Origin of the sequence: Pseudomonas sp. CK-NBRI-02, from assembly GCF_008124495.1 — a bacterium.
Taxonomy (GTDB): Bacteria; Pseudomonadota; Gammaproteobacteria; order Pseudomonadales; family Pseudomonadaceae; genus Aquipseudomonas; species Aquipseudomonas guariconensis.
The window spans coordinates 113,021-331,540 of sequence record NZ_VSJH01000001.1 but is presented as its reverse complement, the minus strand read 5'-3'; the positions used below and the strand labels follow the sequence as shown (position 1 = coordinate 331,540).

At 63.0% G+C, this 218,520-nt stretch carries 192 protein-coding genes, 2 tRNA genes, 2 rRNA genes, 7 pseudogenes and 1 riboswitch (1 of these 204 running past the window's edge); of the genes and pseudogenes, 118 read left to right on the top strand and 85 right to left on the bottom strand.

Annotation, left to right across the window (positions count from 1 at the left end):
• The 8 genes from DQ397_RS01545 to DQ397_RS01510 all read left to right on the top strand — a co-directional run.
• A 23S ribosomal RNA gene (locus DQ397_RS01545) occupies nucleotides 1-351 on the top strand; the annotation flags it as partial.
• 127 nt (nucleotides 352-478) lie between these two features.
• Nucleotides 479-594: ribosomal RNA gene (gene rrf / locus DQ397_RS01540) — 5S ribosomal RNA — on the top strand.
• Between the two features lie 190 nt (nucleotides 595-784).
• A complete protein-coding gene (gene recC, locus DQ397_RS01535) occupies nucleotides 785-4,267 on the top strand; it encodes an exodeoxyribonuclease V subunit gamma (RefSeq protein WP_043215242.1) in 3,483 nt (1,160 codons plus the stop codon).
• A complete protein-coding gene (recB, locus tag DQ397_RS01530; RefSeq protein WP_043215245.1) occupies nucleotides 4,264-7,941 on the top strand; it encodes an exodeoxyribonuclease V subunit beta in 3,678 nt (1,225 codons plus the stop codon). The genes recC and recB overlap by 4 nt, the downstream gene beginning before the upstream one ends.
• Nucleotides 7,938-10,013 (top strand): exodeoxyribonuclease V subunit alpha, encoded by a 2,076-nt coding sequence (gene recD / locus DQ397_RS01525; protein WP_043215247.1) that lies wholly within the window; start codon nucleotides 7,938-7,940, stop codon nucleotides 10,011-10,013. The genes recB and recD overlap by 4 nt, the downstream gene beginning before the upstream one ends.
• Nucleotides 10,014-10,120: 107 nt before the next feature.
• The gene (locus DQ397_RS01520) at nucleotides 10,121-10,660 is read left to right on the top strand and encodes a YfiR family protein (protein ID WP_372240713.1); all 540 of its coding nucleotides are present in this window, start codon (nucleotides 10,121-10,123) and stop codon (nucleotides 10,658-10,660) included.
• Nucleotides 10,657-11,928 (top strand): diguanylate cyclase domain-containing protein, encoded by a 1,272-nt coding sequence (locus DQ397_RS01515; RefSeq protein WP_043215249.1) that lies wholly within the window; start codon nucleotides 10,657-10,659, stop codon nucleotides 11,926-11,928. Before DQ397_RS01520 ends, DQ397_RS01515 begins: the two co-directional genes overlap by 4 nt.
• A 3-nt stretch (nucleotides 11,929-11,931) precedes the next feature.
• Nucleotides 11,932-12,432, top strand: a complete 501-nt coding sequence (locus DQ397_RS01510) for an OmpA family protein (RefSeq protein ID WP_043215252.1) — start codon at nucleotides 11,932-11,934, stop codon at nucleotides 12,430-12,432.
• Between the two features lie 47 nt (nucleotides 12,433-12,479).
• Here the strand turns inward: DQ397_RS01510 and DQ397_RS01505 are convergent, their stop codons facing one another.
• Entirely contained in the window at nucleotides 12,480-13,424 is a 945-nt protein-coding gene (locus DQ397_RS01505; RefSeq protein ID WP_043215253.1) for a LysR family transcriptional regulator, read from the bottom strand.
• 129 nt (nucleotides 13,425-13,553) lie between these two features.
• On the opposite strand from DQ397_RS01505, the gene DQ397_RS01500 reads away from it, so the two are divergent.
• A complete protein-coding gene (locus DQ397_RS01500) occupies nucleotides 13,554-15,080 on the top strand; it encodes a CoA-acylating methylmalonate-semialdehyde dehydrogenase (protein ID WP_043215255.1) in 1,527 nt (508 codons plus the stop codon).
• 10 nt (nucleotides 15,081-15,090) lie between these two features.
• Complete coding sequence (gene mmsB, locus DQ397_RS01495) at nucleotides 15,091-15,978, top strand: 3-hydroxyisobutyrate dehydrogenase (RefSeq protein ID WP_043215258.1); 888 nt, start codon at nucleotides 15,091-15,093, stop codon at nucleotides 15,976-15,978.
• Nucleotides 15,979-16,182: 204 nt separating this feature from the next.
• On the opposite strand, the gene DQ397_RS01490 is transcribed toward mmsB, so the two are convergent.
• From DQ397_RS01490 to dmeF, 3 genes are all read right to left on the bottom strand, one after another.
• Nucleotides 16,183-16,527, bottom strand: a complete 345-nt coding sequence (locus tag DQ397_RS01490; protein ID WP_043215260.1) for a cupin domain-containing protein — start codon at nucleotides 16,525-16,527, stop codon at nucleotides 16,183-16,185.
• A gap of 96 nt (nucleotides 16,528-16,623) precedes the next feature.
• Complete coding sequence (locus tag DQ397_RS01485) at nucleotides 16,624-17,382, bottom strand: aminoglycoside adenylyltransferase family protein (protein WP_090345119.1); 759 nt, start codon at nucleotides 17,380-17,382, stop codon at nucleotides 16,624-16,626.
• A gap of 36 nt (nucleotides 17,383-17,418) precedes the next feature.
• On the bottom strand, nucleotides 17,419-18,360 hold the full coding sequence (dmeF, locus tag DQ397_RS01480) for a CDF family Co(II)/Ni(II) efflux transporter DmeF (protein WP_043208375.1): 942 nt from the start codon (nucleotides 18,358-18,360) through the stop codon (nucleotides 17,419-17,421).
• A gap of 70 nt (nucleotides 18,361-18,430) precedes the next feature.
• Between dmeF and DQ397_RS01475 the strand changes: the two genes are divergently transcribed.
• A complete protein-coding gene (locus tag DQ397_RS01475; RefSeq protein WP_043208377.1) occupies nucleotides 18,431-18,706 on the top strand; it encodes a metal/formaldehyde-sensitive transcriptional repressor in 276 nt (91 codons plus the stop codon).
• Between the two features lie 88 nt (nucleotides 18,707-18,794).
• On the opposite strand, the gene DQ397_RS01470 is transcribed toward DQ397_RS01475, so the two are convergent.
• The 8 genes from DQ397_RS01470 to DQ397_RS01435 form a co-directional block, all read right to left on the bottom strand.
• On the bottom strand, nucleotides 18,795-19,727 hold the full coding sequence (locus DQ397_RS01470; protein ID WP_043208379.1) for a phosphatidate cytidylyltransferase: 933 nt from the start codon (nucleotides 19,725-19,727) through the stop codon (nucleotides 18,795-18,797).
• A 1-nt stretch (nucleotide 19,728) separates the two neighbouring features.
• Nucleotides 19,729-20,352: a 1-acyl-sn-glycerol-3-phosphate acyltransferase gene (locus DQ397_RS01465; protein ID WP_043208380.1), complete on the bottom strand. Its 624-nt coding sequence runs from the start codon at nucleotides 20,350-20,352 to the stop codon at nucleotides 19,729-19,731.
• A gap of 10 nt (nucleotides 20,353-20,362) precedes the next feature.
• Nucleotides 20,363-20,791: a hypothetical protein gene (locus tag DQ397_RS01460; RefSeq protein ID WP_043208383.1), complete on the bottom strand. Its 429-nt coding sequence runs from the start codon at nucleotides 20,789-20,791 to the stop codon at nucleotides 20,363-20,365.
• Nucleotides 20,788-22,146 (bottom strand): phosphatase PAP2/dual specificity phosphatase family protein, encoded by a 1,359-nt coding sequence (locus tag DQ397_RS01455; protein ID WP_043208385.1) that lies wholly within the window; start codon nucleotides 22,144-22,146, stop codon nucleotides 20,788-20,790. Before DQ397_RS01455 ends, DQ397_RS01460 begins: the two co-directional genes overlap by 4 nt.
• The gene (locus DQ397_RS01450; protein ID WP_043208386.1) at nucleotides 22,146-23,894 is read right to left on the bottom strand and encodes a bifunctional alpha/beta hydrolase/class I SAM-dependent methyltransferase; all 1,749 of its coding nucleotides are present in this window, start codon (nucleotides 23,892-23,894) and stop codon (nucleotides 22,146-22,148) included. Before DQ397_RS01450 ends, DQ397_RS01455 begins: the two co-directional genes overlap by 1 nt.
• 30 nt (nucleotides 23,895-23,924) lie before the next feature.
• Entirely contained in the window at nucleotides 23,925-24,530 is a 606-nt protein-coding gene (locus tag DQ397_RS01445; RefSeq protein ID WP_043208388.1) for a CDP-alcohol phosphatidyltransferase family protein, read from the bottom strand.
• Between the two features lie 82 nt (nucleotides 24,531-24,612).
• Nucleotides 24,613-25,008 (bottom strand): hypothetical protein, encoded by a 396-nt coding sequence (locus DQ397_RS01440; RefSeq protein ID WP_043208390.1) that lies wholly within the window; start codon nucleotides 25,006-25,008, stop codon nucleotides 24,613-24,615.
• 146 nt (nucleotides 25,009-25,154) lie between these two features.
• Entirely contained in the window at nucleotides 25,155-26,039 is an 885-nt protein-coding gene (locus DQ397_RS01435; protein WP_043208392.1) for a LysR substrate-binding domain-containing protein, read from the bottom strand.
• A gap of 77 nt (nucleotides 26,040-26,116) precedes the next feature.
• Between DQ397_RS01435 and DQ397_RS01430 the strand changes: the two genes are divergently transcribed.
• Nucleotides 26,117-26,881 (top strand): sulfite exporter TauE/SafE family protein, encoded by a 765-nt coding sequence (locus DQ397_RS01430; RefSeq protein ID WP_043208394.1) that lies wholly within the window; start codon nucleotides 26,117-26,119, stop codon nucleotides 26,879-26,881.
• Here the strand turns inward: DQ397_RS01430 and DQ397_RS01425 are convergent.
• Nucleotides 26,871-27,185 carry a putative quinol monooxygenase gene (locus DQ397_RS01425; protein WP_043208396.1) on the bottom strand — a complete coding sequence of 105 codons (315 nt, stop codon included), beginning with the start codon at nucleotides 27,183-27,185 and terminating at the stop codon, nucleotides 26,871-26,873. The genes DQ397_RS01430 and DQ397_RS01425 overlap by 11 nt on opposite strands.
• 190 nt (nucleotides 27,186-27,375) lie before the next feature.
• Between DQ397_RS01425 and DQ397_RS01420 the strand changes: the two genes are divergently transcribed.
• From DQ397_RS01420 to ggt, 3 genes are all read left to right on the top strand, one after another.
• Nucleotides 27,376-27,966: an NAD(P)H-dependent oxidoreductase gene (locus DQ397_RS01420; RefSeq protein WP_043208399.1), complete on the top strand. Its 591-nt coding sequence runs from the start codon at nucleotides 27,376-27,378 to the stop codon at nucleotides 27,964-27,966.
• A 146-nt stretch (nucleotides 27,967-28,112) separates the two neighbouring features.
• Nucleotides 28,113-29,009 (top strand): LysR family transcriptional regulator, encoded by an 897-nt coding sequence (locus tag DQ397_RS01415; RefSeq protein WP_043208400.1) that lies wholly within the window; start codon nucleotides 28,113-28,115, stop codon nucleotides 29,007-29,009.
• Nucleotides 29,010-29,127: 118 nt separating this feature from the next.
• Nucleotides 29,128-30,795 (top strand): gamma-glutamyltransferase, encoded by a 1,668-nt coding sequence (gene ggt, locus DQ397_RS01410; protein ID WP_043208402.1) that lies wholly within the window; start codon nucleotides 29,128-29,130, stop codon nucleotides 30,793-30,795.
• Nucleotides 30,796-30,939: 144 nt separating this feature from the next.
• Here the strand turns inward: ggt and DQ397_RS24895 are convergent, their stop codons facing one another.
• The 3 genes and pseudogenes from DQ397_RS24895 to DQ397_RS01400 all read right to left on the bottom strand — a co-directional run bounded on the left by DQ397_RS24895 (nucleotide 30,940) and on the right by DQ397_RS01400 (nucleotide 34,040).
• Nucleotides 30,940-31,803, bottom strand: coding sequence for a methyl-accepting chemotaxis protein (locus DQ397_RS24895; RefSeq protein ID WP_371906718.1), 864 nt, complete (start codon nucleotides 31,801-31,803; stop codon nucleotides 30,940-30,942).
• Nucleotides 31,795-32,733, bottom strand: a pseudogene (locus DQ397_RS24890) (methyl-accepting chemotaxis protein); the annotation flags it as partial. The pseudogene DQ397_RS24890 and the gene DQ397_RS24895, both read right to left, overlap by 9 nt.
• Before the next feature lie 422 nt (nucleotides 32,734-33,155).
• Nucleotides 33,156-34,040, bottom strand: a complete 885-nt coding sequence (locus DQ397_RS01400) for a neutral zinc metallopeptidase (protein WP_043208404.1) — start codon at nucleotides 34,038-34,040, stop codon at nucleotides 33,156-33,158.
• 199 nt (nucleotides 34,041-34,239) lie between these two features.
• Here DQ397_RS01400 and pcaH point away from each other — a divergent pair, with 199 nt between their 5' ends.
• A complete protein-coding gene (gene pcaH, locus DQ397_RS01395; protein WP_043208406.1) occupies nucleotides 34,240-34,959 on the top strand; it encodes a protocatechuate 3,4-dioxygenase subunit beta in 720 nt (239 codons plus the stop codon).
• Nucleotides 34,960-34,969: 10 nt separating this feature from the next.
• Nucleotides 34,970-35,575 carry a protocatechuate 3,4-dioxygenase subunit alpha gene (pcaG, locus tag DQ397_RS01390; protein WP_043208409.1) on the top strand — a complete coding sequence of 202 codons (606 nt, stop codon included), beginning with the start codon at nucleotides 34,970-34,972 and terminating at the stop codon, nucleotides 35,573-35,575.
• Between the two features lie 40 nt (nucleotides 35,576-35,615).
• On the opposite strand, the gene trmA is transcribed toward pcaG, so the two are convergent.
• The 3 genes from trmA to DQ397_RS01375 form a co-directional block, all read right to left on the bottom strand.
• Nucleotides 35,616-36,701 carry a tRNA (uridine(54)-C5)-methyltransferase TrmA gene (gene trmA, locus DQ397_RS01385; protein ID WP_043208411.1) on the bottom strand — a complete coding sequence of 362 codons (1,086 nt, stop codon included), beginning with the start codon at nucleotides 36,699-36,701 and terminating at the stop codon, nucleotides 35,616-35,618.
• Nucleotides 36,698-37,993 carry an NCS2 family permease gene (locus DQ397_RS01380; RefSeq protein WP_043208412.1) on the bottom strand — a complete coding sequence of 432 codons (1,296 nt, stop codon included), beginning with the start codon at nucleotides 37,991-37,993 and terminating at the stop codon, nucleotides 36,698-36,700. Before DQ397_RS01380 ends, trmA begins: the two co-directional genes overlap by 4 nt.
• A 269-nt stretch (nucleotides 37,994-38,262) precedes the next feature.
• The gene (locus DQ397_RS01375) at nucleotides 38,263-39,483 is read right to left on the bottom strand and encodes an MFS transporter (RefSeq protein WP_043208413.1); all 1,221 of its coding nucleotides are present in this window, start codon (nucleotides 39,481-39,483) and stop codon (nucleotides 38,263-38,265) included.
• A gap of 341 nt (nucleotides 39,484-39,824) precedes the next feature.
• On the opposite strand from DQ397_RS01375, the gene DQ397_RS01370 reads away from it, so the two are divergent.
• From DQ397_RS01370 to DQ397_RS01360, 3 genes are read left to right on the top strand one after another with little or no spacing between them, the layout of a single operon-like run.
• Nucleotides 39,825-41,261, top strand: a complete 1,437-nt coding sequence (locus DQ397_RS01370; protein ID WP_043208415.1) for a cytochrome ubiquinol oxidase subunit I — start codon at nucleotides 39,825-39,827, stop codon at nucleotides 41,259-41,261.
• A 3-nt stretch (nucleotides 41,262-41,264) separates the two neighbouring features.
• Complete coding sequence (cydB, locus tag DQ397_RS01365; RefSeq protein WP_043208417.1) at nucleotides 41,265-42,272, top strand: cytochrome d ubiquinol oxidase subunit II; 1,008 nt, start codon at nucleotides 41,265-41,267, stop codon at nucleotides 42,270-42,272.
• Between the two features lie 11 nt (nucleotides 42,273-42,283).
• On the top strand, nucleotides 42,284-42,424 hold the full coding sequence (locus DQ397_RS01360; protein ID WP_043208419.1) for a DUF2474 domain-containing protein: 141 nt from the start codon (nucleotides 42,284-42,286) through the stop codon (nucleotides 42,422-42,424).
• Nucleotides 42,425-42,455: 31 nt separating this feature from the next.
• On the opposite strand, the gene DQ397_RS01355 is transcribed toward DQ397_RS01360, so the two are convergent.
• Nucleotides 42,456-43,580 carry a methyltransferase gene (locus DQ397_RS01355; protein ID WP_043208421.1) on the bottom strand — a complete coding sequence of 375 codons (1,125 nt, stop codon included), beginning with the start codon at nucleotides 43,578-43,580 and terminating at the stop codon, nucleotides 42,456-42,458.
• 169 nt (nucleotides 43,581-43,749) lie between these two features.
• On the opposite strand from DQ397_RS01355, the gene DQ397_RS01350 reads away from it, so the two are divergent.
• Complete coding sequence (locus DQ397_RS01350) at nucleotides 43,750-44,526, top strand: ferredoxin--NADP reductase (protein ID WP_090345155.1); 777 nt, start codon at nucleotides 43,750-43,752, stop codon at nucleotides 44,524-44,526.
• A gap of 102 nt (nucleotides 44,527-44,628) precedes the next feature.
• On the opposite strand, the gene mscL is transcribed toward DQ397_RS01350, so the two are convergent.
• The gene (gene mscL, locus DQ397_RS01345; protein WP_043208423.1) at nucleotides 44,629-45,039 is read right to left on the bottom strand and encodes a large-conductance mechanosensitive channel protein MscL; all 411 of its coding nucleotides are present in this window, start codon (nucleotides 45,037-45,039) and stop codon (nucleotides 44,629-44,631) included.
• A gap of 175 nt (nucleotides 45,040-45,214) precedes the next feature.
• On the opposite strand from mscL, the gene radA reads away from it, so the two are divergent.
• Complete coding sequence (gene radA / locus DQ397_RS01340; protein ID WP_043208425.1) at nucleotides 45,215-46,582, top strand: DNA repair protein RadA; 1,368 nt, start codon at nucleotides 45,215-45,217, stop codon at nucleotides 46,580-46,582.
• Between the two features lie 122 nt (nucleotides 46,583-46,704).
• Here the strand turns inward: radA and DQ397_RS01335 are convergent, their stop codons facing one another.
• Both DQ397_RS01335 and DQ397_RS01330 read right to left on the bottom strand, forming a co-directional pair.
• Nucleotides 46,705-48,222, bottom strand: a complete 1,518-nt coding sequence (locus DQ397_RS01335) for a nucleobase:cation symporter-2 family protein (RefSeq protein WP_043208427.1) — start codon at nucleotides 48,220-48,222, stop codon at nucleotides 46,705-46,707.
• Nucleotides 48,223-48,483: 261 nt separating this feature from the next.
• Nucleotides 48,484-48,849 carry a PilZ domain-containing protein gene (locus DQ397_RS01330; RefSeq protein WP_043208430.1) on the bottom strand — a complete coding sequence of 122 codons (366 nt, stop codon included), beginning with the start codon at nucleotides 48,847-48,849 and terminating at the stop codon, nucleotides 48,484-48,486.
• Between the two features lie 169 nt (nucleotides 48,850-49,018).
• Between DQ397_RS01330 and DQ397_RS01325 the strand changes: the two genes are divergently transcribed.
• From DQ397_RS01325 to yjiA, 3 genes are all read left to right on the top strand, one after another.
• Entirely contained in the window at nucleotides 49,019-51,085 is a 2,067-nt protein-coding gene (locus DQ397_RS01325) for a carbon starvation CstA family protein (protein ID WP_043208433.1), read from the top strand.
• An 18-nt stretch (nucleotides 51,086-51,103) separates the two neighbouring features.
• Nucleotides 51,104-51,301, top strand: coding sequence for a YbdD/YjiX family protein (locus DQ397_RS01320; protein ID WP_008094130.1), 198 nt, complete (start codon nucleotides 51,104-51,106; stop codon nucleotides 51,299-51,301).
• 192 nt (nucleotides 51,302-51,493) lie between these two features.
• Nucleotides 51,494-52,471 carry a GTPase gene (yjiA, locus tag DQ397_RS01315; protein WP_043208436.1) on the top strand — a complete coding sequence of 326 codons (978 nt, stop codon included), beginning with the start codon at nucleotides 51,494-51,496 and terminating at the stop codon, nucleotides 52,469-52,471.
• A 109-nt stretch (nucleotides 52,472-52,580) separates the two neighbouring features.
• Here yjiA and glyA read toward each other — a convergent pair whose 3' ends face one another.
• On the bottom strand, nucleotides 52,581-53,834 hold the full coding sequence (glyA, locus tag DQ397_RS01310; RefSeq protein ID WP_043208438.1) for a serine hydroxymethyltransferase: 1,254 nt from the start codon (nucleotides 53,832-53,834) through the stop codon (nucleotides 52,581-52,583).
• Between the two features lie 226 nt (nucleotides 53,835-54,060).
• Entirely contained in the window at nucleotides 54,061-57,885 is a 3,825-nt protein-coding gene (locus DQ397_RS01305) for a GGDEF and EAL domain-containing protein (protein WP_043208536.1), read from the bottom strand.
• Between the two features lie 241 nt (nucleotides 57,886-58,126).
• On the opposite strand from DQ397_RS01305, the gene DQ397_RS01300 reads away from it, so the two are divergent.
• The 3 genes from DQ397_RS01300 (at nucleotide 58,127) to gdhA (ending at nucleotide 62,083) form a co-directional block, all read left to right on the top strand.
• Nucleotides 58,127-58,531, top strand: a complete 405-nt coding sequence (locus DQ397_RS01300) for a hypothetical protein (RefSeq protein ID WP_043208440.1) — start codon at nucleotides 58,127-58,129, stop codon at nucleotides 58,529-58,531.
• 251 nt (nucleotides 58,532-58,782) lie between these two features.
• On the top strand, nucleotides 58,783-60,450 hold the full coding sequence (gene ettA, locus DQ397_RS01295; protein ID WP_043208442.1) for an energy-dependent translational throttle protein EttA: 1,668 nt from the start codon (nucleotides 58,783-58,785) through the stop codon (nucleotides 60,448-60,450).
• Nucleotides 60,451-60,742: 292 nt separating this feature from the next.
• Entirely contained in the window at nucleotides 60,743-62,083 is a 1,341-nt protein-coding gene (gdhA, locus tag DQ397_RS01290) for an NADP-specific glutamate dehydrogenase (protein WP_043208443.1), read from the top strand.
• 91 nt (nucleotides 62,084-62,174) lie between these two features.
• Here gdhA and DQ397_RS01285 read toward each other — a convergent pair whose 3' ends face one another.
• The 4 genes from DQ397_RS01285 to DQ397_RS01270 form a co-directional block, all read right to left on the bottom strand.
• Nucleotides 62,175-62,672 (bottom strand): GreA/GreB family elongation factor, encoded by a 498-nt coding sequence (locus DQ397_RS01285; protein WP_043208445.1) that lies wholly within the window; start codon nucleotides 62,670-62,672, stop codon nucleotides 62,175-62,177.
• Nucleotides 62,673-62,738: 66 nt separating this feature from the next.
• Nucleotides 62,739-63,095, bottom strand: a complete 357-nt coding sequence (locus tag DQ397_RS01280) for a hypothetical protein (protein WP_043208447.1) — start codon at nucleotides 63,093-63,095, stop codon at nucleotides 62,739-62,741.
• A 141-nt stretch (nucleotides 63,096-63,236) separates the two neighbouring features.
• Nucleotides 63,237-65,090 (bottom strand): DUF4105 domain-containing protein, encoded by a 1,854-nt coding sequence (locus tag DQ397_RS01275; RefSeq protein WP_043208449.1) that lies wholly within the window; start codon nucleotides 65,088-65,090, stop codon nucleotides 63,237-63,239.
• Between the two features lie 80 nt (nucleotides 65,091-65,170).
• Nucleotides 65,171-65,659, bottom strand: coding sequence for a DUF3015 domain-containing protein (locus tag DQ397_RS01270; RefSeq protein WP_043208451.1), 489 nt, complete (start codon nucleotides 65,657-65,659; stop codon nucleotides 65,171-65,173).
• 263 nt (nucleotides 65,660-65,922) lie between these two features.
• Here DQ397_RS01270 and DQ397_RS01265 point away from each other — a divergent pair, with 263 nt between their 5' ends.
• The 5 genes from DQ397_RS01265 (at nucleotide 65,923) to DQ397_RS01245 (ending at nucleotide 70,669) form a co-directional block, all read left to right on the top strand.
• The gene (locus DQ397_RS01265) at nucleotides 65,923-68,361 is read left to right on the top strand and encodes a Lon protease family protein (RefSeq protein ID WP_043208454.1); all 2,439 of its coding nucleotides are present in this window, start codon (nucleotides 65,923-65,925) and stop codon (nucleotides 68,359-68,361) included.
• Between the two features lie 162 nt (nucleotides 68,362-68,523).
• Nucleotides 68,524-68,862 (top strand): hypothetical protein, encoded by a 339-nt coding sequence (locus tag DQ397_RS01260; RefSeq protein WP_043208458.1) that lies wholly within the window; start codon nucleotides 68,524-68,526, stop codon nucleotides 68,860-68,862.
• A gap of 163 nt (nucleotides 68,863-69,025) precedes the next feature.
• On the top strand, nucleotides 69,026-69,514 hold the full coding sequence (locus DQ397_RS01255; RefSeq protein ID WP_043208460.1) for a TIGR00645 family protein: 489 nt from the start codon (nucleotides 69,026-69,028) through the stop codon (nucleotides 69,512-69,514).
• 138 nt (nucleotides 69,515-69,652) lie between these two features.
• Nucleotides 69,653-69,958, top strand: coding sequence for a DUF6482 family protein (locus tag DQ397_RS01250; protein ID WP_043208462.1), 306 nt, complete (start codon nucleotides 69,653-69,655; stop codon nucleotides 69,956-69,958).
• A 93-nt stretch (nucleotides 69,959-70,051) separates the two neighbouring features.
• Entirely contained in the window at nucleotides 70,052-70,669 is a 618-nt protein-coding gene (locus DQ397_RS01245) for an FKBP-type peptidyl-prolyl cis-trans isomerase (RefSeq protein ID WP_043208464.1), read from the top strand.
• 96 nt (nucleotides 70,670-70,765) lie between these two features.
• Here the strand turns inward: DQ397_RS01245 and DQ397_RS01240 are convergent, their stop codons facing one another.
• The 3 genes from DQ397_RS01240 to DQ397_RS01230 all read right to left on the bottom strand — a co-directional run bounded on the left by DQ397_RS01240 (nucleotide 70,766) and on the right by DQ397_RS01230 (nucleotide 72,625).
• Nucleotides 70,766-71,011, bottom strand: a complete 246-nt coding sequence (locus tag DQ397_RS01240) for a hypothetical protein (RefSeq protein ID WP_043208467.1) — start codon at nucleotides 71,009-71,011, stop codon at nucleotides 70,766-70,768.
• Nucleotides 71,012-71,153: 142 nt separating this feature from the next.
• Nucleotides 71,154-71,495 (bottom strand): zinc ribbon domain-containing protein YjdM, encoded by a 342-nt coding sequence (locus DQ397_RS01235; protein WP_043208469.1) that lies wholly within the window; start codon nucleotides 71,493-71,495, stop codon nucleotides 71,154-71,156.
• Nucleotides 71,496-71,656: 161 nt separating this feature from the next.
• Nucleotides 71,657-72,625, bottom strand: a complete 969-nt coding sequence (locus DQ397_RS01230) for a polyprenyl synthetase family protein (protein ID WP_043208470.1) — start codon at nucleotides 72,623-72,625, stop codon at nucleotides 71,657-71,659.
• A 246-nt stretch (nucleotides 72,626-72,871) separates the two neighbouring features.
• Between DQ397_RS01230 and rplU the strand changes: the two genes are divergently transcribed.
• The 5 genes from rplU (at nucleotide 72,872) to DQ397_RS01205 (ending at nucleotide 76,566) form a co-directional block, all read left to right on the top strand.
• Nucleotides 72,872-73,186, top strand: coding sequence for a 50S ribosomal protein L21 (rplU, locus tag DQ397_RS01225; RefSeq protein ID WP_003247466.1), 315 nt, complete (start codon nucleotides 72,872-72,874; stop codon nucleotides 73,184-73,186).
• A 37-nt stretch (nucleotides 73,187-73,223) separates the two neighbouring features.
• Complete coding sequence (gene rpmA / locus DQ397_RS01220) at nucleotides 73,224-73,481, top strand: 50S ribosomal protein L27 (RefSeq protein WP_043208473.1); 258 nt, start codon at nucleotides 73,224-73,226, stop codon at nucleotides 73,479-73,481.
• Nucleotides 73,482-73,669: 188 nt separating this feature from the next.
• A complete protein-coding gene (gene cgtA, locus DQ397_RS01215; RefSeq protein ID WP_043208475.1) occupies nucleotides 73,670-74,893 on the top strand; it encodes an Obg family GTPase CgtA in 1,224 nt (407 codons plus the stop codon).
• 87 nt (nucleotides 74,894-74,980) lie between these two features.
• Complete coding sequence (proB, locus tag DQ397_RS01210) at nucleotides 74,981-76,099, top strand: glutamate 5-kinase (protein WP_043208477.1); 1,119 nt, start codon at nucleotides 74,981-74,983, stop codon at nucleotides 76,097-76,099.
• An 11-nt stretch (nucleotides 76,100-76,110) separates the two neighbouring features.
• Nucleotides 76,111-76,566 carry a CreA family protein gene (locus DQ397_RS01205; protein ID WP_043208479.1) on the top strand — a complete coding sequence of 152 codons (456 nt, stop codon included), beginning with the start codon at nucleotides 76,111-76,113 and terminating at the stop codon, nucleotides 76,564-76,566.
• A 130-nt stretch (nucleotides 76,567-76,696) separates the two neighbouring features.
• On the opposite strand, the gene mksF is transcribed toward DQ397_RS01205, so the two are convergent.
• From mksF to mksB, 3 genes are read right to left on the bottom strand one after another with little or no spacing between them, the layout of a single operon-like run.
• Nucleotides 76,697-79,528 (bottom strand): Mks condensin complex protein MksF, encoded by a 2,832-nt coding sequence (gene mksF / locus DQ397_RS01200; RefSeq protein ID WP_043208481.1) that lies wholly within the window; start codon nucleotides 79,526-79,528, stop codon nucleotides 76,697-76,699.
• On the bottom strand, nucleotides 79,525-80,232 hold the full coding sequence (gene mksE / locus DQ397_RS01195) for an Mks condensin complex protein MksE (protein WP_043208483.1): 708 nt from the start codon (nucleotides 80,230-80,232) through the stop codon (nucleotides 79,525-79,527). The genes mksF and mksE overlap by 4 nt, the downstream gene beginning before the upstream one ends.
• On the bottom strand, nucleotides 80,222-81,499 hold the full coding sequence (gene mksB / locus DQ397_RS01190) for an Mks condensin complex protein MksB (protein WP_043208486.1): 1,278 nt from the start codon (nucleotides 81,497-81,499) through the stop codon (nucleotides 80,222-80,224). The genes mksE and mksB overlap by 11 nt, the downstream gene beginning before the upstream one ends.
• Before the next feature lie 301 nt (nucleotides 81,500-81,800).
• Between mksB and DQ397_RS01185 the strand changes: the two genes are divergently transcribed.
• From DQ397_RS01185 to DQ397_RS01170, 4 genes are all read left to right on the top strand, one after another.
• Nucleotides 81,801-82,589: a hypothetical protein gene (locus tag DQ397_RS01185; protein ID WP_043208538.1), complete on the top strand. Its 789-nt coding sequence runs from the start codon at nucleotides 81,801-81,803 to the stop codon at nucleotides 82,587-82,589.
• Complete coding sequence (gene rimI, locus DQ397_RS01180) at nucleotides 82,586-83,041, top strand: ribosomal protein S18-alanine N-acetyltransferase (RefSeq protein WP_043208488.1); 456 nt, start codon at nucleotides 82,586-82,588, stop codon at nucleotides 83,039-83,041. Before DQ397_RS01185 ends, rimI begins: the two co-directional genes overlap by 4 nt.
• 52 nt (nucleotides 83,042-83,093) lie before the next feature.
• A complete protein-coding gene (gene can, locus DQ397_RS01175; RefSeq protein ID WP_043208489.1) occupies nucleotides 83,094-83,732 on the top strand; it encodes a carbonate dehydratase in 639 nt (212 codons plus the stop codon).
• A 73-nt stretch (nucleotides 83,733-83,805) separates the two neighbouring features.
• Nucleotides 83,806-84,381: a D-Ala-D-Ala carboxypeptidase family metallohydrolase gene (locus tag DQ397_RS01170; protein WP_043208539.1), complete on the top strand. Its 576-nt coding sequence runs from the start codon at nucleotides 83,806-83,808 to the stop codon at nucleotides 84,379-84,381.
• Here DQ397_RS01170 and DQ397_RS01165 read toward each other — a convergent pair.
• A complete protein-coding gene (locus tag DQ397_RS01165; protein ID WP_148921448.1) occupies nucleotides 84,345-85,238 on the bottom strand; it encodes a LysR substrate-binding domain-containing protein in 894 nt (297 codons plus the stop codon). The two genes, DQ397_RS01170 and DQ397_RS01165, sit on opposite strands and share 37 nt — an antisense overlap.
• Nucleotides 85,239-85,435: 197 nt before the next feature.
• On the opposite strand from DQ397_RS01165, the gene DQ397_RS01160 reads away from it, so the two are divergent.
• Nucleotides 85,436-86,053, top strand: a complete 618-nt coding sequence (locus DQ397_RS01160) for a LysE family translocator (RefSeq protein WP_043208491.1) — start codon at nucleotides 85,436-85,438, stop codon at nucleotides 86,051-86,053.
• A gap of 70 nt (nucleotides 86,054-86,123) precedes the next feature.
• On the opposite strand, the gene DQ397_RS01155 is transcribed toward DQ397_RS01160, so the two are convergent.
• Nucleotides 86,124-86,200: transfer RNA gene (locus DQ397_RS01155), tRNA-Met, on the bottom strand.
• Between the two features lie 303 nt (nucleotides 86,201-86,503).
• Here DQ397_RS01155 and DQ397_RS01150 point away from each other — a divergent pair.
• The 5 genes from DQ397_RS01150 (at nucleotide 86,504) to DQ397_RS01130 (ending at nucleotide 93,632) form a co-directional block, all read left to right on the top strand.
• A complete protein-coding gene (locus DQ397_RS01150) occupies nucleotides 86,504-87,718 on the top strand; it encodes an MFS transporter (protein ID WP_043208494.1) in 1,215 nt (404 codons plus the stop codon).
• Between the two features lie 355 nt (nucleotides 87,719-88,073).
• Nucleotides 88,074-89,234: an MFS transporter gene (locus DQ397_RS01145; protein ID WP_043208496.1), complete on the top strand. Its 1,161-nt coding sequence runs from the start codon at nucleotides 88,074-88,076 to the stop codon at nucleotides 89,232-89,234.
• Between the two features lie 162 nt (nucleotides 89,235-89,396).
• Entirely contained in the window at nucleotides 89,397-90,023 is a 627-nt protein-coding gene (locus tag DQ397_RS01140) for a DNA-3-methyladenine glycosylase (protein ID WP_043208497.1), read from the top strand.
• Nucleotides 90,024-90,114: 91 nt separating this feature from the next.
• On the top strand, nucleotides 90,115-91,182 hold the full coding sequence (gene ada / locus DQ397_RS01135; RefSeq protein WP_043208501.1) for a bifunctional DNA-binding transcriptional regulator/O6-methylguanine-DNA methyltransferase Ada: 1,068 nt from the start codon (nucleotides 90,115-90,117) through the stop codon (nucleotides 91,180-91,182).
• A 56-nt stretch (nucleotides 91,183-91,238) separates the two neighbouring features.
• Nucleotides 91,239-93,632 (top strand): DUF3772 domain-containing protein, encoded by a 2,394-nt coding sequence (locus DQ397_RS01130; RefSeq protein ID WP_043208504.1) that lies wholly within the window; start codon nucleotides 91,239-91,241, stop codon nucleotides 93,630-93,632.
• A 130-nt stretch (nucleotides 93,633-93,762) separates the two neighbouring features.
• Here the strand turns inward: DQ397_RS01130 and DQ397_RS01125 are convergent, their stop codons facing one another.
• The 4 genes from DQ397_RS01125 to DQ397_RS01110 form a co-directional block, all read right to left on the bottom strand.
• The gene (locus DQ397_RS01125) at nucleotides 93,763-94,980 is read right to left on the bottom strand and encodes a DUF3422 domain-containing protein (protein WP_043208505.1); all 1,218 of its coding nucleotides are present in this window, start codon (nucleotides 94,978-94,980) and stop codon (nucleotides 93,763-93,765) included.
• A 377-nt stretch (nucleotides 94,981-95,357) separates the two neighbouring features.
• Nucleotides 95,358-96,788 carry an aldehyde dehydrogenase family protein gene (locus tag DQ397_RS01120; RefSeq protein ID WP_043208507.1) on the bottom strand — a complete coding sequence of 477 codons (1,431 nt, stop codon included), beginning with the start codon at nucleotides 96,786-96,788 and terminating at the stop codon, nucleotides 95,358-95,360.
• A 13-nt stretch (nucleotides 96,789-96,801) separates the two neighbouring features.
• Nucleotides 96,802-98,301: a cytosine permease gene (locus tag DQ397_RS01115; protein ID WP_043208509.1), complete on the bottom strand. Its 1,500-nt coding sequence runs from the start codon at nucleotides 98,299-98,301 to the stop codon at nucleotides 96,802-96,804.
• A gap of 89 nt (nucleotides 98,302-98,390) precedes the next feature.
• Entirely contained in the window at nucleotides 98,391-98,780 is a 390-nt protein-coding gene (locus DQ397_RS01110) for a nuclear transport factor 2 family protein (RefSeq protein WP_043208511.1), read from the bottom strand.
• 377 nt (nucleotides 98,781-99,157) lie between these two features.
• On the opposite strand from DQ397_RS01110, the gene eppA reads away from it, so the two are divergent.
• The 5 genes from eppA to DQ397_RS01090 all read left to right on the top strand — a co-directional run bounded on the left by eppA (nucleotide 99,158) and on the right by DQ397_RS01090 (nucleotide 103,782).
• On the top strand, nucleotides 99,158-99,334 hold the full coding sequence (gene eppA, locus DQ397_RS24435; RefSeq protein ID WP_167358099.1) for an EPS-associated small membrane protein EppA: 177 nt from the start codon (nucleotides 99,158-99,160) through the stop codon (nucleotides 99,332-99,334).
• 366 nt (nucleotides 99,335-99,700) lie between these two features.
• Nucleotides 99,701-100,258, top strand: coding sequence for a polysaccharide biosynthesis/export family protein (locus DQ397_RS01105; RefSeq protein WP_043208513.1), 558 nt, complete (start codon nucleotides 99,701-99,703; stop codon nucleotides 100,256-100,258).
• A gap of 18 nt (nucleotides 100,259-100,276) precedes the next feature.
• Nucleotides 100,277-101,392 carry a hypothetical protein gene (locus DQ397_RS01100; RefSeq protein ID WP_043208514.1) on the top strand — a complete coding sequence of 372 codons (1,116 nt, stop codon included), beginning with the start codon at nucleotides 100,277-100,279 and terminating at the stop codon, nucleotides 101,390-101,392.
• Nucleotides 101,393-101,413: 21 nt separating this feature from the next.
• Complete coding sequence (locus DQ397_RS01095; RefSeq protein ID WP_043208517.1) at nucleotides 101,414-102,979, top strand: Wzz/FepE/Etk N-terminal domain-containing protein; 1,566 nt, start codon at nucleotides 101,414-101,416, stop codon at nucleotides 102,977-102,979.
• 11 nt (nucleotides 102,980-102,990) lie between these two features.
• Nucleotides 102,991-103,782 carry a CpsD/CapB family tyrosine-protein kinase gene (locus tag DQ397_RS01090; protein ID WP_043208519.1) on the top strand — a complete coding sequence of 264 codons (792 nt, stop codon included), beginning with the start codon at nucleotides 102,991-102,993 and terminating at the stop codon, nucleotides 103,780-103,782.
• 29 nt (nucleotides 103,783-103,811) lie between these two features.
• Here the strand turns inward: DQ397_RS01090 and galE are convergent, their stop codons facing one another.
• The 3 genes from galE to DQ397_RS01075 form a co-directional block, all read right to left on the bottom strand.
• Complete coding sequence (gene galE, locus DQ397_RS01085) at nucleotides 103,812-104,783, bottom strand: UDP-glucose 4-epimerase GalE (RefSeq protein ID WP_043208522.1); 972 nt, start codon at nucleotides 104,781-104,783, stop codon at nucleotides 103,812-103,814.
• A 136-nt stretch (nucleotides 104,784-104,919) separates the two neighbouring features.
• Nucleotides 104,920-107,556 (bottom strand): cellulase family glycosylhydrolase, encoded by a 2,637-nt coding sequence (locus tag DQ397_RS01080; protein ID WP_043208523.1) that lies wholly within the window; start codon nucleotides 107,554-107,556, stop codon nucleotides 104,920-104,922.
• On the bottom strand, nucleotides 107,553-109,079 hold the full coding sequence (locus DQ397_RS01075) for an O-antigen ligase (protein WP_043208525.1): 1,527 nt from the start codon (nucleotides 109,077-109,079) through the stop codon (nucleotides 107,553-107,555). The genes DQ397_RS01080 and DQ397_RS01075 overlap by 4 nt, the downstream gene beginning before the upstream one ends.
• 97 nt (nucleotides 109,080-109,176) lie before the next feature.
• On the opposite strand from DQ397_RS01075, the gene DQ397_RS01070 reads away from it, so the two are divergent.
• The 12 genes from DQ397_RS01070 (at nucleotide 109,177) to DQ397_RS01015 (ending at nucleotide 121,394) form a co-directional block, all read left to right on the top strand.
• On the top strand, nucleotides 109,177-110,553 hold the full coding sequence (locus DQ397_RS01070) for an oligosaccharide flippase family protein (RefSeq protein ID WP_043208526.1): 1,377 nt from the start codon (nucleotides 109,177-109,179) through the stop codon (nucleotides 110,551-110,553).
• Nucleotides 110,554-110,632: 79 nt separating this feature from the next.
• Complete coding sequence (locus DQ397_RS01065; RefSeq protein ID WP_043208541.1) at nucleotides 110,633-110,821, top strand: twin-arginine translocation signal domain-containing protein; 189 nt, start codon at nucleotides 110,633-110,635, stop codon at nucleotides 110,819-110,821.
• A 2-nt stretch (nucleotides 110,822-110,823) separates the two neighbouring features.
• Nucleotides 110,824-112,290 (top strand): FAD-dependent oxidoreductase, encoded by a 1,467-nt coding sequence (locus DQ397_RS01060; RefSeq protein ID WP_043208528.1) that lies wholly within the window; start codon nucleotides 110,824-110,826, stop codon nucleotides 112,288-112,290.
• 123 nt (nucleotides 112,291-112,413) lie between these two features.
• A complete protein-coding gene (locus DQ397_RS01055; RefSeq protein WP_043208529.1) occupies nucleotides 112,414-113,034 on the top strand; it encodes an acyltransferase in 621 nt (206 codons plus the stop codon).
• On the top strand, nucleotides 113,031-113,987 hold the full coding sequence (locus DQ397_RS01050; protein WP_043208530.1) for a glycosyltransferase family 2 protein: 957 nt from the start codon (nucleotides 113,031-113,033) through the stop codon (nucleotides 113,985-113,987). The genes DQ397_RS01055 and DQ397_RS01050 overlap by 4 nt, the downstream gene beginning before the upstream one ends.
• An 8-nt stretch (nucleotides 113,988-113,995) precedes the next feature.
• Nucleotides 113,996-114,505, top strand: coding sequence for a serine O-acetyltransferase (locus DQ397_RS01045; protein ID WP_043208531.1), 510 nt, complete (start codon nucleotides 113,996-113,998; stop codon nucleotides 114,503-114,505).
• Between the two features lie 4 nt (nucleotides 114,506-114,509).
• A complete protein-coding gene (locus tag DQ397_RS01040; protein ID WP_043208532.1) occupies nucleotides 114,510-115,487 on the top strand; it encodes a glycosyltransferase family 2 protein in 978 nt (325 codons plus the stop codon).
• A 7-nt stretch (nucleotides 115,488-115,494) separates the two neighbouring features.
• On the top strand, nucleotides 115,495-116,463 hold the full coding sequence (locus DQ397_RS01035) for a DUF535 family protein (RefSeq protein WP_043208543.1): 969 nt from the start codon (nucleotides 115,495-115,497) through the stop codon (nucleotides 116,461-116,463).
• A 30-nt stretch (nucleotides 116,464-116,493) separates the two neighbouring features.
• Complete coding sequence (locus DQ397_RS01030) at nucleotides 116,494-117,696, top strand: glycosyltransferase family 4 protein (RefSeq protein WP_043208534.1); 1,203 nt, start codon at nucleotides 116,494-116,496, stop codon at nucleotides 117,694-117,696.
• Complete coding sequence (locus DQ397_RS01025) at nucleotides 117,693-118,880, top strand: glycosyltransferase family 2 protein (RefSeq protein WP_090345197.1); 1,188 nt, start codon at nucleotides 117,693-117,695, stop codon at nucleotides 118,878-118,880. The genes DQ397_RS01030 and DQ397_RS01025 overlap by 4 nt, the downstream gene beginning before the upstream one ends.
• A 5-nt stretch (nucleotides 118,881-118,885) precedes the next feature.
• Nucleotides 118,886-119,623 (top strand): WecB/TagA/CpsF family glycosyltransferase, encoded by a 738-nt coding sequence (locus tag DQ397_RS01020; RefSeq protein WP_043214923.1) that lies wholly within the window; start codon nucleotides 118,886-118,888, stop codon nucleotides 119,621-119,623.
• A gap of 349 nt (nucleotides 119,624-119,972) precedes the next feature.
• The gene (locus DQ397_RS01015; RefSeq protein WP_043214886.1) at nucleotides 119,973-121,394 is read left to right on the top strand and encodes an undecaprenyl-phosphate glucose phosphotransferase; all 1,422 of its coding nucleotides are present in this window, start codon (nucleotides 119,973-119,975) and stop codon (nucleotides 121,392-121,394) included.
• On the opposite strand, the gene DQ397_RS01010 is transcribed toward DQ397_RS01015, so the two are convergent.
• Nucleotides 121,391-122,515 carry a hypothetical protein gene (locus DQ397_RS01010; RefSeq protein WP_043214888.1) on the bottom strand — a complete coding sequence of 375 codons (1,125 nt, stop codon included), beginning with the start codon at nucleotides 122,513-122,515 and terminating at the stop codon, nucleotides 121,391-121,393. The genes DQ397_RS01015 and DQ397_RS01010 overlap by 4 nt on opposite strands.
• Before the next feature lie 323 nt (nucleotides 122,516-122,838).
• On the opposite strand from DQ397_RS01010, the gene ycaC reads away from it, so the two are divergent.
• The 5 genes from ycaC (at nucleotide 122,839) to DQ397_RS00985 (ending at nucleotide 127,774) form a co-directional block, all read left to right on the top strand.
• Nucleotides 122,839-123,459 (top strand): isochorismate family cysteine hydrolase YcaC, encoded by a 621-nt coding sequence (gene ycaC / locus DQ397_RS01005; protein ID WP_043214892.1) that lies wholly within the window; start codon nucleotides 122,839-122,841, stop codon nucleotides 123,457-123,459.
• A gap of 73 nt (nucleotides 123,460-123,532) precedes the next feature.
• Complete coding sequence (locus DQ397_RS01000) at nucleotides 123,533-125,686, top strand: FUSC family protein (protein WP_043214894.1); 2,154 nt, start codon at nucleotides 123,533-123,535, stop codon at nucleotides 125,684-125,686.
• Nucleotides 125,676-125,882 carry a DUF1656 domain-containing protein gene (locus DQ397_RS00995; RefSeq protein WP_043214896.1) on the top strand — a complete coding sequence of 69 codons (207 nt, stop codon included), beginning with the start codon at nucleotides 125,676-125,678 and terminating at the stop codon, nucleotides 125,880-125,882. Before DQ397_RS01000 ends, DQ397_RS00995 begins: the two co-directional genes overlap by 11 nt.
• 2 nt (nucleotides 125,883-125,884) lie before the next feature.
• Entirely contained in the window at nucleotides 125,885-126,832 is a 948-nt protein-coding gene (locus DQ397_RS00990; protein WP_372240712.1) for an HlyD family efflux transporter periplasmic adaptor subunit, read from the top strand.
• Nucleotides 126,833-126,850: 18 nt separating this feature from the next.
• Entirely contained in the window at nucleotides 126,851-127,774 is a 924-nt protein-coding gene (locus tag DQ397_RS00985) for a LysR substrate-binding domain-containing protein (protein ID WP_043214899.1), read from the top strand.
• A gap of 68 nt (nucleotides 127,775-127,842) precedes the next feature.
• On the opposite strand, the gene DQ397_RS00980 is transcribed toward DQ397_RS00985, so the two are convergent.
• Nucleotides 127,843-128,709, bottom strand: coding sequence for a LysR family transcriptional regulator (locus DQ397_RS00980; RefSeq protein ID WP_043214901.1), 867 nt, complete (start codon nucleotides 128,707-128,709; stop codon nucleotides 127,843-127,845).
• Nucleotides 128,710-128,809: 100 nt separating this feature from the next.
• On the opposite strand from DQ397_RS00980, the gene DQ397_RS00975 reads away from it, so the two are divergent.
• Nucleotides 128,810-129,223, top strand: coding sequence for a VOC family protein (locus DQ397_RS00975; protein WP_043214904.1), 414 nt, complete (start codon nucleotides 128,810-128,812; stop codon nucleotides 129,221-129,223).
• A gap of 145 nt (nucleotides 129,224-129,368) precedes the next feature.
• Entirely contained in the window at nucleotides 129,369-130,673 is a 1,305-nt protein-coding gene (locus DQ397_RS00970) for a cation:dicarboxylate symporter family transporter (protein ID WP_043214906.1), read from the top strand.
• 94 nt (nucleotides 130,674-130,767) lie between these two features.
• Here the strand turns inward: DQ397_RS00970 and ychF are convergent, their stop codons facing one another.
• The 8 genes from ychF to DQ397_RS00930 all read right to left on the bottom strand — a co-directional run bounded on the left by ychF (nucleotide 130,768) and on the right by DQ397_RS00930 (nucleotide 137,567).
• The gene (ychF, locus tag DQ397_RS00965) at nucleotides 130,768-131,868 is read right to left on the bottom strand and encodes a redox-regulated ATPase YchF (protein ID WP_043214908.1); all 1,101 of its coding nucleotides are present in this window, start codon (nucleotides 131,866-131,868) and stop codon (nucleotides 130,768-130,770) included.
• A 22-nt stretch (nucleotides 131,869-131,890) separates the two neighbouring features.
• Complete coding sequence (gene pth, locus DQ397_RS00960; protein WP_043214910.1) at nucleotides 131,891-132,475, bottom strand: aminoacyl-tRNA hydrolase; 585 nt, start codon at nucleotides 132,473-132,475, stop codon at nucleotides 131,891-131,893.
• Between the two features lie 79 nt (nucleotides 132,476-132,554).
• Complete coding sequence (locus DQ397_RS00955; protein WP_043214913.1) at nucleotides 132,555-133,151, bottom strand: 50S ribosomal protein L25/general stress protein Ctc; 597 nt, start codon at nucleotides 133,149-133,151, stop codon at nucleotides 132,555-132,557.
• 120 nt (nucleotides 133,152-133,271) lie between these two features.
• A complete protein-coding gene (locus tag DQ397_RS00950; RefSeq protein WP_043214915.1) occupies nucleotides 133,272-134,213 on the bottom strand; it encodes a ribose-phosphate pyrophosphokinase in 942 nt (313 codons plus the stop codon).
• Nucleotides 134,214-134,260: 47 nt separating this feature from the next.
• Nucleotides 134,261-134,335 (bottom strand) — tRNA-Gln (locus DQ397_RS00945).
• A gap of 34 nt (nucleotides 134,336-134,369) precedes the next feature.
• Complete coding sequence (gene ispE, locus DQ397_RS00940; protein WP_043214917.1) at nucleotides 134,370-135,215, bottom strand: 4-(cytidine 5'-diphospho)-2-C-methyl-D-erythritol kinase; 846 nt, start codon at nucleotides 135,213-135,215, stop codon at nucleotides 134,370-134,372.
• A 3-nt stretch (nucleotides 135,216-135,218) separates the two neighbouring features.
• Nucleotides 135,219-135,836: a lipoprotein insertase outer membrane protein LolB gene (gene lolB / locus DQ397_RS00935; protein WP_043214919.1), complete on the bottom strand. Its 618-nt coding sequence runs from the start codon at nucleotides 135,834-135,836 to the stop codon at nucleotides 135,219-135,221.
• Between the two features lie 3 nt (nucleotides 135,837-135,839).
• Complete coding sequence (locus DQ397_RS00930) at nucleotides 135,840-137,567, bottom strand: tetratricopeptide repeat protein (protein WP_043214921.1); 1,728 nt, start codon at nucleotides 137,565-137,567, stop codon at nucleotides 135,840-135,842.
• A 728-nt stretch (nucleotides 137,568-138,295) separates the two neighbouring features.
• Between DQ397_RS00930 and hemA the strand changes: the two genes are divergently transcribed.
• From hemA to murI, 5 genes are read left to right on the top strand one after another with little or no spacing between them, the layout of a single operon-like run.
• Entirely contained in the window at nucleotides 138,296-139,573 is a 1,278-nt protein-coding gene (hemA, locus tag DQ397_RS00920; RefSeq protein WP_043215333.1) for a glutamyl-tRNA reductase, read from the top strand.
• Complete coding sequence (gene prfA / locus DQ397_RS00915; protein WP_043215331.1) at nucleotides 139,570-140,652, top strand: peptide chain release factor 1; 1,083 nt, start codon at nucleotides 139,570-139,572, stop codon at nucleotides 140,650-140,652. Before hemA ends, prfA begins: the two co-directional genes overlap by 4 nt.
• Nucleotides 140,653-141,483 carry a peptide chain release factor N(5)-glutamine methyltransferase gene (gene prmC / locus DQ397_RS00910; RefSeq protein ID WP_043215330.1) on the top strand — a complete coding sequence of 277 codons (831 nt, stop codon included), beginning with the start codon at nucleotides 140,653-140,655 and terminating at the stop codon, nucleotides 141,481-141,483.
• Nucleotides 141,477-142,232 (top strand): molybdopterin-synthase adenylyltransferase MoeB, encoded by a 756-nt coding sequence (locus DQ397_RS00905; protein WP_043215329.1) that lies wholly within the window; start codon nucleotides 141,477-141,479, stop codon nucleotides 142,230-142,232. The genes prmC and DQ397_RS00905 overlap by 7 nt, the downstream gene beginning before the upstream one ends.
• Complete coding sequence (murI, locus tag DQ397_RS00900; RefSeq protein ID WP_043215326.1) at nucleotides 142,225-143,022, top strand: glutamate racemase; 798 nt, start codon at nucleotides 142,225-142,227, stop codon at nucleotides 143,020-143,022. Before DQ397_RS00905 ends, murI begins: the two co-directional genes overlap by 8 nt.
• A 75-nt stretch (nucleotides 143,023-143,097) precedes the next feature.
• On the opposite strand, the gene phrB is transcribed toward murI, so the two are convergent.
• The 4 genes from phrB to DQ397_RS00880 form a co-directional block, all read right to left on the bottom strand.
• A complete protein-coding gene (gene phrB, locus DQ397_RS00895; RefSeq protein WP_043215324.1) occupies nucleotides 143,098-144,513 on the bottom strand; it encodes a deoxyribodipyrimidine photo-lyase in 1,416 nt (471 codons plus the stop codon).
• Between the two features lie 10 nt (nucleotides 144,514-144,523).
• Nucleotides 144,524-145,387, bottom strand: coding sequence for a MerR family transcriptional regulator (locus tag DQ397_RS00890; protein WP_043215322.1), 864 nt, complete (start codon nucleotides 145,385-145,387; stop codon nucleotides 144,524-144,526).
• Nucleotides 145,377-146,345: a DUF523 and DUF1722 domain-containing protein gene (locus DQ397_RS00885; protein WP_043215320.1), complete on the bottom strand. Its 969-nt coding sequence runs from the start codon at nucleotides 146,343-146,345 to the stop codon at nucleotides 145,377-145,379. The genes DQ397_RS00890 and DQ397_RS00885 overlap by 11 nt, the downstream gene beginning before the upstream one ends.
• Nucleotides 146,346-146,454: 109 nt before the next feature.
• Nucleotides 146,455-147,441: an NAD(P)/FAD-dependent oxidoreductase gene (locus DQ397_RS00880; RefSeq protein WP_043215317.1), complete on the bottom strand. Its 987-nt coding sequence runs from the start codon at nucleotides 147,439-147,441 to the stop codon at nucleotides 146,455-146,457.
• A gap of 188 nt (nucleotides 147,442-147,629) precedes the next feature.
• Here DQ397_RS00880 and DQ397_RS00875 point away from each other — a divergent pair, with 188 nt between their 5' ends.
• Nucleotides 147,630-148,535: a TIGR01777 family oxidoreductase gene (locus tag DQ397_RS00875; protein ID WP_043215315.1), complete on the top strand. Its 906-nt coding sequence runs from the start codon at nucleotides 147,630-147,632 to the stop codon at nucleotides 148,533-148,535.
• Nucleotides 148,536-148,548: 13 nt separating this feature from the next.
• Complete coding sequence (hemH, locus tag DQ397_RS00870; protein WP_043215313.1) at nucleotides 148,549-149,562, top strand: ferrochelatase; 1,014 nt, start codon at nucleotides 148,549-148,551, stop codon at nucleotides 149,560-149,562.
• A 71-nt stretch (nucleotides 149,563-149,633) separates the two neighbouring features.
• Here hemH and DQ397_RS00865 read toward each other — a convergent pair whose 3' ends face one another.
• Together DQ397_RS00865 and upp are read right to left on the bottom strand one after the other, a co-directional pair.
• Complete coding sequence (locus tag DQ397_RS00865) at nucleotides 149,634-150,908, bottom strand: uracil-xanthine permease family protein (RefSeq protein WP_043215312.1); 1,275 nt, start codon at nucleotides 150,906-150,908, stop codon at nucleotides 149,634-149,636.
• 2 nt (nucleotides 150,909-150,910) lie between these two features.
• A complete protein-coding gene (gene upp / locus DQ397_RS00860; RefSeq protein ID WP_028691132.1) occupies nucleotides 150,911-151,549 on the bottom strand; it encodes a uracil phosphoribosyltransferase in 639 nt (212 codons plus the stop codon).
• A 165-nt stretch (nucleotides 151,550-151,714) separates the two neighbouring features.
• Between upp and DQ397_RS00855 the strand changes: the two genes are divergently transcribed.
• From DQ397_RS00855 to DQ397_RS00840, 4 genes are all read left to right on the top strand, one after another.
• Nucleotides 151,715-152,272 (top strand): hypoxanthine-guanine phosphoribosyltransferase, encoded by a 558-nt coding sequence (locus DQ397_RS00855; protein ID WP_043215311.1) that lies wholly within the window; start codon nucleotides 151,715-151,717, stop codon nucleotides 152,270-152,272.
• Nucleotides 152,273-152,274: 2 nt separating this feature from the next.
• Entirely contained in the window at nucleotides 152,275-152,748 is a 474-nt protein-coding gene (locus DQ397_RS00850) for a WbuC family cupin fold metalloprotein (protein ID WP_043215309.1), read from the top strand.
• 207 nt (nucleotides 152,749-152,955) lie between these two features.
• The gene (locus DQ397_RS00845; RefSeq protein WP_043215307.1) at nucleotides 152,956-153,426 is read left to right on the top strand and encodes a hypothetical protein; all 471 of its coding nucleotides are present in this window, start codon (nucleotides 152,956-152,958) and stop codon (nucleotides 153,424-153,426) included.
• A gap of 67 nt (nucleotides 153,427-153,493) precedes the next feature.
• On the top strand, nucleotides 153,494-153,784 hold the full coding sequence (locus tag DQ397_RS00840) for a PA4642 family protein (protein ID WP_043215305.1): 291 nt from the start codon (nucleotides 153,494-153,496) through the stop codon (nucleotides 153,782-153,784).
• A gap of 144 nt (nucleotides 153,785-153,928) precedes the next feature.
• Here DQ397_RS00840 and mqo read toward each other — a convergent pair whose 3' ends face one another.
• Together mqo and DQ397_RS00830 are read right to left on the bottom strand one after the other, a co-directional pair.
• Nucleotides 153,929-155,440, bottom strand: coding sequence for a malate dehydrogenase (quinone) (mqo, locus tag DQ397_RS00835; RefSeq protein WP_070576955.1), 1,512 nt, complete (start codon nucleotides 155,438-155,440; stop codon nucleotides 153,929-153,931).
• Between the two features lie 595 nt (nucleotides 155,441-156,035).
• Entirely contained in the window at nucleotides 156,036-156,269 is a 234-nt protein-coding gene (locus DQ397_RS00830) for a hypothetical protein (protein ID WP_043213802.1), read from the bottom strand.
• A gap of 178 nt (nucleotides 156,270-156,447) precedes the next feature.
• Between DQ397_RS00830 and DQ397_RS00825 the strand changes: the two genes are divergently transcribed.
• Nucleotides 156,448-157,032: a YajG family lipoprotein gene (locus DQ397_RS00825; protein ID WP_043213803.1), complete on the top strand. Its 585-nt coding sequence runs from the start codon at nucleotides 156,448-156,450 to the stop codon at nucleotides 157,030-157,032.
• A 92-nt stretch (nucleotides 157,033-157,124) separates the two neighbouring features.
• Here the strand turns inward: DQ397_RS00825 and DQ397_RS00820 are convergent, their stop codons facing one another.
• Nucleotides 157,125-157,331 carry a hypothetical protein gene (locus tag DQ397_RS00820; RefSeq protein ID WP_043213804.1) on the bottom strand — a complete coding sequence of 69 codons (207 nt, stop codon included), beginning with the start codon at nucleotides 157,329-157,331 and terminating at the stop codon, nucleotides 157,125-157,127.
• A gap of 159 nt (nucleotides 157,332-157,490) precedes the next feature.
• On the opposite strand from DQ397_RS00820, the gene DQ397_RS00815 reads away from it, so the two are divergent.
• Entirely contained in the window at nucleotides 157,491-157,751 is a 261-nt protein-coding gene (locus DQ397_RS00815; RefSeq protein ID WP_043213805.1) for a hypothetical protein, read from the top strand.
• A gap of 50 nt (nucleotides 157,752-157,801) precedes the next feature.
• Here DQ397_RS00815 and DQ397_RS00810 read toward each other — a convergent pair whose 3' ends face one another.
• Nucleotides 157,802-158,971: a 1-acyl-sn-glycerol-3-phosphate acyltransferase gene (locus DQ397_RS00810; RefSeq protein WP_080642133.1), complete on the bottom strand. Its 1,170-nt coding sequence runs from the start codon at nucleotides 158,969-158,971 to the stop codon at nucleotides 157,802-157,804.
• Between the two features lie 123 nt (nucleotides 158,972-159,094).
• On the opposite strand from DQ397_RS00810, the gene DQ397_RS00805 reads away from it, so the two are divergent.
• Genes DQ397_RS00805 through DQ397_RS00795 form a run of 3 tightly spaced genes read left to right on the top strand, consistent with a single transcriptional unit; the run spans nucleotide 159,095 to nucleotide 160,173 of the window.
• Nucleotides 159,095-159,280 (top strand): CPXCG motif-containing cysteine-rich protein, encoded by a 186-nt coding sequence (locus DQ397_RS00805; RefSeq protein WP_043213807.1) that lies wholly within the window; start codon nucleotides 159,095-159,097, stop codon nucleotides 159,278-159,280.
• Nucleotides 159,280-159,540: a putative signal transducing protein gene (locus DQ397_RS00800; protein ID WP_043213808.1), complete on the top strand. Its 261-nt coding sequence runs from the start codon at nucleotides 159,280-159,282 to the stop codon at nucleotides 159,538-159,540. The genes DQ397_RS00805 and DQ397_RS00800 overlap by 1 nt, the downstream gene beginning before the upstream one ends.
• A gap of 12 nt (nucleotides 159,541-159,552) precedes the next feature.
• The gene (locus DQ397_RS00795; protein ID WP_043213809.1) at nucleotides 159,553-160,173 is read left to right on the top strand and encodes an SOS response-associated peptidase; all 621 of its coding nucleotides are present in this window, start codon (nucleotides 159,553-159,555) and stop codon (nucleotides 160,171-160,173) included.
• Nucleotides 160,174-160,206: 33 nt separating this feature from the next.
• Here DQ397_RS00795 and DQ397_RS24885 read toward each other — a convergent pair whose 3' ends face one another.
• The 3 genes and pseudogenes from DQ397_RS24885 to DQ397_RS24875 all read right to left on the bottom strand — a co-directional run.
• The gene (locus DQ397_RS24885) at nucleotides 160,207-160,950 is read right to left on the bottom strand and encodes a methyl-accepting chemotaxis protein (RefSeq protein ID WP_372240716.1); all 744 of its coding nucleotides are present in this window, start codon (nucleotides 160,948-160,950) and stop codon (nucleotides 160,207-160,209) included.
• Nucleotides 160,951-161,061: 111 nt separating this feature from the next.
• Nucleotides 161,062-161,256 (bottom strand): annotated as a pseudogene (locus tag DQ397_RS24880) (HAMP domain-containing protein); the annotation flags it as partial.
• Between the two features lie 239 nt (nucleotides 161,257-161,495).
• Nucleotides 161,496-162,348 (bottom strand): annotated as a pseudogene (locus tag DQ397_RS24875) (cache domain-containing protein); the annotation flags it as partial.
• Between the two features lie 149 nt (nucleotides 162,349-162,497).
• On the opposite strand from DQ397_RS24875, the gene DQ397_RS00785 reads away from it, so the two are divergent.
• Entirely contained in the window at nucleotides 162,498-163,313 is an 816-nt protein-coding gene (locus DQ397_RS00785; RefSeq protein ID WP_043213812.1) for a M48 family metallopeptidase, read from the top strand.
• 58 nt (nucleotides 163,314-163,371) lie between these two features.
• Here DQ397_RS00785 and DQ397_RS00780 read toward each other — a convergent pair whose 3' ends face one another.
• The 3 genes from DQ397_RS00780 to DQ397_RS00770 form a co-directional block, all read right to left on the bottom strand.
• Nucleotides 163,372-163,956: a TMEM165/GDT1 family protein gene (locus DQ397_RS00780; protein WP_177343710.1), complete on the bottom strand. Its 585-nt coding sequence runs from the start codon at nucleotides 163,954-163,956 to the stop codon at nucleotides 163,372-163,374.
• Between the two features lie 91 nt (nucleotides 163,957-164,047).
• Nucleotides 164,048-164,167: riboswitch (yybP-ykoY riboswitch) on the bottom strand.
• 39 nt (nucleotides 164,168-164,206) lie between these two features.
• Nucleotides 164,207-165,205, bottom strand: a complete 999-nt coding sequence (locus tag DQ397_RS00775; protein ID WP_043213815.1) for a class I SAM-dependent methyltransferase — start codon at nucleotides 165,203-165,205, stop codon at nucleotides 164,207-164,209.
• Nucleotides 165,206-165,255: 50 nt separating this feature from the next.
• A complete protein-coding gene (locus DQ397_RS00770) occupies nucleotides 165,256-166,221 on the bottom strand; it encodes a 2-hydroxyacid dehydrogenase (RefSeq protein ID WP_043213816.1) in 966 nt (321 codons plus the stop codon).
• A gap of 226 nt (nucleotides 166,222-166,447) precedes the next feature.
• Here DQ397_RS00770 and DQ397_RS00765 point away from each other — a divergent pair, with 226 nt between their 5' ends.
• The 8 genes from DQ397_RS00765 (at nucleotide 166,448) to DQ397_RS00725 (ending at nucleotide 178,751) form a co-directional block, all read left to right on the top strand.
• Nucleotides 166,448-168,130 carry a fatty acid--CoA ligase gene (locus DQ397_RS00765; protein WP_043213818.1) on the top strand — a complete coding sequence of 561 codons (1,683 nt, stop codon included), beginning with the start codon at nucleotides 166,448-166,450 and terminating at the stop codon, nucleotides 168,128-168,130.
• Between the two features lie 311 nt (nucleotides 168,131-168,441).
• Entirely contained in the window at nucleotides 168,442-170,304 is a 1,863-nt protein-coding gene (locus tag DQ397_RS00755; RefSeq protein WP_043213820.1) for a DUF1302 domain-containing protein, read from the top strand.
• 24 nt (nucleotides 170,305-170,328) lie between these two features.
• The gene (locus tag DQ397_RS00750; RefSeq protein WP_043213821.1) at nucleotides 170,329-171,693 is read left to right on the top strand and encodes a DUF1329 domain-containing protein; all 1,365 of its coding nucleotides are present in this window, start codon (nucleotides 170,329-170,331) and stop codon (nucleotides 171,691-171,693) included.
• 232 nt (nucleotides 171,694-171,925) lie between these two features.
• On the top strand, nucleotides 171,926-174,640 hold the full coding sequence (locus DQ397_RS00745) for a LuxR C-terminal-related transcriptional regulator (protein ID WP_148921445.1): 2,715 nt from the start codon (nucleotides 171,926-171,928) through the stop codon (nucleotides 174,638-174,640).
• A gap of 149 nt (nucleotides 174,641-174,789) precedes the next feature.
• Complete coding sequence (locus DQ397_RS00740; RefSeq protein WP_043213825.1) at nucleotides 174,790-176,397, top strand: tetratricopeptide repeat-containing response regulator; 1,608 nt, start codon at nucleotides 174,790-174,792, stop codon at nucleotides 176,395-176,397.
• On the top strand, nucleotides 176,394-177,086 hold the full coding sequence (locus DQ397_RS00735) for a sensor histidine kinase KdpD (RefSeq protein ID WP_043213827.1): 693 nt from the start codon (nucleotides 176,394-176,396) through the stop codon (nucleotides 177,084-177,086). Before DQ397_RS00740 ends, DQ397_RS00735 begins: the two co-directional genes overlap by 4 nt.
• 205 nt (nucleotides 177,087-177,291) lie before the next feature.
• Nucleotides 177,292-177,936, top strand: coding sequence for an MBL fold metallo-hydrolase (locus DQ397_RS00730; protein ID WP_043213829.1), 645 nt, complete (start codon nucleotides 177,292-177,294; stop codon nucleotides 177,934-177,936).
• A gap of 95 nt (nucleotides 177,937-178,031) precedes the next feature.
• Nucleotides 178,032-178,751: an OmpA family protein gene (locus DQ397_RS00725; protein ID WP_043213831.1), complete on the top strand. Its 720-nt coding sequence runs from the start codon at nucleotides 178,032-178,034 to the stop codon at nucleotides 178,749-178,751.
• 46 nt (nucleotides 178,752-178,797) lie between these two features.
• On the opposite strand, the gene pta is transcribed toward DQ397_RS00725, so the two are convergent.
• Entirely contained in the window at nucleotides 178,798-180,888 is a 2,091-nt protein-coding gene (gene pta, locus DQ397_RS00720) for a phosphate acetyltransferase (RefSeq protein ID WP_043213833.1), read from the bottom strand.
• A 31-nt stretch (nucleotides 180,889-180,919) separates the two neighbouring features.
• Nucleotides 180,920-181,222 carry a DUF3565 domain-containing protein gene (locus DQ397_RS00715; RefSeq protein ID WP_043213835.1) on the bottom strand — a complete coding sequence of 101 codons (303 nt, stop codon included), beginning with the start codon at nucleotides 181,220-181,222 and terminating at the stop codon, nucleotides 180,920-180,922.
• Between DQ397_RS00715 and DQ397_RS00710 the strand changes: the two genes are divergently transcribed.
• Nucleotides 181,221-181,706: a peptidylprolyl isomerase gene (locus DQ397_RS00710; protein WP_043213838.1), complete on the top strand. Its 486-nt coding sequence runs from the start codon at nucleotides 181,221-181,223 to the stop codon at nucleotides 181,704-181,706. The genes DQ397_RS00715 and DQ397_RS00710 overlap by 2 nt on opposite strands.
• Before the next feature lie 147 nt (nucleotides 181,707-181,853).
• A complete protein-coding gene (locus DQ397_RS00705) occupies nucleotides 181,854-182,336 on the top strand; it encodes a glutathione peroxidase (RefSeq protein WP_043213841.1) in 483 nt (160 codons plus the stop codon).
• A 177-nt stretch (nucleotides 182,337-182,513) separates the two neighbouring features.
• Here the strand turns inward: DQ397_RS00705 and DQ397_RS00700 are convergent, their stop codons facing one another.
• Nucleotides 182,514-183,731, bottom strand: coding sequence for a glycosyltransferase family 1 protein (locus DQ397_RS00700; protein ID WP_148921444.1), 1,218 nt, complete (start codon nucleotides 183,729-183,731; stop codon nucleotides 182,514-182,516).
• A gap of 134 nt (nucleotides 183,732-183,865) precedes the next feature.
• On the opposite strand from DQ397_RS00700, the pseudogene DQ397_RS24870 reads away from it, so the two are divergent.
• Nucleotides 183,866-184,633: pseudogene (locus DQ397_RS24870) on the top strand (PAS domain-containing protein); the annotation flags it as partial.
• Between the two features lie 162 nt (nucleotides 184,634-184,795).
• Complete coding sequence (locus tag DQ397_RS24865; RefSeq protein ID WP_372240715.1) at nucleotides 184,796-185,227, top strand: methyl-accepting chemotaxis protein; 432 nt, start codon at nucleotides 184,796-184,798, stop codon at nucleotides 185,225-185,227.
• A gap of 60 nt (nucleotides 185,228-185,287) precedes the next feature.
• Here DQ397_RS24865 and cysZ read toward each other — a convergent pair whose 3' ends face one another.
• Nucleotides 185,288-186,016, bottom strand: a complete 729-nt coding sequence (cysZ, locus tag DQ397_RS00690) for a sulfate transporter CysZ (protein ID WP_043213846.1) — start codon at nucleotides 186,014-186,016, stop codon at nucleotides 185,288-185,290.
• A gap of 327 nt (nucleotides 186,017-186,343) precedes the next feature.
• Here cysZ and trxB point away from each other — a divergent pair, with 327 nt between their 5' ends.
• Nucleotides 186,344-187,306, top strand: coding sequence for a thioredoxin-disulfide reductase (gene trxB, locus DQ397_RS00685; protein WP_043213848.1), 963 nt, complete (start codon nucleotides 186,344-186,346; stop codon nucleotides 187,304-187,306).
• An 82-nt stretch (nucleotides 187,307-187,388) separates the two neighbouring features.
• Here trxB and nadC read toward each other — a convergent pair whose 3' ends face one another.
• Complete coding sequence (nadC, locus tag DQ397_RS00680) at nucleotides 187,389-188,237, bottom strand: carboxylating nicotinate-nucleotide diphosphorylase (protein ID WP_043207989.1); 849 nt, start codon at nucleotides 188,235-188,237, stop codon at nucleotides 187,389-187,391.
• A gap of 236 nt (nucleotides 188,238-188,473) precedes the next feature.
• On the opposite strand from nadC, the gene DQ397_RS00675 reads away from it, so the two are divergent.
• The 5 genes and pseudogenes from DQ397_RS00675 (at nucleotide 188,474) to DQ397_RS24855 (ending at nucleotide 194,290) form a co-directional block, all read left to right on the top strand.
• Nucleotides 188,474-190,642 (top strand): DUF1631 domain-containing protein, encoded by a 2,169-nt coding sequence (locus DQ397_RS00675; protein WP_043207990.1) that lies wholly within the window; start codon nucleotides 188,474-188,476, stop codon nucleotides 190,640-190,642.
• 76 nt (nucleotides 190,643-190,718) lie between these two features.
• Complete coding sequence (gene ampD / locus DQ397_RS00670) at nucleotides 190,719-191,285, top strand: 1,6-anhydro-N-acetylmuramyl-L-alanine amidase AmpD (protein WP_043207993.1); 567 nt, start codon at nucleotides 190,719-190,721, stop codon at nucleotides 191,283-191,285.
• Nucleotides 191,282-192,112 carry a regulatory signaling modulator protein AmpE gene (ampE, locus tag DQ397_RS00665; RefSeq protein WP_043207995.1) on the top strand — a complete coding sequence of 277 codons (831 nt, stop codon included), beginning with the start codon at nucleotides 191,282-191,284 and terminating at the stop codon, nucleotides 192,110-192,112. Before ampD ends, ampE begins: the two co-directional genes overlap by 4 nt.
• 159 nt (nucleotides 192,113-192,271) lie before the next feature.
• Nucleotides 192,272-193,387 (top strand): annotated as a pseudogene (locus tag DQ397_RS24860) (methyl-accepting chemotaxis protein); the annotation flags it as partial.
• The gene (locus DQ397_RS24855; protein WP_372240714.1) at nucleotides 193,361-194,290 is read left to right on the top strand and encodes a methyl-accepting chemotaxis protein; all 930 of its coding nucleotides are present in this window, start codon (nucleotides 193,361-193,363) and stop codon (nucleotides 194,288-194,290) included. The pseudogene DQ397_RS24860 and the gene DQ397_RS24855, both read left to right, overlap by 27 nt.
• Before the next feature lie 54 nt (nucleotides 194,291-194,344).
• On the opposite strand, the gene DQ397_RS00655 is transcribed toward DQ397_RS24855, so the two are convergent.
• On the bottom strand, nucleotides 194,345-195,121 hold the full coding sequence (locus tag DQ397_RS00655) for a TatD family hydrolase (protein WP_043207999.1): 777 nt from the start codon (nucleotides 195,119-195,121) through the stop codon (nucleotides 194,345-194,347).
• A gap of 2 nt (nucleotides 195,122-195,123) precedes the next feature.
• A complete protein-coding gene (cra, locus tag DQ397_RS00650) occupies nucleotides 195,124-196,119 on the bottom strand; it encodes a catabolite repressor/activator (RefSeq protein ID WP_043208001.1) in 996 nt (331 codons plus the stop codon).
• Between the two features lie 286 nt (nucleotides 196,120-196,405).
• Between cra and ptsP the strand changes: the two genes are divergently transcribed.
• From ptsP to DQ397_RS00635, 3 genes are read left to right on the top strand one after another with little or no spacing between them, the layout of a single operon-like run.
• The gene (gene ptsP / locus DQ397_RS00645; protein WP_043208003.1) at nucleotides 196,406-199,258 is read left to right on the top strand and encodes a phosphoenolpyruvate--protein phosphotransferase; all 2,853 of its coding nucleotides are present in this window, start codon (nucleotides 196,406-196,408) and stop codon (nucleotides 199,256-199,258) included.
• A 1-nt stretch (nucleotide 199,259) separates the two neighbouring features.
• Complete coding sequence (gene pfkB, locus DQ397_RS00640) at nucleotides 199,260-200,210, top strand: 1-phosphofructokinase (protein ID WP_043208005.1); 951 nt, start codon at nucleotides 199,260-199,262, stop codon at nucleotides 200,208-200,210.
• Nucleotides 200,207-201,943 carry a PTS fructose-like transporter subunit IIB gene (locus tag DQ397_RS00635; protein WP_043208006.1) on the top strand — a complete coding sequence of 579 codons (1,737 nt, stop codon included), beginning with the start codon at nucleotides 200,207-200,209 and terminating at the stop codon, nucleotides 201,941-201,943. Before pfkB ends, DQ397_RS00635 begins: the two co-directional genes overlap by 4 nt.
• Nucleotides 201,944-201,982: 39 nt before the next feature.
• Here DQ397_RS00635 and DQ397_RS00630 read toward each other — a convergent pair whose 3' ends face one another.
• Complete coding sequence (locus DQ397_RS00630; RefSeq protein WP_043208008.1) at nucleotides 201,983-202,204, bottom strand: DUF3820 family protein; 222 nt, start codon at nucleotides 202,202-202,204, stop codon at nucleotides 201,983-201,985.
• A 199-nt stretch (nucleotides 202,205-202,403) separates the two neighbouring features.
• On the opposite strand from DQ397_RS00630, the gene DQ397_RS00625 reads away from it, so the two are divergent.
• Entirely contained in the window at nucleotides 202,404-202,880 is a 477-nt protein-coding gene (locus tag DQ397_RS00625) for a PA2169 family four-helix-bundle protein (protein ID WP_043208011.1), read from the top strand.
• Here the strand turns inward: DQ397_RS00625 and DQ397_RS00620 are convergent.
• From DQ397_RS00620 to DQ397_RS00610, 3 genes are all read right to left on the bottom strand, one after another.
• A complete protein-coding gene (locus tag DQ397_RS00620) occupies nucleotides 202,877-204,373 on the bottom strand; it encodes a diguanylate cyclase (protein WP_043208013.1) in 1,497 nt (498 codons plus the stop codon). The genes DQ397_RS00625 and DQ397_RS00620 overlap by 4 nt on opposite strands.
• Before the next feature lie 208 nt (nucleotides 204,374-204,581).
• On the bottom strand, nucleotides 204,582-205,916 hold the full coding sequence (locus tag DQ397_RS00615; protein WP_043208015.1) for an OprD family porin: 1,335 nt from the start codon (nucleotides 205,914-205,916) through the stop codon (nucleotides 204,582-204,584).
• A 204-nt stretch (nucleotides 205,917-206,120) separates the two neighbouring features.
• Nucleotides 206,121-206,345 carry a hypothetical protein gene (locus DQ397_RS00610; RefSeq protein ID WP_043208017.1) on the bottom strand — a complete coding sequence of 75 codons (225 nt, stop codon included), beginning with the start codon at nucleotides 206,343-206,345 and terminating at the stop codon, nucleotides 206,121-206,123.
• A 375-nt stretch (nucleotides 206,346-206,720) separates the two neighbouring features.
• On the opposite strand from DQ397_RS00610, the pseudogene DQ397_RS24850 reads away from it, so the two are divergent.
• Nucleotides 206,721-207,002: pseudogene (locus DQ397_RS24850) on the top strand (PAS domain-containing protein); the annotation flags it as partial.
• A 309-nt stretch (nucleotides 207,003-207,311) separates the two neighbouring features.
• Nucleotides 207,312-208,304: pseudogene (locus DQ397_RS24845) on the top strand (methyl-accepting chemotaxis protein); the annotation flags it as partial.
• Between the two features lies 1 nt (nucleotide 208,305).
• Here the strand turns inward: DQ397_RS24845 and DQ397_RS00600 are convergent.
• The 4 genes from DQ397_RS00600 to norR all read right to left on the bottom strand — a co-directional run bounded on the left by DQ397_RS00600 (nucleotide 208,306) and on the right by norR (nucleotide 212,078).
• On the bottom strand, nucleotides 208,306-209,040 hold the full coding sequence (locus DQ397_RS00600; protein WP_043208019.1) for a YkgJ family cysteine cluster protein: 735 nt from the start codon (nucleotides 209,038-209,040) through the stop codon (nucleotides 208,306-208,308).
• Complete coding sequence (locus tag DQ397_RS00595) at nucleotides 209,037-209,348, bottom strand: hypothetical protein (RefSeq protein WP_043208021.1); 312 nt, start codon at nucleotides 209,346-209,348, stop codon at nucleotides 209,037-209,039. Before DQ397_RS00595 ends, DQ397_RS00600 begins: the two co-directional genes overlap by 4 nt.
• A gap of 89 nt (nucleotides 209,349-209,437) precedes the next feature.
• Nucleotides 209,438-210,337 (bottom strand): chemotaxis protein, encoded by a 900-nt coding sequence (locus DQ397_RS00590; protein WP_043208024.1) that lies wholly within the window; start codon nucleotides 210,335-210,337, stop codon nucleotides 209,438-209,440.
• A gap of 187 nt (nucleotides 210,338-210,524) precedes the next feature.
• A complete protein-coding gene (norR, locus tag DQ397_RS00585) occupies nucleotides 210,525-212,078 on the bottom strand; it encodes a nitric oxide reductase transcriptional regulator NorR (RefSeq protein ID WP_043208026.1) in 1,554 nt (517 codons plus the stop codon).
• 156 nt (nucleotides 212,079-212,234) lie between these two features.
• On the opposite strand from norR, the gene hmpA reads away from it, so the two are divergent.
• The 5 genes from hmpA to cyoC form a co-directional block, all read left to right on the top strand.
• Entirely contained in the window at nucleotides 212,235-213,413 is a 1,179-nt protein-coding gene (gene hmpA, locus DQ397_RS00580) for an NO-inducible flavohemoprotein (RefSeq protein ID WP_043208028.1), read from the top strand.
• 479 nt (nucleotides 213,414-213,892) lie between these two features.
• Nucleotides 213,893-214,399 carry a disulfide bond formation protein B gene (locus DQ397_RS00575; protein ID WP_043208029.1) on the top strand — a complete coding sequence of 169 codons (507 nt, stop codon included), beginning with the start codon at nucleotides 213,893-213,895 and terminating at the stop codon, nucleotides 214,397-214,399.
• A 557-nt stretch (nucleotides 214,400-214,956) separates the two neighbouring features.
• On the top strand, nucleotides 214,957-215,901 hold the full coding sequence (cyoA, locus tag DQ397_RS00565; RefSeq protein ID WP_043208031.1) for a ubiquinol oxidase subunit II: 945 nt from the start codon (nucleotides 214,957-214,959) through the stop codon (nucleotides 215,899-215,901).
• 3 nt (nucleotides 215,902-215,904) lie between these two features.
• On the top strand, nucleotides 215,905-217,923 hold the full coding sequence (gene cyoB / locus DQ397_RS00560) for a cytochrome o ubiquinol oxidase subunit I (RefSeq protein WP_043208033.1): 2,019 nt from the start codon (nucleotides 215,905-215,907) through the stop codon (nucleotides 217,921-217,923).
• Nucleotides 217,924-217,926: 3 nt separating this feature from the next.
• Nucleotides 217,927-218,520: the 5' portion of a cytochrome o ubiquinol oxidase subunit III gene (gene cyoC, locus DQ397_RS00555; protein ID WP_043208035.1), read on the top strand. Its footprint extends 30 nt past the window's final position; 594 of the gene's 624 nt are visible here — the first part of the coding sequence; the start codon lies at nucleotides 217,927-217,929; its stop codon lies off the right edge, out of view.

Sequence of the window (218,520 nt, the reverse complement as noted above, 5' to 3'; positions counted from 1 at the left end):
TTCGCCATTTAAAGTGGTACGCGAGCTGGGTTTAGAACGTCGTGAGACAGTTCGGTCCCTATCTGCCGTGGACGTTTGAGATTTGAGAGGGGCTGCTCCTAGTACGAGAGGACCGGAGTGGACGAACCTCTGGTGTTCCGGTTGTCACGCCAGTGGCATTGCCGGGTAGCTATGTTCGGAAGAGATAACCGCTGAAAGCATCTAAGCGGGAAACTTGCCTCAAGATGAGATCTCACTGGGATCTTGAATCCCCTAAAGGGCCGTCGAAGACTACGACGTTGATAGGTCGGGTGTGTAAGCGCTGTGAGGCGTTGAGCTAACCGATACTAATTGCCCGTGAGGCTTGACCATATAACACCCAAGCAATTTGCTTCTGCAGATTGCCGTGGTGAAGACGAAAGAACCGAAAGTTCGCAACCACAACGATCACATATCCGAATTGGCTGGAGTGTCATAAGACAGTCTGGCAACAGAATTTCTTGACGACCATAGAGCATTGGAACCACCTGATCCCATCCCGAACTCAGTAGTGAAACGATGCATCGCCGATGGTAGTGTGGGGCTTCCCCATGTGAGAGTAGGTCATCGTCAAGATTCATTTCGCAAAACCCCTATCTGCGTGAGCAGGTAGGGGTTTTGTCTTTTCTGCAGCCTATATTGGCAGCCCAATCAGTACTTTCCAGAAAGGCGCTTCCTACAGCGATATGGGGCCTGCAACACCTCGGGCGATGCGCAGCCCCTGTGATATGGTTCCCTACCAGAACCTCCCCGGCTGAGACGCTCAATGACCGACACATCCTCCCTGCATCCAGGTTTCATGATCGTTCAAGGCAACCGTCTGGATGACTTGCGCCATCTGGTAGTGGGTGTGATGCGTCGTTATCCCTTGGCACCGCTGGAGAACGAGATCGCGCTGGTTCAAAGCAATGGCATCGCCCAATGGCTCAAGTTGGCCCTGGCCGAAGACCCGCAGGAGGGCGATCAAGGCGGATGTGGGATTGCGGCTGCTATCGATGTCCAGTTGCCGGGCAGTTTCATGTGGCAGTTGTATCGCCGTGTTCTGGGGCGCGATGAAATTCCTGAGGTTTCGTTGCTGGACAAAGCTCCCCTCACTTGGCGCTTGATGCGCCTGCTTCCTGAGTTGATCGAGCGCCCCCTTTTTGAACCGCTGCGCCGTTTCCTCACGGACGATGGTGATCTGCGCAAGCGTTACCAATTGGCCGAGCGCTTGGCGGACCTGTTCGACCAATACCAAGTCTATCGCGCCGACTGGCTCAAGGATTGGGCAGTAGGCGAGCATGTACTCAATAGCGCTCGTGGCGAACGCAAGCCCTTACCCGCCGGTAATCGCTGGCAGGCGCAGCTATGGCGAGCTTTGCTCGAGGATGTCGGCGAGGCGGGCATTGCACAGAGTCGCGCCGGGGTGCACCAGCGTTTCATCGAACGTATCAACAGCCTGGACCAAGCGCCCTCCGGCTTGCCGAAACGGGTGATCGTTTTCGGCATTTCGTCCTTACCTGCCCAAGCACTCGAGGCGCTGGCGGGGCTTGCTCGCTTCAGTCAGGTGCTGCTGTGCGTGCATAACCCATGCCGCCATCATTGGGCAGATATCGTTGCAGACAAGGACCTGCTACGTCATCAGTACAAGCGTCAGCAGCGCAAGCACGGCACCCCCTTGCAATTGGATGACGAAAGCCTACATCAGCATGCTCATCCATTACTGGCTGCCTGGGGCAAGCAGGGCCGTGACTACATCAACCTTCTCGACAGTTATGATGACCCCGGCAGCTACCGCGGTGTATTCAGCGAGGGTCGCATCGACCTTTTCCAAGAGTCTGAGCCAAACTGCCTGCTTCGCCAGTTGCAGGATGACATTCTCGAGTTGCGCCCACTGGCCGAAACCCGCGAGCAGTGGGCTCCTGTCGATCCCGCCAAGGATCGCTCGGTGCGCTTCCATGTGGCCCACAGTCCGCAGCGAGAAGTGGAGATCCTTCATGACCAGTTGCTGGCCCGCTTCAGTGCAGATCCCACGCTGCGCCCGCGTGATGTCATCGTCATGCTGCCGGCCATCGACGACTATGCACCGCATATCCGCGCGGTCTTCGGCCAACTTGAGCGCAACGACCCTCGCTACATTCCTTTCACTCTCACCGACCAAGGCCAGCGTGGTCGAGAACCGCTGCTGATCGCTCTGGAGCATCTGCTCAAGTTGCCCGAGAGTCGCTTTGCCGTCAGCGAAGTGCTCGACCTGCTGGACGTCCCTGCGCTTCGTGCGCGCTTTGCCATCGCACAGAGCGATTTGCCGACCTTGCATCGCTGGATCGAGGGCGCCGGCATCCGCTGGGGACTGAGCGCCAAACAACGTGCGACCCTGGGACTGCCTGAAGGCCTGGAGCAGAACAGCTGGCGGTTTGGCCTGCGACGCATGTTGCTGGGGTATGCCGTCGGTGTCGGGGAGGGCTTCGACGAGATCGAGCCCTATGATGAAATCGGTGGCCTCGATGCTGCCTTGATCGGCCCGCTCGTGGCCCTGCTCGACGCGCTCGATGTGGCATGCGAAGCCTTGTCGCAGCCGGCTACGGCGCGCGAATGGGGCGAGCGTCTGCAAGCGCTGCTACAAGTGTTCTTCCTCGCCGAGGATGAGCAGGACGAGTTCCTGTTGATGCAGCTGCAGGATTTGCGCGACACCTGGTTGGCCACGTGCGAAGCGGTTGGCTTGCAAGACGTGTTGCCGCTAACGGTGGTTCGTGAGGCTTGGTTGTCGGGGCTGGACCAAGGCAAGTTGTCCCAACGTTTTCTGGCAGGTTCGGTGAACTTCTGCACGCTCATGCCCATGCGCGCGATCCCCTTCCGGGTGGTGTGCCTGCTGGGCATGAATGACGGCGACTACCCACGTGCCCAGCCGCCGCTGGACTTCGATCTGATGGCCAGCGACTACCGCCCTGGTGATCGCTCCCGCCGTGAAGATGACCGTTACCTGTTGCTTGAAGCCCTGCTCTCGGCGCGTGACCAGCTCTATATCAGTTGGGTCGGGCGCAGCATTCGTGACAACAGCGAGCGTCCCGCATCGGTGTTGATCGGCCAGTTGCGCGACCACCTCGCCGCAGGTTGGCGTCTGGCGGGCGCCAAGGAGGGGCTGCGGGAAAATCCTGGTGAGCAGTTGCTGCATGCCCTGACCCAGGAGCATCCCCTCCAACCCTTCAGCCAACGTTATTTCCAGAAAGGCAGCGCGCTGTTCAGCTACGCCCATGAGTGGCAGGTATTGCACCAGCTCGACACGGATCCTGTGGCCTGTCGTGACACGCTGCCGCCCTATGTAGCCGAGGAGGCGTTGAGCCTCACCCAGTTGCAGGATTTTCTGCGTCACCCTGTGCGGCACTTCTTCAGTCAGCGTCTGAAAGTGTTCTTCGAGGCCTTGGAAACGCCAACGCCGGATGAAGAACCCTTCGTGCTCGATGCTTTGCAGCGCTACGGGCTGAGCGAAAGCCTGCTCGGCGCCGCGCTGGCCGATCCCGACAACGCCGATCACGCGCTGCTGAGCCAGGCTCGTCGCCTTCAGGCCTGCGGCCTGCTGCCGCTGGCGGGGTTCGGCGAAATCCTCCAGGCCGAGCTGATCCAGCCCCTACCTGACCTGCTGCAGCGTCATCGCCAGTTGCTGCAACGTTGGCCAACCGTGGTCGATGGGGCGCTGCCGATTCATTTCGACCACGCAACGCAGCGTCTGGAAGGCTGGTTGGGGAGGGTGTACCAAGCCCAGGACCTGAGCCTTCTGAGCATCACCACCGTACCCAACACCCTGAGTGCCGGACGCAATAGCCGTAAATGGCATCGCCTGATCCCTGCCTGGGTCGTACATCTGGCGGCCTGTGCCGCAGGCTATCCATTGCATACCGCCATGGTCGCCAGCGACCTGACATTATTGCTCGACCCGCTGCCGCAGCCCCAGGCGGCGGAGCTTTTGGGCGACCTGATCGTGGCTCGCCAGGCGGCCATGAATGCGCCGCTGCCCGTGGCCGCCAAGACCGCGTTCGCCTGGTTGGCCCAGAGCGATCCGGACAAAGCCCTGGCCTCAGCAGTCCGCGCCTACGAGGGCGATGGGCAGAACACCACCGGCGAGCGCGGCGAGAGCCTTGCCTTGGCACGTCAGTTCCCTGACTTCGCCGCGCTGTGCGCCGATGAAACCTTCGAAGGTTGGTGCGAGACCCTGTACCGCCCCTTGTTCGCAGCGCCCTGGCAGACCCTGGGCAATCCGGAGAATGCCGCATGACCCAGGCCCGCCCCTTGGCCCTGAGCTTTCCATTGCACGGCAGCCAACTGATCGAGGCCAGTGCTGGCACCGGCAAGACGTTCACCATATCGGCGTTGTACCTGCGCCTGATCCTAGGCCATGGCGGCGAGCAGGGCTTTGGCCGTGAGCTGCTGCCGCCACAGATCCTGGTGGTGACCTTCACCGACGCTGCCACCAAAGAGTTGCGTGAGCGGATCCGTGCTCGCCTGGCCGAAGCGGCACGGTTCTTCCGCGGTGAGCTGGCCGAAGCTGATCCGCTGCTGCAGATGTTGCGCGATGATTATCCCGCCGAGCAGTGGGCGCGTTGCGCCAGTCGCCTCGACGTTGCGGTCCAGTGGATGGACGAAGCCGCGGTATCGACCATCCACGGTTGGTGCCAGCGTATGTTGCGCGAGCACGCCTTCGACAGCGGAAGCTTGTTCACCCAGAGCCTGGAGACCGATCACAGCGAGTTGCTGGGTCAGGTCATGCGCGATTACTGGCGGCGTTTCTGTTACAGCATGCAAGGCGAAGCCCTGGCCTGGGTACGCAACCAGTGGGGCAGCCCCGACGCGTTGCTGCCACGTATCCGCCCATTGTTTGAGCGGGTACGCGGTGAGGTGGATGATGCTCAGCCGCAAGCGTTGATCGAGCAGGCCTTGCGCGAGCGGGCCGCGCAGCTGTGCCAGCTCAAGGCGCCCTGGGGGCGATGGGCCGATGAACTGCACCAGATTTGCCAGGCGGCTGTGGCCGGAAAACTGGCGGACGGCCGCAAGCTGCAGGCACGCTTCTTCGAGCCTTGGTTCGACAAGCTGCGGGCCTGGGCCGGTGACGATCAAGTACTTGAGCTGGATTTGGGCACCGGTTTCACCCGACTGACGCCTGCAGGCATGGCAGAAGCCTGGAAGTCCGGCGAGCCGCCTGATCATCCCGCCCTGCATGCCATGCAGAGCCTGCGTGAGCAATTGCAGGGGCTGGCCAGCCCCGATGCGCGGCTGCTGGAGCACGCCGCGACCTGGGTGTCGGCCCGTTTCGAGGTGGAGAAGCGCAAGCGCGCCGAGATGGGTTTTGACGACATGCTCTTGCGTTTGGAGCAAGCGTTGACCAGCGAGTCTGGCGAGCGTCTGGCCGGTTTGATTCGCGAGCAGTTCCCGGTAGCGCTGATCGACGAGTTCCAAGACACTGACCCGGTGCAATACGGCATCTTCGAGCGCATCTACCGGATCAGCGAGAACCATAGAGAGACTGGTCTGTTCATGATCGGCGATCCCAAGCAGGCGATCTACGCCTTCCGTGGGGCCGACATTTTCACCTACCTGGCCGCCCGCCGCGCCACGGCAGGGCGCTTGCACAGTCTGGATACCAACTACCGTTCCAGCCAGGCGATGGTAACGGCGGTCAATCGCGTGTTTCTCCAGGCCGAAGAGCGCCCCCAGGGGCGCGGCGCCTTCCTGTTCCGCGAGGGCCAGGACAACCCCTTGCCCTTCGTCGAGGTCCGTGCCAAGGGGCGCGATGAGCGATTGATGATCGACGGCCAGCCCGCTGCGGCGTTGCAATGCTGGCAACTGCAAAGCGAGGAGCCGGTCTCCAGCACGCTCTACCGCCAGCAACTGGCGGCCAGTTGCGCCAGTCATATCGTCGGCCTGCTCAATGGCGGCCAGCAAGGCGTGAGCGGACTGCTCGACAGCCAGGGCACGCTGCGCCCCTGCTTGCCGTCGGACATCGCCATCCTCGTACGCGATGGCCGAGAGGCCCAGTTGATACGCGCCGAGCTTGCGGCCCGCGATGTACGCAGCGTGTATCTGTCGGACAAGGACTCGGTCTTCGCCGCCCAAGAAGCCCATGACTTGTTGGTCTGGCTCAAGGCCTGTGCCGAGCCGGATTCCGAGCGTCTGCTCAAGGGCGCCCTGGCCAGCCTGACCTTCGACCTGCCACTCGCCGACCTGGACCGCCTGAACCAGGACGAGCGCGTGTGGGAAGGTTGGGTCATGCGTTTTCGTCAGTACCGCGAGACCTGGCAGCGTCAGGGCGTGTTGCCGATGCTGCGCCGCCTGCTGCATGACTTCCAGCTGCCGCGCATGCTCATGGCCCGCAGCGACGGCGAGCGGGTGCTGACCAACTTGCTGCACCTGGCGGAGTTGCTGCAGCAGGCGGCGAGTGAGTTGGACGGTGAGCAGGCCTTGATCCGCCACCTGGCCGAACACCTGGCCAATGCTGGTCACGCCGGCGAAGAGCAAATCCTGCGCCTTGAAAGCGACGAGCAACTGGTCAAGGTAGTGACCATCCACAAATCCAAGGGGCTGGAATACCCCTTGGTCTATTTGCCGTTCATCTGCACGAGCAAACCGGTGGATGGTCAGCGCCTGCCTCTGACCTGGCACGATAGCCAAGGCCGGATCCACCTCACCCTGACACCCGACGAAACACAGATCGCTCGCGCCGATGATGAACGCCTGGCCGAAGATCTGCGCCTGCTCTACGTGGCCCTGACCCGTGCACAGTATGCCTGCTGGCTGGGTGTCGCCGACCTCAAGCGCGGCAGTCAGAAGACCTCGCAATTGCACCGCTGTGCTCTGGGCTATCTGCTCGGCGCAGGCTTGCCTCTGGCAGCTTCCAGCGAACTGGGCGAATGGCTTGCGCAGTTGCAGGGCTCGAGTGCGGACATCACATGCAGCGTACTGCCCGAAGCCGACGCCCAGCGCTACCACCCCCCTCGTGACGAGCGCGAGCTGTTGCCGGCGCGCAAGCCACGGCGGGCCGCCGCCGAGCATTGGTGGATCGCCTCCTACAGTGCCCTGCGAGTCGGTGATCAGACCTTGAGCGCCGACAGTTCCCAAGCCCAGCAATTGCTGGACGACGAAATAGTCGATACCCAGGCATTGCGTGAGGTGCCCGCCGAGGGCGGCGATATTCACCGCTTCCCTCGCGGGCCGAATCCCGGCACCTTCCTCCACGGCCTGCTGGAGTGGGCCGGCCGGGAAGGGTTCGCCGAGGTCAGCGGCAAGCCGGATTTGATCAAGCGCACCGTGGGGGAACGTTGTAACCGCCGGGGCTGGACCGGCTGGATTCCCGCCTTGGAGCAGTGGCTGGGGCAGTTGCTGAACCAGCCGCTTCCCTTGCACGCCGACGGCCCGAGCCTGATCCTCGCCGAGCTGCGTCACTATCAGATCGAGATGGAGTTCTGGTTCGCCAGCCATCAAGTGGATGCCGTGCGCCTTGACCATCTGGTCGCCCGCCATACCCATGGCGCAGCGGCGCGTCCTGCGGCGTTGCCCACGGTGCTCAACGGCATGTTCAAAGGCTTCATCGACCTGGCATTCGAGTTGGACGGCCGTTACTACGTGGCCGACTACAAATCCAACTGGCTCGGTCCGGACACCCAGGCCTACAACGGCCTGGCCATGGAGCAGGCGATTCTGGAGCATCGCTACGATCTGCAGTACGTGCTCTATCTGCTGGCCCTGCATCGCCAATTGCGGGCTCGGTTGCCGGACTACGATTACGACCGTCATGTGGGCGGTGCTGTGTTCATCTTCCTGCGTGGTGCCGACAGCGCCGGCCATGGCTTGTATTTCGCCAAGCCGCCGCGGGCGCTGATCGAAGCGCTCGATGCGTTGTTCCGCGGTGCCCATGAGCCGGAACAGCAGGACCTGTTTGCCGGAGTCGCGCCATGAGCCGATGCCTCGATGACCTCTTGCCTACCCCTGTAGATGCCGAACAACTGACGGCTCTGGCGCCCCTGCGCGAGAGCCGTGACCTGCTGGTGCTGCTCGATCGCTGGGTCGAGCGAGGCTGGCTGCGGGCACTGGACCGTGCCTTCGTGAATTTTCTCGAAGAGCGCGCCCCTGGCAGCGACACCTTGTTGTTGCTGGCAGCGGCCCTGGCCAGTCATCAGTTGGGCCATGGTCATGTCTGCCTCGATCTGGAGCAGACCCTCGCCGAGCCTGATTTCGCCTTGTCGCTGCCGCCGGAGGGCGACGCACTGGCCGGGCCTTTGCTGCTGCCCTCGCAACTGCTCGCCAGCCTGACCCTGGACACCTGGCTGCAGCGCATTGCCGCCAGCCCTCTGGTGGCCGCGGGCAATAGCCCGGGGCAACGTGCCCGGCCGCTGGTGCTCAGCGGCCAGCGTCTCTATCTGCGCCGCTACTGGAGCTATGAGCGGCGCATCGACGACGCCTTGCGCCAGCGCCTGACCCAGAGCGAAGCCATGCCGGCGGATCTGCCCGCACGGCTTGATCACTTGTTCGAAGGCGGCGCCCCGGCAGGGCAGGTGGACTGGCAGAAACTTGCGTGTGCGCTGGCCACGCGGGCGGCGTTCAGCATCATCACCGGCGGCCCTGGCACCGGCAAGACCACCACCGTGGTGCGTTTGCTGGCGTTGTTGCAGGCGCCTGCCGTGGAGAGGGGGCGCCCTTTGCGCATTCGCCTCGCGGCGCCCACCGGCAAGGCCGCCGCCCGCTTGACCGAGTCGATCGGCCAGCAGGTCGAGCGGCTGAAGGTCAGCGGTGAGGTGCGCGCACAGATCCCGACCGAGGTCAGCACCGTTCACCGTCTGCTGGGCAGCCGACCGGGGTCCCGGCACTTCCGCCACCATACGGGCAACCCGTTACCGCTGGACGTGTTGGTGGTCGACGAAGCCTCGATGATCGACCTGGAGATGATGGCCAACCTGCTCGACGCCTTGCCGCCCAAGGCACGTCTGGTGCTGTTGGGCGACAAGGACCAGTTGGCCTCGGTCGAGGCCGGCGCGGTGTTGGGTGATTTGTGTCGCGATGCCGAGGAGGGCTGTTATTCCCCGGCTACCCGGGCCTGGCTGGAGCAAGTCGGCGGCCAATCGCTGGAGGGCTGTGGTCTCACGCCCGGGGATGCGCAGCGCAATCCGCTGGCCCAGCAGGTGGTGATGTTGCGTTACTCGCGCCGTTTCGGCGAAGGCAGCGGCATCGGCCAGCTGGCCCGCCTGGTCAACCGCCAGCAGGCACAGCAGGCACGTGATTTGCTGACCCTGCCGCCGAGCGATGTGTTCGGTCTGACCCTGCGCGGTGAACAGGACCGGGCTTTTGATCGCTTGCTATTGGACGGCCTGGGCCGTGGCGACGATGGGCCCCAGGGTTACCGCAGCTATCTGCGTGCCATTGGTCGTCATCGTCCGCCCCCTGGCACACCCGTCGATGACCCGCGCTGGGAGCAGTGGGCCAGCAAGGTGCTGCAGAGTTTCGAGCACTTCCAGTTGCTCTGCGCAGTGCGCAAGGGCCCTTGGGGGGTTGCGGGTCTGAATGAACGTGTGGCGCGTGTGCTTGGCAACGCCGGGCTGATCGACAACCAGCAACCCTGGTATGAAGGCCGGCCAGTGCTGGTCACGCGCAACGATTATGGCTTGGGCCTGATGAACGGCGACATCGGCATTGCCTTGCGTCTGCCGGATGATCTGGGCGAGCCGGTACTGCGCGTGGCCTTTGCGCGCAACGATGGCAAAGGCGGGGTGCGTTTTGTGTTGCCGAGCCGGCTCAACGAGGTGGAAACGGTGTTTGCCATGACCGTGCACAAGTCCCAGGGCTCGGAGTTCAGCCATACGGCCTTGGTGTTGCCGGATGCATTGAACCCGGTGCTCACCAAGGAGTTGGTCTATACCGGTATCACCCGCGCCAAGCACTGTTTCAGCCTGATCGAGCCGCGCACCGGCGTTTTCGAAGAGGCGGTGGCGCGCAGGGTGCGACGGATCTCCGGTTTGATGCTCGAGCAAGTGTGACGTAGCGCACATTTCTGAGCGGCAGGCCTTGTGCTATCGTTGCGCCAAATCTGAAGGGACTTTGTGGGATTTCCTAAATGGTGGCTGTCTCGCCTCGGGGACGCGTGATGGGCCGTGCGCTTGCGCTGTTGATGGCCGCCTTGCTGCTCGCAGGCCCTGCTCGGGCAGACCCCCCTGCGAGCGCTGCTCAGGTCCAACAGCGGGCCAAGGCCGTGACCCAAGTCGTGCTGGGCATTCTCAGCTATGCGCGCTGGCCGGCAGAGCCAGTGCCGCTGCGTTTGTGCCTGGTAGGGCCGACCGAATACGCCGATGACCTGATCAAGGGCAATGTGCAGAACTCCGGCCAGCCCTTGCAGGTGCGGCGCTTGTTGGTGAACGACCAGCGTGTCGCCAGCGCCTGCGACGCACTTTATATCGGCAAGCTCGACCAAGGTGAGCGGGAGCGGCTGTTCCAGTCGGTCAGCGGCCATCCGGTGCTCAGCATCAGCGAGGCGGACGATCCCTGCACCGTGGGCAGCCTGTTTTGCCTGCGGGTCAGTGACGAGCAGGTGGCCTTTGACGTAAACCTGGATTCAGTCGCTCGCAGCGGTGTGCGAATCCATCCCAGTGTGTTGCAGTTGTCTCGTCGACGGGCGGTGCAGCCATGAGAAGGTGCATCAAGCCTGGCGTTCGCCCAACCCTGCGTTCGGTACTTGGCCGCGGCCATCTGGGATTGGCCTTGCTGGCGGTAGGGTTGGCAGGCGTCTCCCTGACCCTGCTCGGTGTGCTCGCCTTGCGCGTCTATGCCAATCACAACCTGCACCTGATTGCCCGCTCGATCAACTACACCGTCGAAGCGGCTGTGGTGTTCGACGATGCTCCTGCTGCGAAGGAAGCCCTGGCGTTGATCGCAGCCACCGAAGAGGTGGCCGATGCCAAGGTGTTCAATGACGAAGGCGTGCAACTGGCCCATTGGCACCGTGACGATGATGGCATGTTTGCCCAGCTGGAGGCGGAAGTGGCCAGCGCGCTACTGGAGGAACCGATCACGCTGCCGGTGATGCATCAGCAACAGAAGGTCGGGCACATCGAAGTGTCCGGGCAGGGCGGCAACTTGCTGCGCTTCCTGTTCAGTGGCCTGGCGGGGATCGTGTTCTGCACGTTGCTCAGTGCAGTGGTGGCTCTCTATCTGTCGCGTCGGCTGTTCGGCGACATCATTCGCCCGTTGCGCAGCCTTGCCAGCGTGGCTCACGCCGCCCGCCGCGATCGTACCTTCGACCGGCGCGTACCCGAAACGCAGATCGCCGAGCTCAACGAGCTGGGCAACGACTTCAATGCACTGCTCGACGAACTGGAGGCCTGGGACAGTCACCTGCGCAGTGAGAACGAGAACCTGGCTCACCAGGCGACCCATGACAGCCTTACCGGCCTGCCCAATCGAGCATTCTTCGAGGGGCGCCTGAGCCGTAGCCTACGCAATGCCGTCCGCCAGCAGGAGCGGCTGGCGCTGATGTTCCTCGACAGCGACCATTTCAAACAGATCAACGACAGCCTGGGCCACTCGGCGGGGGATGAGGTGCTGATCAGCGTGGCCAGTCGGATCCGCGCGCAATTGCGCGAACACGACCTGGTGGCGCGCCTCGGCGGGGACGAGTTCGCGGTGCTGCTGACGCCCTTGCAGTCGCGAGGCGACGCCGAGCGCATCGCTGAAAAGATCATCGCCAGCATGCAGCTGCCGATTCATCTGGAAACCGGCAACAGCATCACCACCTCGTTGAGCGTAGGCATCGCTTACTTCCCCGACGACGGCCTGGACCCGGCAGGGCTGCTCAATGCCGCCGATGGGGCGATGTATCAGGCCAAGCGCATGCGCCGTGGCCATTGGCAAGTGGCGCAGACGGAGCATTCGGCCACTGACGTTGATAACAGGAGCTGAACCGTGATTCACCGTGTCGTTGCACTGCGTTTTCCCACGCTGGTATTGGCATTGCTGACGTTGCTGGCGCTCGGCGGTTGCCAGAGCGTTCCCAAGGGTTTGAGTGAAGAGCAGATCGCCGTGCTCAAGCGTGAAGGCTTCGCGCCGACTGACGAAGGTTGGGCGTTCGATCTTTCTGGCAAGGTGTTGTTTGGCAGCGATCTGGACAGCCTGAACAGCCAGAGCCGCGCGATCGTCGAGCGCATCGGCAAAGCCTTGCTGTCGGTGGATATCCAGCGGGTGAGGGTTGACGGCCATGCCGATGCCTCGGGCAAGGAGGCGTATAACCAGCAGTTGTCCGAACGCCGTGCGCAGAGCGTCGCCCAGGCGCTGATCGGCATCGGCATGCAGCCTCAGAACATCCGCACCGTTGGCCTGGGCAGCAGCCAGCCGGTGGCGGACAACCGCACCGCCAGCGGGCGAACCGAGAACCGCCGCGTATCGATCGTGGTAGCGTCCTACTGAGGCACGCGCTGGCGCCTGCAATTGGGCGCAGATGCGCCCATCCGGCATCACGCGAACTTCATCTCCCGGCTGTTGCCCATCAGCAACGGCGCGTTGGCCTCGGTCACATCGCGAATGTAGTCCCACAGCAAGGTGATGCGCTTCAACTTGCGCAGGTCCTCCCGGCAGTACATCCAGAACTGCCGAGTGATCTCCACCTCTTCAGGCAACAGATTGAGCAATCGTGCATCCTGCGCAGCCAGGAAACACGGCAGGATTGCCAGGCCGCGGCCTTGCAAGGCCGCGGTGTATTGGGCGATCACGCTGGTGCTGCGCAGGTGGGCGTTGGCATTGGGGATCAGGTTGGCCAGGTACAAAAGCTCGGAGCTGAACGCCAAGTCGTCCACATAACTGATGAACCGGTGCTGGGTCAGGTCGGCGGCCTGGCGGATTGGCGGGTGGTTGTCCAGGTATTCCTGGGTCGCGTACAGCCGCAGGCGATAGTCGCACAGCTTGCAGCACACATAGGGCCCATGCTCGGGCCGCTCCAAGGCGATGACGATGTCGGCCTCGCGCTTGGACAGGCTGATGAAGTGCGGCAGGGGCAGGATGTCCACCGAGATTGCCGGGTAGGCATCGACGAAGTGACTCAGTTGCGGAGTGACGAAGAAGCTGCCGAAGCCCTCGGTGCAGCCCATGCGAACATGGCCCGAAAGTGCCACGCCTGAGCCTGAGACCTGCTCGCAGGCCATGTGCAGCGTGCTTTCGATCGATTCGGCGTAGCCCAGCAGGCGTTGACCCTCAGAGGTCAGGACAAAGCCGTTGGTCCGGGATTTTTCGAACAGAAGCGTGCCCAGCGCGCCTTCCAGCGAGCTGATGCGTCGCGACACCGTGGTGTAGTCAACGGCCAGGCGCTTGGCCGCGCTGCTGGCCTTGCGGGTGCGCGCCACTTCAAGAAAGAACTTCAAATCGTCCCAGTTCAGTGAACTCAGGGAGGTGAGGTCTTTTTGCATGATGATCCGGTTTTTTTGTGCGTTCTTGTTGGATGTTTGCACATCTATACTCGAAAAAAGCCCCACGGCGCCACCCCGCCTCGGCGCGCTGGCGATCTCGTTCCGACAATAATTCCAAGGAGAGCGCAGTTGAACGCACCCCATACCCCCGATCAGGCCAAGGTCGAGCAGGTCAAGCTGCTGATCGACGGCCAGTGGGTCGAGTCCAAGACCACCGAGTGGCGCGACATCGTCAACCCGGCCACCCAGCAGGTGCTGGCGCGGGTGCCGTTCGCCACCATAGAGGAAGTCGACGCCGCCGTGGCTGCGGCCCAGCGAGCCTTCGCCAGCTGGCGCGACACCCCCATCGGCGCGCGCATGCGCATCATGCTCAAGCTGCAGGCGCTGATCCGCGAACACACCAAGCGTATCGCCCAGACCCTCAGTGCCGAGCAGGGCAAGACCCTCGCCGATGCCGAAGGCGATATCTTCCGCGGCCTGGAGGTGGTCGAGCACGCGGCCTCGATCGGCACCCTGCAGATGGGCGAGTTCGCCGAAAACGTCGCAGGTGGCGTGGACACCTATACCCTGCGCCAACCGATCGGCGTATGCGCTGGCATCACCCCGTTCAACTTCCCGGCGATGATTCCGCTGTGGATGTTCCCGATGGCCATCGTTTGCGGCAACACCTTCGTGCTCAAGCCGTCCGAACAGGACCCGCTGTCGACCATGATGCTGGTGGAACTGGCCCTGGAAGCCGGCATACCGGCCGGTGTACTGAACGTGGTGCATGGCGGCAAGCAGGTGGTGGATGCGATCTGCACCCACAAGGACATCAAGGCGATTTCCTTTGTCGGTTCCACCGAGGTCGGCACCCACGTGTACAACCTGGGTAGCCAGCACGGCAAGCGCGTGCAGTCGATGATGGGCGCCAAGAACCACGCCGTGGTGCTGCCGGACGCCAACCGTACCCAGACGATCAATGCCCTGGTCGGTGCTGCTTTCGGCGCGGCCGGTCAGCGCTGCATGGCCACCTCGGTGGCGGTGTTGGTAGGCAAGGCCCGTGAATGGCTGCCGGACATCAAGGAAGCCGCCAGCAAGCTCAAGGTCAATGCTGGTTGCGAGCCGGGCACCGACGTCGGCCCGGTGGTTTCCAAGCGTGCCAAGGAGCGCGTGCTGGGGCTGATCGAAAGCGGAATCAAAGAAGGCGCCAAGCTCGAACTGGACGGGCGTGACGTCAAGGTGCCGGGCTATGAGCAGGGCAACTTTGTCGGCCCGACCCTGTTCTCTGGGGTACGCACCGACATGCAGATCTACACACAGGAAATCTTCGGCCCGGTGCTGGTGACCCTGGAAGTCGACACCCTCGACGAGGCCATCGCCCTGGTCAATGCCAACCCGTTCGGCAACGGCACGGGCCTGTTCACCCAGAGCGGTGCGGCAGCGCGCAAGTTCCAGAGCGAGATCGACATCGGCCAGGTCGGCATCAACATTCCGATTCCCGTGCCGGTGCCGTTCTTCAGTTTCACAGGTTCGCGCGGCTCCAAGCTGGGCGACCTGGGCCCGTACGGCAAGCAGGTGGTGCAGTTCTACACTCAGACCAAGACCGTCACCGCCCGCTGGTTCGACGATGACAGCGTCAATGACGGTGTGAACACCACCATCAGCCTGCGCTAAGGAGTTCGTCATGCGTATCGCATTCATCGGCCTGGGCAACATGGGCGCGCCCATGGCCCGCAACCTGATCAAGGCCGGGCATCAACTGAACCTGTTCGACCTGAACAAGACCGTGCTGGCCGAGCTCGCCGAACTGGGCGGGCAGGTCAGCGCCTCGCCGAAGGAAGCGGCGGCCAGCAGTGACCTGGTGATCACCATGCTGCCGGCGGCGGCCCACGTGCGCAGTGTCTATCTGGGTGACGATGGCGTGCTGGCGGGTGTACGGCCGGGCACACCGACCGTGGACTGCAGCACCATCGATCCGCAGACCGCCCGCGAAGTGTCCAAAGCCGCAGCGGCCAAGGGCGTGGACATGGGCGATGCGCCGGTGTCCGGTGGTACCGGTGGCGCGGCAGCGGGTACCTTGACCTTCATGGTCGGTGCCAGCGCCGAGCTGTTCGCCACGCTCAAGCCGGTGCTGGAACAGATGGGGCGCAACATCGTGCACTGCGGCGAGGTGGGTACCGGACAGATCGCCAAGATCTGCAACAACCTCCTGCTGGGTATCTCGATGATCGGTGTGTCCGAAGCCATGGCCCTGGGCAATGCGCTGGGCATCGACACCAAGGTGCTGGCCGGCATCATCAACAGCTCCACCGGGCGTTGCTGGAGTTCGGATACCTACAACCCCTGGCCAGGCATCATCGAGACCGCCCCGGCTTCGCGCGGCTACACCGGCGGCTTTGGCGCCGAGCTGATGCTCAAGGACCTGGGGCTGGCCACCGAGGCTGCGCGTCTGGCGCACCAGCCGGTGATCCTCGGCGCCGTGGCGCAGCAGCTTTATCAGGCCATGAGCCTGCGTGGCGAGGGCGGCAAGGACTTTTCGGCGATCGTCGAGAGTTATCGCAAGAAGGATTGACGAGCGAGGTGAATTTTATCGCGGGCCAGGTGGCCTTCCCTCTGTAACTGCGCACCAGAGGGAAGGGCACCTGCCTCGCGATTTTTTTCGTGCTCGATTTTTCAGGTGTGGTGCAGTCTGTGGGCGCGGGTAAACCCGTTCCCACAGGGACGCGCCGTGTTGACCTGGCTGCGCCATTCAAAGCCCTGCGAAAGGGCTTTGGCATCAGGCGAAGACGAAGTACTTGCGCACGGTCTCGACCACTTCCCAGGTGCCTTTGAGACCTGGCTCGATGATGAACACGTCGCCTGCCTTCAGGTGCTTGGGCTCTTCACCTTCCGGCGTGATGATCACGTAGCCTTCGAGGAAGTGGCAGAACTCCCACTTCTCGTAGTTGATCTCGAACTTGCCGGGAGTGCAGATCCAGGTGCCCATGATCTTGCTGCCATCGGCAGAGAGATAGGCGTTCAGGTTGACGGTCTGCGGGTTGCCGCCGATGCGCTTCCACGGGGTGGCGTTCAGGGCCGGGGTCGGGCAGGTTTCGCGCAGGACGGTAATGAAGTCGGACATGGCAGGTTCCCAGGTAAGTGGCTGAATGACACGTCACCATAGGGCCTGCGCTGGCGCTGGAGTTGCCTGGGCTCGACGTCCAGGTGTCTGGATGCGCTATGTGGGCATATGCGACTTGCAATGAAGAACGAAGGCGTTGACCTGTTCCGGCCATTGGGCGAGCAGGTCCGGCGCGGTACCCAGGTAGGCGGCGCGCGCGTTGGCCAGCACCGGTTGGTGCGCGTCTGGCAAACGCTCCAGCAACCACTGGGCGGCTACATCCTTGGCTGCGATCGACCCCGTCGCCAGGCTGTACCAGATGCGCGCCAGGGCGAGCACCACGGTGTGCTCGTCGCCGGTCCAGTCCTCGGGCGTGTTCCATTGGGCCAGGGTGTCGGCAAAGGCTTGTTTCAGGTCGGCGGGCGGCACCGGGTCGAACCAGCTCGCAGCCGCTTCGCCCACCAGGCAAAGGCTGTGCTGGCGGGCCTTGGTCAGCAGAATGGCCAGGTCCGGGTCGAGCTGGGCAGGTTCGACCTCGCCTGCCAGCAGCGATGCTCGCAGCCACTCACCGAATTGCAGCTCGCGGCGGGCCGGATAGCGCCAGGGATGGATGTCGTCGCGTACCAACAGCGTCACCTCCAGGGCGCGCAGGTTGGGGTCTGCTCCCGGTGGTGCCGAAACATCCAGCAGCGCGCGCATCAACCCCTGGCGTGTGGCGTCGGACAGCGGTCGGGACACAGTCACCAGCAGGTCGAGATCGCTGTGCGGCCTCAATCCACCGGCCACGGCCGAGCCGTACAGGTGGATGGCCTGCAAGGCGTCGCCAAGGTGCTGGGCAAGCAGTTGCTGGGCAGCGAGCAGTTGTGGGTCGGTCATGGTGCGCCTCCTGAGGGCACACCATAGCAATCACCCTCAGGCGTTGGCCATTGCGTTGACTTCGACCGTGATGTGCGCCAGTTCTTCATGGACCGCCAGTGCCTGGCGTACGGTGTCGGCGCTAAGACAGCCCGTCGCCGCCAGGCTGAGAATGCAGGCGTACTGGTCCTTGCCGACACGCCACACGTGCAAGTCGGTGAGGGTGGCCGGTACCGACAGTTGCGCCACGGCGTCGCGGATCTCCTGGACCACGGGCGCGTCCATCTCGGCGTCCAGCAATACCCGGCCGGTGTCACGCAGCAGGCCTTTGGCCCACACCGCCACCAGCACCGCTCCCACCAGGCCCATCACCGGGTCGAGCCAGCCGGCGCCCCAGAACTTGCCGGACAGCAGGGCAATGATCGCCAGCACCGAGGTCGCGGCGTCGGCCATCACGTGCAGGTAGGCCGATCGCAGGTTCAGGTCATGGTGGTGCTGGTGGTGGTCATGATCATGATGATGGCCATGGTGGTGATCGTGATGGTGATCGTCGCGCAGCAGCCAGGCACAGGCGAGGTTCACGGCAAGCCCGAGTGCCGCAAGGGTGATGGCTTGGTCATAGTGAATCGGCCCAGGTGTCAGCAGCCGCTCGACCGACTGGAAGGCCATGAGCCCGGCTACGCCCAGCAGAAGCAAAGCGCTGGAGTAGCCGCCGAGGATCTCGATCTTCCACGTGCCGAAGGCGAAGCGACGGTCGCGGGCGTAGCGCCGTGCGGCAGCGTACGCCAGCAGTGAGAGCCCCAGGGCCAGGGCATGGGAGCTCATGTGCCAGCCGTCGGCCAGCAGCGCCATGGAGTTGAAGTACCAGCCGCCGGCGATCTCCGCCACCATCATCACCGCCGTGAGCCACACGGCCAGGCGTGTCTTGCGCTCGGCGCCGAGGTTGCCGGTATGGAACTGATGGCTGTGCAGCCACTTGTCTGAGGTTTGCGCAACCATGGTTTATCATGCTCCGGTAGATAGGCGAAATATACTATACCCCAGTATACCTAGAGTGATGCAGAACCCTATGGCACATACCATCAAGAGCAAGAAGCAACTGCTGACCCGTGTGCGCAAGATCAAGGGCCAAGCCGCAGCCCTGGAAAGCGCGTTGGAGCAGGACAAGGACTGCTTGGCGATCCTGCAGCAGATCGCCGCCGTACGAGGTGCGGTGAATGGGTTGATGGCCGAGGTGATGGAAGGGCACATTCGTGAGCATCTGGTGGCCGATGACCTGAGTGCCGAGCAGCGCCAGGAGGAGGCCGACAAGGTGGCCTCGCTGCTGCGCTCTTACCTCAAGTAACCAGTGTGGGCTGCGTTGCGGCCCATCGCAGGCTTGGCGATTCGGCAAGCCCAGGCCGCAGTTCTGAATACCCCCTGGGGGTATTTTTCTAGGCCCACCAGTACCGTACGAAGTGGAAGAACACCGGCGCCGCGAAGCACACCGAGTCCATGCGGTCCAGCATGCCGCCGTGGCCTTCGATCATGTGTCCCCAGTCCTTCACCCCGCGGTCGCGCTTGATCGCCGACATCACCAGCCCGCCAAAGAAACCCATGGCATTGACGGTCAGCGCCATCAGCGCTGCCTGCCAGAAGTTGAACGGGGTGATCCAGCACAGCAAGGCGCCCACCAGGGTGGCCAAAGCTACGCCGCCGGCCAGCCCTTCGACGGTCTTGGAGGGCGACAGGTTAGGCGCCACCTTGCGGTTGCCGAACAGCTTGCCGCAGACGTACTGCAACACATCGCTGATCTGCACCACAAGGATCAGCCAAGCGATCAGCAACAGGTTGCGGCCTTCATAACCGGGAATGTCCAAGGTCATCAATGCCGGCACCGAGGACAGGCAGTACACCGCGATCATCAGCCCCCACTGCACCTTGGAAGCGCGCTCGAGAAAGCGCGTGGTGTCGCCACCGAAGCTCGCCAGGATCGGCAGGAACAGAAACAGGTACACCGGGATGAAGATGCTGAACAAACCGTACCAGTCCATGGCGATCAACAGGTACTGCACCGGCAGCGCCACGTAGAACGCCGCCACCAACGCCGGGTAATCGCTGCGCCGGGTGGGCGTGAGGGTCATGAACTCGCGCAGGGCATAGAACGAGACGAAGTAGAACAGTGCGATCACGCCGTACTTGCCGAACACGAAAGCGATGCCGATCACCAGCACCATCACCCACCAGGCGTTGATGCGGGCGTTGAGGTTGTCGATCACTGCGTGCGGCGCGGGGCCGGCGCGCCATTTGAGTAGACGGCCGATCACGCTGGCGAGCAGGAGCAGGGCGCCGATGCCGGCGAACAGGGAAAGGGTGTTGTCGTCCATCTCAGGCATCCTTCGGGGCCAGGTTCAGCAGGGCCTGGCGGGCCCGCTCGAGAAAGGCCTGCTTGCTCTCGTCAGGCAGCAGGTGCAGGGGTTCGCCGAAGCTCAAGGTGCACAGCAGCGGCAAGGGCAGGGCGCGGCCCTTGGGCATGACGCGGTTGAGGTTGGCGATCCACACTGGCACCAGCTCGATATCAGGGTTGGCCGAGGCCAGGTGGAACAGGCCGCTCTTGAACGGCAGCAGTGGCTCATCGCTGAGATTGCGGGTGCCTTCAGGGAAGAAGATCAGCGAATCGCCTTGGCCCAAGGCATCGAGCACCGGTTGCAGTGGGTTGTCGTTGGACTCGCCGCGCTGGCGGTCGATCAGTACGGCGTCGAACACGTTACGGATCAGAAACTCCCGGATGCCCGGCTTGGCCCAATAGTCGGCCCCGGCGACCGGGCGTGTACGGCGGCGCAGTGGTTCGGGCAGCGAGGCCCAGAGCAGCACGAAGTCGCCATGGCTGCTGTGGTTGGCAAAATACAGGCGTTGCCTGGGGTGCGGCGTGCAGCCGAGCCAGAGAGCCCGGGCACCGGTGATCAGGCGTGCGGCAGAGGTGATGGCAAAGGCGGTCAAGGCGGCGAACATGGCGCGGTGGTTATCCGGTGAAAGAGAGTATCAGCAGGGTAGTCAGGGCTAGCACGACTTGCGCGGCGAAGCACAGCGCCTGGCGTCGCAGCAGGCCCAGCGCGCCCTGGCTGCGCGAGGGCCAGTCGCGTGCGTCGTGGGCGTGGGGCTTGAGGTTCAAGTCAAACAGGGCGCGATCCAAGGCTTGGGTGTCGGCGGTGAGGTCTGCGCTGCTGGCGAGCCGGGCGAACAGCGCGGCGTCCAAGGCTACGCGGATTGCCCAGTACTTGTGCAGCAGCCCCAGCCCCAGCAACACCGCGCACACCGCACTGGCCAGCGGGGGCAGGTGTGTCACCAGGGGGGCCAGGCCGTAGGCCAGGGCCAACAGGGTGATGCCATCGGACAAGCATTCGAGCTGTCGACCACGGCCCAGCAGGCTGGCCACCAGATGCAGGTTCATGGCTGGGCCTCCAGCTGTTCGAGTGCCATGCGATGGCCTGGATGTAACACGACAGAAGGTCGGGCTTTGCGGATCAGCGCTTCGGCCTGGGTAACGTTGGCGCAACGGCCACTGTGCACCAGCCAGGCGGCCACCGCGCTGGCGCTGCGGGAGTAGCCCAGGGCGCAGCAGACCAGGACCGGGCCCTGCTGACGCAGGCATTCGATGGCCTCGGCGGCCTGTCTGAGCAAGCTGGCATCCGGGACGATCAGGTCCAGGGTGGGCAGGCAGGTGTAATGTGCGGGCATCTGCATTGTCTGGCCTGGCCCATTTGCGGGTTTACCCGCGAAAGCGCCGGCACAGGCATAGCATGGCAGTTCAGCCGTCAGGTCCAGCGCGGCATTGAATGAGGAGGCCTCGCCGGCTCCGGGAATGCGCCCCAGAAATACCCCATCGCACACCTCATCGGCCTGTGGCCGTTTGCGGGTCCAGAGCCGCGAGTTGATCCAGGCCCCTAACAAATAGGGCGCCAGCAACCCAGTGGCGGCATTGGATAGCCGTCCATCCGCGCCTTTCTGGAATCCACCGGCACCGAACACGGCATAGTTCAGCGCCACCATCAGCAGCGAAACCGCCGGCCACAGCAGCCATAGCCAGGCGCCCGCCAACTGCAGCGCCAGCACCGCGCACAACAGCGCGCCGCCCCCGTAATACAGGGCAAGCCGCCAGCGTCGAGGATCACGGGCCAGGCGTGCTGCCCGCAGCGGCAACTCGCCCTCCCTCGGCCACAGCCAGACGCATACCAGCCCCGCCAGTGCCCCGGTGGGCAGATCGATGAAATGATGCTGCCAGGTGGTCAGCACCGATACCCCGATCAAAGCCATCCAGCCATGCATCAGCCCGCGCCAAGGCTGGCGATGAACATGACGGGCAAACATTGTCCAGATGATCACCAACAGCGCGATGTGCAGTGACGGGGCCTGGTTGAAGGGCTTGTCGAACCCCATCAGCACATCGAACAGCCAACCGAACAGGCCGTCCAGCGCTGGGCGTTCGAAGGTAAAGCGCAGTGGCCACAGCAAGAAGCAGCCGACGCTGATCACTTGCGCGGTCAGCAGGGCCAGGGCGTGGCGGTCCATCTCCCGGCGGGTGGTCGGCAACAGGAAGGACAACCCGTACAGCAGGTCGATCGACCAGTAGGGCACGATCGTCCACGGCCATAGTGGCGTTTGCCCTTCCCAGCCGAACACCAGGCTGCCGACGTCGTCGCGGGTAGCGGTGTGGTTGTTGACCAGCCCATAGCTGAGAAAGAAGAACGGCCCCAGCAGCAACAGCCAGAGCACGCCTCGGCGGATCAAGCCGGGTTCGCGCGTCATCAATCCACCCGTTGCGCCAGGCTGACACTGAAAATGCCCCACTCATCGATGCGCTGAGCGACCTTGCGAAAGCCTGCCGCCTCCACCAACTGGTCCATCTCCGCCTGGCTGCGCCGACGCATTACCCAGGCCTGGCCATCGCGGTGGCTGGTGAGGGCACGGGCGATCATCTCCAGTTGCGGGTGCCAGGGCTGGCCGGTGTACACAAGATAGCCGCCCGGCTGAACAGCATCGGCCAGGCCCGCCAAGGAACTGCCCACCAGGTCATTGCTGGCGAACAGCTCATACAGGCCAGACACCACTGCCAGGGTCGGGTGCGGATCGAGACTGGCCAGGCTCTGGCGGTCGAAGGCATCGCCTTGGACGAAGCGGGCCACCTCGGTCAGGCCCTTCTCGGCGATCAAGGCGCTGCCTTGCTGGACGTTCAGCTCGCTGTAGTCGCGCAGCAGGATCGAGTCGGGCATCTGCTCCTGCAGCGCTTCGAGGATGTAACGACCGTGGCCTGCCGCGATGTCGACGATGTGTACCGGGCGCTGCTGCTCGCGCAGGCGGCGGATGGCTTCGCGCAGCAGTTCCTCCACATGCAGCTTGCGCTGGCGGATGCCGCGCCAGCCGATGGCGTTGAGATAGTTCCGGTCGATCAGTTCGCCCAGCTTGCCTTTGCCGCTGGGCTGGTTGCGATACACGTAGTCCAGGGTACTGCCCGAATCGAAGCCGGTGTCGAAGCCCAGCTTCACCCCTTCCGAGAAGCCCTTGCCCAAGCGCAGTCCGGCACGGGTGGCCCGCCAGTAAAGGTCGCGGGGCGAGTTGCGAGGTAGCGGCGCGGCCAGGCTTTCGGCTTCAGCGCAGCTGGCGCCGCTCTTGTCGGCATCGAGCAACGAGGGCACCGGTAAAGGCCTGTCGAAGCAGTGCGCAACGAAGCGCTGGATCCGCACCAGGGCGTGGGCCCGGTCGCGCTCGCCGAGGGTGTCGTGGAAAAAGCCTGGGAGAACATGCATCTCTTTGCGCGCACTGCCCAGACGCTCGAAGAAGCGCTCCTGGGGGTTGCGTTCGACCACAAGGTCGGCGCCGGACACCAGCATCTGGGTCGGCACCTGGATCGCCTGGGCATCGGCGACCACTCGGTCGGCCGCTTCATACAGACCTAGCAGCATGGTCACCGAGATCGGCCGGCTGATCAGCGGGTCGGCCAAGTAGGACATGACCCGCTCCGGGTCGTGGGTCAGCAGGCGTGGCTTGACGTAGCTGTTGACGAAGAAATTGCCGCGCAATGCCTTGAGCAGCTTCAGGCCTGGGCGAGCGAACGGCACGTAAAGCTTGACCTTGAAGGCCGGCGAGGCCAGCACAAGGCAGCGCACTTTCGGCGCGTAGTCATGGGCCCAGGTCGCCACCAGCACCGCGCCCACGCTCTGGGCCAGTACCACCATGTCCGCCTCGGCGATGCCATGGCTGTCGCGGACATGCTCGATGAAGGTCTGCACGTCCCGCACGCTGGTGGCAAAGCCTGGGCTGTCGCCACGTGCTCCGGGTGACTGGCCATGGCCCCGGGCGTCCCAGGCGAAAAAGTCGTAGCCGGGCATGTCCAGCTCATCGGCCAAATGGGCCATGCGCCCGCCGTGTTCGTGGCCGCGGTGGAACATCACCACCGCCCGGCGTGGCTGGTATTCGTTACGGGTGGCGGGCCAATAGCGGTAATGCAGCTCGACGCCATCATGGGTGCAGAAGTGCAGCGATTGCGCTTGGCGCATGGCGAAGGTCCTTGTCCGGCGGCGAAGAGGTCAGCGAGTTTCGGCCAGGCCTTGGCGAACCCGGTTGTAGAGGGTATAGAGCGAGAGTGCGAGGATGACCAGCAGCAGGCCGTCGATCCATGCTGCGCTCAGCACCCCGAAAGCGATCCCGGTGCCCAGCACACCAAAGGCGAAGGCCCGGTCGCTCTTGCCCATGGGCCCGTCGTATCGCCGCGAAGCCCCCGCCAGCGGCCCCATCACGCCGGCGTACTCGCTGATGACCGCGCTCACGACCACCAGCACCACCAGCGCCGGTGATACCCCCGGCAACAGGGCGAATGGTAGGTACAGCGCCGCATCGGCGACCACGTCGCACAGCTCGTTGAGGTAAGCCCCAAGCTTCGATTGCTGGCCGAACTCCCGCGCCAGCATGCCGTCGACGGCATTGAGGGCCATGCGCAGCAGCATCCACACCGGCACCAGGATGAACAGCCCGGTCACATCGTGCTGCCAGGCCAGCAACAGGCCCAGCAGTACCGACACCAATGCGGCTGCCACGGTGACTTGATTGGCGGTGACGCCGCGCGCATGCAGGCGCTTTACGCCAGGGCGCAACAGGGCCTGGAAACGGGGTTTGAGTTGATAGATCGACGGCACGTTGAACTCCCTTTCATGGCGCGACATGACCCGATTGTGAGGAATGAGCCAGGTGGGCGGCAAGGGGGGACGTTGATGACCTTCAACGGTGCGGCATGCCGTGGTATTCGTTGCCCGGTCGTTGCCTTGTCGGTTCGCTGCGTGCCCAGAACCAGGCACCTCCCTGCGCAATGACCAGGCCGCCGAAGCAAATCAGAAGGTCCGCCTCGCAGTGCTCCCAGGTACCGACCTTGAAGCCCGTATTCTCCAATGTCAGGAATTCACCTGTGGCAGGCAAGCATTGCGGGGAGCCTCTGAGGCCGCCATGGAACAGCTGCTCAGGGCTATGGCAAACCCGGGCGTGCAACTGTTCGGGTTTTTTCTTCGCTTCATGCATGAAGCGCGAGATGAATGTCTTGCGGATATATCGCTGTGCGAACGTCTGCAGCAGGCGCGCCAGATCGTCACTGGAACACAGGCGATTGTCGTGTCGATTCATGAAGGCATCCCGTGGAAACGAAAGATCGCGTTCGCTCAGGGTTTTAACGTAGATGCCGGGCCAGGCGCGCCAGGACCGTGCCGGGTTGGTTGTAGGTTGAGTCTCGATTTCGCGGTGGGGGGATGGGGTTGCAGCCTGCGCGGGTTTCAGCTGTCCTCCAGTTGTTTCACCAAAGCGGCGGCATACCCTGGCAATGCTCCGAAATCCCGGGCGCACAGTAACAGTCGACGGTTGGCCCAAGGCTCGGGCAATGCGATCCAGCGCAGTGGCAATACCCCTTCCCAGCGTCGCACCGATGCCAACGGCACCACCGCTACCCCGGCGCCGCCGGCAACCATGCGAATCACCCCGTCAAATCCTTCTGCCCGCACCCGTACCTGCATGCGCCGCCCTTCCCGCAGGGCTTGTTCCTCCAGATGCAGGGCCAGTGCGCTGTTGGCACCCAGCCCGACATGGCCGTGGGCAAGGCTGTCGATGAAAGTCGGCGCGGCCTGCTCGGCCAGGGGATGAGTGATGGGCATCGCCAGTACCAGCGGGTCGTCGCGAAAGGGACGAGTCTGCAGGTGCTCGTTGGGTGCGGCGGTAGAGATGATGCCCAGGTCGGCCATGCCCTGGGTGATCGATTGCACGATGCGCAGACTCGGCATTTCCTGAACATCGACGCTGACACCGGGATGGCTACACAGATAGGCGGCCAGCAGCTCGGGTAGGTATTCGGTCAGCGCGGCGGTGTTGCACAACAGGCGCACCTGGCCATATTGGCCTTGGGCGTACTGGGCCAGATCGTATTGCAGGCGTTCGACCTGCTGGCTGATCAGCCGGGCATGCTGCAACAGGGCCTGGCCGGCGGGTGTGGGCAGTACGCCACGGCGATTGCGCTCCAGCAGTGCGATGCCGAGCGAGGCTTCCATGGCGCGGATGCGGGCGCTGGCGGCGGGCAGCGACAGGTGGCTGCGACGCGCGCCGGCGGTGATGTTGCCGCACTCGGCGGTGTGGCGAAACAGCTGGAGGTCGGTCAGGTCGAAATGCATCAGCCTCTGTCCTGGCAAGAGTCTGGCTGAGTATATGGCAGATTTTCAGCCAGGCGCCGAGACGTCATTCTGGCGCCATGAAGACTTTCTTGGCGTTTTATCAGGATATGGGCCCGGCACTGTGGTTGCTGGTGGCGATGACCTTTTTGCTGGCCGGTGCGGTCAAGGGAGTGATTGGCCTGGGCCTTCCGACCATCGCCATGGGCCTGCTCGGTCTGGCTATGGCACCGTCGCAGGCTGCCGCACTGCTGATCCTTCCTTCCACCGTCACCAACCTCTGGCAGTTGGCCTCTGGGGGGCATTTGCGTGGATTGCTGCGTCGCCTGGGCCCGTTGTTGCTGATGATTCTGGCCGGCACCCTGATCGGCAGTGCCTGGCTGGGTATCGACAGTGGACCTTGGGCCGCTCATGCGCTGGGTGGGGCGTTGCTGCTGTATGCCGTATATGGGCTGTCGGGGCCAACGATGAAGGTGCGGCCCGCATGGGAAGTGTGGCTGGGACCGTTGTGCGGCCTGGTGACCGGCCTGGTGACGGCGGCGACGGGCGTGTTCGTGATGCCGGCGGTGCCTTACCTGCAAAGCCTGGGCTTGTCGCGTGACGAGATGGTCCAGGCCCTGGGCCTGTCGTTCACGGTGTCCACGCTGGCGCTGGCCTTGGGCCTGGCCGGTCAGGATGCCCTCGGCGGACAGACGCTTGGCGCATCACTGTTGATGTTGGTGCCCGCCCTGTTGGGGATGCTTGGCGGCCAGTGGTTGCGTCAGCGCATCAGCGCGCAGGTGTTCAAGCGCTGTTTCTTCATCGGCCTGGCGCTGCTGGGCGGGCACCTGCTGCTCAACGGCTAGCCGAGCAAGGGCTGAGCATCTCGATCAGCTGGATGTCGAAATCGCGCTCCAGGTAATCCATGCGCTGTTCGAAGAATTCGCGCATGTGCGGCAGGGCCGAATGCACATCCAGATCGGCCTTGCTGGCCCAGACCTCATAGAACACGAACAGGCTGGGATCCTGCTTGTCGCGCAGCATGTGGTACTCGATGCAGCCCGGCTCCTGGCGGCTCGGTTCGACATAGGCGCGGAACAACCGCTCGAAAGCCTCGGCTTTTTCTGGGCGGGTCTTAGCTTTGAGAATGAACGCGTATTGCTCGGTCATGGACTGGCCTCGTGGGTTAAAAGATGGGAAGAATTTTAAAGCAATAATGTGTGTTAAATTCGTGATTCGAGCGCAAATGTATTTTGCCGATCGAGCGCTTTTTCTCAGCTTCCCGGATGCCTAATCTGCCGCCATCGAACTTGACGTGACCGGTGGCCGACAGCCTCGGGTCCCCTTATCGGAGGCTCCCATGAAAAAGATTCTTCTGCTCAACGGCGGCAAACGCTTCGCCCATTCCGACGGTCGTCTCAACACGACCCTGCACGAGGTTGCCTTGGCCCATCTGGACCGCGCAGGTTTCGACGTGAAGCAGACCTTCATCGATGGTGGCTACGACGTTCAGGAAGAAGTCGACAAGTTTCTCTGGGCTGATGTCGTGATCTGGCAGATGCCCGGCTGGTGGATGGGCGCGCCGTGGACCGTCAAGCAGTACATCGATGAAGTCTTCACCGCAGGCCACGGCAGCCTGTACGCCAATGATGGCCGCACCCGCTCCGACGCCTCGCAGAAGTACGGCAGCGGCGGTCTGATCCAGGGCAAACAGTACATGCTTTCGCTCACCTGGAATGCCCCGCAGCAAGCCTTCGACGACCCGAGCGACTTCTTCGAGGGCAAAGGTGTGGATGCGGTGTATTTCCCGTTCCACAAGGCCAACCAGTTCCTGGGCATGACCGGCCTGCCGACTTTCCTGGCAGTGGACGTGATGAAGCGTCCGGATGTGCCGGCGGCGGTGGCAGCCTATGAAGCCCATCTGGACAAGGTGTTCGGCAAGGCCCAGTGAAGGGCTAAGGCTGTGGTGCAGCCCCTCGCAGGCTCGGTCAGCGCTCTCCACGTGCGTCGGAAGCAGCCCTGGACTGCGATGGGCGCCTTGCATGAATCTCTGTCACCCGCTATCAATCACGGCATTCTCCGATACAGGCCTGATACGTGAAAACCCGATCCGAAGAGCTCCAGGTATTCGTCGCTGTGATCGACTGCGGCTCGATTTCCGCCGCTGCCGAGCAGATCGGCCAGACGCCGTCGGCAGTCAGCCGCACGTTGTCACGGCTCGAGGGTAAGCTCGGCACCACGTTGGTCAACCGCACCACCCGGCGCATGGACCTGACCGAGGAAGGGCGCTTTTTTCTGGAGCGTTCGCGGCAGATCCTCGAGCAAATGGACGACATGGAAGAGCACCTGTCGATGCATAACCAGACGCCTTCCGGGCGTCTGCGCATCAATGCCGCGGCGCCGTTCATGCTGCATGCCATCCTGCCGTGGATTGGTGAGTTTCGTCGCCAGTACCCTGGCATCGAGCTGGAACTCAACACGGACGATCTGATCATCGACCTGCTCGAGCAAAGCACCGACGTTGCCATCCGCATCGGCGACCTTGCTGACTCCAGCCTGCATGCTCGCGCCCTGGGGTGCAGCCCGATCCAAGTGCTGGCGAGCCCCGAGTACCTGGCGCGCCATGGCACGCCAGAAAAGGTCGAGGACCTGAACGCGCATTCCCTGCTCGGTTTCAGCCAGCCGGAGTCGCTCAATCGCTGGCCGCTGCGCCATGCCCAAGGTGATTACTGGCAGATCCGACCCAGTCTGATTGCCTCCAGCGGCGAAACCTTGCGTCAGCTGGCCTTGGCGGGAGAGGGCATTGTCAGCCTCTCGCACTTCATGACCCATGAGGACATCCGCACCGGCCGCTTGCAGGTGGTGCTGGGCGAGTTCAATAACGGTTATCGCCAGCCAATCCATGCGGTGTACTACCGCAATACCCAGTTGGCCCTGCGTATCCAATGCTTCCTGGATTTCATTCAGAAGAAGCTGGCGATGTACGCCTGCTGAGTTGCCTGAACACGACAGGACCTGTGCAGGGGCGGCGCAATCTTCCCCGGGTGTTTGCTTAGTCGAACGGCTTCGGCCTTAATGACTGATCAACAAAAACAACACCAAGGAAGTGCGCATGCGTATCGTCATGTTCCAGTCCATGGCCCTCGGGGCCGCGATCCTGAGCTGTTCGTCCGCCTTTGCGGTCACCCTGGAGGGTGGCGCGGTGGCCGCGCCCGATCAATATGGCGCACAGGTGGCCGCCGACATTCTGAAGAAGGGCGGTAATGCAGTGGATGCCGCCGTGGCCACGGCCTTCACCCTGGCGGTGACCTACCCTGAAGCCGGCAACATCGGTGGCGGCGGCTTCATGACCCTGTTCGTCGATGGCAAGCCGTATTTCCTCGATTACCGCGAAGTGGCGCCCAAGGCGGCCAGTCGCAACATGTACCTCGACGAAAAAGGCGAGGTCATCGAGAACCTCAGCCTGGTCGGAGCCCGAGCCGCTGGTGTGCCAGGTACGGTGATGGGGCTTTGGGAGGCCCACAAGAAGTTCGGCAAGCTGCCCTGGAGCGAACTGCTGACCCCCGCCATCGGCTATGCCAAGAACGGTTTCAAGGTCGCCCAGAAGCAGTACCAGTACCGCAACGATGCCCAAGGCATGTTCAAGACCGCCACCAACTTCAACGACTACTTCGGCAACATGAAGGTAGGTGAGCTGTTCAAGCAGCCTGAGCTCGCCCAGACCTTGGAGCGAATCGCCGACAAGGGCGTCAGCGAGTTCTACCAGGGCAAGACCGCCGACTTGCTGGTGGCGCAGATGCAGGCCGATAAAGGCCTGATCACCAAGGCCGACCTCAAGGACTACAAAGCCGTGTGGCGTCAGCCAATGGCGATCAGCTGGCGTGGCAATGTTGTCTACACCGCACCGCCACCTAGCTCTGGAGGCGTGGCCCTGGCCCAGTTGCTGGGCATCAAAGAAGACCGCGCGGCGGACTTCAAGGGTGTGGCGCACAACTCGGCCAAGTACATCCACCTGCTTTCGGAGATCGAGAAGCGTGTGTTCGCCGACCGTGCCGACTATCTGGGTGACCCGGCTTTCACCAAGGTGCCGGTCGACCAGTTGATCGCCAAGGACTACCTCGCCAAGCGCGCCGCCCAGGTCAACCCAAACGCCATCTCCGACACCGACAAGGTCAAGCCGGGCCTGGAGCCGCACCAGACCACGCACTTCTCCATCGTGGACAAGCAGGGCAATGCGGTGAGCAACACCTACACCCTGAACCTCGATTACGGCAGCGGCGTGGTGGTCAAGGGCGCGGGCTTCTTGCTCAACGACGAAATGGACGACTTCAGCGCCAAGCCGGGCGCAGCCAACGCCTTCGGCGTGGTAGGCGGCGATGCCAATGCCATCGAGCCGGGCAAACGCATGCTGTCGTCGATGAGTCCCAGCCTGGTGACCCGTGACGACAAGGTGGCGCTTGTGCTCGGCACTCCCGGTGGTTCGCGGATCTTCACCTCGATCTTCCAGGTGATGAACAACCTGTACGACTACGACATGCCGCTTGAAAAAGCCGTGGCGGCGCAGCGCGTGCATCACCAACTGCTGCCCAAGGACACCATCTATTTCGACAGCTATGCGCCACTGACTGGCCAGGTGGCCGATGAGCTGAAGAAAATGGGTTATGTGCTGGAGGACCAAGGCTGGGAGATGGGCGACATCCAGGCGATCCGGGTGACCGGCGAGAAGCTCGAGACTGCCTCTGACCCGCGTGGGCGAGGGGTAGGGATGATCGTCAAGTAAGCCGATGGTGCGTCAGGTCATGCAAGATTGCCTGGCCTGACGCATTCGCGGGTAAACCCGCTCCCACAGGGTGCGCTGTTCTAACGACACCGCTGCCTCTGTGGAAGTGGGCTCACCCGCGAAGAGGGCTCTATGAATCTCAGGTCAGACGCGGAACTGGCTGACCAGTGTCTGCAGATGTCCGCCCAGGCGCGCCAGCTCGACACTCGAGGCGGCGGTCTCGTCACTCGCGGTAGCGGTCTGCTCCGACACATCACGCACATTCAGGATGCTGCGGCTGATTTCTTCGGCCACGGCACTCTGCTGCTCGGCGGCGGCGGCGATCTGTTGGTTCATCGACTGAATGTTCGACACCGTACGGGTGATGTTCTCAAGCGAAGCGCCAGCCTTGCGCGCCAGCTCAACGCTGCTGTCGGTCAGGCTGCGGCTGTCGTTCATCACATCAGCCACCTGCTGGGTGCCATTTTGCAGGCTTGCCACCAGCCCTTCGATTTCCTCGGTGGACTGCTGGGTACGCTGGGCCAGGCCGCGGACTTCATCGGCGACCACCGCAAAACCGCGGCCGGCTTCCCCGGCGCGTGCGGCTTCGATGGCGGCGTTCAGCGCCAGCAGGTTGGTCTGCTCGGCCACCGATTTGATCACGTCCATGACGCTGCCGATCTTCTGGCTTTCCTGCTGCAGCAGGCTCATGGCTTCGGTGGAACGGTGCACTTCCGAGGCCAGGCGTTCGATCTGGTTGATCGCCTCGCCTACCACGCGATCACCTGCGCGGGCTTCTTGATCGGCGCCAGTCGCGGCATGGGAGGCTTGCTCGGCGTTGCGTGCCACTTCCTGTACGGTGGCCGCCATTTCGTGCATGGCGGTGGCCACCTGGTCGGTCTCGACTTTCTGGCTGTTGGCGCCGGCGCTGGTCTGCTCGGTCACCGCCGACAGTTCCTCGGCAGCGCTGGCGATTTGGGTGACGCCATCGCGGATACCGGTGATCAACTCGCGCAGGGTCGTGCCCATGCGCGCGATGCCTTGCTGCAGCGCGCCAAGTTCATCGCGGCGAGTGACACGCAGGTTCTGGGTCAGATCGCCATTGGCGATTTTTTCCACCACGTCCAAGGTCTCGCGCAGGGGGCGGGTGATCTGGCGGGTGATGAGGAATGCTGCCAGCACGCCGACCAGCAGGGCCAGCAAGGTAGCGATGGTCTGCAGGCTGCGGGCCTGGGCGCTTTCGCTGTCGCGACGGTCCAGTTGGATCTGGTACAGCTGGTCGCTGCGTTTGACGATATCGGCGCCTTCTACGGTCATTTCCGCACGGGCCACGCCGACTTCGGCGTTGGCATCGCGGAACTGACGCAGTGCATCGCGGTAGCCGCTCATGGCCGACTCGAACGCCTGGATTCGGGCGGTCTCCCCAGGCAGGTGGCGCTTGAGGTTGTCGATCTCCACCAAGGTTTTTTCAACCTGACGGGTGACGGTCTGTTCGGCATCGCTGGTGAGGTCCGCGATATAGCTGCGCACGTCCAGGCGCAGCTGGACGAGCTGTTCCTTGGCCTGGCTGATGGCCAGGAACTGCTGCAGGGTGGCTGTGTCGCCCGAAGTGCGCGCCAACGCGTCGCGGCTGACGGCCTCGATGGCGGCGAGCGCCTCGCTGGCCTGGCGGGCGTTCTGGTTCAGGGCTTCTCGCGCGGCGAGGCCGGTTTTGTAGGCCTTGCGCATCTTCTCCAGCGAGACCCGGTACTTGGCGATGGTCTCGCCCTGCTCGCGCAGCAGCTTGAGGTTTTCTGGGCTTTTGAAGGTATTGACCAGATGCTGTTGCTGGGCACCGAAAGCATCGAGCTTGTCCAGCACGTTGGCGGCCGAGGTGTCGTCGCCGTTGGTCAGCATGTACTGCAGGCGCGCCACGCGCAGGTTGGTCAGGTCACTGTTGAGCTTGGTGATGTCGCTCATCCAGTTGCTGCGGTCGATCAGGCTGCCCAGGCTGGTCCAGCCGGTCAGGGCCAGAAGGCCGGTCAGAAGCAGGACCAGGCCGAAGCCCAATCCGAGTTTGAGGTTGACGCTGATATTGGCAAACCAGCCGTTCATGGCACGCTCTCCAGAAAATTGATTTCGCTCGCTTGATCTCCAATCGCTGGGCATTGTTGTTATCGGCGCCCGCTGATTCATGCCAGGGGTTATCGGCAAGATCGAGCGAAGCTGAAACGCTTTTTCAGCAGATTTGTAACCTACTGAAAACGTTTGCGTTTTGGAGATGGCAGGCGGCGACGTCGCAGCCTATCGAAGGCTTTGGCAGCTTCTACAGCGGTGAAGATGGCTGGAAGTTCGTGGGAAAGGGCGAAGCCTGAGAGGGGGCCGCAGGGCGGCCCTGTCTGTCAGAGGCTGCGTGAGCCGAAGGTATCGCAGCGGTTCACGTCCCCGCTGGAGAAGCCGGTCTTGAACCAGCGCACCCGCTGCTGCGAGGTGCCATGGGTGAAGGAGTCTGGCACCACACGGCCCTGGCCCTGCTGCTGGAGGCGGTCGTCGCCGATGGCGTTGGCGGCATTCAGGGCTTCTTCCACATCGCCAGGTTCGAGCCAGTTCAGGCGCTTTTGCGCCTGGTAGGCCCAGACGCCTGCCAGGCAGTCGGCCTGCAATTCCTGGCGCACCAGCAGGCCGTTGTCGCCTTCCATGCGTTGGCCGTTGCGCCGCGCCGCGTCGACCTTGGCCGAGACGCCCAGCAAGGTCTGCACGTGATGGCCGATCTCGTGGGCGATCACATAAGCCTGGGCGAAGTCACCGGCGGCGGCAAAACGGGTTTCCATCTCGCGGAAGAAGGTCATGTCCAGATACACCCGCTGGTCTGCCGGACAGTAGAACGGCCCGACCGCCGAGGAGGCGAAACCACAGGCGGAATTCACCTGGCCACTGAACAGCACCAGTTTGGGATCGCGGTACTGCTTGCCGGCCTGGGCGAACAAGGCCTTCCAGGTATCCTCGGTGTCGCCCAGGATCGAGGCGACGAACTCGGCCTGCTCGTCGTTGGCCGGTGGCGCCTTGCCACCCGCGCCCGACGGCGCCTGTTGCTGCTGCTCCATCTGGCCGGCGAGTTGGCCGAGGATCTGCAGCGGGTCTTGCCCTGTGATCCAGCCGATGCCGACGATCAGCAGGATGGCGCCCAGCCCCAGCCCTTTGCCGCCGCCAAAACGCATGCCGCCGCCACCGCCTTCACCTCGGGCATCGACCACATTGTCGCTGCGTCGGCCTTTTCGCCAGTCCATGTAATGTTCTCCGGAGCCTGAAACATGAGCACAAAGATTAGTTCAGGGCTGTTTCGGGTGTCAGCCAATCTGTAGATGCATAACCATTTGGTTATGTAAGGTCACGTTGTTTTCAATGTTCATGCCCCGTGACCTATCTGAAACTGCATGTACACCTGCCACGCACAGGTGCCCGACAATTCCAAGAGAGGAACACGGCATGCCCGCCCAGGACACCAGCCGCTTCGTGATCCGTGATCGCAACTGGCACCCCAAGGCCCTCACGCCTGACTACAAAACCTCCGTGGCCCGCTCGCCACGCCAGGCGCTGGTCAGCATCCCGCAGTCGATCAGCGAAAGCACCGGGCCGGACTTTTCCCACCTGGGCTTCGGCCCTCACGACAACGATCTGTTGCTCAACTTCAACCACGGCGGTCTGCCGATCGGTGAGCGCATCATCGTCGCAGGCCGGGTGATCGACCAGTACGGCCAGCCGGTGCCCAACACCTTGGTTGAGATGTGGCAAGCCAACGCCGGTGGCCGTTACCGGCACAAGAATGACCGCTACCTGGCGCCGCTGGACCCGAACTTCGGTGGTGTCGGCCGCAGCCTGACCGACCGTGACGGCTACTACAGTTTTCGCACCATCAAGCCAGGGCCTTATCCGTGGCGCAATGGCCCCAACGACTGGCGCCCGGCGCACATCCACGTGTCGGTCAGTGGCCCGTCGATCGCCACCCGCTTGATCACCCAGCTGTACTTCGAAGGCGACCCGCTGATCCCGCTGTGCCCGATCGTCAAGTCGATCGCCAACCCCGACGCGGTGCAGCGCCTGATCGCCAAGCTCGACATGAGCAACGCCAACCCCATGGACTGCCTGGCGTATCGCTTCGACATCGTGCTGCGCGGCCAGCGCAAGACCCACTTCGAAAACTGCTGAGGACCCCGTCATGCCTATCGAACTGCTGCCGGAAACCCCTTCTCAGACCGCCGGCCCCTATGTGCACATTGGCCTGGCCCTGGAAGCGGCCGGCAACCCTACCCGCGACCAGGAAATCTGGAATCGCCTGGCCAAGCCTGACGCGCCAGGTGAGCACATCCTGTTGATCGGTCATGTGTACGACGGCAATGGGCACCTGGTGCGCGACTCGTTCCTGGAGTTCTGGCAGGCCGATGCCAACGGTGAATACCAGGACCAGTACCACCACGAGAACGCCTTCAACAGCTTTGGCCGTACCGCCACCACCTTCGATGCCGGTGAGTGGACCCTGCACACGGTCAAGCCAGGCGTGGTGAACAATGCCGCCGGGGTGCCCATGGCGCCGCACATCAACCTCAGCCTGTTCGCGCGGGGGATCAACATCCACCTGCACACCCGGTTGTATTTCGACGATGAGGCCCAGGCCAATGCCCAGTGCCCGGTGCTCAACCTGATCGAGCAGCCGCAACGGCGCGAGACGCTGATCGCTCGGCGTTGCGAGGTGGACGGGAAGACGGCGTATCGTTTCGATATCCGTATTCAGGGGGAAGGGGAGACGGTGTTCTTCGACTTCTGAGTGAACACTGGGGCTGCAGTGCAGCCCCAGGCCCCGAAACTCAACGCCGAACCAGCAGTACGCCGCTTTCCATGTGGTGGGTGTAAGGGAACTGGTCGAACAGCGCGCAGCGCTCGATGCGGTGAGTGTCCTGCAACTGGGCGATGTTGGCTGCCAGCGTCTCGGGGTTGCACGAGATGTACAGGATCCGCTCGAAGCGGCGAGTCAGCTCGCAGGTGTCCGGGTCCATGCCGGCGCGCGGCGGGTCGACGAACACGGTGCCGAAGTCGTAGCTTTTCAGGTCGATGCCTTCAAGACGACGGAACGGGCGCACCTCGTTCAGTGCCTGGGTCAGCTCTTCGGCCGACAAGCGCACCAGGCGCACATTTTCCACGGCGTTCTCATCCAGGTTGCTCAGCGCGGCATTGACCGAGGTCTTGCTGATTTCGGTGGCCAGCACCTGGCGCACGCGGGTGGCCAGCGGCAGGGTGAAGTTGCCGTTGCCGCAATACAGCTCCAGCAGGTCATCGTCACGCTCGCCGATAGCCTCGTAAGCCCAGCTCAGCATCTTCTGGTTCACCGCGCCGTTGGGTTGGGTGAAAGCGCCTTCTGGCTGGCGATAGCTGAACACGCGGCCGGCCACGTTGAGTTTTTCCACGGCATAGTCGCGACCGATGACCAAGCGCTTGCCCTTGGAGCGGCCGATGATGCTGACGCCCAGATCCTCGGACAATTGCCGAGCAGCGACTTCCCAGGCGTCATCGAGCGGGCGGTGATAGCACATCGTGATCATGGCGTCGCCGGCCAACGTGGTGAGGAACTCCACTTGGAACAGGCGGTTGCCCAGTTCCTCGCTGGCCTGCCAGGCGGCCTTCAGGCGTGGCATCAATGCGTTGATCCGTTCGCTCGCGATGGGGAAGTCATCGATCAGGATCGCCTTGTGTTTTTCGCCTGGGGCGAACATCGCATAGTGGCGCTGGCCCTCTTCGCGCCACAGGCGAAACTCGGCGCGCAGGCGGTAGTGCTCGCGCGGCGAATCGAAGACGGCGGGCTCCGGCGCGCCGAACGGCGCCAATAGCTCACGCAGCCGGGCGACTTTGCCCTCGAGCTGCGTGGAATAGGCGGAAGGGTCGAAGACAGCACTCATGCGTTGAACCAGCCCAGCTTGATGACGAACAGGATGGAAAGGATCACCAATGCCGAGTTCAGGTCGCGGTAGCGACCGGAGATCAGCTTGATGGCGGTCCAGGCGATGAAGCCGAAGGCGATGCCGTTGGCGATGGAGTAGGTCAGCGGCATGGCCAGGGCGGTGACCACCACGGGCGCTGCTTCGGTGACGTCGTCCCAGTTTATTTCCGCCAGGCCCGAGGCCATCAGCACCGCGACGAACAGCAGCGCGGGGGCGGTGGCGAAGGCCGGTACGCTACCGGCCAGCGGCGCGAAGAACAACGCCAGCAGGAACAGGATGGCGACCACGATTGCGGTCAGGCCCGTGCGGCCACCGGCGCTCACGCCGGCTGCGGATTCGATGTAGCTGGTGGTGGTCGAGGTGCCCAGCAGCGAGCCGGCCATGGCGGCGGTGCTGTCGGCGATCAGGGCGCGACCCATTTTCGGCATGTGGCCGTCCTTGCCCATCAGGCCGGCGCGTTTGGCCACGCCGATCAATGTGCCGGAGTTGTCGAACAGGTCGACGAACAGGAAGGCGAAGATCACGCTGATCAGGCCGACGTCCAAGGCGCCCTTGATGTCCAGTTGCAGGAAGGTCGGGGCCAGCGATGGCGGCATGGACACCACGCCGCCGAAGGGCGTCACGCCCATCAGGATCGAGGCCAGGGTCACCGCCAGGATGCCGATTAGCACCGCGCCACGGACCTTCATGGCCTCAAGGGCAACGATCAGGAAGAAGCCCAGGGTCGCCAGGATCGGTGCAGGTTGCTTGAGGTCCCCCAGGCCCACCAGGGTGGCCGGGTTGTCCACGACGATGCCGGCGTTGTGCAGGGCGATCAGCGCCAGGAACAGGCCGATACCGGCAGCGATGGCCGAGCGCAGCGGCAGCGGGATGCTGTTCACGATCCATTCGCGGATGCGGAAGATCGACAACAGGAAGAACAGCACTGCCGAGAGGAAGACCGCGCCCAGCGCCACTTGCCAGGTGTGCCCCATGTGCAGGACCACGGTGTAGGTGAAGAACGCGTTCAGGCCCATGCCCGGTGCCAGGGCGATAGGGTAGTTGGCGATCAGGCCCATGGTCACCGAGCCGATGGCTGCGGCAAGGCAGGTGGCGACGAAGATCGCGCCCTTGTCCATGCCTGTCTCGCCGAGGATGCTCGGGTTGACGAACAGGATGTAGGCCATGGCCAGGAAGGTGGTGACGCCCGCGAGAATCTCGGTGCGCACGTTGGTGTTGTGTGCTTTTAGTTGAAACAGCCTGTCCAGCATGCCCGCTCCCCAAGGCGCCCCCGGCGCCGCGATTGAATCGTCCCCAATCAGCAAAGCACAGACCGTCGACGATGCCTGCATTTGTGTGGGGCACAAAAAAGCCGCGCATGATACCAGTATGGGGGGCGAGGGCCTATGGCCGGTGGGAAGGCCGCTGGCCGCGTTGGCCCGTTCGCGGGGGAGTCCGCTCCTACAGAGGGCCTGCAGGGCCTCGAGACAGAAGCCGACGCAACCCGTGAGGGAGCGGGTTTACCCACGAATGGACCGTATCACTCACCGTGCAGCCTGTCGCGCTTGGCCAAGGTCGGGAACAGCTTCATCCAGGTGCCGGTCACCACCAGCGTGCCCACGCCACCGAGCACCACCGCCGGCACGGTACCGAACCAGTGGGCCGTCACGCCGGACTCGAACTCGCCGAGCTGGTTCGAGGCGCCAATGAACAGGCCGTTCACCGCGCTGACCCGGCCGCGCATCTCGTCCGGCGTCTCCAACTGCACGAAGGCGCCACGGATGACCATGCTGATCATGTCCGCCGCACCCAGTATCACCAGCACCGCGAGGGAGAACCAGAACGAGGTCGACAGGCCGAAGGCGATGGTGGCCACGCCGAACACGCCCACGGCGGTGAACATCGTCAGACCCACCTTGCGCTCCACCGGGAAGCGCGCCAGCCACAGTGACATCAGCAGCGCCCCCACCGCCGGCGCCGAGCGCAGCAGGCCCAGGCCCCAGGCGCCGGTGAGCAGGATGTCCTTGGCGAACACCGGCAGCAGGGCCGTGGCACCACCGAGCAGCACGGCGAACAGGTCCAGGGAGATCGCTCCGAAGATGTCCGGGCGGCTACGGATGAAGCGGATCCCGGCCAACAGGGACTCCAGGCTGGCGCGCCCACGTTGGGCCACTTGCTGGCGGGCATCGAGGCTCAAGGTCAGCAGGCAGGCGATGACGTAGAGCGCCACGGTCGGTCCGTACACCCAGATGCTGCCGAAGGCATAGAGAAAACCACCCACGGCCGGAGCGACGATGGTCGCCGCCTGGGTTGCCGATGCCGATGCTGCCACGGCCCGCGGGAACAGCCCTGGCGGTACGACATTGGGCAGCAGGGCCTGGGTGGCCGGCATTTCGAAGGAGCGGGTGGCACCGAGCAGGAAGGCCAGCACGAAGATCAGCTCACGGCTGACGTTGTCGGTGGCGCTGCCCACGGCCAGGGCCAAGGCGATCAGCGCCTGCAGGCTTTGGCACAGGGCGGCGACACGGCGCCGGTCATAGCGGTCGGCGACGTGGCCGGTATGCAGCATGAACAGCACCCGCGGGGCAAATTCCACCAGGCCGACCAAGCCCAAGTCCAGCACATTGCCGGTCAACTGGTAGAGGTGCCAGCCAATGGCCACGGTGAGCATCTGAAAGCCGCTGGCGGTGAACACACGGGCCAGCCAGAACGCCAAAAAGGGGCGATGCTGGCGGAGCAGAAGCGGGGTGGGGTCGGACATCGGTGAGCCTTGGCCTCGGTACGTGGAGGCGCTGCAGGGTATCACCTGTTTGTAACAAATGGTTGCTGTTTGCCGGGGCAGACAGCTTTTTCACACCCCTTCAAGACGGTGGGACAACCGGTCACGCGGCAATCAACCGCACGGCTCGCCTGTGTATTCGGGTCTATGCTTCCCAACAATCGTTGATTTGGGTCAATCGTTCCAAATGCAACGATCCGGCCATCGGCCGCAATCCCTGCGATCGAACAGAACAATTCCAAGACAGCGCACTCGATAACCGTGGGGGCAGTGGGCGTCAGGGCCACGAGCCCGGACGCCGGATTACCTGAAGAGGAAGCACTATGTTCGGTTTAGAGGCCTTGGAGCTCGCCCGAATCCAGTTTGCGTTTACCGTGTCCTTTCACATCCTGTTCCCGGCCATCACCATTGGCCTGGCGAGCTACCTGGCGGTTCTGGAGGGCCTTTGGCTCAGGACCGGCAACAACACCTACCGCGACCTTTACCACTTCTGGTCCAAGATCTTTGCCGTCAACTTCGGCATGGGCGTGGTCTCAGGCCTGGTCATGGCGTATCAGTTCGGCACCAACTGGAGCCGCTTCTCCGACTTCGCCGGCTCCATCACCGGCCCTCTGCTGACCTACGAAGTGCTCACTGCCTTCTTCCTCGAGGCGGGCTTCTTGGGTGTCATGCTGTTTGGCTGGAACCGTGTCGGCCGTGGCCTGCACTTTTTCTCCACGGTCATGGTGGCGCTCGGGACCCTGGTATCGACCTTCTGGATCCTGGCGTCCAACAGCTGGATGCAGACGCCACAGGGCCACGAGATCATCGATGGCCGGGTGGTCCCGATGGACTGGCTGGCGGTGATCTTCAACCCGTCCTTCCCCTTCCGCCTGATGCACATGGCCACTGCCGCGTTCGTCTCCACGGCCTTCTTCGTCGGTGCCTCGGCTGCCTGGCACCTGCTGCGCGGGCGTGACAATCCGGCTGTACGCAAGATGCTGTCGATGGCCATGTGGATGGCGCTGATCGTTGCGCCGATCCAGGCGGTGATCGGTGACTTCCATGGCTTGAACACCCTCAAGCATCAGCCGGTGAAGATCGCCGCCATCGAGGGTCACTGGGAGAACAAGCCTGGCGAGCCGACACCGTTGATCCTGTTCGGCATCCCGGACATGAAGGCCGAGACCACCCACTTCAAGATCGAGATCCCGGCACTGGGCAGCCTGATCCTCACCCATAGTCTGGACAAGCAAGTCCCGGCGATGAAGGAGTTCCCGCCCGAAGACCGCCCCAATTCGACCATCGTGTTCTGGTCGTTCCGGATCATGGTCGGCCTGGGCCTTCTGATGATCGCCGTCGGTTTCTGGAGCCTGTGGCTGCGCAAGCGCGGCACGCTGTACAGCTCGCGTCCCTTCCTGCACATGGTGTTGTGGATGGGGCCTTCGGGTCTGATCGCCTTGCTGGCGGGCTGGTTCACCACTGAAATCGGCCGCCAACCCTGGGTGGTCTACGGCCTGATGCGCACCGCCGATGGGGTTTCCAACCACAGCTACGGCCAGTTGGGCCTGACGCTGGTGATCTTCGTGGTTGTCTACTTCGCGTTGTTCGGCACCGGCCTGGGCTACATGATGCGTCTGGTGCGCAAAGGGCCGAAGACTGGCGAGGGTGACGAGCACAATCCTGGCGGGCCTGGCCAGAAACGTACGCCGGCGCGGCCGCTGTCCGCCGCCGATGAAGGCCATCCGGCCGATTCCGCCAGTCTGAGCAAGGGGAACTGAGCCATGGGTATCGACCTTCCGTTGATCTGGGCCGTGATCATCATCTTCGGCGTGATGATGTATGTAGTGATGGACGGCTTCGACCTGGGGATCGGCATGCTCTTCCCCTTCGTCAAGGCAGAGCGTGACCGGGACGTGATGATGAACACCGTTGCCCCCGTGTGGGACGGCAACGAGACCTGGCTGGTGCTGGGTGGGGCGGGGCTGTTCGGTGCCTTCCCGATGGCCTACTCGGTGGTGCTCGAAGCACTGTACCTGCCGTTGATCCTGATGCTGGTTGGGTTGATCTTCCGGGGCGTGGCGTTCGAGTTCCGCTTCAAGGCCACGGCGCACAAGCGTCATCTTTGGGACAAGGCGTTCATCTGGGGCTCGCTGGTGGCGACCTTCTTCCAGGGCGTGGCCCTGGGCGCTTTCATCGAAGGCTTCAAGGTGGTCGATCGTCACTATGCGGGCGGGGCCTTCGACTGGTTGACCCCATTCAGTCTGTTCTCCGGGCTGGGGCTGATCGTCGCCTATAGCTTGCTCGGCTGCACCTGGCTGATCATGAAGACCGAAGGACCATTGCAAGAGCAGATGCACACGCTGGGCAAGCCCCTGGCGCTGGTGTTGCTCGCGGTGATCGGCATCGTCAGCCTGTGGACACCGCTGGCTTACCCGCAGATCGCCGACCGCTGGTTCAGCATGCCCAACCTGATTTGGTTCATGCCGGTGCCGATCCTGGTGTTGGTGACCTTCTACGGCCTGTTGCGGGCGGTGGCGCGCAATGCGCATTACACCCCGTTCCTGCTGACCTTGGTGCTGATCTTCCTGGGTTACAGCGGCCTTGGCATCAGCTTGTGGCCGAACATCATCCCGCCGTCGATTTCCATCTGGGATGCCGCGGCACCACCGCAAAGCCAGGGCTTCATGCTGGTGGGGACGCTGTTCATCCTGCCATTCATCCTGGGCTACACCTTCTGGAGCTACTACGTGTTCCGCGGCAAGGTGACCCATGATCAGGGCTATCACTAGGAGGTCGGGCAATGATGGCTGAACAGAAGAAGCCCTTGTGGCAACGCCTGGGCTGGCTGGTGCTGATCTGGGCGGGCAGCGTGGCCGCCCTCGGTGTGGTGGCCTGGCTGATGCGGATGTTCATGAGTGCGGCTGGATTGAGTACCCACTGAACCCTGGGGCCGCAAGGCGGCCCCAATCAGGTTACTTGCGTGCTTTGAGGATCACGAACTTGGGGGTCGCCGCCACTTGCTCCACCCCTCTGAACAACCGCCCCAGCTTGCTGTGATAGCCCAGGTGGCGGTTGCCGACGATGTACAGCGCCCCTCCTACCACCAACGCTTCACGGGCCTGCTGGAACATGCGCCAGGCTAGAAAGTCCCCGACCACCTGTTGCTGATGGAACGGCGGGTTGCACAGCACCACGTCCAGCGACTGTTTTTCCTGCCCCGCCAGACCGTCGGCGGCGCGGATTTCCGCGTCCCGCCCACCCAGCGCCGCCTGCCAATTCTCACGGGCAGACTGCACAGCCATGTACGACTCGTCCACCAGCGTGTAATGGGCCTCGGGATTGGCCAGGGCACTGGCGATCGCCAGCACGCCATTGCCGCAGCCAAGGTCCGCGACCCGCGCCTGCCCCAGGTTGTGCGGCAGGTGTGGAAGGAAGGCGCGCGTGCCGATGTCCAGCCCTTCGCGGCAGAACACATTGGCGTGGTTGATCAGCTCCAGGGCCGGCGCATCCAGGCGATAACGGGTGGGATAGGGCGAGCGGGCGAGCGGGCGCTCGGCAACGGTGGCGGTCAGCAGCCGGGCTTTTTTCTGGGCCAGCGATGCCTGGACCGGGCCGATGTACTTTTCCATCAGGTCACCTGCCGCTCGCGGCAGGTGCTTGATCATGGCGCCCGCGATCACCTCCGCGCCGGGGGCCAGGTGGCCTTGCAGGCGGATCAGTTGCTCCTCGAGCAGGGCCAGGGTCTTGGGTACCCGCACCAGGACCCGGTCGAACATGCCTTGCCAGGCCTCGCTGGCGGGAATGAAGGGCACACTGTCGAAGGGCTTGCCGTTGCGCACCAGGTTCTTCTCCAGCGCCAGGCGGCCCAGGTGGGAATCGCCGCTGCTGACTACCGGCAAACGGCCTGCCAGGCTGGCGGCCAGCGCGCCGAAGCTGTCGTTGAGCACCAGTACCCGGCAATCGGCGGCAGGCGCCTGGCTGGCCAGGTGCTCCAGCAGGTACTGGTCGGCGGCGTCGAAGGCCTGCAAGGGGTCGTTGGCCTGCTCGGGCTGGCGGATGAGGTCGAGTTCGGCGAAAGGGCTGGTCAGCAGGGGCATGGCGTAGGGCTCGGGTACCAATCTGCTCGACGCAGGCCACGTCGAGCTTCAAAGGCGCGATTCTACAGGGCTTTGTCGTCCGCTTGTACGATGGAGGCCCTACAAACCATCGGTGTTCATCCCTGGCGCTTTGCGCGACACTGGGCGCACCTGCTCGATGGAGTCCGTCATGACCGCCAGCGCCGACAAGTTCACCCGCCAGACACTGCTTGACGTTCAGCCGCTTACCCCCAGCCTGTTCACGCTGAGGGTCACTCGCGATCCTGGATTTCGCTTCCGCTCCGGGCAGTTCGCCCGACTGGGCGTGACCAAGGCCGACGGCAGCGTGGTGTGGCGGGCGTACTCGATGGTCAGCGCACCTCATGACGAGCATCTGGACTTTTTCTCCATCGTCGTGCCAGGAGGAGAGTTCACCAGCGAGTTGAGCCGTCTGGGGGAGGGCGACACCTTGTTGATCGACCGCCAGGCCTTCGGTTACCTGACCCTCGACCGCTTCGTTGGCGGTCGCGACCTGTGGTTGCTGGCGACCGGCACTGGTATCGCGCCGTTCATGTCGATCCTGCAAGACTTCGAGGCCTGGGAGCGTTTCGAGCACATCAAGCTGGTGTACTCGGTGCGTGAAGCGAAGGAGCTGGCCTACCTGGATCTGATCGCAGGCCTCGAGCAACGGGAGTATCTTGCCGAGTTCGCGGGCAAGTTGCAGTTCATCCCTGTGGTCACTCGTGAGGCGTACCCCGGGGCGCTGAATGCGCGGATCACCACGCTGATCGAAAACGGTGAGCTGGAAAGGGCGGCGGGCTTGGCGCTGTCGCCGGAGCATTCGCGGATCATGCTGTGCGGCAACCCGCAGATGATCGATGACACGCGCAAGGCTCTGAAAGCACGGGACCTGCAGTTGAGCCTGAGCAAGCGGCCGGGGCAGGTGGCTGTGGAGAATTACTGGTAGTTGGAAGCGTCAAGCTGCAAGGTTCAAGCTGCAAGTGGGTGTGGAATCCACCCTGTTCGCTTGCAGCTTGCAGCTTGCAGCTTGCAGCTTGCAGCTTGCAGCTTACTGCCGGTTCTGCGCCTTGAGCAGGTCGCGGATCTCGGTCAGCAGGGTTTCCTCGGCGCTCGGCACGGGCGGTGCGCTCGGCGCCGCGGCTTCTTCGCGCTTGAGGCGGTTGATCGCCTTGACGCCCATGAAGATGGCGAAGGCAACGATCAGGAAGTCGATCACCGTCTGGATGAACTTGCCATACGCCAGCACTACCGCCGGCACGTCACCTTCGGCCGCCTTGAGGGTGACGGCCAGGTCGCTGAAGTCCACGCCGCCAATCAACAGACCCAGCGGTGGCATGACCACGTCGCCGACGAAGGACGATACGATCTTGCCAAAGGCCGCTCCGATGATGATACCGACTGCCATGTCGACGACATTTCCCTTGACCGCGAAGGCCTTGAATTCACTGAGCATGCCCATGGTTTATTCCTTGTAACAAATGGAGAGGTAATCGCAGTGTAAGCCAGCAATGCGCTTCATGCGTTGCATCGCGATTACAGACTTCGCTTAGAGCGAATAGTTTTGTCGCCTCCCGGCGCATTCGAGACACGTCCGGCTCGGCTATCATGGCGATTTTTTCCAGGAGACTGAGCCCATGGCCAAGGCCAAGCGCTTGTATGGCTGCACTGAGTGCGGCGCAACCTTTCCCAAATGGGCTGGCCAATGCGGCGAATGCGGGGCCTGGAACACACTGGTCGAGACCATGATCGAAAGCGGTGGCGCCGCGGCCCCGGCCGGGCGTACCGGCTGGGCCGGGCAGCAGGCGCAGATCAAGACCCTGGCCGAAGTCAGCGTCGAGGAGATCCCACGCTTCACCACCAGCAGCACCGAGCTTGACCGAGTGCTGGGCGGGGGCCTGGTGGATGGCTCGGTAGTGCTCATCGGCGGCGATCCGGGCATCGGCAAGTCGACCATCCTTCTGCAGACCCTGTGCAACATCGCCACCCGCATGCCGGCCCTGTACGTCACCGGGGAGGAATCCCAGCAGCAGGTAGCCATGCGTTCGCGTCGCCTGGGGTTGCCCCAGGAGCAGCTCAAGGTGATGACCGAGACTTGTATCGAGACGATCATCGCCACCGCACGGGTGGAAAAACCCCGGGTCATGGTCATCGACTCGATCCAGACCATCTTCACCGAACAGTTGCAGTCAGCCCCCGGCGGCGTGGCCCAGGTGCGCGAAAGCACGGCCTTGCTGGTGCGCTATGCCAAGCAAAGCGGTACGGCAATCTTCCTGGTGGGCCATGTCACCAAGGAAGGCTCGCTCGCCGGCCCGAGGGTGCTGGAGCACATGGTCGATACCGTGCTGTATTTCGAGGGCGAGTCCGATGGCCGACTGCGTCTGCTGCGGGCGGTGAAGAACCGCTTCGGCGCGGTCAACGAACTGGGCGTGTTCGGCATGACCGACCGTGGGCTCAAGGAGGTCTCCAACCCGTCGGCGATCTTCCTCAACCGCACCCAGGAGGAAGTTCCGGGCAGCGTGGTGATGGCGACCTGGGAGGGCACCCGGCCGATGCTGGTGGAAGTCCAGGCGCTGGTGGACGACAGCCACCTGGCCAACCCACGGCGGGTCACCCTGGGCCTGGACCAGAACCGCCTGGCCATGTTGCTGGCGGTCCTGCATCGACACGGCGGGATTCCCACCCATGACCAGGACGTGTTCCTCAACGTAGTGGGTGGGGTGAAGGTGCTGGAGACGGCTTCTGACCTGGCGTTGCTCGCGGCAGTGATGTCCAGCCTGCGCAACCGCCCGCTGGCCCATGGGCTGCTGGTGTTCGGCGAGATCGGCCTGTCTGGCGAAGTGCGTCCGGTACCCAGCGGCCAAGAGCGCCTCAAGGAGGCGGCCAAGCATGGCTTCAAGCGCGCCATCGTGCCCAAGGGCAATGCGCCGAAGGAGGCGCCGGCGGGCTTGCAGGTCATTGCCGTGACGCGCCTGGAGCAGGCGCTGGATGCATTGTTCGAGTGACATCGCGGCGGCCCTATCGCGGGTTTACCCGCGAAGAGCACACCGCGACATCGGGCCTGTTCGCAAAGAAAAAGGGGAGCCGACGATGCGCATCGGCTCCCCTCGACCACCTCGGCGGGCGATCAGTGCTCGGCTAACGCTTTGCGCCGGGGCGCCTCGTTGCCATGTTCATCGAGCTCCATCACAGGCACTTCGTTGCCGTCGGCGTCGAACAGCTTACCGTCTTTAAAGTAGTCGCCATCACGCAGGCAGGAGATGTCAGAGTACTGGATGGTGCGTTCGTAAGCGGCGGCGAATACCGACTGCTGGTCCGAGTTGCCGGTCTTGAGGTGGTTGAACAGCAGGTTCAGCAAGATCGCCATGATCGCCGCGGAGCTGATGCCGGAGTGGAAGATGGTTTCGAACCAGCTCGGGAAGTTGTGGTAGAAGGTCGGCGCAGCGATCGGGATCATGCCGAAGCCCAGGGAGGCAGCGACGATGATCAGGTTGACGTTGTTCTTGTAGCTGACTGTCGACAGGGTGCGGATGCCGCTGGCTGCCACGGTGCCGAACAATACGATGCCGGCGCCGCCCAGGACTGGGGTCGGTACCGCAGCGATGATGCGGCCCATGATTGGCAGCAGGCCCAATATCACCAGGATGACGCCACCGGTAGCCACCACATAGCGGCTCTTGACCCCGGTCACGGCTACCAGGCCGACGTTCTGGGCGAAGGCGCTCTGGGTGAAGGAGCCGAAGATCGGCGCCAGGATGCTCGAGGCCATGTCGGCGCGCAGGCCGTTGCCCAGACGCTTGGAGTCGACCTTGGTGTCGATGATCTCACCCACGGCGAGGATGTCTGCCGAGGTTTCCACCAGGGTCACCATGATCACGATGCACATCGACAGGATCGCGGCGATGTGGAAGGTCGGCATGCCGAAGTGGAACGGGGTGGGGAAGGCGAAGATCGGACCTTCGGTGACTTTGCTGAAGTCGGTCATGCCCAGCGACCAGGCAATCAGGGTGCCGATGACCATGGCCAGCAGGATCGACAGGCGCGAGATGGTCGCGCTGCCCAGCTTGCTCAGCACCAGGACGATGGCGAAGGTCAGTGCTGCCAAGCCGATGTTGGCCACGCTGCCGAACTCCGGCGAGGCACTGTTGCCGCCCATGACCCAGCGTGCGGCGACGGGCATCAGGGTCAGGCCGATGGTGGTGATGACGATGCCGGTCACCAGCGGAGGGAAGAACTTGGTAATGCGCGAGAATACCGGCGTGATCAAGAAGCCGATGAACGACGCCGCCATGACCGCACCGAGCACCCCTGGAAGACCGCCGCCATCCTGGCTGCTGAGAATGGCACCCATGGTTGCCACGCCGGCGAACGAAACCCCTTGCACCAGCGGTAGCTGACAGCCGAAGAACGGCAGGCCCAGGGTCTGCAGCAAGGTCGCCAGACCGCCTGCGAACAACGATGCGGCGATCAGGATACCGATTTCCGCAGGTGCCAGGCCTGCGGCCTGTCCGAGAATCAGGGGTACGGCAACGATGCCCCCATACATGGTCAATACGTGTTGCAGACCATAAGCCAAGTTGGCACCAAGCCCGAGATTTTCGTCTTCGGGACGTTTGGTGGGAGACGTGCTAGGGGACGTAGTCATGGAGCAGGCTCACTTGTTTATTGTTGTGCCGCTACTGTAGACAATTCTTACAAACAAATACCATATGAATTGTATACAAGATTTTGATCGGAGCACGGACGCAGGTAACCGCCACGTGCGCTACAAGTGAATGCAGGTTGTGTTCCAAAGTGTCAGAGGCGGTGCTAGAGGGGTGTGTACATCCTGTCCACCAGCCGACAGAAAGCTGTCTGGGTAGACAGGAAACACATTGGGGCTAGAACGTTAGCAGGCTAAGAGATATCAATATTCGATGAGTTCGCGCAGCTCGCGCATCATTTCGGTGCCGTCTGCCACGTTCAGCTCCACAAGACGGTGCAAATGCGTCATCGAGTCGATATCGATATACAGGCAGACGAAGCCCAGGCGGGTGGGTTCTTCGTGGCGCAATTCGACCTGCATGCTCACGTGATTTTTCGGGTCGAGGTGGATGATGGCGTCGAAATCCTGGGTCAGATCCGCATCCCAGGGTTCTGGCCTTTCGATCAACAGGCCCTTCAGCGAGAGATCGAGCAGCTTTACCGGCCAGCGTTTGAGGCCCTGGCGCAGTTCGGTGGGGGCGTCGAAATCTATGCGCAGGAAACGGCGGCGTTCGTCGTGTTCGCTCATGGGGCAGGCCCTCCGGGGGTACTTCCTGACTATAGTTGATTGTGTATGTCCTACCGGTACCTGAATCGGGCCGCAAAGGCTCTAGACCAAAGCAAGTGTGGCAATGCGCGATGACACGCCCTAGACTCGATGGGCGGTCTTTTTCCAATCCACCAGCTGGAAGTAAACCATGAACAACAATAATAGCCTGCTACGCCACATTCCGTGGCTGGCGCTGGCAGTCATAGGAGCCTGCGCGCTGGGTGTGGTCGCCCTGCGTCGCGGCGAGGCGATCAACGCCTTGTGGATCGTGGTCGCGGCAGTGGCCATCTACCTGGTCGCCTATCGCTACTACAGCCTGTTCATCGCCACCAAGGTGATGCAACTCGATCCCCGTCGGGCCACACCGGCGGTGCTCAACAACGATGGCCTGGACTACGTCCCGACCAACAAACACATTCTCTTCGGTCACCACTTCGCGGCCATTGCCGGCGCAGGCCCCTTGGTCGGTCCGGTGCTTGCCGCGCAGATGGGCTACCTGCCCGGCACGCTCTGGCTGATTGCAGGCGTCGTGCTGGCAGGTGCGGTCCAGGACTTCATGATCCTGTTCCTGTCCACTCGCCGTAACGGCCGGTCCCTTGGGGACATGGTCCGTGAGGAAATGGGCCGCATCCCCGGCACCATCGCCCTGTTCGGCTGCTTCCTGATCATGATCATCATCCTTGCGGTGCTGGCGCTGATCGTGGTCAAGGCCCTGGCCGAGAGCCCATGGGGCATGTTCACGGTGATGGCGACCATCCCGATCGCGATGTTCATGGGCGTTTACATGCGCTACATCCGTCCGGGACGCATCGGCGAGATCTCGATCATCGGCGTGGTACTGCTCTTGCTGTCGATCTGGCTGGGGGGCCAGGTGGCGGCCGATCCGGTCTGGGGCCCGGCGTTCACCTTCACCGGCGTGCAGATCACCTGGATGCTGGTCGGTTATGGTTTCGTGGCTGCCGTGCTGCCGGTATGGCTGGTGCTGGCGCCGCGTGACTACCTGTCGACTTTCCTCAAGATCGGCACCATCGTGGGCCTGGCCATCGGTATCCTGATCATCGCGCCGGAACTGAAGATGCCGGCCCTGACCCAGTTCACCGACGGTACCGGCCCTGTCTGGAAGGGCACCCTGTTCCCGTTCCTGTTCATCACCATTGCCTGTGGCGCGGTGTCCGGCTTCCATGCGCTGATCTCTTCGGGGACTACGCCCAAGCTGCTGGACAACGAAGTCAACGCTCGCTACATCGGCTACGGCGGCATGCTGATGGAGTCGTTCGTCGCCATCATGGCCATGGTCGCCGCCTCGGTGATCGAGCCGGGTGTGTACTTCGCCATGAACAGTCCGGCTGCGGTAGTCGGTGCCGACGTTGCGTCGGTCGCCCAGACCGTCAGCAGTTGGGGCTTCCTGATCACTCCCGAGCAGCTCGAGGCCACCGCCCGTGACATCGGCGAGCACACTGTCCTGGCCCGTGCCGGTGGTGCGCCGACCCTGGCGGTGGGGATCGCCCAGATCCTGCACCAGGTGTTGCCGGGCGATAACACCATGGCGTTCTGGTACCACTTCGCGATCCTGTTCGAGGCGCTGTTCATCCTCACCGCGGTGGACGCCGGTACCCGTGCCGGTCGCTTCATGCTGCAGGACCTGCTGGGCAGCTTCGTTCCAGCCCTCAAGCGTACCGACTCGTGGGGTGCCAACCTGGTGGGTACCGCAGGCTGCGTGGCCTTGTGGGGCTATCTGCTGTACCAAGGGGTGATCGATCCGCTCGGTGGTATCAACACCTTGTGGCCGCTGTTCGGCATTTCCAACCAGATGCTGGCCGGTATCGCCCTGATGCTCGGCACCGTGGTGCTGATCAAGATGAAGCGCCAGCAGTACGTCTGGGTCACCCTGCTGCCGGCGGCCTGGCTGCTGATCTGCACCACCGCCGCGGGCCTGATCAAGCTGTTCGATCCGAACCCGGCAGTGGGCTTCCTGGCCCTGGCCAACAAGTACAGCGTTGCGCTGGACGCAGGCCAGGTGCTGGCGCCGGCCAAGGACATTGGCCAGATGCAGCACGTGATCTACAACGCCTACACCAACGCGGGCCTGACCGTGTTGTTCCTGGTGGTGGTGTTCAGCGTGCTGATCTTCGCGATCAAGGTCGGCATCGCCGCCCTGGGCCGCAAGGAGCGCAGCGACAAGGAAACTCCGTTCCAGGCCTTGCCTGACGCGTAACCGAAGAGGAATGCAGTGATGTTCAACGACCTGGGGCGACTGGGTAAGTACCTAGGGCAGGCAGCCCGCCTGATGGTCGGCATGCCTGACTACGACAACTATGTCGAGCACATGCAGACCAAGCACCCGGACAAACCGGTGATGAGCTACGAGGCGTTCTTCCGTGAGCGTCAGGAGGCCCGTTACGGTGGCAAGTCCGGCCCCAAGTGCTGTTGATGCAACCCTTGGGAGGTCGGCTCCGGCCTCCCATTGAACATCACGCCCCTCATTGAGTAGCAGAACCTGTGGGAGCGGGTTTACCCGCGAAAACGTCGGTGAGTTCACTGGCGCATTCGCAGGCAAGCCCGCTCCCACAGGTTTATTGCTTGAGGCCTCGCGCAATTCTTATCAGCTTCAGGAGACGACCGCGTGCAAACGCCTATTCCCGTGACGGTGCTGACCGGCTTTCTCGGCGCCGGCAAGACCACCCTGCTCAAGCACATGCTCAAGGCCGAACATGGCATGAAGATCGCTGTGATCGAAAACGAGTTCAGTGAAGCCGGCATCGACAGCCAGCTGCTTGGTGACGAGCCGGTACAGGTCATGACCCTGGCCAACGGCTGCGTGTGCTGCACCATCCACACCGACCTGACCAAGGCTCTGTACTTGTTGCTTGAGCGCCTGGATGCCGGCGAGATCGCTTTCGACCGCCTGGTGATCGAATGCACGGGGCTGGCTGACCCGGCTCCGGTGGCGCAGACCTTCTTCATCGACGAAGACCTGCGCGAGCGCTACCTGCTGGACGGCATCATCACCCTGGTCGATGCCGCGCACGCCGAGGTGCACCTCACCCAGGCCATCGCGCAGGCCCAGGTCGGTTTCGCCGACCGCCTGCTACTGAGCAAGACCGACCTGGTCGAGCCTGAGAGCGTGAAAGCTTTGGAGCAGCGCCTGTCCCGCATCAACGGCCGTGCCGCGGTCCGCGTGGTCGAGCATGGCCGCATCGATTTGGCCGAGTTGCTGGATGTGCGCGGCTTCAACCTCAATACCGACCTGGGCGCCAACCTAAAGCCCGCATTGCGCCCGGTGCTCAAGCCCGCGACCCCGGATCGTATTTCGACCCTCGTGCTGCGTACCGACACCCCGCTGGACATCGACCGCCTCAGCGACTTCATGAACGAGCTGCTGGAAAGCCATGGCAAGCAATTGCTGCGTTACAAAGGCGTGCTGAACATCGCCGGTGAGGACCGCCGTCTGGTGTTCCAGGGCGTGCTCAAGCTGTATGGCTTCGACTGGGACGCCGAGTGGGCCGAGGGCGAGAAGCGGGAAAGCGTGATGGTGTTCATTGCCGATGAGCTGCCGGAAGAGAAGATCCGGGCGGGGTTCGAGGCGTTGAGCCAAGGCTAGCAACTGAGCCCGCAACTGATCGCTGGGCAAGCCGAAAGCATCGCCCGTCTTACGCACAATGAAAAAGCCCGGCACAAGGCCGGGCTTTTTTACATCAGTCGATTGCCGATCAGTTGCCGTACACCGGCAGCTTCTTGCAGATGGCCTTGACCTTCTCGCGAACGGCGTCGATCACCGCTTCGTTGTTCAGGTCGGCGAGGATGTCGCAGATCCAGCCGGCCAGCTCGCGGCACTCAGCTTCCTTGAAGCCACGGGTGGTGACGGCTGGGGTGCCGAAACGCAGGCCCGAGGTGACGAACGGGGAGCGTGGGTCGTTCGGGACCGAGTTCTTGTTGACGGTGATGAAGGCCTTGCCAAGGGCGGCGTCGGCGTCCTTACCGGAGATGTCCTGCTTGATCAGCGACAGCAGGAACAGGTGGTTCTGGGTGCCGCCGGAAACGACGTCGAAGCCACGTTCGATGAACACGCTGGCCATGGCCTGGGCGTTCTTCACGACCTGCTGTTGGTAAGCCTTGAACTCAGGCTGCAGTGCCTCCTTGAAGCAGATCGCCTTGGCAGCGATGACGTGCTCCAGCGGGCCGCCCTGGGCGCCTGGGAAGACAGCCGAGTTGAGCTTCTTCTCGATTTCTTCGTTCTTGCGAGCGAGGATCAGGCCGCCGCGTGGACCGCGCAGGGTCTTGTGGGTGGTGGTGGTGACCACGTCGGCGAACGGAACAGGGTTCGGGTAGACGCCAGCGGCGACCAGGCCGGCAACGTGGGCCATGTCGACGAACAGGTAGGCACCGACCTTGTCGGCGATGGCGCGGAAGCGGGCGAAGTCCAGGACCTGCGAGTAGGCCGAGAAGCCCGCGACGATCATCTTCGGCTTGTGCTCGACCGCCAGGCGCTCGACTTCGTCGTAGTCGATCAGGCCGTTGCTGTCGATGCCGTACTGGATGGCGTTGTACAGCTTGCCGGAGGAGCTCACGGCGGCGCCGTGGGTCAGGTGGCCACCGTGGGCCAGGCTCATGCCCAGGATGGTGTCACCGGCCGACAGCAGGGCCAGGTAGACGGCTGCGTTGGCCTGGGAGCCGGCGTGCGGCTGGACGTTGGCGTAGTCGGCGCCGAACAGCTGCTTGGCACGGTCGATGGCCAGTTGCTCGACGACGTCGACGTACTCGCAGCCACCGTAGTAGCGCTTGCCTGGATAGCCTTCGGCGTACTTGTTGGTCAGTACCGAGCCCTGGGCTTCCATGACGGCGGGGCTTGTGTAGTTTTCCGAAGCGATCAGCTCGATGTGCTCTTCCTGGCGCAGAGCTTCTTGCTGCATGGCTTCGAAGAGCTCGGCGTCGTACTTGGCAATGGTCAAATCACGGCTGAACATGGCGGTCCTCAAGGATCGGGCTGAATTGGGTGGGCATTCTAACCGATTGATTCGCCACTGGCATATGAAGTGGTGTCACGTAGCAGACCAATGGGGTTCATGTTGCAACCCGCGCCCTGACTGGGCTGCGCACCTGTGCAGGTTGACTCGAAAGTCCGGTTTTGCCTTCGGCTGGCCTGGGGCGGTCAAGCGACGCTTTTGTGGGTAAACCTGCGAACCGCCTCGCTCACTGGAACACGAACAACGTCTCGTGGCTGAACTGCGCCTCGAACTGGTGAGCTGGCATGGGGCGGCCGAACAGGTAGCCCTGCACTTCGTCGCAGTCGTGCTCACGCAGGAACTCCAACTGCTCGTGAGTCTCGACCCCCTCGGCGATGACCGCCAGGTTCAAGCTGTGGGCCATGGCGATGATCGCCCGGGCGATCTGGGCGTCCTGCTCGCCTTCCGGCAGGCCATCGACGAAGGTGCGGTCGATCTTCAGCACGTCGATGGGGAACTGCTTCAGGTAGTTGAGCGACGAATAGCCGGTGCCGAAGTCGTCGACCGCGATGCTCAGGCCGAGGTTCTTCAGGCTGTCGAGAATCTGCATGGCCTCGCTGACCTCGCGCATCAGGATACTTTCGGTCAGTTCCAGCTCCAGGCATGCCGGGGGCAGTCCGGTCTCCTCGAGGATGGTGGCGATGCGCGTACCCAACTGGCCATCGGAGAACTGCCGCGCCGAGATGTTCACCGACACCTTCGGCACCCGCAGCTTGGCTTTGTGCCAAGCCTTGAGCTGGCGGCTGGCTTCTCGCAGCACCCAGTCGCCGACGTCCACCACCAGGCCCAGCTCCTCGATGACCGGAATGAAGTCGCCCGGTGGAACCAGGCCTCGGCGCGGGTGACGCCAGCGCAGCAAGGCCTCGGCTCCGGTCAGGCGTTTGCCGTCTCCGCTGAATTGCGGCTGGTAGTAGAGGATGAACTCGTTCTGCTCCAGGGCATGGCGCAGATCGCTTTCCAGCTCCAGGCGCTCCAGGGCGCTGGCGTTCATGTCGGCCTGGTAGAACTGGAAGTTGTTCTTGCCGCGCTCCTTGGCGTGGTACATCGCGGTGTCGGCGTTCTTCATCAACTGGCTCAGTTCACCGCCATCCTGCGGGCTGAGAGCGATGCCGATACTGGCAGTGACGAAGAACTCGCGGTTTTCCAGGACGAACGGGCGCACCAGGCTGCCGAGGATGTTCTCGGCCACGTGAATAGCGCGGTTCAGGGCCATCTCGCGGCTGGCCTTGGGTTGCAGCAGCAGCGTGAACTCATCGCCGCCCATGCGCGCAACGGTATCGTCATCGTCGACGCAAGCCAGCAGGCGCTGGGCCATGTCCTTGAGCATGCGATCGCCCGCGGCGTGGCCGAGGGAGTCGTTGATCGGCTTGAAACGGTCCAGGTCCAGGAACATCAACACCACCCAGGACTTGTGGCGCTCGGCCTGTTGCAACGCGGTGAACAGGCGATCCTGGAACAGGGTCCGGTTGGGCAGGTGGGTCAGGGCATCGTAGTAGGCCAGGCGGTGGATGCGCTGTTCACTGGCCTTGCGCTCGCTGATGTCGGTGAAGAAGCACACATAGCTGGCCAGGTCGCCCTCGTCGTCGAGCACGGCGGTAATGCCGACCCAGGCCGGGTAGTGCTCGCCGTTGCGACGCTTGAGCCAGACTTCGCCTTCCCAGCTACCGCGCTGATGCAGTTGCTTGACCACATAGCGCAGGTGCGCCTCTTGCTGGGCGTCGACCGTGAGCATGCCGGGCAGTTGATCGAGCACCTCGCTGACCGCATAGCCGCTGACCCGGCTGAATGCTTCGTTGGCTTGCACGATGTAGCCGGCAGGGTCGGTGATGAGGATGGCCGAGGTGGAATGCTCGAATACCGTCGCGGCCATGCGCAGGTCTTTTTCGGCGCGGCGCTGCTGGCTGATGTCACGCCCGACACCGAGCACACCTTCGAAGTGTTCGTGCTCGTCCCAGACCAGCACCAGGCGCAGCTCGATGGGAATCTTGCGGCCATCGGCGCGCAGACAGTCGAACAGGAACAACTGAGTGGGCAGCTGGCTGCGCAGTTGGGCGAGCTGCTGGCTGTCGTGCAATGCCTTGCTGACCCGCTCGAGCAGGGTGTAGACGCCCGTGAGTTGGGCCGGGTTGGCGACGATCGATTGCCAGCCGTGCTCGAAGATCCAGTCGGCCTGATAGCCCAGCACCGCCTGCACCGACGGGCTGACATAGTTCAGTTGCAACTGGCTGTCGGTGGAGAAGATCACATCGCTGATGCTTTCTGCCAGCATGCGGTAGCGCTGCTCGCTGTCGCGCAGCGATTCACTGGCTTCGATCTGCACCGTGACGTCCTTGCCCACCCCGATGATGCGTGTCACTTGGCCATTGGCCTCGCGGGTCAGGACCTGCTCGCGGATTTCGTAGCAGCGCCAGCCGCCGTCACGGTGGCGGAAGCGCAGTTGGCAATGCAGGGTCTGGCCGTGACCGGTCTCACGCTGCTGCTGGCGTAGCGTTTCGTAGTGTTCGGCATCCTCCGGATGCAGCAGCAGTTCCCAGAAGCGGTCCCCCATCTGTGCAAGTTCGGCGCGGTCGTAGCCCAGGGTCTGGCCGAGGTGGCGATTGCTGAAGATGATCCGTTGGCTATGCACATCCTGCACGTACAACTGGTCGGGAACGGTGCGCACCACGTCCGACCAAAAGCTCTCACGTTCGAGCAGGGACAGCTCGACCTGTTTGCGGCGGGTGATGTCGCTGATGCTCAGGATCACTGCCTGGTAGTCCCGGCGCTGCTGGGGCAGGCGGGCCATCAGCCAAAGGTGCAACTCGCCACTGGTGGACGTGGGCAGGCGCACTTCCAGTTCCAGCAGGCTGCGTTGTTCGATCAGCGCATCGATCAGTTGCATGCCGACGCTTTCACGGCCATCGCCGCTACCGTCGATCAGGCGCTGCCAGGCCCCCTCGTGGCAATGCACGTTGAGCAGCTGGCGTGCGACTTCGTTGATTTCGGTGATCTTCAGCTCTTGCAGCAGCGAGCGGCGCAAATTGGCATCCAGGGCCAGGCTCTGCTTGAGGGCGGCATGGTTGCGCAGGTGGTAACGGTCGAGCTGACCAGGCAGGCTGGACAGATCGAGCACGCACAATGCCACGCCAGTGCCTTCGAAGATTTCCTGGTAGCGACGGCGGTCCTCTTGCAGCGCCCGATGGCGGCGACGCATGTTGATCAGGGCCAGCACCGGCAGCAGGGCGCAGAACAGCACCAGCAAGCACTTTCCGATCAGGGGAGGGAGCAGATCGGCACGTGCCTGCTCGGCGTCGAACAGACCGCGCAGTTGCCAGGCACTGTTGTCGATGAAAGCCAGCATCACGCTTTGTAGCGGCTCGCTAGGCGGCGGTACTGCTCCGTGCCGCTCCAGAACCGTGCCGCTGCGGCTGTTTTCCAGCAGCCACAGGAGGTGGCTCGTGCCGTTTAGGTGTTCGGACAGTTGCTGGTAGTAGCGAGGGGCGAGCCGCAACAACCAGTAGCCGCGGTCGTCTGGCTGGCGCAGCAGCAGGTAGATCTGGTTATTGTCTGCAGTGTTGCTGAAGAAGTACGGGCGGCCTTGACTCAATTGCAGCAGCTCGTCAATCGATTGACGGTCCGGGCTGCCGACCAGACTGTCGGCCACCACCCTGCCGCTGTCGTCCAGCCAGGCCAGCTGTTGCAGGTTGGGAAGCCGGTCACGAACCGCGTGCAGCACCGAAGGCAGTGCCGAAGGTGTCGGGGCGTTGACGTAAGGTTGCAGAATGTTCCCGGCCTGTTCGGCCTTCAGGGCCATGCTCAGGCTCAAGTGATCGGCCAGCTGGGCGCTCGCTGCCAAGCTCTGGCGGTGCAGGTCGTTTTGGGTATGGCGGTATTGCGAGAACAGTTGCCACAGGAGCAACGCCAGCAGGACCAGGGCCAACAAGGCCAGGGCGCCTTTGAGCGAGCCACGCGGATTGCCAGCCGAGGCAGCTTCAGCAGGGCGCAGGGAGGGCGGTTGAGTGAGATTGGTCAAGCGTTGATCCTGCGATTGGGCTGGCGATGGCAGGGGCTGAACATGCATGGGGCGTGCCTGGGCATATCGCCGGGCGCACTATTATAGAGTGGCGCATCAAGCCGACTAGCATGCCTTGAATTATGGCAAAGTGCCACTCTTCTGTCCCCTGCCGATGGTCGACATCCTGTTCGGCAAGACCCTTCAAGCTGTGCGAGAATGCGCGCCGCTTCATAGTCAACGCTTCTGGAGATGTACGGTTTTGGTTACTCACTATTCCACCAATGGCCTCGATTCCGCCTGTGGGCGCAGCAGTCAGACCCTGGTCAGCACTGCCGTGACCGACGACGTATCCTGCAAGTCCTGCCAGCGTTCGCTGGCAAAGCCAGATGCTGCCAACGCGGCGGTGCGCAAGAGCCCTTCGCTGGCTGAGCTGCGCAAGTCGGCCAAGGCGACCGTCGAGCCGGTTGTCGAGTCGGTTGCCGTGGCTGTGCCTTCGGCAAGACCTGCCGCCAAACCGGGTGCCCAGCCAGCCGCCAAGCAAGGTGCGAGCAAGCCGGCACGCACCGGTGGTTTCAGCGTCAAGGCCGCCTGGGCTGCGCGCCTGGCCGAGCAGAACGACCGTTGCCGTCTGCCACGCGGCAAGGCCAAACAAGCTCACGTCTAAGCTTGCCTGGCCGCAGGCTGCGCCCCTCGGTCGCGGCTTCAAGGCCGCTCCCTCCGGCACAGCCCGTGTACGGATGGGAACGGCCTCGCCAGAGCACTGGCCCTTCAATGCACCCATTCGACGCCCCGCCATCTGTGAAACGCCACGACTTGGCGTAGAATGGCCCACTTTGTTCAACGACACCCCGTAAACACATCCCCCTGGCCCATGCCGGGGTCGTTGTCTTTACCTTTCTGATAGAGGGCTTGGTTTTGGCTCAATACGTCTACACCATGCATCGGCTGAGCAAGGTCGTGCCGCCGAAGCGGGAAATCCTGAAGAACATTTCCCTGTCGTTCTTCCCCGGCGCGAAGATCGGTGTGCTCGGCCTCAACGGCGCGGGCAAGTCGACCCTGCTGCGCATCATGGCCGGCGTCGACAAGGAGTTCGACGGCGAAGCCCGTCCGATGCCGGACATCAATGTCGGCTACCTGCCCCAGGAGCCGCAGCTGGACGCGAGCAAGACCGTCCGCGAGGTCGTCGAGGAAGCGGTGAGCGTGATCAAGGATGCCCAGGCACGCCTGGACGAGGTCTACGCCGCTTACGCCGAGCCGGATGCCGACTTCGACAAGCTGGCTGCCGAGCAGGCCAAGCTCGAAGCGATCCTGCAGGCCTCCGACGGCCACAACCTGGAGCGCCAGCTGGAAGTCGCCGCCGACGCCCTGCGTCTGCCGCCATGGGACGCCAAGATCGAGCACCTGTCCGGTGGTGAGAAGCGCCGTGTGGCCCTGTGCCGCCTGCTGCTGTCGGCCCCCGACATGCTGCTGTTGGACGAACCGACCAACCACCTGGATGCCGACTCGGTGGCTTGGCTGGAGCACTTCCTGCACGACTTCCCCGGGACCGTGGTGGCGATCACCCACGACCGTTACTTCCTGGACAACGTTGCAGGCTGGATTCTCGAACTGGACCGTGGCGCCGGTATTCCGTACGAAGGCAACTACTCGGGCTGGCTGGAAGCCAAGTCGGCGCGCCTGGAGCAGGAATCCAAGCAGCAGAGCGCCCACGAACGCGCCATGAAGGAAGAACTGGAGTGGGTGCGCAAAGGCGCCAAGGCCCGCCAGTCCAAGTCCAAGGCTCGTCTGGCACGCTTCGAAGAGATGCAGTCCCAAGAGTTCCAGAAGCGCAGCGAGACCAACGAGATCTACATCCCGGCCGGTCCGCGCCTGGGCGACAAAGTCATCGAGTTCAAGAACGTCACCAAGGGCTACGGCGACCGCGTGCTGATCGACAACCTGTCGTTCTCCATGCCCAAGGGCGCCATCGTCGGTGTGATCGGTGGTAACGGTGCCGGTAAGTCGACCCTGTTCCGCATGCTGATGGGCAAGGAGCAGCCGGACTCGGGCAGCATCGAGATCGGTGAGACCGTGCAACTGGCCTGCGTCGACCAGAGCCGCGAGGACCTGGACGGCAGCAAGACCGTGTTCCAGCAGATTTCCGACGGCTCGGACGTGATCCGTATCGGCAACTACGAAATCCCGTCGCGTACCTACGTTGGCCGTTTCAACTTCAAAGGCGGCGACCAGCAGAAATTCGTGAAGGATCTGTCCGGCGGTGAGCGTGGCCGTCTGCACCTGGCCCTGACCTTGAAGGAGGGTGGCAACGTCCTGCTGCTCGACGAACCGTCCAACGACCTCGACGTCGAAACCCTGCGTTCGTTGGAGGAAGCCTTGCTGGACTTCCCGGGCGCCGCGATCGTGATCTCCCACGACCGTTGGTTCCTGGACCGTGTGGCCACTCATATCCTGGCCTATGAGGACGACTCGAACGTGGTGTTCTTCGAGGGCAACTACACCGAGTACGAAGCCGACCGCAAGAAGCGCCTGGGCGATGCCGCTGCCCAACCGCACCGGGTACGGCACAAGAAGCTGGCCCAGTAAGCCGGCAAGCGCTGCACAAGAATGGGGCCCTCAGGGGCCCCATTTTTGTGCCTGGCGCGTAACGGCGCTGCGCATGAGCGCGGCAGTCGAAGAGGGCCTTTTATTGAGGTTGGGCGCGATGGCAAACCGCTCTTGAACTCACCGATTGGCAACGTGTTGTTTGTATACAGTTATAGAAATTGCACCAGAAAATTTCAAAAAAACGACATGCCGCCCTGTTCCGGTGCGATTGGTTCTTGGTAAAGTCTCGGAAAAAACCAATAAGTCCAATCCTCTTGGTGAGATGTCTACCATGATCGAATCCGTCGACGATTTCCTGGCCCGCCTGAAGCAGCGCGACCCGGCCCAGCCTGAATTCCACCAGGCCGTGGAAGAAGTTTTGCGCAGCCTGTGGCCTTTCCTCGAAGCCAACCCCCGCTACCTCAAGGCCGGTATTCTCGAACGGATGGTCGAGCCCGAGCGTGCAGTACTGTTCCGCGTTTCGTGGGTCGACGACCAAGGCAAGGTGCAAGTCAACCGCGGTTACCGCATCCAGATGAGTAGCGCTATCGGCCCTTACAAAGGCGGCCTGCGTTTCCACCCATCGGTCAACTTGGGGGTGCTCAAGTTCCTGGCCTTCGAGCAGGTATTCAAGAATTCACTGACCTCGCTGCCCATGGGCGGCGGCAAGGGGGGCTCGGACTTCGATCCGAAAGGCAAGAGCGATGCCGAAGTCATGCGCTTCTGCCAGGCCTTCATGAGCGAGCTGTATCGTCACATCGGCGCCGACCTGGACGTGCCGGCCGGTGACATCGGGGTCGGCGCCCGTGAGATCGGCTACCTGTTCGGCCAGTACAAGCGCCTGGCCAACCAGTTCACCTCGGTACTGACCGGCAAGGGCATGACCTACGGTGGCAGCCTGATCCGCCCAGAAGCCACTGGCTACGGTTGTGTGTACTTCGCCGAAGAAATGCTCAAACGCCGCGATCTGCGTATCGATGGCCGTCGTGTGGCGATCTCCGGTTCGGGCAACGTGGCGCAGTACGCCGCGCGCAAGGTCATGGACCTGGGCGGCAAGGTCATTTCGCTGTCGGACTCCGAGGGCACCCTGTTCTGCGAAGCCGGCCTGACCGACGAGCAGTGGGATGCGCTGATGGAGCTCAAGAACGTCAAGCGCGGCCGCATCAGCGAGATGGCCAGCCTGTACGGTCTGGAGTTCCGCAAAGGCCAGACGCCTTGGAGTCTGCCATGCGACATCGCGCTGCCATGCGCCACCCAGAACGAACTCAACGCCGAAGATGCCCGCACCCTGCTGCAAAACGGCTGCATCTGCGTGGCCGAGGGCGCCAACATGCCGACCACCCTCGAGGCGGTGGATATCTTCCTGGAAGCGGGCATCCTCTATGCGCCGGGCAAAGCCTCCAACGCAGGTGGCGTGGCGGTTTCGGGCCTGGAAATGTCGCAGAACGCCATGCGCCTGCTATGGACTGCCGGTGAGGTGGACAGCAAGCTGCACAACATCATGCAGTCGATCCATCACGCTTGCGTGCACTACGGCGAAGAGGCCGATGGCACCATCAACTACGTCAAGGGCGCCAACATCGCCGGCTTCGTCAAGGTCGCCGATGCCATGCTGGCCCAGGGTGTGGTTTAAAAGCCATCACCGACCCTTTCGCGGGTAAACCTGCTCCGACAAGGATTCAGCTTGTAGGAGCGGGTCGCCCGAGAAAAGGGCGTACGCTGTTTCAGGGCTCGCCTTCGATGCTGACGACCTCGATCGACTGATCCCCCGCCGGTCGTCGCCACAGCACTTCATCCCCGGGCCCCGCACCCAGCAGCGCACGGCCCAACGGTGAGCCCCAGTTGACCAGGCCACGCGTAGCGTCGGCCTGGTCTTCCCCCACCAGTTGCACGGTGTGTTGCTGGTCATTTTCGTCGACGAAGGTCACCCGGCTGCCAATCTGCACTTTTTCGGTGGAATGGGCAGCAGGCACGACTTGGGCGCTTTGCACCCGCGCAGAGAAATACCGTAAATCCCGTTCGCTGTCGGCCAGGCGCTGCTTGTCGGCGCGCTCGCCCTGGGCCATGAGCTCGTTGCGCAGTGCGTTGAGCTCGGCCACACGCTGCTGCAGCTGGGCGAGCCCGCTGGCGGTGACGTAGTTGGGCTGGTCGCTGACCCGTCGCTCCACCGGTTGGCTGGCCTGGGCAGCGGCCTGATCCTCGTTGACAAATGCTCGACTCATGAAAGCCTCCTTGTGCAGGAGACCATGGTGGCAGCGTGCGGGTTTCAACGGTTGTCCGTTTGCGACTCATTGGCGGCGATAGGCGCGCGCGGCGTCGCGGTCTTTTTCCTGCTGCCATTGCCGGTCGCGCTCATCCCAATAGCGTTCGCGATACTGGCGTAGATCTTCGTTGGACTGCATTGCATTGCACTGGCGAAAACCGTCGTCCCAACCGGTTTCGTACTGGCGCTCGTGCAGATACCGCGCCACGTTCTTGCGAAAGCCCCCGACCATCAGCCCGGCTGCCTGGCGACCGCTGCTGCAGCCGTCCTCGAAACCATCGGCATAGGCGGGCGGATAGCCTTGGTCGATCATGTGCTGGTGGGCTGACTGGCAGCCGGTGAGCGACAACGTTATCCACAACCCGACCCCACACCAACGCATGACCACATATCCTCTGACCGATACGGGAAAGTCTAGGCGGCGATTTGTCGGTGGGGCGTCAAAACCGTGTCAATGACTCGCACAGCGATCCTGTTTGCTGAGGTGTCAGCGGGTGAACCCGCTAACACGGACAGGGGCGACTCAGTAGTGGTACCACTTCAACTCCAGCATCACCTCGTTCTGCGCCGTCGCCAGCTGGCTGAACTGGCGGCTGGCACTTAACCTCAACCCGAGGTTCTGGCTGATTTCCCACTGCTGGTTGAGGCTCAGCGTACGGCGTACCTCGCCATTGGTGAAGTAGTCGCCCTTGGCTTCCAGGGTCAGATTGCCCAGGCCGTTGCGCCACAACAGCCCGCCGTTGAAACCTGCCGCCGGGGCGATGAACTGGGCAAAGTCGTTGTGGTGCTCGATCCGCGCGGTGCCCAGGGCGAAGCCCAAGAGGCCGTCGGCCAGCTGCCAGGTGGCACCGGCGCCACCGTTGACATGACTGACCAGGACCTCGTCATCATGCTTGCCCGGCACCCGCTCGAGCCCTCCCGCTACCTGCCAGGACCAGGGCTGGAGCAGTTCGTTGCGTGGTGTCAGGGAACGGATGGTCGCAAGGTCCAGGCGTTGCACCTGCCAGTCGTTGTTTTCGTACTGGCGCAGCTTGAGCTGCAGGATCTCGATCTGCGCGCCCAGCGGGAAACCGTAGGCATTGTCGTTGAGGTCATGGTAGGCCATGCGCAGGCCGTATTCGGCGTAGGCGCGGTCGTCGCGGGTGCCGACGCCCAGTTGCCAGGTGCGTGACTGATGGCCGTCCTCGGGCAAGCCCGGCCGCTCGATTGCCAGTGGCGGTGGCGGGTTGCGGTTGATCGCCTGCAACAGTTCGAAGCTGCGCCGGGCCTGGGCCGGGTCGCGGACCTGGCCATTGGCGCGGTAACGCTCCAATCGGTAGGCGGCGTCCTGCACGAGGGCCTGGCGTTCGCGGGGCAGGGCGGTGAAGGCGGGAGCCTTTAGTTCTGCGGTATCGGCACTGACGGCCAGCACCTGCTGCTTTTCGTCGTGATCCAGTGATTCGGCGCGGGCCAGCAGTTCACGCTCGCGGGAGGGGCGGTAATGGACGCTGGCGACCAACCCGGACTGCTTGACCGCCTTGACCGTGTCGGTGGGGATGGCGGTCAGCGGGAACTGCGAGGTGAGGTCCAGGCTGGGGCGGGCCACCTGCAACAACTCCAGCAGGCGGTAGGAGCAGTTCTCATCGAAGAAGAAGTAATCGAACTGGATCTGCTTGAGTTCCCATACATGTTCGACCATGCGTCCGGTCTCTTCGGGTGTCAGGTCCAGCTGGTATTCCCACAGGTCGCGATTTTCCAGGCTGCGGTACTCGGAGAGTTTTTCCTGGTAGGGCATCAGGGCGAACAGGCCGGGATAACCGCCCATCAGCCCCTTCCAGGCATAGAGAATGCTGTTGTCGCTGCCTTCGATATAAGCACCGAAGTTGATCGCGTAGCTCAGCAGCGTGGTGTCGTCGCTGCGGGTATTGGACTGGTCGATGCGCAGCAAGGTATGGCCGAACATCGACGAAGGGCTGTTCAGGTAGGCCGCCGGAAACACCAGCACGGCGCTGTGCGGGTCGATGGATTTGTACCAGGTGGCGAATTCCTGGCAGTTCGGTTGAGGCAAGTCCGTGAGCTGCAGTTGCTCACGCAGCCAGCGGGTGCGCGCAGGGAAGACGCATTGGGCATGTTTGTCACCCAGGCTGGCCGGGGCATACAGCGCTTGGACCGTGGCCTCGAGCTCCTGATCGGGATGATGGGCGCCATCGGGGGCCAGGAAGAACGCGTCATCGTCCACATAGCTGCGCCAGCCACCGAGCTTGGCCGTCTCGTAGTGGCCCAGGGCAATCCAGTAAGGGGTCGAGGCCAGTTGTTGGACTCGCGCCTGATCGAGCTGTGGCGCGGCATGAAGTGGAGCACTGGCGACCAGCGCCAGGGAAGCGAGGCGTTTGAGCATATCGGGCAACTACGTCTGGATGATGCCGAAGGTAAAAGTGACCGAACCCGCCCCGAAACCGGGGCGGGAAAGGGCAGGCCTCAAGCCTCGGTGGCGTATTTGGCCAGGCGTGGATCGCTCTTGAGAACAGCGAGCGTGTTGCTGTGCACGGTCTCGGCAGTGACGTCGGCGCTGCTGAAGATTTCACTGAAGTGCTGGTGGGTGACAGCGGCGAAATGCGCGCGGTCTTCAGGTGCCACACCAAGAACCACGGCATAGGTGGTCAGGGCTTCGCCCTGGCCCTGGGCCATGTCCTCGGAGAGCTCGTTCATCATGCCGTTCATGGCGAACCAGGACTTGCCGCCATAAGTGAGCGCTGCCTTGGTCGAGCAGCCGTTGGTACCAGAGGTCATGCCGAAGGTCGCGTTGCCGGAAGTGCCGTTGGTGGTGGAAGCCAGGAAGTGGGCCGGTGTACCGCGCTGGCCCTCGAACAGCAAGTTGCCCCAGCCGCAGTTCGGGCCGCCCGGCGCTTCCGCCATGGCATTGATCGAAACAGCGGCGAACAGAGTACCCAGAAGAATCCGTTTCATAGCTTTGTTCTCTTTTTCGGTTTCAGTAGACGTACCAATGGTCAGGGTTCTGGCAACGCGGTTGCCAGGTCGGGAAAGCAAATACGCCCACCCGCGCAGGTTGGAGTTTAGGCACGATCCAAAGGTTGCGTTATTTATTGCGAAAAATTGCTTGCGCATTCGCATTGGCTGGGCTGCGACATAAAGTCCCGCCAAGCCTTGCAAGCAGCGCGCGGGCAGCGCCAGAATGCCTTTCATCCGCCCCGCCGAAGTAAGGAAACCCCATGCCCGATTCTGTCGCCTCGCGCCTGCGTCTCGCGCCCGAAGCCCTGACCCGGCGTTTCTCCGCTGAGCAGTTTGCCTTTTCCACCACCGACGATCTGGAGCCGTTTCGAGGGGTCCTGGGCCAGGAGCGTGCCGTAGAGGCCCTGCAGTTCGGCGTGGCCATGCCGCGCCCAGGCTACAACGTGTATGTCATGGGCGAGCCGGGCACCGGCCGCTTCTCGTTCGTCAAGCGTTACCTCAAGGCTGAGGGCAAACGCCAGCAGACGCCGTCTGACTGGGTCTACGTCAACAACTTCGACGACACCCGCGAGCCACGGGCACTGGAGCTGCCGGCTGGCAGCGCCAACGAATTCATCACCGACATGAACGGCCTGATCGACAACCTGCTGGCCACGTTCCCGGCAGTGTTCGAGCATCCGTCCTACCAACAGAAGAAAGGCGCGATCGACCGGGCCTTCAACCAGCGCTACGACCGTGCCCTGGATGTGATCGAGCGGGCGTCTTTGGAAAAGGACGTGGCCCTGTACCGCGACGCCAGCAACGTCGCCTTCACGCCGATGGCCGATGGCAAGGCCCTGGACGAGGCCGAGTTCGCTCAACTGCCCGAGGAGGTGCGCGAGCAGTTCCACGAGGACATCGCCGCACTCGAGGAGCGTCTCAACGAGGAGCTGGCCAGCCTGCCTCAGTGGAAGCGCGAATCGAACAACCAGTTGCGTCAACTCAATGAAGAAACCATCACCCTGGCCCTTCAGCCACTGCTGGCGCCGCTGTCTGAAAAATACGCAGAGAATGCGGCCGTCTGCGCCTACCTGCAGTCCATGCAATTGAACCTGCTGCGTACCGTGGTGGAGCAACTGGTCGACGACAGCAAGACCGATGCCGTGGCGCGCAAGATGCTCGAAGAGCAATACGCCCCGAGCCTGGTGGTCGGTCATCACGTCAGCGGCGGAGCGCCGATGGTGTTCGAGCCGCACCCGACCTACGACAACCTGTTCGGCCGAATCGAGTACAGCACCGACCAGGGCGCGCTCTACACCTCCTATCGCCAGCTGCGCCCGGGTGCGCTGCACCGGGCCAATGGTGGCTTCCTGATCCTCGAAGCGGAGAAGATGCTCGGCGAGCCGTTCGTCTGGGACGCCCTCAAGCGCGCCCTGCAATCGCGCAAGCTGAAGATGGAATCGCCGCTGGGCGAACTGGGGCGGGTCGCCAGCGTGACCCTCACGCCGCAGATGATCCCGCTCACCATCAAATTGGTCATCATCGGTTCTCGCCAGCTGTACTACGCGCTGCAGGACCATGACTCGGACTTCCAGGAGATGTTCCGGGTGCTGGTGGACTTCGACGAAGACATGCCGATGGTCGACGAGAACCTCGAGCAGTTCGCCCAGTTGCTGCGCACCCGCACCAACGAGGAAGGCATGGCCCCGCTGACCAGCGATGCCGTGGCCCGGCTGGCCACCTACAGCGCCCGTCTTGCAGAGAACCAGTCGCGCCTGTCGGCGCGTATCGGTGACCTGTTCCAGTTGGTCAGTGAGGCGGACTTCATCCGTCAGTTGGCCAGCGAGGACATGACCGATGCCGGGCACATCGAACGCGCCCTCAAGGCCAAGGCCACACGCACCGGGCGAGTGTCGCAGCGAGTGCTCGACGACATGCTCGCCGGCATCATCCTGATCGACACCGAGGGTGCCGCCATCGGCAAGTGCAACGGCTTGACCGTGCTCGAGGTCGGGGATTCGGCGTTCGGCATGCCGGCGCGGATCTCCGCGACTGTCTACCCGGGCGGCAGCGGCATCGTCGATATCGAACGTGAGGTCAACCTAGGCCAGCCGATTCACTCCAAAGGCGTGATGATCCTCACCGGTTATCTGGGGAGCCGCTATGCCCAGGAGTTCCCGCTGGCGATCTCGGCGAGCATCGCGCTGGAGCAGTCCTATGGATATGTGGACGGGGACAGCGCATCGCTCGGCGAAGTCTGTACCTTGATCTCGGCCTTGTCCCGCACCCCGCTCAAGCAGTGCTTCGCCATCACCGGTTCGATCAACCAGTTCGGTGAAGTGCAGGCGGTGGGAGGGGTCAACGAGAAGATCGAAGGCTTCTTCCGTCTCTGTGAGGCACGCGGGCTGACCGGTGAGCAAGGCGTGATCATTCCGCGCGCCAACGTCGCTACGCTGATGCTCGATGAGCGGGTGGTTCAGGCGGTCGAGGCCGGACGGTTCCACGTCTATGCCGTCAGCCAGGCCGACGAGGCCCTGAGCCTGCTGGTGGGCGAGGAGGCGGGGGCACCTGACGAGAAGGGCCAATTCCCTGAAGGCAGCGTCAATGCGCGGGTGGTCGAGCGCTTGCGTGTGATTGCCGAGATGATCAGCGAGGAAGACATCAAGGAAGCCGAGAAAGAGCGCATGGAGGAGGTCGTGGCCCAAGCGAATCCCGCTTGAGTCAATAAACCGGCGCTGGAGGCAAATGGCTACCGTTCAGCGCCGGTTTTCCATCTTTTTTTGTGGGTCTTCTATGCTGGAACTTAGGACGGCATCAGCGTTCAGGATGGAAACAGCCTGAAGTTTTCGGGCTGAACAAGGCTTCACAGAGGGGACGCCGCCATGCGCAACCTCAGCCTCACCCGCCAGTGCCTGGGCCTGGTGACGCGTATCGAATGCAGTATCCGTCCGCTGGCCGGCGACACCGGGATGTGGACCTTGCTCTTCGCTGCCGGGATGGAGGGAGAGCAACCTTCGGCCATCAAGGCTCAAGGACCATTCCATGGTCCACTGGTCGCCGAGTCGGTGCTCAATGCCATTGTCGACAGCCTGACCTTGCATGGTTATCAGGTCGCTGACGACCCGCAGATCTGGTGCCTGCACCTGCAAGCGCAGTTGCGGCGGATCAATGGCGAGCGCTGTCGCAACCTGGGGGATTATCAGTTCCATCCCGAGACCTGATTGCTCGGCAGTCGTTGCGTTCGGCTGCCTGGAGCATGGGGCGCCGCCTCCACCGGTGGAGGCGGTTAACCCGCGACGCTCTGGGCTCCAGGCTTTTGCTGTCCCGGAGGGGTAGCTATACTCGCGCTCGCTTTTTCGCCATCTGACGAGTCTCTATCTCCCCATGGAACGTATCCTTGAAAATGCGATGTATGCCTCGCGCTGGCTGCTCGCTCCGATCTATTTCGGCCTGTCCCTGGGCCTGCTGGCCCTGGCGCTGAAGTTCTTCCAGGAAGTCATCCACGTCCTGCCGAATGTCTTCGCGCTGAGCGAAGCCGACCTGATTCTGGTGATCCTGTCGCTGATCGACATGTCGCTGGTCGGAGGCCTGCTGGTGATGGTGATGATCTCTGGCTACGAAAACTTCGTCTCGCAGTTGGACATCGACGACAACAAGGAGAAGCTCAACTGGCTGGGCAAGATGGATTCTTCTTCGCTGAAGATGAAAGTCGCGGCCTCCATCGTGGCGATCTCCTCGATCCATCTGCTGCGGGTATTCATGGATGCCCAGAACATCTCCACCGACTATCTGATGTGGTATGTGATCATCCACATGACCTTCGTGGTCTCGGCGTTCGTCATGGGTTACCTGGACAAGCTCACCAAGCACTGATCGACGCTGTTGCCGAGCATCTAGCCGCCGCCCGTCCGTTGCCAAACGGACGGGCGGTTGCGCTCATGGCTTGTGATTTTTCAACGGGTGTACAAAAAATGAGCAGTCATGCGTGGTTCCCACTTGTGAGGTGCTCTCATGAACCTGCATCAGCTCAATGTCGAAGCCAGGGCTGGCCATGTCGAGGAACTCAATCTGATCGCCATCGAAGGCGGTGATTATCTGCTCGAGGCCCGGATCCAGGGCCATGCCCACCCACTGGCAGATGGTCGTGGCGAACGGTTGCGGGTGCATTCGGTGGAGGATGCGCGGCAGCTGCTCAACGCTCTGCCGATGTTGTCGATGAACCTGGTGCACTGGTCGGTCCAGGACGAAATGTGCGGAATGGGTTCGCACCCGGAGGAGGACTTGAAAGTGCCGATCTCCCAGCGTTCGGCCTGGTAGCCCTGATAGCTGAATCACTGCGCCGCTGTGTGCTAGGCTTCTCGCCCTTTTTCATGCAGGGCGGATTTCCTTCGCCCTCAAGCGGAGAGTGAAATGTCCGAACTGAACCTGAGCACCGACGAAACGCGCGTCAGCTATGGCATTGGCCGTCAGCTGGGCGGCCAACTGCGTGACAACCCGCCGCCAGGCGTGAGCCTGGAAGCCATCCTGGCTGGCCTGACCGATGCGTTCAACGGTGCCGAGAGCCGAGTCAGCGAAGCCGACCTGTCGGCCAGCTTCAAGGTCATCCGTGAAGTGATGCAAGCCGAAGCGGCTGCCAAGGCCGAAGCTGCTGCTGCCGCTGGCAAGCAGTTCCTGGTCGAGAATGCCAAGCGTGACGGCATCGTCACCCTGGCGTCGGGCCTGCAGTACGAAGTCCTGACCGCAGGCGAAGGCGCCAAGCCGACTCGCGAAGACAACGTGCGTACCCACTATCACGGCACCCTGATCGACGGCACTGTGTTCGACAGCTCCTACGATCGTGGCCAGCCGGCCGAATTCCCGGTCGGTGGTGTCATCGCGGGCTGGACCGAGGCGCTGCAACTGATGAATGCCGGCAGCAAATGGCGTCTGTACGTGCCGAGCGAGCTGGCCTATGGCGCCCAGGGCGTCGGCAGCATCCCGCCGCACAGCGTACTGGTGTTCGACGTCGAGCTGCTCGACGTTCTGTAATGCCGTCGGGGCCGCATTGCGGCCCAGTCGCGGGCAAGCCCGCTCCCGCAGGTGCCGTGCATTCAGCGCGTGCGGGAGTTGGCCAAGCCTGTGGCATCAGTTCCACTCTGTTCCCCCGGGGCGCAATGCCCGTGCATAGCAATACAGAAACAGATTTCGCACCAACTCCTTGAGCACTCCCGGCTCGCTTGAATTCAGGCCATTGAGGTCCAGGTCGCCTTGGTCGCGCAGCTCATCGAGCGCGTCTTGCTCGAGCACGGCACAGACTTCGCCTGTTTCGCGATGCAGAATGCGCAGGTAGGGGTGAGGCCGGTCGAGCCAGGCATCGATCAGATAGGTCATGGCTGTTCTCCTTGGAATGGGTTCCAATGAGAATAATTCTTATTATCAGAATAGCAAGACCCTATTGGAAGTTTTCTTCCGGGCGGGGTAGGGACTTCTCGCAGACCTGAGGGGCCGCCCGGGTGGCGGCCCCGGTGCGGGGTCAGACCTTGCGTACGAACTCGGACTTCAGCTTCATGGCGCCGATGCCGTCGATCTTGCAGTCGATATCGTGGTCGCCATCGCACAGGCGGATATTCTTGACCTTGGTGCCGACCTTCACCACCAGGGAAGATCCTTTGACCTTGAGGTCCTTGATGACCGTGACGGTGTCGCCGTCCTGCAGGACATTGCCGACCGAATCCTTTTTCACCACGTCGTCGCTGGCGGCTTCGGCTTCGCCATTGGCCGACCATTCGTGGGCGCATTCGGGGCAGATCAGCTGAGTGCCATCCTCATAGGTGTATTCGGAGTTGCATTTGGGGCAAGGTGGCAAAGTGCTCACAGGGGTTCCTCAAGACAAGCGGGATTAAGGCCCACATTGTATAAGGTTTTGATCGGATAGTGTGTTTTGCCTGTGCAAACGCATTCGCGGGTAACCCCGCTCCCACAGACGCGGCGCAATCTGTGGGGCGGAGTTACCCGCGAATGAGGGCGAATGCGATCTTAGTGGGTACGGGCTACGGCAAACTCGCTCAGTTCGATCAGTGCGTCACGGTATTCGCTGGCTGGCAGCACTTCCAGGCATTCGATGGCGCGCTTGACGTAGTCCCGGGCGAGCTGGGCGGTATAGTCCAAGGCGCCGGAGGCTTCCACGGCGATGCGGATCTGCTCCAAGTCCTCGATACCGCCCTTCTGGATCGCCTGGCGTACCAGGGCGGCCTGTTCGGCGGTGCCTTCGCGCATGGTGTAGATCAGCGGCAGGGTTGGCTTGCCCTCGGCCAGGTCGTCGCCGACGTTCTTGCCCAGGGTCTGCGAGTCGCCTTTGTAATCCAGCAGGTCGTCGACCAGCTGGAAGGCCACGCCCAGATGGTCACCGAAGGTGCGCAGGGCTTCGCGCTGCTCGTCGCTGGCGCCGGCCAGTGCAGCGGCGCTGTGGGTGGAGGCCTCGAACAGCATCGCGGTCTTGCCGCGGATGACATCCATGTAGACCTCTTCGGTGGTGCTGGCATCGCGAACTCGCGACAGTTGCAGCACCTCGCCCTCGGCGATCACCCGGGTGGCCTTGGAGAGGATCTGCATGACCGGCATCGAGCCCAGCTCGACCATCATCTCGAACGAGCGCGAATAAAGGAAGTCGCCGACCAGCACGCTCGGGGCGTTGCCCCACAGGGCGTTGGCGGTGGAGCGGCCACGGCGCATACCGGACATGTCGACCACGTCATCGTGCAGCAAGGTGGCGGTGTGCAGGAACTCGATGGTCGCCGCGAGCAAGCGCAGGTCGTCGCCTTCACGACCCAGGGCCTTGCCGCACAGCAGCACCAGCAATGGGCGCAGGCGCTTGCCGCCAGCGGACGTGATATAGTCGCCGATCTTCGATACCAGCGGCACGCGCGAGGTCAGCTGCTTCTTGATGATCTCGTCGACGGCGCTGAAATCGTCAGCTACCGCGCGGTAGAAGGTTTGGGGTTGCATCGGCTGCTCCATTGAGGTTGCGCGGCATGCTAGGTCGCGGGTCCCGGTGTGTCAAGGCGCGGTGCCCGTGGCCCCTGGCCGCCACTTGCAAGCATTTATTGGGTTGCGTACAATCGCGCACCCTAACTTCCTGGGCAGCACCTGCCTTACGCAATTGCACCGGGCCGTTCCAGCCCAGTGCAGCCATGCCAGCCAATACTCATCATATAAAGCGCTGGGTGAGCAGGATTATCGGAGAAATACCCAATGTCTTACGCAGTAATCGTTACCGGCGGCAAGCAGTACAAAGTCGCTGAAGGTGAATTCCTCAAGATCGAGAAGCTGGAAGTCGCTACTGGCGAATCCGTGACCTTCGATCGCGTTCTGCTGGTCGCCAACGGCGAAGAAGTCACCATCGGCGCTCCAGTCGTCGCAGGTGCCAAGGTTGTGGCCGAAGTCGTTTCGCAAGGCCGTCACGACAAGGTTCGCATCATCAAGTTCCGTCGTCGTAAGCACCACATGAAGCGCATGGGCCACCGCCAGTGGTTCACCGAAATCAAAATCACCGGTATCCAGGCTTAATCGCCCCGATCCCCTGAATTTATTGGAGAATTGAACCATGGCACACAAAAAGGCTGGTGGTAGTACTCGTAACGGTCGCGACTCAGAATCGAAACGCCTTGGCGTGAAGATGTATGGTGGCCAGGTTATCAAGCCAGGCAACATCATCGTCCGCCAGCGCGGCACCGAATTCCACGCCGGCTACGGCGTTGGTATGGGCAAGGATCACACCCTGTTCGCCAAGATCGAAGGCGTGATCAAGTTCGAGAAGAAAGGCGAGTTCGGTCGTCGTTACGTAAGCGTCGTCGCGGCCTAATCGCGCTGTCGCTGGAGAAGCCCCGTCATGCGACGGGGCTTTTTCGTTTGTGGTGAGCCTCTTGCAAAGCTGTTTGTATGGGCTGCCGGCGTGGGTTTCTACGGTCGTACGGGGCCGCCGCGCTCATTTTTGCAAGAGCCTCATGTAATTGAGTCATTCAGCTCGTCGGAAGACGAGAGGCGGTTTTTATGAAGTTTGTTGACGAAGTATCGATCCGGGTCAAGGCCGGTGACGGCGGCAATGGTTGCATGAGCTTCCGCCGCGAGAAGTTCATCGAGAACGGTGGCCCCAACGGTGGTGATGGTGGCGACGGCGGCTCGGTGTACATGGTTGCCGATGAGAACCTCAACACCTTGGTCGACTACCGCTACACCCGTCATCACGAAGCCCAGCGTGGTCAGAACGGTGGCAGCACCGACTGCACCGGCAAGAAAGGTGAAGACCTGTTCCTGCGCGTGCCGGTCGGCACCACCGTGATCGACGCCTCGACCCAGGAGGTGATCGGTGATCTGGTCACGCCGGGGCAGAAGCTGATGGTCGCCCAGGGCGGCTGGCACGGCCTTGGCAACACCCGTTTCAAGTCCAGCACTAACCGCGCGCCGCGTCAGACCACGCCAGGCAAACCGGGTGAGCAGCGCGACCTGAAGATGGAGCTCAAGGTCCTGGCCGACGTCGGTCTGCTGGGCTTGCCGAATGCGGGCAAGAGCACCTTCATCCGTGCGGTTTCCGCAGCCAAGCCGAAGGTTGCCGACTACCCGTTCACCACCCTGGTGCCGAACCTGGGTGTGGTCAGCGTCGACCGCTGGAAGAGTTTCGTCATCGCCGACATCCCGGGCCTGATCGAAGGTGCTTCCGATGGCGCCGGCCTGGGTATCCGCTTCCTCAAGCACCTGGCGCGCACCCGTGTGCTGTTGCACCTGGTCGACCTGGCGCCGCTGGACGGCAGCAGCCCGGCCGATGCCGCTGAAATCATCCTCAACGAGCTGGCGCAGTTCAGCCCGGCTTTGGTCGATCGTGAGCGTTGGCTGGTGCTGAACAAGGCCGACATGATCATGGACGATGAGCGCGAAGAGCGCGTCAAGGAAGTCGTCGAGCGCTTGAACTGGGATGGTCCGGTCTATGTGATTTCGGCCATTGCCAAGCAGGGCACCGAACAGCTCAGCCACGACCTGATGCGTTACCTGGAAGACCGCGCCGACCGCCTGGCCAACGACCCGGCCTACGCCGAAGAGCTGGCCGAGCTCGATCAGCGTATCGAAGATGAAGCCCGTGCCCAGCTGCAGGCGCTGGATGACGCGCGTACTCTGCGCCGCACCGGCGTCAAGAGCGTGCACGACATCGGCGACGACGATGACTGGGATGATTTCGAGGACGACGAAGACGGTCCGGAAATCATTTACGTGCGCGACTGATCGGTTGCAGTACACTAAACGCCGCTCAAACGAGCGGCGTTTTTGTATCTACGGTATCTACAGATTCGACATAGGTTGGAAGAGAAGATGCGAAGCAAGGTGACAGGCGCCAAGCGCTGGGTCGTGAAGATCGGCAGCGCCCTGCTGACGGCGGATGGCAAAGGCCTCGACCGCGGCGCCATGGCTGTCTGGGTCGAGCAGATGGTCGCACTGCGGGAAGCAGGTGTGGAATTGGTGCTGGTCTCCTCCGGGGCCGTGGCAGCGGGCATGAGCCAGCTGGGCTGGACCTCGCGACCGAGCGCGATGAACGAGCTGCAAGCCGCCGCTTCCATTGGCCAGATGCGCCTGGTGCAGGCATGGGAGTCGAGCTTCGGCGAGCACGGCAAACACACCGCGCAGATTCTTCTGACCCATGATGACCTTTCCGACCGCAAGCGTTACCTCAATGCGCGCAGCACCCTGCGTACTCTCGTCGATCTGGGTGTGGTCCCGGTGATCAACGAGAACGACACCGTGGTCACCGACGAGATTCGTTTCGGTGACAACGACACCCTGGCCGCCTTGGTGGCCAACCTGGTGGAAGCCGATCTGCTGGTGATCCTCACCGACCGCGACGGCATGTTCGACGCCGACCCACGCAATAACCCGCAGGCGCAGCTGATCTATGAGGCTCGCGCCGATGATCCGTCGCTCGATGCCGTTGCTGGCGGTACCGGGGGGGCGCTCGGTCGCGGCGGTATGCAGACCAAACTGCGCGCCGCGCGCCTGGCTGCCCGTTCCGGCGCCCATACCATCATCATCGGTGGCCGCATCGAGCGTGTCCTGGATCGCTTGAAGGCTGGCGAGCGCTTGGGAACTCTGCTGTCGCCCGAGCGCGGCATGCTCGCCGCACGCAAGCAGTGGCTGGCCGGCCATCTGCAAACCCGCGGGACCCTGGTGCTGGACGACGGCGCCGTGAAGGCCTTGCGCGAATCGAACAAGAGCCTGCTGCCGGTTGGCGTGAAGACCGTGCAGGGCAGCTTCCGTCGTGGCGAAATGGTGGTCTGCGTAGGGCCTGATGGCCGTGAAGTGGCCCGTGGCCTGGCCAATTACAGCGCCCTGGAGGCGCAGAAGATCATCGGCCAGCCTTCCGATGCCATCGAGAGCCTGCTGGGCTACAGCGCCGAACCGGAGCTGGTGCACCGCGACAACCTGGTGCTGGTCTGAGGAGGCGGGGCATGCTGAAAAAGATGATTGCCCTGGCGGCCTTGGCGCTGCCGGTGCTAGCCCCAGCCGATGAAATCGGCCAGGTATCCACTGTGTTCAAGTTCCTCGGGCCGAACGACCGCATTGTGGTCGAGGCGTTCGACGATCCGAAGGTCGAGGGTGTGACTTGCTACCTGTCGCGGGCCAAGACGGGCGGTGTGAAAGGTGGGCTGGGTCTGGCCGAAGACCGCGCAGAGGCGTCGATCGCCTGCCGTCAGGTCGGTCCGATCAACTTCAAGGGTGAGCTCAAGGACGGCGAGGAAGTATTCAAGGAGCGCACCTCGCTGGTGTTCAAGACCATGCAGGTGGTGCGCTTTCTGGACAAGAAGCGCAACACGCTGGTGTACCTGGTGTACAGCGACCGGATGATCGAAGGCAGCCCGCAAAATGCGGTAACGGCAATTCCCATCCTGCCGTGGGCGCAGTGATACCTGGTTGACGGTCGGGAGGGGGCTTTGGCCCCCATCCCACGCTGCAAGGGAGTCACGCCAGGCTCAAAACATGCAGGCGCTGGCGCTAGCCTGCGAAGGGCCGCAAAAGCGGCCCCAGCTCACCGACTCAGGCCAGTTCCTCGGCCACATCCTCACGCACGATCGCCTTCACTTCATCGATACGGCTGATGAACTTCCAGTCCGCTTCGTCGATGTAGATGCCGTTCGGTCCGCTACCCCCTTCCAGGTCAATCGCGACCCGCGCCGACACCTGCGGCTTCACGCTCGCCAGAATCGGCACGAAGCCTAGCTGCTGGCTGGTTTCCAGCAGCGCTGCCTGGTTGCGTTCGTCGATGTCCGCCGCCTCGTCGAGGTAGTAGGGCAGGCGGATGCGCCCGGCCAGATCGCGATCCATCAAGTGCAGCAGCAGGTACATATTGGTCAGCGCCTTGATGGTCATGGTGGTGCCGTTGGACGCGGCGCCATCGATGTCGGCGTGGATCACCGGCTGGCTGTTGATCTTGGTGATCTCGAAGGCCAGCTCGAACAGGTCCTTCAGGCCCAGCTGGTTGTGGTTGGCCGCCACCAGCCGCGCCAGGTACTCCTTGGCCTCTTCGTTCTTGTGATCCTGCTCGGCGCTCTGGGTCAGGTCGAACACCGACAGGGTCTCGCCTTCTTCGTACTGGCCGGCGCTGTGGATGATCTGGTCGATGTGCTTGAGCGCTTCCTTGTTCGGTGCCAGGACCACGCGGAAGCTCTCCAGGTTGGACACCTGGCGCCGGTTGATCTCGCGGTTGAACAGCGCCAGTTGGTGCTCGAGGCTGTCGTAGTCACTGCGAATGTTGCGCAGAGTCCGGGCGATGTCGGTGACCGCCGCGCGACGGGCCTTGGCCAGGGTCAGGGCCTCTTCGGTGCGGTGCGAGTAGGCATTGATCAGCAGCTGCAGGCGGCGTTCCATGTCGTCTTCGCTGTCGAACTTGGCCACGCCCTTGAGGCGCACCTGGGCGTACAGCGCCTCGATCTGGTTGTCCACCCGCTGCAGCGCCTGCCAGCTGTCCTGGTAGTCGTTGAGCAGTGGCAGCAGGTTGTCCATGGAGTCGTCGACCGCTTCCATGAACGGCGTGCCGAACGGCAAGTCGGCCGGCAGCAGCTGACGGCGGCGCAGGGCGTCGTCGAGGGTGCGTTGCTTGGCTTCGAGGTCGGCGATCTGCCGGCCGACCAGTTGCAGCTTGGCCGACAATTGCTGGACGCGTTCGGTGAAGGCGTCGCTGGAGCGCTTGAGCTCGTCCTGGGCGGCTTCCAGTTGCGCCAGTTGCTCCATCTTCTCGGGCTCTTCGGCGCTCAGGGTTTCGCTGCGGCGGAAGTCTTCCAGGGCCTTCTGGGCGTCGAGCACCTGTTGGTACAGGGCCTCGGTCTGGGCCTTGCTCGCGTTGCGGTCGGCGGCGACTGCCTGCTGGGTCTTGAGCTGCTTGAGTTCTTTTTCCAGGCGCTCCTTCTGGTCGCGCAAGGCGGCGCGGTCGGCCAGGGCCTGCAGGGCCGGCGGGTCGATGTGCGAAAGGTCGATGGACAGGCCAGGCGCCTCGAAGCGCTCGCCCTTGAAGCTGTCGAGCACTGCTTCGAGGGTCTTGACCCAGACATCGCTGTCGTCCAGCTCGATGCCCCGATCGCCCAGCGGCAGGCTGAACAGCGCACCGTTGAACAGGCGCATCAGGCGGTCGACATCCTGCTGGGAAAACTCCTCGCGCAGGCGGGCGTAGCTGTTGTTGTCGGCGTGATCGAGCTGCTGCTTGACCTGCTTTAGGCGTTTTTCCAGATCGCGCACGCGCTCGTCGAGGTCCTCGGCGGAGAACTGACGCGACTGGGCCAGGGCGCCGGCCAATTCGTCGTGGGCATCCTTGGCAGCCAGCAGTTGCTGCTCCAGGACCTTGGCATCTTCGACCAAGGCGAAGCGATGCTTGAGTACCGACAGCTCGCCAAGCCAGCGCTGGATGCCGGTGATCTCGCGCTCCAGTCGCATCAGCTCCTGGGTACCGCCGCGTTGGTCGTTCTGCAGGCGGTCCTGTTCGCTGCGGTAGTGCTCGGCCTGGATGACCAGTTCTTCCTTGCGCGCCATGGCGTATTCCTGCCAGGTGCCCAGCAGGTTGTCGAGCAGGGGCGAAAGGCGGTGCAGCTTGCCGCGCAGGATGTCGCGCTGGGCCACGCCGCCGGCCAGGGCCTCGACCAGCGGGCCTGCGGCGACCAGGGCATTGTAGTCCTGCTCCATGCGGCGCACGTCGCGGAAGGCTTCCTCGCAGGCGGCGATGTAATCGACGCTGCCCGAGCGCAGGCTGTGCTCGAAGGCATCGAGGAACAGCTGCTTGAGCTTGGCTGCGGTGATCTCGCGCATGTGCAGCAGGTTGATGAACAGCGAGCGGAAGGTCTTCAAGCTCTGTTCGCTGGTCGAGCGCAGCGGGATCAGGGTCAGGTCCAGCGGCACCGACGTATGACCGCCGACCAGCAGTCGGCGCAGTTCGTCGGGCTTGAGTTCGTAGGCCTTCAGGCCGTGCTGCTCGAGGTTGGTGAACAGCTCCTTCTGGCGCAGGCAGGTGTCGTTCTTCTGGTAGTGCGCCAGGTCCAGCTGTCCCTGGTAGGCAAAGAACTGGTGGCCGAAACCACCCCCTGGGCCGCGGCCGACCACACCGATCACGTGGGGGCCGTGGGGCAGGTTCAGCTCGCAGAGGATATAGCTGGTGTCGCTGGCGAAGTAGAACCGGCGCGACTGCTCCAGGCTGTACTTGCCGAAGCTCATGTCGGACATGCGCGCCAGGATCGGGAACTGCAGGGCGTTGATCGAGGCGGATTTACCGAGGTTGTTGGCACCATAGACCGACAGCGGCTGCTCCAGAGGGAACAGTCCCAGGCTGTAGCCGGCGGTGTTGAGCAGTGCGAAGCGGCGAATACCGTAGCGTTCCTGGCTCATGCGTCAATCTCCTGTTGCTCTTCGCGGATGGCTCGGGCGAGGGCTTCTTCCTCGCTCTCCTCGCTGTCGAACGGCGACAGGTCGAGCGGATCGTCGGTGCGGTTGAGTTCTTCCGGGCTTTCTTCTTCGACCAGTACCGGCGTTGGCAACGGCAGGTCGCTGTGCAGACTGGCAGCCAGATCCCGGTCCTGCTGGACCGACAGGCACACATCCAGGAAGCGGTGCATCGGCGGCAGGAAGCGGTAGATGCCGCCTTCCTCGTGGGCAAAACCCAGCTGGGTCATGCGGCGCAGGATCTTTTCTTCCAGCTCGTCGACGGTCTGCACTTCGGCCTGGATGAACAGGTCGCGGTACTTTTCCAGCAGCGAAGGCAGCTCATCGCGGCCAATGCTGCCGCCGTCAAGCACGGCCATTGGATCGCGGCCCTGGTCGGCCAGGTGCTCGACCAGGATGAAGGTGAACAGCGACAATCGCTGGGCGGTCTTGTTGACCTGCGCGGCGGCCTGCTCGGGCACGAAGTAGTAGAACCCGCGGGTATCGCACACCAGTTCGAAGCCCAGGGCCTTGAACAGGGTGCGGTACTGGTCCTGGAAGTTCGACAACTGGGCATACAGCTCAGGGTCGCGGCGGCTGATGTGAAAACCTTTGAACAGCTCGCGGAAGATGGGGGCGAGCTGGGACAGTTCGGAAAGATCAAGATGCATTGGCTGGGCTCGCGTTGGATTCAGGCGTGGTTTCGCGGCTGGAGGTCAGGGCGAAGGAGCGCAGGCTGACCAGGTGCTCGCGGGTGGTGTACTCGCGGCGGTCCAGGCGTTCGCGGCTAAAGCGCTTCTCCCGCGACAGGCGCGAGAACCAGTACAGCAATTCGTCGGTGGCGCCTTCGGGCTCCTGCTCGAGCAGCCAGACCATCAGATCCGGCAGGGGCAAGGCGTCCTCGCAGCGCTCGAGCATTTCCTTGACCGTGCGCGGAGCGCGGGGCAGCGGGCCCTTCTGGCTCTTGTGCGCCTTGGGGAAGCGCGCCGGCTTGGGCTCGAAGCGGGCCAAGGCATACACATAGGCCTCGACCTGGCTGGCGCTGCCGAGGAACGTGCTCTGCGGGCGGGTGAACATCGGCATGGCCGCATGCGGCACCGCATCGATGCCTTTGCGTCGGATCACCGAGAGGGCCAGGGCCGCGCCACGGGTGACCGCGTTGTGCCGGCGCGCTTCTTCGCGCAGCGGCAGCAGCAGCTCACGGGCATGGCGCAGGGTGAGCTGGGCGCTGGTCTGCATCTCGAGGATGCGCGCATGGGTGCGCAGCAACATGTCGTCGTCGACCAGATGGCCCAGGCGCGCCTGCTCGCCCAGCAGGCGCAGCAGCACGGTTTCGACCTTGCGCACGCCTTGTTCGAAGGCGCCGTCGGCATTGACCAGTTGGATCATCGGCTCGACGTATTCGTCCCAAGTCGCCAGGACTTCGGCGTAACGTTGGCGCAGGGGAATCTGGCGGTTGCTGGTCTTGGCCCGTTCAGCCACGGCGACCAGCGCCTGCTCGTCGTTGTCGAGTTTCTTGAGGACATCGCGCACGCGCATGTCGAGCAGGCGCAGTTGGCGCGCCAGGTCGTCGCTGTCGCGGTTGTCGAAGGCGTCCTGGATGTGCCCGGCCAGGCGCTCCAGGTGGCGCAGGTAGGCCTCGATCTCAAGGCACAGGCCCAGGCGGTGCTCGCGGCGCAGGTAGGCGAGGAAGTCGTGGATCTGGGCGTTGAGCTCGAAGCGGTTCGGGCTCTTGGCCACCGGCACCAGGATATCCAGGCGTATCCATACGTCCAGCAGCTGGGTGATGTCCTGCGGCGTACTTTCCACCTGCTGCCGGGCAAGCTGCTGGCGCAGTTCGACCAGGCTCAGGGTGCCCTGGTCGAAACGCTCGCACAGCGGCTCGATCAGGGCCCAGTGTTCGGCTAGGGCGCGCAGGACGCGCTTGGGTTCGATCATTGGCGGGTCGACTCGTTGCCAAATAAAAGGGGCGATTGTACTGCATCCGGGGGGGAGGATTTCACCCCTTGGTCTGTAATCGGGATGGCCCCAAGCCTTGCAGGGAATTGCCTGGCCTCTTCGCGGGCAAGCCCGCTCTCGCCTGGTCCAGTGGTGCGCTCAGCAACACCGCTGTATCCGTGGACGCGGGTTTGCCTGCGGATGGGGAAGCAAACAACAAATTTCCGCCGACCAGTTGCGGCACTTGCTGGGCAACGGCGTTAGAATGGCCGACTGTTTTCGTTCCCCGGATGCCTGTGCCTTGCTGACCGAGCCCCGCCGCCGCGCCTACCTATCCGCCATGCAAGTGGTGCATTGGCTGCCGCGCGCCGAACTGCCGTTCGCCGCACCGTCGCGTCCGGAGCTGTTGGCGCCTTTGGCGCCGGTCGAGGACTTCGAAATCGACGTGCGGGCCTCGGTGCCATCGTCCGAGCAGGCGCCAGCCGCGCCGCTGGCCCGCTCGGCGGAACGACCGAAGATCGAGATCCCCCGACCTGGCAGCGCTCCCAAGCCCGCCAGCAAACCGGTCGAAGTCGAGGAGCAGGCGCCGGCACCCCGGCCAGTGCCTGTGCCGCCGCCGCGTTTCGCCCTGCAATTGCTGCGTGCCGGCAGTTGCCTGCTGTTGGTGGAGCTGGCCACCGGCCAGCCGTTCCAGAGCCGTGACCCGTCTTACTTGCTGCTCAAGGACATGCTGCGCGCCGCCGGCCTGCCCGATGCGCCGCAGATCATCGGCGAGCCGGTGCGCTGGCCGCTGCTGGTACGCGGCAACATGGACCAAGGCCCAGAGGCTGCGCGCGACTTCGTCCAAGGGTTCATTCAGGCTCGCCTGGAAGAGGCGCCCTGCACCTGCCTGTGGCTGGTCGGCCTGCCAGCCGTGCGCTTTGCCGGCCAAGCCGACGGCGAGGCCTACTACCAAGAACTGAAGGTCGAGGGCCTGGGCGATGCCTGGGCCTTGCCGGGCCTTGAACTGTTGATGGACGAGCCGCAACGCAAGGCGGACGTCTGGCAAGCGATGCGCCGGCTGATGGCGCGCTGGAAGAGCGTTGAATGAGTGACTCGATCAGTTTCCGCCGAATGACCGAGGCGGATCTGGATGCCGTGCTTAAGATCGAATATGCCGCGTTCAGTCATCCCTGGACCCGCGGGATCTTTCAGGATGCGCTCAAATCCTACGAAGTGTGGCTGATGTTCGACGGGCAGCAGCAGGTGGGGCATGGCGTGATCAACGTGATCATCGACGAAGCCCACTTGCTCAACATCACCGTCAAGCCCGAGAACCAGGGACGCGGCCTGGGCCTGCGCTTGCTCGAGCACCTGATGGCGCGGGCCTATCAGCTCAATGGTCGCGAATGTTTCCTGGAGGTGCGCGCCAGCAACCAGTCGGCCTATCGTTTGTACGAGCGCTACGGATTCAACGAAATCGGCCGGCGCCGGGACTACTATCCGGTCGCCGGCGGCCGCGAAGACGCCCTGGTGATGGCCTGCACCCTGCTCGAAGAGTGACCTTGCAGGAGCAGGTCGTGTCACACAGCCATACCCTGATGAGGCAACGACCATGCATGACCTGCAGGAACTGATCGACAACAATGAGCGCTGGGCCGATGCGATCAAGCAGCGCGACCCGGATTTCTTCGCCAAGCTGGCCCGCCAGCAAACCCCCGAATTCCTCTGGATCGGCTGCTCCGATGCCCGCGTGCCGGCCAACGAGATTGTTGGCATGCTGCCGGGCGATCTGTTCGTGCATCGCAATGTCGCCAACGTGGTGCTGCACACCGACCTGAACTGCCTGTCGGTGATCCAGTACGCGGTCGAGGTGCTCAAGGTCAAGCACATCCTGGTCACCGGCCACTACGGCTGCGGCGGAGTGCGGGCGGCCATGCAGGACCGCCAGCTGGGCCTGATCGATGGCTGGCTGCGCTCGATCCGCGACCTGTATTACGAAAAGCGCGGCGAGCTGGCCAAGCTGGAGAGCGAAGAGGCCAGGGTCGATCGGCTGTGCGAGCTCAATGTCATCCAGCAGGTCGCCAACGTGGCTCATACCAGCATCGTGCAGAACGCCTGGCATCGCGGACAGGAGCTGTCGATTCATGGCTGTATCTATGGCATCAAGGATGGTCGCTGGAAGAGCCTGGACACCACCATCAGCGGCTTTGCCCAGTTGCCGGCTCAATATCGCCTGCGGCCTCTTGAGTAGCTCGTGTCTCAATAGCGCGGGGCCCGTGCTTTACTCGGTGTAGGGACGAGCACAGGAGTGGTGGATGAAAGGCATGACGCTGCTGGCATTGGCGGCAAGTCTGGTGATGGGCGCCCACGCTCGCGCCGATGATCGAGACCTGTGGATGTTCGCCCAATGGGCGGGTGACCACGAGACGCGTGCCTTCCGCCAGATGCTGGTGGATGCACGTCTTTATGGTGTAGTGCCGATCCATCAACTGCTGCGCTCGGCCTCGGACTGGCGCCTGTGCCAGGCCTCGCCCTTCGCCGTGCCGCCGGCCGCCCAATGGCCCCAGGTGCGATCCACCTTGGCGCTGCTCAAGACCCTTGATGAACAAGGCATCCTGCGTCAGTTCGAAGTGGTCTCGGCCTATCGCGATCCGCGCCTGAACGCCTGTGCGGGCGGCGCGCCGGGTAGCGCTCACACGCGGGCTTTCGCGGTCGACGTGCTGCTGCCGGCGTGGTCAGATCCCAATCCGCTTTGCCGCTTCTGGCAGCAGCACGGCCAGGCCTGGAACATGGGGCTGGGGCGCTACCCGACTGGGCGCATTCATCTGGATACCGCAGGGTTTCGGACTTGGGGTGGCGACGGTCACTCGGGCTCGTCGTTTTGTGTCAAGCCCAAGTGAGCCAGGCAGCTGTGGCACTCCTGAACCACCCACGTCGCGAAGCGCTGGCGCTTGTCACCGGCCTCCAAGGGGCGGGGGCTGAGCAGGTGATAGGCAGAGCCATCACGCAGGAAGCCAAACGGCGCCTGAAGCTGTCCGCTGTCGAGCTCGTCGCGAACCATCAAGGCTGAAGCGATCGCCAGGCCCAGGCCCGCGCTGGCGGCCTGTATCGACAGATAGAAATGCTCGAAGTCGCTACGCTCGGTCTCTCGGGCCTGTCTACCGTCCAGGCGCAGCCAAGTGCTCCAGGCGTTGGGGCGGGTGGCGCTGTGCAGCAGCCGTTGGCCGTCGAGGCTGCCTCCCAGGTTGGGTTGGCAGACCGGGCCGATCCATTCGTCGCAGATCTTCAAGCTGTGCAGCTGTCGGTCCCAATGGAAGTCGTCACGCCGCAGGGCCAGGTCGACACCCGCCCGTGCGAAATCCAGCGGGCCGCCAGCGGCCACCAGGTGCAGTTGCAGGTCAGGGTGGGTGGCGTGGAAGCGGGGCAGGCGCGGAATCAACCAGCGCATGGCGATGGTCGGCTCGCACGACAACACCAGGACGTTATCGCGCTCCTGGGTTTGCAGGCGCTGCACCGTGCCTTCCAGTTGTTCGAAGATCGATTGGGTGGTGCTGTGCAGTGTCCGGCCGGCAGCGGTGAGGAAGATCGCCCGGTTGCGCCGTTCGAACAGTTCGATGCCAAGGCTCTCCTCCAGCAGTCGCACCTGGCGACTGACCGCACCATGGGTCACATGCAGGCGCTCGGCGGCGCGCACGAAGCTTTCGGTTTCGGCGGCGATGTCGAAGTAACGAAAAGCGGTAAGTGGCGGCAGTTTCATGATCGTGTCGGCGCGACAGCCCTGTGGGATTGGGTTCGCCCGCGAAGGGAATCCTGTGTTTTCAAGAGCGAGTTCGCTCTCGAATCCGTGAAAGAAACTAGCGGATTTGTCGCACTATAAATCGATTTTTGCCTGTGGATAAGCCCTCGATAATTGGCGCTTCTGTGTATTTTCATCGCCTATCGAGGAGTTTTTTTGTGAACGAACTGATCGCTGTCGCCCTGTTCACCGTGCTGGCTGTCATCAGCCCAGGCGCTGACTTCGCCATGGTCACCCGCAGCAGTTATGCGCAAGGGCGCAAGGCAGGACTTGCCGCTGCCATCGGCATCGCATTGGGGGTGCAGGTGCATGTGCTGTACACCGTCCTGGGTATTGCCGTGATCATCAGCCAGAGCCCGGTGTTGTTCATGGCGATGAAGGTGGTGGGGGCGGGCTACCTGATCTACCTGGGCTACAAGTCGCTGACCAACACCTCGCGCATCTGCCTCGATGGCCTTGCGCAGGACGGCCAGGCGAGCACGTTGCAGGCGTTGCGCACGGGCTTTCTGACCAATGCGCTGAATCCCAAGACCATGCTGTTCGTCGTCAGCGCCTATACCCAGGTCGTGCAACCGGGTAGCCCGTTAGCCCTGGACTTTGTCTATGGTGCGTTCATGTCCTTTGCCCATTGGCTGTGGTTCAGCCTGGTGGCGGTGTTCTTTTCCAGTGCGGTATTGCGCAAGGCAATGATCGAGCGGCAGGTGATGGTCGATCGGGTGATCGGCGTAGCCTTGATCGGGCTGGGCGTCGCGGTGGTGGCGGCGGGGGTGCGATGAGTGATAGAGCTGGCGCGACTTTTCGCGGGCAAAGAAAAAGGGCTTATCTTTCGATAAGCCCTTTTCAATATGGTGGCTACACAGGGACTTGAACCCCGGACACCGGCATTATGAATGCCGTGCTCTAACCGACTGAGCTATGTAGCCAAGTGGCGCGCATTATTCGCCTGAAACGCGATTGTGTCAACACTCATTTCAAAAAAAATTTACGCGCTTTCAATCGCTTAGCCAGAAAGCCCTGAATCCGCGCATCACCAGACAATGGCCGAGCACCTTGACCAGGCGCTAATGCTGTTCGCCAGCCAAGCGTGCTGCGCGCTGTGTGGGGTGTCGATGGTGATCATCACTGACGCGCCGCTGGAGAGATTGTGGCGACAATATAAAAAGGTAGCTATCTATCTACTTATTTCCGGATAATCGGATCCCAAATTCGCGGACGGAATACCTGCCATGGCCATCAGCAGCGCCCAGACTTCCACTGCCGCCAGCGCGACGGCCCAAGCCAACCCGCTGGTGATGCGCATCATCGCCTTCTGCGCTTTGGCGCATCTGATCAACGACTTGATCCAGTCGGTGTTGCCAGCCATCTACCCCATGCTCAAGGCGAACTATGACCTGAGCTTTGCCCAGATCGGCCTGATCACCCTGACCTTCCAGGTCACTGCCTCGCTACTGCAACCTTGGGTGGGCTTTTTCACCGACCGGCGACCGACGCCGAACCTGTTGCCTCTGGGCACGGTGTGCACGTTGGTGGGGATCGTGATGCTGGCGTTCGTCGGCAGCTTTCCGATGATTCTCCTGGCCTCGGCGTTGGTAGGCATCGGCTCGTCGACCTTCCATCCGGAAACCTCGCGGATCGCCCGTCTGGCCTCGGGCGGACGGTTTGGCCTGGCCCAGTCGACGTTCCAGGTTGGCGGCAATGCCGGCTCTGCCTTCGGCCCGTTGCTAGCGGCGGCGATCGTCATTCCCTTCGGCCAGACCCACGTGGCCTGGTTCGGACTGGCCGGATTGTTCTTCTTCGCCGTGACCTTGCTGCTGCGCCGCTGGTACACCGGGCACCTCAACCAGTTCAAGGCGCGCAAGGCCGTACAGGCCAGCCATGGCATCTCCCGCCAGCGAGTGATCCTGGCGCTGGTGGTACTGGGCCTGTTGGTGTTCTCCAAGTACTTCTACATGGCCAGCTTCACCAGTTACTTCACTTTCTACCTGATCGAGAAGTTCGACCTGTCGGTGGCCAGCTCCCAGTTGCACCTGTTCCTGTTCCTCGGCGCAGTGGCCGCCGGGACCTTCTTTGGCGGGCCGATCGGTGATCGCATCGGGCGCAAAGCGGTGATTTGGTTCTCCATCCTGGGCGTGGCGCCATTCACCCTGGTGCTGCCCTATGCCGATCTGTTCTGGACCACCGTGCTCAGTGTCGTGATCGGCTTCATCCTCGCGTCAGCCTTCTCCGCGATCGTGGTGTACGCCCAGGAACTGGTGCCTGGGAGTGTCGGCATGATTGCCGGGATCTTCTTTGGCCTGATGTTCGGGTTCGGGGGCATTGGGGCGGCGTTGCTCGGGTATCTGGCTGACTTGCGGGGAATCGAGTACGTGTACGGGTTGTGTTCGTACCTGCCGTTGTTCGGCCTGTTGGCGGTGTTCTTGCCGTCCACCAGCAAGCGCTGATGTCGTTGGGACCGCCTGGCGGTCCCGAGATTGACGAGTCGGCGGCCGTTGGCCTAGAGTGCCGGCTCTTTTCTTTCCACGTAGTCGATGCAATGCGCTGTTCCCTGAGTTCTCGCCTTGTTCGCCAGCCTGCTTTCCAGGCTGCACGTCGCACGTGGCCGAGCGACACGGTGCTCAAGCGTCGACGCAGCGTGCTGTTCGCCTTCACTTTCTCGCCACACCTTGCCCTGATCTGATCCGCGCTTACCTGCGCCGCGCCTTTGCGGTGCGCGTCTGCGCTTGCATCTGTTTTCAGTGATTTTTCCAGCCGACCGGGCCCCATGGGGGCTGCCTGGCGGCGCGCAAGGAGTGGTACATGAACATGCGTTTACTGGCGGGCCTGTTGTTCGCCGTGTCAGTGGTGGGCTTCAGCCTCGGAGCGAGCCTGCCGCTGGTGTCGTTACGCCTTCACGAGGCGGGGGCCAGCACCCTTGAAATTGGCATCATCTCGGCCATTCCGGCGGCAGGAATGATGCTCTCGGCGTTCATGGTCGATGCCTGCTGCCGGCACCTGACCCGGCGCACCATCTACCTGTTCTGCTTTAGCCTGTGCACCCTGAGCATCGCCTTGCTGGAGTGGTCGTTCGCCTCGATCTGGTACCTGGCGCTGCTGCGCCTGGCGTTGGGGGTTGGCATGGGAATCGCGATCATCCTGGGTGAATCTTGGGTCAACGAGCTGTGCCCGGATCACAACCGCGGCAAGATCATGGCGCTGTACGCCACCAGCTTCACCGGCTTCCAGGTGCTGGGCCCGGCGATGCTGGCGCTGGTCGGTGCCAATAGCCCCTGGGTCACCGGCGTGGTGACGGCCTGTTACGGCCTGGCCCTGTTGTGCATCCTGCTGACGGTGCCCAAGGATCATGTGGAACACGGCGAGGAGGGCGAAAAGAGTTTCACCCTCGCCGGCTTCTTCCGCGTGGCACCAGCGCTGTGCGTGGCGGTGTTGTTCTTTTCCTTCTTCGATGCCGTGGTGCTGTCGTTGCTGCCGGTGTACGCCAGCAGTCATGGCTTTGCGGTGGGCGTGGCGGCGCTGATGGTGACGGTGGTGTTCGCCGGCGACATGATCTTCCAGTTGCCCCTGGGCTGGCTGGCCGACCGGGTCGAGCGCACCGGGTTGCACTTGGTGTGCGGGGTGGTGGCGATGTCGATCGGCATAGGTCTGCCGTGGCTGTTGCAGGCAACCTGGTTGCTCTGGCCGATGCTGGTGCTGCTGGGGGCAGTCGCCGGTGGCATCTACACCTTGGCGCTGGTGCTGATCGGCCAGCGCTTCAAGGGCCAGGACCTGGTCACCGCAAACGCCAGTGTCGGCTTGCTATGGGGTGTCGGCAGCCTGGTCGGGCCGCTGGTCAGCGGCGCGGCGATGGATGTGGCGCCCCATGGGTTGCCGATGGCGCTGGCGCTGATGGCGGGTCTGTTCGTGTGCTTTGCCCGGCAGTCGTATCGTCGGGCGGCCAGGCTGCGGGCTGTGACAGACTGACGCCAAGGCGCTGCCAATATCGGTCTGTTCGCAGGCATTTCGCGAAGAAGGCGCCACGGAGCAAGACCATTGAAAGCGGAATTACCCGCGCAAGATCCGTCGTTTAGCCGGTGAGCGATTGGTCTAAGCTGGGTGTTTTCCGCTCCCTGGAGGGCACTGCGCATGATCCACGCCGACCTCTCGCCCGCGGCCTACCGTGAAGCCACGGATTATCTGGCCGCTCTGGACCCGGACTGGGCCCGGCATATCGACACCATCGGCCCTTGCCTGCACAGCGCTGCGCCCGAGCGTGAACCCTTCGAAGCGCTGGTGCGGGCGGTGGCCTATCAGCAACTGCATGCCAGGGCAGCCGAGGCGATCCTGGCGCGGATGCTGGCCTTGTTTCCTGATGCCGCATTCCCCGAACCTGAGCAGCTGTTGGCGACACCGCCTGAGGTGCTGCGCGGCTGTGGCTTTTCTGCGAGCAAGCTGGCGACCGTGCAGGGTATCGCCCAGGCGCGCCTGGACGGTATCGTGCCCAGCCGCGAGCAGGCCATGACCTTGACCGATGACGCACTGATCGAACGGTTGGTCAGCCTGCGCGGTGTTGGCCGTTGGACGGTGGAGATGCTCCTGATCTATTGCCTGGAGCGCTCTGACATCCTGCCGGTGGACGACTTCGGCGTACGGGAGGGTTACCGGCGGCTCAAGGGCATGGACAAGGCCCCGACCCCCGCGCAGTTGCGTTCGTTGGGTGGGGTATGGAGCCCGTATCGGACGGTGGCGTCCTGGTATCTGTGGCGGGCTTGAACCGATGACGCACAGATTGCTCGGCAAGAATCGGAGTGCCACGCTCCAAGCACCCTGTCAGGCTTGAACCATCCGCAGCCAGGAGATGCCCATGAAGCCTGCCTCGACTTACCTCACCGATACCGACCGCTGGCACGCTGTGCAGGCGCGCGACGCTGCGGCCTGCGGTCATTTCGTCTATGCCGTGCGCACCACGGGGGTCTATTGCCAACCCGGTTGCAAGTCGCGGCTGGCCAAGCGCGAGAACGTCGAGTTCTTCGCCGATAGCGGGGCTGCCGAGGCGGCCGGTTATCGTGCTTGCCGACGCTGCACCGAGGCCAAGGCCGAGCAGGTTGCGCGACGCACTGAGCTGGTTGCTCGTGCCTGTCGCTTGATCGAGGCCAGCGACACCGCACCCAACCTTGAGCAACTGGGTGAGCAACTGGCACTGAGCCCGTTCCACCTGCATCGCCTGTTCAAGGCTGAAACCGGCCTTACGCCCAAGGCCTACGCCTCGGCCTTCCGCGCCCGTCGCCTGCGCGAGCGGCTCGATGATCAAGGCAGTTCCGTGACCGACGCGATCTATGACGCCGGTTACAACTCCAACAGCCGATTCTATGAAAGCGCAGGCCAACGCCTGGGCATGCGCCCGCGCGAGTACCGCGCCGGAGGGGCGGGGGCGAGGATCCGATTCGCCATTGGCCAATGTTCTCTGGGGGCGATCCTGGTGGCCCAGAGCGAGCGCGGCATCTGCGCCATTCTGTTGGGCGACGACCCGGAGCAGCTGTTGCGCGAGTTGCAGGATCAATTTCGCAATGCGCAGTTGATCGGCGGTGATGCCGGCTTCGAGCAATTGGTTGCGGTGGTGGTGGGCTTTGTCGAGCAGCCGGCACTAGGGCTGACCTTGCCGCTGGATGTGCAGGGCACGGCCTTTCAGGAGCGGGTCTGGCAGGCGCTGCGTGAGGTGCCGCTGGGCAGCCGGGTCAGCTATACCGACATCGCCCAGCGCATCGGCGCGCCCAAGGCCGTGCGTGCGGTGGCCCAGGCCTGCGCGGCCAACCACCTGGCCGTGGCGATCCCCTGCCATCGGGTGGTGCGCCGCGATGGCGACCTCAGTGGCTACCGGTGGGGTGTCGAGCGCAAGCGGCAATTGCTGGAGCGAGAAACGGCACTCACGTGATCATCAGGAGCAGCGTAGAATTCCCGCCCAATCGAGCTTGTAAATAGGGGAATTCGATGGGGCGACTCAGCCATTGCCGTTTTTACGTGGGAATCCTCGCCTTGTTGCTGTGGGTGGCGACACCGGCCTGGTCGGCATCCGTCGGGCCGCTGAGCCTGGACGAACTGCCGGTGCTGGACGAAAACGCCAGCTTGAAGCAACTGACCGATCGGCTTGATCAGGTTCGCCAGGAACTGACCAGCGAAGCCAACGATGACCTGCTGTCACAGTTGCGTCAGGCCGCCTTGCAGGTGCAGCGCCAAGCGGACGCCTTGAGCGCCCAGCGTACGACCGATGTCGAGCGTCTGGACGACCAGCTCAAGGTCCTTGGCCCAGTATTGCCGGATGAAGCCGAGAGCATCACGCGTCAGCGCAAGCAGCTCAGTGACGAGAAAAAGCAGGTGCTGGCCGAGCAACAGCAGGCCATCAAGCTGACCCAGTCGGCGCGCGACCTGGCTACGCAGATCGTCAACCTGCGCCGCAGCCAGTTCAACTCCCAGGTCACCACCCGTGCTGCCAGCCCCTTGAGTCCGGCGTTCTGGTCGAGCCTGATCCGGCCGACCGACGAAGATGTCGCCCGCCTGCGCGATCTGCGTGGCGAGGCGACTGACGCTGTGGCCAGCGCCTTCAGTGCCGATCACCGCTGGTTGTTCATTGGCAGCCTGGCGGCCGCGCTGTTGGTCTGGACCTGGGTACGCCGCTTGCTCGAGCGCTTGCTGGCCAACGCCATGGTCCGCTGGTTGCCCGAGGGCCGCCTACGTCGCAGCGCCTTGGCCTTGAGTGTCAGTCTGGCGACCTTGAGCACCATCGGCGGCTCGGTGTCGTTGGTGCGTTGGGGCCTGGAGAACAGCGCCGAGCTGGGCAATGACATTGCCAGCTTGACCAACCACATTCTGGCGCTGGTGGTGTTCAGTGCCTTCATTGCCGGCCTTGGCCGCGCCATGCTGATGCTCCAGCGTCCGTCCTGGCGACTGCCGCCGATTCCGGATGAAGTGGCCAGCGCCCTCGGCTGGTTCCCCAAGCTCCTGGCGCTGGCGTTGATGGTGCTGCTGACCCAGGAGCGCATCAACAGCGTGATCGGTACCAGCCTCGCGCTCACCGTGGCCACCAATGGCCTGACCGCGCTGGTGGTGTCGCTGATCTTCGTCGCAGCGCTGGTGCGCTATCGTCGTGCCCGCAAGCAGCATCAGCTGGAACGGGCACCTGGGCTTGCGGGGCTGATCCCGTTCGTGATCGTGGTGTGGGTCGCGTTGGTCCTGCTGGCGCTGCTCACCGGTTACCTGACCCTGGCTTATTTCCTCACCGCCAAGCTGCTTTGGGTCAGCGTGGTGGGCACCTGCGCCTACCTGCTGGTCACGGTGTTTGGCGATCTGTGCGAAACCTTGCTCTCGCCACGCCAGCCTGGTGGCCTGGCCCTGGCCGCTGCGCTGGGGCTGCAGCAGCGCCACCAGGCCCAGGCCAGCACGATCCTGGCAGGGATCGGCCGCACCTTCTTGTTGTTTGTCGCCGGCCTGCTGGTGCTCATGCCGTCGGGCACCAGCCCGGGCGAGCTGCTGCAGAGCCTGGCGGACTGGGATGACACCGGCGGCAAGCTGCTGGGCAACCTGAACATCGTGCCTCAGGACATCCTGTTGGCCGTGGCCATGTTCCTGGGCGGTCTGTTCGCCATTCGTGTGGTCAAGCGCTGGCTGAGCGAGCGCCTGCTGCCTGAGACGGACATGGATGCCGGCATGCGTGCCTCCCTGGTGACCTTGGTCGGCTACCTGGGCTTCCTGTTCCTGGCCATGCTGGTGATGACGACCCTGCGCATCAACCTCACCAGCCTCACCTGGGTAGTCAGTGCCCTGTCGGTGGGTATCGGTTTTGGCTTGCAGCAGATCGTGCAGAACTTCATCTCCGGCTTGATCCTGCTCACTGAGCGTCCGGTCAAAGTAGGTGACTGGGTGAGCCTGGCCGGTGTGGAAGGGGATATCCGCCGGATCAACGTGCGAGCCACGGAAATCCAGATGTCAGACCGCTCCACGGTGATCGTGCCCAACTCCCAGTTCATTTCGCAGAACGTGCGCAACGTCACCATGGGCAATGCCCTGGGTGTGGTCGGCATCACCCTGACCTTGCCGCTGGAAACCGATGCGAACAAAGTGCGCGAACTGCTGCTGACGGCCTTCCGCGAACATGAGTCGATCCTCGATGCGCCAGCCTCGTCGGTGACCTTCAAGGACCTCACCACCAGCGGTATGGTGCTCAGCGTCAGCGGCTATGTGGCCAGCCCCCGCCAGGTGTCGGGCGCGCGCAGCGACCTGTTGTTCACGGTGCTGGGGCGTCTGCGCGACGAGGGCATCGCACTGTCGTCGCCGCAGAGCATGGTGCTGTTGCAGGACAATGCACGGCCAGCGGACGGAGCTGTGTGAGGCCCATCGCGGGCACCCCGGTGCTTTTGAGCGAAGCGTAAATCCTGGAGTTGCCCGCGAAGCCGACGGCTCGGTCGTTCAGACCGGCGTTGTCGGTGTTCGTGGGATCGAGGCGTAAGCACCTTCAGGCTCAATGCTGCTTCGCCCGCCGGATCCGCAACAGGATCATCCCCAGCAGCAGAATCACCGGCACCGCCATTCCCAGCAACGCCTCGCGCGCCGTCAGCCCAGCCCCCAGCACGTTCAGCCCGCCATACAGCAGCTTGAACAGGTTCAACAGGTAGTAGGTGATGGCGATGATCGACAGCCCTTCCACGGCCCGCTGGATCTTCACCTGGGCGTCAGCGCGGGCATTGAGGCTGCGCAGGATCTCGGCGTTCTGTTCTTCCATCTCCACTTGCACCCGAGCCTGCAATAGGTCGCCCAGGTTGGCCACGTTCTTGGCCAATTGTTCCAGGCGTTGCTCGGTGGCCGCGCAGTAACGCACGGTCGGCTTGAAACGCCGCTCGATGAACACCCCTAGACGCTGGCAGTCGCCCACATGGCTTTCGCGCAGCTCCCCCAGGCGCTCGAACACCAGCTGTGCATAGGCCTGGGTCGCGCCGAAGCGATGACGGGTCTTGACCGTGCGGCTGACCACCTGGCGCGAGAGGTGGGCAATGGCTTCGAGCAGGGCTTTGGAGTCCTGGCCGTCGACGCTGGCACTGCGTTCGGAGAGGCTCACCAGGGTCCGGTCAAAGGCATCGAGCTCCTGGCTCAACGTCTTGGCCGTGGTGAGTGTCAGCGAAGCCATCATACGGTAGGTCTCGATCTCCAGCAGGCGCCGGATCATGCGACCTTGGCGGTAGGCATTGAGCCGCCGGTTGACGAATAGCAGGCGGTTGGTGCCGTCTTCGGTCAGGCGAAAATCGCTCCACACCACCGCATCACCGCCCCCGACGCAGGAGCCGCAGGGGTCCTTGAAACCGTACCGTGTCAGGTCCAGGTCCTGCTCGCCACGCACCAGCACCTGTACGGCATTGATCACTTGCGCCGCCTGCGGCGCGACGGCCTCGGCCAGGACCTGGGGCAGCCCCTGCCAGCCGGCATCGTGGGCGGCGCAGGGCACCACCAGCGTCAGGGTGAAGAACTCGGCGTGGCGCTCCCATTTGAACGGATGGCCCTCCAGCCGGGTGATGCCTTGGGCGGCCTCGGTGTCGAGTGCATCCGGGCAACAGCGCTGCAGCAAGGCCTGGCAGTCGGCCTCATCGCCCAGCAGTGCCAGGTGATGGACATGGGCAGGCTCGTTGAAATACAGCGAAGGTCGGGCGTGCAGTTCGTTGTGCAGGGCGGTGCGTTGCGGGTGCATGGGAGGTCTGGCCTGGTGTTGTGATTGTTGGGCTACCAGGGGTGGGACTCTTTCATTTTAGATAAAAGTCACCAGAGGCACAGAAATGTGCCGGCGGGTTGTGGGACCCGCTCGCTGCGTAACGTCATTGTGGCGACCGATCGCTTGCAGGATGCAATCGAACGAGCTCTGGTCGCGTCTGAAAGAGTGGGTTGCGTTGCGTCTGTCGTTCATCCGCGTACCGAGCGGCTTGAGCAGTTCTACGCAAACTATGCGGCGTTCAGGCACTGTCCTGATCTGTCACCCAAGACGATGATGCTGGCGCTTCGGTAGCCAGTGCCTTATTTGTGAAAGCCCCTTGTGACAGCCGTCAGCAAGGGGCTTTTCGTCTCCGGCTATCAGCCCAGGCAACGCGTCACATGCTTGACCGACTGATACGCCGACAAGCCCCACGGCCCGAGTTCACGGCCGATGCCGCTGCCCTTGGTTCCGCCCCAGGACGTCTCGACGAATACCGCCTGGACCGAGTTGATCCACACGTGCCCGACCTCCAGCGCATCGGCCACACGTTCGGCGCGTTCGAGATCGGCGCTGCAGACCGTGGCGACCAGGCCGAAGCGGCTGTCGTTGGCCTGGGCGATGGCTTGGTCTTCAGTGGCGAAGCGGCGGGCGCAAAGCACCGGGCCGAAGATTTCCTCGCTCCACAGGCGGCTGGATTCGGGCACGTCCACGTACAGGGTGGGGCTGACGAACCAGCCGTCACGGTCCAATACCTGGCCGCCGGCCAGGCAGCGCAGGCCTTCTTCGCGCGCGGTAGCGAAGTAGCCGGCGACCTTCAGCCATTGCGCCTGGCTGGTCAGTGGGCCCATGGCCACCTCCTCGGTCAGCGGATTGCCCACCTGCATCTGCTCCAGGGCTGCCTGCAGACGTGGCAGCAGAGCATCGGCGATGCCGTCCTGCACGAGCAGGCGGGAGGTGGCTGAGCACATCTGGCCGGCGTTCCAGGTGATGCCTGCGACGATCCACTCCACTGCTTGGTCCACGTCACAGTCATCGAACACCACGATCGCCGACTTGCCCCCAAGCTCCAGGGTCACCGGCCGGCATTGGGCTGCGGCGGCGCGCATCACTTGGCTGCCGACGCCATTGCTGCCGGTGAACGACAGCTTGTCCAGGCCGTTGTGGCCACTCAGGGCGGCGCCGGTCTCGGCCTTGCCGTTGACGATGTTCAGCACACCGGCAGGCAGGTTCAAGGCCTCGGCAATCTGGCCGTAGGCCTGTTCGATCAGCGGGGTGACTTCCGAGGGTTTGAGCACCACGGTGCAGCCTGCGGCCAGCGCTGGGGCGAGTTTCCAGGCGCTGGTCACCAGAGGGAAGTTCCACGGCACGATCAGGCCGACCACGCCTACCGGCTCCAGGCGGGTGCGGGCGGTGAAGCCTGGGGCGGCCAGGGGTACGACGCGGTTCTTCTCGGGCAGTTGCTCGGCAAGGTCTGCGTAGTAGCCGAAAGTGGCGATGGCATCGTCCAGGTCGATCTCGGCTTCGTGGCGCGGCTTGCCGTTGTTGCGCATCTGCAGAGTGATCAACGCCTCGCGGCGTTGGCCGAGTTGATCGGCGAAGCCACGCAACAGTGCGGCGCGGGTGGCCGGGCTGGTGGTTTTCCAGGCAGGCAGGGCGCGGCGGGCGGCGGCCACGGCTTGGTCGACCTGAGCAGCGCTGGCCGACATCAGTTCGGCGAACGGCTGGCCCAGCGAAGGGTCATGCACGACGATGCAGTCGTTGCCTTGGCCTTCGACCCAGTGGCCATCGATGTAGTGAGGTGCGGTCATGATCGGATTCCAGTCAGGCGATTTCGGCGGAGGTTACCGGCGTGCGCGGCGCGCTTTTGCAGCGCACCCAGCGCGGGCCGTTCGGGCCATAGACGCCGGCAGGTTCAGGGAACAGATTGAGCAGGATCAGGTACAGCACGCCCGCCAAGCCCAGGGTGACTGGCAGGCTCAGGTCGATACCGCCGGCCAGTTCACCCAGGGGGCCGACGAACTGTCCGGGCAGGTTGACGAAGCATAGGCCCACCGCCGCGCTGGGGATCCAGGCGCCCATGCCGCGCCAATTCCAGCCATGCAGGAACCAGTAATGGCCGCCGCGTTGGCCCCGGGTGAACACTTGCAGGTCATCGGCGTGGTAGAAGCCGCGGCGTGTGATCAGGCCGAGGATCATGATCACCATCCAGGGGCTGGTGCAGGTAATGATCAGCACGGCGAAGGTCGACACGCTCTGCACCAGGTTGAAGGTGAAGCGGCCAATGAAGATGAAGGCGATGGCAGCGACCCCGATCAGCAGGGTGGCGCCGGCGCGGCTGAGCAGGCGCGGGAAGACGCTGGACATGTCCAGACCTGTGCCGTACAGCGCTGTGGTGCCGGTGGACATGCCGCCGATCACCGCGATCAGGCATACCGGCAGGAAGAACCAGCTCGGCGAGATCGCCAGCAGGCCGCCGACATAGTTGTTGGCCGCGATGTAGTCCGGTGCCTGGGTGGCGACCAGGGTCGCGGTGCACAGGCCGAACAGGAACGGGATCAGCGTCGCCAGCTGGGCAGCGATCACCGCCAGCATGATGCGCGCCTTGGGCGTCTGGCGTGGGATGTAGCGCGACCAGTCGCCAAGGAAAGCGCCGAACGAGACCGGATTGCTCATCGCCAGTATCGCCGCGCCCACGAATGCCGCCCAGAAGCCTGGCTGACCGAGATTGACGGTGCCAGCGAAGTTGAGGTCGAAGGGGCCGGCGAAGGCGAGGATGCCCAGCAGGAACAGCAGGCTCGAAGCCCATACCGCGATCTTGTTGACCCACAGCATGAAGCGGAAGCCAAAGATGCACACCACCAATACCAGCACCGCGAACAGGCCATAGGCCAGGCCCAGGGTCAGGTCGATTTCCGGCACCCCGACCAGGCGCTTGGCGCCGCCGACCAAGGCGTCGCCCGAGCTCCACACCGACAGGGAAAAGAACGCTACAGCGGTGAGCAGCGACAGGAACGAGCCGACGATGCGCCCATGCACGCCGAAGTGCGCACCTGACGACACCGCGTTGTTGGTGCCGTTGAGCGCGCCGAACAGGCCCATGGGCGCGAGGATCAGTGCGCCGACCCCGACGCCGAGCAGGATCGCCCAGACACCGGCCTGGAACGACAGGCCGAACAGCACCGGGAAGCTGCCCAGCACCGCGGTGGCGAAGGTATTGGCACCGCCGAATATCAGGCGGAACAGGTCCAGCGGGGAGGCGTCGCGTTGATCGTCGGGGATCTGTTCGACGCCGTTGGTCTCGATACCGGTCGATTGACTCATGGCAAGGCTCCAGCGCGCATGTTGTAGGTCGTCGCGGGGCGCGACCCTATTGTGGTTGCGTTGGCAGTGCGGCAAGGCCGCGGAAAAGGTCAGGCGTCGGAGACGACCGACAGGTGCTCGTGGCAGGCCAGCCAGCCTTCGTCCTGGCGGCGGAAGACGATGGTTTCGCGTTCGGCGAGCGAGTGCTCCTGGCCTGCGATGCGGATGCGGGTGGCCACATCGTGCATGAAGATCGCTACGTCGCCCTGCAGGCTCACGTGCTGATTGCTGGACTGACACGCCAGCACGGCGAAGCCTTCGGCTTGCCATTGGGACCACAGGTGTTCATAGGCCCGGCGCGACAGCAGCGGCTGCGCCAGGGTATGGAAGAGGAAGGTGGCGTCTTCGCTGAAACAGGCGAAATAGCGGGCGGTATCGTTGCTAGCGAAAGCGGCGACGAGGTCGGCGGCGGCCTGGCGTACCTGGAGGGTCTGGTCCACAGCAGTGGCCTCACGGTTATTGTGATTGTGGTGCAGCGATTCTGGTGAGCCTTGGCGGGGGGAAAAATCGCTGGGGATAAATAATCAGTTCAGGAATTTGTGAACCAAGTCATCCAAGGGGGCGGCCGTTGTGACGTTTTCCAGAACCTTGGAGTTTTCACACAGTCAGCGACGGCCGTTGCAACGCTGCTGAAACAGTGCGCGTTTTTTAGCCACAGAATGGTTGTCGAGATTTTGACGAGGCAGGGGAGGGGCCATTGAGATTTATCATGGTGGCGGTCTATTGACGTAGTGTCATGGTGCCCCATACTCAAGCCATATAAAAAGAAAGCTGTTTCTCAATTAAACAGTTTCAATCCTCTTTCAGGGAGGGGATCATGCGCTCGACACTGATCATCAAGTCGATTTTCTTGTTGGTGCTGATGAGTGGCGCAGCTGGCGCTGCGGATTCCTACATCAGCAAGGCGAGTGTAGTGCCTGCCGCGACGGCGGGATGGCTATTTTCCTTTGCGGTGATTGGGTTTATCGCCCTCGCCAACCGATCGAAAATATAGTGAAAGTTATTCGCTTTTCTGTGCATTAACACCTTGGTTTTAATGCGTACGTTTTAAACATTGGCGTGCGGTGTATTGCCCTGCGCCGATAAGTGAAAACGATGTGAAAGTTCCTGGAAGAACCGCGTTTTATCAGGACGGAGCAACGGCTTGTGGAATCCCATGCCGTTGCTATATTCCACTTGTCGGCGCCCCCCAGCGGACGCCGCGGGAGCAGGAAGCTTCGTCGATGTGTTTCATCGCGGAAACATCCTCCAGGACGGTCGAGGCGATTGCGGTCGGTACTTGTTTTACGGCAAAGGCGAGCGTTTTCGCCCCGTTCTATTGTGTAGCGCTGGGCATGGCTACTTGACCGGAGGGATCCCGATGTTCCGTTTCCTGATCTCCACACTCTGCGCACTGATGCTCCTGCCTTCGGCGGCCAATGCCACCGAGCCGAATGCGGCCTACCTGCTGAGCCCTGGCGATGTAATCCTGGTCTCGGTCTGGCAGGAAGAAAACCTTCGCCAGGAGGTGAAGGTGCTTCCCGATGGCAGCATCACCTTCCCGCTTGCCGGGCGCGTCGACGTCGCCGGCCTCGATGCCAGCACGGTCGCCCAGAAGATTGCCAAGAAACTCGAGCAGTACCTGCCCGAGCCGAATGTCAGCGTGGTCGTCACCAGCATCGCCGGCAACCTCGTTTATGTGCAGGGCAAGGTGCTCAAGCCCGGCCCAGTGCTGATGGAAGGCCCCATGGCGGTGTTGCAGGCCCTGAGCATGTCCGGTGGCCTGGACAAGTTCGCCGATGAAGGCTCCATCAAAGTGATCCGGCGCAAGGGTGAGAGCCAGCAAGTGCTGCCCGTGCGCTACCGGGACCTGGTTTCCGGACGTGACATGACCACCAATTTCCAACTGCAGGCCGGCGATACGCTGGTCGTTCCTTGATCCTGCTCTGAGCCTATCGTGTCTGTATTGAAAACTTCCCGGGTCGCCGCGGCGATCCTGATTCTTCCTTGCCCGGCCGTGGTCCAGGCAGCGCTCTGGCACACGTCGGTCGCCGTACCCATGACCGTCGAACATGACAGCAACCCGTTGCTGCTGACCTCTCAGGAGAAAGCAGTGACCAGCACCTACCTCGATCCGGAAGTCGGCCTGCTGGGCACTTTCGATCGCGATCAGTTCGACTTCGGTCTGGGGGCTCATGTGTTGCGCTCATCCGATCGCAACATCCTCGACAACCGCGAGGACCCTCGCGTGCGGCTGGGGTGGCAACGCGATTACGACAAAGGCCGTTATGGCCTGGTGGGGACCTACGTCGAGAGTTCGACGCTGTCCAGTGCGGTACTCGAAACCGGCGTGGTCACCACCGACGGTACGCAGAAGCTCTACACCCTGACCGGCAACTGGAGCCGGCAGCTCAGCGAGCGAGGCCTTCTGGAAAACGAGACCTCTTACGACGACGCCAGCTACGACGTGTCCACGCTGATCGGCTACAAGGAATACGCCAACCGGTTGAGCTACACCTATGCCTGGACCGAGCGCACCGACCTGTTCACCCGGTTCATCTACCGGCGTTACGAACCGGATGATCGCGATGCGGCGATCGCCTCGAACAGCTACACGCCCGTGATCGGCATGACGCACCAGTTCACCGAACGCCTGGAGGGGAGCGTGAACGTCGGCGTCAACGAAGTCTCCGGTGACGGCGGTGGACGCAAGGGGCAGGGCGGCGTGTCGTTGCGCTATCGGGGCGAGCGCATGGACGCCAACGTCGCCGCCGACCGCAGTTCGGTGGCCAGCGGTCAGGGTGGGTTTTCCGAGATCGACACGCTGCGCGGCTCCTGGAGCTACCTGGTCGCCGACACCGATCGGGTCGGGTTCGATGCCAGCTGGCAGGACAGCAAAGGGCAAACGCCCAACAAATTATGGTCGGTTGGCGCCTGGGCCAGTCGAGAGCTCTCGCCATTTTGGGTAGCGCGCCTATCCTTGGTGTACAGAGAGCGCCAGCAAGACAACCTGCCAGATGCCACCGGCACCATTATCGGACTGAGCTTGACCTATAGATTTCCCGACTACTGATTTTTCAGCGGTGTGGTGACTATGAAATCTGAATACGAGCTGTCGATCAGGGACTACATCTCCATCATCAAGGATCGTGCACTGGTGCTGGCGATTGTCATCGTGGTGATCCTCGCGGCGACCGTGGCGGTCGCCGTGGCGGTGCCGCCGGTCTACCAGTCGACCGGGACTATCCTGGTGGAGTCCCAGCAGATATCTCCGGATCTGGTCGCCAACAACAACAACAGCTTTGCCGACGAACGCATCGAGGTGATCCGCCAGCGGGTGATGACCCGCGAGAACCTGCTGCGGATCATCGACAAGTACGGGCTGTTTTCCAGCAAGGCCCGCCAGCTCAGTGACGCCGACAAGGTCGAGCTGATGCGCACCGCGATCTTGGTCGAGACCTTGAGTACCTTCATAAAAGGGCGTGGCGAGGCCACGGTCGCCTTCAATGTGTCCTTCGAACACAAGCAGCCGGAGGTGGCCAGGGAGGTCGCCAACGAGCTGGTGACCTTGTTCCTCAACGAGAACATCAAGCAGCGTACCGAGCGCGCCAGTGAGACCACCGAGTTCCTCAGCCAGGAAGCGGGCAAGCTGGGCGCCGAACTGCAGAGCCTCGAGAACCAGTTGGCCGACTTCAAACAAGCGCATGCCAACGCACTGCCGGAACACCAGACCCTGCGCATGAACATGCTGTCGCGCTCGGAGATGGAGTTCAGGGAAATCGATCGTGACTACAAGGCCGCCCAAGAGGAGTTGCGCTACCTGGACTTGGAACTGGCCGGGGCCAAGGCCGGCGTGCCTAGCACACTCGATGGCGGCAGGCCTCGTACGGCGGAGCCGCCGCAGGATCTGGCCAGCCTGCAGGCCGAGTACACCCAGTTGCTCTCCCGCTACAAGGAAGCGCACCCCGACGTACGTGCGGTCAAACGCAAGATCGACGCCTTGAAAGCCGGCGGCGGCGCCGGTGGCATTGGCGTCGAGGGTAACCTGGACGTGGCCAAGGTACGCACCCGCATGGCCGCGGCGCAGGAGCGCGTTGCCTCGCTGGCCCAGCAAAAGCGCGACATGTCGCAGAAGATCAACGCCTACGAGGCCGAGATCCTTGAGGCACCCCAGGTCGAGCGTGGCCTGGTCAACCTGATGCGCGACCACGACAACGCCCGCAAGAAGTACGAAGAGATTCGTGCCAAGCAAATGGCGGCGAAGATTTCCGAAAGCCTGGAGCAGGAGAACAAGGCCGAGCGCTTCGTGCTCCTGGAGCCGCCGATGTTGCCGGAAAAACCGGTGAAGCCTAATCGCAAAAAGATCGTCGCGCTGGGCTTCGTCCTGGCCCCGGCCGGCGGTGGCGCACTGGTGATGGTGCTGGAAATGCTCAACCAGCGCGTGCGCGGTGTGGGGGCCCTGGAAAGCATCGTGGGCAAGCGGGTCCTGGTCAGCATTCCGCATATCCCGACCCAGGCCGAGCTTGCGCAGCGGCGGCGTTGGCGCGTGTGGCTGGTGGTCTCGATCCTGGCACTGGCGGTGCTAGGGGTGGTGTTGCTGCACTTCTTCTATATGCCGTTTGACCTCTTGCTGATGAAGGCCATGAGTCGGTTCGGATAGGGACAGCTGCGATGAACAAGATCACGCCGATAGACGAAACGAAAAAGACCGGCGCATCAGCGCCTTCCTCCATCGTGCCGGTCAAGCATCCGGAAGTGCCAGGCCTGTTCGACTATGTGCGCACCAAGGTCGTGCCCTTGCGCCCGGACCATCTGGAGCGTCACCGCATCGTGGCCTACAAGAAGAACTCGGCGATCAGCTCGGCCTTCGACCTGCTGCGCACCCAGGTGCTGCAAGCCATGGAGGAGAACGGCTGGCGCACGCTGGCCATCACCTCGCCGACGCCTGAGGCGGGCAAGACGGTGCTGGCGATCAACCTGGCGATGAGTATCGCCCACCACACCACCAAGACCGCGTTGCTGGTGGACTTCGACCTGCGCAGGCCACGGGTCGGCGCCTGCCTGGGGTTGCCGATGGAGAAGTCACTCAACGACTACCTGGCCAACGAAGCTGAGTTGTGCGATGCCATGGTCAACCCGACCTTGCCACGCTTTGTGGTGTTGCCGACCCGCGAGCCCATTCCGCTGTCGACCGAATTGCTGTCCTCGCCGCTGGTGAGCAACCTGATCCACGAGTTGCGCGAGCGTTACGAGTCGCGCATCACCATCTTCGACCTGCCGCCGCTGCTGAGCTCCGATGACGCCATCACCCTGCTGCCGAAATTCGATTGCGTGTTGCTGGTGGTGGCCAATGGCATGAACAGCAAGAAGGACATCGAGGACAGCCTGTATCACCTGGGTACCAGTAACCTGATCGGGACGGTGCTGAACAAGGCCGAGGAACAGCCGCGCACCTACTACTGAAATGCTGGCCACTGGGCAAGGGCTGCCGATCAGTTCGGGGAGTACCAAGGGTACTTTTGCTCCCAATGCCAGGCATGCGAGACGATCTGCTCCAGCGCCGCGAAGGCCGGTCGCCAGCCCAGCACGGTCCTGGCCCGGCTGGCATCTGCCACCAGGCGGGGCGGGTCGCCGGCGCGGCGGGGGGCGTCGCTGGTGGCGATCTTGCGCCCGGTCACGCCGCAGGCGGTGTCGATCACTTCCTGCACCGAGAAGCCCAGCCCGTTGCCCAGGTTGAATGCCGTGCTCGCACCACCGGCGAGCAGGTAGTCCACTGCCAGTGAATGCGCCGCAGCCAGGTCTGCCACATGAATGTAGTCGCGGATACAGGTGCCATCCGGCGTGTCGTAGTCCCGGCCGTACACCGTGATCGTCTCACGCCGTCCGGAGGCCGCCTGCAGAATCAACGGCAGCAGGTGGGTCTCAGGCTCATGGCATTCACCCAGTTCGCCCTCCGGGTCCGCGCCCGCGGCGTTGAAGTAGCGCAGGCACACTGAGCGCAAGCCATAGGCGCGGTCGAAATCCTCGAGGATCTGCTCGACCATCCACTTGCTGCGTCCATAAGGGTTGATCGGCTGCTTGGGATGCGCTTCGTCGATGGGCACATGCTGCGGGTCGCCGTAGACGGCGGCGGTCGAGGAGAAGATCAGGTGACGGACATTGGCGCGCACCATCGCCTGCAACAGGGTCAGGGTCGCGACGACATTGTTCTGGTAGTACTTGGAGGGTTCGACCACCGACTCGCCCACCTGGATGAACGAGGCGAAATGAAACACTGCGCTGAATCGATGCTGGGCGAACAAGGCATCCAAAGCATGGGCGTCGGCGATGTCCAGCCTGACCCAGTTCGGACGCGGCCCGCAGGCGCAATTGTCCGCCACGATGACGTCGTGCCCTGCGCAACGCAGGTGTTTGACCATGTGCGAGCCTATGTAGCCCGCGCCGCCGACAACCAAGAACTTCATCCAAGCCTCCTGGAATCTGTTTGATGTGCAAGCGCGCTCCGGAGGGGCCGGGCGGTCATCCTTAGCAAGCGGATCAGGTGGTCAGCGGGTTGGCCATCTGCATGGGCACGCCCCTGGTTTCTTGGAGCCTAGATGCCTATTTCAAGAACAGCCAATTCGTCATCTGCCTGCCGTCGAAATGGATCAGATAGCGCCCGTCCTGATAGCTGACGGGGTATTCCTCAAGCTGTCCCTGGGCGTTTCGACTGAACAGTTTCAAGCCGTCGACGGCTTGGATCGACAAGGTGCCGTCCAGCGGCTCGACACGAAACGGGGTCCGCTTGTTCGGCTGGGGCTCGGCCCGGGTGCCCAGGGAGATCAACAGGTTTCGCGACTGTTTCAGCGGTTTGCCGTCCAGGCTCTGCACCGCCACGCTCGCGCTGGCGGTCTTGAGCTTGAGCTGGATGTCACCGAGCGCGAGCGTCTTGCCGCCGAGCCAGCCGATGGCCGCCTGGGTCAGCGGTGTGTCGATGGTGTAGAGCCCTTGTTGCCAGTTGCGTCTGAGCTCGCCGGTGTCGCTGCGGGCCTCGCTGGCGTTGGCCGGCAGCAGGGACTGGTTGGGATCTTGGATAACCTTGGCGCCGGCGGGCAGTGCGCTCGCCTGCAGCCACGGCAGCGCCGGTGTCTTTGGCATGGCAATCTGCAATTTGCCTTTTTCCATGGCTGTGCGCAGCAGCACCGAATCGGCTGGCGAGATGGACTGGTTGAACAAGGTGTCCGAGGTGGGGGCGAAGACGTAGCTTTGGTCGGCTTCGCGTACATCGCCGCGGCGATAGACCAGGGCAGCGGCCGGGAGTGTGGCCAGCTGGCTGGGGTCGTTGTAGGCGTGCCAGTTGCTCGCCGAACGATCCTGCTCGCGGAACGGCTCCTGGCTGTAGGCGTAGTGCATCAAGGCGTCCCAGCCCTGATAGCGGGCCGTGGCGGCGACATACAGCGCCAGTGTGTAGCGATCGGCCACAGGCTGGGTGTCGCTTTGCCATTCGTTGTTCCACTCGGTCACGCTCAACGGCCGGCCCACGACCTGGGCCGCGGCGAGCCAGTTGACCAGGTTGTCGCTGGTCAGCGGGTTCTTTTCCAGCTGGCCTGCGCCGCCATAGCTGTGGACGTCGATCAGGTCGCCACTGGTCAAGGCCGGCAAGGCGCTCAGGCCATTGCGTCCCCAGGTGCTGGTGGTGACGATCGGCACCTTCACGCCCAAAGTACGCAGGTGATCGATCATCTGCTGGTCGAAGCGTTGCTCCAGGTCGTTGAGGAACAGCTTGGATGGGCCATGTTCCCAGGCGCGCCAGGTCTGCTCCTTCGCGAGCCCATGTTGCTTGGCGAAGGCTTCGGCCAATTCCATGTAGCGCTTGATGTGCTGGGTGGGTGTCTTGTCTGGAAGCAGGGCATTGCCGTAATGCCCGGTGAGGTCGTTTTCATTGGTGATCAGTACGGCGGCGATGGCCGGGTCATCCTTGTAGGCAAGGCCGGTGTAGGCGTTGACGTGCCCCAGGTACTGCTCGGCGAAGCGCTTCATCGTCTGGGCGATGGTGTCGTTGACATAGTTGTAGCCCTTGAGGTCGGCGATGGGCTGTTTGTCGCGGTCGGTCAGGCCTTCGCGCTTGGGTAATTCATCGAAGCCGCGGATCTTGTCCCTGGCCATCAGGGCGCGCTGGACGTGCAGGTCCAGCCACACGTAGATCCCTTCGTCCTTGAGGCATTTGATCCACCAGTCGATCTTTTGCAAAGACTCAGGGCTTAGGTTCTGGGTGTCCCGCACTTGGTCGTGCCGGCCGAAGATGCTCGGTGTCACCCAATACGAATCGTGGTGATGCAGGCGCACGAGGTTGAATCCCAGGGCCGACAGGCGCTTGGCCTGGGCACGGATTTCGTCGTCCGTGGTGTTGAACAGGGCATAGGCCGAGACGTTGGTGCCCCAGAAGCGCGCCGGGGTGCCATCGGCGAATTGCAACCGATCGCCCACTGCCTTGACGAAGCCACGCTTGCCGGCCGGTTTTTCTCCAGCGTTGAGGAACGATAGGTCCACCGGCGAGGTGCGCCAGTCGGTCTGGTCCAGGGGCCAGCGGCTGGTGTCGCCCAGGCCGAAGCGCTCATCGGAGGTCTGGGCCAGCTCGATGCCCTGCGAGACCGTGAGCACGCCTTTGATCTGCTGGGTGCCGGGAACGATCTGGTCTTTGTAGAAGAACGCCCGTACTTCGGCGTCGTCGATGGGCTCGATGTACACGCTCGTCAGGGGCGGATCGAAGCGCATCTCGATGTACGGTCCCTTGGCGCGGTCGCCCCAGGTCCAGCCTCGATTGCCCGGCAGCAGGCTTGGCTTGCCCATTTCAGTGAACAGGGCGCGGTCGAACTGGAACGAGATGCCGCCGCCCATCACATTGGTTTTGCGGCTGTGGGCCTGCAAGTCGAAAGCCCAGGTCAGGCTCTGCTGCGTGGTCTTGGCGATCTGGGCCTTGAGGTCGAACCCCAGTGTGGAGTTCCTGGCCTGCAGACTGTAGGTGAAGGGGGCCTCTACCTTGAAGGCGCCGCTGTCGAAGTTCGCCCATTTCCAGTCGGCAGCGAAGAACTTGAACTTGGCCTGCATCGCCAGGTTACCGCCACGGGTCAACTGTGGCAGGCCCTGGCTTTCGTCGATACTGGCGACCCAGTCCTCGGCGTGAGTGACGGGGGGCAATGCCAGCAGCAGGGTGAGCAGCAGGGATGAAACCAGGCAGCGTCGTGTCATGCGGGTCACCGGGCGGGCAGGCCGACACCAACGATGCCGGCAGCGTGGGCGAGTTTGAACCGGCGCACCATCTGCACATAGGCAACGGCTACACCGGCGAGGGACCAGTACACCACGGGGATGAACGTGATGCTGCTGACGGTGAAGATCGTGATCAGGATGCCAAGCAGGGTGGCTAGCAAACTGCGCCCGAGTCGGCACAGGTGCTCGTCCTTGTCGGCAAACGTACGCAGTGTCTTGCGCAGGCTCAGCAGCGCGGAGGCGAAGAAGGCGACGAACAGGGCCAGGCCGACCACGCCAAAGCGCAGGGCCAAGTTCAGGTAGGTATTGACGATGTCGATGATGCCTTGGCCCTGGACCATCGACTGCATTTCCGGCGTCTTGCGAAAATCGAACGAGCCGAACCACAGGTTGCGCTCGATGACGATCAGTGAGTTGTCCAGCAGCCGCTCCCGATAGGTGATGTTGTCTTTCTCCAGCGTGCCGATGTACGGCAGCATGTCGATCACCTTCTCGCCCCCCGGCACCACGGCCAGCAACGGCAAGCAGAGCAGGCCGGCGACCGCCAGCATTCCCAGGCGCTTGACCGCGCCACGCCCGGTGGCGATGAACACCACGATGATCACGCCCGTGCCGACCCAGGGCCCGCGCGACAACGGCACGAACAGTCCGGCTGCCAGTAGCAGGGCGCCCAGGGTGCGTTGCAGTGTGCTGCGTACATAGCCTTGGACGAACAGGTACAAGCCGATGCCGACCATCATCAGGTAGCCCAGAACGATCGCCTGGCCTGTGGTGGCGCTGGCGCGCAGCGCACCGCCCCGGCTCAGGTAGCTGGTCATGTCCATGTGGATGCCCAGCACGTAGGTCAAGGCGTTGTACAACAGCCAATGGCGCGTCGACTCGAAGGTTCCGATCAGTGCTAGCAACATCGTGGCGATCACGAAGCTGAGCAAGGCGTCCTTGAAATGGCTGAGTTCCTTGAGTGCCCGGCTGGCCACGTAGTACGGCAGGAAGATATCCAGGAACAGGTACAACGTTTGGCGCAACGTGTCGGTCAGGCTGGTCTCGCGCAGGTAGAGCAGGTTCATCAGTACCAGGCTGGCGAGCAGGAAGCGGTCAGGCCAGGTGCGCCCGAACGGCAAGGTGTCCGACTCTTGGCGCAGGGCCAGGGCCGCGGGCAGCAGTACGCTCAGGCTGAGCAGGCGGATATGGTCCAGGTCGACCAGGTAGTTGATCACGCCAAAGCCAGGCACCGGTATCGCCGCCGCCGGCATCAGGAACAGCAGCATGAGGAACAGCGCCATCGGGTTGTGCTCGCGCCGTCCGGCAACCAGCAGCACCAGGACGGCAATGACGGCATACACCCAGAAGTTGCCGGACACGAACACCAGCAAGGTGAGCGCGAACCAGAGGTTGCGCCGACGCTTGAAGTCGGCTGAACGGATCAGGTCCAGCGCCGGCCGTCGTGCCATGGTGAACACCACGGTGGCCAGGAACAGGATGACGATCAATGCGCGAAGGTGTTCTGGCATAGGCGGTGATGACCTGTCCCTTTGTGATGGACGACGGCTAGCGACATGGCAGATTGAGACTATAGTGACTTTAGCCAATAGGTCAGGGAATGTAGTCATGCCGTCAGTCGACTTATCGCCGCCGACCAGCCTGCGCAAACGCGCATTGGGAGCGGGTGCGTGGAACATGGTCTCCCTGGTCGGTACGCAGGCCCTGCGCCTTGGCGGCAACCTGATCATGGCACGGCTGCTGGTGCCGGACATGTTCGGCATCATGGCCATCTCCACTACCTTGTCGGTGGTCCTGCACCTGCTGTCGGATGTCGGCCTGCGCCAGAACATCATCCAGAGTCCGCGCGGCGACGATCCGCTGTTTCTCAATACCGCCTGGACCGTGCAACTGCTGCGCGGCATCCTGCTGTTCGCCGTGACGCTGCTCATCGCCTTTGGCTCCTGGGCGACCCAGCAGATCAACCTGTGGCCAGCCGGATCCTCCTATGCCGCTCCGGAGCTGCCGTTGGTGCTGGCGGTCACCGGCATTTCCGCAGTGATCTACGGCTTGCAGTCCAACACCATCGACCTGGCCGTGCGGGCGTTCCAGCAAAAGCGCGTGGTGATTCTCGAGCTCACGGCGCAGTTCGTCGGATTGCTGGTCATGCTGGTGTTCGGCTACCTCACCCGGTCGATCTGGTCGCTGGTGGCCGCCGGGATCGTCTCCACCCTCGTCTCCACCGTGATGAGCCACGTGCTATTCGAAGGGCCACGCAGCCGCTTGTGCTGGGACAAGTCTGCGCTGACCGAGCTGATCAACTATGGCCGCTGGATTCTGTTGTCCTCGATGGTGGGCGTGCTGGCGATGAACGGCGACCGCATCTGGTTCGGCGGGGTGATGTCCACTTTCGACATGGGTGTCTATTCCATCGCCGTGCTGATTCTCTCGGCCGTGCAGGTCGGCTTGCTGAAACTGGGCGGGGCGGTAGTGCTGCCGGCCTTCAGCGAGGCCACTCGCGCTGGCGACAAACCCCGGCTGCTCAAGCTGTACAACCACTTCAGGCTGTACTTCGACACCGCCTGCCTGTTCGCCTGCGGTCTGTTCCTCACGGTCAGCCCGCTGATCATCAGCTGGTTGTACGACGACCGTTACCAGGATGCGGGCCGGATCTTGGCTATTCTTTCATGGTCGTTCTTCACCTTGCGTTACAGCTTGGCCCATCAGGTGTGGCTGGCCGTGGGGCTGACCAAGTACCAGGCCATGGACAACATCATCCGGGCCGTTTCGCTTTGGGTGGGGATGCCAGTGATGCTGGCCATCGGCGGCGTGGACTACGCGATCTGGTGGGTGGCGCTGCATACCTTCCCCACGTTGATCCTGGTGTTCTACGTCAATCGCAAACTGGAGATGTTCAGCCTCAAGCGTGAGCTGATGGTCTTGCCGATCATCGCGGTCGGCGCGTTGTGTGGTGAGCTGGTGACGCGGCTTTTCAACGGGTTCTGATTCCATCGCGAATACGCTGTCTGTCGCCGTCGGAAACCTAGAATTCCAAAGTCAATTTCACGGCATGGGTCTTGGAATCATGGGAAAGCATGACTCTGTTTCCCCGCTGCTAGGACGCAGGGGCTTTCTCAAGGGATGCGCGGTATTGGGTGCAGGCGGGCTGGTCTTCGGGCTTTCCGGGACCGCCACGCGCAAGGTCACTCAGACCGGGGGCTTCGTGGTGATCAACGGATGGGTGTTGCCCGCCGAATACTTTCGCAAGGCCTGAGCATGATCAAGGATTATCAGACGCACAAAGCACTGCGTGATGACTACGACTTCTGCATCATCGGCGGGGGACCTGCGGGCATCACCCTGGCCTTGCGCCTGGCCGAAGCAGGCTGGCGCGTGGTGTTGCTCGAAGGCGGCGGGCACGAGTATTCCCAGCAATCCCAGGATCTTTATCAATGCACCTCCTCCGGTCTGGAGGCGTATATCCACAATACGCGCCTGCGCTTTCTGGGCGGCACCTCCAACCATTGGGCCGGGCGCTGCCGGCCATTCGAAGCCTCGGACTTTTCTGTCCCGCCGCCGGGCGGCATTCCTGGCTGGCCCATCGCCTATGCCGAGATCGAGCGGTACCTGCCGGCCGCCATGGCCATCGTCGACCTGCCGGAAGGCGCGCACTTCCAGGCGATCAATGTCAGTCGGCTCGGTGATGACTTCGTACCTGACGAGTTCTTGCTCAGCCCGCCCACTCGGTTTGCCCAGAAGTACGCCAAGGCGCTGGAGCAGACGCCAGGGCTGGATGTGTTCATCCACTGCAATTGCGTCGACCTGGAATTCGATCACGCTGCCGATAGGGTCAAGGCTGTAGTGGTGTCCGATTACGATCTGCACCGGGAGCGGGTGATCGCCCGGCAGTTCGTACTGGCCATGGGCGCTGTGGAAAATGCCCGGCAACTGCTCAATAGCGAGTCACTGGCTGCCGCGGGCGTGGTCAAGCCCGATGGTTTTGTGGGGCGCTGTTTCATGGAGCACCTGAATGTCGACCTGGGCACGTTCATCCTCAATAGCGGAAAAGTGGACAAGCCTCGCCAGTACTTCACCACCGATGCGTTCGTGGCCGAGTATCACGCGGGCAAAGGCAATGTCTCCGCGACGGTGCTGGACGAGGTGACGAACTATGGCCGGACCGCTCAGGTCAAGGACTTCCTCGAGACCCTCAGCTGCGATATGGGAATCGCCCACAAGATCGATTTCATCGCCAAGTTCAACTGCCCCGGCGATGGCGTGCTGAGCACCATGATCGAACAGTTCCCCAACCTGCAGAGCCGCCTTTCGACATTGCAAGAAAAGGACGCGCTGGGCGTGGCCAAAGTGAACATGAACTGGGTACTGAGCGGCGATGACCGCCAGACCATCAAGTGCATCGGCGTCGAGCTGGCAAAGCGTTTCGCCGAAAGCGGGCTGGCCTTCGTCAAGTTGAACGACTTCGTCCACGACACGTCCCTGCCCCTGAAAATGTCGCCCCACGCGCACCACATGGGCACCACGCGCATGGCGGCCTCGCCCGATGCCGGGGTGGTCGACCCGGACTGCAAGGTGTTCGGCACAGACAATCTGTATATCGCTGGCAGCAGCATTTTCGCCAAGGGCGGGGCGAGCAATCCGACGATGCCGCTTCTGCAGTTCGCCTTGCGGCTGGCGGACCATCTGGACGCAAAGATGAAGTCTCAGGCGGGAGAGTTCGCCTGAAGGGTGTGACAGCGCGCCTGCAACCTGTGGATGTCTGGCAGCTGCGCTGATGGGGCAGGTACCGTGCGAGGAACGTGCGGCCTGGGTTCGGTTCGACATCGATAGGTTTGCGAGGGCAACAGCATGATGGGATGGCTGAGAAAAATCGTGGCGCATTACGCCATGTCCACCGGACGTGGGGCCGGACTGTACAGGCGCCTGTGCCGCCCCAACGCTATCCAGTGGGGCGCGTACCTGTCGCGCTGGGGGCGGTTTCACTCCACCGGGACCAACGTCCAGATAAACCCGGGGTGCAATATCACCGACCCTTCCCTGGTGCGCCTGGGCAACAATTGCGGGCTGTCGGATTGCACGCTGATCGGGCACGACGGTGTGGTGGAGCTGATCGAGGTCATCTACGGCAAGAAGCTCGACTCGGTGGGTTTCATCGATGTCCGTGACAACAGCTGGGTCGCCCATGGGGCGATCGTCATGCCGCGGGTGACCATCGGGCCGAACTCCATCGTGGCCGCAGGGGCGGTGGTGACCAAGGACGTGCCGCCGGGCACGGTCGTTGGTGGCAACCCCGCCAAGGTCCTGTGCACGCTCGAAGACCTGGTCAAGCGGGTCGAGGCGCGCTGCGAGGCCTACCCGTGGATCGACCTGATCAAGAATCGGGCAGATGTCTTCGATCCACAGCTGGAGCCGAAACTGGCTGCCATGCGCGCCGAGTACTTTTACGGCACCGGGAGGCAGGAGACATGACTGAAAAGCTCGTCGATGTGCTGATCGTCAATTACAACACCGCAGGGCTGCTGCAACCGATGTTCGATGCCCTGCGCCGTGGCGAGGGCGCGGATCTGGCGAGCTACTTGGTGGTCGACAACGCCTCGGTCGATGACTCCCTGGAGCGCCTGGCGGCGGTCTGCCCCGAGGCGCTGCTGGTGGCCAATCCGAAGAACGTCGGTTTCGGCCGCGCCAACAACCAGCTGGTCGAGCACCTGCAGGGCAAATACGCTTTGCTGCTCAATACCGACGCCTTCGTCGCGCACGACACCCTGGTGCGAACGGTCGAATACATGGAAGCGCATCCGCAGTGCGGCGTGCTCGGGGTGCGTCTGGTGGGGCGCGAGGGAGACCTTCAGCCCAGCTGCCGGTACTTTCCGACGCCGCTGAACATGTTTGCCGCGCGCACGGGGCTGGAGCGCTTCTTCCCTGGGCTGCAGACCATCGACGAGATGAACTGGGACCACGACTCGGTGCGTGAATGCGACTGGTTGCCAGGCTGTTTCTATCTGGTCCGACGCGAGGTCATCGAGCAGGTAGGTTTGTTCGACCCGCGCTACTTCCTCTATTACGAGGAAGTGGACCATTGCAAACGGGTCAAGCAGGCTGGCTGGAAAGTCGTGTATTACCCCTACACCACGGTGGTGCACATCGGCGGCGAAAGCTCCAAGTCAGTCACCGAGCTCGAAGCGGCCAGCCGGCAGATCTCGGTGATGCAGATCGAAAGCGAGCTGCTGTACTTTCGCAAGCACCATGGCGTGCCAGGGCTTGTGCTGCACATGCTGCTGGTGAGCCTCGGGGACACCTTGCTGGCGCTCAAGGCATTGCTCAAACGACGTGGCTGGGGGGCCGTGAAAGCCAGCTGGAAGCATGCCCGGGCGACCTGGGCGTTGCTCTTCGACACGCGCTTTGCAAGCCAGCCGACACGCTAGGGGGCCGTATGTTCGAGAACGTTCGCGCGGACCTGCGGGCCCATGGAGGCGACTGGGCGGCACAGGGCTTCTGGGTGATGCTGGTCTACCGTTTCGGGCGCTGGCGCTACGGGGTGCGTCCGGCGTTGCTGCGCAAGCTGCTGTCGTTCATCTACAAGGTGCTGTTCAAGCTGGTGCAGATCCTCACCGGCATCGAACTGCCCTGCGAGGTGGAGCTGGGGCGCAACTTCGTCATCGATCATTTTGGCGGCATCGTGGTCAGCGGCTATGCCCGCTTCGGCGATGACTGCCGCATTCGCAATGGCGTGGTGGTGGGCTTGAAGAACGTGCAGGAGCCCATCGCGCCGGTATTCGGCAACAACGTCGATATCGGCACCGGGGCCAAGGTGCTGGGCAATATCCGCATCGGCAACAACGTGATCATCGGGGCCAACGCGGTGGTGTTGACCGATGTGCCCGACGATTCGCTGGCTGTCGGTGTGCCCGCGGTCATCAAGCCCCGACGCAGTGGCGGATGAATCCATGATGACCGGCATCGGTGTGGTGGTGATCGGGCGCAACGAGGGCTCGCGGCTGGAGCGCTGCCTGGCGTCGCTGGCCGGTGCGGCGGATCAGGTGGTGTATGTCGACTCAGGCTCCACCGACGGGTCTGTGCAGATGGCACAGGCGCGGGGTATCGAGGTGCTGGCCCTGGACATGACGCAGCCCTTCACTGCCGCGCGTGCGCGCAACGAAGGCTTTGCCTGTTTGCATCGCTTGATGCCTTCGGTGCGTTACGTGCAGTTCGTCGATGGCGATTGCGAAGTGGTCGCCGGCTGGCTGCCCGCGGCGCAGGCCTTTCTCGACCAGCACCCTGAGGTCGCCGTGGTCTGTGGTCGGCGCCGCGAGCGATACCCCACACGTTCGATCTACAACCAATTGTGCGACCTGGAGTGGGACACCCCGGTCGGCCAGGCCAAGGCCTGTGGCGGCGATGCGCTCATGCGCGCCGATGCCTTCGTCCAAGTGAATGGCTACCGCGCTGACTTGATCGCCGGCGAGGAGCCGGAGTTGTGCGTGCGCCTGCGCGCCCAGGGCTGGAAGGTCTGGCGTCTGGACGCCGAAATGACCCTGCACGACGCGGCCATGACCCGCTTCAGCCAATGGTGGCGGCGCAGCCTGCGCGGCGGCTATGCCTTTGCCGAAGGCGCGTTCCTGCATGGCGCGGCACCCGAGCGCCATTGGCTGCGTGAGTCGCGCCGAGCCTGGGTGTGGGGGCTGGGGATTCCCTTGGCGACCCTGCTGGCCTGCACGTTGTTCGGTTGGGGCGGGCTGTTGCTGTTGCTCGTCTACCCGCTGCAGGTGCTGCGGCTGATGCGCCGGGGGCGCGGGTCGTTGCAGCAGAACGGGTTGCAGGCGGGGTTTCTGGTGTTGGGCAAGTTTCCCGAAATGTGTGGGCAGGTGAAGTTCTTGCTGAAAAGGTTCGGTGTCGGCAAATCCGTGTTGATCGAATACAAGTGAGATGTCCATGACATATCGGTCACTGGTCAAAAGCGTGTTCACCTTGCACCCCGGTTACTCGCTGCGGGCGCTGCACAACAAGCTCCGTCTGGTACGGCACATGGCGCGGGAATGGTCCGGCCTCAATGCGTTCCAGCGGCGTCTGTCGCTTGCCTTGGGCGACAGTGGCCGAGAGCGGCTGGGCATCGATTGCATTGGCCTGGTCCAGTGGCCGTACATCAGCAAGGACTGGCCGGCGTCGATGCGCTTCGATGCGCTGGCCTCGCACTACGAAGTGGTCAGCAGCCGGTGCCCGAGCCTGCTGCTGCTGGGGCGCGAAGAGCGGCTGCTGCTCGATGACCTGTCGCGCTATTCACCGGCATGCTCTTTGGTGCTTGATCGGGCGTTCTGGTTCATGCGCGAAGGGGAGTTGGTGCTTAACCTGTTCCAACATGATCTGCGGGTCGCGTCGCTGGCCTTCAGCCTGGGCCTGGAGGACGGCGAGCTGTGCGTGTTCATCGGCGCAGTGCAGGGCATTCACAAAGGCATCGACAGCGAAACGTCACTGTCGATCTATCGGACGCTGACCAAGGATTTCGAAGGGCTGCGCCCGCGCAGCCTGTTGATCGAGGTGCTCCGCCACCTGGCCACGCGCCTGGGCGTCACGCGGCTCTACGCCGTGGGAGATAGCTACCGGCATCATCGCCATGCCTACTTCGGTGCGCAAAAGGCCCAGGAGTTGCCGACCAACTACGATGTCATCTGGCAAGAGCACGGTGCGCTGCCTTCGCAGCGCCAGGACTTCTACGTCATGCCGATCGACGAGGCCCGGCGCAGCCTGGACGACGTCGCGCCCAAGAAGCGCGCGATGTACCGCCGCCGTCATGACCTGCTGGACGATGTATTCGCCCAGGTGGACGCCACGTTGCGTTTGCTAGGTAAACAATCGGTGAGCGTGAAGGAGGCAGGCTACCCTGAGTCAGGAGTGCACCCATAATCAATCGAACACGCATTCAGTCGGGTCCCTATGCGCATTACGTATTTCGTCAATCAGTACCCGAAGGTCAGCCATAGCTTCATACGCCGTGAAATCCTGGCGCTGGAGCGTCAGGGCTTCATCATCCAGCGCATGGCCTTGCGGGGTTGGGATGCGCAATTGCTGGATGCCGACGACATGGCCGAGCGGGATCAGACCCAGTACGTCCTGCAAGGCGGCCTCAGAGGGCTGATCAAGCCCTTGCTACAGGTGCTGCGGGCCGACCCGCGACGGTTTTTTACCGCACTCTGGCTGGCCCTGCGCCTGGGCTGGCGCGCCGACCGGCCATTGCCTTACCACGTGGTCTACCTGGCTGAAGCCTGCTGGGTGCTGCAGCGATTGCGGGCATTTGGCAGCGAGCATGTGCATGCGCACTTTGGCACCAACTCCACCGAAGTGGTGATGTTGGCCAATGCCCTTGGCGGGCCGGCGTACAGCTTTACCGTGCACGGGCCGGAAGAGTTCGACAAACCCCAGTTTCTCCACTTGGGCGAGAAGGTCCGGCGCGCCGCGTTCGTCGCGGCGATCAGCTCCTACGGGCGCAGCCAGTTGTTCCGTTGGGTCGCCCATGGGCATTGGGCCAAGGTGAAGGTGGTGCATTGCGGCCTGGAGCGGATGTTCCACGACGTGCCGGCAGTACCGGCTCCGGCGGTACCACGGCTGGTGTGCGTGGGGCGGCTGTGCGAACAGAAAGGGCAACTGCTGTTGCTCGAGGCGGCGCGGCGCCTGGTCGAGCGCGGTGTGGCCTGCGAATTGGTGCTGGCGGGCGATGGCGAGATGCGGGCGGATATCGAGGCGCTGGTCGCCCGGCACGGCCTGCAGGCCCAGGTGCGCATCACCGGCTGGATCAGCAGCGCGCAGGTGCGTGCCGAGATCCTGGCGGCGCGCGCCCTGGTGCTGCCGAGTTTCGCTGAGGGTCTGCCGGTGGTGATCATGGAGGCCATGGCCCTGCGCCGACCTGTCTTAACGACCTATGTGGCGGGCATCCCCGAGCTGGTCCGCCAGGGTGAGAACGGCTGGTTGTTCAGCGCCGGGGCCGTGGAGGAACTGGCGCAGGCCATGGCCGACTGCCTGGCGCAACCGGTGGAGGTGCTTCAGCGTATGGGGGAGGCGGCGTATGCGCGGGTGCTTGAGCGCCATGACATCGACACCGAGGCCGGTAAGCTGGCCGTACTGTTCAGGGCTCCGGCATGACAGGGCTCGCGGCGGCGATACTGGGCGCGCTGGCGTTGCTCGTGCTGTTGCCGACGCTGGTGTTGTTCATCGAGGTGCTGATGGCCTGCCTGCCTGCACGGCTGCCGCCTGCGGCTCGCGTGCCGCGTCCGCGTTTGGCGGTGCTGGTGCCGGCCCATGATGAGGCCTCGATCATCATCGCCACGCTGGACAGCATCCGTGCGCAGCTGTGCGAGGGTGATCGACTGCTGGTGGTGGCGGACAACTGCACCGATGACACCGCAGCGCTTGCGCGGGCAGCAGGTGCCGAGGTGGTCGAGCGCTTCGATGCACAGGCGCGGGGCAAGGGTTATGCGCTGGACTTTGGAGTGCGCTACCTGGGTTTCGACCCACCGCCGGTGATCGTCGTGGTCGATGCCGATTGCCAGCTGGGCGAGGGCGCGCTCACGCGCCTTGCTACCTGCTGCATCGACAGCGGGCGTCCGGTTCAGGCGTTGTACCTGATGCAGGCGCCTGAGGGCGCAGGACTCAAGACCCGCGTGGCCGAGTTCGCCTGGCGCGTGAAGAACCTGGTGCGTCCACGCGGCTGGGCGCGGCTGGGCCTGCCTTGTCAGTTGATGGGCGCTGGCATGGCGTTCACCTGGCGTGACCTGGCCTCGCTGGAGCTTGCCAGTGGCCATTTGGTCGAGGACCTGAAGATGGGCCTGGACCTGTGCCGCATCGGCAAGGCGCCGTTGTTCTGTCCCGATGCCAGAGTCACCAGCTGGTTTCCCGTCAGCAACGAAGGGCTGGGGGCGCAACGCCGACGTTGGGAGCACGGGCACCTGGGCGTCTTGCTCAAGGATGCGCCACGGTTGTTGATCGAAAGCCTCGCCCGTCGCAATGGTGCGTTGTTGGCCCTGGCGCTGGACCTGATGGTGCCACCGCTGGCCTTGCTGGTGTTGGCCTTGGCCGGGGTTTTCTGCCTTTCGTGGTTGGCTTGGTTGCTGCTGGATGTCAGCACCGCGCCGTGGCTGGCGAGCTGCGCAGTGGTATTGCTGGGCATCGCCGTCCTGCTGGCCTGGTACCGGTTCTGCCGAGGGCTGATCGCATTTTCAGTGCTGCTCTACGCGCCGCTCTACGCGGCGAAGAAAATCCCTATCTACCTGGGGTTCCTGGTCAAACGCCAGGTGGACTGGGTGCGCTCCAAACGGGATGGCAACTGATGCCTATGTCGATCTGGCAAGGCCACTGGAGCACCATCGTCGACAAGCTGCGGGTGGTCGAAGACGCAGAGGATGAGCAGCGCTTGCTGGCCCAGTTATCCACACCTGGGGCGCGGCGGGTGCTGGGTTTCGTCAACGCCCATGCCATGAACTTGGTGACCCGCGACCGCGCTTATCTCCAGGCGCTGGCTTCGGCGGACGTGCTGTTGCGCGACGGTTCGGGCATGGCGATCCTGTTGCGCCGGCTGGGGTTGGCGCCTGGCTTGAACATGAACGGCACCGACTTCATTCCCAAGTTGCTGATGGCCTTCAGCGGGCGGCGTGTGGCGTTCTGGGGCACCGAAGCGCCTTATCTGGAAAACGCAGCGCGCAGCAGCGAAGCCCGCTTCGGGGTTCAGGTGACGTCTGTTCACCATGGTTTCGATCAGATCGATACCTACCTGGCCCTGGCGCACCGGCAGCGGCCGGAGCTGATCGTGCTGGGCATGGGCATGCCCAAGCAGGAGGCGGTCGCTGCCCGGCTGGCGCAAAGCGGCGTGCCCTGCGTGGTGGTGTGCGGCGGGGCGATCCTGGATTTTCTCGGCGACAAGGTGACGCGTGCGCCTCGGTGGATGCGACGCCTGGGCTGCGAGTGGTTGTTCCGACTGCTGCGTGAGCCCAGGCGGCTGTTCAGCCGGTATGTGCTCGGCAATCCATTGTTTCTCTGGCGCACGTTGAGCTATGCGCGAGCGCGTGGTCACTGACAGGGAGTGGTGTCTGCTTCGCGGGTAAACCTGCGAAGGGGGCGACGCGCCTCTGCAACGGCCCAAAAGGGTAAATCCCCGGCGCGGTTCCAAAGTACTGCTACAGTGATATCAAACGCACCCATGTGCCGAGGACCCTCGGCAAACGGGTCGCACTATCGCCCTGGGGAGCAGTCCGCGCATTAGCGTGTGATTCAGGTGATCGATAGTCACGGGGACGATCTCCTACGTCATTGACCAGGCGGCACTCGCTGAGTGCGCGTCGGGTCTTTGTCTTTTCAGGATGAATGCGGTTGTTCTTGGCTTGGTAGGAAAGCGTGTGGTTTCTCGGCATCAGTGAGGACGAGCAATGGTTTTCGAACCCAGAAGTAACCGTTCCCTACTCCAGCGCAGACGCAGCATCAGCAACGCCATCCAGGCCGGGCTCGATGGCATCGCGGTGACCGGAGTCGCCTGGTACCTGATCTACCTGCACGTCGGTTACATCACCCCCGACTACGTCATCATGCTGCTGTTGCTGATCGGCGCCCTGGCGGTGGTCTACGACCACTACGCCATCTACCGCAGCAACGTGGGCCTGTCGATCAAGGCGTTCAAGCTGTTCAAGGCCTGGACGGTGACGTTCTGCTTTCTCGTGGCCATGGCTTTTCTCACCAAACAGAGCGAGCAGTATTCGCGCCTGCTGGTGGGCGAGCTGTTCGTCATCGGCTATTTCATCCAGTTGCTGCTGCATTTTCTGGTACGTGAAATCCAGGTGAAATTCCTGACGCTGCCTTACAGCCAGGAGAACGCCTTGATCATCGGCTCCGGTGAACTGGCGACCTTCCTGCACAAGAAGATCAGCAACAACCCCTGGCTGGGCGAGAAGATCGTCGGCTGCGTGCACATCGGTGAGACGGAGCTGCAAGTAGGGGCGCAGGAGGGAGAGGGTGGCCCGGTGATCCTGGGCGATATTTCCCAGCTGGATGACATCGTGGTACGTCATGGCATCAAGACCGTCTACCTGGTCACGCCGCTGGAAGGCTCGCAACTGATCCGCGATGTGTACCTGCGGCTGCTGGACAAGTGCGTTTCGGTCAACTGGATTCCCGACATCTTCTCGCTGCGGCTGATCAACCATAGCGTGCGCGAAATTGCCGGTATCCCTGTGCTCACGCTTTCCGAAACGCCACTCACCGGCACCAGCCTGTTCCTCAAGAACCTCGAAGACAAACTGCTGGCCGCATTGATTGTGCTGTGTGCCGCACCGGTCCTGCTCATCATCGCTGTGGCCATCAAGCTCGACAGCCCGGGGCCAGTGTTCTTCCGCCAGGAGCGCATGGGCTGGAGCGGCGAGACCTTCCGCATCTGGAAATTCAGAAGCATGTTCGTGCACCAGCCCGAAACCGGGGTGCTCCAACAGGCGCAGAAGAACGACCCGCGCATGACCCGGGTCGGGGCGTTCATTCGCCGCACCAGCCTCGACGAGTTACCGCAGCTGTTCAATGTATTGATGGGCGAGATGTCCCTGGTGGGGCCACGTCCGCACGCCATCCAGCACGACACTCAGTATTCCAGGGACATCGCCGACTATTTCGCGCGCAACAACATCAAGCCCGGCATGACAGGGTTGGCGCAGGTGCGCGGTTACCGGGGAGAGACCAAGGATCTGGGACAGATGATCCAGCGGGTCGACTCGGACATCGAATACATCAACAACTGGTCGGTGTGGCTGGATTTCATCATTCTCGTGCGCACGCTTTCGGCGTTCACCGGCAAGCAGGCGTACTAGCGCGTCAGACGTGTCTGGATTATCGGCATCGGGTTCAGGTGCGCGTAGCGGCTGCGCAAGGTCTCGATCAAGGACGGGCTTGGTACCCGGGAGCAATGCAAGTACACCTTGGACAACCCGCCAAAGCCCATTTCTCGGTAGCGGCTGGCGATCTCTTCATCGCTCGGCCCCTCGGGCACACCCAGGTGCAAGGTCAGCCGGCCATCCTCCACCGCGAACAGCGGCGTACTCCAGAGGAACCATTCCGAGCCGGTGCGGGGGAGCCTGACAAAGAAGTGGGCATGGTTGCCTAAGGTATCGACGTCGCCGCCGCGGCGTCTTTTCCATTCCAGCAGCCCATCGTCGGGGCGGGCCAGGCAGCAGCCAATGTCGTAGTAGTCGAAGCCGTTTTCCAGCGCCCACTCCAACGCCATGAAGGTGGTAATCGAGTTGACCTCGCGCAGCTGCTTGGCATCGGCGAAAACCGACTCGGGGTAGCCGAAGCGAATGGTGCTCCAGTAGCGCTTACCGGCACGGGTGATGACGCAGCCCAGGTGGCAGGCCACCACTTCATCGTCGCGCAGGATCAGGTCCAGCCGGCCTGCGGACTTGGCGAGCCTGAAGACCTCGGCAGTGGCAATCTGCGAAGCGGACGCCCCATGGCGAGCCTTGGCGTAGGGTTGCAGCATCGTCGTGTCGGCATGGGCGATCTCTTCGTCGGTGACTGCCGGGCGCATGTGATAGCGCGGCCGGTGCTTGCGCAGGCTGCGCCGCAACTCACTGTTGTAGGTGGCGACGATGCTGTCCAGAGAGCGCCCCAATGGCACCACGGCGCTCAAAAAATGCGGCACCTGCAGGGCTCCGGGCACCGGCACTTCGCTGGCCAGTACCACGGCATCGCTGGTCGCGCTGGCCGGCGTGGTCGCCCCCATCAGTAACTTGGCCAGGTCGCGGTGGGCTTTGCGGCCCAAGTAAACCACCTCGTGGCTGCTCTGTTGGTCGGGCTTGAAGCGGCTGCGCTCCCAGCGCCACAGGCAGGCGCGGCTGGCCAGGTCCTTGAGCTTGGCGGACGTGGCCCTGATTTCGAAGCGGACCGACGGCGAAATGCACTGCCTGGCCAGTAGGGCGAGCTGTTCTTTCATCGCGGTGCTGGCGCTCCTTCAAGGGGCATGTGCATACCTAGAACGAGTAAAGATGTGAAACGGCCAGCTCGCAAGGCAGGGCCACAGTGTTCACCCAATGGAACGCTGAGGTCTGATTTGAGTATCTAGCGACTGTCCACTCGTCGGACTAACGTTGTGTCTATTGTTTTTTCAGAAGGGGCGCCGACCGCCGAATCGAGCCGACTGACGGTCGCTTGGCATGGCCGGTGTTGCCTACGCTGATAGTCCCGCACATGAATTGCGGGCAGGCGGCAACTGGATTGCGTACGTCTAAAAATCCCACCGAAGAAAGGAGCATTACCATGGCTTTCCAATACAAGCGTCTGGACAAGAACGACGCCGCTGTCTTGCTGGTCGATCACCAGACGGGTCTGCTCTCCCTGGTGCGTGATATCGAACCGGACCGCTTCAAGAACAACGTGCTGGCCCTCTCGGACCTGGCCAAGTACTTCAAGCTGCCGACCATCCTCACCACAAGCTTCGAAAACGGCCCCAATGGCCCGCTGGTGCCTGAGCTCAAGGCGCAGTTCCCAGATGCGCCCTATATCGCCCGCCCCGGCAACATCAACGCCTGGGACAACGAAGACTTCGTCAAGGCGGTGAAGGCCACCGGCAAGAAGCAACTGATCATCGCCGGTGTGGTGACCGAGGTGTGCGTGGCCTTCCCGGCGCTGTCGGCCCTGGAAGAGGGCTTCGATGTGTTCGTGGTCACCGATGCCTCCGGGACCTTCAACGAACTGACCCGTGATTCGGCCTGGCGCCGCATGGAGGCGGCCGGTGCGCAGTTGATGACCTGGTTCGGCGTGGCCTGTGAGCTGCACCGCGACTGGCGCAACGACATCGAAGGCCTGGGCACACTGTTCTCCAACCACATCCCGGACTACCGTAACTTGATGACCAGCTTCAGCACGCTGACGAAGTAATCCGGCGTGGGAGCTTTGCCTTAGGGGCTCATGCGCCTGGGGCAGGGTTCCCGTCCGTATCCAGAGGTACCGGATGGGTCCACTGATCGGCTATTTCAAACTGGCCCTCAATCCCGGGCGTGGGGTGTTGCTCTTCACCTTACGCACCATCGTCGCAGGCCTGCTGTGTCTGTATCTGGCGTTCATCTTCGATCTGGAACAGCCCAAGTGGGCGCTGATGACCGTGATCATCATCAGCCTGCCCTTGGCCGGCATGACCCTCAAGCGCAGCTTCGCGCAGGTGATCGGCACGGCGGCGGGCGCGGCGGTGGCGGTGGTGCTCATGGCGCTGTTCCCCCAGGCACCGATGCCCTTCATCGTTTGCCTGGCCTTGTGGCTGGCGTTCTGCACGGCAGGGGGCACGCTGCTGCGCTATACCGACTCCCATGCCTTCGTCCTCAGTGGTTTCACTGCCGTGGTGGTGGCGATGCTGGCGGTGCCCGAACCGGACGGCATCCTGCTGCTGGCCATCACGCGCCTGACCGAAACCCTGCTGGCAGTGGCCTGTGTAGCCGTGGTCAGCCTGCTGACAGCGCGTCCGCAGGCGGTCGCCCAAGGTTACTTCGCCCAGGTCGACAGCCTGGTCAAGCTGATCGCTCGGCATGCCGCCGAGGTCATCAGGACCGAGGAAGACGAAGCCGCTTTCAACCAGCGCCAAGCCCAGCTGATCGCCCAGGTCAGCGCGCTGGAAGGCCTGCGCCGACATCTTTATTTCGATGCCCCGCACCTGCGCAACGCCGATGGCCTGGTGCAACTGCTGGCCAACCAGCTGGTGCTGCTGGTGTCGCGCCTACTGGTGTTGCGACAGCAACGTGAGCTGATCAAGCAGCACTGGCAAGGGCCGCTGCCGGCCGACATCCAACTGTTGCGCAACGATGAGCTGGACAGCCTAGATGCCCTGGCCAATGAGGGTGTGGCCTTATCGGCGCAGCGTCGCCAGGCCATACACCACCTGAACCAGCGCTTCGAGCAGGCCGCCGATCGTGCGGAGTTTCTCAGCGAACCATTGCCACCGCGTCTGCGTTCACTGGCCTGGGCCCTGCGTTGGGAGCAGGCGCGTCTGTTGCAACAACTGAACGAGCTGATCGAGCTGAACGAGGCGATCCAGCAGGGCAGGGCTGCCAGCTGCCCCCATGCCCAAGGGCGGGTCAGTGCCCTGCACTTGGATTTTCGCCTGGCCGGCATGAACGCCGCGCGGGCCTTTCTGGCGTTGTTCCTGGCAGGGTGGCTGTGGATCGAGACCGCTTGGGACGGCGCCCGCTCTGGAGTGATCCTGATCGGCGTCATGTGCTCGCTGATGGCCACTTTGCCTCGACCGCTGCTGGCCAGCCAGAACTACAACCGCGGATTGCTGGTGGCGCTGGTACTCTCAGCGGTCTATCAGTTCGGCCTGCTGCCGATCTTCACCGATTTCGAAATGCTCGCCCTGTGCCTGACACCCTTGCTCTATCTGGCCGCCGTCGGTCTGGCCAACCCCATGACCGCCGGGATCGGCATGGGCATCGGCCTGGTGGGCCTGCTGATGATCGGCCCGCAGAACGTCGGGGCTTACCATAACAGCGCCATCCAATGGTTCGAGTTCGCCGGGGCCTACCTGGCCGGGGGGCTGCTGGCGATGGTGGTGTTTGCCCTGGTCTTCCCGTTCAACCCGCAAAGGCGCATGGCCCGCCTGTTTCGCCTGAGCCGGGAAGATGTGTACCAACACGTGACTGCCCCCTCCAGCCTGGTGCGCCAGTTCGATTTCGAGAGCCGCATGCTCGATCGGCTCTCGGCCATGATCGGCCTGCTGCCGGCCACCAGCGATGCGCGTTCGCGGGAGCTGTTCGAGTGCAATCTGGTGTGCCCGGCATTGGCTATCGTCCTGGCCAAGGCACAGGCCCAGTGCGTCACCAGCGAGACCTTGCCGGAAGGCGTAAAGGCGCGATTGCGCCTAGGGTTGCAAGAGATGGCGGACTTCATCGGTGCGCGTCGTCAGGTGGACCTGGACGCACTGCTGCACGAGCTCGAAGCGCTTGGCGAAACCCTGGACGCCTTGCATCAGGCGCATTTCGAGGCGGGCCGGGAGGCGCTGCGTCAGTTGTTCATCCTGCGGGTCGCCTTGGCGATCGCCGGCCAGTTGCTCCAGCGCTACCGCCAGGTACTGGCGCCGACCACGCAGCCTGAAGAGGAGGGCGCCTATGCCCATTGATTTCGAGTTCGGCGGTGTCTACCTGCCGCCGATCGCCCAGGCGTTGTTGCTGGGCTTGCCGTTGTTTCTGCTTGCCGACGCCTTGCTGCGTCGAGTTGGGGTGCTGGCGTTGGTGTGGCATCCCGCCTTGTTCCAGGGTGCTCTGTATGCCGCGATCTGCGCGGCCCTGGTGTTATCGATGGGAGTGAGTGTCTAACAATGCCTGCCTTGAAACCTGTATTTTCCAAGGCACTGACCTTGGCCGTGCTGGCCCTTGCCCTGGTGCTGGGCTGGTTTGCCTGGGACTACTACACCCGTGCGCCCTGGACCCGCGACGCCCGGGTGAGGGCGGACGTGGTGACCCTGTCGGCCGAGGTGGCCGGTCGCATCATCGAACTGCCGATCCATGACAACCAGTTCGTCAAGCAAGGCGAGCTGCTGCTGCAGATCGACCCCGCCCGTTATGAGCTTGCGGTACTGCATGCCGAGCGCGCGGTCGAGGTCGCTCGCGCCGCACTGGGGCAGTCCAAGGCGTCGATCGTCGCCAACGAAGCCCTGCTCAAGCAACGGCGCAGCGAAGAGCAACGCCGGCGTAGGCTTCAGTCTTTGTCGGCGATTTCCGCGGAAGAGTGGGAGAAGTCCGGCACGGACGTGGCCGTGGCCCAGGCCGATCTTCTACGCGAGCAGTCCAACCTGGGGTTGGCCCAGGCCAACGTGCAGCTCGCCGAGGCCACATTGAAGCAGGCCCGCCTGGACCTGGAGCGCACACGGGTCACCGCGCCGGTCAGCGGCTATGTAACCAACCTGTTGACCCGCCAGGGGGATTTCGCCCAATCCGGCACGCCGCTGTTGGCGCTGGTCGACAGCAGCTCGTTCCACGTCAGTGGCTATTTCGAAGAAACCAAGCTGCCGAAGATCAAGGTGGGCAGCCACGCGCGCATCGCCTTGATGAGCGGCGAGGTGCTGAAGGGCACGGTGGAAAGCATCGCCTACGCCATCACCGATCGCGAGAACCAGCCGGGCAACCGCCTGCTGGCCAACGTCAATCCGAGCTATACCTGGGTCAAGCTTGCCCAGCGGATCCCGGTGCGCCTGCGTCTGGAGCGCAGCGCCGACGCACCGCCGCTGCGCGCTGGGACCACGGCGACGGTCACCATCGTGGATTGAGTTGGGTGAGTCTGTCGCATGTTCGATCTGAATGATTTGTACCTGTACACCAAGGTGGTGGAGCACGGTGGCTTCGCCCCCGCCGGCCGTGTCCTCGGCTTGCCCAAGTCGCGCCTTAGCCGTCGTGTGGCCCTGCTGGAAGAGCGCCTGGGCGTGCGTCTTATCCAGCGCTCCACCCGCCAGTTCGCCGTCACCGAGGTGGGCCTGGAGTACTACCATCACTGTGTATCGATGATGGACCGGGCGTATGCCGCCGAAGACGCGATCGAGCGCAGCCGTGCGGTGCCCAGCGGTATTATCCGCCTGGCCTGCAGCACCTCGCTGCTGGACTCGCGCCTGGCGCCGATGCTGGCGCGCTTCATGGCCGAATGCCCAGTGGTGGAGTTGCTGGTCAAAAGCTACAACCGGCGTGTCGATGTCATTGGCGAGGGCTTCGACCTGGTCCTGAGCGTGCGCCATCGGCCACTGGAGAGCAGCGAGCTGGTGATGCGCAAGTTGGCCGATAGTCGCCAATGCCTGGTAGTCGCCCCCAGGCTGCTGATCGGACATGAGCAACCGCTGCGCCCCTCGGACCTGTTCGAACTGCCGAGCCTGGGCTGGGGCGCCAATGTACAGGAGTACACCTGGGACCTGGACGGGCCGGACGGCGCCGTGGCGTCGATTCGCTACCGGCCCCGCCTGGTGTCGGACGATGTCGCGGTGCTGCGCCAGGGTGCGTTGGCAGGTGCCGGTGTGGTGTTGCTCCCCGAGGAACTGGTGCGCGCCGACCTGGCGGCCGGGCGCCTGGTGCCTGCCTTGGAAGACTGGACCCCACGCAAGGGCGAGATCGTTGCGCTGTTCCCGTCACGACGCGGGGTGATGCCTGCGGTGCGCAAGCTGATCGACTTTTTGGTGGAGGCGTTCGAGCAAGAGGCTGAAGGCCAGATGCGACAAACCCCTTGAAACGGGGAGGTCACGAGGTGGGAGGTCAGGGAGCTGCAAGGCTCGGTGTCCGCTTCGTAGAGAGCGGATCATAAAGCCGTGCGCTTGAGTATTTCTTTTATGGCATCCAGCGCTTTGGGCCTTCGCGGGATGGATTTATACAGTAAAACGAGTTGGCGTATGTAGTCATCGGAGTCTGAGACGGGCGTGGCGAATACCTCCCCACTTTTCAAACCTGCCCATGCGGGAACGAGCGATACACCCATCCCTTTCTCTACCATGATGTAAATGGCGTCAAGCGCATCGAGGTTGCACAGTAGATCAGGGCTTAGATCGTTGTCATGCAAGTATTGCAGGGCTATCTGCCCGCCCCAGGCATTTGAATCGTATCGAATCAACGGGTGGGTGAGAATGGTCGTATTTATATTGCTCTGCTCAATGGGTTCCTTTGTCAACAGCATTAAAGGTTCATGCCGCAGCGTTTGCATCTTGATGGATTTCGGTACGGAAAACGGGGGGCAGACCATAAGCCCGGCATCGAGTTCACCTGTTACCACCTGCTCATACAGCGCGCGCGAGTCGCCAGGTGTGATTCTAAGCCTCAGGTGCGGTGCCGTTATCGTTAATTGGTGCATTAATTCTGGAAGCAGGCCTGTCAACGCAGTTGAAATAGCGCCTAACTTGAAATCACCTGTAAGCCCATTGCTGTCGAATCCATCCCTGAGTTCCGTGGCGCACTGAATTAAGTTGCGCATTTTCGGCAACAGTGCCAGGCATTGTTCAGAGGGATCAACTGAGTGGGATCCACGGTTCAATAGTTCACAGCAGAGCGATTTCTCAAGCGCTTGAATACGCTGGCTGATGGCAGGTGCAGTAAGATTTTCTCGGCGGGCGGCTGCCGCGATGGAACCTGTTTCAATAACCGCGACCAGACTTTCGAGAAATCGAATATCCAAAACAATTCCTTTCGGTCAGAGATGGAAAATCACGCTCCAGAACAAGCGAAAGGATAGGGTAGGCTGCACGAAATTCCCACCCAAACAAGAGGGCGTTTCCGTGACCGCATTTTTCCATGCCTCCTATCATGTAACAAACCTTGAAGAGTCTCGTAAGTTTTACGGCGAGGTGCTGGGCTGTAAAGAAGGCCGTTCCAGCGAGACGTACATCGATTACGACTTATTCGGTCATCAAATTTCCCTTCACGAAGGCACGCCATTTCCGACCACGCGCACCGGCAAGGTCGGCGAGCACATGGTGCTGATGCCGCACATCGGCCTGGTGCTTCAGTTGGATGATTGGATGGCGATGGCAGAGCGCCTGCAAGCCCATGGGGTGAAGTTCGATATTCCCCCCGTTGTGCGCTTCCCGGGTCAGCCGGGTGAGCAGCGGACAATGTTCTTCCTCGATCCAAGTGGCAACCCAATCGAGATAAAAGGTTTCAAGGACTTCAAAGAAGTCTTTGCTGTTTGAAGGCGTGCTTTTATCCAAGCAGCACGCTTTGTCGATCACGCTGTTTATCATGAGCACCAACGCATGAGTGCGAATACCGGATGCTTGAGTGTGCGCGGCGTTTACCAGCCAGTTGACAGTCCAAATTATAATAATGGGAGGACGTATGGCGAAGGCGAGTCTGGTCACAAGAATCATCGTGGGTCTGGTGCTGGGCATTATAGTGGGTGCCCTGTTAAATATTTATCCAGATTACAAAGTATGGGTGAGTAGTCAGGTCCTGCAGCCAGCCGGTGATATTTTCATCAAGATGATGAAAATGATCGTGGCGCCACTGGTCTTTGCCTGCATGGTCAGTGCCGTTGCCGGTAATGGCGACAGCAAGGCAATCGGGCGGGTGGGGGCCAAAACCATGTTCTACTTCTTCGTCGTCACGGGTATCGCCATTGTTTGTGGTTTGATCATAGGTAATGTGGCCCAGCCAGGTACCGGCGCAAACTTGAGCACCCTTTCGGCTGCCCAGTCACTGACGTTGCCCTCTTCTTCGGAGGGTGGCGATGTCGGAAGTGTGATTCTTGGTGTCATTCCGGATAACATCGTGAATGCAATGGCGCAGGGTAACTTGCTACCCATCTTGTTCTTTTCGATCCTGTTCGGTTTTGGTGTGAATGCGCTTGATGCGGATAAGAAGCGACCGCTGATCGCTGTGTTCAACGCCTTTTCCGGAGCGATGTTCAAAGTCACGCACATCGTCATGCACTATTCTCCGATCGGCATTTTCGGTCTCATTGGCGTGACGGTGTCTAACTTCGGACTTTCTGCGCTGTTGCCGTTGGGTAAATTGATTCTTGTCACTTACGCCGCTGTCCTGCTGTTCGGACTGGTCGTACTTGGCGGAATAGCCAAAGCGGTTGGCATTAACATCTTCGACCTGATCACGTTCATCAAGGATGAACTGATTTTGGCATTCAGTACCGCCACTTCGGCTACCGTGATGCCACAGCTCATCGAGAAGGTGGAGGCTTACGGCGCGCCGAGGTCCATTGCTTCCTTGGTGATTCCTACTGGGTACTCGTTCAATCTGGATGGCGCATCGCTCTTCGTGGGCATTGGTACGCTTTTCATCGCCCAACTGTATGAAATCCCATTGAGCCTCGCTGACCAGGCGGTGCTGGTGCTCATCATGGTTTTGACGTCCAAAGGCGCGGCGGGTGTGCCAGGGGCGATGTTCGTCATCCTCACCGCCACGCTGACCAGTGCCGGGCTTCCCGTGGAGGGCATCGCTTTCATCGCCGGTGTCTACAGGCTCATGGACATGCCGATCACCGCGTTGAATGTGCTGGGCAACGCCTTGGCGCCCTTGGTGATCTCCAAGTGGGAAAACCAATTTCGAATAGCACCTAGCCAACAGCCTGACGCAGTTGCGGGTGAGCGCCCTATGAACGCGTTGGCAAGCGAAGGGGGGGGCTGAACCGGACACTCGTGGGCAATAAAAAACCCCTTGAATCGGCTGTATTCAAGGGGTTTTGATGTCCATCAGGAGCTCGTGCGATCTCGACTCCCGATTAGACGTTGAAGCGGAAGTGCATCACGTCACCGTCCTTGACGATGTAGTCCTTGCCTTCCAGACGCCATTTGCCGGCTTCCTTGGCGCCGCCTTCACCCTTGTACTGGATGAAGTCGTCATAGGCCACGACTTCGGCGCGGATGAAGCCTTTCTCGAAGTCGGTGTGGATCACGGCGGCGGCTTGCGGCGCGGTGGCACCGACACGCACGGTCCAGGCGCGGACTTCTTTCACACCCGCGGTGAAGTAGGTCTGCAGATTGAGCAGGGCGTAGCCGGCGCGGATCACGCGGTTCAGGCCAGGCTCTTCCAGGCCCAGGGCCTCGAGGAACATGTCCTTCTCCTCGCCTTCTTCCAGCTCGGCGATCTCCGCTTCGATCTTGTTGCACACTGGCACCACGACCGCGCCTTCTTCCTCGGCGATGGCCTTGACCACGTCCAGGTGCGGGTTGTTCTCGAAGCCGTCCTCGGCCACGTTGGCGATGTACATCACCGGCTTGCTGGTCAGCAGGTGGAAGCCGCGGATCACGGCCTTCTCCTCGACGCTCATGTTCTTCATCAGGCTGCGCGCAGGCTTGCCATCGGTGAAGTGGGCAATGAGCTTTTCCAGCAGGGCTTTCTGGGCCAGGGCTTCCTTGTCACCGCCCTTGGCGTTGCGCGCGACCTTCTGCAGTTGCTTCTCGCAGCTGTCCAGGTCGGCGAAGATCAGTTCTAGGTCGATGATCTCGATGTCACGCTTGGGGTCGACGCTGTTGGAGACGTGGATCACGTTCTCGTCTTCGAAGCAGCGCACCACATGGGCGATGGCGTCGGTCTCGCGGATGTTGGCGAGGAACTTGTTGCCCAGGCCTTCGCCCTTCGAGGCACCGGCGACCAGGCCGGCAATGTCGACGAATTCCATGGTGGTCGGAATCACACGCTCAGGCTTGACGATCTCGGCCAGAGCGTCGAGGCGTGCATCGGGCATCGGCACGATGCCGCTGTTCGGCTCGATGGTGCAGAAGGGGAAGTTCTCCGCCGCGATACCGGACTTGGTCAGGGCGTTGAACAGGGTGGACTTGCCGACGTTGGGCAGGCCGACGATGCCGCAATTGAAACCCATGGGAATTCCCCTCTCTAGGAAATCAGGCCTTCTGGCTGTGCAGTTCGCGCATCGCCTTGGCGAAATCGCCTGCGAGCACGTCCGGCATCACGCCGAGGGCAAAATCGATGCTGGCGTCGAGCTTCTCCTGCTCGGCGCGCGGTGCGCGGCCCAGGACGAAGTTGGAGACCAGTTTGGCGTCACCTGGGTGGCCGATGCCGAGCCGCAGGCGATGGAAGTCGTTCTGGTTGCCGAGCTGCGCGATGATGTCGCGCAGGCCGTTGTGCCCACCATGGCCGCCGCCTTTCTTGAGCTTGGCGACGCCCGGGGGCAGGTCGAGTTCGTCATGCGCCACCAGGATGGCCGCCGGTGGAATCCGGAAGAAATTGGCCAGTGCCGCGACGGACTGGCCGCTGCGGTTCATGTAGGTGGTGGGAATGAGCAGACGAACGTCTTGGCCCTGATGGCTGAACTTAGCCGTCAGGCCGAAATACTTGCGGTCAGCGGTCAGCGATACACGCTGGGCGCTGGCGAGGCGTTCAACGAAAAGAGCCCCTGCGTTATGCCGGGTCTGTTCGTATTCGGGGCCGGGGTTACCCAGGCCGACGATCAACTGGATGGCGGTCACGTCAGGGGCTCTTCCTTGGAGTTGGTGGGTTACGGTGCGCGCGGCACTGTAACCCGATCAACGCCGGCGTGCGAGTGGATTACTCGGCAGCGCCTTCAGCAGCGTCAGCGGCTACGCGCGGGGCGTGGACGTTGGCAACAGCTTTGTCATCACCGTGGGCCAGAGCGACGAACTCTACGCCTTTCGGAGCTTTCAGGTCCGACAGGTGGATGATGGTGCCGATTTCAGCCTTGGCCAGGTCGACTTCGATGAACTCAGGCAGGTCTTTGGCTTCGCAGGAAACTTCGATCTCGGCTTCTACGTGGGAGATCTCGCCGCCTTTCTTGACCGGGGCTTCTTCGTTGATGAAGTGAACCGGTACCTTGGCGGTCAGCTTCTGGCCAGCAACGACGCGAACGAAGTCGGCGTGCATGATGAAGCCTTTGGCTGGGTGACGCTGCAGGGCCTTGACGACGACGTTCTGCTTGGTGCCGTCGACGTTCAGTTCCAGAACGTGGCTGAAGGCAGCTTCGTTATCGAACAGCTTGGTGATTTCCTTGGCCAGGATGGTCAGGGATTGGGCTTCTTTGCCACCACCGTAGACAACGGCTGGGATGTTGGCGGAATGACGCAGGCGGCGGCTCGCACCTTTCCCCAGGTCAGTACGCGCTTGGGCGTTCAGGATGAAATCGGTCATTTTGTATCTCCAAAATAGCCTCCCGTATGGCGTTTGCGACCAGCGCCATCGGGATTGGCAAAAAAGCCCCGCCCCGACAAGATGCCGGGGCGGGGCGCTTTTCGTCAGCGAGCGTTCCGCTTAGCGGAACATCGCGCTGATCGATTCTTCGTTGCTGATGCGGCGAACCGCTTCAGCGACAACCGGTGCGATATCCAGCTGGCGGATACGGTCACAGGCTTGAGCAGCGGCGGACAGCGGGATGGTGTTGGTCACCACCAGCTCGTCCAGCACCGACTTCTCGATGTTCTCGATCGCACGGCCCGACAGTACCGGGTGCGTGCAGTAGGCGTAGACCTTGGCCGCGCCGTGGTCTTTCAGGGCCTTGGCCGCGTTGCACAGGGTACCGGCGGTATCGACCATGTCGTCTACCAGGATGCAGGTGCGCCCTTCGACGTCGCCGATGATGTGCATCACTTCGGAGTGATTGGCCTTTTCACGGCGCTTGTCGATGATACCCAGGTCGACACCCAGGGACTTGGCGACGGCACGTGCGCGCACGACACCACCGATGTCCGGGGAGACGATCATCAGGTTCTCGAAACGCTGGTCTTCGATGTCGTCGACCAGTACGGGCGAGCCGTAGATGTTGTCGACGGGAATATCGAAGAAGCCCTGGATCTGGTCAGCGTGCAGGTCGACAGTGAGTACACGGTCGATACCCACGACAGTGAGCATGTCAGCGACGACTTTGGCGCTGATGGCTACACGTGCCGAACGCGGACGGCGGTCCTGGCGGGCGTATCCGAAGTAAGGAATCACGGCAGTGATTCGTGACGCTGAGGAGCGGCGGAAGGCGTCGGCCATCACTACCAGTTCCATCAGATTGTCGTTGGTAGGGGCACAGGTTGGCTGAATGATGAAAACGTCCTTACCACGAACATTTTCATTGATCTCAGCACTGATTTCGCCGTCGGAGAATTTACCGACAGAAACATCACCCAGTGGAATATGCAGCTGACGTACGACACGCCGAGCCAGATCGGGGTTGGCATTCCCCGTGAAGACCATCATCTTGGACACGCGCAGTACCTGAAGGCTGAGGGTAACCTGGATGAGTATAAGGAAAATGGCAGGGGCGGCTGGATTCGAACCAACGCATGGCAGGATCAAAACCTGCTGCCTTACCGCTTGGCGACGCCCCTGTATCTGTTGCTGCGAGTACCGAATACTCGACTTCTAGAGCAGGCTCTGCAGCTTGCGATGCAACATCGAAATGTTGCTTCCCTTTGCCACAAACCCTGTTTGGGTCTCTGAAAGAAGGGCCAGAACTTTATCAGCTTCGGCTTTGCTTGGGAAGGCCCCAAACACACAACTTCCAGTGCCGGTTAGACGAGCTTCAGTGTATTTACCCAGCAGATTCAACGCATTGCGAACTTCTGGATAACCTTGCTCTACCACCGGTTGGCAGTCATTTCGACTGTTTCCCTCGGGAACGGGGCGCATCTTAAGGGGGAGGGAATCACGTGTCAACTCTGGATGCGAAAAAATTTCCGCTGTGCTGACAGACACTTGCGGCACCAGTACGACGTACCAGGGCTCTTCGGGGTCCACCGGGGTCAGTTGCTCACCCACACCTTGGGCGAAGGCGGCGTGGCCGCGGACGAACACCGGTACATCGGCGCCAAGCCCCAGGCCCAGGCCGGCCAGGCGGTCTTCGTCCCAGCCCAGTTGCCACAGATGATTGAGGGCCAGCAGCGTGGTCGCGGCGTTGGAGCTGCCGCCACCGATGCCGCCGCCCATGGGCAGGATCTTGTCCAGCCAGATGTCGACGCCGAGCGCGCAGCCTGATTGTTGTTGCAGCTGGCGTGCAGCTTTCACGATCAGATTGCTGTCGTGGGGCACGCCGGCGATTTCGGTGCGCAAGTGGATCTGGCCATCGTCACGCAGGCTGTAGTGCAGCTGATCGGCATGGTCGAGAAACTGGAACACGGTTTCCAGCTCGTGGTAACCGTCTGGGCGGCGACCGATGATATGCAGCCACAGGTTGAGCTTGGCCGGGGCGGGAAGGGTGAGCGTGGCCATCGATCAATGCCCCAGCTGGCGTGGCTGCCAGTCCTTGACCACCAGGGTGACGTCCAGGTCCTGGCCGTGCAGCTTCAGGCGTTCAGGTAGCCAGTAGCCGTTCTGTTGGGTGTAGCTCAGGTACTGCACCTGCCAGCCGTCCTGGGTCAGGCTGGCCAGGCGGCTGTCGCCATCCAGGGTCAGTTGGCTCTTGCTGTCGGGGGCAGGCAGGCCACGGACCCACCAGACCAAATGCGAGACCGGCAGTTGCCAGCCCAGCTGTTCTTCGAGCAGTGCCTCGGGGCTTGGGGCTTCGTAGCGGCCCTGGTTGGCCACCTCCAGGACTACGCCGCCGGGGCGTCCGGTCAGGCGTGCCGCCCCGCGACCCAGGGGGCCGGCCAGGCGGATGTCGTAGTAGTCCTGGCGTTGCAGCCAGAACAAGGTACCACTGCCCGAATCACGGGGGGCGCGAATGCCGACCTTGCCGTTGATCTGCCAGCCGTCGAGGTTGCTCAGTTGCTCTTTATGGGCGCGCCACAACTGTGGATCGCCGTGGCCTTGCAGGGATTCACGGCTACCGAATCCGGCGCAGCCGGCCAGCAGGGCGATCAGGGTAAAGGTGATGCAATGACGCAGGAACATGGTTTACAGGGTCTCTGATCCGGTCAGGCGCAGGAGAGTCTTGCGCAGGATTTGGCTGTCGGGTTGGCCCTCGAAGGCCTTGGCCCAGACCTGGCGGGCTTCGCGGCGTTTGCCGTTGGCCCAGAGCACTTCACCCAGGTGGGCTGCTACTTCGTGGTCGGGGAAGCGCGCCAGGGCCTGGCGCAGCAGGCGTTCAGCTTCGTCGAGGTTGCCCATGCGGTAGTTGACCCAGCCCAGGCTGTCGAGCACAGCGGGGTCGTCCGGGGTGAGCTGGTGGGCTTTTTCGATCAGCGCCTTGGCTTCGGCGTAGCGCGTGGTGCGGTCGGCAAGGGTGTAGCCGAGCGCGTTCAGGGCCATGGCGTTTTCCGGTTCGCGCTGGATGATGGCGCGCAGGTCTTTTTCCATTTGCCCCAGGTCATCGCGCTTCTCCGCCAGCATGGCGCGGGTATAAAGCAGGTTGAGGTCATCCGGGTAGCGCTTGATCGCCTGGGCCAGGACTTGTTCAGCCTGGGCTTCCTTGGCGTTGTTGCCGTAGCTTTCCGCCTCGATCAGGTACAGCTGGATGGCGTAGTCCGGCTGGGCCTCTCGGGCTTCGCCGAGCAGGCGCGACGCCTCGCTGGAGCGGCCGTTAGCGATGAGGATGTCGGCCTGGCGCAATTGCGCCGGCAGGTAATCGGGGCCAGGGCCTACCAGGGCGTATTCACGCAGGGCGGCCTCGGGATCGCCGCGCTCTTCGTGCAGGCGGCCCAGGTTCAGGTGTGCGGCGTCGACATTGCTGTCGCGCTCCACCAGCTCCTGCAGATACCCCTCGGCCTCTTCCCAGTTCTTGGTTTCCAGGCAGACCAGAGCGAGCGAATAGCGCAGCTCGTCATCTTCGGGGTACTGCTGGAGCAGGCTCTCGAATTCGGCCTTGGCATCTGCCATGCGGTCCTGCTCGACCAGAGTGCGGGCGTAGGTCAGGCGCAGGCGCTTGTCGTCGGGATTGTCGCGAATAGCCCCGCGCAGCAGTGGCAAAGCCTCCGAACCACGGTCCAGGGTCTGCAGCAGACGGGCGCGCAGCAACACCGGGGCGACTTCGCCGTTTTGCGGCGGGTGCGATTCGAGTAGTTCGAGGGCTTGCTCGGTCTTGCCATCCTGGTTCAGCAACAGTGCTTTGCCAAACACCAACTGGCCGTTGTCCGGATACTTGACCAACAGGCGGTCGAAGCTTTGCAACAAGCCGTCGCGGGTGTTCTGGTCGGTTTCGGCTGCGGACAGCGCGAGGAAGTCGAAGTGGGTGTCGCCCTGGCCCTGGAGGACCTTTTCCATGTAGGCCATGGATTCGTCGTAGCGTCCGGCGCGGGCCAGTTGAATGGCCGCGGCCCGTTGAGCGTCGAGGTTCTGCGCATCGTTGCGTGCCCAGATCATCGCGGTGTCCAGCGCGGGCTCGTCGGCACCGAGGTATTCGGCGATGCGGTAGGCGCGTTCGGAGACGGCTGGGTCCTGGGTCTTCTCAGCCTGGTCGACATAGTTGGCCAGGGCAATGTCAAAGCGGTTACGTTGCCCGGCCAGTTCCGCCACCAGCAGGCTGTAGAGCGTTTCCTCTTTGAACGAGCCGTACACCACAGGCTTTTCCGGTGCGCTTTTGCCTGCCGCGGCAACGGGCGACGAGGCCTCGTTCTTCTGCGGGGCCAGGCTTTGGCAGCCCTGGAGCAGGGCGAGAGCAAGCAACAATGCGTAGGACTTGTTCATAAAGAAGGCTTTGGATACCGGCGGTCGGAGCATGATGACACAAGCGCGATGGCAAACCCACCTGCGAAGGTCGAGGTTGCGAGGTTTCGGATTGTTCGGACCATTCTATTAGCGGGTTGTTCTGGACTTTCGAAATCACCGGACCAAAACCCCAATCCCAATCCCAATCCCAATCCCAATCCCAATCCCAATCCCAATCCCAATCCCGCTTTTGCTTTTAATTGCACAAATTAGTTCAGGCGCCGCCAATCGCGACTTCAGGAGGCCGAGTGCAGGTGCCTGTAGGGGCAGGCGCGCAGCGCCCTTCGGCGTCAGCCGAAGTTGCGAGATGGAGACTTGCGAAGCAAGTCGGAGGCCGCGAAGCCCCGGAAGGCGCCGGAGCGTAGGGGCCGGATGCAGGAGCAAGCGGTTTTTGCCTCCTTTTTGCCAAGACAAAAAGGAGGTCGCCGTAAGGGCGAAAAGGTGAGTCTGCGCCGGCGCAGGGAACGGATATTCACACGCTGTAAATGCCCACCGGCGGTGTTTGGGCCATCGTGCACCAAAAAGCCAAAGCCGATAGGGTGAGAGCGAGGGCTGTCAGTCACTGTATGTGCTCGCAGCGTCTGGCCGGCGCAACGGCCCGCCACCGTCGATAGCCCTCGGGTATCGCGACAATAGCGAACGGTGGTTGTTCTGAAACCTGCGAAGTAGGACAATTATCGGCTTCTCGTCACAACCAGCGACCTTGCATGGCCTTTCTTGCACTTGGTATCAACCATAAGACTGCCTCGGTAGACGTACGCGAGCGCGTGGCGTTTACGCCAGAGCAGCTGGTCGATGCCCTGCAGCAGCTTTGCCGACTGACCGCCAGCCGTGAGGCGGCGATCCTGTCGACTTGCAACCGCAGTGAACTCTATATCGAACAGGACCACCTGGCCGCCGACGCCGTGCTGCAGTGGCTGGCCGAGTATCATCAGCTCAACCTCGAAGAGCTGCGTGCCAGCGCCTATATCCACGAAGAGCATGATGCGGTCAGGCACATGATGCGTGTGGCCTCGGGCCTGGATTCGCTGGTGCTGGGCGAGCCACAGATTCTCGGCCAGATGAAGTCGGCCTACGCCGTGGCCCGCGAGGCCGGGACCATCGGCCCGCTGCTCGGGCGCCTGTTCCAGGCCACGTTCAGTGCTGCCAAGCAAGTGCGCACCGACACCGCCATCGGCGAGAACCCGGTTTCCGTAGCCTTCGCCGCCGTCAGCCTGGCCAAGCAGATCTTCAGCGACCTGGGTCGCAGCCAGGCGCTGCTGATCGGCGCTGGCGAGACCATCACCCTGGTCGCCCGCCACCTCCATGAGCAGGGTGTACGGCGTATCGTCGTGGCCAACCGTACCCTGGAGCGCGCCAGCATCCTGGCCGAACAGTTCGGTGCCCATGCGGTGCTGCTTTCGGACATCCCTCAGGAGCTGGCCAACAGCGACATCGTCATCAGTTCCACCGCCAGCCAGTTGCCGATCCTCGGCAAGGGCGCGGTGGAAAGCGCCTTGAAGCAGCGTCGGCACAAGCCCATCTTCATGGTCGATATCGCCGTGCCAAGGGACATCGAACCGCAGGTTGGCGAGCTCGATGACGTCTACCTATATACGGTCGATGACCTGCATGACGTCGTCGCGGAAAACCTCAAGAGCCGCCAAGGCGCGGCCCAGGCTGCCGAGGAGCTGGTATCGGTCGGTGCCGAGGATTTCATGGCGCGCCTGCGCGAGCTGGCCGCGGTGGATGTGCTCAAGGCCTATCGCCAGCAAAGCGAGCGCCTGCGCGACGAAGAACTGCAAAAGGCCCAGCGCCTGCTGGCCAATGGCGGCAATCCCGAAGAGGTACTGGCCCAGCTGGCCCGGGGGCTGACCAACAAATTGCTGCATGCGCCCAGCGTGCAATTGAAAAAGCTCTCCGCCGAAGGCCGCCTCGATGCGCTGGCCATGGCCCAGGAACTCTTTGCCCTCAACGAGGGCTCGACGGACAAAACCCCGCAATGAAAGCGTCGCTGCTCAATAAACTGGACACGCTCCAGGACCGCTTCGAAGAACTCACCGCTCTGTTGGGCGATGCCGAGGTCATTTCCGACCAGACCCGTTTCCGCGCTTATTCGCGTGAATACGCCGAAGTCGAGCCGGTCATCGACGCCTATAAAGAGTGGCGAAAGGTCCAGGACGATCTGGCCGGCGCTCAGGCGCTGCTCAAGGACAGCGACCCGGACTTGCGCGAAATGGCCGTTGAGGAAGTGCGTGAGGCCAAGGAGCAACTGGTCGGCCTGGAGGCCCGGTTGCAGCGCATGTTGCTGCCCAAGGACCCCAACGACGGGCGCAACGTGTTCCTCGAGATCCGCGCCGGTACCGGTGGCGACGAGGCCGCGATCTTCTCGGGCGACTTGTTCCGCATGTATTCGCGTTACGCCGAAAAGCGTGGCTGGCGTCTGGAGATTCTCTCCGAGAACGAAGGCGAGCACGGCGGCTACAAGGAGATCATCGCCCGGGTCGAAGGCGACAGTGTCTACGGCAAGCTCAAATTCGAATCTGGCGCACATCGCGTGCAACGAGTGCCGGAGACCGAATCGCAAGGGCGTATCCACACCTCCGCCTGCACCGTGGCGGTCTTGCCGGAGCCGGATGAACAGGTCGCCATCGAGATCAACCCGGCCGACCTTCGTATCGATACCTACCGCGCCTCGGGCGCCGGTGGTCAGCACGTCAACAAGACCGACTCGGCGATTCGCATCACCCACCTGCCTACCGGCATCGTGGTCGAATGCCAGGAGGAGCGGTCGCAGCACAAGAACCGTGCCCGGGCCATGTCCTGGCTGTCGGCCAAGCTCAATGACATGCAGACCAGCGCCGCGCAAAACGCCATTGCCACCGAGCGCAAGCTGCTGGTGGGCTCGGGCGATCGCTCCGAGCGTATCCGCACCTACAATTATCCACAGGGCCGGGTGACCGATCATCGCATCAACCTGACCCTGTACTCCCTGGATGACATTCTGGCCGGGGGCGTCGATGCGGTCATCGAACCCCTGCTCGCTGAATACCAGGCCGATCAGTTGGCCGCCCTGGGGGATTGAATGACCATCATCGCCAGCCTGCTGCGCGACGCGCAGTTGCCGGATTCCCCGACCGAGCGCCTGGACGTCGAGCTATTGCTCGCCGCAGCCCTGGGTAAGTCGCGCAGTTATCTGCACACCTGGCCAGAGCGAATCGTCAGCAGCGAGGCCGCCGAGACGTTCGCCGGCTACCTGGCGCGTCGCCGAGCCGGTGAGCCGGTGGCCTACATCCTGGGCCAGCAGGGTTTTTGGAAGCTCGATCTTGAAGTCGCGCCGCACACCCTGATCCCACGTCCGGAAACCGAGCTGCTGGTAGAAGCGGCGTTGGAGCTGCTGCCCATGCGACCTGCGCGGGTGCTTGACCTGGGCACTGGCACCGGCGCCATTGCCCTGGCCCTGGCCAGCGAATGCCCGGCCTGGCAGGTAACCGCACTGGACCGCGTGCCCGAAGCCGTGGCCCTGGCCGAGCGCAACCGCGATCGCCTTGGCCTGGCCAATGCCCAGGTACGCCTGAGCCACTGGTATGACGCCGTGGCTGGCGAGCGCTTCGACCTGATCCTGAGCAACCCTCCCTACATCGCTGCCGACGACCCGCATCTGGTCGCAGGCGATGTGCGCTTCGAGCCCAGCAGTGCCCTGGTGGCGGGGCAGGATGGCCTGGATGACCTGCGAGTGATCATCGCCCAGGCGCCGGACCACTTGTCGGCCGGTGGCTGGCTGCTGCTCGAACACGGTTACGACCAGGCCTCGGCCGTGCGTGAGCTGCTCACCCGCCACGGCTTTATCGACGTGGCCAGCCGCCTGGACCTGGCCGGTCACGAACGCATTTCCATGGGACGACTGCCATGCTGAGTGATCAGGAACTGTTGCGCTACAGCCGGCAGATCCTGCTGGCCCAGGTGGATATCGACGGTCAGTTGCGGCTCAAGCGCAGCAAGGCGTTGGTCGTCGGGCTCGGGGGGCTAGGGTCGCCGGTTGCTCTGTACCTGGCCGCGGCCGGTGTCGGCGAGCTGCACTTGGCCGACTTCGACACCGTCGACCTGACCAACCTGCAACGCCAGGTCATCCATGACAGCGACAGCGTGGGCATGAGCAAGGTCGACTCGGCGTGCAAGCGTCTTGAGGCGATCAACCCCGAGGTCAAGCTGGTTGCGCACCGCGAGGCGCTGGACGAAGACTCCCTTGCCGCGGCCGTCGGCGCGGTCGACGTGGTGCTGGACTGCTCGGACAACTTCTCCACCCGCGAAGCGGTCAACGCCGCCTGTGTCGCAGCAGGCAAGCCGCTGGTCAGTGGCGCGGCGATCCGCCTGGAAGGGCAGCTGTCGGTGTTCGACCCCCGTCGTGACTACAGCCCCTGCTACCACTGCCTTTATGGCCATGGCAGCGAGGCTGAGCTGACGTGCAGCGAGGCGGGTGTGCTCGGTCCGTTGGTGGGCTTGGTGGGCAGCCTGCAAGCACTCGAGGCGATGAAACTGCTGGCCGGCTTCGGCGATCCTCTGGTGGGGCGCTTGCTGTTGATCGATGCGTTGGGCACACGCATGCGCGAGCTGCGGGTCAAGCGCGATCCGGCGTGTGCTGTCTGTGGCAGCCGGCATGGCTGAGCGTGCGGCGCCGGTCGGCGTGATGGATTCTGGGGTCGGCGGTCTGTCGGTGCTCGCCGAGATCCAGCGCCTGTTGCCCAACGAATCGCTCCTGTATGTCGCCGACAGCGGCCATGTGCCGTACGGCGAAAAGTCGCCGGACTATATCCGCCAGCGCTTGCGCTACATTGCCGGGTTCTTCCACGCGCAAGGTGCCAAGGCGATGGTCCTGGCCTGCAACACTGCGACCGTGGCGGCAGTGGCCGACCTGCGCGAGCTGTACCCGAATTGGCCTCTGGTGGGCATGGAGCCTGCGGTCAAGCCGGCCGCTGCAGCGACGCGCTCTGGCGTGGTCGGGGTGCTGGCCACCACCGGCACTTTGCAGAGCGCCAAGTTCGCTGCCTTGCTCGATCGTTTCGCCAACGATGTCCAGGTCATCACCCAGCCGTGTCCTGGCCTGGTGGAGCGCATCGAGGCGGGGGATCTCGACAGTCCACAGCTGCGCCAGTTGTTGCACGGCTATGTGCGGCCTTTGCTGGACGCAGGTTGCGACACGCTCATCCTTGGCTGCACCCACTACCCCTTCCTGCGTCCGCTGTTGGCCAGCATGGTGCCGGCGGATGTGGCCATCATCGATACCGGTGCCGCTGTGGCGCGGCAACTGCAGCGCTTGCTGGCGGCGCGGGACCTGCTGGCCGAGGGGCCAGCGCGTGACACCGCGTTCTGGACCAGCGCCGAACCACAGTCGCTGAACGACGTGCTGCCGCTGCTCTGGGGGCGTGCCGATCGGGTTCTGCCTTTTCCGCTGTAACCGAAGTGTGCTGCCCAAGGGTGCGCCTGCAGACGCTGGCTTAGCCTGCGATGGGGCGCACCGCGCGCCGCAGGCTCAATCCTTAAGACCTTGAAACGCCGCCAAGACCCGCTCACGACTGCTGCCCAGGTCCACGATCGGCTGCACGTATGACGCAGAAAATAAATCCCCGCCGGCACCCGGTTCATGGATGGTTTTGTCATCGAGCCCCTGCAATTCCGGCAGCCAATGACGGATGAACTGCCCTTGCGGGTCGAAGCGGCGTGACTGGCTGACCGGGTTGAACAGACGGAAATAGGGCACTGCATCGGTCCCGGTGGAGGCACTCCATTGCCATCCACCATTGTTGGCGGCCAGATCGCCGTCGATCAGGTGTCGCATGAAATGCCGTTCGCCCAGGCGCCAGTCGATCAGTAGGTTTTTGCTCAGGAACATCGCCACGACCATGCGCAGACGATTGTGCATCCAGCCGGTGTGCAGCAATTGGCGCATGGCGGCATCGACGATCGGAAAACCGGTACGACCGGTTTTCCAGGCTTCCAAGTCTTCGGGGGCATCCCGCCAGGGCAGCGCTTCGGTGGGGGCGCGGAAGGCCCGGTGTCGAGAGACCTGTGGATAACCCACCAAGATGTGTTTGTAAAACTCCCGCCACAGCAGCTCGTTGATCCAGGTTTGTACACCTACGCTGCCGCTGTCCAATTCGCCCTGGTTCCCGCTCAAGGCAGCGTGCAGGCACTGGCGCGGCGATATCACGCCGGCAGCCAAGTATGGCGAGAGTTGGCTGGTGCCGGTCCGGGCGGGTAGGTCCCGTAGTTGAAGATAGTCCTCGACCGTCTCGTCGATGAAGCGGGTCAGGCGCCGATGGGCTTCGTTTTCTCCGGCTGGCCAGTGCTCGCGCACACTTCGCGGTGGGGACGGAAAACCGGTGAAGCCTTGGGGGAGGGGATCGCTGGCAATGCGCAGCGGTGCCTGACGTTTCACGGGAGGCGCCAGGCTTGGCAGGCTCAGATGCAGATGCTCAAGACATGCCCGACGGAACTGGCCGAACACCTGGAAGTAGTGCCCGCTTCGGGTCAGCACCGAGCCTGGGCGAAGCAGCAGCTGATCCAGGTGGCCATGGGTGAGGATGCCCGCCTGCTCGAGCAGATCCTGGGTAGCGGCGTCACGCTGCTGCTCGTTCACGCCGTACTCTTCATTCCAATGCACCGCCTCGATCCGATGTTCTCGGCAGACCTCCAGCACCGCCTGGGGCGCCTGTCGCCAGGTGTCGACGTGGCGGATCAGCAAGGGGATATTCAGGCGCTCCAAGGACTGGCGCAGGGTCTGCAGGTTGCGCAACCAGAAATCGACCTTGCAGGGAGCATCGTCATGGGCGAGCCACTGGCCGGGGCTGGCCAGCCACAGGGCGAGGGTCGGCCCAAGGGCACAGGCCGCGCTCAGGGCGGTGTTGTCTTCGACGCGCAGGTCGCTGCGCAGCCAGATCAGTTGCAAAAGCGTTTCCTCAAAGTGATTGCAGCAGGCGCAGGGCTGCCAGGGGCGTGTCGAACAACTGCAAGCCCTCGACGTCGGATTCGACCAGGCGCGGGCCGTGCGCGAAGACAGTGCCACCACCGGCCAGCAGTGGGATGTCGATGCCGGTCAACGCTGCCTTGAACGAGCGGATGTCGACACGGGTGCCGAGGTAGAAGATCACCGCCCGTGGCCGCAGGGCTTGCACCGCGCGGTGCAGGCAGGGGCCGGTGAGCGGTTGTTCGAGCACCTCCACGGCGATCGCACTGTTGCCGAGCAACCAGGCGCACAGCCAAAGGTGCGGATCGAACGCGCCATCGCCGCAGGTTGTGATGAGCACGGCGGGGCCTGGCAGCGACAGGCTGTCGTGTTGAACACGCGCGCCCAGCTTGCTACGCAGCCAGGTGTAGAAGAATGCTTGCTCGAGCCGGGCGTTGAAGTAGCTGCGCCAGCGTTGTTCCAGGCTGTCCAGCAGGGGCAGCAGCAATTGCTCGCACAAAGTGAAGGCCGGATACAGTGCCATCGCCTGGTTGAATTGCTGGTCGAGAGCATGATGTGAAAGCGAGGCGATGGCCTCGATCATCGCCTGTTCGCGTAATTGCCAATCGCCCACCGGGGCAACGCTCGGCGGGCGTTCGAGCAGCTCGCGCACCTGGCCCACCGACGCGCCGCGTTCCAGCCAGCTCAGGATGGCGTGCACCCGCTCGACCTGTTCTGGCGGATAAAGGCGATGGCCTTTGGCGGTGCGCTGGGGTTTGAGCAAGCCATAACGCCGCTCCCAGGCCCGCAGGGTGATCGGGTTGACGCCTGTGCGCCGGGCCAGTTCGCCTATCGGCAGCAGGATTTCAGAGAGCATTGCGCAGGCCCAGGGGCGCGGGGTGTGGTTGCAGGTAAGCCTGTTGCAGCAGGTAAGGGTCGGGGTGGTTGCGCAGGTGATGCTTGAGCAAGGTCAGGGGCACCACCAACGGCACGATGCCTTGCTGGTACTGGCCGATGAGCTGCTGCAGTTCGTTGCGGTCGCCTTGTCCCAGAACATCTCTCAAGTAACCACTCAGGTGCTGCAAGACGTTGCCATGGGTGCCACGGCTGGCGCGACGGCGTAGCGCCTGCATCAGCGCGCTGAAATAACGGGGGCCGATGTCGAGCGGGTCGTCGTCACGGCGCATGCTGCCGAGCATTCGGCCCAGTTCGCGATAGGCCTGAGGATTGTTGGCCATGAGCAGGTATTTGTAGCGCGAGTGAAAGCGCACCAGGGCTCCGCGGTTCAGGCCCTGCGTCAGCAGATGCTGCCAGTCGGCATAGGCATAGACGCGGCTGATGAAGTTTTCCCGTAGTACCGGGTCGTGCAGGCGGCCTTCTTCTTCCACCGGAAGATCCGGGCGGCGCGCGCAAAATGCACTGGCGTATGCACCTTGCCCCGGCAGGCGGGAGAGCTGACCATCGTGCTGATAGACCTTCACCCGCTCCAGGCCACAGGACGGCGACTTCTGCATGAAGATGTAACCGCACAGGTCATCGAGCGACTCGGCCATCTGCTCGCCATAGGCGCGCAGCGGGCCCGACAGGTCAGTGCCAGGGCTTTGGGGGGCTATCACTTCAGGGCGTTCAGGATCGCCGACCAGGCGGATAGCGGCGCGGGGAACGCCTAGACCAATGGCCACCTCAGGGCATACCGGAGCCCATTCGAAGTGATCTGCGAGCAACTCAAGGCACAGGGAAGAGGCCTTGTGACCGGCGTTGAAGCGCACGGATTGTCCGAGCAGACAGGCACTGATACCAATCCGCGGCTTTTCGGTGGGCGAAGCGATGTCCATGGCGGATCTCCGGAAAACCTGTACGCTGATGTGCGTCTTGTACAGGTTCATTCCAGCACACCGAAAAACTTATGCAAGAGAAATTTTTTGTACAGCTCTGCGGATCGCGTTAATCGAGGTGCTCCAGCAGCCGCCGGGCAGCCTCCTGACCGCTGAGCCAGGCGCCTTCCACGCGGCCGGACAGGCACCAGTCCCCGCAGGCATACAACCCAAGGTCGGCATCGGCCAGGGCCCCCCACTCATGGTTGCCGGCCGGACGGGCATACAACCAGCGGTGCGCCAGGGCGAAGGTCGGTGGCGGCACGATGCAGCCAATCAACTCAGCGAATTCGCCCCACAGCTGCTCGATCACGTCCTCTTTGGGCAGGTCGATATGCTGCTTGCTCCAGTTCGAAGTGGCGTGCAGTACCCAGGTGTCGAGTTGTTCGTCGCGCCCAGGCTTGCTGCGGTTGCGGGCCAGCCAGTCGAGCGGGTTGTCCTGTACGAAGCAGCCCTGCATGGGCGTATCGAGGGCGGTCTGGAAAGCCAGGGCGACGGCCCAGGTAGGCTCCATCTGCACGCCAGCGGCCACGGCGGCGAGCTTGGGCGTCGCGGCCAGCAGCGGTGTCGCCTGGGGCGCGGGCACCGCGATCACCACACGGCTGAAGGGGCCGTGGCTGCACCCTTCGGTGTCCTGCAGGTGCCAGTATTGTTTGCCACGGAAGACTTCGGCGATGCGGCAGCCGAAGTTCACCGTCACGTCCTTGAGCAGGCCGCGGGTGATGGCGCTCATGCGCGGCACACCGACCCAGCGCGTCTGTTCGTCGGGTGAGGGGGTCAGTTCGCCGTCTCGGTAGTTGTACAGCTGAGGCTTCCACTGCTGCACCCAGCCGGCCTCGACCCATTGATGGACCTGCTCGACGAAACGCCGGTCACGGGCGGTGAAGTACTGCGCACCCAAGTCCAGTGCGCCCGCTTCGCTGCGTTTGCTGGCCATGCGGCCGCCGCTGCCGTGGCCCTTGTCGAACAAGTGGACCGTCTGCCCGGCTTTCTGCAGAGCCTGGGCGGCGGAAAGGCCGGCGATACCGGCACCGATGATGGCAATAGGTACTGTCATGATGGCCTCTTCGAACCTTGCTGTAAGCAGACTACGCTGTTAGGCAAACCTGTACAATGCACAAAATTTGTATAAGGTTATACCGCTCGATAGGGCAGGTTGGCCTATGTTTAATCCGAGAGCATCCGGTCTAAAAAGTGCCTTGTTCTTAAAAATAGACCACGGCCGCAACTTGCGAGGACACAGCCATGCATATATTGCTGACCGGCGGTACTGGCTTGATCGGCCGGCACCTGTGCCAGTACTGGCTCGGCCAGGGCCATCGCCTGACCGTATGGAGCCGTCGCCCCGAGCAGGTCGCTAAAATCTGCGGCACCGGCGTGCGCGGCATCGCCCGACTGGAAGACCTGGCAGCGGACGAGGAGGTCGACGCGGTGATCAACCTGGCCGGCGCACCGATCGCCGACCGTCCTTGGACTGCCTCGCGACGGACCCTGCTGTGGGCCAGCCGCATCACCCTCACCGAGCAGCTGCTGGCGTGGCTGGAGAGCCGTGAGCAGCGCCCCGAGGTGCTGATATCGGGGTCCGCGGTGGGCTGGTACGGCGACGGTGGCGAGCGGGAACTGACCGAGGCCTCGCCTCCGGTGAAGGAAGATTTCGCCAGCCAGCTGTGCATCGCCTGGGAGGAAACCGCCCAGCGTGCGCAACGGCTGGGCATTCGCGTGGTGCTGGTGCGAACCGGGCTGGTGCTGGCCAGCGACGGCGGCTTTTTGTCGCGCCTGCGCCTGCCGTTCAAGCTGGGGCTGGGCGGGCGTTTGGGAGATGGTCGGCAATGGATGCCCTGGGTTCATATAGAAGACCAGGTCGGCTTGATTGATTTTCTCTTGCAGCACAAGGACACCACCGGTCCCTATAATGCCTGCGCGCCAGAGCCGGTGCGCAACCGCGAATTCGCCAAGCGTCTGGGGCGTGCCCTGCATCGGCCTGCCTTCATGCCGACACCGGCGCTACTGCTCAGGGCGGGCCTGGGCGAGCTTTCGACGCTGCTGCTTGGCGGACAACGGGCGCGCCCGGTCCGCTTGCTGGCGGCAGGATTCACATTCCGTTTCAACGATCTGCAATCGGCCCTGGACGACCTGTCCAGCCGCCTCTGACATAGGATGCTGCATGACCGATCACGCCTTGCTACTGGTCAACCTGGGTTCGCCGGCCTCCACCTCGGTTGCCGACGTGCGCCGTTACCTCAACCAGTTCCTCATGGACCCCTACGTGATCGACCTGCCGTGGCCTGTGCGTCGTCTGCTGGTGTCGCTGATCCTGATCAAGCGACCGGAGCAGTCGGCCCACGCCTACGCCTCGATCTGGTGGGACGAGGGCTCCCCCCTCGTGGTCCTGACCCGGCGCCTGCAAGCGGCCATGGTCGAGCATTGGCCCCATGGCCCGGTGGAGATCGCCATGCGCTATGGCCAGCCGGCCTTGCCCGAGGTGCTGGAGCGTCTGGCGGCCCAGGGTGTGCGCAAGGTTACCCTGGCGCCGCTTTATCCACAGTTCGCCGACAGTACCGTGACCACGGTGGTGGAGCTGGCCAAGCAGACCATCGCAAATCGTCAGCTGCCATTGCAGATGCGCGTGCTGCAGCCGTTCTATGATCACCCCGACTACATCGATGCCTTGGTGGCCAGCGCCAAGCCGTATCTTGAGCAGGGCTACGATCACCTGCTGCTGAGCTTCCACGGCTTGCCCGAGCGACATCTGAAGAAGCTCGACCCGACCGGCAAGCATGACTTCCAGGCCGCCGATTGCTGCAAGGATGCCGATGCCCAGACCCGTGCGATCTGCTACCGCGGTCAATGCCTGGCCACGGCCAAGGCGTTCGCGCAAAAGATGGGGATCGCCGATGGCAAGTGGTCAGTGTCGTTCCAGTCACGCCTGGGGCGTGCCAAGTGGATCGAGCCCTATACCGAGACGCGTCTGGATGAGCTGGGCAAGGCTGGGGTGAAGAAGCTGCTGGTGATGTGCCCGGCGTTCGTCGCCGATTGCATCGAGACGCTGGAGGAGATTGGTCAGCGCGGCAGTGAGCAATTCATCGAGGCGGGAGGTCAGGAGTTGGTGCTGGTGCCATGTCTGAACGACCACCCGCAGTGGGTGAAGGTGCTGGCAGGGATGTGCGAAAAGGCCTGACTTTCTGAACACCTGTTCGGCCTCTTCACGAGTAAACCCGCGAAGAGGCCTGGTCAGGCTGAAGTCGGGTGTCAGGGCAACTGATCGTCCAGTTTCTTGTGCTTCCAGCTGTCGTTACCCGGCAGGATCAGGTTCAGGGCGATGGCCACGATGGCGCACAGGGCGATGCCCTTCAGACCCCAGTCATCGGGGCCGTCGCCGCTGCCGATCAATACGCCGCCGATGCCGAACACCAGGGTCACCGAGACGATCACCAGGTTGCGGGCTTCGGCCAGGTCGATCTTGTGACGGATCATGGTGTTCATGCCCACTGCGGCGATCGAACCGAACAGCAGGCACAGAATCCCGCCCATCACCGGTACCGGAATGCTTTGCAACAGCGCGCCGAACTTGCCGATGAACGCCAAGGTGATGGCGAAAATCGCCGCCCAGGTCATGATCTTCGGGTTGTAGTTCTTGGTCAGCATCACTGCGCCGGTCACTTCGGCATAGGTGGTGTTGGGCGGGCCGCCGAACAGGCCGGCTGCGGTGGTGGCCAGGCCATCGCCGAGCAGGGTGCGGTGCAGGCCCGGCTTTTTCAGGTAATCGCGCCCGGTCACGCTGCCCACGGCAATGACGCCGCCGATGTGCTCGATCGCCGGAGCCAGAGCCACCGGAACGATGAACAGGATCGCCTGCCAGTTGAATGCCGGCGCGGTGAATTTCGGCAGTTCAAGCCAGGGCGCCGAGGCGATCTTGGCGGTATCGACCACCCCAAAGGCGAACGACAGGCCAAAGCCCACCAGCACGCCGGCGATGATCGGTACCAGACGGAAGATCCCCTTGCCGAACACGGCCACGATCAGCGTGGTCAGCAATGCCGGCATGGAGATCAACATGGCGGTCTTGTACGGCATCAGCACACTGCCATCACCGGCCTTGCCCATGGCCATGTTGGCCGCGATCGGCGCCATGGCCAGGCCAATGGAGATGATCACCGGGCCGATCACCACAGGCGGTAGCATACGGTCGATGAAACCGGTGCCCTTGATCTTCACCATCAGGCCCATGAAGGTGTACACGAAGCCCGCTGCCATCACGCCGCCCATGGTCTCGGCCAGGCCGAACTGGCCCTTTGCGAGAATGATGGGGGTGATGAAGGCAAAGCTGGAGGCCAGGAATACTGGGACCTGGCGGCCTGTAACCAGCTGGAACAGCAAGGTGCCGATGCCCGCGGTGAACAGCGCCACGTTGGGGTCGAGGCCGGTGATCAGCGGCATCAGTACCAGCGCGCCGAATGCCACGAAGAGCATCTGCGCGCCCGAGACGACCTGGCGCCAGAGCGGGTCGTTGAAGCCGTCCTGCATGGTCAGGCGTCCTTCTGCTTGGTGCCGAAGATCTTGTCGCCGGCATCACCCAGGCCTGGGACGATGTAGCCGTGTTCGTTCAGGCGCTGGTCGATCGATGCGGTGTAGATCTGCACGTCTGGGTGGGCTTTCTCCACCACGGCGATGCCTTCGGGTGCGGCGACCAGGACCATGGCGCGGATCTCTTTGCAGCCTGCCTTCTTGAGCAGGTCGATGGTGGCGACCATCGAGCCGCCGGTGGCCAGCATCGGGTCGATGATCAGGGCCAGGCGCTGGTTGATGTCCGGCGCGAGCTTTTCCAGGTAGGTATGTGCTTCGAGGGTTTCTTCGTTGCGGGCAACGCCCACGGCGCTCACCTTGGCGCCCGGCACCAGGCTGAGCACACCATCGAGCATGCCGATGCCTGCGCGCAGGATCGGAACCACGGTGATCTTCTTGCCGGCGATTTTCTCGACCTGCACCTTGCCGCACCAGCCGTCGATCTCGTAGGTCTCCAGCGGCAGGTCCTGGGTGGCTTCATAGGTCAGGAGCGCGCCGACTTCCTGGGCAAGTTCGCGAAAATTCTTGGTGCTGATATCGGCGCGGCGCATCAGGCCGAGCTTGTGGCGGATCAGCGGGTGGCGGATCTCACGAGTAGGCATAGGGGAGGGCTCCGGGAGGCGGGCAAAAAAACGGCGGTAGATTAATCTATTCAGTCCTGCATGTCGTCTGCTCATTCTGGACGTTAGTCCATAAATGCTTGATCTGGGGCGGGCGGATGCGTACCTTTGCCCGCTTTTCCAATTCCGAGCCCCCTGGAGAGCGCCATGTCCGCCGATCTCGAGCATATCCGTCAAGTCATGCGCGAGGCTGACTGCCTGTACACCGAAGCCGAGGTCGAAGCGGCCATCGCCAAGGTCGGCAAGCAGATCTGCCAAGACCTGCATGACAAGAACCCGGTGGTCTTCTGTGTCATGAACGGTGGCCTGATCTTCGCTGGCAAGCTGCTGACTCACCTGCAGTTCCCGCTTGAGGCCTCCTACCTGCACGCCACGCGTTACCGCAACCAAACCAGCGGCGGCGAACTGTTCTGGAAGGCCAAGCCTGAGATTTCCTTCATCGACCGCGACGTGCTGATCGTCGACGACATCCTCGATGAGGGTCACACCCTCAGCGCCATCATCGATTTCTGCAAGCATGCCGGTGCCCGCTCCGTGCACACCGCGGTGCTGATCGACAAGGACCACGACCGTAAAGCCAGCCCGGACCTCAAGGCCAACTATGCCGGCTTGCCGTGCGTCGACCGCTACATCTTCGGCTACGGCATGGACTACAAAGGCTATTGGCGCAACGCCAACGGCATCTTCGCAGTCAAGGGCCTGTGACCATGCGCCAACCTGCATTCATCGACCACGCGTTGTTTGCCGAGTTGGCGCAAAAAGCTGCCGACAGCCCCCGTGGGCGGCAACACCATAATTTCCATGAGATGGAAGAACCCTGCCACCGCATGGCCGTCGGCCTGCAGCCCACCACCTACATCCCGCCCCACCGCCACCTGAGCGACGACAAGGCCGAGGCGCTGATCGTGCTCAAGGGGCGCCTGGGCCTGTTGATCTTCGACGAGAAGGGCGTGGTGATCGACAAGCGGGTGATGCAGGCCGGAGGCGATTGCCTGGGTGTCGACCTGGCGCCGGGTACCTACCATGGGCTGGTGGTGCTCGAAGCCGACAGCATGCTGTTCGAATGCAAGGCCGGGCCCTACCGGCCGGTGGGCGAGGGCGAGCATGCTCATTGGGCGCCGCGTGAGGGCGAGCCGGGCGTGGCCGAATACCATGCGTGGATGCGTGCGCAGTTCGAGTAGCGTTCGCGGGTAAGCCTGGTCCGCAGTGCCTTTGGGGGCGAGTGTACCCACTAAGACGACACCGCAGAGCAAGGCAGTTTCACCACGAACCTGAGCGGCAGCGGTTTTCTGCGAAGGGACGCAGACGCAATCAAAAAGCGCCACGCCCACTCAGGATCCTGAACCCACCTCCATGCTAGAGTGCTTCTCCCTGCCAAGGAGCCTCACATGCGTGCGATTCTTCCTTTCCTGCTGGCGGTGAGCCTGCCGCTGTCCGCGGCGCCGCTGCATGGCCAGTTCCTGCCCCCCGATGAGCTGTCCCTGCGCCAAGAGGCTCCGACAGCCCAGCAACTGCTGCAGGTGACCGACTATTCGGTGGTGACCGGCATCCAGCGCCAGTCCGACCAGCAACCCATCCCGATCACCTCATCGTTGCTGTTGCGCCTGAAGGGCAAGCCCTTGAGCAAGGGCGCCACCCTCAGCCAGGTCTTGATCAATTTCGATGGCGAAGGCGGCAAGAGCCTGAAGAAGCCGGTCTACGACGAAAAGACCCGAACCCTCACCTTGAGCTATCCGCTGGCCAACTATCGAGTGATCATGGACCTGCTGCGCAACGAGACGTTGTACGTGCAGTTTCTCACTTACCCCAACGGTCATCTCTGGGCGGATCTGCACACCGGCACCGTACGTACGCGTTGAGACCCGCGGGCCGTGAGGGGTAAACTGCGGGCCTTTGAATGCCCATATGGCCCAGTTGGAGTCGGCAATGCGTAAAGACAAGAAGCAGGTGATTGGTGACGAGATCAGCGACGACTACGTCAAGACGTTCCTCCAGTTCGAGCCGGCCGATGGCGTGACCTCGCCATCGCTGCACAAACTGGTCAAGGCCTATCGTGGCCTGCGCGTCGACGATTTCGAGCGTTTCGTCGGCTTCTTCGTCGAGGCGGGTCTGGACCTGGACGGCAAAGATGAGCACGGCAAGACCTTTGTCGAGCTGATCGCCGACCAGCGCAATGCGCCTGAGTACATCGAGATCATCAATAACGCCCGTGGCTGATCGGTAAGCCTGTGCCGACCTTTCGCGGGTAGACCCGCTTCCACAGGGTTCATCGCAATGCTTGTGGGCGCGGTTTCCCGCGAAGAGCACCGCAGATCCAGGCACAAAAAAACGCCCCGAGGGGCGTTTTTTTGTGGGTCGGTATCAAGCGTAGTGCTGGGCCGGGCTGCTGGTGTCTTCCACCATTTCCAGCGCTTCGTCGTTCTGTGCGCTGATCTTGTGGTAGAGCGCGGCATCGGTGGCCAGGACCTTCTCGCGAGCCGGGAAGATCTCCTTGAGCTTGGCAGCCCAGGCACCCTTGGCCTGCTCGGGGAAGCAGCGCTCGATCAGTTCAAGCATGATCGAGACGGTCACCGAAGCGCCTGGCGAGGCGCCGAGCAGGGCTGCCAGGCTGCCGTCCTGTGCCGAGACCAGCTCGGTACCGAATTGCAGAATGCCGCCTTTCTTCGGATCCTTCTTGATGATCTGCACGCGCTGGCCTGCAACTTCCAGACGCCAGTCCTCGGCTTTGGCTTCAGGGTAGAAGCGGCGCAGGGCCTCCAGGCGTTGTTCCATCGACTGCATCACTTCGCTGACCAGGTATTTGGTCAGGTCCATGTTGTCACGGGCGACGGCCAGCATCGGGCCGATGTTGCCCATGCGTACCGACAGCGGCAGGTCGAGCAGAGAGCCGTGCTTGAGGAACTTGGTGGTGAAGCCTGCATACGGGCCGAACAGCAGCGACTTCTTGCCATCGACCACACGGGTGTCCAGGTGTGGAACCGACATGGGCGGAGCGCCGACCGCGGCCTGGCTGTAGACCTTGGCCTGGTGCTGCTTGACGATCTCGGGGTTGTCGCAGCGCAGCCACTGGCCGCTGACCGGGAAACCGCCGAAGCCCTTGCTTTCGGGGATGCCGGACATCTGCAGCAACGGCAGGGCCGCGCCGCCAGCGCCGAGGAAGACGAAGCGGGCATCGACTTCACGGCTGCCGCCGCTGTTGACGTCCTTGATGCTGACGGTCCAGCCGCTGCCGTTGCGGCGCAGGCCGACGACCTTCTTGCTGTACTTGACCTGCGCATCGGCGCAGTTGCCCAGTTGCTTGAGCAGCTTGTTGGTCAGGGCGCCGAAGTTCACGTCGGTACCCTTGATCACGCGTGTGGCGGCGATGCGTTGGTCGGCCGGGCGGCCCGGCATCATCAGCGGCATCCACTGCTCCATCACGGCCTTGTCTTCGGTGTACTCCATCTCGCTGAAGGCATGGTGCTGTTTGAGCAGCTCGAAGCGCTTCTTGAGGAAGGAAACGCCCTTGTCACCTTCGACATAGCTCAGGTGCGGGACCGGATTGATGAAGGCACGTGGCGAGCCGAAGCTGCCCTTGCGCACGAGATAGGCCCAGAACTGGCGGGACACCTCGAACTGGGTATTGATGTGCACGGCCTTCTTGATGTCGATGCTGCCATCGGCGGCCTGAGGCGTGTAGTTCAGCTCGCACAGGCCTGCGTGGCCCGTCCCTGCGTTGTTCCAGGGGTTGGAACTTTCCGCGGCACCGGAGTCCATCGCCTCGACGACCTCCAGCTTGATCGACGGGTCGAGTTCCTTGAGCAGTACGGCCAGGGTGGCACTCATGATGCCCGCGCCTACCAGTACCACATCAACCGATTCGTTCTGCGCCATTAACGCGTCTCCACAATCTACAGCACCTAATTGACAGCATAGGATCCCTGGGTTGGCCAGGATCGCCATGTCCGACTCTTCGCAGTTCTTGCCACTTCCGCGGACCCTGCCAATTCAGTCTTGGTGTTCGGCTATTGAACGCCCTTGCCACGGGTGCGGCAATTCGACTTATGGTCAAGGTATCCGCCGTGCGGTATGGACCGGCTTCAGTACTTCATCGAGGATGAGCACTTTTGCCGTCTGTTCGAGGCTGTTCGGGACGCATCTGTCGCTTTTGCACATGCCAGACTGTTCATTTGCTCGCCACACTCTTGTGAAGTTTGAAAAACCCGTTTTTTCACGCTCTTTTGGAACGTGAACCTCAAAAGGGACTGCGCGATGGCAATCCACAGGTTCCTGCAATGCGAAGGCCGAGACAGCAGGCGCGGCGGATGCAAGACCTGAGTGGAAGGCTCTCTGTGGGCAAAGCGTCGAAAGTGCCGTGGTCAACGGCGATGCGGGGCCCGATCAGGAGACGTCCTTATAATCGGGGGGAGATTATAACGATGTCGCGGGCAGAAAGGTGCGCTTAATGGGCTTTTTATTGCTGCGTTTGTCAGGCTGGAAGGGTGCGTTGCTGCCAGCGGCGGCTTGCGTGGGCGCAAACCCGAGCACTGTCCGGTAGCGGCTGACCAAGCCAGCCCAGCTGGGCTTCGCTGACCTGCACCCAGCCGCTGCTGCTGGGCCGTCGTGTGCAGTGCAGGAATCCAAGGCAATTGCCCTCGGCATCGAGGCGGACATAGGTGTTCTGGCGGGGGCGGGAGAAAAGCAGATTCCACAGCGAGGTCATGGCGGCGATCCTGTTCGGTCTGTCTGGCAACAGGATGAACGCCCGGCATGAAACCCATGTGACAACCGCAATTAAGGAGGCGGATCGGTTGCTCGGCTGCTTTTTCTAACAGCTTGCAGCGTGAAGCTTGTCGCTAGGTATACTGTGGGCCTTTGCCGTATTTTCTGGAGAAACGCGCATGTTGCAACGTCTGTTGTTCGGTTTGATCGCGGTGGCCAGCCTGAGCCTGGTCGGTTGTGCCCACAGCCCGCAACAACTCAGCCCGCAACCCAAGCTCACCGCCCAGCTCAATCCGGTCGGCCGTGGCCAGCCGGTCGTGGTCAAGGTGGTCGATGGCCGTGCCTCGCAATCGCTGGGGACCCGGGGTGGCATGTACCCTGAAACCAGCACTATCAGCGTCAGTGGCAACGATATCGTGCCCAAGCTGCAGGCCCAGGCCGAGGCCGCGGTACGCCTGTTGGGCTTCACCCCGACGCCCAACGCCTACAATGCCCCTCAGTTGACCGTGACCCTGGCCGAGCTCAAGTACCAGTCGCCCAAGGACAAGATGTATGTGACCGAAGCCACCATCGGCGCCACCTTCCGTGCCGATGTGTCCAACGCCAACCGTCGCTACAGCGGCCGTTACGGTGCTTCCCTGGATCAGCGCTTCGGCATGGCGCCGAATCAGGAGACCAACACCAAGCTGGTCGGTGACGTGCTCAGCGATGCCCTGACCCGCCTGTTCAAGGACCCAACCATCGGCCAGGTCCTAGGCGAATAAGCGCAGCGCCCTCGATAAAAAGCCCGCTGCCGGGTGCTTCCGGTAGCGGGCTTTTTGTTGCCTGTGAAGAGGCTAAGGAGCAGGCCAGCTTGTCATGCGGCCTCTATACGAAAGTCGAGCAGGCTACGGCCGGTATAAATATCGACTTCGGGCAGGTCTTGGTGGGCATGACCACCCAAGGCGCAATAGACCAGCCACTGGCGATCCTGGACGTTAATGGCCAAGCCGTCGATCAGCGCCTGTTGTTCATCGCTCTGGGCGACAAGGTAGAGGCGGTCCTGGTTTTCGGCGTGCAACATGACAAGCTCCATCGTAGGAAAAGGCCGACAGGGTGGCCTGTCCTGATGACGAGCGTGTGACAGTGAAATTCAATGACAGTTGGTCGCAAAATCCGAGCAGCAGGATTGGGCTTGGGTAGAATGCCGGGCTTTGCCGTCGTTCTTTTCCGAGGTTATGCGATGTCCTTGCAAGTGCTCTGGGGATTCCTGGCTGCCCATCCGGCCAAGTTGATCAATCTGCTGGCCCTGCTGATTACCTGTCCCGGCGGGCTGCTGCTGCAAAGCGCACGGCGGCGCGAAGTGGTGGCGCGGGCAAGTGGTGCGAGCGACGAGGCGGTGGTCGATGCCTTCGACCAGCGGGTGCCGCGCTACTACTACATCCTCGGATTCTCTTGCCTGGCCATGGCGCTGCTGCTGTCCTGGTTCAGCACCTGGATCTGAACACCGGATGCCCCTGTTGGGACGGGTAACCCGCCCCGACAGGGGATATTTCAGGCGACGGGGCTTTGAGCCTTGACCTGGTACTGGTTGCGCACCGGGGTGGCGTACTGCTGCACCAGGTAGGGCTGGTGTTCCACCGGGCAAGCGTCCAGGCGGCGCTGCCATTCTTCCTTGGCCTTGGCCAATTCCTGCGCGGGGAACAGTTTCTCCGCACTCGGCACCTGCAGGGCCGGGTCTGCTTCACTCCACATGCCATAGGCCAGGTAATGCACCGGGAACAGGCGGTAGCCGCCGAGAATCTGCCGGTCGATTTCCTGCGCCAGTTGCTTGGTGTCTTCGAAGTACTCGGTCACCGGGGCCGCGAAGCTGATATGCACCCGACCTTTGTAGCCGGTGATGCCCTGGGCGATGCTGTTGTCGTCCTCGCCCGGTGCCTTCTTGTAGGTGCCGGTGGTGGCGCGGATGTACAGCTCGCGGGCCTTGGCCAGGTCGCACGGATCGTACTCGTAGCTGATCGACACCGGTGTCAGGTTCAGGCTTTGGATCACGGCGCCGAAGGCTTCGTCCTTGCGGCTCATGTGGAACATCTTGAGGATCGCCGAATCGGTACGGTCATCGCCGTCCTTGGCCCGTCCTTCGGCCTGGGCGATCCAGATCGACACGCAGTCGTTGCGGATCGAGTGATTGATATAGGCCGACAACAGCTGGTAGGCGGCGAGTTTTTCCCGGCGACCGCTCAGCGAGCGATGGACGATGAAGCTCTTGTTCAGGCGCATCATGTCGCTGACGAAGGGCTTTTGCAGCAGGTTGTCGCCAATGGCGATGCGCGGCGTCGGCAGGCCGGCGTGATACACCGCGTAATTGACGAAGGCCGGGTCCATGACGATGTCGCGGTGGTTGGCCAGGAACAGGTAGGCCGTCCCTGACTTGAGCTGCTCGACCCCGGAGTAGGTGACCCCATCGGTGGCGCGCTCGATGGTCTGGTCGACGTAGTGCTCGACCTTGTCCTGCAGGGTCGAGACGCAGGTAACGCCGGCGAACTCGTTGCGCAGGCGGCGGGCGATCAGTGGCTTGAGCAGCCAGCCGAAGGCGCCGGCCGCCCGCGGGAAGCGGAAGTGGGTGAGGATATCCAGAAATGCCGGGTCGCTGAGCAGGCGTGCCAGGACGGCAGGGACCTCAGCGTCGTCGTACGGTCGGATGGCATCGAATTCGCCCATCATGCTCTCTTGTTGGAAACGGCTAGGGTAATAAGGTAGGGGTGGGGTCCGAAAAAACGGCTCGGACACACGCAGGCCCTGTAAACAGACCGGCAATTATACGCATAAGTCACCGCGGAGGCCGCGATGCTGGAAACCGACTTCTATCGTTGTCCCTATTGTGGTGAAACCGTGGAAACCACGGTGGATATCTCCGGCGGCGACCAGGTGTACACCGAGGACTGTCAGGTGTGTTGCCAGCCAGTGGTGTTCATCTTGCAGGTGCATGGTGACGAATGGATGCTCGATGTCAGACGCGAGGATGATGCCTGATGATGCGGATCTACGAGCCGGAGAGCCTGATGGAGGCGCAGTTGCTGGTGGGCATGCTGGCCAGCGAGGGTGTCCAGGTGCATCTGGCCGGGCGTGATCTGGTCGGCGGTGCCGGCGAGTTGCCGATGCAAGGGTTGCTCGGTCTGGTAGTACCGGACGAGCAGGCTGGGTACGCACGGCAGTTGATCGATGCGTACAATGCGGCCCTGCCACTTGCCGGCGACGAACCGGAGAGTTTCCCCGGAACCCTGATCTGCTGAGTTTTTATCGCCATGTGTGGACGCTACGCCCTGTTTCGCTGGTCCCCGGCCTTTGCCGCCTTGCCCGGGTACCCCGCCGACCAGCAGGCGCAATGGAACATTGCCCCAGGCGCTTCGGTGCTGATCCAACGTCAGCTCGACGGCCAGATGCAGTTGGCCAGGGCCCGCTGGGGACTGACCCCGGCCTGGCTGACCGACTTATCCCGCACACCTGCCCAGGCGCGTGCCGAAACCTTGACGGAGCAGCCGATGTTCCGCGAGGCCTTCCGCCAGAGGCGCTGTCTGATGCCGGCCAATGGTTTCTACGAGTGGCGTGGCACGGTGCGCAAGCGGCCGTACTGGCTGACACCGGGGGAGGGGGCCTCGCTGTTCTTCGCGGCGGTGTGGGAGGCGTATCCGGTGCAGGACGAGGTCTGGCTGAGTTGCGCGGTAGTGACCCAGGCGGCGATGAACCAACGTCGACCGCTGATTCTCGATGAAGCGGGGCAGGCGGCCTGGGTGGACCCGGAAACGCCGCTGGCGCGGCTGCACGAGCTGTTGGCCAGCCCACCAGCAGCGTTGCGCGAGCGGGCGCTGGCGCATTTCGTCAATGATCCGAAGCTCGATGCGCCGGAGTGCCTGACCCCGGCGTGAACCTCACGGGGCTGCAAGGCAGCCCCTTGTTCCTCAAACGCGGAACTGGTTGATCAAGCGCCGCTGCTGTTCGGCCAGCTTGGTCAGTTCGGCGCTGGCCTGGCTCGACTCGTCGGCACCGCCGGCCACTTCACCGGCCACCTGGCCAATGTTGATGACGTTGCGGTTGATGTCTTCGGCCACGGCGCTCTGCTGCTCGGCCGCGCTGGCGATCTGGGTGTTCATGTCGTTGATCACCGACACGGCCTGAGTGATGCTCTCCAGCGCTTCGGCGGCACGGGTGGCCTGTTGCACGCTGTCGTCGGTCTTGCCCTGGCTGTCTTCCATGACCTTGACCACTTCGCGGGTACCTTGCTGCAGCTGTTGGATCATCTGCTGGATTTCTTCGGTGGCCTGCTGGGTCTTCTGCGCCAGGTTGCGGACCTCGTCGGCGACCACGGCAAAGCCCCGGCCTTGCTCGCCCGCGCGGGCCGCTTCGATGGCGGCGTTGAGCGCCAGCAGGTTGGTCTGCTCGGCGATGGCGCGGATTGCCACGAGGATCGCGTTGATGTTCTCGCTGTCGCGGGCCAGGGTCTGGACCACCTCCACCGCACGGCCTATCTCAGTGGCCAGCACGCTGATCGAATGGGAGGTGTCGCGCACGATCTGCAAGCCCTGGTTGGCCGCCTGGTCGGCGTTGTTCGCGGCCTGGGCGGCGTGGGTCGCATTGCGCGCCACGTCCTGGGCAGTGGCAGTCATTTCCTGCACGGCAGTGGCCACCTGATCGATCTCGGCCATCTGCTTGTGCACGCCTTGGTTGGTGCGAATGGCGATATCGGCAGTGTGCTCCGAGGAGTCGCTGACTTTCTGCACCGAGCCCACCACCTGGGTGATCATCGCCTGCAACTTGGCCAGGAAGGTGTTGAAGCCCTTGGCGATCGCGCCCAGTTCGTCGGCACGGTCGCTGTGCAGGCGGCGGGTAAGGTCGCCTTCGCCCTGGGCGATGTCGTCGAGCATGGCCACCATCTGACGCAGGGGGCGGGCGATACCGTGGGCCAGCAGCCAGATCACCAACAAGCCGATGGCGGCGATACCCAGACCCATCAGGGTCATGCCGGTGATGTCGGTGCGCCGTTGTGCGGCGAGGTCTTTCTGCAGTTGGTTGACGTCGGCCATCACTGTGCTCAGCGGCAGTTCGAGCAGCAGCGTCCAGCGGGCGTCGGTGCTGGCGACGCGGAAGGGCAAGTAGAGTTCGATGCGGTCCTTGGTTTCGTCGAGCTCATAGTGGAGGTTTTCGCCAGTCAGGGACGTAAGCGTGCCCGACTCCTCGGCATCCAGCACATCACTGGCTTTTTCGCCGAACTTCGACGGGTCACGGGTATAGGCCACCAGGCGGCCGTTGCTCGAGACCAGGGCCAGTTCGCCGGCGCCGTCGTATAGCTGACGGTCGGCGTTGTTGAGCAAGTCCTGGATGAAGTCTACCGACAGGTCGGCACCGGCCATGCCCTGGAACTGGCCATCGATCATGATCGGTGCGACGAACGAGGCGAGCATGACGGTCTTGTCGCCCACCTTGTAGGGCGCCGGATCGATCACACAGGGCTTCTTCGACTCTTTCGGGCACAGGTAGTACTCACTGGCGCGTACGCCTGTGGCCAGCACGGTGTGGTCGTTCACATCGATCAGCTTGTCCTGGCCGAGGCTGCCGTCACCATTACGGAACCACCACGGCAGGAAACGTCCCGTGGCGCTATCGACGCCAACCATGTTGCTGCCGACATAGCGGGCATCGTCATGGTCCAAGGCATTGGGCTCCCAACCCAGGTAGGCGCCGAGCACGGTCGGGTTGACCTCGACGGTGCGCTTGAGTTGGTTGACCAGGGATTGGCGGTCGACGCGCATCAGCGGTTGGCCGTCGGTGCCTTGCATGCCGATCATGGCATTGCTGGTGGCCAGGCTGCGGGCAATCAGCAGCGGCGCTTCCAGCCCGCGCTGGATCTCGCTGACTTGCGTACGGGCCAGGGCCCCCAGGCGTTGCTCGATCACGTTTTCAAACTGTTGACGGGTGCGTTCCTGCACCAGCGACTGAGTGCGTTCGCCGGAGTACACGGCGTACAGCACCAGGGCCGCGACAATGCTCAAAACGATGGCGCCCGCCAGGGCAGCCACGGAAAACTGAATCGACTTGAACTTCATGGGGCACCGCGTTCGAGAATGATTGTTTCCCGGGTTATCGGCGGGGCCTGGCGAAAGCATGAGGGGGTGATGAGAAATCTTACCTGCGGCTCTGGCGAGGCCAGGCGACTCGGCCTAGGATACGCGGCATGTAAAAACGGAGTGCTTTCATGCGTAGTTCATTCGTTGCCAGCCTGATCGGCGCCAGTATCCTGCTGTCTGGTTGCCAGGCAGTGAATACCACCAGCGGTGGTGCCGTGGGCGTCGATCGCCAGCAGTACATGTTCAGCATGCTCTCGACCGACCAGGTCAACCAGATGTATGCCCAGTCGTATCAACAGACGCTCAGCGAGGCCTCGAGCAAGGGTGAGCTGGACAAGAGCAGCGCCAAGGCCAAGCGTATCCAGGCCATCGCCAGCCGCCTGATCGCCCAGGCGCCCAAGTTCCGGCCGGACGCCGCGCAGTGGAACTGGGAGGTCAACCTGATCGACAGCGACGAGCTCAACGCCAACTGTGGCCCGGGCGGAAAGATCATTTTTTATACCGGCCTGATGGACAAGCTGCAGCTCACTGACGCTGAGATTGCTGCTGTACTGGGTCATGAAATCGCCCATGCCCTGCGCGAGCATGGCCGCGAAGCCATGTCCAAGGCCTATGGGGTGGAAATGGCGCGCCAAGGCGCCGGTGCTCTGTTCGGCCTGGGTCAGGGCGGCATGGCCCTGGCGGACACCGTGGTGAACTACGCCATGACCCTGCCCAACAGCCGCGCCAACGAGAACGAGGCCGACCTGATCGGCCTGGAGCTGGCGGCGCGTGCCGGTTACGACCCGAATGCCGCGATCACCTTATGGAACAAGATGAGCAAGGCCTCCGAAGGCGCGCCGCCTGAGTTCATGAGCACCCACCCGGCCTCAAGCAGCCGTATTGCCTCGCTGCAGGCGGCGATTCCGAAGGTGATGCCGCTCTACCAGGCTGCCAAGAAGTAAGCTGCAAGCTTCAAGCTGTAAGGACGGCGTGACTCGCTTCTCTTGCAGCTTGCAGCTTTTAGCCCACCCAGCCGCTGGCTTTCATGGCCGAGTACACGGCGACGATGGCCAGTACGAAGAATGCAGCCGCTGCCAGGCGTCGAATCAGTGTCAGTGGCAGCTTCTCGGCGGCGAAGTTGCCCGCCAGCACAACCGGCACGTTGGCGATCAGCATGCCCAGGGTGGTCCCGAGGATGACCATGATCAGGTGAGGATACTGGGCCGCCAGCATGACCGTGGCGACCTGGGTCTTGTCGCCGATTTCAGCCAGGAAAAATGCGATCAGCGTGGTGACGAAGGGGCCGAAGCGGCGTGCGGCGCTGTTTTCGTCATCGTCCATCTTGTCTGGAACCAAGGTCCACAGGGCTGTTGCAGCGAAGCTCGCGGCGAGGATCCAGTGCAATACCGTCTCGCTGAAGAAACTGCTGACCCAGGCGCCCACGGCACCGGCGGCGGCATGGTTGGCGAGGGTGGCTGCGATGATGCCGGCGATGATCGGCCAAGGCTTGCGAAAACGCGCGGCGAGAATGAGGGCGAGCAATTGCGTCTTGTCGCCGATTTCAGCGAGGGCGACGATTGCGGTGGGGACGAGCAGGGATTCCAGCATCAGGTTTCCTACGGGGGCGGGTCGACACGGCTATGACACGTACGACCTCCCCGCCCCGGGTAAGGTGTGCGTGTCATAGGTCTTGTCAAACCCTGGATCTGTCTGCGCAGACCGTGGGTCGCACGCGCCATGGCCTGTGGGCCAAGTGTGTTGACGCGTGCCGGGCGAGCAGGGCGCTCGCGGGAGACTACTCCCCTAGGACGGTGCGGATTCTGCCTAGGTGAATGCGTTTCGGCAAGCCCTGTTTTCAGCCGCGTGTGGCCTGGTAGATACGAAAGCCGTCCGCCTCGGCGCAGACCCGGCAATTGCCCAGGGCGCCTTCGATCAGCGGTTGATAGCGCAGGAAACTATTGGCGACCAGACGCATTTCCCCACCTTTTTGCAGATGAAGACCTGACTTTTTCAGCAGGTTCTCCGATGCCTGGTAGTTGGTATGCACACCGGTATGAAAGGGCGGGTTGCTCAGGATCACGTTCAGCCCGGTAGGCGCGGCATCGATGCCGTCGCCACTGATCACGTCGCCTTCCAGACCATTGGCCGCCAAGGTCAGCCGACTGCTCGCCACGGCGAAGGCATCCACATCGAGCAGGGTGACGCGGCTCTGTGGATAACGGCGTTTGATGGTCGCGCCCAGTACGCCGGCACCGCAGCCGAAGTCCAGCACGTGACCGGCCGGCAGGTTGTCCAGGTGTTGGAGCAGCAGGGCAGTGCCGCGATCCAGACGGCCATGGCTGAACACGCCGGGCAGGCTCACGACCTGCAGCGGGCCGTCTTCCAGGGGCAGCTCGAAACGTTCGGCCAGGCTCTCCAGGGGTTTGGCCTGCGGAGCATGGTCCACCGTCACTTGCCACAGCTGGCAGTGACGCGCGCTGTCGAGCTTGCGCGGCTTGCCGAAAGCTTGCAGCTGCTTGGCAGCGCCCTCGATGCCCCCGCGCTTCTCGCCTACCAGATACAACTCACGGCCTGCTAGGCGGGACGCCAGGGCATTGAGCAGATAGGCAGCAAGCTCCCGCGACTTGGGCAGAAACAGTACGGCGGCCTCGAAGGCCACTTCGGGCACGTGCACGCCATAGTGGCTGCGGTCGCTGAAACGGCTGTCGAGCAGGGCCTGGTCCCCGGCGTGCCAGGACCAGCCGCTAGCCTGCGGCAGTTGGCCGAGCAGGTCGTCGGCGGGCAGCCCGGCGAGCAACAGCGGGCCTTGGAACAGTTCGGCCTGGCGAAGCAACACTTCACTGCGCGGGTCCATGGACGACGTCTCCTGAAAAAGCGCGCAGTGTACCAGAGCCCCTTGCCGATTCAGCTGACCACTCGCCGTGGCTGGCCGGCGAAGAAGGCCTGGGCGTTCTCGCTCAACTGGCCGACGATGCGCTGGCGCGACTCCACCGCGCCCCAGGCACTGTGCGGGGTGACGATCAGACGCGGGATGTCCGGGGCCAGCAAGGGGTTGCCATCGACCGGGGGTTCGACGCTCAGCACGTCAGTGGCTGCGCCGCCGAGGTGGCCGCTGCGCAGGGCGTCGGCCAGCGCCTGTTCATCGATGAGGCCGCCTCGAGCGGTATTGACCACCAGGGCGCCGGGTTTGAGCTGAGCCAGTTCGTGCGCGCCGATCATGTGGCGGGTGTGCTCGTTGAGCGGGCAGTGCAGGGTCAGCGCATCGACCTGAGGCAGCAGTTCGTCCAGTGGCAAACGTTCAGCGCGGGCTGGGCGACCGGGGATCTGCCCGCTGAGCACGCGCATGCCGAACGCCTCGGCCAGCCGCGCCACCGCGCCGCCGAGCTCGCCGTGACCTAGCAGGCCGAGGGTCTTGCCTTCCAGTTCGACGATCGGGAAGTCCAGCAGGCAAAACTGGCTGGCCGTGGCCCAGCGGCCCTCGCTGACCGCCTGGTGGTAGTCGCACAGGCGCGTGGCCAAGGCCAGCAACAAGGCCAGAGTGTGCTGGGCGACCGATGGGGTGCCATAACCCTGGCAGTTGCACACGGTGATGCCCTGGGCACGGGCGGCGGCCAAGTCGACATTGTTGGTGCCGGTGGCGGCAACCAGAATCAGCTTGAGCTGTGGATTGGCCGCCATGGCCGCGGCGTCGATCATTACTTTGTTGCTGATCACCGCTGTGGCACCTTGCAGGCGCTCGGCGACCTGTTCCGGCTGGGTAGAGGCGAACAGCTGCAGGCTGTCGAAGGGGCGTTGCAAGGGCGCGAGATCGAGGTCGCCCAGGTCAAGGGACTGGTGATCGAGGAAGACGGCGCGACGCGGGCTAGGCATGAGGGGCTCCGGGCTGGGGTTCGGGCGGTGACAGATCAGGTCAGCCGTTGCGCGACAGCGCAGCCGATCAAGCTGAAGGCGGGTTGGCAAAGTGTCAAGCGTGTGGGGCGAGGCCACTCATACCTTTATCCCTTCGAATCATTCCTTCGGCTGATTTGACCAAAGTGTCACCGTTCTAGAGTAGACATCAGACTTCTCCGGCCAGCATTGCAGATAAGGGATCCCTATGTTGCAGACGCGTATCATCAAGCCCGCCGAGGGCGCCTATACCTTCCCGCTGTTGATCAAGCGTCTGCTGATGTCGGGCAGCCGCTACGAAAAGACCCGAGAGATCGTCTACCGCGACCAGTTGCGCCTGACCTATCCGCAACTGGTCGAGCGCATCGCGCGTCTGGCCAACGTGTTGACCGAGGCTGGGGTCAAGGCCGGTGATACCGTGGCGGTGATGGATTGGGACAGCCATCGATACCTGGAGTGCATGTTCGCCATCCCGATGATTGGCGCGGTGGTGCACACGATCAACGTGCGCCTGTCGCCGGAGCAGATTCTCTACACCATGAACCACGCCGAGGATCGCGTGGTGCTGGTCAACAGCGACTTCGCCGGTCTTTACCAAGCCATCGCCGGCCAGTTGACCACGGTGGACAAAACCATCCTGCTGACCGATGGGCCAGACAAACAGGCCGATCTGCCCAGTCTGGTCGGCGAGTACGAGCAACTGCTCGCCGCGGCCAGTCCACACTATGACTTTCCCGATTTCGACGAAAACTCGGTGGCCACCACCTTCTACACCACTGGCACCACCGGCAACCCCAAGGGGGTGTATTTCACGCATCGCCAGTTGGTGCTGCACACCCTGGCCGAGGCGTCGGTCACCGGTAGTATCGACAGCGTGCGCCTGCTGGGCAGCAACGATGTGTACATGCCTATCACCCCGATGTTCCACGTGCATGCCTGGGGCATTCCCTATGCGGCCACCATGCTCGGCATGAAGCAGGTCTATCCGGGGCGCTACGAGCCGGAAATGCTGGTGAAGCTGTGGCGCGAGGAAAAGGTCACCTTCTCCCATTGCGTGCCGACCATCCTGCAAATGCTGCTCAATTGCCCGTCTGCCCAAGGCGAGGATTTTGGCGGCTGGAAGATCATCATCGGCGGCAGCGCGCTCAACAGGGCGCTCTATGAGGCGGCCCTGGCGCGGGGCATCCAGCTGACCGCAGCCTACGGAATGTCGGAAACCTGCCCGCTGATTTCCTGCGCCCACCTCAACGACGAATTGCAGGCCGGCAGCGAGGACGAGCGTATTTCCTACCGCATCAAGGCGGGTGTGCCGGTACCGTTGGTGGAGGCGGCGATCGTCGATGGTAACGGCAACTTCCTCCCAGCCGATGGCGAGACCCAGGGCGAACTGGTCTTGCGCGCACCCTGGCTGACCCAGGGGTACTTCAAGGAATCCGAAAAGAGCGAGGAACTGTGGGCGGGCGGCTGGCTGCATACCGGCGATGTCGCCACCCTCGACGGCATGGGCTACATCGACATCCGTGACCGCATCAAGGACGTGATCAAGACCGGTGGCGAGTGGATCTCCTCCCTCGACCTCGAGGACCTGATCAGTCGCCACCCGGCGGTGCGCGAAGTGGCGGTGGTCGGTGTGGCCGACCCGCAATGGGGCGAGCGGCCATTCGCCTTGCTGGTGGTCCGCGAAGGGCAGGCCATCGATGCCCGGGCGCTCAAGGATCACCTCAAGCCGTTCGTCGAGCAGGGGCACATCAACAAGTGGGCGATCCCTAGCCAGATCGCGATTGTTACTGAAGTTCCCAAGACCAGTGTCGGCAAGCTCGACAAGAAGCGTATCCGCCAGGACATCGTCCAGTGGCAGGCCAGTAACAGCGCGTTTCTGTCGACCTTGTAACCTCCCTGCGGGTCGCGCTCGTCTGCGCGCGACCCGCAGGCCAGAGCGGCTGGCGCTTGTAAAACGCTGAAATTGCGCCATGCTTGCGCGCGTCCTGAAAGCCATCGTCGGCCCAGGAAATACAAATCACACTTTAGAGGGATCAAGCACCCGGACCTGCTGGCTATAGTCGGGGCCAGGTGATTTTCAGGAATGGGGCAAGGCACTGCGCGCAAGTCGCAGCGCCGCGGGCGCAAGCCTGCACACCGGTCGCACGGGCCGTTTCTGAAAGGACTCACTGCCATAACAATAAAGTACATGGAGTAGCGTCGATGACATCTGCAAACCTGTTCTGGCGCCGGGCGAAGCTGCCCTTGGCCGTCAGCCTCGCTTCCACGCTCGCAAGTCCCGCATTCGGTGTCAGCTTCAACATCGGGGAAATCGAAGGCCAGTTCGATTCGTCGCTCTCCATCGGGGCCAGCTGGTCAACGGCCAATCCGAACCAGAACCTGATCGGGGTCAACAACGGTGGAAAGGGCTTGTCCCAGACCTCCGATGATGGCCACCTGAACTTCAAGAAGGGCGAGACCTTTTCGAAGATTTTCAAGGGCATCCATGACCTGGAATTGAAGTACGGCGACACCGGCGTGTTCGTCCGGGGCAAGTATTGGTATGACTTCGAACTCAAGGACGAGCACCGCCAGTTCAAGGACATCAGCGACTCCAATCGCAAGGAAGGCGCCAAGTCCTCGGGCGCCGAGCTGCTCGACGCCTTCGTCTACCACAACTACTCCATCGGCGATCTGCCAGGCTCCGTACGCCTGGGCAAGCAGGTGGTCAGCTGGGGTGAGAGCACCTTCATCGGTGGCGGCATCAACGCGATCAACCCGATCGACGTATCTGCCTTCCGCCGCCCTGGCGCCGAGATCAAGGAAGGCCTGATCCCGGTCAACATGTTCTATATCTCCCAAAGCCTGACCGACAATCTGTCGGCCGAGGCCTTCTACCAGATCGAATGGGACCAGACGGTCGTCGACAACTGCGGCACCTTCTTCTCCCAGGCCGACATCATCGCCGATGGCTGTAGCGACAACCTGCGCGTGCTCAACAGCAGCCGCTCCCTGCCGGCTCCGGTGCTGGGCCTTCTGGCCAGCCAAGGGGTGGATATCAACCAGGAGGGCGTGAAGGTCGCCCGTGGGCCGGACCGCGATGCACGCGACAGTGGCCAGTTCGGCGTGGCCATGCGCTACATGTTCGAGCCGCTGGATACCGAGTTCGGCGCGTATTTCATGAACTACCACAGCCGTGCGCCGATCTTCAGCGCAACTGGCGCACCTGCGTCGGTCTATGCCGCAGCGGGCAACTTCGGTCGACTGGCGCCGATCATCGTCGCGGGTAACTCGAAATACTTCGTCGAATACCCTGAGGATATCCGACTGTATGGCCTGAGCTTCTCCACCACGCTGCCCACCGGCACTGCTTGGAGTGGCGAGCTGAGCTACCGCCCCAACGCTCCGGTGCAGTTGAACACCACCGACATCCTCTTCTCGGCCGTGCGTCCGCTGGGCGGCCCTTACGCCGATGCCTCGGTGCTCACCGGCGTGCCGGGCGAGGACCTGCACGGGTACACCCGAAAGGAAATCACTCAGTTCCAGACCACCTTGACCCACTTCTTCGATCAGGTCATGGGTGCCAGCCGCCTCACCGTGGTGGGTGAAGTGGGCGTCACCCACGTAGGCGGGCTCGAGAGCTCGAGCAAAGCGCGGTACGGTCGCGACCCGGTCTTTGGCCCAGGCAATCTGCCCAACGGTACCTGCGAAGCGCTCAACGGCAGCACCATCGGGGGCTCTGGCCTGAACAGCTCCACCGCCAACATCAGCCGCAACTGCGAGAACGATGGCTTTACCACCACGACCTCCTGGGGTTACCGCGCCCGCGCCATCTGGGACTACAACGATGTCTTCGCCGGGGTGAACCTGCGGCCGAACGTGGCCTGGTCCCATGACGTCTCGGGTTATTCGCCAGGCCCTGGCGCCAACTTCGAGGAAGGCCGCAAGGCCATCAGCCTGGGCCTGGACGCCGAATACCAGAACACCTACACGGCGAGCCTTTCGTACACCAACTTCTTCGATGGCAAGTACAGCACCGTGGACGATCGCGACTTCGTGGCGCTGAGCTTTGGCGTGAACTTCTAAGCACACTGATCCAGGACGACAACAATGAACAAGACCAGAAGTCTGCTCAAAGCCGGTGTACTGGGGCTGTCCCTGCTGGCCACCAGCGTAATGGCCGCGGTGTCCGCCGACGAGGCTGCCAAGCTGGGCGCCAGCCTGACCCCAATGGGGGCAGAGAAGGCCGGCAATGCCGATGGCTCCATCGGCCCGTGGGAGCCGCTGTCCAAGACTGCAGGCAGCGCTGACGCCAAGGGCTTTTTGTCCGACCCCTATGCCAGCGACAAGCCGCTCTACACCATCACCGCGCAAAACGTCGACCAGTACAAGGACAAGCTGTCACCAGGCCAGGTGGCGATGTTCAAGCGCTACCCGGACACGTACAAGATCCCGGTGTACAAGACCCACCGCGGCGCGACCGTGCCCGATGAAGTGTTCGCCGCCATCAAGGAAAACGCCACCAAAACCACGCTGGTTGAAGGCGGCAACGGCCTGAACAACTTCCGCACCGCCATTCCGTTCCCGATCCCCAAAAGCGGTCTGGAGGTGATCTGGAACCACATCACTCGCTACCGTGGCGGTAGCGTGACCCGCCTGGTCACCCAGGCCACGCCCCAGCAGAACGGCTCCTACAGCCTGGTGTACTTCCAGGACCAGTTCGTCTTCCGTGACCGCATGAAGGACTACGACCCGAACAACCCAGGCAACATCCTGTTCTACTTCAAGCAGAAGGTCACCGCCCCGGCGCGTCTGGCGGGCACCGTGCTGCTGGTTCACGAGACCCTCGACCAGGTCAAGGAGCCGCGCAAGGCCTGGATCTACAACGCTGGCCAGCGTCGTGTGCGCCAGGCTCCACAGGTGTCCTACGATGGGCCGGGCACCGCCGCGGACGGGCTGCGCACCTCCGACAACCTGGACATGTACAACGGTGCACCGGACCGCTACGACTGGAAGCTCGAAGGCAAGAAGGAGCTGTACATCGCCTCCAACAGCTACAAGCTCGACTCGCCCACCCTCAAGTACGCCGACATCCTCAAGCCGGGGCACATCAACCAGGACCTGGCCCGCTACGAGCTGCGCCGTGTGTGGCATGTGGTCGCGACCTTGAAGCCTGGCCAGCGGCACATCTACGCCAAGCGTGACTTCTACATCGACGAGGACACCTGGCAGGCCGCGGTGATCGACCAGTACGACGGCCGTGGCCAGCTGTGGCGTGTGTCGGAGGCTCATGCCCAGGACTACTACAACGTGCAAGTGCCGTGGTACACCCTGGAGACCATCTACGACCTGCAATCGGGCCGTTACCTGGCGCTGGGCATGAAGAACGAGGAAAAACGCGCCTACGACTTCGGTTTCAGTGCCAGCAAGAGCGACTTCCAACCGGCGGCGCTGCGCCAGGACGGCGTGCGTTGAGGTCTGATTTCGCCTGAAGCCACTGGGGCTGCCAAAGCAGCCCCAGAGGTTTACACACCCTGCCTGCCATTCACGCATCCAATGCCTGCTCATTCCCGCCATCGGCCTTGTTTCTTTTTGTTGTAGTCTTTTTCTTGCCAACCGCAGCCATCATCTTCAAATGAGCGGCGTTACCGGCTAGTCTCGCAACAATCCATACCCGCCGTAGTCCTCCACCCAGAACGAGCCGGCCATGACAGACCTGTCCCGTATGCATGGATTTGCCAGTCAGGCCTTCGGCCTGTTGGACGGGCGTTTCTTCCGGCCGCCCCTGCCTGATGGCCATGTGCCCAGGTCGCGGCTGTGCCAGCGCCTGCAGTTGGGCCTCGACGGGCGTCTGTTGCTGGTCAACGCACCGGCGGGCTTCGGCAAAAGCTCCCTGGCTATCGAGTTCTGTCAGGCCTTACCTGTTCAGTGGCGCAGCCTGTGGCTTGGCCTCAGCCAGCGCGATGCTGACCCCGGCCGCTTCCTTGAACGCCTGCTCGAAGGCCTCCAGCAGTTCTGTCCGGCCCTGGGGGGCCAGGCCATGGGGCTGCTGAAAATGCGTCAGCGCCATCAACCGTTCGCCTTCGAACAGTGGCTCGATGGCCTGCTCGACGAGCTCGCGCTCTACCTGCAGGCGGACTCTCCTTTGTTGTTGGTGTTGGACGACTATCACCTGGCCCAGGGGCCCGTGCTGGACCGTTGCCTGCAGTTCTTCCTCAACCATTTGCCCACCGGCCTGGTCTTGCTGGTCACCAGCCGCCAGCGACCTGACTGGCACCTGGCGCGGTTGCGGCTGTCGCGCCAATTGGTCGAGCTCAATGAGCAGGACCTGCGCCTGACGCCCGACGAAGCCTTGGCAGTGATCGGCCGCCAACCCACAGGGCTGCGCGGGCAGGCGCTGGACAACTTGATCCAGCGCAGCGACGGTTGGGTTGCCGGGCTGCGTTTCTGGCAACTGGCGGCCAGCGAGTCCGGCGAGGACAACGCCTTGCCCCAGGCCTTGCACGGCGGCGAAGGGCTGATTCGCGACTACTTGCTCGAAGAGGTCATCGAGATCCTGCCGGCCCATGTGCAGGCGTTTCTCTATGACACCGCCTGCCAGGAGCGCTTCTGCGCTGAGCTGTGCGATGCATTGCGCGAACGCGAGGACAGCGCCGGCATCTTGAAATACCTGCAGGCCCACCAGGTGTTTCTGGTGCCGTTGGACGAACATGGCCGCTGGTTCCGTTATCACCATCTGTTCTCCGATCTGTTGCGCAGCCGTCAATCCAGCCAGCCGTTAGGCGCCTTGCACCTGCGGGCGTGCCGCTGGTTTCAGGCCCAAGGCTTGCTCGACGAGGCCGTGGAGCAGGCCTTGCGCGCGGGGCATCTGGACGTAGCCGCCGACCTGGTGCAGAGCCTGTCTGAAGAGCAACTGCTGGCCGAGCAGAACGTCGGCATGCTGCTGCGCTGGAAGATGGACCTGCCCGACAGCCTGCTGATCAGCACCCCGCGTCTGATCGTGCTGTATAGCTGGGCCTTGGGCCTGGCGTGCCAGCTTGATGCGGCCGAAGAGCTGGCGGCGCACTTGAGCCGTTTCCTGCCGGCCCCTTCGGCCACTGCGCAGAAATCCATGCTCGCCCAGTGGCTGGCATTGAGCGGGGTGATCGCCCGGGGGCGTGGGGACCGTCAGCGCACCCTGGCCTACTGTGGCGAGGCACTGCGCAGCCTGCCTTACAAACGCTATGGCCAGCGTCTGGTGTGCCTATCGACGCTATCCAACCTGGCGATCGCCGATGGCGATTTCTGGCGGGCCCGAGGCTGGAACCGAGAAGCCTTGGAGTTGGCGCAGCGCGTCGGCAATCCGTTGTTCGAGGCCCTGGCCCATTACGATCGGGCGCGCGTGCTGCACGCCCGCGGTGAGGTGCTGCGTGCCCTGGATGAAGTGCATCAAGGCCTGCAGCGTCTGCAAGGGTTGTCGGCGCAACGCCTGTATGCCGTACGCGCCCGGCTGACCTTGTATGAGGGGTATCTGCTGGTCTCGCGCCTGCAGCCCGCCCAAGGCCGCGCGCGGCTTCGTGCCGGGCTCAGCGAGGCGCGGGCTTGCCGCGATATCAGCGTGCTGATCGGCCATTGTGTGATCGCCTCGCTCGACGGTCGGGAGGGCCGGTTCGCCGAGGCCTTCGCCGAACTGGCCGAGGCCGAGCGGTTGATGCACATCTGGGATGTGCCGCCGATCTTCTACCTGGCCATGATCACTTTGGTGAAATGCGAGCTGTGGCTGGCCCAGGGGCGTACCGACCTGGCCGGCTCCTGGCTGTTGCGCCTGGGCCAGACCTACGGCGGCGAACGACCGGCGGCGGCGCCGGAATTCCACCCGTTGCTGGCGCTGCACATCGAGTTGCAGCAGTCGCTGCTCGAGCCCGTGCTGGCGCGGCCTCAGGAGGCGGCGGAGCGTCTGCGTGCACTGGTGGAGCGTGGTCAGGCCAGTGGCGGCATGATGCTGGTCGTCAACGCCCTGTGCCAATGGATGTCGCTGTTACTGGCCGAGGGGCAGGAGCAGGAGGCGGCGGCCTTGCTGCCTCAAGCCCTCGAGGCCGCCCGGGGCGGCGTGTTGCAACCGTTCCAGCGACTGCTCGAGCAGCAGCCCCACTGGCTGCGTGAGCAACTGGCCACACGCCCGGCCTGTCAAGTCCAGGCCGAATTGCTCGCCCGCCTGCCGCGCCCCGCAGTGGTCGCGGAAAACATCGAGGCGCTCAGCGGACGCGAGTTGGCGGTGCTCGAGTTGATCGCCCAAGGCTGCTCGAACCAACAGATCAGCGAGCGGCTGTTCATCTCCCTGCATACCGTCAAGACCCACGCCAGTCACATCAACGCCAAGCTTGGCGTTGAGCGTCGCACACAGGCCGTGGCCAAGGCCAAGAGCCTGGGGCTGCTTGCCTGATCGTGGATCGGGTCGGATAATGGCTCATGGCCATTATTTCTGGGCGGCCATCGCGGGCTCATCTTTCCTGACTCGCTGCCGATAGCCTGTTCGGCGGTACGCATCGCCACGGACCATTCTCCAACTCTTGCCAATACAGGGTCGTGTTGATGCTGCAGTACGGGCAAAAAAGCTTCCTGATCGTCGACGACTTCACCGACTTTCGCACCTCGACCCGCTCCATGCTCCGTGAGCTGGGGGTGCGCGATGTGGATACCGCCGACAGCGGCGAGCAAGCCTTGCGCATGTGCGCGCAGAAGCGCTACGACTTCGTCCTCCAGGATTTCCACCTGGGCGACGGCAAGAAAAACGGTCAGCAGGTGCTCGAAGACCTGCTGCTGGACAAGCTGATCAGCCATGAATGCGTGTTCATCATGGTCACCGCCGAGAGCAGCCAGTCCATCGTCCTGAGCGCACTCGAACATGAGCCCGATGCCTATCTGACCAAACCGTTCAACCGGGTGGGTCTGGCCCAGCGCTTGGAAAAACTCGTTCAGCGCAAGACCCTGCTCAAGCCGATTCTCCAGGCCCTGGACCGTGCACGCCCTGCCGAAGTGCTGGCGGCCTGCGCCGAGCTGTGCAAGAAGGACCCACGCTTCGCCCCGCTGTGCCTGCGCTATCGCGCTGATGCGCTGCGCGACCTGAACCGCTTCGAAGAGCTGGAAAAATTCCTCACCAGCATCCTTGCCAGTCGCCCCCAGCCGTGGGTCTATGCGTCCCTTGGCAGCCTGCTGCACAAGCGTGGCCAGCATGCCCAGGCCCAGGGTGTCTATGAGCAGGCGCTCAAGGCGTTCCCGATCATGCCGGGATTGTACGATGGCATGGCTGAAGTGCTGGTCGCCCAGGGCGAGACCAAGCGGGCCCAGCACATGCTCGAAGAAGCCGTGCGCCTGTCGCCCCTGGCGGTACGCCGGCAGGCGGCGCTGGGTAAGCTGGCGCTGGACAACGAAGACTTCGAGAGCGCCTCCAAGGCCTATCGTCACGCCGTCAACCAAGGCCAGAGTTCTCGTTATAAAAGCCCGGAGAGTAACTTGGGCCTGGTCCAGGCGCTGATGAGCAAGAACGCCGGCAATGGCCTGGATGCCCGCACTCGCGTCGAGATCAACACGGTGCTCAGCGAAGTGGCCAAGGAAAACGTCGAGGACCAGGGCCTGCAGGTGCGTGCCCGACTGATGAAAGCCGCCAGTCTGCAACAGGCCGGTGACGAGGAAACGGCGGGCAAACTCACCGAGCAGGCCATGCAGCGCCTGGAGAAGATGGACCAGTTCTTCTCGGTCGAAGCGGCCCTGACCGTGGCCAAGCAGTTGCAGCAACTCGGCCAGGCTTCGGCCGGCACCAGCATCCTCAAGGGCTGTGTGGAAACCTACGGCGACGACCCCAAGGTCATGCAGAGCGTGGCCAAGCTCACCGACGACCCCAGCGTGCTCGGTGCTGTCACCGAGGCGGTGGACCTCAACCGCCAAGGCGTGCGCAGCTACCAGGGCGGCCAGCTCAACGAGGCGCTGGAGATGTTCCGCCGGGCGCTGGCGTTGCAGCCCAAGAACATCAGCATTGCACTGAATACCGCCCAGGCGCTGCTGCGTATCGGTGGCGAAAACCCGGCGCCTGCACTGATGCAGGAGTGCCGCAACTGCCTGCAGAGCGTCGCCGGCATTCCGGCCAGTGACAACCGCTACGATCGCTACCGCAAACTGCATATCCGGGTATTCGGCGCATGAATCGAGACGAGCAGGGGCTGGATTTCTCCACGGTGATCGCGTCTACCGTGCATGACATGAAAAACTCGCTGTCGGCGCTGATCCAGGCCCACGACCAATGGCTGGCGCGGCTGCCCGAAGTGCTGCACGGCGGCAGCGAGCAAGGCGTGATGGAGCATGAGTTTCGCCACCTCAACGGCATGCTGGTGCAGTTGCTGGGCCTGTACAAGCTGGATATCAACCAGTTGCCGATCTGCCCGGACTACCACGAACTGGACGACTTCATCGAAGCCCAGCTCGCCGCCCAGCAGGAGGTGCTGGAGCATCGCGACATTCTCGCCACCTGGCGCCTGGAGACCGAAAGCCCGCTGGGTTTCTTTGACCGCGAGCTGGTCGCTTCGGTGGTGGGCAACGTCCTCACCAACGCCATTCGCCATGCCGGTCACGCCTTGCAGATCAGCATCGAAGACGTGGGAGAGCAACTGGTGATCAGCGTCAACGACGATGGCCCCGGTTATCCACAGCGCATGCTCGAACGCCAGCAGGACTACGTCCAAGGCATCGACTCGAGCACCGGCAGCACAGGCCTTGGTCTGTATTTCGCCGCCCGCATCGCCGCCCTGCACGAGCGCAATGGCGTGCGCGGGCGGATCGAGATCAGCAACGGCGGGGTGCTGGGGGGCGGTTTGTTCCGGTTGTATTTGCCTTGATGCTGTGTCGAACACGTTTTGTATAAGCCTCGTTCGCGGGTAAACCCACCCCCGCAAGGGGCAACGCGGGCCAGATAGCGGGTTTACCCGCGAAGAAGGCGCCACGAAGCGAGACAGTTGCTCTTCAGTTCTCTGTTGTTGGTATGGGGAGCCTGGGGTTTTTCTTGTATGGTTTCTGCCTGAACGCAAGCAGGACCAAACGCACATGAATCCCCAATCTCCCAGCCTCATTCGGGAAACCTTCCCCGTCGGCCCGTTGCAGTGCAACTGCACTCTGATCGGCGATCCGATCAGCAAGAAGGCAATCGTGGTCGACCCGGGGGGCGATCCGGAAAAGATTCTCGCCCGCCTGCAGGCCCATGGCCTGACTTTGGTGAGCATCATCCACACCCATGCCCACTTCGATCACTTCCTCGCCTCGGGCAAACTCAAGGAACTGACTGGCGCGACCTTGCATCTGCACAAGGACGACCAGCCTTTGTGGGACAACCTTCAGATGCAATGCCAGATGTTCGGCGTGCCCTACACGCCGGTGCCGCCACCGGACCGCTGGTTGGGAGACGACGAGGAACTGGCCTGTGGCTGCGGTGTGGCTTTGCATACGCCGGGACACACACCGGGCTCGATGAGCTTCTGGTTCGCCGATGCCAAGCTGCTGATCGCAGGTGATACGTTGTTCCGCCGGGGAATCGGTCGCACCGATTTGTGGGGTGGGGATCAGCGGGCGATCGTCCGTTCCATCAAGGAGCGGCTCTATCGCCTGGACGAGGAAGCGGTGGTGGTGACCGGCCATGGCCCGGATACTCGTCTTGGCGACGAAATGCGCGAAAATCCTTTCGTGCGGGCGTGAGGTTTCACGGAATTATTCCGCCTCGCTTCGGTCCAAGGCTGGCATAGGGCCATCCACGACCTTTTGCACTTTCGAATTTCTGTAGGAGCTTGTCCATGTTCACCATGCGTCGTCTGATTATCGTCGCTACCGCTGCTGCCCTGATGACCGGCTGTGCCGGCCAGAACCCCTATGACAGCCAGGGCCAGGCGCAGGGCTCCACCGGGATGAGCAAGACCGCCAAGTATGGTGGCCTGGGCGCGCTGGCCGGTGCCATCGCCGGCGCTGCCATCGATCACAACAACCGTGGCAAGGGCGCGCTGATCGGCGCCGCCGCAGTGGGCGCCGCCGCTGCTGGCTATGGTTACTATGCCGACAAACAGGAAGCCGAGCTGCGCGCCAAGATGGCCAATACCGGTGTCGAAGTGCAGCGCCAAGGCGACCAGATCAAGCTGATCATGCCGGGCAACATCACCTTCGCCACTGATTCGGCGAACATCTCCCCAAGCTTCTACTCGCCGCTGAACAACCTGGCCAACTCGTTCAAGCAGTTCAACCAGAACACCATCGAGGTGGTCGGCTTCACCGACAGCACCGGCAGCCGCCAGCACAACATGGACCTGTCCCAGCGTCGCGCCCAGGCCGTCAGCAGCTATCTGACTTCCCAGGGCGTCGACCCGTCCCGCGTCAGCGTGCGCGGCATGGGCCCGGACCAGCCGATCGCCAGCAACGCCGACGCCAATGGCCGTGCGCAGAACCGTCGTGTAGAGGTCAACCTCAAGCCGATTCCGGGTCAGCAGTACGATCAGCAGGGCACTGTCCAGCAGTACCCGTAAGCGTCAGACCCACATGACAGGGGCCGCATAGCGGCCCCTGTTCATTTCAGCGCACGGTACTGGCCTGAATCGCGGTCAAGGCGATGGTGTGGACGATATCGTCTACCTGAGCCCCGCGTGGCAGGTCGTTCACCGGCTTGCGCAACCCTTGCAGCATCGGGCCGAGGCTGACGCAGTCGGCGCTGCGTTGCACGGCCTTGTGCGTGGTGTTGCCGGTGTTCAGGTCCGGGAAGACGAACACTGTCGCCCGCCCGGCCACAGGGCTTGCCGGAGCCAGCTGACGAGCGATTTCGGGGTTGGCGGCGGCGTCGTACTGCAACGGGCCGTCTATCACCAGATCGTGCTCGGCCTGCTGCGCCAGGCGGGTGGCCTCACGTACCTTTTCCACTTCCTCGTCGCTGGCGGCCGAATCGCTGGAGTAGCTGAGCATCGCCACGCGTGGGGCAATGCCGAAGGCCTGGGCCGATTCGGCACTCTGCCTGGCAATCTCGGCCAGTTCCGCAGCGCTGGGGTGCGGGTTCATCACGCAGTCGCCGTAGACCAGCACCTGCTCGGGGAAGAGCATGAAGAACACCGACGACACCAGGCTGCTGCCGGGTGCGGTCTTGATCAATTGCAGGGCAGGGCGGATGGTATTGGCAGTCGAATGGACCAGCCCTGACACCAGCCCGTCGACCTCGTCGAGCGCCAGCATCATGGTGCCGATCACCACTGGATCTTCCAGTTGCTGTTCGGCCATGGGAGCGTTGAGATTCCGGCTCTTGCGCAGCTCGACCATGGGCTGGACGTAGCGGCCGCGGATCAACTCCGGATCGAGCACCTCGAGATCCGGTGGCAGGGTGATGCCCTGGGCGCGGGCGACCGCCTGGACGTCCTCGGGCTTGGCCAGCAGCACGCAACGGGCGATGCCCCGCGCCTGGCAGATGGCGGCGGCCTGCACCAGCAGCGGCTCGGCGCCTTCGGGCAGGACGATGCGCTTGTTGGCCTGCTGGGCGCGCTGGATCAACTGGTAGCGGAACACCGCCGGTGACAGGCGCAACTCGCGTGGTGTGCCACAACGCTGATGCAGCCAGGCGGCATCCAGGTGGCTGGCGACGAAGTCGGTGATGAACTCGGCGCGTTCGCGGTCATCGACTGGGATTTCGCGGTTGAGTGAGTTGAGGCGATTGGCGGTGTCGTAGGAGCCGGTGCTCACCGACAGGATCGGCAGGCCGGCCTGCAGGGCGCCGCGGCACAGTTCCAGGATGCGAGGGTCCGGCTTGCTGTCGCTGGTCAGCAGCAGGCCCGCCAGCGGGACCCCATTGATCGCCGCCAGGCTCACCGCGAGGATGATGTCGTCGCGGTCACCCGGCGTCACCACCAACGTGCCCGGCTTGAGCAGCGGCACGGTGTTGGCCACGGTGCGGGCGCAGATGATGATGGTGTTCATGCGCCGCTGCTCGTAGTCGCCGGCATTGAGCACTTGGGCGCCTAGCAGCTCGGCCACATCGCGGGTCCGTGGGGCATTGAGCTCGGCCTGGTAGGGGATGCAGCCGAGCAGGCGGAAGTCATCGCCGCGCAGCAGGGGCGAGTGTTCGCGCAGGCGGGTGGCGAAGTCGGCCATGCTCTCTTCGGTGCGAACCTTGTTCAGGACCACGCCGAGCACCTTCGGATCGCGCGGACCACCGAACAGCTGGGCCTGCAGTTCGACACGGCCGGACAGCTCGCTGAGTACTTCGTTTTCCGGTGCCGACACCAGGATCACCTCGGCGTCCAGGCTCTTGGCCAGGTGCAGGTTGACCCGGGCCGCGTAGCTGGCATGGCGGGTGGGCACCATGCCCTCGACCACCACCACGTCGTTGCCGATGCACGCCTGCTGGTACAGGCGGATGATTTCCTCGAGCAACTCGTCCAACTGGCCATCGCCGAGCATGCGCTCGACCTGGGCCAGGCTCAGGGGTGTGGGCGGGCGGATGCCGTGGGTGCGGGCGACCAGTTCGCTGGAGCGCTCCGGGCCTGTGTCGCCAGGGTGGTGCTGGGCGATCGGCTTGAAGAAGCCGACCTTCAGGCCGCCGCGCTCGAGGGTGCGGACCAGGCCGAGGCTGATGGATGTCAGGCCGACACCAAAATCTGTCGGCGCGATGAAAAATGTCTGCATGCGTGCTTCTCGAAATAAGCGGTGCAAGGGATCAACGGCCAAGGGTATCGCTATCGGTACCCTGGGCGCACCAGCCGCAGGCAAATACCTGGCCGATGCGCCGTTCGCGCTCTTGGGCATCGAGCACCCAGGGCCTGGCCTGCCAGGGCGGTTGGTGGCGCAGGTGCTGGGTATGGCCGCAGGAAAGCTCAACCACCCAGTGGCCGTCTTCGTCCTGGTGAAACCCAGTCACCCGACTGACGGGGCGCTCAATGTCCGAGGGGCGTTCGCAATCGGGCGATGCCTTGGTTACACTTATTCGCTCTACATTCTTTTGCAAAAGGTCTTGCCCCATGCTGATTGCCGCCAACAAGGCTGTCTCCATCGACTATACCCTGACCAACGACGCCGGGGAGGTCATCGACAGTTCCGCCGGCGGTGCTCCGCTGGTGTACCTGCACGGTGCCTCCAACATCATTCCAGGCTTGGAAAAAGCCCTGGAAGGCAAGCAGGCCGGCGACGAACTGAACGTCAGCGTCGAGCCTGAAGAGGCCTACGGCGAGTACCTGGCCGAACTGGTCAGCACCCTCAACCGCAGCCTGTTCGAAGGCGTTGATCAACTGGAAGTGGGCATGCAGTTCCACGCTTCGGCACCGGACGGCCAGATGCAGATCGTCACCATCCGCGACATCGACGGCGACGACATCACTGTCGACGGCAACCACCCGCTGGCCGGCCAGCGCCTGAGCTTCAAGGTCAAGGTGGTCAATGTGCGTGACGCCAGCGACGAAGAAATCGCTCACCGCCACATCCACGGTGAAGGTGGCCATCACCACTGATTTTCTGCGCTAAGCTCAGAGAGTCGCCAGGCGCTCGGGCAAGCCGACTTGCCTTCCTTGGGGAAGGTGTGGACGGTTTGGCCGCGCGCCTTTTTAGTGGGCGCCTTTCGCCCCTGCGACAACCGGGAACCTGAGAGGGGAGTCATCATGAGTGCATTTCACGACCTGACGTTGAAGGCGCTGAACGGCGAGGATCTGCCCCTTGCACCGTTCAAGGGCCAGGTGGTGTTGGTGGTCAATGTCGCCTCCAAGTGTGGTTTGACACCGCAATACAAAGCCCTGGAGAACCTGTACCAGGATTACAAGGACAAAGGCTTCAACGTCCTCGGTTTGCCTTGCAACCAGTTCGCCGGGCAAGAGCCGGGCAGCGAGGAGGAAATCCAGGCGTTCTGCAGCCTCAACTACGGCGTGAGCTTCCCGTTGGGGGCCAAGCTCGAAGTCAACGGGCCGCAGCGTCATTCGCTGTACCGCCTGCTGGCGGGTGAGGGGGCTGAATTCCCCGGGGATATCACCTGGAACTTCGAAAAATTCCTGGTCGGCAAGGATGGCCGGGTCCTGGCTCGTTTCGCACCGCGTACCACACCGGATGACCCGACGGTGGTCCAGGCGATCGAGAAGGCGCTGGCCTGAGTCCTATTTGATTCGGGGCTTCAGTCCTGCGAGTCGCCAAACAACGGCGGCCCTACTGCGCAGTCCATTCGCGGGTAAACCCGCTCCCCCAGGGGCTCTGCCAGCCTGAAGGCCGGCGCAGGCCTGTGAGAGCGGGTTTACTCGCGAATGGACCACCGTTTTGAGTCCGACGAGCGCTCAGCTGCGCGGTGTGGTCGAGCCTCGCTTGATCGCCAGATCTGTCTTTACAGGCTGAGTGTTCATCATTCCTGCCTGGCGACAAGCACTAGCCAGGTACCCTTCGAACTGCTCGACGATCGCCGGCCAGCCCTGGCGACTGGCGTGCTGGCGGGCATTCAGACGTACCGTGCGCAAGGTTTCCTGCTCTTCCATCAGCCAGCAGGCCGCGTCGATGAACGCCGCCTGGTCGCCCGGCATTGCCAACGCGCCGCTGTGCCCGTGGCGGATGTGCTGGGCGGCCGCTGCTTCGTCATAGGCAACCACCGCCAAGCCCGAGGCGAGGGCCTCGAGAACAACGTTGCCGAAGGTTTCGGTCAGACTCGGAAACAGGAACAAGTCACCGCTGGCATAGTGCTCGGCCAATACCTCGCCCCGTTGGGCGCCACAGAACACGGCATCGGGCAACTGCTGTTCGAGCGTTTCGCGCTGGGGGCCGTCGCCGACGATGACCAGGCGCATGCGGCGCTGTGGATAAGCCTTGCGCAAGGCCTCCATGCACGGTGCAAGCAGCCCTAGGTTCTTCTCTGCGGCCAGCCGCCCCACGTGCAGCACGGCAATGTCGTCCGCGCCCAGGCCCCAGCGCTCGCGCAACGCCTGGCTGCGCCGGGCCGGATTGAACAGGCAGGCGTCGACGCCGCGGGCCATGAGCGCCAGGCGCTCGAAACCACGGCGCTCCAGCTCCAGGCGCTGGCTCGCGCTCGGCACCAGGGTGATGGCGGTGCGCCGGTGAAACCAGCGCAGGTAATGAGTGAGCAGGCGCGTCAGCAGGCCCAGGCCGTACTGCCGCGAATATTGTTGGAAATTGGTATGAAAGCCGCTGACCACGGCAACCCCCAACTGCCGCGCCGCACGCAGTGCGCTGAGGCCCAGCGGCCCTTCGGTGGCGATGTAGAGCACGTCCGGGCGGTGCTTGCGCCAGCGGCGCAGCAGTGTGCGCTTGGTGATCTCGCCCCATTGCAGGCCTGGGTAACCCGGCAGTGGCCAGCCCCGGCAGAGCAGCAGATCATCCCCTTCACGCTGCGAGGTGTCGCTGGCCTGTCTTGGGCGCACCAGCTCGACCTGATGACCACGTTGGCGCAGCCCTTCGATGAGGCGTCCGAGGGTATTGGCCACGCCGTTGATCTCGGGTGGAAACGTCTCGCTGACAAGGGTGATACGTAGGGGCGGTCTATTCATGACAAAAAGTTTCCACCCGCCGCGTTGCGGTTCTGTGACGTCATTGTGACGGCCGGGTGACGCCATTTTTTTGAAGGGAAAAATGCTTGGAAATTTCCCCTTTGGGGTGCTCAAGAATCCCCCAGGACCAGCCGATGCAGATGTATTCGACACTCGAGGTACGCTCCGGGAGAGCGGTCATGTTCAACAGCAAACTCAAGAAAGAAATCCAACAGCTGCGCGAGGACCTGATGTCCGTCGAGCAAGTCAAAAGCAGCCTGGACAGCGAGATGTTGGTGCTTCAGCTCGACCCCCACGGGCGCATCGAGTCGGTCAACAGCAACTTCGAAAAGGAGATGCTGTACAGCGCCGGGCAGTTGATCGGGCGCAACATCGAAGAAATCGTGCCGCCTCATGTGAAGGAGCTGGACTTCTATCACCGCATGAAAGGCGCCATCACCCGTGGCGAACACCTCAACGGCGCGTTCCGCCTGCTACGCGGCAACGGCGAGGAAGCCTGGCTGCGCTCGATCCTGCAGCCGGTCAAGAGCAGCGATGGGCGGATCAAGCATTTCAGCATGCATTCGAGCGACTTGACCCGCACCATCGAGGCCTCCCGCGAGCACGAGAGCCTGATCAAGGCCCTGATGCGCTCCACCGCCCTGATCGAGTTCAACCTGCAAGGCGAAGTGCTCACCGCCAACGACCGCTTCCTCAACGCGATGGGTTACACCCTGGAGCAGGTGCGTGGCAAACCACACCGCATGTTTTGCGAACCGGAAGAGGCCAATTCGCCGGCTTACCAGGCGTTCTGGGACAAGCTGCGCCGGGGCGAATTCGTTGCCGACCGTTTCAAGCGTGTCGATGCCCATGGCCGGACCGTGTGGCTGGAAGCTTCCTATAACCCGATCATCGATGCCCATGACGTGCTCTACAAAGTGGTCAAATTCGCCACCGTGATCACCGACCAAGTCAACCAGGAAATCGCCGTCGCCCAGGCTGCGGACATCGCCTACAACACCTCGCTGGGTACCGACGCCAGTGCCCGCAAGGCCACTGAGGTGGTCACCCAGACCGTCGATGTCATGCGCGGTCTGGAAAGCTCCATGCAGGATGCCGCCCAGGGCATCCAGGCGCTGGACACCCAGTCCCGGGTGATCGGCTCGATCATCAAGACCATCAGTGACATTGCCGGGCAGACCAACCTGCTCGCGCTCAACGCCGCCATCGAAGCGGCGCGCGCGGGGGAGCAGGGACGCGGGTTCGCCGTGGTCGCCGACGAAGTGCGCCAGCTCGCCTCGCGCACCAGCACCGCCACCGACGAGATCGCCAAGGTAGTGCAGCAGAACGAACAATTGGCTCAGGCGGCGGTGGACATCATCGACACCAGCAAGCGCCAGGCCGAGCAAGGCCTGACCCTGGCTGCCGAAACCGGCAGCGTGATCGTCGAAATCCAGGACGGGGCGAAGAAGGTGGTGGATGCGGTAGGGCAGTTTTCCAACCAGCTGAATCATTGATGCCCCGCACCGTGGGGTGGGGTTAGCCGCGAAGGGGGCGCAGTACGCCCCCTCGCAAGGTCAGCTGCGCTCGCGTACCCAGAACAAGGTCGCGCCCGCCACGGCGGCTGGCATCATCACCACGTTCACCAGCGGGATCATCAGCGCCAGGTAGGTGATGCCGCCAAAGCCCAGTGACTGCCAGCGCTTTTCGCGCAGCCAAGCGAGCATGTCCTGCCAGCTCATCTTGTTGTTGTCCGCCGGGTAGTCGATGTACTGGATGGCCATCATCCAGACCCCGAAGATCAGCCACAACGGGGCGGCCACCACGTTGACCACCGGGATCAAAGACAGGATGAACAGGCCGATGGCCCGTGGCAGAAAGTAGCCTAGTTTGCGCATTTCACGGCCGAAGGTGCGTGGCACCATGGCGATCAGCTCGCCCCAGCTGAACGCGGGGAAGTTATCCTGCCCGCGGACCACCACCTCGACCTTTTCGGCCAGAAACCCATTGAAGGGCGCGGCGATGACGTTGGCCACCAGGGTGAAGGTGAAGAACACCATGAGGATCACCAAGGCGACGAACAGTGGCCACAGAATGTAGGTCAGAAAGCTCAGCCAGCTCGGCAGGGTGGGCATCAGGGTATCGACCCACAGGCTGAACTGATGCCCTGCGAAGTAGATCAGCCCGCCGAACAGCAACAGGTTGACTGTCAGCGGCAGCAGCACGAACAGGCGCAGGCTGGGGCTCATGACCAGTTTCAGCCCTTCGCGCAGGTACTGTGGGCCAGAGAGGACAGGGGCTTGCATCGAGACGCTCCGGATCAGGGGAAAACGCGCTGACCTTACCGAGTTTGAGGCCTCGACGAAAGCCGCCTGGTGCGGGAGCAACGGGCTGTAACAAAAGCGAGGGAAGATTTTCTATCGGTTCGGTCGGGAGATAGAGGCAGCCTATAAGGTGGATTGTCGAAGGATATTTCCTTAATCTCTGCGACCTCGCTACAGTGCGCTCAACTTTTTGGTTTCGGATCTGCGCGTCATAGGCTTCCCCAAGCGCTGCGTAGGTCCCTTTTCATTCCAGCCGGCACTGCCGGTGCCCCGACGCCGGCCCAGCGGCCGTCTCGACAGGAGTTCGACATGTCTGAAGTACGTCATTCGCGCGTCATCATCCTCGGTTCCGGCCCGGCCGGTTACAGCGCAGCGGTCTATGCCGCCCGTGCCAACTTGAAGCCGCTGCTGATCACCGGCATGCAGGCCGGCGGTCAGCTGACCACCACCACCGAAGTCGACAACTGGCCGGGCGACCCCCACGGCCTGACCGGCCCGGCCCTGATGCAGCGCATGCAGGAGCATGCCGAGCGCTTCGAGACCGAGATCGTCTTCGACCACATCAATGCCGTGGACCTGGCCAATAAGCCGTTCACCCTGCGCGGCGACAGCGGCACCTACACCTGCGACGCCCTGATCATCGCCACCGGTGCCAGCGCTCGCTACCTGGGGCTGCCGTCGGAAGAGACTTTCATGGGCAAAGGCGTTTCGGCCTGCGCAACCTGCGACGGTTTCTTCTACCGCAACAAGCCGGTTGCCGTGGTGGGTGGTGGCAACACCGCCGTGGAAGAAGCCCTGTACCTGGCCAACATCGCCAGCAAGGTGACGCTGGTCCACCGCCGCGACACCTTCCGCGCCGAGAAGATTCTGGTCGACAAGCTGCACGCCCGTGTGGCCGAAGGCAAGATCGAGCTCAAGCTCAACGCCACCCTGGATGAAGTGCTCGGTGACGACATGGGAGTGACCGGTGCGCGCCTGAAGAACAACGACGGTAGCAGCGACGAAATCAAGGTCGACGGCGTGTTCATCGCCATTGGCCACACCCCGAACACCTCGCTGTTCGAAGGCCAGCTGACCCTCAAGGACGGCTACCTGGTGGTCAACGGCGGCCGTGAAGGCAACGCTACCGCCACCAACGTCGAAGGCGTGTTCGCGGCTGGCGACGTGGCCGACCACGTCTACCGCCAGGCGATCACCTCCGCCGGTGCCGGCTGCATGGCTGCACTGGACGTGGAGCGTTACCTGGACGGCCTGGCGAACGCTTCGTTCTAAGGATTCGCCAGCGCCCACCGGGGCTTTGGCCCCTACAAAAAAACCGGCCTGATGGCCGGTTTTTTTGTGTCTTGAAAGAGCCTTACAGGCTAAGGCGCATCGACAGGTCCACCGCCTTCACGTCCTTGGTCATGGCGCCGATGGAAATGTAGTCCACGCCGGTCTCGGCGATCACCCGCAGCGTGCTTTCGTTCACGCCGCCGCTGGCCTCGAGCTTGGCCTTGCCAGCGGTGATGCGCACGGCTTCGCGCATTTCATCGAGGGTGAGTTCATCGAGCATGATGATGTCGGCGCCGGCCGCCAAGGCCTGGCGCAGCTCGTCCAGGCTTTCGACCTCGATTTCCACAGGCTTGCCCGGCGCGATGCGGTGCGCTGCGTTGACGGCCTCGGCCACCCCGCCGCTGGCGGCGATATGGTTTTCCTTGATCAGGAACGCGTCGTACAGGCCGATGCGGTGGTTGTGACAGCCGCCGCAGGTGACTGCGTACTTCTGCGCCAGACGCAGGCCGGGGAGAGTCTTGCGGGTGTCGAGCAGGCGCACCTGGGTGCCCTGTACCAAGTCCGCGAGAAAGCGCGCCCGGGTCGCCACACCCGACAGCATCTGCAGGAAGTTCAGCGCCGTGCGTTCGCCGCTGAGCAGCGAGCGTGCCGGGCCTTCGAGGTGGAACAGCGCCTGGTTGGGCGTGGCCCGATCGCCATCGGACACCTGCCAATGCACCGCGACCCGCGGGTCGAGCTGGCGGAACACCGCATCGACCCAGGCGGTACCGGCGATGGTGCAGTCCTCACGGGTGATGATGGTTGCCTTGGCCAGGCGCTCGGCCGGAATCAGCTGGGCGGTGATGTCGCCACTGCCGATGTCTTCGAGCAGCGCGCGGCGCACGTTGGCTTCGATTTCGGCGGTCAGGTCGGCGAGGCGTAGGTTCGGCATGGTCGGCTCCACAAGCTAGGTGCGGCGATTATAGGGCAGGGGGGCGGCGTGTACAGCGGCAACGGGACTGACCTTTGGTCGGGACGGCTGAGCATTGTGGCGAATGGAGTGTCAGTTGCTGGCGTGTGAAGAACGCTCTAGTAGCTATCGGAATTTTTACCGATAATGCGCCCAGTATTTGGCGTCATGGTTTTGACTGGCATCGCGCCAACGAAAACACCCACAAGGAGTCCGGGATGCAGAAAGAAGGCAAGGTGGTGCCTTTGGCGGTCGCCATCGATCGCGGGGCTCATGCGCCCTCGTGCCTCCCGGTGCCGCTTCTGCAAGTGCGCGACCAGGCTGCATTGCAGCTGCGCCAAGGGCTGCAGGCATTGTTCGACAATGCTGACGACACGCTCTTCGAAATGGCCGACAAGGCTCCTGATCGTTTCGAGCAGAACCTGTACTTCGAAGCCATGCGCGACCTGCGTCTGAAGCGAAAGAGCATCGAGCGCGGCTTTCTCGACACTTTCTATGACCGCTTTGCCCAGGTAGGGCAGGTCGAAGCCTCGGCATTCACCCTCAGCGAGGACCCGCTCGGCTCGGCGCAGTTGGCACGCACCGCCGTCCTCGAAACCATGGTCGCCCGGGTGCTTTCGCGCGATGGTCTTGCTTTGGAACACCTGGCGTTGCGCCTGCAAGCCCTGCTCGGCAACGCCGCGGCGGCGCCGGACAACCCCCTGGGGCCGGACCGTTTGTGCGGTTATTTCCTGGAGGCCGCGCGCAGCCAAGGCGTTACCCGCAGGGTCAAGCTGATCCTGCTCAAGCTGTTCGAACGCTACGTATTGCGCGACCTCGATCAGTTGTACGATCAAGCCAACCAGTTGCTGGCCGACGCCGGTGTGCTGCCTGAACTCAAGCCGACACCGCGCCGTCGTGCCGACGATCGTCGCCAATCCGTCCAACGCCTGTCAGCCGAGCTGGCGCGCGACGAAGCGCCGGATCTCGATGGCGCAGGCCAGGCGTTCTTCGATTCCGTACAGGCACTGCTGGCCCCGATCCGAGGCCGAATCGCGCCGCGTGTGCAGCAGGTCGCCAGCGCCCAGCCGATCAGCACCGCCGACCTGCTGCGCCTGCTGTCGCATCTTCAGCACTATGTACCGGCCACCTGCGAGGCGGATGACTTCTCGCTTGGCCAGCAGTTGGAGCAGTTGCTGCTGCGGGTGAGCGTGCGCAGCGGCACGCGCCGCCGGATCGACACGGCTGACGAAGACACCCTCAATCTGGTCGGCCTGCTGTTCGACTTCATCCAGGCCGACAACAACTTGCCTGTATCCCTGCGCGGGTTGATCGCTCGCTTGCACATTCCACTGCTCAAGGTCGCCTTGCTCGATAAAGGCCTGTTCAGCCGTGCCAGTCATCCTGCCCGGCGTCTGCTCAACGAGATTGCCGCCGCCGCGATCGGCTGGGAAAGCGGCAGCGAGGGCGTGCGCGACAGCTTGCATCTGCGCGTGGAGCGGGTGATCCAACGCCTGCTCAACGACTTCACTGACGATTCCCGCGTGTTCGCCGATCTGCTCGAGGATTTTCTCGCGTTCAACCAGGAAGAGCGGCGGCGCAACGAACTGCTCGAACAGCGCACCCGTGACGCCGAAGAGGGGCGCGCCCGGGCGCTGCAAGCCCGGCAACGGGTACAGCAGGCACTGAACTTGCGCCTACAAGGTCGGGTGCTGCCGCACGCGGTGGTACACATGCTGGTGCATGGTTGGAGCCAGGTCTTGCTGCTGGCCTGGCTCAAGGAGGGCGAAGACTCCAGCGCCTGGCGCGATGGCCTGGACACAGTCGATGCCCTGCTGGCCAGCATCGCCCCGCACCGAGATCCACAGGCGCGGGAGCGCTTGTTGCAACAGGTGCCGGTGCTGCTCAAGAACCTGCGCGACGGATTGGCCGGGGTGGTCACCGAAGCCGCCGCGACCCGGGAGTTCTTCCTGCGACTGGAGCAGTTGCACCTGCGCGCCTTTGCTGGCGGTGACGTTTCATCCACCGACGGCGCGCCTGACCTGGATGAGGTCTTGGTGGCCGAGCAGATCATTCTGGCGGTGGCCGATGAATCGGCCTGTGGCCCGTTGCTGCGTCTGGATGGACAAAGCCCTGAACTGGGACAGGTGCGGCGGCTGCGCATCGGTGCCTGGGTAGAAGTGATGGATGACGATGAGCCCCTGCGCTGCAAGTTGGTGGCGGTGATCGACAGCAGCGACCGCTATGTCTTCGCCAATCGTACCGGCATGAAGGTGCGGGAGTGGAGCTGCGCCGGACTGGTCCAGGCCCTGCGGCGTGGTGAGGTTCGTCTGCTCGACGACGGTCTTTTGTTCGAGCGCGCGCTGGACGCTGTGCTGGAACGATTGCGCAGCCAGCAGACGCGCTGAACAATCATTTACATGCAAGCCTGCCGGACGCGGGGCATACTGGCGGCTCCTCCCTGGCGATTTCAGGAACTGCTCCATGCAATTGGACCGTGCGACTGGCTGGTTCTCCGGCGTCACCCACTGCCCCTCGCCGAATTTCAACGCGCGCCCTGAAGGCGAAGCCATCTCCCTGTTGGTTATCCACAACATCAGCCTGCCTCCGGCCTGTTTCGGCACCGGCAAGGTCCAGCAGTTCTTCCAGAACCGGCTCGATCCCGCCGAGCACCCCTACTTCGAAAGCATCTGCCATTTGACCGTCTCAGCGCACTTGTTCATCGAGCGGGACGGGGCGGTGACCCAGTTCGTCTCTTTGCTGGACCGTGCCTGGCATGCCGGTGTTTCGCGCTTCGGCGAGCGCGAGGGTTGCAACGATTTTTCCATTGGTATCGAGCTGGAGGGCACCGATGATTTGCCCTACACCGACGCCCAGTACCAGACCTTGAAACAACTGACCGAGCAGATTCGCGGCGCGTGGCCTGTGATCGACCTCGGACGTATCTGCGGTCACAGCGACATCGCCCCGGAGCGCAAGACCGACCCGGGCCCGGCTTTCGATTGGTGCCGCTACCGGGCGGCCCTGCAGTGCAGTGAGGACGACGCATGAGCTTTCTAGTGTTGGTGTTGGTGCTCTGGTTCGAGAAGTTCTCGGCCCTGCGCCAGCGGTTGCAGCGTGACGGGTTCTTCATCGGCGAGCTGGTACGTCTGGAGCGCAGCGGCAAGGTGCATCCCTGGTGGACGCTGGCCATCCTGGTGCTGGCGCCTGTAGCGTTGCTGGTGCTGTTGCTGCACGTGCTGGAGCCTGTGGCTTACGGCCTGCTGGCCTTGCCAGTGCACCTGCTGGTGCTGATCTACAGCCTCGGGCGTGGCGACATCAAGGCATCCCTGGGGCCGTTTCGAGATGCCTGGCGCCGGGCCGATGACCAAGCCGCGCTGCATGTGGCCGAGCGGGATCTGGGCCTGGCCGCCGACGATGCCCCTAGCTTGTTGGTGCGGGTGCAGGGGCATTTGCTGTGGCAGGCCTACCAGAGCTTTTTCGCGGTGATCTTCTGGTACTTCCTGCTCGGCCCGGGCGCGGCCTTGGCCTATCGGCTGCTGGCGCTGAGTGTAGAGAACAGCCGCCAACCGGCACTCAAGGAGCGCGCCGAGCAGCTGCGCCATGCCCTGGACTGGTTGCCGGTGCGGGTGCTGGCCCTGAGCTTTGCCCTGGTAGGCAACTTTGTCGCCGTAGTGCGGGTGATGCTGCATGAACTGCTCAACTGGCACATCAGTGCGGGGCATCTGGTGGCGCGGGTCGGACGCGTGGCGGACAGCGCGCCTGAGGAAGAAGACACCCAGCGGGGGCTCGGTCGTCTGGACAGCCTCTGGGAGCTGCTGCTGCGTTGCGCGGTGCTGTGGTATGCCTGCTTTGCGCTGTGGACGGTATTGGTCTGAGTGCGTGCTTCGGCTTGTCGGCCTGGTATCGAGCGAGCCAGGCCTACGCAAGCAGCGCTTAACCTTAAATTACAAACCTTGGGTTCGATCTGCGTTATACAAGTCCCCTGGCCGTTAATGGCCTTGTGCTACCTCGCAGAATAAAAAGAATCCAAGGAGATGCGCATGAAGCGTTTGCTCTATCCGGCCATCGCCCTGATGGACCGGCTGAGCTTCGGCTTGAAGTTCAGCTTGATCAGCACTTTGTTCTTCGTCCCCATGCTGGTCACCAGCTTCTACCTGGTGCGCGACGTCTACGACGAATTCCACGCCACCGGCGTCGAGCTGCAGGGCTTGGGGCCCCTGGCTGGCGCCCTGACCCTGCGTAGCGATCTGGAAACCCTGGGCAACCTGTTGCAGATCAACGCCCTGTTGGGCCAGTCGGGACAGGCCGGCGACGTGGAGCAGCGTATCGGCGCCCTTGAGGACAAGGTCGCCGCGGGGCTCGAGGCGATACCCACGAGCGACCCGCAGCTACAGGCCCGACGAGAAGAGCTGAGCGAAATCTTCACCCGCGCGCGCAACGAGTCCTCCCTGCAAAGCAAGGCGGCTCTGTTCGACAAGCTGTTGGTTCAGGCCCAGGTCCTGACCAAACAGGTGGCCAGTCAATCCGGGCTGGACCAGGACCACCAGGCCTCGGTGCGGCATCTGAGCGAGCTGCTGGGCAGTGCCACCGGTCAGGTAACCCAGACCCTGGGCGAAGGGCGGGCATTGGGGGCCATGGCGTTGGGCCGTGGCTTCATCGATTCGGCCGGCAGTGCCCGCTTCGAAGACTTGTTGCAACGCTTGGAGCGGCTGTCTGCCGACTACGGCATTCGCCTGGACGACGCACTGGCCGCTGACCCGCGCGCAAGGACCGCCTTGGCCGCGCTGGCCGAAGCCAGCCAGGCAACGGTGAAACAGGCCGCGACCTTGTTCGAAGACCGTGTGGTGATGGCCGAAACCCTGGACGCGCCGTGGCTTGGGTTCTATCAGCAGGTCAGCGACCTGATGGTGCAGACCTACCGCCTCAACGACGCCATTCTCTCCCATCTTCAGGTGCAACTGCAGGATCGCCTGGACGAGCACCGCCTGCGCATGATCGCGCTGGTCGCCGCGCTGCTGGCGGTATTTGCCCTGATCATCTATCTGGACAGCGGCTTCTATGTGTCCATCCGCCAAACCTTGGGCAATCTGGGCGCGGCCATGGACAAGGTCGCAGCCGGCGACATGACCGTGAGTTTCAAGGCCCACAGCCGCGACGAGCTCGGCGAGCTGGGCCAAGGCTTCAACCAAACGGTGTTGCGCATTCGCGAGCTGATCGATCAGGTGGGGCGGACTGTCTCGACGGTCGAGGAGCAAGCCGGGCAGGTGCTGGAGGTGTCGGTGCGCAGCAACCAGGCGGTCAGTGGCCAGCGTGAGCAGATCGAACAAGTGGCCACCGCCATGAACCAGATGAGCGCCACCTCCCAGGAGGTCGCCCGCAGTGCAGCCCTGGCCGCCGAAGGCGCGCAACAGGTCAATCGCGAGAGCGCCACCGGCCGTGGCCTGGTGGAAAACCAGCAGGACAGCATCACCCGCCTGGCCGGGGAGATTGACCAGAGCGTGGTTGCGGTCAACCAGCTGGCCGGTGACAGCCAGGCCATCGGCCGGGTGCTGGAGGTGATCCGCAGCATCGCCGAGCAGACCAACCTGCTGGCGCTCAACGCCGCCATCGAGGCGGCTCGGGCCGGCGAGCAGGGCAGGGGCTTTGCCGTGGTGGCCGATGAGGTACGCACCCTGGCGCGCCGCACCCAGGACTCCACCGAGGAGATCGCCCAGATGATCCAGCGTCTGCAGGCGGGCGTCGACGCGGCGGTCACGGCCATGGGCAGCAGCCACCAGATGGCGGCGGGGACGGTGGACGAAGCACGTCAGGTGCAACAGGCGCTGGGCAACATCCTTGGTGCGGTGGGCGGCATCGTCGCGCAGAACCAGCAGATCGCCGCGGCCGTCGAGCAGCAGACCGCGGTGGCCCATGACATCGACCTGAATATCGTGGCAATCAACCGCGCTGCCCAGGACACCACCCAAGGCGCCTGCCAGACCGAACAGGCCAGCCGGGCGTTGTCGAACCAGGTGGACGAGCTCAAGCGACTGATCGGCGCGTTCCGCGTCTAGGCTGATTCGTGGCGACTTCTTCGCGGGTTTACCCGCGGATGGGCCTGCGATGGCTTACCAGCCGAACAGCTCACAGGCATTGCGGCTGCTGATCTGAGCCAGGCGCTCGGCGTCTATGCCCATCACCTCGGCCAGTGCGTGGGCGATTTCCGGGAGATGTTCCGGGCTGTTGCGTTCTCCGGGGAACATCACCGGTGCCATGTCCGGGGCGTCGGTCTCAAGCACCACGCTTTCCAGCGGTAACCGGGGCAAGGTCTTGCGCAGGCGCAGGGCTTGGGGCCAGGTGGCCGCGCCGCCCAGGCCCAGCCTGAAGCCGAGCTTGATGTATTCGCGCGCTTCTTCATAGCTGCCGGCGAAGGCGTGGATGATACCGGCGCGCGCAGGCTTATAGCGCTTGAGGGTGGCGATCACCTGGGCATGGCTGCGGCGTACGTGCAGCAGGGCGGGCAGGTCGAAGTCGCAGGCCAGTTGCAACTGCGCCTCGAACAACGCTTGCTGGCGTTCCTTGTCCAGTTCCGGCAGGTAATAGTCCAGGCCGAACTCACCCACCGCACACAGACGCGGGTCGCCGCGCAGACGTTCGAGCCAGGCGCGCAGTTGTGCCAGGTGCTCGGGGCGGTGCTGGTCGAGGTACACCGGATGCAGGCCCAAGGCCGCGAACAGCCGCTGTTCGCCACAGACCAGATCCCACACCCGTTGCCAATTGGCCTGATACACCCCCAGCACCACCATGCGCTCCACGCCTCGAGCCGCCGCGTTGGTCAGCAGGCGGTCGCGGTCGGCGTCGAAGTCGGGGAAGTCCAGATGGGTATGGGTGTCGATCAGGCGCATGGTCAGCCTGCGTTGATGCGTTGCTTGAAGGTCCGGGCTACCGCATGCACGCCGGGCTCGTAGCGCTTGTCCTCGATCGCGGCCAGGGCCAGTTCCAAGGCGGTGGCCGCGATCAGGCCGTGCTGCTGGGCCATGGCATTGACCGGCAAGGGCAGGAAGTCCAGCAACTGGTTGTCGCCGAAAGTACCCAGTTGCAGCTGGCGCGAGTCGGCCGGGCGCGTCTGCAGGGTATCGAACACGCCCTGGAGCAACACGTAGGAGGTGGTCACCAAGGCGTCGGGCAGGCCGCCGAAGTCCTCGATCAGTTGCTGCATCAGGCGCTGGCCACACTCGCGGCTGAAGGCTTCGCCCTGGTAGCGGCGCACCTGGCCGGTGAACGGTTGCAGGGCTTCGTCGAAACCGCCAGCACGGGCCTGGCTGACCGACAGCTCCGGGCGTGCGCCGATCAGGGCGATGGTGTCTGGGCGGGTATCCAGAAGGCTTTGGGCCAGCTGCCGGCTGGCGTCGCGGTCGTCGCTGATCACTGAGCAGAAGTATTCCGGTGCCATCCGCCGGTCGATGGCGATGACCGGTAGGCCTTTGTCCTGCAGCTCACGATAGCTTTCGTCATCAGGCGGCAGGCAACTGGCGACGAACAGCGCATCGCAACGACGGGCGCGGAACAGCTGCTGCAACTGGCGTTCGCTGTCGGGCTGGTCATCGCTGCTGGCGATCAGCAACTGGTAGCCGCGGGCGCGGGCACCCTGTTCGAGTTGCTTGGCAATGCGGGCGTAGCTGGGGTTCTCCAGATCCGGGAGAATGAAGCCCAGAGTGCGGGTGTGCCGGCTGCGCAGGCCGGCGGCCTGGGGGTTGGGCGTGAAGCCGTGGGCCTCGACCACCGCACGCACGCGCTCGACGGTGCTGTTGCTGATGCGCTGTTGTTCGGCCTTGCCATTGATGACGTAGCTGGCGGTGGTCACGGACACACCGGCCAGACGGGCGATATCGCTGAGTTTCACCGAATTTTCCTTGTTATTACCGGGGCTGCCTGCGAGGCCGGACCGGGTAGTTTCACCTGGCGCCGGGGCCTTGGGCAGGCGACCATTGTCGCAATTGTCCGACAGGATGGGGCTTTTTCGTCGGAAGATTATCGAGTAACGTGGCCACCTGGTCAGGTTAAACGATTCAGCAGGCAAGTTTTCTGCCCCGTGTACCGTCTGCGCAAGACCGTTGAACAGACCCGATTCGTGGAATTCACAACAATACCTCAGGTCCCCGCCCCGGGGGCTGCAAAAGGAGAAGGTCATGCTGGAGCTCGCTCAGGAGCAGATCGCTATGGACCAGGTGGCTGCCGACAAGGCCGAGGCGCTGCGCCTTCTGGCCGATCGGCTGGTCGCCGATGGCCTGGTCGCCGAAGGTTACCTGCAAGGGCTCCTGGACCGCGAGGCGCAAGGCTCGACATTCCTTGGCCAGGGTATCGCCATCCCCCACGGCACGCCGCAGACCCGCGACCAAGTCTTCGCCACCGGCGTGCGCCTGTTGCAGTTTCCCGAGGGGGTGGACTGGGGGGACGGTCAGATCGTCTACCTGGCCATCGGCATTGCCGCCCGGTCCGACGAGCACCTGCGCCTGCTGCAATTGCTGACCCGTGCCCTGGGCGAGACCGACCTGGCCGAGGCCCTGCGCCGTGCCTCCAGCGCTGAGGCGTTGCTCAAGCTGTTGCAAGGCGCACCCCAGGCCCTGGCGCTGGACGCGCAACTGGTGGGGCTGGGCCTGGCCGCCGAAGACTTCGACGAGCTGGCCTGGCGTGGCGCGCGGCTGCTGCAACGTGCCGGCTGCGTCGATGCCGGGTTTGCCAACGTGCTGCAACAGGCCGAGCCGCTGCCCCTGGGTGAGGGATTGTGGTGGCTGCACAGCGAGCGCCTTGTGCGTCAGCCAGGCCTGGCCTTCGTCACGCCGCAGCAACCGCTGCGCTACCGTGACCAGCCGCTCAACGGCCTGTTCTGTCTGGCGAGCCTGGGTGTCGCTCATCAAGCTTTGCTCGAGCGCCTGTGTGAAGTGCTGATCGAAGGCCGTGGGCAAATGCTCTACCAAGCGCCCAACAGCCGCGCCGTGCTGCAGGTGCTCGGTGGAGAGGCCCCGGCCGATTGGCCGAGCGTTTGCGTGGTGCTGGCCAATCCCCACGGTTTGCATGCGCGCCCAGCCAAGGTGCTGGCCCAGCTGGCCAAAGGTTTCGAGGGCGAGTTGCGTGTCCGCCTGCAGGACAGCGTCGAGCCGGCAGTGTCGCTCAAGAGCCTGAGCAAGCTGCTCAGCCTTGGGGCCCGGCGCGGCCAGACGCTGGAGCTGATCGCCGAACCCAGTATTGCCAACGATGCCCTGCCGGTCTTGCTGGCGGCCATCGAGCAAGGCCTGGGCGAGGTGGTGGAAGCGCTGCCTGAAACGGCCTCGCCAAGTGTCCAAGAGCCTGTGCAGACGCTCCAGGCGCCGGCGGCCGGTAGCGTCGTGCAGGGTGTCGGCGCTGCGCCGGGCATCGCCAGTGGCCCGGCTTTTGTGCAGGTAGAGCGCCAGATCGACTACCCGCTACGCGGCGAGTCGCCTGCCCAAGAGCGGCATAAGCTGCGCGATGCGCTGGCGGTGGTGAATGCCGAGCTGCAGGCCCTGGTGGAGCGTAGTGACCCCACGATCGGCGAGATATTCGTCACCCACCAGGAAATGCTCGCCGACCCGGGCCTGAGCGATGAAGTCGAGCAGCGCCTGGCCCAAGGCGAGAGCGCGGCGGCTGCCTGGATGGCGGTGATCGACGGCGCGGCGCGTCAGCAGGAGGCGTTGCACGACACCCTGCTGGCCGAGCGTGCTGCGGATCTGCGTGATATCGGCCGGCGAGTGCTGGCGCAACTGTGCGGTGTCCAGGACATCGTCGAACCTGAGCAGCCCTACGTGCTGGTGATGGCCGAGGTGGGCCCGTCGGATGTGGCCCGCCTGGACCCGGCCCGGGTCGCCGGTATCGTCACTGCCCAAGGCGGTGCCACGGCCCACAGCGCAATCGTTGCCCGCGCGCTGGGCATCCCGGCGGTGGTGGGGGCCGGTGCCGCCATTCTGTTGCTGGAGGCCGGCACGCCGTTGTTGCTCGATGGCCAGCGTGGTCGGGTCAGCGTGGCGCCGGCGGCCGATGACCTGCAGCGGGCCCTGGCCGAGCGCGATCTGCGCGAGCAACGCCTGCAGGCCGCCTGGGCCAAGCGTCACGAGCCGGCGGTGACCCGCGATGGCCATGCGGTCGAAGTGTTCGCCAACATCGGCGAGAGCACGGGGATCGACAAGGTGGTGGAGCAGGGCGCCGAAGGCGTCGGCCTGCTGCGCACCGAACTGATCTTCATGGCCCACCCCCAGGCACCTGATATCGCCACCCAGGAGGCTGAATACCGCCGCGTGCTCGATGGCCTGGGCGGGCGGCCCCTGGTGGTGCGCACGCTGGATGTGGGGGGCGACAAACCGCTGCCGTACTGGCCGATCGACGCCGAGGAGAATCCCTTCTTGGGGGTTCGCGGCGTGCGCCTGACCCTGCAGCGTCCCCGGATAATGGAAGCCCAGCTGCGCGCCTTGCTGCAGGCAGCCGATGACCGCCCCCTGCGCATCATGTTCCCGATGGTCGGACAGGTGCATGAATGGCGCGAGGCCAAGGCCATGGTCGATCGCCTGCGTGCGCAAATCCCGGTGGCTGACCTGCAAGTGGGCATCATGGTCGAGGTGCCGTCAGCGGCGCTGCTGGCACCGCAACTGGCGCGCGAAGTGGATTTCTTCAGTATCGGCACCAACGACCTGACCCAGTACACCCTGGCCATCGACCGTGGCCATCCGAGCCTTTCGGCCCAGGCCGACGGCCTGCACCCGGCGGTGCTGCAACTGATCGACGTGACCGTGCGTGCCGCCCACGCCCAAGGCAAATGGGTGGGTGTGTGCGGCGAGCTGGCGGCGGACCCGCAGGCGGTCGCGGTGCTGCTGGGCCTGGATGTGGACGAGCTGAGCGTCGCGGCCCGCAGCATTGCCGAAGTCAAGGCGCTGGTCCGCCAGGCCGATCACCAGACGGCACGCGCCCTGGCGCGCGAGGCCTTGCAACAAGACAGCGCCGCGGCGGTCCGGGCGCTGGTGGAGCGTTATTGAAATGGCCAAGATCCTCACCCTTACCCTGAACCCGGCGCTCGACATCACCGTCAGCCTGGACACCCTGCGCCCCGGCCATGTCAATCGCAGCCACAGCCAGCACAGCCATGCCGCGGGCAAGGGGCTGAACGTTGCCCAGGTCCTGGCCGACCTGGGCCACAGCGTGACTGTGGGCGGCTTTCTGGGGCGCGACAATATCGAGCCGTTCGAGGCGCTGATCGCCTGGCGCGGCTTTGCCGACTGCTTTGTCCGGGTGCCGGGCGAGACCCGTAGCAACATCAAGCTGGTCGAGGCCGATGGCCGGGTCACCGATATCAACGGTCAAGGGCCGGAAGTTGACGAGGCGGCCCGTGTTGCCCTGCTTCGTCGCTTGGAACAGGTGGCGGCGGGGCACGATGCTGTGGTGGTGGCCGGCAGTCTGCCCCGAGGTGTCGATGCGCAGTGGTTCCATCAGCTACTGCTGCAACTGAAGCAGCAGGGTTTGAAGATTGCCCTGGACACCAGCGGCGAAGCCTTGCGTGTCGGCCTGCAGGTCGGGCCCTGGCTGGTCAAGCCCAACACCGAGGAACTGGGCGAGGCGCTCGGCGCCAAGGTGGACACTGCGCAAGCCCAGCGCCTGGCTGCCGAGCGGCTGCTGGCCAGCGGCGTCGAGCACGTGGTGGTGTCCCAAGGCGAGCAGGGCCTGAGCTGGTTTGCCCAAGATCGGCCACCCCTGCATGGGCGACCGCCGAAGGTGCAGGTGGCAAGCACTGTCGGCGCCGGTGATTCGTTGGTCGCGGGCATGGTCCATGGCCTGCTGCTGGATGAGCCGCGCGAGCACACGCTACGCCGGGCCACGGCCATCGCCGCTCAGGCGGTCACTCAGGTCGGCTTTGGGATTCGCGATCGCGAACAGCTGGCGCGCCTGGAAAACGCTGTGCAACTGACAGAACAACAAGAGGGTTGCCGATGAACATCGCCATCATCACCGCCTGCCCCAACGGCCAGGTGTCCAGCGTTCTGAGCGCGCGCTTGCTGGCGGCTGCCGCCCGGCAACGCGGCTGGAACCCCGTGGTCGAGGTGCAGGATGTCGAACGTGCCGAGGGGTGCTTGAGTCCGGCGCAGATCGCCGAGGCCGACTGGGTACTGGTGGTCAGCACTGGCCCTGTGGATCTGGAGCGCTTCGTCGGCAAGCGGGTCTATCGCAGCACACCGGCCCAGGCCCTGGCCGATCGGGAGCGTTTCCTGGATGAGGCGGCGGCCCAGGCCCAAGTGCTGGAGGCGCAGACGCCTGCGGTGCCCACGGCGAACGGTACGCTGCCGAGGGTCGTTGCTGTCACTGCCTGCCCCACCGGTGTGGCCCACACCTTCATGGCCGCCGAAGCGTTGCAACAGGCAGCCAAGGACATGGGCTATCAATTGACGGTGGAAACCCAAGGCTCGGTAGGGGCGCGCAATCCGCTCTCAGCCGAGGCCATCGCCGACGCCGATGTGGTATTGCTGGCCGCCGACATCGAAGTGCCCACGGCGCGCTTTGCCGGCAAACGCATCTACCGCTGCGGTACTGGCATCGCGTTGAAGCAGGCGCGCACCATCCTCGACAAGGCCCTGGCCGAAGGCAAGGTCGAGGTAGGGGGGGAGGCTGCCGCAGAGACCGTGAAGAAAAGCGAGAAGAGCGGCGTCTACAAACACCTGCTTACCGGCGTGTCGTTCATGCTGCCTATGGTGGTGGCCGGTGGCCTGTTGATCGCCTTGTCGTTCGTCTTCGGCATCGAGGCCTACAAGGAGCCTGGCACCTTGCCAGCGGCCTTGATGCAGATCGGCGGCGAGGCGGCATTCAAGCTGATGGTGCCGCTGCTGGCCGGCTATATCGCCTGGTCCATCGCCGACCGCCCCGGGCTGGCGCCGGGCATGATCGGTGGTCTGCTTGCCAGCACCTTGGGGGCGGGCTTCATCGGCGGCATCATCGCAGGCTTCCTGGCCGGCTACAGCGCCAAGGCCATCAGCCGCTGGGCGCGTCTGCCGAGCAGCCTCGAGGCGCTCAAGCCGATCCTGATCATTCCGCTATTGGCCAGTCTGTTCACCGGTTTGGTGATGATCTACGTGGTCGGCCAGCCAGTAGCGGCGATGCTCGAAGGCCTGACGCGCTTTCTCGACAGCATGGGCACCACCAACGCCATTCTGCTTGGGCTGTTGCTGGGCGGCATGATGTGCGTGGATCTGGGCGGTCCGATCAACAAGGCGGCCTACGCCTTCTCGGTGGGGCTGCTGGCCTCGTCCAGCTATGCACCGATGGCGGCGACCATGGCCGCCGGGATGGTGCCGCCGATCGGCCTGGGCATCGCCAGCTTCCTGGCCCGGCGCAAGTTCGCCCAGAGCGAGCGCGAGGCGGGCAAGGCGGCATTGGCCCTGGGGCTGTGCTTCATCTCCGAGGGCGCGATTCCGTTTGCCGCCAAGGACCCGCTGCGGGTGATCCCGGCCAGTGTCGCGGGCGGCGCGCTGACCGGGGCGCTGTCGATGTACTTTGGCTGCAAGCTGATGGCGCCCCATGGCGGGCTGTTCGTGCTGCTGATCCCCAACGCGATCAACCATGCGTTGCTTTACCTGCTGGCGATCCTGGCGGGCAGCCTGCTGACGGCGGTGGTGTATGCACTGATCAAGAAGGGCGAGCGTGTGGAATTGGCGGTGGCGCCGGCAAAGGGCTGAAGAAAGCGAGCCTGAGGTCGTAGCGCAGCCCCAGGCGATTCAGCGGCGGTGTTTCTGGCGCAACGGCGTCAGCAGTTCACCCAGCCCGTTGTGGTCGATCTCATGCATCAACGCCAGCAGTCCACCCAACTCGCCAGGCGGGAAGCCCTTGCGGGCGAACCATGCCAGATAGTCGCCGGGCAGGTCGGCGATCAGGCGACCTTGGTACTTGCCAAAGGGCATGGCGCGGGTGACCAGCAGTTGCAGGGTTTCAGGTTTCATCGCCAGCCCTTACCGAACAAAGCGCCGACCATACTGCAAACTGCACGAACACCCAAGCGGCGATCATGCAGAACGCCGCCCAAGGTGTTGCTCCACGGTTTCGTAACTCATTGAATTAGCGAAGAATTATCCTTTTGGTCGATTTGGCACGATGCCTGCTCCATTCCAAGTGACTATCACCTGCCAAGGAGTTCGCGCCATGAGTCATCCAAACAACGACGTGATCGATGTGCTCAACGACCTGATCGAGTACAGCAAGGACGGCGAAAAGGGGTTCAAAGAGTCGGCCGAAGACGTCAAGAATACCGAGTTGAAGGCATTCTTCGTGCAACGCGCCGGTGAATGCGCCAGCGCTGCCGCCGAGCTGCAGAGCGAGGTGCGTCGTCTGGGCGGCGACCCGGAAACCTCTACAAGCCTCAGTGGCGATCTGCATCGGGGCTGGGTCAACTTGAAGTCCATGCTGACCGGCAAGAGCGAGGAAGCGGTGCTCAACGAGGTCGAGCGCGGCGAGGACTTCGCGCTCAAGGCCTACAAGGACGCCCGCGAGAAACTGGTCAAGCTCGGCCGCAGCGCCAGCGACCAGACCTACGCGTTGGTAGAGAAGCAGCTGCAAGGTGTGCAGCGTAACCATGACCAGGTCAAAGCGCTGCGCGACGCCGCGCGCGCTCGGTCCTAAAGCTCCGGGCCCTCGACACGGTTGCGGCCGTTGGCCTTGGCCCTGTAGAGCGCCTCGTCCGCGCTGCCCAGCAGGCCCGTCAGGTCCTGCTGGGTGCCAGGGACGTGCACGCCGATACCAATGCTGACGGTCACCGGTCGTTCGTCGCCTGCGAAAGTCGGTAGCGCCTCGACCTGGGCGCGGATGCGCTCGGCGAGCAGGCGCGCACCGGCCAGATCCGTCTCCGGTAGCACCACCTGAAATTCCTCCCCACCATACCGCGCCGCCAGATCCGCCGGGCGGCGAATACAGTGTTCGAGCGTATGGGCGACTTCACGCAAGGCATGATCGCCCCCGGCATGGCCGTGGCGCTGGTTGAACGCTTTGAAGTGATCCACATCCACCATGAGAATGGCCAGCGGCTGACGATTGCGCTGGGCCCGCGCCCATTCCTGTCGCAGCACCTGATCGAGATGCCGGCGATTGGCCAAGCCTGTGAGGCTGTCGGTGGCCGCCAGAGTCGCCAGGCATTGTTCGGCTTCGTGACGCCGGCGCAATTCGCGGCCTAGCAGTAAGGTCAGCCAAAGAATGCCGATGCACAGCATGCCGGTCGCTACGCTGACCAGGATCGCAGTGCGTCGCCAGGACTGAAACACCTCTTCGGCCGAGTCCACCACCAGAACGATCAACGGCAGGTCGGCGACCCGGGCGAACGTATAGATATGCGGCGTGCCGGCCGACCCGGAGCGCGCGGTGAAACTGCCGCTGCGTTCGCTGAGGATGCGCTGGAAATTGGGCCGTTCGCGGTAATTGCTGCCGATCATCGGGTCTTGCGCCCGGGAGGGCTGGCGGGCCAGTAACTGCCCTTCGGTGTTAAGCAGGTTGATGCTGCTGTCGTTGCCGATGTCCAGGCGTTCGAACAGCTCGCTGAAATAGGACAGGCGCAGGGCACCGGAGGCGATGCCGGCGAATTCGCCATCAGGGCCGGAAATGCGCCGGCTGAAACTGATGCACCAATCCAGATCCCCCAGACGCGCTTTGAACGGCGGGCTGATGAACAACCCAAGGCCCGGGCGGTCGCGATGGGCCTTGAAGGCAACGCTGTCGCTCAGATCTCCTTGCCTTGGCGGCATGCTGAGCGAGTCACCGAGCACCTTGCCCTGGGCATCGACCCAGAGGATATCGCCCCGTACGGGGGCGGCGAAGGTCTGGTTGAAGAGGATTTGTTGGCGCAGCTCAGGCGAGGTATCCAGCAGTTCAGGGTGCTTCACCGCCCAGATCAGGCCGTGAAGGGTCTGGTCGTAGAGTTCGACGTTGCGCAGGATATCGCTTTCGATGAGCTGGACGATATTACTGGAGGAACGTTTGGCCGATTGTTCGACACTGTCGCGTTCGCGGCTCAGCAGGTAGCTGACGATCGCCACGATGGCGAGCACGGCAAGGCAACTGCCCAGGTTGAGGATCAGTTCGGGGTGCGACCTGTACAGGGTAAAGCGCGATGATCGGGTGGGCATGTTCGCTACTGCACAGGCGGGGCCATTATGCGGCGGCGGTATTCTAGGGAAGCCAGGATTGTCGGACAAGATTCGTTCGACGGAAAAACGAGGCCGGCCGCTGTACGGCCTATCGCAGGCCTGGCCCGCTCCCACAGAGGCTACGGTGTCCTCTGCAGGTGCGGGCTTGCGCGGCGAACGAGGGCCAAGCCCTCGCCAGGTCGTTAGGTCAGAAGATGTTCAACGGATAGTCGACGATCACCCGGACTTCATCGTTGTCGCTGTTGCCATCGATGGCGGCATAGCCCTGGCTGCCGCGATGGCTGGCGTAGCGCAACAGCACCGACAGGTCCTTGAGGCTGCCTTCCTGGAAGACGTACTTCACGTCCAGGTCGCGTTCCCAGTGCATGGCGTTCTTGCCTTCGGGATTGTAGTAGGCGTAGTGGGTGGTGTCCTGGTCGGCCTTGGTCAGGTCCGCTTCACCGCGCGAGTACGACAGCGAGGTGCTCAGGCCGGGCAAGCCGAGGCCGGTGAAGTCGTAGTCGTACTGCAGTTTCCAGGACCGCTCGTTGGGCGCGTTGAAGTCCGAATACATGCGCGAGTTGTCCAGGTACACGCTGTCGCCCAGGTTGATGTAGTCGAACGGCGTGTTGCCGTTCACGCGCTGGTAGGCGGCCGTGATGCTGTGGTAGCCGGCATTGACTGTGAAATGCAGGCTGTAGGTGTTGTTGTCGATGTTGCCCAGCAGTGCCTGGCCGGTGTCCTGGGTGTGATAGAAGTGCAGGCCCGGGTTGAGGCTGACCAGGTCGTTGACTACATAGGTGTAGTCGAAGTCGACGTAGTACTGGTTCCAGATGTCCTTCAGTTCGGCGGCATAGAGATTGGTGGTGACGTTCTCGGTACCGCTCCAGGACAGCCCGGCCCAGGTCAGGTGGTCACTTTTGCTGCCATCATCCAGGCTGCCGTAGTAGGTATCGATGCGGCGATGCCCGCTCTGGTTGTACGGCTTGGTGAAGCTGGCCTGGCCACCTTCGAGCAGCAGGCCGTCGATGCTGGTGTTGGTCAGGCTCACCCCGCGGAAGGTCTGCGGCAGCATGCGCGACTCGCCACCGGCGATCACCGGGTTGGTGAGGAACAGGTCACCGGCCTTGAGCTCGGTGTCGAAGGCCTTGAACTTGACCGCCGCGCCTGCAGTGGAGAACGAATGCGGGGCTGCCCCCGGTTCGCCATCGTCTTGTACGTGTTTGGGCAGGATACTGGTGCCGGAGTGGCCGCCACCGCCGTCGAGCTTCAGGCCCAGCATGGCATGGGCATCGACACCGACGCCGATCACGCCGGGGGTATAGCCGGACTCGAAACGCGCAACGAAGCCTTGGCCCCATTCACGCAGGTCGCGCTCTGCGGGGTTGAGGTTGTTGCGATTGAAGTAGGCATTGCGAAAATGCAGGTTCAGGGAAGAACCTTCGATGAATCCATCAGCCTTGTCTTCATCGGCCTGGACAGCGAACGGCATCGTTGCAGTCAATGCAACGAACAGCGGGGTAAAACGAAACGCGGAAGGCACCGGTACGAGCTCCTTTGATCTGGCGGTGGGGTCGTTGTTGTTTTGGGGAATGCAAGTTTCTTGTTATGTACGCAACAGCCTGGCTGATAGTTTTGGCACATAAAAAAAGCCGCTGATCGGCAGCGGCTTTGAAAGGCTAACATATTGGCGCACGGGGCGCCCGTGTGAGAGCCAAGGGAAAAAACAGGAGCGGAAAACAGTCGATCAGCTATCGGCACTGTCGTCGGCGACGGCCTTGGAAGCGGTCTGCTGTACGTCTTTGGCAGCATCTGCCTTCTGCGCGGCATAGGCTTCACGAGCCTGTTGATGGACAACTGCAAGTTCTGCGTTACGGGCAGCGAAGGCCGGCGATTCTTCAGCCATGGCCAGAGGCGACAACAACAGGGAAGACAGAATGAAAACGCTGGCAACACCCATACTGTTGGACATTTAAAACAACCTTCTTGCGATGCAAGTGTTAACGAGGACAGGCATAAGTTAGTCCCTTCAACCATGTAGAAACAGGCTGAAGTTGGATAAGCACTGTTACGCAAAAAGTAATGATTGGCGGCGAAAACGCTAGGATCCAACGCGCAAACCAGCGTCCTTGAGCGTCCGGCAGGCAAAATGCCGAAGGTGTTGCCGCCCTGCGCGCTGCAAACGAAAAAGCGCCCCCTGCTGTCCATCAAGGCTGACAGCCCCATCGGTTTCAGGTGGTTGGTGGCCAATTGCCAATATGCTGCTCTGGATCAATGTTTTGTCAGTCATTGGCCCTAGAGTCGAACGCCCTGCCGATTTTCCCCACAACAACAACGAGTGCCTCCGATGAAGTGCAATTTGCCTGTTACCGGTCGCCAAGTGGATTACCCCGGCGATGCCAACATCCTGTCCACCACCGATCTGGACAGCCGGATCACCTATGCCAACGACGATTTCGTGCGAATCAGTGGGTTCACTCGCGATGAATTGTTGGGCCATGCGCACCATATCGTGCGCCACCCGGACATGCCGCCCGAGGCGTTCGAACAGATGTGGGGGGCGCTCAAGGCTGGGCGCTCCTGGATGGGGTTGGTGAAGAATCGCTGCAAGAACGGCGACCATTACTGGGTCAGTGCGTTCGTTTCGCCGATCAGCAGCGGTGGCAGAACCATCGAGTACCAGTCGGTGCGCACCCGGCCCAGCGCCGAGCAGGTGGCGGCGGCCGAGCGCTGCTATCGACAACTGCGCGAAGGGCGGCGTAACTGGCGCGCGCGCCTGCCGGTGCTCGGCCTGGGACTGCGGCTGTCGTTGGGCGTCGCAGCGGCGCTAGCGCTGGTGGTCGGCGTCGGACATGGCTGGCAGGGTGTGCCGGTGTGGCGTTCGCTGGCGGAAATCATGCTTGCAGCCGGGGCCAGCAGTGCGCTGTTGATCTGGCAGCTGCGTCCCTTCGAGCGCTTGCGCCAGCAGGCCTTGGCGATTGCCGACAACCCGCTGAGCCAGCAGTTGTACACCGGGCGGCGCGATGCCATTGGCCAGATCGAATTCGCCATGCGCATGCTCAAGGCCCAGCTGGGTGCGGTGGTGGGGCGCATTGGCGATACCTCGGCACGCCTGGCCGGGCATTCCGGGTCGTTGGTGCAGGCGCTTGAGGTCAGCCATGCCAACAGCCTGGAGCAGCAGGAAGAGGCGGACCAGGTGGCCACCGCCATTCACCAGATGAGCGCCAGTGTCGCCCAGGTGGCCAGCAGTGCGCAGTTGGCGGCCGTGGCCGCCAACCAAGCCGAAGATGAAACCCAGGCCGGCCATCAAGTGGTGGACCGCAATCGCTGCGCGATCCAGGACCTGGCCGGGTCGCTGGTCGAAGCCAGTGATGCAGTCCATCAATTGGAGCAGCACAGCAGTGATATTTCCGGAGTGCTCGACGTGATCCGGGGGATCGCCGAGCAGACCAACCTGCTGGCGCTCAACGCAGCCATCGAGGCTGCCCGGGCGGGCGATCAGGGCCGAGGTTTCGCCGTGGTGGCCGACGAGGTGCGCGGCCTGGCCCAGCGCACCACGCAATCGACCCACGAGATCCAGCGCATGATCGGCACGCTGCAGGACGGGGCTCGTGCCGCGGTGCAGGTGATGCGCCAGAGCAGCAGCCACGCCGGGCACAGCGTCGAGCAAGCGCAACTGGCCAGCGGTGCGCTCGATGGCATCAGCGCACGGGTCAACCAGATCAATGAGATGAGCCTGCAGATTGCCGCTGCGGTGGAGCAGCAGAGCCAGGTGAGCGAAAACATCAACCGCAACATCATCAGCATCCGCCAGGCCAGCGAAGCGACGGTCGATGTCGGCCAGCGCAGCCATGCCAATGCGACCGACGTGGCGGACCTCGCCATGGACCTGCGGCGTCTGGCTGATGAGTTCTGGCGCCGTTGCCAGTGAATCAGAAACCGATGAAGGCGTAGTAGAGCGGCGGTTCGGCGGTGGTCGACAGACCGAGTGCGGCTAACTCGTGCATCAGGGGCGGGGCTTCGATGTGCAAGGTCCAGGGCGCCTGGTTGTCGGCCGGCAGCTGTTCCAAGGCCGCGGCGAAAGCGTCCATGGCGGGCAGGTAGGCCGTGAAGCCGTTGCCCTTGAGAGCGCTGGTGGTCATGCCCAAGGCTTGGCAGAGGGCCACCTTGGCGGCGATGTCGTCACGGTCGGCCTGGCGCGAGGCTTCGATCAAGGCGCGCAGGTGCGGGTCCACCAGTGACTGGCCGTGGATCAGTTCAGGGCCTTGGCTCCAGGCGTCGGGCGGACAGTCCTTGTTTTCCGGACGCAGGGGCAGGTGCGGGTTGATCTCGGCCGGGTAGATGCGGCAAACCAACGGGCGGGTCTCATAGATAGTGCACAGGTCGTTGTCGTCCAGGTTGCGGCAACGGCCCGGGTTGAAGGCGGCGAACGTCACCGACACGTGCAGCCGGGCCGTGCCGCAGACAACCGGGTAGGCCCGGCGCAGGACATGGTCGCGTTGTTCTGCCGGCATGCCGGGGCCGTCGCAGACGAACCCTTCGATCAGCACCACCACCTGGCCGCCGTTGGCCGCCCATTGGCGGGTTTCGTCCAGGGTCAGCGGCACATGATGGCCGGTGCAGCACTTGCCGCAACCGGTGCAGGCGAAACGAATGCTGTCGCTCACGGCGCGCCTGGGCTCCATTCGCTGACGAAGGCCTGGTGACGCTGGCGGTCATACAGGCACAGCTCGGTGCCGGTGCGCTGCTGCATGTGCTTTTGCGGGTAGATGCCCTCGATCAGCAGGACGCTGTAGCCCACCTGGTCGTCGAACTCCGCGGGTTTGCCGCGGGCATGGGCATCCTTGAGCTGGCTGGCGGCCAGGCAGCCCTTGAGCATCTGTTGGCGTTGTTCATTCCAGGCTTGACTGCTGGAAGCCTGGGCCATGCCGCTGGCGAGGACACAGGCGATCAGAAGGGTGCTGAGAAACTTCATACAAGGTACCGGCAACAAAACAACCGAAGGGCGCGAATTATGCCCGAGTCGTCCCGGGCAGCAAGCCAGGGAAATTGTCGCTGACTATATCAGTGCTCGGCAAAGACCACGGCCCGCGCGGCCACCACCAGACAATCGGTCAGCTCGGGCGAAGAGAACTTGGTGAGAATCGCGTTGGCGCCGGCCAGCTTGGCTTTTTCGCCGCTCATGGTGCTGTCCAGCGAGGTGTGCAGCAGTACGTAGAGATGCTGGAAGTCCGGGCTTTCCCGCAGGGTGCGGGTGAAGGCGTAGCCGTCCATCTCTGACATCTCGATGTCCGAGACGATGATGTTGATTTCCCGCTCGGTGCCTTGCAGTTCCAGCAGCACGTTGATCGCATCCTTGGCGCTGCGTGCGGTGTGGCATTCGATGCCCAGGTTGCGCAGGGTATGGATCGACTGCTGCAAAGCCACTTGGCTGTCATCCACCACCAGAATGTTGGCGGCCGCCAGCAGGCTGGCATCTTCCTCGCTGAGTTCGCCTGGGTGCGGTTCTGGCTCAGGCGGTGCGATGGCGTGGATGACCTTTTCGATGTCCAGCACCTGCACCAAGGTGTTGTCGACCCGAGTCACGCCGGTGATGAACGAGCGGTTGCCCGAGCCGTAGGGTGGCGGCTTGATGTCTGTGCTCAGGCAGTGAACGATGCGGCTCACCGCCTGCACATGCAGGCCCTGGCGCGAACGGCTGATCTCGGTGACGATCAGGCAGCCACCGGACGGGTCGGCCAACGGCTGCTCGCCGATGGCGCGGGAGAGATCGATCACCGACAGCGGGTTGCCGCGCAGCGTCGCCACGCCTTTGACGTGCGGATGCGATTCCGGCAGGCGGGTCAGCGGCGGGCAAGGGATGATCTCGCTGACTTTGAGCAGGTTGATCGCCATCAGCTTGCCGCTGCGCAAGGTGAACAGCAGCAGGGACAACGAGTCCGCACGGGCGTTTTGCGTGGCCATGGGCAACCTTCGAGTCTGTCGGTAATAAAAGGAGGATGCCGGGTTATCGGCCTGTTGGGGCCAGGCTTTAGGTCACGGTGCGGTCAATCGCAGGCGTTGCCTGGGCAGGTATCGCCTGCGTTGACCCTTTCGCGGGTAAATCTGGGCGCCGAAGGTCGTTTCGCGGTGGCGGGACTGGGCGCAAGGGTCAGCGCAACCCCAGGCGCTTGGCCAGGCGGCTGAGATTGGCGCGATCGAGCCCCAGCTCGCGCGCTGCTGCCGCCCAGTTGTCCTGGTGGCGCTCAAGGCAAGCGCCGATCACCTGCCGTTGATATGCGTCCACCGCTTCGCGCAAGCCACCGTCGGGCAGGTTGAGCAGTGGCTGAACCGGGGCAGGAGTGGGGGCGTGTTGGGGCGCAAGGGCGGTGTGCAGGTCCAGGTCGCTGGCTTCCAGGGTCAGAATGCGAGGACGCTCGGGATGCTGGCCGAGGGCTTTGAGTGCCGAACGGCCAATCAGATGCTCAAGTTCGCGCACGTTGCCAGGCCAGTCGTAGGCCAGCAAGGCGGCCTGGGCGTCGGCACTCAGTCGCAGGCTGTTCAGGCCCAGGCGGGAGCGGTTCTGCTCGAGGAAGTATCCGGCAATCAGCAACACATCCCGGCCGCGCTCCCGCAGCGGCGGGACCTGCAACGGATAGACGCTCAGGCGGTGGTAGAAGTCGGCGCGGTAGTGGCCGTTGCGCACTTCCATGGCCAGGTCGCGGTTGGTGGCAGCGATCAGGCGCACATCGACCTGGTGCTCGCGATCTGAGCCCAGGCGCTGCAACTGCCCGCTTTGCAGGACCCGCAGCAGCTTGGCCTGTACTGTCAGGGGCAGTTCGCCCACCTCGTCGAGAAACAGCGTGCCGCCATTGGCCAGCTCGAATTTGCCGCGCCGCTCGCCATGGGCGCCGGTGAAAGCCCCGCGCACGTGGCCGAACAGTTCGCTCTCCACCAACGTGTCGGGCAGGGCGGCGCAGTTGAGGCTGATCAGCGGTTTGTGGGCGCGGTTGCTGGCCTGGTGCAGGGCCTGGGCCACGAGCTCCTTGCCGACACCGGTCTCGCCGGTGATCAGCACAGTCAGGTCGCTGCCGCCGACCAGGCGGATTTCTTCCAGCAAGCGTTTGTGCGCCTTGCTCTGACCGATCAGCTCTTTGGCTTGCCCGCTGGCCTGGCGATAGACCTCGGCGCGTTGGTGTTCATCCTCGGCGCGTAGGGCCAGGTCCTCGATGCGCTCGGCCACGGTGACAGTGGCTGCGGCGAGGCTGGCGAAGGCTTGCAGGGACTCGAGTTCCAGGCTTTGGAAACGCCCGGGCGTGAGGGCATCGAGGGTGACCAGGCCCCAGGGTTGTTCATCGACCATCAAGGGGCAGCCCATGCAGTCGTGCACGTGCAGGTCGGCATGCGGCGCGTTGACCAGGCCGTCGTACGGGTCGGGCAGTTCGCTGTCGCTGGCGAAGCGGGTCGGGCCGGGACGGCTGAGCAGGATCTGGAAGCGCGGGTGTTCACTGACCCTGAAGCGTCGACCCAGCGTATCGGGCGACAGGCCATCGACCGCCAGCGGCACTAGCCATTCGCCATCCAGGCGCAACAGGGCGGCTGCATCGCATGGCAGCAGGTTGCGCATGGCTTGCAGCAGGCGGCGGTAGCGCTCCTGGTCCGGAAGATCACGGGATAGATCGCTGACCAGAGGGAGCAGGGTGGTGAGCAGAGGGCGTGTAGTCATATGGACTCCTGTTGGTCGTTATGACTATACGCGCATTGGTGTCGTTTTGACTCGCATTGCTTGAAAACCCCGTAAACACTGGGCTCAGAAGTTGGCACGGTTGATGAAATACCGAGGGCAGACCAGTTCAAGCCCTAGGCTCAGGAGTCGTACCAAATGCTCAATGCCGAACAACGCGCAATCATCAAAGCCACTGTCCCGCTGCTCGAAAGCGGTGGCGAGGCCCTGACGACGCATTTCTACAAGATGATGCTCAGCGAGTACCCCGAAGTGCGCCCGCTGTTCAACCAGGCCCACCAGGCCAGCGGCGATCAGCCGCGCGCACTGGCCAACGGTGTGCTGATGTATGCCCGCCACATCGACCAGTTGGAGCAACTCGGTGGTCTGGTCGGGCAGATCATCAACAAGCATGTCGCCTTGCAGATCCTGCCCGAGCATTATCCGATCGTCGGCAGCTGCCTGCTGCGCGCTATCGAGGAAGTCCTTGGCAAGGACATCGCCACCGCTGAGGTGATCGCTGCCTGGGGCGCGGCCTACGGGCAATTGGCCGATATCCTGATCGGCGCCGAGGAAAGCCTCTATAAACAGAAAGAAGAAGCGGCCGGTGGCTGGCGCGGTACCCGTGAGTTTCGTCTGGTGCGTCGGGAGCAGGAGAGCAGCGAGATCGTCTCTTTCTATTTCGCACCGGTGGATGGCAAGCCGGTCCTGAAAGCCGAGCCTGGCCAGTACATCGGCCTGCAGCTGTTCATCGACGGTGTCGAGCAGCGCCGCAACTATTCACTGTCGGCCCTGTGCGATGGCGAGCAGTACCGCATCAGCGTCAAGCGTGAAGTCGGTGGCAAGGTGTCCAATTACCTGCATCAGCAACTGCAGGTCGGCCAGACCCTGCAATTGTTCCCGCCGTCCGGAGATTTCACCTTGACGCACAGCGACAAGCCGCTGGTGCTCATCAGCGGAGGCGTAGGCATTACGCCGACCCTGGCGATGCTCCAGGCCGCCTTGCAGACGCAACGCCCGGTGCATTTCATCCATTGCGCGCGCAACGGGGCGGTGCACGCCTTCCGTGACTGGATCGATGGCCTGGCGGCGCGTCATCCACAGCTCAAACGCTTCTATTGCTATGCCGAGCAGGACGGCAAGGGCGAGGCCGACGCGGTCGGGGTGCTGAGTCAGGAGCAACTGGGCCAGTGGCTGCCGGCCGAGCGTGATGTGGATGCCTACTTCCTGGGCCCGAAAGGCTTCATGGCGGCGGTCAAGCGCCACCTCAAGGACCTGGGTGTGCCCGAGCAGCAAAGCCGTTACGAATTCTTCGGGCCGGCGGCGGCGCTGGAGTGATGCCTCGATAATCTGGTCAGTCCGCTTCGGGGGGCAATCCACGAAGCGGACGACGCAGGATTTCCATTCCAATCGCTGGCAAGCCAGCTCTCGTATGCGGTGCTCCCGGACGTGGGTAATCGAGACGAAGCGAACGCGACATCGTTCGTGCGGGGGCTGGCTTGCCAGCGATTGGACTGTAGGTCGCTTCTTATATAAGGAGATGAAATAAGCGAGGCCAATTTCATCTTTAATCTTCCTTTAATCACTGTATCCTTCACTCCCGGGTGTCGAGGGGCGTTCGCCTGTCCGGCATCCGGGTTGCCGCTTTTTGGCGGCTGACGTTGAACCGACGTCGCCCCGGCTGGTCTGAAGACGTCATCGGATAGCCCCGCGCAGTGCTATCACGCCGCTTCCTCGACGCACGTGTAGACTGTCGCCCAGGCAGGCCATTGCCCCGACAGGCCTGGCGCTGCCTCTATCCATCGAAGGAATCGGTAATGAACGAACAAACATCGCGCCTGAATCGCGAACGGCGCTTCCTGGTTCTGCTGGGTGTGATCTGCCTGTCGTTGATCGGCGGGGCGCTCTACATGCAGGTAGTGCTCGGCGAGGCCCCATGCCCGCTGTGTATCCTGCAACGTTATGCGCTGCTGTTGATCGCGGTGTTCGCTTTCCTTGCCGCCGCCATGCCGGGAAAACGCAGCCTGACGTTCTTCGAGGCGTTGGTGGTGCTCAGCGCGATCGGCGGAATCGTTGCGGCCGGCAACCATGTGTATATACTCGCGCACCCGATGGTCAGCTGCGGTATCGACACGCTGCAGCCGATCGTCGATGACCTGCCGCTGGCGCAGGTCTGGCCACTGGCGTTCCAGGTCGATGGATTCTGCAGCACGCCATACCCGCCGATCCTTGGATTGTCCCTGGCTCAGTGGGCGCTTCTGGCGTTCGTCCTCACTGCCGTCCTGGTGCCGCTGGGTATCTATCGGAACCGACGCAAGGCTTAGACAAAAGTCCCGCTTCCGACCTCTTCTGTTGCACGGCGAGAAACCAAAAGAAACTTGCCTCCCGCTTGACCCAGATCAACCACGAAGCCTTGTGCAATGCGGGCTTCAGGGCTATCAAGCGGGGTGCGACAAACTGTCGCGAAGTTGATTTTCCCTTCTGTATTGTTACCGAATTGGTAAAAGACTGTTGCGCAATAAGTCATAGTCAAGGGTGGGCGACCTATCTACAATCGCCCCCAATTTCCGTTCGGCACTGCTTGCAAGTCGCAGGATTGAAGGAAGCCGAGGCTCCTTTTTGCTGACTTCGTCAAGTTTCGCCCAACGGCGATACCGGGCGGACCCCCCTCCGCGTTTTCCCGCACCAAATGGACTTGGTCTGAAGTACAGGCCTGTTGCCTACGAAACCATAAGCACCGCTAACCCGCTTGACGCCAAGGTCCTGCAGTCGGACCTCCGGCAGGAGCGAGTACGGGCGCGAAATGCCTCACTTGGCAGGACGAAGTGTTGGCTACCAAAACACAAATTGCATTGAAGCAAGCTGATCTAGAGGTCGTGAGATGAGTAAAAAGCGTTACCCCAGACTGTTTGGCATATTGCCCTTTTTAGGCATGCTTTTACTCAGTGGGTGCAACTGGACCCTGCTCGACCCGAAGGGCCAGGTCGGCATTGAGCAAAAGAACCTGATCCTGATCGCCACTGGCCTGATGCTGCTGGTCGTCGTACCGGTCATCATCATGACCATCGCGTTCGCCTGGAAGTACCGTGCTTCCAACAAGGCTGCCACCTACACGCCCGACTGGTCGCACTCGACCAAGATCGAAGCGGCTGTCTGGATCATCCCGATCCTGATCATCATTGCCCTGGGCTACGTCACCTACCACTCCACCCACAAGCTGGACCCGTACCGTCCACTGGATTCCGAAGTGAAGCCGGTGCAGATCGACGTGGTCGCGCTGGACTGGAAGTGGCTGTTCATCTACCCGGAGCAGGGCATCGCCACCGTCAACAAGATCGTCTTCCCGGCTAACACCCCGGTCAACTTCCGCGTCACCTCCGACGCCGTGATGAACTCCTTCTTCATCCCGGGCCTGGGCGGCCAGATCTACGCCATGGCCGGCATGACCACCAAACTGCACCTGATCGCCAACGAGAACGGCGAATTCGACGGTATCAGCGCCAACTACAGCGGTGCTGGCTTCACCGGCATGAAATTCAAGGCTACTGCCACCTCCCAGGAAGACTTCGACAAGTGGGTCGCCGAGGTCAAGCAGTCGCCGAAGAAGCTGGACAAGGCTGAATACGACGCCTTGGCCAAACCAAGCGAAAACAACCCAGTCGCGCTGTATAGCGAGGCTTCGCCTGACCAGTTCCAGCTGATCGTCGACAAGTACGAAGGCATGAACCGCGGTCGTCCGAGCCACGAAGAAGCAGGCAGCAAAGATCTGGCCACTACCAAGGGTGTGGAATCGAGTATGCAACCAGCTGCCGGTGCAGAGGAGTAAGAGATGTTCGGTAAATTAAGCCTGGAGGCGATACCCTATCACGAGCCGATAGTCATGGTGACGCTTGCCATGATTGCGCTCGGTGGTATCGCTTTGGTCGGTGCTATCACCTATTTCCGCAAGTGGACCTACTTGTGGACTGAGTGGCTGACCACGGTCGACCACAAGAAAATCGGGGTGATGTACATCATCGTCGCGATGGTCATGCTGCTGCGCGGCTTCGCCGACGCCATCATGATGCGTACCCAGCTGGCTGCCGCTACCGGCGGCGCCGAAGGCTACCTGCCGCCTGAACACTATGACCAGATCTTCACCGCCCACGGTGTGATCATGATCATCTTCATGGCGATGCCGTTCTTCACCGGCCTGATGAACCTGGCGGTTCCTCTGCAGATCGGTGCACGTGACGTTGCCTTCCCGTTCCTGAACTCCCTGAGCTTCTACCTGCTGCTGGCAGGCGTGCTGCTGGTCAACATCTCCCTGGGCGTTGGTGAATTCGCCAAGACCGGTTGGGTTGCCTATCCGCCGCTCGCGGGTATCCAGTACAGCCCTGGCGTGGGTGTGGACTACTACATCTGGGCGCTACAGCTATCCGGATTGGGTACGACGCTTACCGGTGTGAACTTCCTCGTCACCGTGATGAAGATGCGCGCGCCTGGCATGAAGCTGATGGACATGCCGATCTTCACCTGGACCTGCACCTGGGCCAACGTGCTGATCGTCGCTTCCTTCCCGATCCTGACCGCTGCACTGGCTCTGCTGACTGTTGACCGTTATCTGGACTTCCACATCTTCACCAACGAGCTTGGTGGGAACCCGATGATGTACGTCAACCTGTTCTGGGCCTGGGGTCACCCTGAGGTTTACATCCTGATCCTGCCGGCCTTCGGTGTGTTCTCGGAAGTCACCTCGACCTTCGCTGGCAAGCGTCTGTTCGGCCACCACTCGATGATCTACGCATCGGGCGCGATCGCTGTTCTGGGCTTTGCCGTCTGGCTGCACCACTTCTTCACCATGGGTGCAGGCGCGAGCGTCAACACCTTCTTCGGTCTGGCGACGATGCTGATCTCCATTCCGACCGGTGTGAAGCTGTTCAACTGGCTGTTCACCATCTACCAGGGCCGTCTGCGTTTCACCGCGCCGATCATGTGGACCCTGGGCTTCATGGTCACCTTCTCGATCGGTGGTATGACTGGCGTTCTGCTGGCTGTTCCAGGTGCTGACTTCGTTCTGCACAACAGCCTGTTCGTTATCGCCCACTTCCACAACGTGATCATCGGTGGTGCGGTATTCGGCTACATCGCCGGCTTCGCCTATTGGTTCCCGAAAGCCTTCGGTTTCACCCTGAACGAGAAGTGGGGCAAGGCTGCCTTCTGGTTCTGGATCTCCGGCTTCTACGTAGCGTTCATGCCGCTGTACGCCCTGGGCTTCATGGGTATGACCCGTCGTCTGAACCACTCGGACAACCCGGCTTGGGAACCCTACCTGTACGTTGCCGTCGTCGGCGCCGTGCTGATCCTGTTCGGTATCGCTTGCCAGCTGATCCAGCTGTACGTATCGGTCCGCGACCGCAACCAGAACCTGGACGTCACTGGCGATCCATGGGGTGGCCGTACCCTGGAATGGTCGACTTCGTCGCCACCTCCGTTCTACAACTTCGCCCACATGCCTGAGAAGGTTGGCCTGGACGCCTGGCACGAAGCCAAGGAAGCCGGTGTCGCCTACAAGCCTGCGGCCAAGTACGAAGCGATCCACATGCCGAGCAATACCTCCACCGGTTTGTTCATGGGCCTGTTCCTGACCGTCTTCGGCTTCGCATTCATCTGGCACATCTGGTGGCTGGTTGGCGCGAGCCTGGTTGCAACCATCGCTGTCTTCGTTCGCCACGCCGCGCGTGACGACCAGGGCTACATGGTTCCGGCCGAAGAAGTGGCGCGCATCGAAGGCGAGCGCATGAAAGCGCTGGCCAAAGCAGGTGCTCTGCCTGCCGGCGCACGTGTCGAATCGTTTGAGCGGGTGTAATCAATGTCCAGTCAAGTAATCCACGCCGGCGCTCATGGTCACGACCATGGGCACGACGATCACCACCACGACTCGGGCCAGATGACCGTACTCGGTTTCTGGCTGTACCTGATGACCGACTGCATCCTGTTTGCGTCGCTCTTCGCCACCTACGCGGTGCTGTCCGGCAGTTTTGCCGGCGGCCCGTCGGGTCATGACATCTTCCAGCTCGATTTCGTAGCTGTTGAAACCGCACTGCTGCTGCTGTCCTCGATCACCTTCGGCTTTGCCATGCTGCAGATGTTCAAGGGCAACAAAGGTGGCGTGCTGGGCTGGCTGGCCATCACCTTCCTGTTCGGTGCTGGCTTCATCGCGATGGAAGTCTATGAGTTCCATCACCTGATCGGCGAAGGCTTCGGCCCGAACCGCAGCGGCTTCCTGTCGGGCTTCTTCGCCCTGGTCGGCACCCACGGTCTGCACGTGACTGCCGGTCTGATCTGGATGGCTGTCCTGATGTATCAGATCAGCACCAAGGGCATCACCCCGACCGCCAAGACCCGCATGAGCTGCCTGAGCCTGTTCTGGCACTTCCTGGACGTGGTCTGGATCTGCGTATTC

Excerpts from the sequence above, each read along its gene's own strand:
- prmC (WP_043215330.1), top strand. The coding sequence starts at position 140,653 with ATGACCATCATCGCCAGCCTGCTGCGCGACGCGCAGTTGCCGGATTCC.
- DQ397_RS01425 (WP_043208396.1), bottom strand. The coding sequence starts at position 27,185 with ATGACCGAGCAATACGCGTTCATTCTCAAAGCTAAGACCCGCCCAGAA.
- DQ397_RS01355 (WP_043208421.1), bottom strand. The coding sequence starts at position 43,580 with ATGCCCCTGCTGACCAGCCCTTTCGCCGAACTCGACCTCATCCGCCAG.
- DQ397_RS01255 (WP_043208460.1), top strand. The coding sequence starts at position 69,026 with ATGGAACGTATCCTTGAAAATGCGATGTATGCCTCGCGCTGGCTGCTC.
- DQ397_RS00990 (WP_372240712.1), top strand. The coding sequence starts at position 125,885 with ATGCCTGCCTTGAAACCTGTATTTTCCAAGGCACTGACCTTGGCCGTG.
- radA (WP_043208425.1), top strand. The coding sequence starts at position 45,215 with ATGGCCAAGGCCAAGCGCTTGTATGGCTGCACTGAGTGCGGCGCAACC.
- DQ397_RS00955 (WP_043214913.1), bottom strand. The coding sequence starts at position 133,151 with ATGACCGATTTCATCCTGAACGCCCAAGCGCGTACTGACCTGGGGAAA.
- DQ397_RS01250 (WP_043208462.1), top strand. The coding sequence starts at position 69,653 with ATGAACCTGCATCAGCTCAATGTCGAAGCCAGGGCTGGCCATGTCGAG.
- DQ397_RS00725 (WP_043213831.1), top strand. The coding sequence starts at position 178,032 with ATGTTCACCATGCGTCGTCTGATTATCGTCGCTACCGCTGCTGCCCTG.
- rimI (WP_043208488.1), top strand. The coding sequence starts at position 82,586 with ATGAGTGACTCGATCAGTTTCCGCCGAATGACCGAGGCGGATCTGGAT.
- DQ397_RS00735 (WP_043213827.1), top strand. The coding sequence starts at position 176,394 with ATGAATCGAGACGAGCAGGGGCTGGATTTCTCCACGGTGATCGCGTCT.
- DQ397_RS24865 (WP_372240715.1), top strand. The coding sequence starts at position 184,796 with ATGCGCGGTCTGGAAAGCTCCATGCAGGATGCCGCCCAGGGCATCCAG.
- DQ397_RS01370 (WP_043208415.1), top strand. The coding sequence starts at position 39,825 with ATGTTCGGTTTAGAGGCCTTGGAGCTCGCCCGAATCCAGTTTGCGTTT.
- DQ397_RS01335 (WP_043208427.1), bottom strand. The coding sequence starts at position 48,222 with ATGACTACGTCCCCTAGCACGTCTCCCACCAAACGTCCCGAAGACGAA.
- DQ397_RS00840 (WP_043215305.1), top strand. The coding sequence starts at position 153,494 with ATGCGTAAAGACAAGAAGCAGGTGATTGGTGACGAGATCAGCGACGAC.
- DQ397_RS01375 (WP_043208413.1), bottom strand. The coding sequence starts at position 39,483 with ATGTCCGACCCCACCCCGCTTCTGCTCCGCCAGCATCGCCCCTTTTTG.
- DQ397_RS01020 (WP_043214923.1), top strand. The coding sequence starts at position 118,886 with ATGTCGATCTGGCAAGGCCACTGGAGCACCATCGTCGACAAGCTGCGG.
- DQ397_RS01230 (WP_043208470.1), bottom strand. The coding sequence starts at position 72,625 with ATGCAACCCCAAACCTTCTACCGCGCGGTAGCTGACGATTTCAGCGCC.
- mscL (WP_043208423.1), bottom strand. The coding sequence starts at position 45,039 with ATGGGCATGCTCAGTGAATTCAAGGCCTTCGCGGTCAAGGGAAATGTC.
- recC (WP_043215242.1), top strand. The coding sequence starts at position 785 with ATGACCGACACATCCTCCCTGCATCCAGGTTTCATGATCGTTCAAGGC.
- DQ397_RS01125 (WP_043208505.1), bottom strand. The coding sequence starts at position 94,980 with ATGCACCCGCAACGCACCGCCCTGCACAACGAACTGCACGCCCGACCT.
- DQ397_RS01095 (WP_043208517.1), top strand. The coding sequence starts at position 101,414 with ATGAAATCTGAATACGAGCTGTCGATCAGGGACTACATCTCCATCATC.
- trmA (WP_043208411.1), bottom strand. The coding sequence starts at position 36,701 with ATGAGTGCTGTCTTCGACCCTTCCGCCTATTCCACGCAGCTCGAGGGC.
- DQ397_RS01285 (WP_043208445.1), bottom strand. The coding sequence starts at position 62,672 with ATGAGTCGAGCATTTGTCAACGAGGATCAGGCCGCTGCCCAGGCCAGC.
- DQ397_RS00820 (WP_043213804.1), bottom strand. The coding sequence starts at position 157,331 with ATGTTGCACGCCGAAAACCAGGACCGCCTCTACCTTGTCGCCCAGAGC.
- DQ397_RS01270 (WP_043208451.1), bottom strand. The coding sequence starts at position 65,659 with ATGAAACGGATTCTTCTGGGTACTCTGTTCGCCGCTGTTTCGATCAAT.
- DQ397_RS01115 (WP_043208509.1), bottom strand. The coding sequence starts at position 98,301 with ATGAGTCAATCGACCGGTATCGAGACCAACGGCGTCGAACAGATCCCC.
- DQ397_RS01035 (WP_043208543.1), top strand. The coding sequence starts at position 115,495 with ATGACATATCGGTCACTGGTCAAAAGCGTGTTCACCTTGCACCCCGGT.
- cyoA (WP_043208031.1), top strand. The coding sequence starts at position 214,957 with ATGAGTAAAAAGCGTTACCCCAGACTGTTTGGCATATTGCCCTTTTTA.
- DQ397_RS00710 (WP_043213838.1), top strand. The coding sequence starts at position 181,221 with ATGCTGATTGCCGCCAACAAGGCTGTCTCCATCGACTATACCCTGACC.
- DQ397_RS00755 (WP_043213820.1), top strand. The coding sequence starts at position 168,442 with ATGACATCTGCAAACCTGTTCTGGCGCCGGGCGAAGCTGCCCTTGGCC.
- DQ397_RS01045 (WP_043208531.1), top strand. The coding sequence starts at position 113,996 with ATGTTCGAGAACGTTCGCGCGGACCTGCGGGCCCATGGAGGCGACTGG.
- DQ397_RS00880 (WP_043215317.1), bottom strand. The coding sequence starts at position 147,441 with ATGACAGTACCTATTGCCATCATCGGTGCCGGTATCGCCGGCCTTTCC.
- DQ397_RS00970 (WP_043214906.1), top strand. The coding sequence starts at position 129,369 with ATGGCGAAGGCGAGTCTGGTCACAAGAATCATCGTGGGTCTGGTGCTG.
- DQ397_RS01140 (WP_043208497.1), top strand. The coding sequence starts at position 89,397 with ATGATCCACGCCGACCTCTCGCCCGCGGCCTACCGTGAAGCCACGGAT.
- DQ397_RS01015 (WP_043214886.1), top strand. The coding sequence starts at position 119,973 with ATGGTTTTCGAACCCAGAAGTAACCGTTCCCTACTCCAGCGCAGACGC.
- ggt (WP_043208402.1), top strand. The coding sequence starts at position 29,128 with ATGCGTATCGTCATGTTCCAGTCCATGGCCCTCGGGGCCGCGATCCTG.
- glyA (WP_043208438.1), bottom strand. The coding sequence starts at position 53,834 with ATGTTCAGCCGTGATTTGACCATTGCCAAGTACGACGCCGAGCTCTTC.
- mqo (WP_070576955.1), bottom strand. The coding sequence starts at position 155,440 with ATGGCGCAGAACGAATCGGTTGATGTGGTACTGGTAGGCGCGGGCATC.
- DQ397_RS24855 (WP_372240714.1), top strand. The coding sequence starts at position 193,361 with ATGACCGTGAGTTTCAAGGCCCACAGCCGCGACGAGCTCGGCGAGCTG.
- DQ397_RS00635 (WP_043208006.1), top strand. The coding sequence starts at position 200,207 with ATGAACATCGCCATCATCACCGCCTGCCCCAACGGCCAGGTGTCCAGC.
- DQ397_RS01380 (WP_043208412.1), bottom strand. The coding sequence starts at position 37,993 with ATGCTGGACAGGCTGTTTCAACTAAAAGCACACAACACCAACGTGCGC.
- DQ397_RS00610 (WP_043208017.1), bottom strand. The coding sequence starts at position 206,345 with ATGTCCAACAGTATGGGTGTTGCCAGCGTTTTCATTCTGTCTTCCCTG.
- proB (WP_043208477.1), top strand. The coding sequence starts at position 74,981 with ATGCGAAGCAAGGTGACAGGCGCCAAGCGCTGGGTCGTGAAGATCGGC.
- ychF (WP_043214908.1), bottom strand. The coding sequence starts at position 131,868 with ATGGGTTTCAATTGCGGCATCGTCGGCCTGCCCAACGTCGGCAAGTCC.
- DQ397_RS01475 (WP_043208377.1), top strand. The coding sequence starts at position 18,431 with ATGGCACATACCATCAAGAGCAAGAAGCAACTGCTGACCCGTGTGCGC.
- DQ397_RS00930 (WP_043214921.1), bottom strand. The coding sequence starts at position 137,567 with ATGAACAAGTCCTACGCATTGTTGCTTGCTCTCGCCCTGCTCCAGGGC.
- DQ397_RS00655 (WP_043207999.1), bottom strand. The coding sequence starts at position 195,121 with ATGCGCCTGATCGACACCCATACCCATCTGGACTTCCCCGACTTCGAC.
- ispE (WP_043214917.1), bottom strand. The coding sequence starts at position 135,215 with ATGGCCACGCTCACCCTTCCCGCCCCGGCCAAGCTCAACCTGTGGCTG.
- DQ397_RS01145 (WP_043208496.1), top strand. The coding sequence starts at position 88,074 with ATGAACATGCGTTTACTGGCGGGCCTGTTGTTCGCCGTGTCAGTGGTG.
- DQ397_RS01055 (WP_043208529.1), top strand. The coding sequence starts at position 112,414 with ATGATGGGATGGCTGAGAAAAATCGTGGCGCATTACGCCATGTCCACC.
- pcaG (WP_043208409.1), top strand. The coding sequence starts at position 34,970 with ATGCCTATCGAACTGCTGCCGGAAACCCCTTCTCAGACCGCCGGCCCC.
- lolB (WP_043214919.1), bottom strand. The coding sequence starts at position 135,836 with ATGTTCCTGCGTCATTGCATCACCTTTACCCTGATCGCCCTGCTGGCC.
- DQ397_RS00830 (WP_043213802.1), bottom strand. The coding sequence starts at position 156,269 with ATGACCTCGCTGTGGAATCTGCTTTTCTCCCGCCCCCGCCAGAACACC.
- ada (WP_043208501.1), top strand. The coding sequence starts at position 90,115 with ATGAAGCCTGCCTCGACTTACCTCACCGATACCGACCGCTGGCACGCT.
- ampE (WP_043207995.1), top strand. The coding sequence starts at position 191,282 with ATGAGCTTTCTAGTGTTGGTGTTGGTGCTCTGGTTCGAGAAGTTCTCG.
- DQ397_RS01400 (WP_043208404.1), bottom strand. The coding sequence starts at position 34,040 with ATGGACTGGCGAAAAGGCCGACGCAGCGACAATGTGGTCGATGCCCGA.
- DQ397_RS00785 (WP_043213812.1), top strand. The coding sequence starts at position 162,498 with ATGCGTAGTTCATTCGTTGCCAGCCTGATCGGCGCCAGTATCCTGCTG.
- DQ397_RS00855 (WP_043215311.1), top strand. The coding sequence starts at position 151,715 with ATGTCCGCCGATCTCGAGCATATCCGTCAAGTCATGCGCGAGGCTGAC.
- murI (WP_043215326.1), top strand. The coding sequence starts at position 142,225 with ATGGCTGAGCGTGCGGCGCCGGTCGGCGTGATGGATTCTGGGGTCGGC.
- recD (WP_043215247.1), top strand. The coding sequence starts at position 7,938 with ATGAGCCGATGCCTCGATGACCTCTTGCCTACCCCTGTAGATGCCGAA.
- DQ397_RS01435 (WP_043208392.1), bottom strand. The coding sequence starts at position 26,039 with ATGCATTTCGACCTGACCGACCTCCAGCTGTTTCGCCACACCGCCGAG.
- DQ397_RS00905 (WP_043215329.1), top strand. The coding sequence starts at position 141,477 with ATGCTGAGTGATCAGGAACTGTTGCGCTACAGCCGGCAGATCCTGCTG.
- upp (WP_028691132.1), bottom strand. The coding sequence starts at position 151,549 with ATGCCTACTCGTGAGATCCGCCACCCGCTGATCCGCCACAAGCTCGGC.
- DQ397_RS01350 (WP_090345155.1), top strand. The coding sequence starts at position 43,750 with ATGACCGCCAGCGCCGACAAGTTCACCCGCCAGACACTGCTTGACGTT.
- DQ397_RS00995 (WP_043214896.1), top strand. The coding sequence starts at position 125,676 with ATGCCCATTGATTTCGAGTTCGGCGGTGTCTACCTGCCGCCGATCGCC.
- trxB (WP_043213848.1), top strand. The coding sequence starts at position 186,344 with ATGTCTGAAGTACGTCATTCGCGCGTCATCATCCTCGGTTCCGGCCCG.
- pfkB (WP_043208005.1), top strand. The coding sequence starts at position 199,260 with ATGGCCAAGATCCTCACCCTTACCCTGAACCCGGCGCTCGACATCACC.
- DQ397_RS00810 (WP_080642133.1), bottom strand. The coding sequence starts at position 158,971 with ATGATGGGCGAATTCGATGCCATCCGACCGTACGACGACGCTGAGGTC.
- DQ397_RS01450 (WP_043208386.1), bottom strand. The coding sequence starts at position 23,894 with ATGCGCCAAGCGCAATCGCTGCACTTCTGCACCCATGATGGCGTCGAG.
- DQ397_RS01240 (WP_043208467.1), bottom strand. The coding sequence starts at position 71,011 with ATGACCTATCTGATCGATGCCTGGCTCGACCGGCCTCACCCCTACCTG.
- galE (WP_043208522.1), bottom strand. The coding sequence starts at position 104,783 with ATGAAGTTCTTGGTTGTCGGCGGCGCGGGCTACATAGGCTCGCACATG.
- mksB (WP_043208486.1), bottom strand. The coding sequence starts at position 81,499 with ATGATCGAACCCAAGCGCGTCCTGCGCGCCCTAGCCGAACACTGGGCC.
- mmsB (WP_043215258.1), top strand. The coding sequence starts at position 15,091 with ATGCGTATCGCATTCATCGGCCTGGGCAACATGGGCGCGCCCATGGCC.
- DQ397_RS01455 (WP_043208385.1), bottom strand. The coding sequence starts at position 22,146 with ATGACGCGCGAACCCGGCTTGATCCGCCGAGGCGTGCTCTGGCTGTTG.
- DQ397_RS01330 (WP_043208430.1), bottom strand. The coding sequence starts at position 48,849 with ATGAGCGAACACGACGAACGCCGCCGTTTCCTGCGCATAGATTTCGAC.
- DQ397_RS01165 (WP_148921448.1), bottom strand. The coding sequence starts at position 85,238 with ATGAAACTGCCGCCACTTACCGCTTTTCGTTACTTCGACATCGCCGCC.
- DQ397_RS00620 (WP_043208013.1), bottom strand. The coding sequence starts at position 204,373 with ATGCCCACCCGATCATCGCGCTTTACCCTGTACAGGTCGCACCCCGAA.
- ampD (WP_043207993.1), top strand. The coding sequence starts at position 190,719 with ATGCAATTGGACCGTGCGACTGGCTGGTTCTCCGGCGTCACCCACTGC.
- DQ397_RS00845 (WP_043215307.1), top strand. The coding sequence starts at position 152,956 with ATGCGTGCGATTCTTCCTTTCCTGCTGGCGGTGAGCCTGCCGCTGTCC.
- DQ397_RS01010 (WP_043214888.1), bottom strand. The coding sequence starts at position 122,515 with ATGAAAGAACAGCTCGCCCTACTGGCCAGGCAGTGCATTTCGCCGTCG.
- DQ397_RS01170 (WP_043208539.1), top strand. The coding sequence starts at position 83,806 with ATGACGCTGCTGGCATTGGCGGCAAGTCTGGTGATGGGCGCCCACGCT.
- ptsP (WP_043208003.1), top strand. The coding sequence starts at position 196,406 with ATGCTGGAGCTCGCTCAGGAGCAGATCGCTATGGACCAGGTGGCTGCC.
- DQ397_RS00700 (WP_148921444.1), bottom strand. The coding sequence starts at position 183,731 with ATGAATAGACCGCCCCTACGTATCACCCTTGTCAGCGAGACGTTTCCA.
- pcaH (WP_043208406.1), top strand. The coding sequence starts at position 34,240 with ATGCCCGCCCAGGACACCAGCCGCTTCGTGATCCGTGATCGCAACTGG.
- DQ397_RS00575 (WP_043208029.1), top strand. The coding sequence starts at position 213,893 with ATGAACGAACAAACATCGCGCCTGAATCGCGAACGGCGCTTCCTGGTT.
- DQ397_RS01505 (WP_043215253.1), bottom strand. The coding sequence starts at position 13,424 with ATGCAAAAAGACCTCACCTCCCTGAGTTCACTGAACTGGGACGATTTG.
- DQ397_RS01030 (WP_043208534.1), top strand. The coding sequence starts at position 116,494 with ATGCGCATTACGTATTTCGTCAATCAGTACCCGAAGGTCAGCCATAGC.
- cysZ (WP_043213846.1), bottom strand. The coding sequence starts at position 186,016 with ATGCAAGCCCCTGTCCTCTCTGGCCCACAGTACCTGCGCGAAGGGCTG.
- DQ397_RS01320 (WP_008094130.1), top strand. The coding sequence starts at position 51,104 with ATGTTCAACGACCTGGGGCGACTGGGTAAGTACCTAGGGCAGGCAGCC.
- DQ397_RS01420 (WP_043208399.1), top strand. The coding sequence starts at position 27,376 with ATGAAAAAGATTCTTCTGCTCAACGGCGGCAAACGCTTCGCCCATTCC.
- pta (WP_043213833.1), bottom strand. The coding sequence starts at position 180,888 with ATGCAGACATTTTTCATCGCGCCGACAGATTTTGGTGTCGGCCTGACA.
- ycaC (WP_043214892.1), top strand. The coding sequence starts at position 122,839 with ATGGCTTTCCAATACAAGCGTCTGGACAAGAACGACGCCGCTGTCTTG.
- DQ397_RS00745 (WP_148921445.1), top strand. The coding sequence starts at position 171,926 with ATGACAGACCTGTCCCGTATGCATGGATTTGCCAGTCAGGCCTTCGGC.
- can (WP_043208489.1), top strand. The coding sequence starts at position 83,094 with ATGCATGACCTGCAGGAACTGATCGACAACAATGAGCGCTGGGCCGAT.
- DQ397_RS00885 (WP_043215320.1), bottom strand. The coding sequence starts at position 146,345 with ATGGACATCGCTTCGCCCACCGAAAAGCCGCGGATTGGTATCAGTGCC.
- DQ397_RS00850 (WP_043215309.1), top strand. The coding sequence starts at position 152,275 with ATGCGCCAACCTGCATTCATCGACCACGCGTTGTTTGCCGAGTTGGCG.
- DQ397_RS00595 (WP_043208021.1), bottom strand. The coding sequence starts at position 209,348 with ATGAAGTTTCTCAGCACCCTTCTGATCGCCTGTGTCCTCGCCAGCGGC.
- prfA (WP_043215331.1), top strand. The coding sequence starts at position 139,570 with ATGAAAGCGTCGCTGCTCAATAAACTGGACACGCTCCAGGACCGCTTC.
- dmeF (WP_043208375.1), bottom strand. The coding sequence starts at position 18,360 with ATGGTTGCGCAAACCTCAGACAAGTGGCTGCACAGCCATCAGTTCCAT.
- DQ397_RS01430 (WP_043208394.1), top strand. The coding sequence starts at position 26,117 with ATGAAGACTTTCTTGGCGTTTTATCAGGATATGGGCCCGGCACTGTGG.
- DQ397_RS00815 (WP_043213805.1), top strand. The coding sequence starts at position 157,491 with ATGTCCTTGCAAGTGCTCTGGGGATTCCTGGCTGCCCATCCGGCCAAG.
- DQ397_RS00715 (WP_043213835.1), bottom strand. The coding sequence starts at position 181,222 with ATGGGGCAAGACCTTTTGCAAAAGAATGTAGAGCGAATAAGTGTAACC.
- cydB (WP_043208417.1), top strand. The coding sequence starts at position 41,265 with ATGGGTATCGACCTTCCGTTGATCTGGGCCGTGATCATCATCTTCGGC.
- gdhA (WP_043208443.1), top strand. The coding sequence starts at position 60,743 with ATGATCGAATCCGTCGACGATTTCCTGGCCCGCCTGAAGCAGCGCGAC.
- DQ397_RS01065 (WP_043208541.1), top strand. The coding sequence starts at position 110,633 with ATGGGAAAGCATGACTCTGTTTCCCCGCTGCTAGGACGCAGGGGCTTT.
- DQ397_RS01275 (WP_043208449.1), bottom strand. The coding sequence starts at position 65,090 with ATGCTCAAACGCCTCGCTTCCCTGGCGCTGGTCGCCAGTGCTCCACTT.
- nadC (WP_043207989.1), bottom strand. The coding sequence starts at position 188,237 with ATGCCGAACCTACGCCTCGCCGACCTGACCGCCGAAATCGAAGCCAAC.
- DQ397_RS01060 (WP_043208528.1), top strand. The coding sequence starts at position 110,824 with ATGATCAAGGATTATCAGACGCACAAAGCACTGCGTGATGACTACGAC.
- cgtA (WP_043208475.1), top strand. The coding sequence starts at position 73,670 with ATGAAGTTTGTTGACGAAGTATCGATCCGGGTCAAGGCCGGTGACGGC.
- DQ397_RS01000 (WP_043214894.1), top strand. The coding sequence starts at position 123,533 with ATGGGTCCACTGATCGGCTATTTCAAACTGGCCCTCAATCCCGGGCGT.
- DQ397_RS01360 (WP_043208419.1), top strand. The coding sequence starts at position 42,284 with ATGATGGCTGAACAGAAGAAGCCCTTGTGGCAACGCCTGGGCTGGCTG.
- DQ397_RS01120 (WP_043208507.1), bottom strand. The coding sequence starts at position 96,788 with ATGACCGCACCTCACTACATCGATGGCCACTGGGTCGAAGGCCAAGGC.
- hmpA (WP_043208028.1), top strand. The coding sequence starts at position 212,235 with ATGCTCAATGCCGAACAACGCGCAATCATCAAAGCCACTGTCCCGCTG.
- DQ397_RS01130 (WP_043208504.1), top strand. The coding sequence starts at position 91,239 with ATGGGGCGACTCAGCCATTGCCGTTTTTACGTGGGAATCCTCGCCTTG.
- DQ397_RS00875 (WP_043215315.1), top strand. The coding sequence starts at position 147,630 with ATGCATATATTGCTGACCGGCGGTACTGGCTTGATCGGCCGGCACCTG.
- DQ397_RS01265 (WP_043208454.1), top strand. The coding sequence starts at position 65,923 with ATGCCCGATTCTGTCGCCTCGCGCCTGCGTCTCGCGCCCGAAGCCCTG.
- DQ397_RS00625 (WP_043208011.1), top strand. The coding sequence starts at position 202,404 with ATGAGTCATCCAAACAACGACGTGATCGATGTGCTCAACGACCTGATC.
- DQ397_RS00705 (WP_043213841.1), top strand. The coding sequence starts at position 181,854 with ATGAGTGCATTTCACGACCTGACGTTGAAGGCGCTGAACGGCGAGGAT.
- DQ397_RS00890 (WP_043215322.1), bottom strand. The coding sequence starts at position 145,387 with ATGCTCTCTGAAATCCTGCTGCCGATAGGCGAACTGGCCCGGCGCACA.
- DQ397_RS01205 (WP_043208479.1), top strand. The coding sequence starts at position 76,111 with ATGCTGAAAAAGATGATTGCCCTGGCGGCCTTGGCGCTGCCGGTGCTA.
- DQ397_RS01465 (WP_043208380.1), bottom strand. The coding sequence starts at position 20,352 with ATGTTCGCCGCCTTGACCGCCTTTGCCATCACCTCTGCCGCACGCCTG.
- DQ397_RS01460 (WP_043208383.1), bottom strand. The coding sequence starts at position 20,791 with ATGAACCTGCATCTGGTGGCCAGCCTGCTGGGCCGTGGTCGACAGCTC.
- DQ397_RS00985 (WP_043214899.1), top strand. The coding sequence starts at position 126,851 with ATGTTCGATCTGAATGATTTGTACCTGTACACCAAGGTGGTGGAGCAC.
- recB (WP_043215245.1), top strand. The coding sequence starts at position 4,264 with ATGACCCAGGCCCGCCCCTTGGCCCTGAGCTTTCCATTGCACGGCAGC.
- DQ397_RS01490 (WP_043215260.1), bottom strand. The coding sequence starts at position 16,527 with ATGTCCGACTTCATTACCGTCCTGCGCGAAACCTGCCCGACCCCGGCC.
- DQ397_RS01440 (WP_043208390.1), bottom strand. The coding sequence starts at position 25,008 with ATGAATCGACACGACAATCGCCTGTGTTCCAGTGACGATCTGGCGCGC.
- mksF (WP_043208481.1), bottom strand. The coding sequence starts at position 79,528 with ATGAGCCAGGAACGCTACGGTATTCGCCGCTTCGCACTGCTCAACACC.
- DQ397_RS01025 (WP_090345197.1), top strand. The coding sequence starts at position 117,693 with ATGACAGGGCTCGCGGCGGCGATACTGGGCGCGCTGGCGTTGCTCGTG.
- DQ397_RS01090 (WP_043208519.1), top strand. The coding sequence starts at position 102,991 with ATGAACAAGATCACGCCGATAGACGAAACGAAAAAGACCGGCGCATCA.
- DQ397_RS01050 (WP_043208530.1), top strand. The coding sequence starts at position 113,031 with ATGACTGAAAAGCTCGTCGATGTGCTGATCGTCAATTACAACACCGCA.
- DQ397_RS24895 (WP_371906718.1), bottom strand. The coding sequence starts at position 31,803 with ATGGGCACGACCCTGCGCGAGTTGATCACCGGTATCCGCGATGGCGTC.
- DQ397_RS00740 (WP_043213825.1), top strand. The coding sequence starts at position 174,790 with ATGCTGCAGTACGGGCAAAAAAGCTTCCTGATCGTCGACGACTTCACC.
- DQ397_RS01150 (WP_043208494.1), top strand. The coding sequence starts at position 86,504 with ATGGCCATCAGCAGCGCCCAGACTTCCACTGCCGCCAGCGCGACGGCC.
- DQ397_RS00865 (WP_043215312.1), bottom strand. The coding sequence starts at position 150,908 with ATGCAGGACGGCTTCAACGACCCGCTCTGGCGCCAGGTCGTCTCGGGC.
- DQ397_RS01325 (WP_043208433.1), top strand. The coding sequence starts at position 49,019 with ATGAACAACAATAATAGCCTGCTACGCCACATTCCGTGGCTGGCGCTG.
- DQ397_RS00730 (WP_043213829.1), top strand. The coding sequence starts at position 177,292 with ATGAATCCCCAATCTCCCAGCCTCATTCGGGAAACCTTCCCCGTCGGC.
- DQ397_RS00675 (WP_043207990.1), top strand. The coding sequence starts at position 188,474 with ATGCAGAAAGAAGGCAAGGTGGTGCCTTTGGCGGTCGCCATCGATCGC.
- DQ397_RS01515 (WP_043215249.1), top strand. The coding sequence starts at position 10,657 with ATGAGAAGGTGCATCAAGCCTGGCGTTCGCCCAACCCTGCGTTCGGTA.
- DQ397_RS01470 (WP_043208379.1), bottom strand. The coding sequence starts at position 19,727 with ATGGACGACAACACCCTTTCCCTGTTCGCCGGCATCGGCGCCCTGCTC.
- DQ397_RS00775 (WP_043213815.1), bottom strand. The coding sequence starts at position 165,205 with ATGGACCCGCGCAGTGAAGTGTTGCTTCGCCAGGCCGAACTGTTCCAA.
- rpmA (WP_043208473.1), top strand. The coding sequence starts at position 73,224 with ATGGCACACAAAAAGGCTGGTGGTAGTACTCGTAACGGTCGCGACTCA.
- DQ397_RS01105 (WP_043208513.1), top strand. The coding sequence starts at position 99,701 with ATGTTCCGTTTCCTGATCTCCACACTCTGCGCACTGATGCTCCTGCCT.
- hemA (WP_043215333.1), top strand. The coding sequence starts at position 138,296 with ATGGCCTTTCTTGCACTTGGTATCAACCATAAGACTGCCTCGGTAGAC.
- DQ397_RS00800 (WP_043213808.1), top strand. The coding sequence starts at position 159,280 with ATGATGCGGATCTACGAGCCGGAGAGCCTGATGGAGGCGCAGTTGCTG.
- DQ397_RS00750 (WP_043213821.1), top strand. The coding sequence starts at position 170,329 with ATGAACAAGACCAGAAGTCTGCTCAAAGCCGGTGTACTGGGGCTGTCC.
- DQ397_RS01245 (WP_043208464.1), top strand. The coding sequence starts at position 70,052 with ATGTCCGAACTGAACCTGAGCACCGACGAAACGCGCGTCAGCTATGGC.
- DQ397_RS00630 (WP_043208008.1), bottom strand. The coding sequence starts at position 202,204 with ATGAAACCTGAAACCCTGCAACTGCTGGTCACCCGCGCCATGCCCTTT.
- DQ397_RS00825 (WP_043213803.1), top strand. The coding sequence starts at position 156,448 with ATGTTGCAACGTCTGTTGTTCGGTTTGATCGCGGTGGCCAGCCTGAGC.
- DQ397_RS01280 (WP_043208447.1), bottom strand. The coding sequence starts at position 63,095 with ATGCGTTGGTGTGGGGTCGGGTTGTGGATAACGTTGTCGCTCACCGGC.
- DQ397_RS01485 (WP_090345119.1), bottom strand. The coding sequence starts at position 17,382 with ATGACCGACCCACAACTGCTCGCTGCCCAGCAACTGCTTGCCCAGCAC.
- mksE (WP_043208483.1), bottom strand. The coding sequence starts at position 80,232 with ATGCATCTTGATCTTTCCGAACTGTCCCAGCTCGCCCCCATCTTCCGC.
- hemH (WP_043215313.1), top strand. The coding sequence starts at position 148,549 with ATGACCGATCACGCCTTGCTACTGGTCAACCTGGGTTCGCCGGCCTCC.
- DQ397_RS00770 (WP_043213816.1), bottom strand. The coding sequence starts at position 166,221 with ATGCCTAGCCCGCGTCGCGCCGTCTTCCTCGATCACCAGTCCCTTGAC.
- DQ397_RS00765 (WP_043213818.1), top strand. The coding sequence starts at position 166,448 with ATGTTGCAGACGCGTATCATCAAGCCCGCCGAGGGCGCCTATACCTTC.
- rplU (WP_003247466.1), top strand. The coding sequence starts at position 72,872 with ATGTCTTACGCAGTAATCGTTACCGGCGGCAAGCAGTACAAAGTCGCT.
- DQ397_RS01040 (WP_043208532.1), top strand. The coding sequence starts at position 114,510 with ATGATGACCGGCATCGGTGTGGTGGTGATCGGGCGCAACGAGGGCTCG.
- cyoB (WP_043208033.1), top strand. The coding sequence starts at position 215,905 with ATGTTCGGTAAATTAAGCCTGGAGGCGATACCCTATCACGAGCCGATA.
- norR (WP_043208026.1), bottom strand. The coding sequence starts at position 212,078 with ATGACTACACGCCCTCTGCTCACCACCCTGCTCCCTCTGGTCAGCGAT.
- DQ397_RS01075 (WP_043208525.1), bottom strand. The coding sequence starts at position 109,079 with ATGCCAGAACACCTTCGCGCATTGATCGTCATCCTGTTCCTGGCCACC.
- DQ397_RS24885 (WP_372240716.1), bottom strand. The coding sequence starts at position 160,950 with ATGGCCGAGATCGATCAGGTGGCCACTGCCGTGCAGGAAATGACTGCC.
- DQ397_RS00795 (WP_043213809.1), top strand. The coding sequence starts at position 159,553 with ATGTGTGGACGCTACGCCCTGTTTCGCTGGTCCCCGGCCTTTGCCGCC.
- eppA (WP_167358099.1), top strand. The coding sequence starts at position 99,158 with ATGCGCTCGACACTGATCATCAAGTCGATTTTCTTGTTGGTGCTGATG.
- DQ397_RS01260 (WP_043208458.1), top strand. The coding sequence starts at position 68,524 with ATGCGCAACCTCAGCCTCACCCGCCAGTGCCTGGGCCTGGTGACGCGT.
- DQ397_RS01070 (WP_043208526.1), top strand. The coding sequence starts at position 109,177 with ATGCCGTCAGTCGACTTATCGCCGCCGACCAGCCTGCGCAAACGCGCA.
- DQ397_RS01520 (WP_372240713.1), top strand. The coding sequence starts at position 10,121 with ATGGGCCGTGCGCTTGCGCTGTTGATGGCCGCCTTGCTGCTCGCAGGC.
- DQ397_RS00590 (WP_043208024.1), bottom strand. The coding sequence starts at position 210,337 with ATGGCCACGCAAAACGCCCGTGCGGACTCGTTGTCCCTGCTGCTGTTC.
- DQ397_RS00805 (WP_043213807.1), top strand. The coding sequence starts at position 159,095 with ATGCTGGAAACCGACTTCTATCGTTGTCCCTATTGTGGTGAAACCGTG.